Raw genomic sequence first — 226,037 nt, 5'->3', positions numbered from 1 at the left:
ACAGCGCAAGGCGCTCGCTGCGGGGTTCATGCGCTGCGCCCGCTCCGGACCCATGGTCTTGGCATAGTGGGCGTCGCCCCAGTAATAGATATGGTTGCTGAAGAAGTTGGCGCACAGACCCAGCTCGGCCATGCGCGCGAGCTGGGCTCCATTCACCATCTGGGCATGCTGCAGCGTATGCCGATGGCCCTGGCGCGGGTGCAGAGCCAGCACCTGCGAGACCGCGTCAATGGCCACTTCGGAGGCTTCGTCGCCATTGGTGTGCATATGCACCTGGAAGCCTTCGCTGTGGTAGCTCGCCAGCTGGCTGGCAAGCTGGGACGGTGGCAGCAGCCACAGGCCGTTGCCGCTGGAGCCGGTGTTGCCCGGGTTTTGGTAGTAATGCGGCCAGCGCAGGCGTGCGGTAAAACCCTGGATGGAGCCGTCCAGCACCAGCTTCACCAGGCCGAAACGCAGCTTGTCCGTGTTGTGCGTGCAGACCGCTTTGAGGTGGGCCGGTCCCTCCTCGCCCTTGAACAGCATAGGTGCGAAGGCCGGCAGCAGGCGGATAGGAAAGGCCGGGTCATCGGTGGCCGCGCGCAGATGCGCCACACCGCTCTCGCTCAGGGGGTTGGCCAGATCGGTCGATGTTGTGATGCCAACCCGCCGCGCGATGTGCGCGAAATTCCAGGCCGTGTCCTTGTTCTCGCCCAGACTGAAACCGGCTTTTTCACTCAGCAGCTGGAACACCGGAAACATGGCCGCGAACTCCTGCAGCTCGCCCGTGGGCTCGCCGCTTTCATCCTTGGGAACGCCTTCAATAGCCGTGTGACTGCCCATGCCCACGGCGGCCAGCGTGGCGCGATTGACGTTGAGCAGGTGGTTGCTCATGTGCAGCACCACCACCGGGCGCTCGCGCGACACACGGTCCAGGTCCTGGGTCGTCATGCGCGGTTCATCGCCGAAGAAGATGGGATCGAAACCCCAGCCAATCAGCGGCCGCTGTGGGTCGTTCAGTTGCGCCTGGGCCGCCGCCAGCCGCGCCACCACTGCATCAATGGATTGCAGTCCCGGCCAGACCTTGCCGCTGGGGTCGCGGCGGTCGAAATAGCCGACGTAGATGTGCTCCCACATGCTGCCTTCGAGCAAATGGGCGTGGCCTTCGACGAAGCCAGGCATCAGCACCTTGTCGGCGAAGCTGTCGTCCCATGTTGCCGGGCCCCAGCCGCTGACTTCGTCGCGGCTGCCGACCGCCAGGATGCGACCGTCGCGCACGGCGACATGGGTCGCTTCGGGGCGGCTGCGATTCATGGTGATGATTTTTCGAGCACTGAAAATGACGGTGCTGGCTTGCATGGGAAGCCTCCTCTATTGTAAGAAAGGCGGGCGATAGACAGCGCCAGCCCTGGGGTCCTGCACCCGAAAGCGCAGGACGGGGATTGAGCTGATCAGTGGGCTTTGTGCTCGCGGAACAGCAGCAGCGCCGTATACGAAATCGCACCGCAGGCCATCAGGAACCAGGCCGGCGCCAAAGGGTCTCCGCTGACGCGGATCAACCAGGTAACCAGCAATTGGGCACAGCCACCGACAACGGACACACCAAAGCTGTAGATGATGCTCAGTCCACTGGCCCGCACTTTCACGGGAAAGGCTTCCAGCAGCAGCAGCAGGAAGGCGCCACTGCCCATCGAGACGATGGCCATCATGCCGCCCAGCAGCAACAAGGCTTCCCACAAGGCCTGCGTGCCCGTGAGCATGCTGAACAGCGGATAGGCCAGCAGCGGCGGCAGCAACATGGTGACCAGCAGGATGGGCTTGCGCCGCTGCATGCGGTCGGCCAGCATTCCCGAGAACGGCACGACGACCAGCAGCACGGCACTGGCAACAATGCTGGTCAGGTAGGAGGTGGAACTGGGGAAGTGCAGCTGCTGCATCAGATAGGTTGGCATGTACAGCACCACGATGTACAGCATCGACGAGTTGAGCAGCATCATCAGGATGCCCAGCACCACTGGGCGGCGATAACCTTTCCACAGATCGGTCAGCGGCGTGGCTGCGGCACTGCGGGTGGTGTCCAGCGTCTCCGACATCTGCGCGCGGATGTACAGGCCCACGGGCGCAATGCTCAGGCCGATGGCAAAGCCTATGCGCCAGCCCCAGGACTGGAACTGCTCGGGCGGAATGTACTTGGTGAGCAAGAATGCGACCAATGCGCCGGCCAGCGTCGCAGCCCCCTGGCAGGCGGTTTGCCAGCTGACCACATGGCCGCGCGAGCCCGTCGAGCTGGACTCCATGGCCAGCGTGGTCGCTGCGCCGAACTCGCCACCCAGCGAGAATCCCTGCAGCAGTCGGCCCACCAGCAAGATGATAGGCGCGGCAATGCCGATCTGGCTGTAGGGCGGGCAAATGGTGATCAGCAATACCCCGAGGGCCATCAGCATGATGGTCACGAACAGTGTCTTCTTGCGACCATGGCGATCCGCCATGCTGCCGAAATACAGACTGCCCAGCGGACGAATCAGAAAGCCGACGGCAAACACGGCCACGGACAGCATCAAGGCGCCGTAATCGCCGGCTGGTGCAAAGAACTGCTGGCCGATGACGATGGCGAAATAGCTGAAGATGGTGTTGTCATAGACCTCCAGGCCGCTGCCCAGGGAGGTCGACAGAATCAGTTTGAAATTGGATTTGCGCGCAGGCGCTGCGGCCGCAGGCGCATTGATGCCTGCATCGATGGACATGGTCATAGGTGTTCCCCCGCTTTCGGCCGGACCGCAGCCCGGCCTCAGAGTTTAGAAATGGTGGGTAATTCCAATGGAGGTAGACACCACGGACTTGCTCACGGCTGGCAATGGGAATGCATTTGCGCTATCGAAGTTGTAGGTCTGTGCGGATTTGGACCCGTTCTTGACAAAGCCCACGCGCGCATACAGCGAGGTGCGCTTGGAGAAGTAATAGTCTTCTCCCAGCGTCATGCCCCAGGCGTGGTTGCCCGGCTGGGTGGTGTCGCGGTAGCCAATGCTGGCGCGCAGCAGATGACGGTCAACGCGTTTTTCCGCGCCCAGCGTCAGCATCTGGGATGAGAAGTTGCCGGCAAAGCGCGGCCGATTCCACAGATAGGCCGCAGAGCCGGTGAAGCTGCCGAAATCGTGCAGATACGTCAGCAGGGCGTTGTCTGTGCGCACCGTCGGCTCCCGCGTGGCATCGCGCAGGCAAGGCGTCGAAGAGTTGGCACTGGCTTCGCAGTAGGTTTGCGAGTAGGAAGCCGTCGCGATATTGGTGGCATCGCGGTAGCTGATAGTGACCGAGGCGTTCTTGGTTCGGGGTCCTACCGTCGGATTGCTCTTGAACGCATAAAAAGCATTCATGCTGAAAGGCCCGAGCTGAGGCGTGGTGTAGCTAATGGAATTGTTGACCCGTGCCAGATCGACATAGGAGCCGTAGCCCAGGTCCGCATAGCCTGCCAGATAGCTAAAGATGGAGTGGCGGGCGCTGGCCAGAAACACGTCGGAACCGATGGCCATCGCACCTTCGCCGCTCAGTTGCCGCCCCAAGGACAGATTGCCCCAGTGCGGGCTCGCCAAGCCGACATAGGACGCGCGGTTGAAGTAGGAGGTCTGGCTCTGCGCCGTACCGCTGTCGGCATTGAAAGCGCTTTCCAGGCGGAAGAACGCCGTCAGCTGGCCGCCCAGGTCTTCCTGACCATAAATCCCCCACTTGGATGCAAAGACATTGCCGCTCTCTATGCGCAGCAGGCCTTTGCCGTTGCCTCGGGTGTAACCCAGCCCCGCATCCACGGTGCCATACAGCGAGAGCATGTTTTTGCCCGGGATGACGCCGAAGACGCCAGGGCCTCCGCCAACAGCCTTCAAACCCATGATGTCGCGCATCGAATTGCCATCCGCCCAGGCTGGCACCAATGCAGCGCCGAAGGCGGCTGCGAGAGCTGCTCGTTTGATGTGTCCCATATGTCTCCTTGAATCATTTTTTATCGATTTCACAGGGCTTGCACGGTGGTGCGGGCCGGGGCCCGCTTGTCTCCATCGCCGGGTCAGTGGCCTGCTTTTGCGGCCGCCTTTCCCGTGAAGAATTCTAGGCATGAGTCTTTGTTTTTTGCAAGCAAAACACAAATATAAAAATCAAACATGAACGTTTTGGACTTTGATAAGTCTATATTTCCACGCAATCATGCTGTAGTATTTAAAACAGAAGGTGTATTGAGATTTTTTTTCGTGAATTCGCCAGAAAAGCTTGCCAACAAGGCCGCGACCCCACCCCTGTAGGAGACGACAATGATTGAGAGATCCGAGGCGCCGCTGGCGCACCCAAGCCTGTACGGAGTTGCCCCCGGCGACGCTCCAGTGGTCTTCGCCGCACGCTGTGCCCAATGCAGCCGGATCGGCTTTCCGCGCCAAAGCTATGGCTGCGAAGCCTGTGGCGCGCATGGCGAGGCGCTGGCCGATGTGGATCTGCCGGCGACCGGTGAGCTGATCTCTTTTGCTGAAGTGCACCGCCACCACGGCACCGATATCGAAACCCCATTCGTCATGGCGGAAATCCGTCTGGACAGCGGGCTGCTGCTGCGCGGCACGCTGGCACCGCAGCACGCGGACGGACTCAAGATCGGCGCGCGCCTGTTCGGCACGCTGGTCGCAGGCAAGCTACCGGGCGCTGCGCTCGAGTTGCGCTTTGCACCGGAAGGAAACTGAATCATGCGCAATGCACTTTCCGCTCTGCGGCCGGTCTATGTGATCGGCGTCGGGAACCACCGCTACCAGCGTCGCTCGCAAACCTCCTATGTGGAGCTCGGACTCACCGCCGTGCGCGCCGCGCTGGCCGATGCCGGCATCGCCTGGCCCGCCGTGGAATCGGCTTATCTGGCCAGCACCCAGCTGGACATGTCGCCGGCCCGCCCCATGCTGCGCCACCTTGGATGCACCGGCATTCCCATGCAGCAGGTCGAAAATGCCTCGGCTTCGGGCTCTACCGCCTTTCGCAATGCGGTGATGGACGTCGCTGCAGGCATGAGTGAAATTTCCTTGGCCGTGGGCGTGGACAAACCCCGCTCCCTGACCCTCGGGCAGACGCACAACGGACTGGATTCTCTGGAACGCGATCGCGTGTCGCCCTTCACGCATTTCGCGCTGTTAGCCGAAAAATACGCGGCAGAGTCCGGTGCTACAGCAGCCGATTTCGCCCGGGTTGCGGTCAAGAATCTGGGCAATGGCGCGCGCAACCCCTGGGCGCACCGGCAGCAAGCCTACAGCCTCGAAGAAATCATGGGCGGCGATCCGGTAGCCGGTTTTCTGACTCCGCTGCAATGCTGCCCGGTGGGCGAAGGTGCGGCTGCCGTGCTGGTGGCCTCGGAGCAGGCCTTGCGCCGCTACGGCATTGAGCCGCCGCGGGCACCGCGCGTGCTCAATTCCACGGCGCGCAGCGAGCGCTTGTACCCCGATGCCACCGGCTGGGATGCGGCACTGACTCAGGAAACCGTGCTGCAGGCTTACGCCGAAGCCGATGTCAGGCCGGAGCAACTCGACATTGTCGAAATGCACGATGCCTTCACGGTCGAAGAGCTGCTGTATGTCGAACAAATGGGTTTGTGCGCACCCGGCACGGCTGCGGCCGAGTTGCGCTCCGGTGCCTTCGACATTGGCGGACGGGTCGCGGTAAGCCCGTCGGGCGGATTGCTGGCCATGGGCCATCCTCTGGGCCCGACCGGCCTTGGGCAGATCTGCGAAATCACTCGCCAATTGCGTGGCGAAGCCCAAGGCCGCCAGCATCCGGGCGCCCGCACCGCCATGGCCCACATGCTCGGAGCCGGCGCAGTCTGTGTGGTACATATTCTTCGCAACGAAACCTAGAGGCGAGGAAAGCACCGTGGAGAATCATCGGCCCGATGGCCTGGACTTTGACATCATCCGGCAACTGCGCGAGGACGGCCGGCGTCCCGCCAAGACGATTGCCCTGGCACTTGGCATTACCGAAGCGACGGTGACTTCGCGCATCAACGCGCTGAGCGAAGCCAACGTCATGCGGGTCATGGCCCAGCGCAATGTCGCGCATCTGAAAACGCGCCTGTTCTGCTTCATCCGGGTCTGGATACGCGGACGCTCTGCGCAGGACGTGGCGACAGACATTGCGGCTTTTGCGGGCGCGGGGTCGGTGATGCTGATGATGGGCAGCCCCGAGATTCACATCACGGCGCTGGTCGAGGACAACGACGGCTTGCTGGCCTTGCTGCAAGACCATATAGCGCAGGTGAAGGGCGTCGCTCGCCTGGATGCTTGCGTGACGCTCAAGGCCTACAAGTACCGCTACGACGTGGTGGTCCTGAGCTCGGCCCTGTCATTGGGCGAGCCTCAGGGTGATCCGCTGGACGATGCCATCATCCACCAGCTGCAGCTCGACGGACGTATCAGCAACCGCGAGATCGGGCGGGTGCTGGACGTTTCGGCCAGCACCATTCGCGAGCGCGTCAACCGCATGCTCGCGAACCGGCAAATCCACATTGGCGCCGTGTGTGACTACCGAAAGATCGGCTTCGAGATCGCCGCCATGGCCTACCTCCAGGTGGAGCCCGCCAGTATCAAGCAGGCGCTCCAGCACCTCATGGAACGCAAAGAGATCGGCCAGGTCAGCGCCATCAGCGGCAGCTCGAATATCTACGTGATCCTCGCCGCACGCAGCCTTGAGGATTTGTTCAGCATCGTGCGTCTCACGCTGGAGACCACCCCGGGCGTGATCGAGAGCACGGTGAGTTTGGTCACCCAGTCCATCAAGCACCGCGCCGACCTGATCAGTCTGGTCGAGTCGCCGGACTGATTTCACAACGCATAACGATTTCAACAACAACGGAGACACAGGAATGGCAATCATCGACTTCTTTGACCGCGGCTGGCAACGCAATCCGAACGGCGTTGCCTACGCCATGGATACGCGCAATTTCACCTTCCAGCAGACAGGCGTCCTGTCTTGCCAGATTGCGAATGCCTTGCTGGACCGAGGCCTGGCGCGCGAGACCAAGACCGCCGTCTGGTCGCTGAACGACCCGGTGGCCTGGACCTGCGTACTCGGGGCCTGGCGTGCAGGCCTGGCCTGGGTTCCGATCAACCCGCGCAGTTCGGTGGCCGACAACGCGCAGTTGCTGCAGGCCTTCGATTGCGAAGTGCTGTTCTTCCAGCAGGCATTCTGGCCGGCGATTGCCTCCATTGCGGACCAACTGCCGCAGCTGAAACTGCTGGTCTGCATCGACGGCGAAGCCGGCTCGGCAATCCGTCTGGAGACGTTGATCAAGGGCCAGCCCGAAACCCCGCCGGCCATCCATTACGCCATGGACGATGTGGTCGCCGTGCAGCCTACCGGCGGCACGACTGGCGCGCCCAAGGGCGTGATGAACACGCACCGCAGCATGCAGACCATGGTGGCTCACGCCATGATGGCTTGCCACTACGGGTCTGGCGATACTCCCGTGTTCCTGGCGGCTGCACCGATGACGCATTCGGCCGGACTGGCTTCCTTGGCCTGCACGGTGCGCGGCGGCACGACGGTGATCCTGCAGCAGGCCGACCCCGTCAGCCTGTGCGAGGCCATCGCTCGCCATGGCGTGACCGAGCTGTTCCTGCCGCCGACCGTGATCTACGCGCTGCTGAGCCTGCCCGATATCCGTACGCGCGATTTTTCCTCGCTGCGCTACTTCCTCTACGGCGCGTCGCCCATGTCGGTTGAAAAGCTGCGCGAAGCGATTTCCGTCTTCGGCCCGGTGATGACGGAGTTCTACGGTCAGACGGAATGCCTGGGCACTATTTCCATCATGCGACCCGCAGAGCATCTGGTGGGTGGTCAGGTGGCCGACGACCTGCGCCTGTCGTCCTGCGGCCGGATTTCACCACTGGTGAGCGTCGCCATCCTCGATGACGACGGAAAGCCCTGCGCGCCCGGCATGCCCGGCGAGATCTGCGCCAGCGGCGACTTGCTGATGAAAGGCTATTACAAGGCCCCGGAGAAGACGGCCGAAACCATCGTCGATGGCTGGCTGCACACAGGCGACATCGGTTATCTGGACGCCGATGGCTATCTACACATCACCGACCGCAAAAAGGACATGATCATCACCGGGGGCTTCAACGTCTATCCCAGCGCAGTCGAGCAGGTGATCTGGGCCCACCCTGCAGTCCAGGACTGCGCTGTGATTGGCGTACCTGATGAAAAATGGGGCGAGGCCGTGAAGGCGGTGGTTGAGCTCAAGCCTGGTTGTGCTGTGCAAGCCGAAGAACTCATTGCACAGTGCAAGAGCCGCCTGGGTAGCGTGCAGGCGCCCAAGAGCATCGACTTCGTCGCCAGCCTGCCGCGCAGCCCCAACGGAAAGGTTCTGAAGAAAGACATCCGCGCGCCTTACTGGATGGATGCTCAGCGGGTGATCTGATTTCGTGACCCAGAGTATGTGCAGCGACAACTGCAGTTTGTCCTCAAACCAAAGCCGCAGCCCCAGGGTTGCGGCTTTTTCGTTGGCGGGCTTGCACTATCGGTTTTTCTATTGACTTGGCTCAATACCGGCCTGGCCCGGGCGCGGCACAGTGAGCACCCTATGTTCACTCTGCCCTCCATGTCTCAGCTGGCATCCCGTTTTGGTCAGCCAGAATCGTTTGCTGCAGGCTCATGGCTGAGGCTGCGCCGTCAAACCATTGATCATGTGCTCTATCTCGACACGGGCAGCGTGCTGCTCGGCGTGGAGCAGGAGTCGGTGCTGCGCCACCAATTGGGGCAGCTGACGGGGCCGGCCTGGCTGGATGCTGCATTTGCCTTGCTGGGCAAATCCTCGTGCCTGGACATGCAGGCGCTTGGCGAGGGCCGTCTGTTCGTGATTCCGCTGGAGAAGTTCCACCAGGCCGTGGCCGAAATGCCCGGAGCGGCACAGCAGCTGCTCAAGGATCTGGCCAGTGCCTACTGCTCGCAAGCCGAGCTCGCCGTAAGCCGCCTGGCCCAGGATGCCGAAGCCCGCTGTGCCCAGTGGTTGTTGCACCATGCCACGCCCCATGTCGAAGGGGGGCTGCGGGTCATACTGCATTCTAGGAAGCGGCTGATTGCGGCCCAGCTGGGTATTGCCCCTGAAACTTTTTCGCGCGTGCTGCGCCAGTTGCGCGAGCATGGGCTGATTGCGGGGCGGGGCAATGTCATCGACCTGCCGCAACCGGGGGCGCTGAAAAGGCTGGCGGTCGCCTGATGAAATTGTAAGAACGTGTTTGCGATCTTTATGCCGCCGCACCGAGGCGATCGCAAACCTGCCCAAGTATTGCCATACGCAATCAATGTCAGCTTGAAGGCATAGCTCGAGAAGAGGCGCAGCACGACTCAAGCGCTCTGGGGTTCTTCCTGTTGGGCAACGCGAGGGGGCTCTCTATATTGAGTTCTCATGTCGCAAGGCACTCCATCTCTTCCCTCCAATCCGCCCTGGGTCGCCCCGGAGTCGCAGGATGCAGCGGCAACAGACCGACTGTTGCCCTGGAGCCGCCGTGGGCCCGGCCCGATGCTGCGCGGCATGGTGCTGCTGGTGGCGGTTACCTTGCTGGTGGTCAGCGGCGGCTTGGCGACATGGTTGGTGTATTCCATGAGGCAGGCAGCGCTGGAGGAGGCTCTGCCCATGCGTACGCAGGCGCTGGAGCAGATTTCCCGCAATCTGGCCTTCAGGGTGGAGCAGCAGCAAAGACCGCTGCTGGCTCTGGCAGCCTTGATGGCGGAACACATTGAGGACTCCCGCGAGGTGCAGGAGGCGCTGCTGACGCAGGCCACCTCCATGGCCCGTCTCTATGAAAAAGTGCAGCTGGCCGATGGCAAAGGCCAGCTGCTGCTCAATCTGAGCGCGGCCCGTGCTCAGCCTTTGCAAGCCTTGCCTGAGCCGGTGCGCGATGTACTCAGGCGCGGGTTGCTGGAGGGCAAGCCGCTGGTGCAAGCCTGGATACACAGCGAAGAGGCCGGCTCCCTGCTGGAGCTGCAGCATGTGGTGGCCATACGCGACAAGCAGGGGGCGCTGCTTGGCGTGCTGGGTGGGAGCAGCAAGGTCTCGGCCCAGACCTTGCTGCCTTTCGAGGCGGATGCATCGGGTAAGGCGGCCAGATTGTTTCTGTACGCCAAGGATGGTCGGTTGCTGGCCCACAGCACCCGTACCCGCTGGCAGCTGGGCATTCCCGAGAACGGAGTGACCGAGGACATAGACCCCGCCTGGTTGACGGCAGCCCAGTCCGGCGCCGTCAGCGAGCGCAACGGTACGCAGCTCTGGAGTGCCGTGCCCTTGCCCTGGACCCAGTGGGTGCTGGTGCAGATCTCCGACGCAAAGGAATGGGCTCCGCATCTTGGCAAAACAGAGTATTTGATGATTGCGCTGGTGCTGGTGGCGGTCGTGGTGATGCTGGGCCTGCTGCTGTCGCTGATGGCGCATCCGCTGACGGATCTGTATCGCCGCGCCGATAGGGCACTGGGCCGCGGCGTGGTGGATGTGGCCGATCCCCAGGTGCGCGGCGCCAACTGGTGGCAGCGCCTGTCCGAGCATGATTGGGGCGAGGCCCGCACCTTGCGCACCGCCATACAGGCACTGGGCCAAGGGCAGGAAGGGCATAAGGAGCGTGAGCTGCAACTGCAGATGCAGTTGCAGACCTTGATGGACTATGCGCCCGTGGGTCTGGTTGTGACGCATGGCGAGTTGGTGCAGCGGGTGGGCATGCAGGCGGCGCGCGTTCTGGGCTATACACCCAAGGAGCTGCAGGGCATGCCCATCCGCAGGCTGTGCACCTCTACGCAAAGTTATGAAGAGTTGATGAACCGGGTCAGCCGGGATCTGGATCTCTACGGCCAATTTGATAGCGAGACCTGCTTGTTGCGCAAGGACAAGAGCCCGGTCTGGGTGCGAATTCACGGCCAGAGCATGCAGCGTCTGCGTCGCAGCTGGGAAGCGCCCAGGCGAGACAGCAACGACGACTTTCTGGTCTGGGAGGTGGAAGATGTGACCACCCAGCGTTTGATGCGCGAGCAGTCCAGCTGGAAAGCCATGCACGATACCTTGACGCATTTGCCCAACCGGGCCGCGTTTGCGCTGCGCCTCAAGGACTGGCTGCTGGAGAGCGCTGCCATGCCGCGCGAAAGCGTTTCACTGGATCTGGCCGACAACGAGACCGAGACGGTGATAGCTCCGGAAGGACGGGCTGGCGTGGTGCTCTATCTGGATCTGGATCACTTTGCCCAGGTCAACCGGCAGGGCGGTCGGCAGGCGGGTGATGAGGTGCTGGCCCATATCGCCCGTTTGATCGAAGCTTCGGTGCGCCCCCAGGGCTGGGTGGCGCGGGTCGGCGGCGATGAATTTGCGGTGTTGCTGCCCGGTTTCTCCCAGGAGCAGGGCATGCGGGTGGCGCAGCTGCTGTGCATGGCCGTACAGGACTGGGAAGGTTCTTATGAGGGCCAGCGCTATATGTTGGGTGCAAGCATAGGTCTGCTGGCGCTGGACTCCAGGCTGCACACCGTGGCATCGGCCTTGAAGGCGGTGGACATGGCCTGCTACGCGGCCAAGCGCAAAGGCAGAAACCGTGTGGAAGTCATGACAGTTTCGACCTGAGTGCATGCAAGAGCGTGTGATCACTCGCGCAGCGATGGCATTGTTGCCGATGAAAGGGCAATCCCTTGGCTGTGCAATACCGGGTGCTGGGTTACGCTCGCTTCTTCCTTTTGTATACAAAACCAGTGATGGCTGCCTTGACCCCTGTGTGGGCCCATGCAGTGTTGGCCTATGCGCGACCAAACCCTGTTTGACAAGATAGATCTGCACCTGATCCGGGTGCTGCACATGGTGCTGACCGAGCGCAGCGTCTCGCGTGCGGCGCTGAAGCTGGGCATGCATCAGCCGGCGGTCTCGGCGGCCCTTAGGCGGCTGCGCGAGTTGTCGGGCGATGCCTTGCTGGTTCGCTCCGGCACGCAGATGCAGCCTACCGAGGTGGGGCAGCACATGGTGCAACCGGCTGCCGACATACTGCGTGCGGCAGAAAGCCTGTTCAGCGATGCGCGCCAGTTCGATCCGCGCACGGCCACGCGCACTTTTCGCATTGCCGCCAGCGACTATCTGGACCCGCAGTTTCTGCCCCGGTTGGTGGCCACGCTCAAGAAAGAGGCGCCTCAATGCCCGGTCGATATCCTGCCCCTGAGTGCCGAGGCCCATTACGAAGGGCAACTGGCCCAGGGCGAAGTGGATGTGGTGATAGGTAACTGGCCGCAACCGCCCCAGGGGCTGCACATGGCTCGCCTGTTCGAGGATGAAGTGGTCTGTCTGGTCAGCCCCAGGCATCCTGCCGTGCGTCGGGGCTGGGATGTGTCGCAATGGCTGGAGGCCGAGCACATCGCTCCCACGCCCACCTATCCGGGCGCGCGTGGCGTGATTGACGAGGAACTGGCCGCTCTGGGCATGCAACGCCATATCGTGGCGCGCTGCGCGCACTTCAGTCTGATTCCCGACATGGTGGCATCAAGCTTGCTTGTACTCACCTCTGGCCGGCTGTTCTGCGAGCGATTTTGCGAGCGCCTGCCGCTGGCTATTCTTCCCTGTCCCGTACCGTTGCCGCCGCTGGGCTATTACCAGCTGTGGCATGCCCGCTCCCACACCGGAGCCGCCACGCGCTGGCTGCGGGAAATCGTCAAAAACGTGGCGCAAACACTGCGAAATCAATAGCTTGCTACGTAGGCCCATAAAGAGCAGAGAGCTTGTTTGAGTCAATTTGTTATTTAAATTGAGAGACAATCCAGCGATGAATCCCCCCCAAACAAACTCCTCTTCAGCGGAGGCGCCTGCACGCCTGCAGCTGGAAGGTATTACCAAGCGATACCCGGCTGTGGTTGCCAATAATGGGGTATCGTTGAAAGTGCGCCCCGGCGAGGTGCACGCCATCCTGGGTGAGAACGGCGCTGGCAAGTCCACGCTGATGAAAATCATCTACGGAGCGGTCAAGCCCGACGAGGGCCGCATTTTTGTGGACGGCAAGCCCGTCCAGATCCGCAATCCGCAAGAAGCCCGTCAATACGGCATTGCCATGGTGTTCCAGCACTTCAGCTTGTTCGACACGCTGACCGTGGCCGAGAACGTCTGGCTGGGCCTGGATAAAAGCATTCCCCTGCTCAAGGTGATCAAGCGCATAGAAGCCACGGCCCGTGACTACGGGCTGGAAGTCGACCCCCATCGCCCCGTGCACACCCTGTCCGTGGGCGAGATGCAGCGCGTGGAAATCATTCGCGCCCTGCTGACCAATCCGCGCGTGCTGATTCTGGACGAGCCCACCTCGGTGCTCACGCCCCAGGCGGTGGAAAAGCTGTTTGTGGTGCTGCGCCGTCTGGCGTCCGAAGGCTGCTCCATTCTCTACATCAGCCACAAGCTGCATGAGATCCGCTCGCTGTGCACGGCCTGCACGGTGCTGCGCGGCGGTGTGGTCACCGGCGAGTGCAATCCGGCCCAGGAGACCAATGCATCGCTGTCGCGCATGATGATTGGCTCGGAGCCGCCGGAACTCAAGCACCGCGAGGCCCAGGTGGGCGAGGCGGTGTTGCGGGTGCAAGGTCTGTCGCTCAAGAGCCAGGACCCGTTTGGCGTGGATCTGCAGGAGATCGCGCTGCAGGTGCGCTCCGGCGAAGTCATAGGCATTGCCGGCGTGTCCGGCAACGGCCAAAAAGAGCTGATGTACGCGCTTTCGGGAGAGGACACCCGCTCTAGCCCCGAGATGGTGCAGGTTCTGGGCAAGGGCGTGGGCCGCATGGGGCCTAGCCGTCGCCGTACGCTGGGCCTGCATTTTGTGCCCGAAGAGCGGTTGGGGCGCGGTGCCGTGCCCAGCATGGGTCTGGCGCACAACCTGCTGCTGACCCGCAAGACTTCGCTGGGCAAGGGCGGCTGGATTCGCCTGGGTCAGCTCAAGGAACAGGCGGCGGACATCATTCGCCGCTTCAACGTCAAGGCCGGTGGCCCGGACGCTGCTGCACAGTCTCTGTCCGGCGGCAATCTGCAGAAATTCATCGTGGGCCGCGAGATCGACGCCAAGCCCAGGCTGCTCATCATCTCCCAGCCTACCTGGGGGGTGGATGTGGGCGCTGCGGCGCAGATCCGGGGCGAGATTCTGGCACTGCGTGACGCAGGCTGTGCGGTGCTGGTGCTCAGCGAGGAGTTGGACGAATTGTTTGAAATCTGTGACCGCCTGCATGTGGTGGCCAAGGGCCGGCTGAGCCCATCGGTGGCGCGGGCGGACGCCACGGTGCAGCAAATTGGCGAATGGATGAGTGGTCTGTGGGAGGGCGCTGCCGCCCCGTCCACCGCCAAGGGAGGCACCCATGTTTAAGCTGGAACAACGCCCCCAGGTTTCCAGGTTCTGGACCTATGGCTCGCCCATACTCGCGCTGCTGATCACCGTGCTGATCGGTGTGGGCCTGTTCATCTTGCTGGGCAAGGACCCGGTCAAAGGCTTGCAGGCCTTCTTTTGGGAACCCATCAAATCCGGCTATGCGCTGGGCGAGCTGGCCATGAAGGCCACGCCGCTGCTGCTGATCGCACTGGGGCTGGCCGTGTGTTTTCGCTCCAATGTCTGGAATATCGGTGCCGAAGGTCAGTTCGTGATCGGCGCGGTGGCCGCCGGCGGCATGGCCTTGCTGGCGGACAAGACCACCGGCCCCTGGATTGTTCCTGCCATCTTGATAGCAGGTGTCCTCGGCGGCATGGCCTGGGCGGGCATTGTGGCCTTGTTGCGCGACCGCTTCAATGCCAATGAGATTCTGGTCAGTCTGATGCTGGTCTATGTGGCGACGCTGACGCTGGGCTACTTGGTCTACGGTCCCTGGAAGGACCCCATGGGCTACAACTTCCCGCAGTCCAAGACTTTTGAGCGTGTCACGCAGATCCCCAAGCTGGTGCAGGGCATGCGCATGAATATCGGCGTCATCATCGCGCTGGCAGGCTCGGCCCTGCTCTGGATTTTCCTGTTCCGCACCCGTGCCGGCTTTGCGCTGCAGGTGGGCGGTCTGGCACCGGCTGCTGCGCGCTATGCAGGCTTTTCCTCGCGCAAGGCGCTGTGGATGGCCTTGCTGATCTCCGGTGGCGCAGCCGGTCTTGCCGGCGCTCTGGAAGTGGCCGGCCCCCTGGGCCAGCTCACGCCTTATGTGCCCGCGGGCTACGGTTTTGCGGCCATCATCGTGGCCTTTGTCGGTCGCCTGCACCCGGTAGGCATGATTTTCTCGGCCATTCTCATGAGCATGTTTTATATCGGTGGTGAGCTGGCGCAGTCGCGTCTGGGCCTGCCCAAGGCGCTGACCGGCGTGTTCCAGGGCTTGCTGCTGTTCACGCTGCTGGCATGCGACACGCTGGTGGTCTACCGCATCCGCAGGGTGGGGCAGAAGATCGGTGCGGCTGTATCTGCTGTGAAGGGCGCCTGAAGATGGAATCCTATGCACTGCTTTTGGGCTCCACGCTGAGCGCAGGTACGGTTTTGGCGCTGGCCGCGCTGGGGCTGCTGATCAATGAAAAGTCCGGCATCGTCAACCTTGGCGCCGAGGGCATGATGCTGTGCGCCGCGATTGCGGGCTTTGCCGTCACGGTGCACACAGGCAATACCTGGGTGGGCTTTGGTGCCGGCATGCTGGCCGGTGCTTTGCTGGCGGCCATCTTCGGTGTTTTGGTCATCTGGCTCAATACCAACCAGTACGCCACGGGTCTGGCGCTGTCGCTGTTCGGTGCAGGCTTTTCGGCTTTTGTGGGCCTGGGCTATGTGCAGGCCAAGCTGCCCGAGCTGCCCAAGTACTCCATTCCCGGTCTGGCCGATCTGCCCGTGGTCGGTCCGGCGCTGTTCACGCTACACCCTCTGGTCTACGCCACGATTGCGCTGGCCGCCGTCATGGTCTGGTTTCTGTACCGCACGCGCGCCGGCCTGGTCTTGCGCGCAGTGGGCGAGTCGCCTTCTTCGGCCCATGCCCTGGGCTACCCCGTGCGCCGCATCCGCCTGATGGCCGTGATGTTTGGCGGTGCCATGTGTGGCCTGGCGGGTGCTTTCATCTCGGTGGTCTATACGCCGCTGTGGGTGGAAGGCATGGTCTCCGGCCGTGGCTGGATTGCGCTGGCGCTGACGACCTTTGCCACCTGGCGCCCCGCCCGCGTGCTGCTGGGCGCTTACCTGTTCGGCGGCGTGACCATGCTGCAGTTCCACCTGCAGGCCACGGGCGTGCAAATGCCCAGCCAGGTGCTGTCCATGCTGCCGTATCTGGCGACCATCGTGGTGCTGGTGCTGATCTCACGCAATCCCACCTGGATTCGTGCGAACATGCCGGCCTCTTTGGGCAAGCCTTTCTATCCGGGCGCCTAGCCCTGTTCCATTCCAATAACGACGTGTGAGGACCTCCTAATGACCACCAAGCGTGCCCTGATCAAGATGATTGGCCTGTCGGCCGTCTCGCTGGCAGCCCTGACGGCCTGCGGCAAGAAGGACGAAGCGCCTGCTGCAGCTCCCGCTGCGGCGCCTGCCGCTGCCCCTGCGGCAGACAAGCTCAAGATCGGTTTCATGTATGTCAGCCCCATCGGTGATGGCGGCTGGACCTTCCAGCACGAGCTGGCACGCAAGGCGATTCAGGAAAAGTTCGGCGACAAGATCGAGACCTCCATGGTGGAGAGCGTGCCCGAGAGCGCCGATGCCGAGCGCGTGATGCGCGACATGGCAGGCCAGGGCAACAAGCTGGTCTTTGCCACCAGCTTTGGCTACCAGGAGTTTGTGCAGAAGACGGCTGCCGATCTGAAGGACGTGAAGTTCGAACACGCCACCGGCTACAAGACGGGCGACAACGTAGCCGTGTACGACAGCAAGACCTTTGAAGGCGCTTACCTGGCCGGCATCGTGGCCGGTGCCATGACCAAGACCAAGACCGTGGGCGTGGTCGCTTCGGTGCCAATCCCTGAAGTGGTGCGCAACATCAACAGCTTTGTGCTGGGCGCGCAAAGCGTGGATCCTTCGATCAAGGCCAAGGTGGTGTGGGTGAACGAATGGTTTGCTCCTCCCAAGGAATCCGAAGCCGCCACCAGCCTGATCAACGGCGGTGTGGACGTGATGTACCAGAACACCAACTCGCCCGCCGTTCTGAAGACGGCCGAAGAGCGTGGCGTGCGCGCCTTTGGCAAGGACGGCGACATGAGCGCCTTCGCGCCCAAGGCCCACCTGGGTTCGGCCGTGATCAACTGGACGCCTTACTACACCAAGGTGGTGGAAGACACGCTGGCTGGCAAGTGGCAGACCGGCAACTTCTGGTGGGGCGTGAAGGAAGGTGCGATGGATCTGGTCAAGATCGCTGATGACGTGCCCCAGGAAATCAAGGACAAGGTTGAAAAGGCCAAGGCCGGCTTGAAGGACGGCAGCTTTGCCGTGTGGACCGGTCCCATCAAGAACAATGCCGGCAAGGAAGTGCTGGAGAGCGGCAAGGTGGCCGATGACGGCTTTCTGCGCGGCATCAACTTTTACGTGAACGGTATCGAAGGTTCGGTGCCCGGCGCCAAGTAAGCGCACCGAACAGAGAAAACGTGGCAACACGTTTTCTCCCAAGGCCCCTAGGGGCCTTTTTTTATTGCAGTTTCACCGGCTTAGACTCACCCAGGGACTTACATCTGTCGTTTTCCCGAAACCCTTGGAAACATTGGCCCGATTTATGCATATATTCGCAGGGCAGTTTCCAGTGCCATGGCTGCGAGACAGAAGGGCTGCAAACCGCATTGCCGGCTGCCCCCGGTTTTATTTCCCAACGATTCATCAAGGAAACCTCAATGACTGACTTCCACAAGCGCTCCCTGATCAAGGTGGCTGCACTGTCGGCCGTGACGGCCGCCGCCCTCATCGGCTGTGGCAAGAAGGAAGAAGCACCGGCACCGGCTGCTGCTCCTGCCCCCGCACCTGCAGCCGCTGCTGCCGAGCCGCTCAAGATCGGTTTTGCCTATGTGGGCCCTGTGGGTGATGGCGGCTGGTCCTATGCGCACGATCAGGCCCGCAAGGCGCTGGAGAAGGAATTCGGCGACAAGATCAAGACCAGCTATGTGGAAAGCGTGCCCGAAGGCGCCGATGCCGAGCGCGTGCTGCGCGACATGGCCACGCAAGGCAACAAGCTGGTGTTCGGCACCACCTTTGGCTACATGGACGTGATCCAGAAGCTGGCCCCGGAATTTGCCGATGTGAAGTGGGAACACGCCACGGGCTACAAGGTGGCGCCTACCGTCAGCACCTATGACAGCCGCACTTACGAAGGTGCTTATCTGGCCGGCATCGTCGCAGGCTCCATGACCAAGACCAACACCCTGGGCGTGGTGGGTTCGGTGCCGATTCCCGAAGTGATCCGCAACATCAACAGCTTCACGCTGGGCGCACAGAGCGTGAACCCCAAGATCTCGACCAAGGTGGTCTGGGTCAATGAATGGTTCAGCCCACCCAAGGAAACCGAAGCCGCGACCAGCTTGATCAACGGCGGCGCCGACATTCTGTTCCAGAACACCGACTCGCCCGCCGTGCTCAAGACGGCCGAGGAAAAAGGCAAGCGCGCCTTCGGCTGGGATTCGGACATGACCGCCTACGGCCCCAAGGCCCACCTGGGCTCGTCCATCATCAACTGGGCGCCTTACTACATCGACACCACCCGCAATGCGCTGGAAGGCAAGTGGACCAGCCGCCAGACCTGGTGGGGCGTCAAGGAAGGCGTGATCGACCTGGTTTCCCTGGCGGACGACGTGCCGGCCGAGGCCAAGGCCAAAGTTGAGGAAGTCAAAAAGGGTCTGAAGGACGGTACATTCAGCATCTGGAAGGGCCCCATCCTGGGTCAGGACGGCAAGGAAGTGGTCGCAGCCGACAAGGTGGCTGACGACGGTTTCCTGAAAGGCATCAACTTCTACGTCAAGGGCGTGGAAGGCAAGGTTCCCGGCGGCAATTCGAAGTAATCGCCCCGTCGAGCTGTGAAGGCCGCCGCCGGGCGGCCTTTTTTATTGAAATCAAGAATATCCCCATGACTGAACGTACTCTGTGGCACCCCGTGGCCCAATCCCCTGAAGTGGTGACTGCACCGCTGCCTGTGCAACTGCTGGATCAGGCCCTGGTGCTGTGGCGCAATGCCGAAGGCCTGGTTCAGGCTTTCAATGACCGCTGTCCTCACCGGGGTGCGCGCCTGTCCATGGGGCGGGTGGAGAACGGCAGTCTGGAATGCCCTTATCACGGCTGGCAGTTCAGCAGCGGCGGCCAGTGCGTCAAGGTGCCTGCGGTGCCCGACTTCGTGCCGCCGCCCTCGCAATGCGTGAAATCCTTTGAGGTGCAGGAAGCCTACGGCCTGGTCTGGGTGCGACTGGATGCTTCCGACAGCCAGCTGCCCGTGTTTGTCGCCGAGGCGGACGCGCATCTGCGCAAGCTCAACTGCGGCCCGTATGACGTGGCCGCCAGCGCGCCGCGCATCATAGAGAACTTCCTGGACATGTCCCACTTCGGCTTTGTGCACGAAGGCTGGCTGGGCAGCCGCGATGCCACGGCCATGGCCAGCTACAAGGTGGAAACTGCGGCAAGCGGTGTGCTGGCCACGGGCTGCAAGGCCGTGCAGCCCCAGTCCAATCTGCACTCCACCCAGGCGGCCGAGGTCGAATACACCTATGAGGTGACGGCGCCCTATACCGCGCTGCTGACCAAGATTCCCGAAGAAGGCAGCTCCAAACAGGGCTGGCGCGAATCGATCGGCCTGTTCATCTGCCCTGTCACCGCGGAAAGCAGCCGTGTCTGGTTTCGCCTGGCCGTGGCAGACTTTGAATCCAGCGACGAGCAGTTGCAGACCTTCCAGCACACGATTTTCGTGCAGGACCAGCCGGTGCTGGAGTCGCAGCTGCCCAAGGCCTTGCCGCTGGACCCGCGTGCCGAAATGCACTCGTCCGCCGACCGCATGTCCGCTGCCTATCGCCGCTTTTTGAAATCGCAAGCCATCACTTTTGGAGTTTGCTGATGAACCATACCATCCCACAGATAGCGGCCTCGCGCCTGCCCGAGCTGCTGCGCGCCATGCCCAAGGCCGAGCTGCATATGCACATCGAAGGCTCGCTGGAGCCCGAGCTGATTTTCGCCCTGGCCCAGCGCAACCAGGTCGAGCTGCCCTATGACAGCGTGGAGGCCTTGCGCGCCGCCTACGCTTTCACCGATCTGCAGAGCTTTCTGGATATCTACTACGCCGGCGCCAGCGTGCTGCTGTACGAGCAGGATTTCTACGACATGGCGCGCGCCTATCTGAACCGCGCCGCCGCCGACAACGTGGTGCATACCGAGATCTTCTTCGATCCCCAGACCCATACCGCCCGCGGCGTGGGCATGGAGACCGTGATCAACGGTCTGTACCGCGCCTGCCGCGATGCGCAGATCTCGCAAGGCATCTCGGCCACGCTGATCCTGAGCTTTCTGCGCCATCTGAGCGAGGAAGACGCTTTGGCCACGCTGGAGGAGGCGCTGCCGCTGCGCGACCGCTTCATAGGCGTGGGCCTGGATAGCAGCGAAGTGGGCAACCCGCCCGAGAAGTTTGCCCGCGTGTTTGCGCGCTGCAAGGAGCTGGGCCTGCATCTGGTGGCCCATGCGGGCGAGGAAGGGCCGCCGGCCTATATCTGGGGCGCGCTCGACACCTTGAAGGTGGCACGCATAGACCACGGCGTGCAGTCCGAGAAGGACGAGCTGCTGATGCAGCGCCTGGTGCGCGAGCAGGTGCCGCTGACGGTGTGTCCGCTGTCCAACCTCAAGCTCTGTGTGGTGGACGATCTGGCCGATCACAACCTGCCGCGTCTGCTGGAGGCCGGACTCAAGGTCATGATCAACTCGGACGATCCGGCCTACTTCGGCGGCTATGTGAACGAGAACTACACCCAGCTGTTTGCCGCCACCGGCATGGGCGCGGACCAGGCCTACCAGCTGGCGCGCAACAGCCTGGAAGCCAGCTTTGCCAGCGATGCGCAAAAAGCCGGCTGGATTGCCCAGCTGGATGCGGTGTTTGCAAAGTTTGGCGCTGCAGCCTGAGCGCATCGCCGCTAAAATACCAGTAAAAATGGCGTCAAGCGCAATAAATATATGCGCTTGATGCTATTTTTTTGATATTACGTATCTGACATGCCACTCTTCAGCGCTGATGGCGCTGGGTGGAGCGGCGGATGGCCAGAGCGGGCAGGGGGCTGCTGGTCATGCGGCGGCTGGTATCGCCGCGCAAATGCTCGAACAGCAGATCGACTGCTTGCTGGGCCACCTCTTCCAGATGCAGATCCAGTGCCGTCAGTGGCGGCTCGCAGCTGCGGGCACGCAGACCGTCGTAGCGCGTGGCCAGGATCAAGTCTTCGGGGATGCGCAGACCGGCCTCCTGCACATAACGGGCGGCGCCCACGGCAAAAGTGTCCACCATGACCAGCAGAGCATCGAGCTGCGGATGCTCGGCTAGCAGTTGCTGCGCCGCTGCGTAGCCGCCGCTCTCGCCCAGGGCTTCGTCCATGCGCAGCACCACGGGCGGCATGCCATAGCCTTCGGCCATGGCGGCGTAGGCCTGCTCGGCCTGGGCGTAGGAGGTGCGGCGCGATGATCCCACCACCAGCGCAATCCGCTTGGCACCTGCCGCTTGCATATGGGTCAGCAGCACCTGGGTGGCCGGGCCGGACAGCAAGTCCACATAAGGCACATCCACCTCATCGCCGCCGGGCCGGCCTATCGAGACCACGGGCAGGCCTTGGGCCAGCAGCTCGGCCAGCAGCGGATCGCCGGCCTGGGGCTCGATGACCAGCGCGCCGTCAATGTCCAGACTGCTCAGCGGGGTCTGACCGGATTTGAGCGGCGGCACCAGCACCATGGCCAGGCCGCGCTCCAGCGCCGAAGAGGCGGCGACAGCCGCCACTTCCATGAAAAAGCCCAGGCGCGAGGGCCCGCCCGAGACGGTGGCCGGCATGGACGACATCAGCGCAATCATGTTCGCGCCCCCGGTGCGCAGGCGCTGGGCATGGCGGTTGGGGCGGTAGCCCAGGGCGCGCGCCGCTTCCTCCACCTTCAAGCGCGTGGCTGGATCGACCTGACCGCGACCATTGAGCGCGTGGGACACCGTGGTGCGCGAAACACCGGCTTGTCTGGCCACGTCGGAAATGGTGATGCGTGGGGTTGGCGAGTCAGCCATGGAATTCCTCTGAAATGCAGCCGTGCGGGTAAAAACAGACGGCAGCCTGCGTAAGCCAAGTTTTTGTATACTTTACTTCTCCCAAATCGGTTTGGGTTTGCCTGTCATCAATGCGATCTGCTTTACGGCAGATTTTTTTGACAGTTGCACCAAATCGATTTGGTTTAACGCAACAAACCTGAGCTTGGGCGTGCCAGGCGCAGCCGATCACGGCGCAGCGCATGGCCGAGCCCATGGCCGTTGGCATGGCATGGCTTTGCGCCTGCAACCTGCCTGACCGCAATGAATGAAATCAAGACCGCCTGATGGGCGCTGCCGTGCGCAGCCGCCATCAGGAGCTCTGTTAACTGGAGAATGAATGTGCCCAAATCGGATTTGAGCCGGCGCAGCTTTTTGAAAGCCACGGCCGCTCTGGGCGTGATGGCCGGTGTGCGCCCCCTGGAGCAGGCGCTGGCCCAGATGGTGGAGCCTGCCAGCGCACAGGATGCGGGCTGGATGGCCGACGGCCGTCTGCGCTACCGCCGCGACGGCATGGCCAAGGTCACGGGGCAAAAGCTGTTTGCCGTGGACTTGCGTGCCAAGGACATGCCGGGCTGGCCGGCCCAGCAGTCCTATGCGCTGCTGATCATGATTCCGCGCGCCGACCGCATTTTTGCAGGGCTGGATCTGTCGGTGCTGGGTCAGGAGTTCGCTCCCGATGTGCTGGTGGATGCGCAGCGCGTGCAGGCCGATGGCGTGCTCATGCCCGAGCCGGTCTTCTACGGTAATTACTTTTTGCCCAAAGGCCAGGTCTCGCCCATGCTGGGCCAGCCGGTGGCGCTGGGCATTTGGCATGACTACGAGCGATACCGCGAGGCCGTGCGCCGGCTGCGCTTCAACGACAGCATCTTCCAGTACGGCGCGGCAGCCACGCCGCCACAGCGCAAGCCCTATGTGGCGGCCCGCTATGTGCGCATGGGCGCCGAAAGCCATGACGAGGCCGATCTGTACGCTCCGCTCACGCACGGCATCGTGCGTCCGGCGCTGACCGGTCCCGAGGTGCAGTGGCCAGGGGTGGATGATCCCAAGCATGGCAAGGCCATGCAGTACGCGGGGGAGATTCAGCAGCTGATGCAGCAGCCGCCCGAAGGCCTCAAGGTGTTCTCGCGCGACTATCAAAGCCAGTCCACCGAACCTGCGGCGCTGGAGCCCGAAAACGGTCTGGCCTGGTATGACGGCGCCAAGGGCGTGATGCACATGGTGGGCGCCACGCAGGCGCCCCATGCCACGGCCGCGCATGTGGTGAGCATGGTCAAGGCCAGCCGCTTTGCCCTCCATGAGATGGACTATCTGAGCGCCTACACCGTGGGCTACGGGCAAAAAGAGCACCACTCCTTTCCCTACTACGTGGCTCTGGCGGCCTTGTATGCCCAGGGACGGCCCGTGCGCCTGGCGCTGGATCGCTGGCAGCAGTTCCAGTTCGCGCTCAAGCGCCATCCCTTCGACCTCAAGACCTCAATTGCCGTGGATGACCAGGGCCAGTTCCAGGCGTTCACGGTCGATATGCGCGGCGACGGCGGCGGCACCATGAACTTCAGCCCCTCGGTGGGCACGCTGGGCGTGGCTTCCTCGCAGTCGGTGTATTACTTTCCCAAGAGCGATCTGTCGGTGGCGGTCTATCCCAGCGCCGAAGTCACGGCCGGCTCGGTGCGCGGCTATGGCACTTTGCAATCTATGGCGCCCACGGAAATGCTGGTCGATGAAATCGCCGAGCAGCTGCAGATGGATGCGATTGCGCTGCGCCAGAAGAACATGCTGCGCACCGGCTTGCGCAATACCCAGGGCTCCGTGCCCGCCGGGCATTTGCGCATCGGCGAGATTCTAGAGCTGGCGGCCAAGGACAGCGTCTGGACCCAGCGCGCCAAGCGCAAGGCCGAGTACGAGGCCGCCAGCCCCGGCATGCTGTATGGCGTGGGCTTTGCTGCGGTGCAGAAAAGCTTTGGCACGGCGGGCGAAGCTGCGCTGGCGCTGATCGAGCTGTCGCCGGACGGCAAGCTCAAGATGAAGCACATCACGGCCGAAATCGGCACCGGCACCACCACGGCGCAGATGCTGGCGGCCCAGCCTTTTCTGGGTCGTCCCATAGACGAGGTGGAGTTTGCTGCGCAAAAGTGGCCGCAGATGCCGGTGCATACCGAGGACAAGCCCAACTCCACGCCGCAGGCCGATGAAGACCGCCAGTCGCAAGACCCGTACTGGGTGCCCAGCTTCACCTCGCCCCAGTCGGCTTCCAACTCGGCTTACTACTTCACCCACACCACACGCCAGGCGGCCAAATTGCTGCTGGCCCACGGGCTGTGGCCTGCAGCACTGTCGATCTGGGGCAATCCTTTTGGCGGCCCTTTGCAGGCCATGCCCGTCACGCTGGATCAGGCCGAGTGGGTGGACGGAAAGCTGGTGGCCGGCGCCATGCCGCCGCTGAGTTTTGAACGACTGGCCGAGCGCGCCCATGCCCTGGGTCTGGTCACCGGCGTGTGCGTGCACACCTTCAACCGCCGCTCCTGGGCCAGTGCCGAGTTCGAGCTGGACGGCAAGCGCTTTGCTGCCGAGATCGATGCCCTGTCCGTGCGCTGGGGCGAGGGTGCAGACGCAGCCAAGAAAGCCGCCATGGACAGCGGCGGCTATGCCTTTCAGCCCCGCGTCAAGGTCAGCTACCCGCCGGTGCACCGCCTGGCGGCAGGCGCGGTGTATTACGCACCCTGCGCCACCCTGGTGGAGCTGGCGGTATCCAGCGGCACCGGCAAGGTCAGCCTGCTGGGTCACAAAACCTGGCTGGACTGCGGCGCGCAAATCGTGCCCGAGCTGGTTTCCGGCCAGTTGCAGGGCGGCGTGGCCATGGGCATAGGCCATGCCCTGTATGAAGAGCTGCCTCTGGGACCTACCGGTCCGGGCAACGGACAGTGGAGCTTCAACCGCTACCACCTGCCGCGCGGCAGCGAAGTGGCGGTGTGGAAGGCCGAAGGCCATGTGCTGGCGCCCATCTCCCGCACCGACCCACCCAAGGGCATGGCCGAGGTCGTGATGATCCCCGTCGTTGCCGCCTGCGCCAATGCCGTGGCCCACGCCACAGGCAAGCGTTTTTATCAATTGCCGCTGACTGCGCAGCGAATCAAGAAGGCATTGTGATGCAGCAACGTATTGAGTTTTACGCCACCATCAACGGCCAAAAGACCGGCCCGCATGATCTGCCCCAGGACTTGATGATGATCGAGTTTCTGCAGGAGTATCAGGGCCTAACGGGCACGCGCCTGGGCTGCGGCCAGGGCGTGTGCCGGGCTTGCACCATCATCGTGGACGAACCCGGCAAGGGCTCGCACACCGTGCCTGCCTGCGTGACCGGCGTCAGCTGGCTCAACGGCAAAAGCATACGCACCATCGAAGGCGCGGCGGCTACCGATGACAAGGGCCAGATCACGGCTTCGGCGGTGCAAAAAGCATTTCTGGAGCATTTTTCCTTTCAGTGCGGCTATTGCACGCCGGGCTTTGTCAACTCGGCCACGGTGCTGATGGAAAAACTGCGTGCCAAGCCCGTGCCCGCCAACGAGGTGGAAGAGGCGGTGCAGGCAGCGCTGGACCCGCATATCTGCCGCTGCACCGGCTATGTGCGCTACTACCACGCCGTGCGCGATCTGATTTTGGCCACGCCCGGTTTGACCACCGGCCAGCGCACGCGAGAGGTCAGCCAGCATGGATAAGCGCAAGTTGACCCGAATCGCCGCGGCTGTGGCCGCAGCCGGCGTACTGCTGCTAGGCGCCATGTATATCGCCGGCAGTTCCAGCGGCAGCGTGCCGCCCGCCAGCGTGGACTTGAGCCAGCTCAGCCCCGAGCACAAGCAGCAGCTGTCCGAACGCGGCCTGCAGGTGTTTCGCGCGGCCGACTGCGCTGCCTGCCACAGCTCGCCCACCACGGGTGCCGAGCTGGCCGGCGGCATGGCCATGGTTACGCCCATGGGCACGCTGTATGGCACGAATATCTCGCCCTCCAAGGAGCACGGCATAGGCAACTGGTCGGCCGACGATCTATACCGCGCCGTGGCGCGCGGCATGGCTCCGGGGCGTAAGAATCTGTATCCGGCCATGCCTTATGCCAGCTACCACGACATCACACGTGCCGACGTGGATGCGCTGTGGGTCTGGCTGCAGCAGCAGCCGGCGGTGGAAGTGCCCAACCGTGCGGCCGAGATGCACTTTCCCTTCAGCATCCGCCCGGCCGTGGCCTTGTGGAATGCGCTGGAGCGTCCGGCCAGCCAGTCCGCCCCCAAGGCGGCACCTGCTGCGGCCAATGACGCCGATCTCTTGATAGAGCGCGGCCGCTATCTGGTCAATACCCTGGGCCATTGCGGCGAATGCCATACGCCGCGTACCGCCAGCTTTGCCATGGACTTGAAGCAGTCCCTGGCCGGCAACGTGATCGAAGGCGCTTACGCCCCCGATCTGCGACCCGAAGCCATGGTCCAGCGCGGCTGGAACGAGGGCGATCTGCTGCAATTCATGCGCACCGGTCTTTCGCCCCAGGGCGTGATGACCATGGGCATGTTCCCCGTGCTCGAGCATTCCAGCTCGCAGATGGACGAGGCCGAGCTCAAGGCCATGGCTGCCTATCTGATGCGGGGCGACAAGGCCGGTACAGCTGCTGCGGTGCCTGCCGTAGCCGCCAAGCTTGAGCCTTTGCAGGACGTAGCGCCTCAGACCCAGGTTTCGGCCAATGGCCAGCGGGTGTATCTGGGCCTGTGCGCGGGCTGCCACGGGGTGGATGGTCAGGGGCAGCCGCATTCCTCGCTGCGCCTCGACACCAACACCACGGCCATGTTTCCCACGCCGCTCAATCTGGTGCGGGTGATTCGCGAAGGCCTGACTGAGCGCGATCTGGCCCACGGCGAGCGCATGCAGGCCATGCCGGGCTTTGCCCAGCAGCTGTCCGATCAGGACATGGCCGATCTGGTCAATTACATGCGGGTGCGCTGGGGTCGTCAGAAGGGTGATGTGACGCCGGCCCAGGTGGCGGATCTCATCAAGACCGCAGAGTCTCACTGAACCGGGCTTAAATAAAAAGAGCTGCCAGCGCTTTAGCAATAAGCGCTGGCAGCTCTTTTTTTGCTAGCGGTGCAATTTACTGCATGGCCAGTTGGAGCTTTTGCGCCAGCTCGGCCAGCACGGCAGGGCCGGGTTCCTCGCGCTTCCAGGTCACGGACAGGCCGTCGCCCGCAAAACGCGGCAGCACATGCAGGTGAAAGTGGAATACGGTCTGGCCTGCCGGTGCGCCATTGGCCTGGAAGAGGTTGATGCCATCGGGCGCAAACGCTTTGGCCGCCGCCGCCGCAACGCGCTGGGCGGTCTGCATCACAGCAGCGGCTTCCTCGGGTGTCAGCTCCAGCAGATCCACAGCATGGCGCTTGCTGGCCACCAGCACATGGCCCAGGCTGGCCTGGCCTATGTCCATGAAGGCAATCGTCAGCTCGTCTTCATAGACTTTGGCCGAAGGAATCTCGCCCTTGACCAGCTTGCAGAAAATGCATTCGCCGGGCGGGGAGTTGTCGATAAACATGGGCATACCCGTCTCCTTGTTGTTATTCAAAACCTGGATCTTATAAGCGAGGCCGGCGTTGCCGCTATGACGGGGCTAGCTGCTGGCGCAATGCTTTGAACGATTTCAAAAGGTTTGATGTCTGAAGTCATTCAAAGATGTACGCATGCCGCTTTCAATTGCATAGCAATTTCACAAGGCTTGCTGCAGCACATTTTTGAACAATCCGTATAGGGCTTATAAGCATGGGCGTGTGCCGCTGCAGGCCGCAGCGGCTTAAGCTTGTACCTTATGAAGATCTACCGTAGTGCTCTGCTGCGCTTTGCCGATGACGGCCAAGCTGTTTATGACTCTGACGCCTTGCTGGCCGTCGCGCCCGATGAGCGTGGCGTGCAGCGCGTGGTGGCTGCAGGTAGCTGGCAGTCGCTGGCGGCGCAGTACATCGACCGCGAAGGCGTGGAAGTCATCCACCTGCCGGGACGCCTGCTGGCGCCGGGTTTTGTGGACTTGCATATCCACTATCCGCAAACCGATGTGATTGGCGCACCGGCCGCCGGCCTGCTGCCCTGGCTGGAAAATTACACTTTTCCCCATGAGTCGCGCTTTCACGACCGCGAGTACGCCGACAGCGTGGCCGACTTCTTCATGGACGAGTTGCAGCGCAATGGCGTGACCACGGCCCTGGCTTTTGCCACCTCGCATCCGACCTCGGTGGACGCCATCATGACGGCTGCGCAAAAGCGTCAGATGCGCATGATTGCCGGCAAGGTCATGCAAGACCGCAACAGCCCCGACGGCGTGCGCGACGATACCGAACAAAGCCTGATCGACACCGAGACGCTGATCCAGCGCTGGCATGGCGTGGATCGTCTGGGCTATGCCATCACCCCGCGTTTTGCGCCCACCAGCACCGATGCCCAGCTGCGCGGCGCCGGCGAGCTGGCGGCCAAGTACAGCGATGTGTGGATCCAGTCCCATGTGGCCGAGAACCTGGACGAGATTGCCTGGGTCAAGCAATTGTTCCCGCAGGCGCGCAGCTATCTGGCGGTCTATGAGAACTTTGGCCTGATGCGCGAGCGTGCGGTCTATGCCCACAGCATCTGGCTGGATGAAACCGATCGCGAGCTCATGCGCAGCACGCGCTCGGCGGCGGCGGTGAGCCCGACCAGCAATCTGTTTCTGGCCAGCGGCTTCTTCGACTACCTCAAGGCCGACGAAGCCCAGATGCTTTACGGCCTGGCCAGCGATGTGGGTGGCGGCATGAGCTTTTCGCCGTTTCGCACCATGCAGGCCGCCTATGTGGTGGGCCGCGAAAGCCATACCAAGCAGGGCCAGAGTCTGTCGCCGCAAAACCTGTGGTGGCAGCACACGGCGGGCGCGGCGCGGGCCCTGGGTCTGACCGGCGTGGTCGGCAATCTGCAGCCCGGCTGCGAAGCGGACTTTGTCGTCATCAACCCGGCCTGCACGCCGCTGATGGAACGCAAGACCGGCCAGGCGCGCGATCTGGACGAGCTGCTGTTTGCCATGATCATCTTGGGAGATGACCGCCTGATTGAGCAAACCATTGTTTCTCAAGCAAAATAGGAGTCTTGCGCTGGTTGTATAGCCGGATGGCGCTATCAACAATCGAGCGAAACAGGATTCCCAATGAGCATCAAGAGCGACAAATGGATCCGTCATATGGCGGAACAGCACGGCATGATCGAGCCCTATGAGCCCGGTCAGGTGCGTCAGGTCGACGGCAAGAAGGTCATCAGCTACGGCACCTCAAGCTACGGCTACGACATTCGCTGCGCGCGTGAATTCAAAGTGTTCACCAATATTCACAGCACCGTGGTCGACCCCAAGAATTTCGACGAAAAAAGCTTTGTCGATTTCGAGGGCGACTACTGCATCATTCCGCCCAACAGCTTTGCGTTGGCCCGCACGGTGGAGTACTTCCGCATTCCGCGCGATGTGCTGACCGTGTGCCTGGGCAAGAGCACCTATGCCCGCTGCGGCATCATCGTCAACGTGACGCCCTTCGAACCCGAGTGGGAAGGCTATGTGACGCTGGAGTTCTCCAACACCACGCCGCTGCCGGCCAAAATCTATGCCGGTGAAGGCTGCGCCCAGGTGCTGTTCTTCCAGGGCGACGAGCAGTGCGAGACCAGCTACAAGGACCGTAACGGTAAGTACCAGGGCCAGCATGGCGTGACCTTGCCCAAGGCCTGAGCTACCTGCTGCTTCACAAAAAAGCCCGCTGCATCTGCAGCGGGCTTTTTGCTTTTCCGGCGTTCAAACTTCGGTCATTTCAGGCAGCCAGCATTTCGCGGGCCGGATAGTCGGTGTTGCAGTGTGCTCCCACGCTTTGCTGGCGCTGCAGGGCGGCATGGACCATCAGCGTGCAGACATCGAGCTGATTGCGCAGCGCAGCATCGATGTCTTGCAGCTGGGCGCGCCACAGCGCCAGTTGCTCGGCGGCTCGGGACAAGCCCTGGTTGCTGCGCACAATGCCCACATGGGTGAGCATGAGCTGTCGCAGCTCTTGTTCGATATTTGGGCTGCGTTTACCGCTGAAGCCCTTGTCAGGATTGCGGTAGTTGCTATGCAATTCATATGATGAATCCAGAGGCTGGCCGGCGATGTGCTGCGCCGCCGCACGCCCCATCACCACGCATTCCAGCAAGGAGTTGCTGGCCAGCCGATTGGCACCATGCAGGCCGGTGCGGGCCACTTCGCCAATGGCATAAAGCTGCGGCACCTCGGTTTGCCCGTTCACGCCGGCCTGGATGCCGCCGCAGGCGTAATGAGCGCAGGGCGCCACGGGAATGGGCTGGCTGGCGATGTCTATGCCATGGGCGGCACACAGAGCCATCACGCCGGGGAAATGCTGCTCCAGCCAGCTGCGGCTCTGGTGGCTGATGTCCAGATGCACATAGGCCAGACCATGCTCGGCCATCTCGGCCCAGATGGCGCGGGCCACGATATCGCGCGGGGCCAGTTCGGCGCGCTCGTCATGGCGCAGCATGAAGCGCTCGCCATTGGGCAGCTTCAGCAGCGCTCCTTCGCCGCGCAGCGCTTCGGAGACCAGACCGGCGGCCTTGCCGTCGATCTGCAGCGCCGTGGGGTGAAACTGCATGAATTCCAGATCCTGCAGGCGGCAGCCCGCGCGCCAGGCCATGGCCAGACCGTCGCCGGTCGCCGTGCCCGGGTTGGTGGTGTAGGGATAGATCTGGCCCATGCCGCCGGTGGCCAGAATGGTGTGGCGGGCCTGCAGCTGCTGCTCGGAGCCATCGGCCATGCGTAGCCAGGCGCCGGTGCAAGCGTCGGATGCATCTTGCAGCAGGGCCAGGGCCGTCGTGTTCTCCAGCAGCGTGAGATTGCTGCGGCTTTGGCAAGCCTGCAGCAGGGCCGTATGCACGGCGTGACCGGTGCGATCTGCCGCATGGGCAATGCGGCGCTGGCCGTGGCCGCCTTCACGGGTCAGGTGCAGTGATCCGTCGGCGTTGCAGCTAAAGGGTACGCCGTGGCTTTGCAGCCAGGCCATGGCAGCAGGGGCTTGCTCCAGAATCTGGCGCACTGCGGCCTCATCGCACAAGCCGGCACCGGCAATCAGCGTGTCCTGCACATGTTCGGCCACGCTGTCGCCAGCATCGAGCACGGCCGCAATGCCGCCCTGGGCCCAGGCGCTGGCGCATTCCTCAAAGCGGCTCTTGCTCAACAAGGTGACGCGCAGCTGCGGGGGCAGGGACAGGGCGGCGCTCATGCCAGCCAGCCCGGCACCGATGATCAGCACATCGGTCATGGGGAGCTTGGAGTTCATGGACGCCTCCTCAGGCCGGACCGAAGTGCTGGAACAGGGCACCGTCTTTTTCCAGCGCGCCGCTGGCGCGCACCGGCTGGCGCTGGGCAGCAGCAAACTGCAGCATGCGCTCTATGGGTTTGCGGGCGGCACGGGCCAGCGTGGCATCGAGCTCGATGGCTCCATGGCCGTGCAGCAGAGTCTGCTCCACACCGGCCAGGCTGTTCATGGCCATCCAGGGGCAGAAGGCGCAGCTTTTGCAACTGGCGCCGCTGCCTGCCGTGGGCGCGGCCAGGAAGGTCTTGTCCGGGTGGCGCTTGCGCATATCGTGCAAGATGCCTTGATCGGTGGCGACAATAAACGTCTGCGTCGGCAGGCGGCCTACGGCGGCGATCAATTGCGTGGTGGAGCCGACCACATCGGCCAGCGCCGCCACGGAGGCCGGGGATTCGGGGTGGACCAGGATGGCGGCTTCAGGATGCGCATCGGCCAGGGCCTGCAGCTCGTCGGCCTTGAATTCGTCGTGAACAATGCACGAGCCCTGCCACAGCAGCATGTCGGCTCCGGTCTGGCGCTGGATATGGCTGCCCAGATGGCGATCGGGCGCCCAGAGGATTTTCTCGCCGCGCGCATGCAGGGCGGCCACGATGTCTTGCCCCACGGACGAGGTGACCACCCAGTCGGCCCGTGCTTTGACGGCGGCGCTGGTATTGGCATAGACGACTACGGTGCGGTCCGGGTGAGCGTCGCAAAAGCGGCTGAATTCCTCGGCCGGGCAACCCAGATCCAGCGAGCAGGTAGCGTCGGCATCGGGCATGAGCACGGTTTTCTCGGGGCTCAGAATCTTGGCGGTCTCGCCCATGAAACGCACTCCGGCCACGATCAGCGTGGTCGCGGCATGCTCGGAGCCGAAGCGGGCCATCTCCAGCGAGTCGCCCACGCAGCCGCCGGTTTCGCGGGCCAGATCCTGCAAGGCGCCGTCCACGTAGTAGTGGGCCACCAGCGCGGCATTGCGTTCGCGCAGCAGCTGGCGTATGCGTTCGGCGCTTTCGCGCTGCTGCTGCAGGCTGGCCTCGGCAGGCACTTTGGCCCAGGCCTGGCCTATGCTGCACTGGCCGCCGACAAAAGAGGTGGGTTGGTCGAAATCCACAGATCTGAGCTGCATGGTCTCCATCCGGTTGTTATATAAAATAATAATGCTCGAATTGAGTATTATTAAACCCGGGTTTCAGCCAACTGTCATCTATTGATTTTTAAACGGGTGGTGGCGGGGGCAGGGGCTGGACGTTGTTGCGGCCTGCAGCCTTGGCGTTGTACAAGGCTTCGTCGCTTCGGCGCAACAGACCGCTGGCCTCCATATCGGTGTCGCTCAGGCAGCTGACGCCTATGCTCAAGGTCACCTGCTGGCCGTGGGGCATGGGCGCGCTTTCCATTCGGGTGCGCAGCTCTTCGGCCAGCTCCATGGCGGTGTCCAGAGAGGTGTCGGGCAGCAAGGCGATGAATTCTTCACCGCCCATGCGGGCCAGCACATCGGAGACGCGCAAACGCGATTTCAGGACCTGGGCCACGCACTGCAGCACCATATCGCCCACCTCATGGCCAAAGACATCGTTGACTGATTTGAAGTGATCGATGTCCATGGCCAGCAAGGATAAAGGCCGATTGCCGCGCTTGGCCAGAGCCAAGGCGTAGAGCATGCGTGCGTCAAAGCCGCGGCGGTTGAGCAGCCCGGTGAGCGGGTCGCTATGTGCCAGCAACTCCAGTTCGGCATTGGCTTTTTGCAGCTGCAGTGTGCGCTCGGCCACCTGCGCTTCCATGGCATTGTGGCTGGCTTTGAGTTTGGCAATGCTGCTGTGCAGCATCCGTGAGAGGTGGCTGATTTCCCGGCTGCTGTGGGTCAGGGGGATTTCGGCGCCTTGATCGCCATCGTGAATGGCGCGGGCTGCGCTGGCCAGGCGCTTGATGTCCTGGCTCAGGTGTCTGGCGGCCCACCAGGCCATGACGGCGGCGAGCACAGCGGCCACCAGGCCGGTGGCCAGCACCTGATACATGGCTTGACGGGCCTGGGCGTAAGCTGTTTGCAGCGGTTGGCGGGCCACGATGTACCAGCCCAGGTCGGTGGCGGCGCTGCGTGGTTGCAGCGGCACGATGGTGGTCAGAAACTCCTTGCCGCCGTCTTTCCATTGCACGATGCGCGGGCTGGGACGCAGCTGCTGTGAATCCACTTCAGCCATGCGCGGCGCAAACGGCAGCTCCTGGCCTGCGTCGATGAAGGGCTTGATCTGCCCGCCTGGGGCATAGATCATCTGCCCGTTTTTGTCAAAGATGAACAGCGAGATCTGCTGCTCCTGAGCGTTGCTTGGCAGCAGCATTTCCACGGCTTCTCCGGTCCAGGCCCAGCTGCTTTGTATGCCCAGCACGCCTATGGTCTTGCCACGCAGCTGAATGGGGGCGGAGAAATCCATGACGCGGTAGGGTTCGCCATTGGGCAGCGGAGGCAGCAGATCGGCCAGCCGCACGACGGGATGCATATCGCCCACATAGATGCTGTTGAGCCCGTTCTTGAACCAGGGACGGCTGCTGACGTCGCTACCGACCAGCAAATCATTGGTGGCGCTGAGCACGGTGCCCTTGGTGTCTGCCACGCCAATCCAAGTGCTGTGCGGCTGTACGGCACGCAGGCGCGACAGCAGGGCGGTGACGCCGGGTGCGGCCAGGCCTTTTTCCCATAGCGAGGTGGAGCTGACCAGCACCTGCACGGTACGCGCCTTGCTGTGCAGATCGTCCGCCAGCAGGCGGGACGCATTAGTGGCCACGCTGTGCAGCGAGGCTCCGGCTTCGCGCTCGGTGCGCACGCGCAGCAATTCGGCAAATCCCAGAGACATCAAAATGCCCAACAGCAGCACCAGCGACCCAAAGACCAGGGCCAGCTGGGTGCGCAGGCCCAGGCGTTGCCAGCGATCGGGTCCAGCGAATTGCAGTCGAGACGGAGTCATGATTGAAATCTCAGTGAGTCCCCAGTGAATAAACCGTAGTCAGCTATATTTTTAGGAGTTACCAAGATCAGGTTGCACGCCACGAAGCGCGGATCCGTCGTTATTGAAGCAGCGCTTGTGGCTGTGACTGTACACAGGCTGAGCGCGAACGCAAACGCCTGAGCCGACGCGATTGTCGTAACTGCTTACAAAAATCCGCTGCAACCGCTGCTTGCCGACAAGCGGCTCAGACAAAGACGCGGCCGCAAGGCAGTTGCAGCGAGCACAATAGCGGCCGTTACATCAACGGATTTTCTTCATGCTCGGTCTCCCCTCCCGCTCTGGACAACGCAAGGAACCCAGCTGGACTCAGGCGCCTTCCAGTGGCGCTCAAAGCGAGCCGGTGTGGAAAGACGATGTCAGCGCTGCAGCCCACGAGCCCAGTCGCCACCAGGGGCTGGCCCCGCGCAAGGCTTACCGCTTTTGGTTCAGCTTGGTGCTGGCCGTTGCCGGCTTGCTGGCGGTGGCGTATTTGCTGCTAAGCATGGTGGAGGTGGTGGAAGAACAGATGGCCCGCAACCAGCCTCAAGCCCCTTCGGCTGCGGCACGCCCGGCCATGACCCTGGTTTCCAGTCCGGACGGTGGCGCCAGGTCCGTGGGCGGTCCTGTCACCAGATAAGCATGGCAGCCGGTCCAATTGTCAATAACGGTGGCTGGCGGAAAAATGGCTTCAGATTCAACACAACATGGATGCCAGGCTTGCTCAGGGCTGGTGAAAGGCAACACATGCCGCCGGCCTTGCAACTTAGCGCTTGTGGCATCAAAACCAAGGAGTAAGCACCATGCGATGGGAAGGTAACCGCGAGTCGGACAATGTGGAAGACCGCCGTGGCGAGGGCGGTGGCGGCGGTGGTGGCTTTGGCCTGGGCGGGCGCAGCATTGGCATTGGTACGGTGGTGCTGGCGCTGATTGGCTGGGGAGTGTTCGGCATCAACCCGCTGACCACGATTGGCGTGCTCTCCGGTGGAGGCTCGCCTCAGGTGCAGCAGGCTCCAGCCCAGCGCCCGGCGGGAAATGACCAGGGGGCCAAGTTCGTCTCTACCGTGCTGGCGTCGACCGAAGATGTGTGGACGCAGATGTTCTCCCAGGGCGGCGCTCAGTACCAGCCGCCAAGGCTGGTGCTGTTTACCGGCGTTACACGCACGGCCTGCGGTACGGGCCAGTCGGCCATGGGGCCGTTTTACTGCCCGGGTGATCAAAAGGTCTATCTGGACATGGATTTTTTCAACACCATGAGCCGCCAGCTAGGTGCTCCGGGTGAATTTGCCCGTGCCTATGTGGTGGCCCATGAAGTCGGTCATCACGTGCAGAACCTGCTGGGGATTTCAGGCAAGGTGGATGCCATGCGTGGCCGCGTGAGCGAGCGCGAGCAAAATGCCATGTCGGTACGCCTGGAGTTGCAAGCCGACTGCCTGGCCGGCATCTGGGCCAACAAGTCCCAGCAGGCCAAGAACTGGCTGGAGCAGGGCGATATCGAGTCGGCCGTGAATGCAGCCCAGCAGATAGGCGACGACAAGCTGCAGCGCGAAGCCACCGGCACGGTGCGCCCGGACAGTTTTACCCACGGGTCGAGTGCCCAACGCGTGCGCTGGTTCACCCAAGGCTACAAGACGGGCAGCGTCAAGGCCTGCGATACCTTCTCGGCGCAGCAGCTTTAAACCTCTCAAGTTCTGCAAAAAAGGCGTGTGATGCTTCACACGCCTTTCTTTTTTGTGTGTCACCATGGCGTTGACTTCGGGTTATCCCGGCTGTTTGCACGGGATATATCTGACGTTTTCCCCTCTGTAGCGCCATGCAGTGGTGCAGTAAAAGAACACTGCTTTCCAGCAGGCAAGCGCGAAAAATGCACTCGGTGCGACAATAACGCCCTCAATGACAAGCTCTTTCTCCAATCTTCACTTGGCTGAGCCCCTGGCGCGCGCCGTGGCCGACATGGGCTATGAGTCCATGACCCCAATCCAGGCGCAAGCCATTCCGGTCGTACTGACCGGAAAGGACGTCATGGGTGCTGCCCAGACAGGCACCGGCAAGACGGCAGCGTTCTCGCTGCCGCTGCTGCAGCGCCTGATGCGCCATGAAAACGCCTCGGCCTCGCCTGCTCGCCACCCTGTACGCGCTTTGGTGCTGTTGCCCACGCGTGAGCTGGCAGATCAGGTGGCGCAGCAGATTGCTCTGTATGCCAAGCACACCAAGCTGCGCAGCACCGTGGTGTTTGGCGGCATGGATATGAAGCCCCAGACCGCCGAGCTCAAGCGCGGAGTGGAAGTGCTGGTGGCAACGCCAGGCCGTCTGCTGGACCATATCGAAGCCAAGAACGTGGTGCTCAACCAGGTGGAATATGTGGTGCTGGATGAGGCCGACCGCATGCTGGACATCGGCTTTCTGCCCGATCTGCAGCGCATTCTGTCCTTCTTGCCCAAGAGTCGCACCACGCTGCTGTTCTCGGCCACCTTCTCGCCCGAGATCAAGCGCCTGGCCGGCAGCTATCTGCAGGATCCGGTGACCATTGAAGTTGCCCGTCCCAATGAAACGGCTTCCACGGTGGAGCAGCGCTTTTACAAGGTGACGGACGACGACAAGCGCTATGCGATTCGCTCGATTCTCAAGCAGCGCAATATTCGCCAGGCCTTCATCTTCTCCAACAGCAAGCTAGGCTGTGCACGCCTGACGCGCGCGCTGGAGCGCGACGGACTGCGTGCCACGGCTCTGCACGGTGACAAGAGCCAGGACGAGCGCCTGAAGGCTCTGGAAGCCTTCAAGGCCGGTGAAGTGGACCTGTTGGTGTGTACCGATGTGGCGGCGCGTGGCCTGGACATCAAGGATGTGCCGGCCGTGTTCAACTTCGACGTACCGTTCAACGCCGAAGACTATGTGCACCGCATCGGCCGTACCGGCCGCGCTGGCGCATCAGGTTTGGCCGTGACCCTGGTGACCGATTCGGACAGCCGCAATGTGGGCGATATCGAGAAGCTCATCAAGAAGAAGATCGATGTGGAAGTCTGCCCTATGGAAGATTTCCGCCCGGCCCGTCAAAGCCGTTCGGGCGAGGAATTCCGTCCTCGTCGTGAGCGTGGCGAGTACGAGCGCAGCGAAAGCCGTGCCCCTTCGTCCTCCAGTCACAGCCATCGTCCCTCGCGCATGGCTCAGCGTTCGGCCAATAGCGATCCATTCTTTGACAAGCCCTATGTCTCGACTGCAGCCCACGAGCCCGCAGCCTGGGAAAGGCAGATTGCCGCCCCGGTGAAGGGCGTGAGCAGCAATATCAAGCCCAAGCGCAAGATTGCTGCGCTGTTCAAGGCTCCGGTGGCCCCTCAGCTTTGAGGCCCACGCCGCCATGAAAAACGCCTGCGTGATGCAGGCGTTTTTGTTTGCGGGCGCTCAGTGCTGGCCTGGCACCTGTGCTTGCGGGCATTGCAGCTGAATCAACTCGCGCTCCGACAGCTTGTCGCCTATGCGCATCATGCTCAGGCATCCTCCCCAGACGCAGCCGGTATCCATGGCCATCAAGTCAGCTCGATTGACATGACCCAACGTGGACCAGTGGCCAAAAGCGATGAGCGTGTCGGCAGTGGCACGGCCAGGTACATCAAACCAGGGCATCAGCCCCTCTGGCGCTTGCTCGGCCGATTCGGCGCTTTCAAAATCCATTACTCCATCGGCAGAGCAAAAACGCAGACGGGTGAAGGCATTGACGATACAGCGCAGACGGTCATCGCCTTGCAGACTGGGTGACCAACGATTGGGCTGATTGCCATACATGTGCTGCAGAAAAAGCGCGAAGTCGGGGCTTTTCAGCACGGCTTGTACCTCGGCATCCAGTTGCAGGCTGTCCTGCACGCTCCACCGGGGCAGTACACCGGCATGCACCATGAACAATTGCTCACCAAGTGCATTGGTGTGCAGGCGGCTCAGGGGCTGCTGGCGCAACCATTCAAGCAACTGCGCACTATCGGGCGCTTCAAGCACCTGATTGAGCGTGTCGCGTTTGCTCTGGCGGCGTAAGCCCTGCGATGCGGCCAGCAGGTGCAAATCATGGTTGCCCAACAGAGCACGCATGGAATCGCCGGCCTGCATGCAGCGGCGCAGAACTTCGGCCGATTGCGGGCCGCGATTGACAAGATCGCCGAGCACATAAAGTGTGTCCCGACTTTCGGAGAAGTCCACGGTTAGTAGCAAGCGCTCGAAAGCGTCGTAGCAGCCCTGGATGTCGCCTATGCAGTAAAGCGCCATGGTTGTCTTTCTTGTGTACGAAGGATGGATTTTCTGCTGATCGCAGCTCCATGGTGCGTTCGTTATACAGATAGCTGACGCGGGGCAGGCAAACTTGGCTTGGAAGGCCATCCAGGCAATTTTCGCCTTTGGAGTCGCTCAACATAAGCTCAATGGGCTGGCTTTATGGGATTTTGAGCGAAGCTGCGGTCATTGATTGCATCGTGTCCCGGAGGATATCCCCGGGGTTATCTACATCGGCGACTTCAATAACCGCCATTGCCATGCTGGTTATTGTTATCACTTTTGTAACGATAATTTATGCTGGATCAGTTTTTGCGCGAATAGTTCGCTTGTCTCTGGAACTGACTGCAAGCGCTATTGCCTCTTCCATGAGCTCAATTGCGTCTGTAAAAAAGTCATTTGTACGACTATTGCCATTCTCGATGCATGCTGTTTTGACATTGCGGTACATAAATGAATCTAGCAACAATTCAATGGTCGCGGAGAAATTGCCGGTAGTTTGGAAAACGGCGGCTAAGCTGGATTGATGGAGGTCCAAGAATTTCCAATCGGACAAACGTTTTTCGTCTACAAGACTGCTCTTTGGTCATCTTTGATGTGGTCGCGCTCCGATGCGAATGAGCTGAAGGTTGCGCAGGCGGTGCATGTGATGGCTAAAAGCGGTGAAACATATGGACACCCCTGGTATCCGTCTGTCATGTGACGCTTGACGGAACTCTGTGCTGTGAGTGTGATCAAGTTGCTGGTCTTTGATACAGAGAGTCAGGCTTTTCTGTGAAAGCATGTACTTGCTTCCTCACTCCTGACTGAAACTTGAAGCGCCCTGCAATTGCAGGAGATGTGCTGGCCCAAATCGGGCGCACGGCGTTTTGATTGAGTACTGTGGTGGCTATGGTTTGCTGATCAGCGATCAGCGCCAAAGTTGTGAGTGCTTGAAGAGGTCATGGGCTGGAAGGAGCGAGAGAGATATGGCCGGGTCTTTGCTGGCTAGACTGCTGGAGATTGAGGAATTGAAAATCAGGCTGGGTATTCGAAACCAATTGACGAAATAAAGAGCAGATATAACAAAGTGACGGTTTTGAGGGAGGCTGAACGCGATTGTTTGCACCATTTTGGTGAAAAGTGCAGGATGACGCTAGAGTTTTTGAGGTGATTGATCTGGATGGGAAAAGGGTGGATAAAATTCTGGCAAACAAGAACTGCGTTAATTAAATTAATTACACAAAGTTACCTTTGTGTAATTTGAATATTGTGGTTTGTGCGTATAGAAAAAATGTGAGCGCTCATTAATTCTCCGTATAATAATATTTCTTAAATCAACAATTGAAGCGCATATCATGAGCACATACAAGGAACTGCTAAAGCAAAAGCAAGATCTGGAACAGCAAATCAACGAAGCTCGTACCCGTGAACTCGCTGATGCTGTGGCCAAGGTCCGTGCATTGATCGAAGAATACGGTCTGACTGCCGAAGACGTTTTCCCTCCCGCACGTGCGCGCTCCGCTAATGCCGGTGCCAAAGTGGCTCCCAAGTACCGCGATCCCGCAACGGGTCAGACTTGGACTGGCCGTGGCAAGCCGCCAAAGTGGATTGCTGATCAGGACCGCGAACAATTCGCTATCTGATCGCCATTCGCTGCGCAAGTTGAAAGAGCCCGCCTTATAGGTGGGCTTTTTTCATGGGCTTGGAATATGCAGAGATCCATGAACATATGGCTGGGTGTTTTGATCTGACTTGATCAAGCAGCGCTAACCGGGCCTGCGCAAGGCGGCACAATATTCATATGAATAAGCAGGTGTTGATTGCAGGCGGCGGCATTGGCGGCCTGGCCACGGCGATTGCGGCGGCGCGCTCCGATTGGGATGTGCGCCTGTTTGAGCGGGCCGCACAGTTTTCCGAGGTCGGTGCAGGTATTCAGCTGGGGCCGAATGTGATTCGCTGCCTGCAAGCCTGGGGTTTGCAGCGGCCTTTGCAGCAGGTGATTGCATCGCCTACGGCCTTGCGGGCCTGCAGCGCGGTGTCGGGCCTGGAGCTGGGGCGTTTGCCGTTGGGCTCGGACATCGTTCATCGCTATGGCGCAGCCTATGCCACGATTCACCGGGCCGATCTGCACAGCCTGCTGCTGGCGGCGCTGCAACAGCAGTCGCAGGTGCATCTGAACCTGCAGCAGTCGGTGGCCTCCTATACCGATCAGGAGGGCGTGATCACCATACGTACCGATGCTGGAAAGCTGATTGAAGGCGATGCCCTGATCGGTGCCGACGGTGTACGCAGTGCCGTGCGCGCTCAGATGCTGGGCGACGGCCCGCCACGAGTCACCGGGCATCTGGCCTACCGCGCCATGGTGCACCAGGCACAGCTGCCCAAACGTCTGCGCACCGGCGAGGTGACGGCCTGGCTAGGTCCGCAGCTGCATGCGATTCAATATCCGGTGCGGCGCGGCGAGCTGCAAAACCTGGTGGTCATTGTGAGCGGGCCGCCGCCCGATGATCTGGATCACTGGGATCATTCCGCCAATCTGCCCGATTTGCTGCAGCACCTGAAAGGTGTTTGCGGCTATCTGCAGGATCTGGTGCAACATGTGCCGGAGGCTGGCGGCGAATGGCGTTTGTGGCCGGTGGCAGACCGGGTCCCGGTCTCCTCTGCGTCCCAGATGGCCCAGGGCCTAGTGGCCCTGGTAGGGGATGCCGGCCACCCCATGCGACCCTATCTGGCCCAGGGTGCGGGTATGGCGATCGAGGATGCGGCAGAGCTGCAAAGAGCGCTGTCCATGCACGATCTGGATGTGAGCTTGCGCCTGCGCCGCTATGCGCTGAATCGCTGGCAGCGCAATGCGCGGGTGCAGGAGCGCTCCCTGCGCAATGGCCGTATCTTTCATGCGACCGGCCCTATGCGCTGGGGGCGGGATCTGTCTTTGCGCGCCCTGGGCGGGCGCATCATGGACGTGCCCTGGCTCTATGACGGCGGGAACTGAGTAGCTATAAAAAACATAGCTACTTGCGCAAAGATATTCAAGGCCTGAGCCTTGTTTTCCTTGAAATTCTCAATGCACCGCTTTTCTAAGCATGGGCGAAGCCTGGATGAATCGATACGCCAGTGCGCCGGATACCAGCATGGCCGCAATCATCAGCATCACGGCCAGATAGATGTCCGAGCCCTGGCGCTCGGCAAAGCCGGCCACTACACCCGATAGCGACTGCATCAGGGCCGCGCCCAGAAACATGGCCATGGTGAAGATGGATAGTGCCCGGCCCGTGGTCTCGCGCGGGTAGGAGGAGCGCACATCGGCATACAGCAGGGCGCCATAGCCTGAGAGCACGCTCATGAGCAGCAGCAAGAGCACGGTCAGCACAGGGTGATGCACCAGTGCCAGCGCCGTGAAAATGCCGCCCATGAGCAGGGCAAAATTGAAAATACGCGTGCGCCGCTGGGTGGGGCCGGGGTCCACGCGCCCGAACATGGACGGCGCAAACAGCGAAATGACCGATGCCGCCAGCGCCACGTTGCCGGTGGAGACCAGTGAGAACTGATAGCGGTCCATGAGCATGGGGCTGAGCCACAGGCCTCGCACGGTGAGAAAAGAGGCATAGCTGACCATGCCCAGCAGCACAATGCCCCAGGTGTGGGGCAGCAGCAGCAGGCTGCCAAAGCCTTTGAGCGCTTCCATGAAGCTGGGTTTGGGCAGCGCATCGCTGGCCACCACCGGCTCATGCACACGCAAAAAAATCAGCAACCAGGACAGCACGCACAGCACGGCCAGCAGGCCAAAGCCGGTGCGCCAGCCATAGTGCTGCACCAGCCAGGCCAGCGGCGTGCCGGTAAACAGCAGACCCAGGCCGCCCAGGCCCAGGGCCACGCCGGAAATGTAGGCGAATTTTTCGGGCGGGAAGTGGCGCGCGATAAACATGGTGGAGGCCAGAAAGGCCGGCGAGCAGCCCACGCCTATCAGCAACTGGCCCAGCATCAACCAGGAATAGCTGGGCGCCATGGCCGACAGGGCCGCGCCTGCAATGGTCAGCGGAAAGGTCAGCAACACGGTCTTGCGCAGGCCGTAAATATCCATGCCTATGCCCATCAGCAACTGTGCCACGCCAAAAGACAGGCCGAACAGCCCGGCAAACGAGCCCAGGGATTGGGCGGAGAGGCCGAAGTCGGTGCGCAGCCCGTCGGCCATGATGGAGGCCGTGGTGCGAAAAGCCTGGCTTAGCGCAAAGCCGGTGAGCAGGCAGACCAGCATGGCCCAAACGTTGGAGAAGGGGGCGGGTTTGCTGGCGGGGCGGGAGGCGCTCTGAGCGGAAGGCATGGGGGAGATTGTTGCGATGTTAGATTTTTCTCGCAGCCTAAAGAATTCAGGCTGCCCGCGCTGTCACCAAAGAGCAGCAGGGGCAGCCTGAATGGCGACGGCTTGTTTCGACCGGCTTACAGTTCGGTGCGCAGGCTCCAGATTTCAGGGAACAGCACCACGTCCAGCATCTTCTTGAGATAGCTCACGCCGCCGGTGCCGCCGGTGCCGCGTTTGAAGCCTATGACGCGTTCCACGGTGGTCAGGTGGCGGAAGCGCCACAGGCGGAAAGCGTCCTCGATATCGGCCAGCTTCTCGCCCAGCTGGTACAGATCCCAGTATTTGTGCGGGTCGCGGTAGACGGTGATCCAGGCCTGCTGCACGCCTTCGCTGGCCTCATAGGGCTGGGTCCAGTCGCGCTGCAGGCGGTCTGCCGGCACGTCAATGCCTTCGCGGGCCAGCAGTTGCAGCGACACGTCGTACAGCGACGGCGCTTCGTAAGCCGCTTGCACCTGTGCCAGCAGATCGCTGCGGTGCTCATGGGGCTTGAGCATGGCGGCATTCTTGTTGCCCAGCGAAAATTCGATGCTGCGGTACTGGTAGCTTTGAAAACCGCTGGATTGGGCCAGGTAGGGGCGCATGGCCGTGTACTCGGGCGGCGTCATGGTCGAGAGCACCGTCCAGGCGCTGACCAGCTGCTCCATGATGCGCGACACGCGGGCCAGCATCTTGAAGGCGTCGGGCTTGGTCTCGCCCGAGGCATTGGCAATCGCTGCCGTGGCGGCGCGCACCTCGTGCAACATCAGCTTCATCCACAGCTCGCTGGTCTGGTGCTGAACGATGAACAGCATTTCATCGTGCGCAGGCGAGAGCGGGTGCTGGGCCGTGAGGATTTGATCCAGATGCAGATAGTCGCCATAGCTCATGTCGCGGCTGAAATCGAGCTGGGCTTTTTCATCGCGAACAATGGCTGCGCCGCCATGCATGGGGCAGCCGGAGGATTCGGTAGTCATGTCAGAGTCGTTCGTTATCGTGTGCGGTGCGCGCAGCGTAACCCAAACCCGGGCCGTCGCGTTAGCTCGCTGACATCGCTTTGATGGCGCGCCGCTGCAAAAACGTGGATGCACGCGGTTTTCTTCTTGCGTACAGTGGCTGCAACCCTGTGGCGATTGAAGCAAAAATCATGTCCGATAACCCCATCATCACTCAATGCTGCCGCTGGCTGGAGAGCGAAGAGCCCGCTCCCACGCTGGCCGAACTGGCCTGTCGCGTGGGTCTTAGCTCCTGGCAGCTGCACCGGGCCTTCAGTCGCGCCACGGGCTTGACGCCCAAGGCCTATGCCAACGCCCAGCGCGGCCAGAGTCTGCGCGCCGCCTTGCAGGCCGACCAAAGCAGCTCGGTGACCGATGCCGCTTATCTGAGCGGCTATGAAGCCAGCAGCAGCTTCTATAAACATGCGAGCACCATGCTGGGCATGCAGCCCAAGGCCTTCAGGCAGGGCGGCGCGAGCCAGATCATTCACTTTGCCGTGGCCGAATGCTCGTTGGGCAGTCTTGTGGTGGCCAGCACGGGCAGAGGCGTGTGCTGCGTGCTGCTGGGCGATGATGCCCAGGCCCTGGTCGATGATTTGCAGCAACGCTTTGCCGCCGCCGAGTTGGTGGGGGCCGATGCGCAGTACGAGCAGACGGTGGCGCGGGTGATTGCCTTGATCGAGCGGCCGGCCTTAGGCCTGGCGCTGCCGCTGGATATTCAAGGCACGGCATTTCAGCAGCGGGTGTGGCAGGCGTTGCAAGGCATTCCTGCCGGCCAGACCATCAGCTACTCCGCGCTGGCCCAGCGCCTGGGCAAACCCCAGGCCGCCCGTGCCGTGGCCAGTGCGGTGGCGGCCAATCCGATTGCCGTGGCTGTGCCCTGCCACCGCGTGGTGCGCAATGACGGCAGCATCTCTGGCTATCGCTGGGGGGTGGAGCGCAAACGGGCGCTGTTGCTGCGTGAAGCTCAGCAGGCCCAGCAGGCCAAGACCGCGTAACTCTCGCTTTGATAGCGGATAGTGCTGGTATTGAATCCATTTCCAATTAAATAGTGTTTGAAACCTATATCTGAAATGCGCTACCCGCTCTCAAAATCATAGAAATGATGGTTGACACACACTGTGAGATCGAGCTGCCGGCGCATTACCGTTGGCAGGAATTCGCGGCTTTTCATGGGCGCGATGGCCAGGGTCTGGCCGAATGCCTGGATCAGGAAGGCCGCAGCCTGCACAAGGCTCTGCTGCTGCAGGGGGAGCCGGCTTGCTTGCAACTGAGCTGGGATGAGCGCCATGTGGCGGTGCAGCTGCACGGCACGGCGGCCCACCAGCATCTGGAGCAAGCCGAGCTGCAAGCCATGGCCCGACGCATGCTGGGCCTGGCCTATCCGCCGCAGGCGCTGGATGCCGCCCATGGCCGTCACCCGGAGCTGGGCCCTTTGCTGGCGCGGCAGGCGGGCCTGCATGTGCCGGGTACGCCCACGCCGTTTGAGGCGCTGACCTGGGCCATCATGGGTCAGCAGATCAGCGTGGCCGTGGCCATCTCGTTGCGGCGCAAGCTCATCGCACTGGCCGGTGTGCCGCTGGATCAGGCTGCCGGTGAGCCGCTGCTGGCCTATCCGGATGCGGCCCGTGTCGCCAGGCTGGATGTGGAGAGCTTGCGCGCCAACCATTTTTCCCAGGCCAAGGCCCAGACCCTGCTGGCGGTAGCCCAGGCTGTGACCTCGGGTCAGCTGCCGCTGGATGACTGGGCGGTGCAAAGTGCTGCGGGCTGGTCTGCCGACCAGGTGCAGGAGGTGGAGCAGCGCTTGCTGGCCATCAAAGGCATAGGCCCGTGGACGGTGAATTACACCTTGCTGCGCGGCTACGGCTGGCCCGACGGAAGTCTGCACGGCGACGTGGCCGTGCGCCGCGCCATCGGTCTGTTGCTGCAAAAAACAAAGCCAGATGCGGCCGAGGCGCGCATCTGGCTTGATCAATTCCAGCCCTGGCGCGCCTTGGTGGCTGCGCACCTATGGGCATCGCTGAGCAATACGGCTTTCTGATCAGGTCACGGCGTTGATCTGGTTGAACTCGGCTTTTTGCCATTCGCCCGATTCCAGCACCTGGCGCAGATGCTCCACGGCATTCCACACGTCTTCAAAGCCCACGTACAGCGGCGTGAAGCCGAAACGCAGAATGTCCTTGTGGCGGCCGGTGCCGCCATCGCCCTTGCGGAAGTCGCCGATCACGCCGCGCGCGATCAGCGCCTGCACGATGGCATAGGCACCGCTGTCCTTGCCAGCCACGCCCAGACCTTCATCGCGAGTCAGGCAGACCTGGGAGCCGCGGGCTGCATGCTCGCGCGGGGTGGCCAGGCCCAGGCCGTAGCCCTGGCAGCGCTCTTCGACCAGGCGGATGAACAAATCGGTCAGGGCCAGTGATTTCTGGCGCAGGGCCGACATGCCGCCAAACTGCTCGGCTTCGGTATAGATGTCGATGCCGCACTGCAGCACGCTCATGCTGATCATGGGCTGGGTGCCGCACAGATAGCGCTGAATGCCCTGGGCCGGGTGGTAGTCGGGCACGAATTTGAAGGGCTCGGCATGCCCGAACCAGCCCGACAGCGGCTGCCAGAAATGGTTGATCAGGCGCGGATGGGCCCAGACAAAGGCCGGCGAGCCCGGGCCGCCGTTGAGGTATTTGTAGCTGCAGCCCACGGCAAAGTCGGCATTCGCAGCCTTGAGGTCGATGGGCACGGCGCCTGCGCTGTGGCACAGATCCCAGACGCAGAGAATGCCCTGGGCATGGGCGGCGGCCGTGACGGCCGCCATATCGTGCATGGCGCCGGTGCGGTAGTTCACATGGGTGAGCATGGAAATTGCCACATCGGTCTGCAGCGCGCCGGCGATTTCCTCGGGCTCCAGCAGCACCAGCTCCAGGCCGTATTCCTGGCAGACGGACTGGGCGATATAGAGGTCGGTGGGGAAGTTGCTGCGCTCGCTGATCAGTTTTTTGCGCTCGGGTGCATCTTCACGGGCAATGCGGGCAGCGGCGCTGAGCACCTTGTAGAGATTGATGGAGGTGGTGTCGGTAAACACCAGCTCGCCCTGGCCCACGCCCAGCCAGGGAGCAAATTGATTGCCCAGACGCTCGGGCAGGGTGATCCAGCCGGCCTTGTTCCAGGAGGTGATGAGGTCCTGACCCCATTCCTGCTGCACCACCTGGGCGGCGCGGGCGGCGGCGGCCTTGGGCTGGGCGCCCAGAGAGTTGCCGTCCAGATAGATCACGCCTTCGGGCAGGGCAAAGCGCTCACGCAGCGGGCGCAGCGGGTCCTGGGCATCGAGTGCGCGGCAGTCTTGCAAGTTAGTCATTGTCTTCCTCTATTTGTTTTGATAGCTGTCAGCGCAGATGGTAGCTGGGCTTGGGGCTGATTTTTCTTGAAACTCAACGCAGAGCGCGCAACACGGCGCGCACCGGGGAGGCATCGGCCTCGCTGAGCTTGAGCGGCAAGGCAATCAGTTCGTAATCGCCTTCGGCCACAGCGTCCAGCACCAGATTCTCCAGCACGCGCAGGCCGCGCTCGCGGATCACCATATGGCTGTCCAGACTCTTGCTGCTGGCCGGGTCGATGCTGGCCGTATCTATGCCGATCAGCTGCACGCCGAGATCGGCCAGCTTCTTGACGGTCTCGGGCGCATAGGCGGCAAGGTCCGGGTCCCAGACCGTGGGGGCGTTTTGGTAGGTGCGCACCAGCACGCGTGCGGGCAGGTCGGCGTCAACAGCGTGCTCTATATGCTGCCACTCGATCAGCGGGCCGCAGCCTATGGCATGAATCACGCGGCAGGGGCCGAGAAAGGCGTTCAGATCAACAGCGCCAATGGCCGCGCCCTGCGCGTCATAGTGCAGCGGCGCATCGGCATGGGCGCCCACATGGGGGCTCATGTGAATGGCGCTGACATTGACCGGGCAGGCCGGGCCGATGGTGGCGCACCACTCCTGGCTGTAAGGCGTATCGCCCGGAAAGACCGGTGCGGCGGGATGGATGGCGGGAGAAATATCCCAGATCTGGCGAGTCATGGTGTGGCTAGCAATGTCTATGTTTCAGCAGAGGTTTGGCAAGTGGCGCAGTTCAAGCGAGTGACACCGAGCAAGGGCCTAGGCGGCCCCGCCGCCCCGCCGCTCAGGGGGTGACCTTCTTCCTCCTATACCAGACAGCATAGATCACCACCAGCACCACCAGGAACGGCACGCCCACCAGGGTGGTGGTGCGGAACTCCTTGGTAAACAGCGTGGTGATGATCACGCCGGCCATCAGCGCCGCACCCAGCAGGGTGAACACCGGAAAGCCCCACATGCGGAACTGCAGGCGCTGGCCCGGGTGTTCGAGCTGCCAGCGGGGGCGGAAGAACAAATGGGTGACGAAGACCATGAACCAGGCAAACATGGCGCCGAACATGGCAATCGACATCATCAGCTCCAGCGACTCCTGGGGCTTGAAGTAATTGAGCACCATGGCCACGGCCATGCCCAGGCAGGAGACGGCAATCGCACCCAGCGGCACGCCGCGGCGATTGAGGCTGCCCATGGCGCGGGGCGCATAGCCGCCGCGCGAGAGGCTGAACATCATGCGCGAGGTGACGTAGAGCTGGCTGTTCATGGCCGACAGCGAGGCCAGCAGCACCACGAAATTGAGCACATGGGCACCGCCAGGAATGTGCAGATATTCCATGACCTTCACAAAGGGGCTGGTGTCGGTGCTGGCATGATGCCAGGGCACGATGGCCAACATCAGGGCCAGAGACAACAGATAAAACAGCACCAGCCGCAGCACCGTGGTCTTGAAAGCCGAGGTGACAGCCTGCCTGGGGTTTTCGGCCTCGCCGGCCGCAATGGCAATGGATTCCAGGCTCAGGTAGCTGAAGATGGCCACGATCACGCCCACCCAGGTGCCCCAGAGTCCGTTGGGGAAAAAGCCGCCGCCCGCCGTGTAGTTGGCAAAGCCCACGCCTTCGGGGCGCGAGCCGAACACCACATAGGCTCCGATCAGGATAAAGGCCACGATGGCCGTCACCTTGATCATGGAAAACACATATTCCACCTGGCCGAAGGCCTTGACGCTGGTGGCATTCACGGCGGCAAGTGCCACGGAAAACAGGGCCACCCAGATCCATTGATCGACCTGGGGAAACCAGTAAGCCATGTATTTGCCCACGGCCGTCACCTCCATGCCCACGGCCAGCACCACGGCTGCCCAGTAGGCATAGCGCACCACAAAACCTGCCATGGGGCTGATGTAGTGCTCGGCATAGGCGCCAAAAGAGCCGCTGGTGGGGTGGGCCACCGTCATCTCGGCCAGACAGCCCATGAGCAGCAGGCCGATCAGCGCGCCTATCGCGTAGCTGATGAGTACGCTGGGCCCGGCAAAGCCGATGGCAAAGGCGCTGCCCATGAACAAGCCCGTGCCAATGGCGCCGCCAATGGCAATCATGGTCATCTGGGCGGCGTTCAGTTGCTGGTGCAACCCGGTCTCGCGCTGCTGAATGCTGTCAAAGTCGGCCATATGCCCTGAAATCCCTGAGTCGCCAAAACCCGCAAGTATGAGCTGTATCGCTGATGGCGATGGCTGGCGTCGCCGATTCCCGGGCTGCTGTGCAGGGGCTCAGCGCGGCAGGGCGGCGCGGGCGTAGCTGCCCGGTGTGAGCGCGTGATGGGCCTTGAAGCTGCGCTGCAAATGGGCTTGATCGGCAAAACCCATGCTGTGTGCGGCGGCGGACAGGGTGCTGCCCTGGGACAGCAGGCGGCGCGCGCCATTGAGGCGCAGATTGAGCCGGTATGCGCCGGGCGTCACGCCGGTCGCGGCCTTGAACTGGCGAATAAAGCGCGAGGCGCTCATGCCGCAGGCCTGTGCCAGATGCAGCACGCTGGGCGGATCTTCGGGGGATTGGTGTAGATGGCTGAGCGCCAGATTGATGGCCTCGGCGTTCATGGCGGGGTTTGCGGCCGTCGCGGCCCGGCCATGCTGGCTGATCAGGGCCAGCAAGTCATCGCTGGCCCGGGTCAGCCGGGCCTGGTCTTCGCTATGGGTCTGAATCAGCGTGCATAGCTGTTCAAGCACGCCGGCGGCCCGGGGGCAGCGCAAAGCGGGCTGAACAAAGTTCAGGGCCTGCAGACCGAGGCGGGCATGTAGCCAGTCCGCATCCAGATAGAGCATGCGGTACGACCAGTGGCTGACCTGCTCGGGATTGCAGGCATGCCAGACGCCGGGTTCGATCAGCACCACATCGCCGGGTACGACCAGCCCCGGCCTCTGCGGATGCTGAAACCGGGCCTGGCCGGCATCCACAATGCCTAACGAGTACTCGGCATGCATGTGCAGACGATAGCAGTGCGCAGAGTTGCGGCTGACCCTGAGCTCGGCCCAGGCCAGCAGGGCATGGCGATAGAACTGGTGGCTGGTGTTCATGATGGCAGCATCATGCCTGCAACACTGGCAAGCAGCAGGGCGGCGAGCAACTGGTGAAACCCATGCTGGCGCCTGGCGTTGCACAGCCAGCGGCTCAAGGCCTTGCCCAGTACGGCCCAGAAGCCGACACCCAGCAGGCAGGCGAGCAGGGAAATCAGGCATAGCGCATACAGGGCGCCGGGTATGGGCTCGCTTTGCGGGAGTGTGAATACGCCCACGGCCGACAGCGCAAACAGCCAGGCTTTGGGGTTGAGCAGCTGTATGGCCGCCCCCTGGGAAAACAGCTGCCAGGCGCTTTGCTTTGGCGGGCGTTGCTCATGCTCGGCTTCCTTGACTGGAGACTTGGCCAGCAGCCATGCCAGGCGCAGCAGATAGGCGGCGCACAGCCACTGGGCGGCGGCAGCGAATGCCGGCATTTTGAGCAGTAGTTGCTGTGCGCCTTGGCCCATGCACCAGACGATGGCGGCATAGCTGGTGCTGGCGCCCAGCACATACACCATGGCCGCAGCTGCGCTGTGCTGGCCGTGGCGCAAGGCCATTACATTGACCGGCCCGGGGGTGATGGCGCCGACCAGGGCAAAACCGGCCATGGCCAGCAAGGAAGAAAGAAGAGGGGTGAGGGAAGGCGTGAGCATGCCCTCAGTCTGGAAGGCGATGCCGGTTTTGTATTGAACGCAATTGCGCGCCGGTGAGGCGCTGGCTTTAGACCAGGCCGCTGTCCAGTGCCGGCATTCCATGGCGCAGGCGCACCCGGTTGCAGGCGTCCGAGCCGGCGGAAAACTCACGGCAGGGCGAGGGTCGCCACTCGTAAATGCCGCAACTGGCTTTTTCGCCCACCTTGCCCACCAGGGCCGCGCAGCGTGGGCGGGCCCAGTCCGTGCCGCGCATGCGACAGGTGTAGTCCGTGACTTCGTCGATCAGGCCCGCAGGCACGGCTCCGCCATTGTCCTGGGATTCGTGCACGGAAAAATCCACACGAAACGAGGCGCAGCAGGCGCCGCAGGTGAGACAGGGGTGGGTCATGGTGGGTTGGGGCCAAAAGCGGGCAGGGGTGGATTTTCTCTGCGTCGGCCTCTGGCGTGCGGGCGCCGGGCATAAGCCTGACTGCGCAGAAAGGAAACCTTGGGTGGCTCTGCCTCTTGGGAGAAGCAAACGCAGACTAGGCGCAAGCCACCGGGCGCATACCTGACTTCAGCGCCACCTGTTCCAAGTCGGGCACTTTGTCGTCTGAACCATAATGAGAATTAAACTCAATAAAATGCGGAGCTATGAGTATTTTGCAGTCCTCGGCCCCCGGTAGCGCGGCCCCCGTTTTACCTTTGGATGGTGCGGCTGAGTCCCTCCAGACTCAGGCTGCCACCCTCAGCCTCGACACGTTGGCGCGCAACGTAGCGGCCCGCGTGGTCGATCTGGTCAGCGCCAGCAATGCGGAGGAGCAGGAGTTGATGCTGCGCCTCATGGAAATCGGTTTCTTGCCCGGTGAGCGCGTGCGCATTGTGGCTACGGGCTTTCCCGGCCCCGACCCGCTGGCCGTGCGCGTGGGCGAAGCCACGTTTGCGCTGCGCCGCTACGAAGCCTCCAAAGTCTTGGTGGCTGTGGAGGGCAAGGCATGAACGCGCGTGAGAATCCGACGACCGAGCCAGGTGTGCAAAGCATCTCTATCCAGCCCATGAACAAGCCCCAGGGTACGACCGCGCCCGATGCGCAGGCACCGCTGCGCGCGGCCCTGTTGGGCAACCCGAACTGCGGCAAGACTGCGTTGTTCAATCTGCTGACCGGCGCCCGCCAGAAGGTGGCCAACTACGCCGGCGTGACGGTGGAGCGCAAGGAAGGCTGGTTGACCACGCCGGCCAAGCGCCGCGTGCGCTTGCTGGATCTGCCAGGCACCTACAGCTTGCACGCGCACAGCGAAGACGAGCGCATTACCCGCGACATCGTCAGCGGCCTGCACAGCCGTGAAGCGCCGCCAGAGTTGCTGATCTGCGTGACCGATGCCACCCATTTGCGCCTGAACCTGCGCCTGGTGCTGGAGGCGCGTGCCCTGGGCTTGCCCATGGTGCTGGTGCTCAATATGAGCGATATGGCGCGCCGCCAGGGCATTGTGGTGAACCGCGACAAACTCAGCCAGGCGCTGGGCATGCCCGTGGTGGAAAGCGTGGGCGTGCGCCTGGATGGCGGCAAGGAATTGCTGGCCTGGCTCGACAGCGATGCATCCCGCCAGCTCATCGTCCCTTCCAGGGAAGGACAATGGCAGGCCAAGGCCGGCCTGGGCGCCAAGGAGCAGTTGCTGAGCCTGCACCAGCAGGTGGCCGAGATCATGCGGGTGGCGGTGCAGGAACCCCAGGTGGACACCCAACGCGACGACCGCATCGACTCCGTGGTGTTGCACCCCGTCTGGGGCACGCTGCTGTTGCTGGTGACGCTGTTCCTGATCTTCCAGGCCGTGTTCAGCTGGGCCGAACCTTTGATGGAAGGTATTGAAGGCGGCGTGGCCCATTTTGGCGAATGGGTGGGCAATGTCATGCCTGAGGGCGTGTTGCGCAGCCTGCTGGTCGATGGCGTGATTGCCGGCACCGGTGCCGTGCTGGTTTTTTTGCCGCAGATTCTGATTCTGTTCTTCTTCATCCTGGTGCTGGAAGACTCTGGCTATCTGCCGCGAGCCGCCTTCCTGCTGGACCGCATCATGGGCACCGTCGGCCTGTCGGGGCGCTCCTTCATCCCGCTGCTGTCCAGCTTTGCCTGCGCCGTGCCCGGCATCATGGCCACGCGCTCCATTAGCAGCTGGCGGGACCGATTGCTGACCATCATGATCGCGCCGCTGATGACTTGCTCGGCGCGCCTGCCCGTGTATGCGCTGCTGATCGGCGCCTTCATCCCCGAGCAAACCGTGGGCGGCTTGTTCAACCTGCAAGGACTGGTGCTGTTTGCCCTGTATATCGGCGGCATTGTCAGCGCCATGGCTGTGGCCTGGGTGGCCAAGCTGGCGCGCGAGAACAAGACGCGCACGCCGCTGATGATGGAGCTGCCCGCCTATCGCTGGCCCAGCGTGCGCAGCCTGATGCTGGGCTTGTTCGAGCGTGCCCTGATCTTCCTGCGCCGCGTGGGCGGCATCATCTTGACGGTGAGTATCGTGCTGTGGTTCCTGGCCAGCTATCCGGGCGCACCGGAAGGCGTGACCGAAGGTGCCATCCGCTACAGCTTTGCCGGCCAGATCGGCCGCTGGCTGGAAGTGGTGCTGGCACCGATCGGCTTTAACTGGCAGATCGCGATTGCCCTGGTGCCCGGCATGGCCGCGCGCGAAGTGGCCGTGGGTGCCCTGGGCACGGTGTACGCACTGTCGGCCTCCAGCGACGACGCCATGGCCCAGCAGCTGGGCCCGCTGATTGCGCACAGCTGGTCGCTGGCAACCGCCTTGTCGCTGCTGGTCTGGTTTGTGTTTGCGCCCCAGTGCATCTCCACCTTGGCCATCGTCAAGCGCGAGACCAATGGCTGGCGCTACCCGCTGATCATGACCAGCTATATGTTTGGCCTGGCCTATCTGTGCAGCTTCATCACCTATCGTGTGGCAGTGGCCCTGGGTGCCGGTTAAGCGGCACCTGAAGAAAGGAAACGGCAAATGCAGGAAATCATTGTGGGGCTGATTGTGGCCCTGGCCGCCGTGGCCCTGGTCTGGCGGCTCATGCCTTCGGCGCTCAAGCGCAAGCTGGCACGGTCGCACCCCGCGCTGGCGGGCTTCGACAAGGACAGCGGCTGTGGCGGCTGCAGTGCTTGCGGTGGCGACAGCTGCGCGCCCGGCGCCAAAAAGCCTTGAGGCTTTAAAGCCGCCAAGACTGGTGAATAGCTAAAGCCTGAGCCGCTTCGCGGTGCCTCAGGCTTTTTTTTTCCGACGCGCTCGCGTGAAGCCATCAAGACAGGAGCTGATTACGCTTGTCTATCAATGGTTTCAGCGATGAACAGAGTTGAAATGCAAGATGAGAAAACGCAAGCCGCTATCAAAATTCATAGCCAGGCTCTGACATCTGCTCCGGATCCAGCGCGTGTGGGCCAAGTCGATCAAGTCGATCAAGCCGTTTCCAGCCAGGCCTCCACTTCCTGCTCCTGAAGTACGGGCAGGCCTAATTTCTCGCGCGTTTCGTGGCAGCCGTAAGACGCAAACGGAAAGTCTCTGCAAGGCCTGGAGCGCTGCTCGTAAATGCCGCAGCCCAGGCAGCCATCGCCTAGATGGGGCAGCTCGGTCAGCGCCACGCAGCGCACGGGGTGGCGCTCCGTGCCGTTCATGCGGGCACGGTTGCCGCCCACTTCATGGGCCATGGCGTCGGGCACAGTGCCGCCCATGGATTGCAGCTCGTAGACGGAAAACTCCACACGGTAGTTTTGACAGCAGGCGCCGCAGTGCAGGCAGGGGTGAATGGCTTCGTTCATCGGGGTTTCTTCGAATTTCGGGCGCGGGCAACAGGCTGGCTTCCTTCTGCGGAATCAGCTGTATCCATGGGTGATGACGCTGCGCAGCAGCAGCAGCGGCTCACTAGGTGTGGCCTTGAAGAAACTTCAGATAGAACGTGTGGATGCGCACATAAAGCGCGCGCACCCGGGCGGCAAATGGCCTGCGTGGCCCGAAAAAAGAAGGCACGCGCGTGTGGCGAGCAATGTGCGGATGGTGCAGCGCGCTGGCACCAAAACCGTGGCTGGGGCCATGGGCCAGCCGGCGTACAAATGCAAACACCGCCTGCGGGTGCGGAACCAGCAGGCGGTGTCTGAAGGGGGTGTGGCTCAGGTGCATGGGTGGGGTGGTATGCAGCTGGGCCAGGGCGTGGCAGATCAGCCGGGCTGACGGCCGATCAGCAGGTATTCCATCAGTGCTTTTTGCACATGCATGCGGTTTTCTGCCTCGTCCCAGACCACGGATTGCGGGCCGTCGATGACTTCGGCTTCCACCTCTTCGCCGCGGTGGGCGGGCAGGCAGTGCATGAACAAGGCGTCAGCCCTGGCGGCGGCCATCATCTCGGCATCCACGCACCAGTCGGCAAAAGCCTTCTTGCGCGCTTCGTTCTCGGCCTCGTAGCCCATGCTGGTCCACACGTCGGTGGTGACCAGATCGGCGCCCTTGCAGGCTTCCAGGGGATCCTTGAAGACTTCGTAGCAGCCGGGGTTGACGGGCTTGCCATTGAAGGCCAGTTGCTCGTCCACCTCATAGCCGCCGGGCGTGGACAGATGCACCTTGAAGCCCAGCAGATCGGCCGCCTGCAACCAGGTATTGGCCATGTTGTTGCCGTCGCCCACCCAGGCCACAACCTTGCCCTTGATGGAGCCGCGGTGCTCGATGAAGGTGAAGATGTCGGCCAGGATCTGGCAGGGATGGAACTCGTTGGTCAGGCCGTTGATCACGGGCACGCGCGAGTATTCGGCAAAGCGCTCGATTTTGTCCTGGCCAAAAGTGCGGATCATGACCAGATCGGTCATGCGGCTGATGACGCGGGCGCTGTCCTCGATGGGTTCGGCGCGGCCCAGCTGGCTGTCGCCGGTGGTCAGGTGGACCACGGAGCCGCCCAGCTGGTACATGCCGGCTTCAAAGCTCACGCGGGTGCGGGTGCTGGCCTTCTCGAAGATCATGGCCATGGTGCGATCGACCAGGGTGTGATGCTTTTCGTAGCCCTTGAACTTTTTCTTGATCAGGGCAGCGCGCGACAGCAGGTAGTCGTAATCGTCGGCCGTGAAATCGGAAAATTGCAGATAGTGTTTGATGGCTGTCATCGGCTGGTCTTTCATTCCGACAGGAATTGCAGGATCAGGGGCTTGAGCTTGGCCACGACTTCGTCGGCTTCGGCTTCGGTCATGATCAGCGGCGGCACCAGGCGCACCACGGTGTCGGCGGTCACGCTGAACAGCAGGCCGGCTTCGGCGCCGCGGCCCAGCAGCACGCCGCAGGGCTTGTCCAGCTCGATGCCGATGATCAGGCCCTCGCCGCGCACGTCCACCACGCCTGCCACCTCAGCCAGTTCCTGCTTGAGCTTGGCTTTCAAGTGTGCACCAATCTGGGTGGTATGTGCCAACAGGCCATCTTCTTCCATGATGCGGATGGTTTCGATGCCAGCGCGCATGGACAGGGGGTTGCCGCCAAAGGTGGTACCGTGGTTGCCGGGCTTGAGCACTTCGGCCGCCTTGCCGTGAGCCAGCAGCGCACCCACGGGAACGCCCGAGCCCAGGCCCTTGGCCAGAGACATCACGTCGGGCACGATGCCTGCCCATTGGTGGGCAAACCACTTGCCGGTGCGGCCCATGCCCGATTGCACTTCGTCCAGAATCATCAGCCAGTCATTGGCGTCGCACAGCGCGCGTACCTGCTGCATGTATTCGGCGCGCATGGGGTGCAGACCGCCTTCGCCCTGGATGGGCTCCATCATCACGCCCACGATATTGGGGTTGCCTTCGGTGGCTTGCTTCAGAGCTTCGATATCGTTGGCGGCAATGCGCACAAAGCCGTCCAGCAGCGGGCCAAAGCCTTCGCGTACCTTGGGGTTGGCCGTGGCGCTCATGGTGCCCAGCGAGCGGCCGTGGAAAGCGTGGTCATAGACCACGATCACGGGGTTGGTGATGCCCTTGTCCACGCCGTACTTGCGGGCCAGTTTGATGGCGGCTTCGTTGGCTTCCAGGCCGGTGCTGCAAAAGAAGGCCTTGTCCATCTTGGCGCGCTCGGTCAGCAGCGCTGCCAGCTTTTCCTGGCCCGGCACGTAGTAGTAGTTGGAGCAGTGGATCAGCGTGGCAATCTGTTCCTGCAGTGCAGGCACCAGCTTGGGATGGTTGTGGCCCAGGGTGTTGACCGCAATGCCGCCCAGTGCGTCGAGGTATTCCTTGCCGTTGACATCCCACAGACGGCAGCCCTGGCCTCGCTCCAAAGCGATGGGCACGCGGCCGTAAGTGGTCATCACGTGGGGTTCGGCAGCCTCGATGAAAGCGGTCATTGCAAAAATCTCCTCTAGCGGGACAGTCAGTTGCGCAGTGGGATGGAAGGTTTGTTCCTGCACTGCAACATAAAAAATTGCGAGGTCCGATTCTAGAGTGCCCGGATAACCCCAACATTGCGCTTTGCGCATCGCAGCCATGCAATGAGCCTACGTCATACTAGGGTTGACATGCTTTGGCTGACCCCAGCTCTTATGCAAGAGCTAGAATAATCTATTGGGCATGTAGGCGGCGACCCCGCCCCGATGGCCCCGGATCCTTTTGGCGCATATTTGATGGTTACCCCTTCCAGCAAAGAACTGTTCATTCTGGGTATGACCCAGTCCGGCAAAACCTTCCGACCCAGCGACTGGGCCGAGCGATTGGCGGGCGTGATGAGCCAGTTTCGGCCTGGCGGCGCCTGCGCAGGCAGCCATCTGAGCTATTCGCCCTGGTGTGTGCCTACGGTGATGAATGGTGTCAAGTGCGTGGTGGTCAATCGCGATCTGCGGGACTACGAACCCATGGCCTGGGACTTCTGTCTGAACTTCGCCAAGGACAACGATCTGCAAGTGGCCGAAGCCTGCCTGCTGCCCGATGAGGTCGCAGCGAACAAGGGCTGAAAATATCTCTGCTGCCAAAGCACCGCGCAAACGACAAAGGCTTCCAAGGGAAGCTTTTTTTGTGCCTGTCTTTGCCTGCAGCGGGCTCAGCGGCCGGTGTTCGCCGTAGCTAGCAGACGGGCTTCGCGCCAGGGGCCCCAGCGGTAATAGGCCAGGGACAGCAGCATGGATACCAGAGCGCTGAGCGGAAAGCTCCACCACAGTGCATCCAGTCCCCACAGCGGCTGCAGCCCCCACGCCAGGGGCAGGCGCACACCCCATAAGGCCAGAGCCAGGATGGCCAGCGGTACCAGCACGGCACCTGTGGAACGCACGACTCCCGCGAGCACGCCGCTCACGCCCAGCAGCACAAACGAGAACAGCACGATGCGATTGAGGTGGCGCGCCGGCTCCAGGGCGGCGCTGCCTTCGGGCAGAAACCAGGCCAGCACCGAGCGGTCGAAAGCCAGGATCAAGGTCACGCAGCTGCCGGTCAGCAGCAAGTGGCAGATCACGCCGGCGCGTGCCGTGCGGGCCACGCGCGGCCAGTGACCCGCGCCCACGTTCTGGGCGGCGATGGTAGCGCAGGCCGAGGCCACGGCAATGGCCGGCATCTGCACATAGGCCCACAGCTGCAGGGCCGCGCTATAGGCGGCCGAAGCCTGGGCTCCGTGGCGGTTGACCAGGGTCAGCATCAGCACCAGAGAGAGTGCCACCAGCAGCATCTGTAGTCCCATGGGCAAGCCCTTGGTGATGAGGCAGCGCACCAGTTCGGGCGTGGGTCGCAGGTAGCGGCGCTGGCGCCAGCCTATCCACAGCGGAGTCCGCCGCCAGCGCAACCAGGCCAGCAGGCCGATGAGGCCCAGGCTGTTGGCCACCAGAGTGGCCAGGGCCGATCCGGCCATGCCCCAGCCCGGCAGCGGGCCGGCGCCGAAGATAAACAAAGGGTTGAGCGCTGCATCGCCCAGGGCCACCGCCAGCAGGGCGACAAAAGGCGTGCGGCTGTCGCCCGTGCCGCGCAGCACGGCGGCCACAAAGATCAGCATCAGCATGGGCGGCAGTGCCAGAAAGAGCGCGCGCAAATAGTCCACGGCCAGGGCGGCGGTGGCGGGGGTGGCGCCCATGGCGCTGAGCAGGGGCTCGGCCAGCGGCCAGCCCAGGGCAGTCATCAGCAGGGCTGCACCCAGAAACAGGCCGGCACTGCTGCCTGTGATGCGGCGTGCCCGTGCCCAACGGCCGGCGCCCACGGCCTGGGCCACCAGCAAGTTGGTGGCCTGGCTGATACCGAAGATCAAGGCGATCAGCACAAACAACAGATTGTTGGCATGTACGGCTGCAGACAGGGCGGCTTCGCCCAGGTGGCGTCCAATCCAGAAGGCGTTGACCGAGGTGTTGAGCGACTGCAGCGCATAGCCGCCCCACAGGGGCAGGGAAAACTGCAGCAGGGTGCGGCAAATGGGGCCGTGGGTCAGAGAGCGGGGCATGGCAACAAGGGGCGGCAGGGTGCGAGCCCCAAGAAAAAGCCCCGCACGGCGTGGGCCGTGCGGGGGCTGTGCAGGAGAAGCAGTGCTTAGAGAGCTTGCATTTCCTTGTTCAGCTGTGTGGGGTTTTGCGGCGCAGCGGGGGCGGCGGTAGGCGCAGCAACGGGTGCATCGGCCTTCTTGCCCACGGTCAGCGGTACGTCCACATAAGGCAGCTTCAAGGCAGAGCTGGTCATGCGGCGGATCTCGTTGGTATAGGCGGCATCCTCATTGATCTTGCGACCGTAGGAAGGCACGATCTGCTGGATCTGGGCCTTCCATTCGGCGCCGGCCATCTGCTCGGGGAAGGACTTCTTGAGCAGGTTCAGCATGATGTGAGGTGCGGTGGAAGCACCGGGCGAAGCACCCAGCAGGGCGGCAATGCTGCCGTCTTCGGAGGCAACGATCTCGGTGCCGAATTGCAGCACGGCACCTTTTTCCGCGTCGCGCTTGATGATCTGCACCCGTTGACCGGCGGTGACCAGCTTCCAGTCCTCACGCTTGGCATGGGGGAAGTACTGGGCTAGCACGGCCTGGCGGTCTTCGTCGGTCAGCTCGGCTTGTTGCAGCAGGTACTGAACCAGATCCAGGTTGTGGATGCCGACGCGCAGCATGCCCATCAGATTGTCATGGTTGACCGAGGAGAACAAATCCCACCAGGAGCCGTTCTTGAGGAACTTGGTCGTGGCCAGGGCGAAGGGTCCGAACAGCATCACGGGCTTGCCGTCAAGCTTGCGGGCGTCCAGATGAGGCACGGACATGGGAGGCGAGCCGGTGGAGGCAATGCCGTAGGCTTTGACGTCGTGGCGGGCAGCCAGTTCGGGGTTCTCGATGGCCAGGAATTGACCGCCCACGGGGAAGCCGGCGTAGTTCTTGGATTCAGGGATGCCCGAAGCCTGCAGCAGCTTGAGTGCGGCACCGCCAGCACCCACGAACACGAACTTGGCCTTGACGGTCTTTTCCTTGCGGCCATCGGCCAGGTTGGCCACGGTCACGTTCCAGGTCTTGTCGGCGTTCTGGCGCAGGGCCGTGACTTCGCTTTGCAGGTGCAGATTGAAGTTGGGGCCTTGCTTGAGCGAGGCCACGAGCTGCTCGGTCCAGACGCCATGGTTCACGTCGGTGCCCAGGGGCATATAGGTGGCGGCCAGCTTCTGGCTGGCATCGCGGCCTTCGATCATCAGCGGAGCCCACTTCTTGATCTGTTCCTGGTCTTCGGAATACTCCATGCCGTAGAACAAGGGGTTCTGGATCAGGGCCTGCTGGCGCTTTTTCAGGAAGGTGATGTTGTCCTCACCCCAGACAAAGCTCATGTGGGGTGTGGGGTTCACAAAGGTCTCGGGCGACTGCAGGTGGCCGCGGCCGATCTGGTGGGCCCAGAACTGGCGCGTCACTTCGAACTGCTCGGCAATGCCCACGGCACGCTTGGTCTCCACGCTGCCGTCGGGCAACTGGGGCGTGTAGTTGAGTTCGGCAAAGCCGGAGTGACCGGTGCCGGCGTTGTTCCAGCCGTTGGAGCTTTCCAGGGCCACGCCGTCGAGGCGCTCGAAGACCTCGATCTTCCAGTCAGGCTGCAGCTCTTGCAGATAGGTGGCCAGCGTGGCGCTCATCACGCCGGCGCCCACCATCACCACATCCACGGGCTGCTCGTTCTCGGCCTTGGGGACGGAGCGGGGGAACAGCGGCCAAAATAAAAACAATAGCGCGGCCAGGATCAGGACTGCGAGAGCTCCCAATCCTGCTTGGATCGACTTTTTCATGATTTCTTCTAGGGCTTGACGACAAAAAAAGCCTGCATTCAGTCGGCAGGCTTTTTGCGAAGATACAGAGAGCAGTCCTATAGAAGACACAAGACTCTCCGACCCTGAGATTGTCCTAGGGAAGCCGGAATTTGACGCTAATCAATTGGTAGTAGTGCGATTCATGCCCTGTGCGGGCGGGTGCCGGTGAAAGCGGACGGCTGCGGCGCTTTCTGCAAAAGTGTTGAATTTCGGGCACAAAAAAACCGCCCGAAGGCGGTTTTGATGTTTTGCTGACAGCGCACCTATTACAAACGGCAGAGGGCTTTGATGTGAATCTCAGCTCTCCGTGCTTGAGAGAGGGTTGCCGGTATTAAGCGGCGAGTGCCAGGGTCTTAACCTTGGCGGACAGACGGCTCTTATCGCGAGCAGCCTTGTTCTTGTGGAAGATGCCCTTGTCAGCGATCGCGTCGAGCACGGACTGAGCCTTGGCAAACAGTTCAGCTGCCTTGGTCTTGTCGCCGGCCACAACAGCCTTTTCGACGTTCTTGACAGCGGTACGATACTTGGAACGCAGCGAAGTGTTGGCTGCGTTCAGCTTGACGTTCTGGCGAGCGCGCTTGCGGCCAGAAGCCAGACGGGGGTTCTTTTTGGCTTTAGTTGCCATGATTTAATTCCTTGTGTTTGAGGATGATGTCAGCAAAGCCGAAGATTCTACCACGGCTGTCCGCCAGGGTTTGGGCCGACCCATCCAGGTCCCTAGTGGGCGGTAGCAGCGGGAGAGTTGCTACAGAGTGCAAAACCAGCACGGATACTGGTTTCAAATGGCACAGATCGGCCAGCAGCCCCGGCTGCGAACGCATACACTTCGCTGCGTGTCACTGTTCAAAGCCGCCTCCACCGTATCCCTGCTGACGCTGGCCTCCCGTATTTCCGGGCTGGTGCGCGATCTGCTCATGGCCTCCATGTTCGGGGCCAATGCCCTGACAGATGCGTTCAATGTCGCATTCAGAATTCCCAACCTCTTCAGACGGCTTTTTGCCGAAGGTGCTTTCAGCCAGGCCTTTGTGCCCGTGCTGGCCGCCAGCAAGGCCAAGGAAGGCGAGGAGGCCACGCGCCAGCTCATCAACCATGTAGCCACCATCTTGTTCTGGGCTCTGGTCGTGGTCTGCGTGCTGGGCGTGATCGGCGCGCCGCTGCTGGTGTGGTTGCTGGCCAGCGGCATGCGCCAGGCGCCTGAGGGTTACCACGCTGCGGTGGTCATGACGCGCTGGATGTTTCCCTACATCGGTTTCATGTCGCTGGTGGCGCTGTCGGCCGGCATTCTCAATACCTGGAAGAAATTTGCCGTGCCTGCGGCCACGCCGGTGCTGCTGAATCTGAGCATGATTGTGGCGGCCGTGTTTGCCGCGCCCTGGTTTGGCCGCCACGGCATCGAACCCATCTATGCCATGGCCGGTGGCGTCATGCTGGGAGGTGTGCTGCAGCTGGGCGTGCAACTGCCGGCGCTGATGAAAATGGGCCTGATGCCGCGTATCGGTTTTACGCCCGGCTCCTTGCGCGAGGCCTGGGATGAGGCCGGCGTGCGCCGCATTCTGTCTCTCATGCTGCCTGCCTTGCTGGGCGTGGGCGTGGCCCAGATTTCGCTGATGATCAATACGCAGATTGCCTCGTACATGGCGACCGGCAGCGTGACTTGGCTGTTTTATGCCGATAGGCTGATGGAATTTCCCACTTCGCTGCTGGGTGTGGCCCTGGGCGTGGTTTTGACCCCTCAGCTGGCAGCAGCCAAGGCAGCCGGCGATTTGCAGCGCTACTCCAATATGCTGGACTGGGGGCTGCGTCTGGTCGTGCTGCTGGCCGTGCCCTGTGCGGTGGGCTTGCTTACTTTTGCCACACCGCTGGTGGCAACGCTGTTTCACCGCGGCGCCCTGCAAGACCACGATGTAGGGCAGATTGCCCTGGCGCTGATCGGCTATGGCGTAGGCCTGCTGGGGCTGGTGGCCATCAAGGTGTTGGCTCCGGGCTATTACGCGAGTCAGGATATCCGCACGCCGGTCAAGATTGCGATTGCCGTGCTGATCATTACCCAGTTGCTCAATCTGGCTCTGGTGCCCTGGCTGGCGCATACGGGGCTGGCACTGTCCATCGGCCTGGCAGCACTGGTCAATGCCAGCTGGCTGCTGATTGGCCTGCTGCGCCGTGGCGTGTACATGCCCGGCCCTGGTTGGCTCAAGCTGCTGGCACAGGTGACAGCCGCCAGCATCTTGCTGGCCGCGCTGCTGCTATGGGCCAATCAGCACTTTGACTGGATAGGCATGCGTGCCCATGGCTTGCAGCGTGCCGGCCTGCTGACGGCGCTGATGCTGGCCGCTGCCGCTCTGTACTTTGGCGTGCTGCGGATTGCCGGTCTGAACTTGCGTCAGCTGCTGCGGCGCTAATCCCTGCGGGATGTCAACTCATCAAAAAGTGAGCGCCATGCGCCTGTCCTATATGCGTGTTGGTGCAGTTCTGACTTGCAGTCAGGTTTAACTAGGCATACAAAGCGGCTTATGAGCTGGACTATTGATGAGCACCCCACGGCCCTGCAGTACTTTGCTTCCCTGGTGCAAAGCGATGAAAACTTTGCGCTGATGGAAGCGGCCATCAGCATTGCCCAGGATGCCGAGCCCGATCTGGACCTGCAAACCGTGGTGGCCGAGATGGATCGCCTGCAGGTTCGCCTGCAGCAGCGCCTGGCCGGCGAGAGCGATGCGCTGCAAAAACTGAGCCTGCTCAACCGATTCTTCTACGTCGAGCTGGGTTTCGCCGGCAATCTCAACAACTATTACGATCCGGCCAATAGCTATATCCACCATGTGCTGCAAACGCGGCGCGGTATTCCCATCAGCGTCGCACTGATCTGGCTGGAGCTGGCCGCAAGCATTGACCTACCGGTCGAAGGCATCAGCTTTCCGGGCCACTTCATGGTCAAGGTGTTGCTGCCCCAAGGGCAGGTGGTGCTGGATCCGCTCTCGGGCGAGTCTTTCTCCGCCAATCGATTGTCCGAGCGGCTGCAGCCGTTTCTGGACGATGCCGGCATCACCTCCGACGAAGCTGCGCCTCTGGGGCTGTTTCTGCAATCGGCCAAGGCGCGCGACGTGGTGGAGCGCATGTTGCGCAATCTGCAGGAGATTCATCTGTCCCAGCGCGACTGGCCCATGCTGGTGGCCGTGCTCAACCGCCTACTGCTGCTGCGCCCCGAGATGGCTGAGCTGTACCGCGACCGCGGCCTGGCTTATGCCGAGTGGGGTGTGGCGGATAGAGCGCTATTGGATCTGGAGCGCTATGCGCAGACAGCGCAAGGGAAAGAGGCGGTTTTTATTGAAAAAACCATGGAAAATCTGCGCAAGGAAGGCTGAGGCTTAGAACGTGTTTACGATCTCCTCGGCGCCGTGCCAGCACCTGCGGGGTAGGATGCTAGGCGCGGGTGCGCAGCAAGGCTGTTGCCTTGCAAGTGACCGCAACACCGCAGACGGCCCGCAAAGGCATTGGCCCAAAGGGTTGAGGCAAAATCGGGCGATTTCTTCGCGCTGCGGCTTGCTTGCACCCCGGTGCAAGCTGCTCCACACCGCTTCGAACTCATCCCGATTGCGCCTCAACGCGGCTGCGTAGAGATCGTAAACACGTTCTCAGACCAGTCTCACGGCTTCCAGCTCTTTCTTGAGGTAGGCGTAGAACAGCGGCGCAGCCACCAGTCCGGCAGGGCCGAACACCGATTCGGCCACAAACATCACTGCCAGCAGCTCCCACACGCCCATATGAGTGCGCGTGCCCACCACCTTGGCGTTGATCACGTATTCAGCCTTGTGAATCAGGATCAGAAAGCCCAGGCAGGCGGCGGCAGCCACCGGGGACACCGACAGACCCACCAAAGTGAGCACGGCATTGCACAGCAGATTGCCGACGATGGGAATGAGTCCGGCCAGAAAGGTCAGGGTGATCAGAGCCGGGGTATAGGGCAGCTCCAGCTTCCAGATGGGCAAAATGGCCAGCAGAAAGATGGAAGTCAGCAAGGTATTGAAGGCCGCAATCCAGAACTGGGCCGCCACAATCTGCTTGAAGGCCAGACCAAAATACAGAATGCGCTGCCTGAGTGCTTGCACCAGCGGCGGGCGGCGCGTGGAAATGGGGCGTACGGCAGCCAGGGCGCCAATGATCAGGCCCACATAGGCGTAGAGCAGACCGGTCAGCCAGGCGCGGCCTGCATGGGCCACCACACCGGCTTTGGCGGCCAGATAGCCGGCCAGCTTTTGCTGAATTTCCTCGGCACCATGGGGCAGCTGGGCGCCCATGTCGGCAGGCAGCTTCTCACGCAACTCCAGCACCGTGGCGGCCAGATAGTCCAGCAGCTCCTTGTACTGGGCAGGTGCTTCGGTGATGTAGGTGCGGGTGTGTGAGAGGGCGCCGCTCAGCAAGGCCAGGGGCGCCAGAATGACGATGGTGGTGGCCAGGACCTGCGCCCAGCGCGGCAGCAGATTGCTTGCGCGGGCGCGCGGGTTGGCGCGGGCCAGCAGACGCGAGAGGCTGCGCGTGAGCACAAAGCCCAGGCACACGCACAACAGGCCTGGCAGCAGGCCCTGGTGCATGACCAGCAGCAGCGCCGCCCCCATCAGAAGGTAACTGGCCAGAACTACCTTGGAAGAGGGTTCTGGTGAAGAGGTCACCAAGGCGGCGGGCAGATGCTGCGGCATGCGCGGTTTCAAAGGGTTGAACTAGGAGTTAGCGTACTTCAACCGCTTGGCCTTGGCCACGTTCTGCAATGGCACCGATGGTGTAGACCTTCTCGCCCAGCTCGGTCAGAGTGGCTGCCGTGGCTGCAGCGTCTTCGGCTGCCACCACCACCACCATGCCGATACCGTTGTTGAAGGTGCGGTTCATCTCGATATCGTCAATGCCGGCGGTTTTCTGCAGCCAGGCAAACAGTTCGGTCTGAGGCCAGCTGCCGGCCGTCAGGTGGGCGGCCGTGCCGTCGGGCAGCACGCGAGGAATGTTTTCCAGCAAGCCGCCGCCGGTGATGTGGGCCAGCGCCTTGATGGGGTGCTTGTCCAGCGCTGCCAGCACGTTCTTCACGTACAGGCGGGTGGGTTCCATGATGGCGGCCTTGAAGGGCTTGCCGTCCAGGGTCTCGGGCACGCTGCCTTGGGCTTCGGCGCGCTCGATGCACTTGCGCACCAGCGAGAAACCGTTGGAATGCACGCCGTGCGAGGCCAGGCCCAGCACCACATCGCCAGGCTTGACGTTCTGACCGGTCAGGATCTTGGACTTTTCCACGGCACCCACGGCAAAACCCGCGAGGTCGTATTCGCCAGCGGGGTACATGCCGGGCATTTCAGCGGTTTCGCCGCCGATCAGGGCGCAGCCGGACAGCTCGCAACCCTTGGCAATGCCGCCGACCACGGCTGCGGCAGTGTCCACATCCAGCTTGCCGCAGGCAAAGTAATCGAGGAAGAACAGGGGCTCGGCGCCTTGCACCAGCACGTCGTTCACGCTCATGCCCACCAGGTCGATACCCACGGTGTCATGCATATTCCACTCGAAAGCCAGCTTGAGCTTGGTGCCCACGCCATCGGTGCCGGAAACCAGCACAGGCTCCTTGTAGCGCTTGGGGACTTCGAACAGGGCGCCAAAACCGCCGATGCCGGCCATCACGCCTTCGCGCATGGTCTTCTTGGCCAAGGGCTTGATGCGTTCGACCAGTGCGTCGCCAGCGTCGATATCAACACCAGCGTCTTTGTAGGAAATGGGGGTAGAGGAGGATGCAGAAGAGCTCATCGATGAATCCGGTGCAGGTGTGCCCTGGGTGGGCTAGAACCCCGGGATTCTACGGCTCCTGCCGACTTGGCGTGCGGGCAAGGTGTAGCATCAAAGGGTTTTGCTGGACCAATGCCTATGGCAACGGCATGAGCGTGGTGTGGCGAAAACAGCGGCTTCGCAGCCAACAGGGCGCGGCGCAGACTAAAATCAGACATTTTCTATCTCCGCGATCCGGGTCATGAGGCCTTGCGCAGGACTTCCGTATTTCCCATCCATTGATGCTGCTGACGACATTTTTGCCTGACTCTGCTGCATGGGCCGCCTCGGGCCTAGGGAAGGGGGCGCTGCGCGTATGCCGCAGATGAAGCAGCTGGCCTTGAATATCAGCATGGCGTCGAGCCCGACGCTGTCGCGTTTCTTTGTCGGCCCGAATGCCGCAGTGATCGATCACTTGCGCCATTGGGTGGGCGACGGTCAGCTGCAACAATCGCGTACGCCGGTGCCCACCTATCTGTGGGGCGAGTCCGGGTCTGGAAAAACCCATTTGCTCAAGGCGGTGCGCGAAGCGCTGCGCGAGCAGGGCGCCATGGTGGGCTGGATGGATGCGAGCACGGGCTTTCCGCCAGAGTTTGACGAACGCTGGGCTGCCGTGCTGATGGATGATGTGGATCTCTACACGCCCTTGCAGCAGGCCCGGGCCTTCAACTGGTTTGTCAACGCCACCAGCCCCGCCACCGGTTCGCCGCGCTGGGTGCTGGGTGCCGGGCAACTGCCCGTGGCAGACCTGAAGCTGCGCGAGGATTTGCGCACCCGGCTGGGCTGGGGCCATGTGTTTCAGCTGCAACTGCTCGATGAGCCGGCCCGTCGTGCCGTCTTGCGTCAGGAAGCCGACGTCCGCGGCGTTTTTCTGAGCGACGATGTCATGGATTACATGCTCAGGCGTTTCTCACGCGATCTGGGCAGCCTGATGCAACTGCTGGACATGCTGGACGGTTTTGCCTTGCGCAACAAGCGCGCCATCACCATCCCCTTGCTCAAGACCATGATGGAAACTGAGTGACGCCGCGTGTGTCGTATTCCGCTCTGGCGCTGCCGGAGCCTGTTTTTATGTTGGATTTGCATGTCGACTTCTTCTGATTTGCCGAACAAGCCCAAGCTGGCCTTGTTTGACCTGGATCACACGCTGCTGCCGCTGGATTCCGACCATGGCTGGGGCGAGTTCTCCATTGCCATTGGCTGGTGCGACCGCGAAGCGTTCGGCCGCCAGAATGACGCCTTCTTTGCCGACTACCAGGCCGGTCAGCTCAATGTGCCAGACTATGTGCGCTTTGCCACGGCCGCCGTGGTGGAGCGCGGTCAGCAAGCCTCCGACGCAGCGCACCAGCGTTTCATGGACGAGGTGATCCGGCCCGCCATGCAACCTGCGGCCATGCAACTGGTGCAGCAGCACCTGGATGCAGGCGACACCGTGGTGATTACCTCGGCGACCAATGAATTTGTGACCCGTCCGATTGCGCAGGCCTTTGGCGTGCAGCACCTGCTGGCTACGGAACTGGTGCGCGATGCGAGCGGCTGGTTCACGGGCGAGATCGAAGGCATACCCAATATGCGCGAAGGTAAGGTGCAGCGCATGCAGCAGTGGCTGGCAGACCGGGACCTGACCTGGGATGGCGTGGAAACCACTTTTTACAGTGACTCGTGGAACGATGTGCCGCTGCTGGAGCGTGTCAATCATCCCGTGGCCACCAACCCCGATGAGCGGTTGCGAGCTTTGGCTCAGGAACGCGGCTGGCGCATCGTGGACATATTTAGCAAAGCACCATGATCAAAACGTTTATCGACAAGCTGCTGGGCAAAGAGCCCTCGGCCACACGTTCGCGCAAGCCCAAGTTCGGCAAGCGCGACGAGGTGCCGGTGCAAGTGCACGGCATTGACCCCAATCTGGTGGACCACCGTGCCGTGGATGTGGTGCAGACATTGAAGGATGAGGGCTACGAGGCCTACATCGTGGGTGGCGCGGTGCGCGATCTGCTGCTGGGCCTGCGTCCCAAGGATTTCGACGTGGCCACTAATGCCACGCCCGAGCAGGTCAAAAGCCTGTTTCGCCGCGCCTTCATCATCGGCAAGCGCTTTCGTATCGTGCACGTGGTCTACGGCCGCGGGCGCGAGAACGAAGTCATCGAAGTCTCCACTTTCCGCGCCTTTCTGGACAACAGCGCTGCTGAAGCCGTGAGTGGCAACGAGCGCACCAGCAAAGTCCAGCTGGCCAGCATGAAGCATGCGGTGGATGCCAGCGGCCGTGTGCTGCGCGACAACGTCTGGGGTCCGCAGGACCAGGATGCCACGCGCCGCGACTTCACCATCAACGCCATGTACTACGACCCCGAGACACAAATCGTGGTCGACTATCACGGCGGCATTGCGGATGCCAAGAAAAAAGTGCTGCGCATGATTGGCGACCCGGCCACGCGCTATCGCGAAGACCCGGTGCGCATCATCCGCGCCGTGCGCTTTGCGGCCAAGCTTGCGGGCAAGGGCTTCAAGCTCGATGCCAAGACGGCCAAGCCGCTGGTGGAATGCGAGCCCTTGCTCAACGATGTGCCGCAAAGCCGTTTGTTTGACGAAATGCTTAAGTTGCTGCAGACCGGCCATGCCATTGCCTCGGTGGAACAGTTGAAGGCCCTGGGCCTGTCGCGCGGCATCTATCCCTTGCTGGACGTGGTCATGGAGCGTGCAGACCACCCGTTTGTGCAGGCCGCCCTGATCGATACCGATCGCCGCGTGGGCGAAGGCAAGCCTGTGGCGCCGAGCTTTCTGCTGGCCTGCGTGCTCTGGCAGGACGTGAAGACCGGCTGGGAAAAGCGTCTGGCCAAGGGCTCGCATCCTTTCCCCGCGCTGCAGGAGTCGATTGACGAAGTGTTTGACGCGCGCATTGGCGATGTGTCGGGCCGCGGCAAGCTGGCGGCGGACATGCGGGAAATCTGGGTCATGCAGCCGCGCTTTGACAAGCGCACCGGAGCCACTCCGCTCTCCCTGGTGGCGCAGCCACGTTTTCGTGCCGGTTTTGACTTTTTGCGCCTGCGTGCCGATGTGGGCGAGATCGAGGAAAGCCTGGCCGCCTGGTGGCAGGAGTTCCAGCAGGCCAATGATGCCGTGCGCGAAGACCTGATTGCCCAGGCCCGCGACGAGCAGCGTGCCCGCCAGCGTGCCCAGCAATCGAGCACACCCAAGGCGCCGCGTGCACCCCGTGCCAAGGCTGTGCGTGAAGACGGTGCTGTGGCTGACTCCGCAGAGCCGGCCATGCTGGATCAGGTTGCAGAGGATGGAGGCGCTCCCAAGAAGCGCCGCCGCCGTCGCCGCAAGCCTGCTGGCGCCGAGGGTGCCGGCAGCAGCGGCGGCAATGAGTAAGCCCCTGGCCGTACTGCCGCCGAATACGGTGGCGGTGGGCTTGGGTGCGAATCTGGGCGATGCAGGCCAGGTGCTGCGCGAAGCGGTGCTGGCCATGGCCCGCTTGCCGCAGACGCAGTTGCTGGCAGTGTCTTCGCTCTACAGCACGGCTCCCGTGGATTCTTCTGGCCCCGACTATCTGAATGCCTTGGCCTTGGTCGAGACGCAGCAGGCGCCGCAGGAGTTTCTCCATGCGCTGCAGGCGCTGGAGCTGGCCGCCGGCCGCGAGCGGCCTTACCGCAATGCACCGCGCACGCTGGACCTGGATATTGAACTCTGGGCGGACTGGCAGTCAGAGGCTGCCGAGCTGCTCGTGCCGCATCCGCGCATGTGGGAGCGGGCTTTTGTGCTGGTTCCGCTGGCCGAAGTCGTGCCGCAATGTGTAAGTGCCGCGCAGCTGCAGGCCGTGGCCGACCAGGGGATTGAGCTCAAGTCCGGCCCCGATTGGTGGCGCTGATGATTTATTCCTGATTTGATAGCTGCTTGCGCTTGTTCCTCAAGCGATGGAGGCTAAAAACATCAAAGCCCCATGGCCTTGCAGCGACGGGGCTTTTTGCTGGCTGGCGCAGGGGTATCAGTCCACCTTGGCGCCGGAGGCCTTGACGATGGGCTGGTACTTGGCGCGTTCGGCAGCCATGAACTTGTCGAACTCGGCGGGCGTGGAGCCCACGGGTTCGGCCATCAGCGTGTTGAAGCGGGTCTTGGTCTCGGGGGCGTTCAGGGCGTCGTTGAAGGCCTTGCTCAGCTTGTCCAGCACCGGTTTGGGTGTGCCGGCAGGAGCCACCAGACCCCACCAGGTGTCAATGGAGAAACCGGGGTAGGTCTTGGACAGGGGAGGCACGCCGGGCAGCAGCGGTGTGGCATTGAGCGATGTCACGGCCAGCGCCTTGAGCTTGCCGCTCTTGATATTGGGTGCGGCGGCGGCTAGGTTGTCGATGTTGAAATCAACCTCGCCCGACAGCAGGGCCAGCTGTGCCGGATTGGCGCCACGGTAAGGTACGTGCAGGGCAAAAATACCGGCTTTCTGCTTGAGCATCTCGCCGGCCAGATGGCCTGCAGAACCATTGCCGCCACTGCCGTAGTTGAGTTTGGCAGGATGGCTTTTGGCGTAGGCGATCAGATCGGCCACGCTGTGGATCTTGAGCTGCTCGGCCTTGGCGGCGTTTATCACCAGCACATTGGGTACGCGCACCATTTGCGTGATGCCGGCAAAGTCCTTGCCTGCGTCGTAGGGCATCTTGGAATAGAGCCAGGGGTTGACGGCGTGCGTGGCCGTGGCTGCCAGGCCTATGGTCATGCCATCGGGGGTGGCCTTGGCCACGGCATCGGCACCGATGTTGCCGCCGGCTCCGGCCTTGTTGTCGATGATGACCACACCCAGAGAATCACGCACCCGCTCGGCCAGTGCGCGCGAGGTGATGTCCAGAGGACCACCGGGCGCATAGGGCACGATCAGACGGATGGGTTCTTGGGCCAGGGCAAGAGGAGAGGCCAAGGCAGCTGCGGCCGCCATGACCGAGAGAAGGCTGTTTCTACGGTTCATGGCTGTGTATTGTGCAAAAAATTGCAACCCTATCGGTGGGCGCAGTTATTGAGGCAGGAAAACTGCGCGCAAACCCTGGTTCGAGATGCTTTGACTCCAGGGTGTGCTTGAAGGCGCTGTTTACTTGTCGGCTTCGGAAGTAAAAGCGTCGGCGAAGAATTCCTCTTCCGGCAGGCCGCGATCCTTGATGTAGGCGCTGCGGGCCGAATCCACCACCACGGGTGCGCCGCAGGCATAGACCTGATAGCCGGAGAGATCGGCAAAGTCGTCGAGCACGGCCTGGTGCACAAAACCGGTGCGGCCGGTCCAGGCATCCCCGGCCTGGGCGTCGGAGACCACGGGCACGTACTGGAACTGGGGCATGTCGGCCGTGTGCTCGGCAATCCAGCTGGCGTAGTACAGATCTTCCGGACGGCGGCCGCCCCAGTACAGCGAGGTGGGGCGGTTGATGCCCTTGTGGCGCATGTGCTCGATCAGCGCCTTGATGGGCGCAAAACCGGTGCCCGAGGCCAGCAAGATGATGGGCTTGTCCGAGTCCTCGCGCAGGAAGAAGCTGCCGAACGGGCCTTCCACGCGCAAAATTTCCTTTTCCTTCATGGTGCCAAACACATGGTCGGTGAACTTGCCGCCGGGCATGTGGCGGATATGCAGCTCGATGCCGGGGGCGGTTTCCTGCACATGGGGTGCCGTGGCCATAGAGTAGGCGCGGCGCGAGCCGTCGCGCAGTATGAATTCCACATACTGACCGGCGTGGTAGCGGAATTTCTCGCTGGCCGGCAGCTGCAGGCCCACTTGCATCACGTCAGACGATTTTTTTTCCAGACCCGATACGCGCACCGGCATCTTCTTGATTGGGAAAGAGCTGGCGTCCGTCACCTGGCGCGACTCGAGCACCACGGGCGTGTGAGGCGTGGCGCAGCAGGTCAGCACATAGCCGGCGGCCTCTTCCTCGGCAGACAAGGCCTTGTCGGAGTGCGCGCCGTGGCTCACTTCGCCGCTCAGCTTCTTGCACTTGCAGGAGCCGCAGGCGCCATCCTTACAGCCATAGGGCAGGCCTACGCCGGTGCGTATGGCTGCGGCCAGAATGGTTTCGGAGCCCTGAGTGGCAAATGCTCGGCCGCTGGGCTGAACGGTGATCTCGTAAGAGGCGTGGGCAATCTCGGTCATGACGTTTTTGGTTATCCTTGAACGCGTTTCTTGTAGTCATGCCTCTGCCGCAACCGCAGCAGCGTGGATGACCACCTACGCAGCAGGTCTCAATTTTGCCCTCAAATCAAAACCCATTGGGCGCGCTGCCGGCGCGCTTTCGTCGTGAACGTGTGCTCATCATCGGATGTGGCGATGTGGGGCAGCGCGCTGCACGGGTGCTGCAACCGGCCGGTCGCAGCGGCCGCGGCGTGGCCCTGCTGGCGCTGACACGCGATGCCAGTCGTCAGGATGCGCTGCGCGCCAAGGGCATCCGCCCTTTGCTGGGCGATCTGGATCAGCCAGCCACGCTGCGCCGCCTGGCCGGTATTGCCACGCGGGTGCTGCATCTGGCGCCGCCGCCTAGCACCCAGGGCCAGGCGCTGGATCCGCGCACCATGGCCTTGCTGCAGGTGCTGCGCTTGCGCAGCCAGCCTCTCAGCCTGGTGTATGGCTCGACCTCGGGAGTCTATGGGGACTGCCAGGGGCAATGGGTGGCCGAGTCCCGCTCGGTCGCACCTGCCACGGAGCGGGGGCTGCGCCGGGTGAATGCGGAGCGGGCCGTGCGTTTCGCCGGCCGCTCAGGGCTGCGCGCCAGCATCTTGCGCATTCCCGGCATTTATGCGCCGGATCGGGAAGGCGGCACACCGCGCGCGCGATTGTTGCGGGGCACGCAGGTGCTGCAAGCCGATGACGATGTCTATACCAACCATATCCATGCCGACGATCTGGCCCGCGCCTGCGTGCTGGCCTTGTGGCGCGGCAAGGCCCAGCGCATCTATCACGTCAGTGACGACACGCAGCTCAAGATGGGAGATTACTTCGATCTGGCGGCCGATCTCTACGGTTTGCCGCGCCCGCCACGCATTGCGCGAGAGCAGGCCGCAACAGCGCTTCCCGCCACGCTGCTCAGCTTCATGAGCGAGTCACGCAGAATGCGCAACCAGCGGCTCAAGACCGAGTTGCGTCTGGCGCTGCGCTATCCCGCGGTGCTCCAAGGGCTGAAGGAGTAACGGACTCTCAGGGAATGGGGTGCACGCCGCCTCGGTCGTCATAGCAACGGAACACATTGCAGTTGACGATTTTGGCGGGGGGGAGCGACGGCACTGGTCGTAATGGAGGACGCAGATGGGGCCGTCCGTAACCGAACTGCGGGCGGTTGATGGCATTGGGCTGTAGCGCCCGTGTTTGCTGCAACTGCTGATAGGCCGCTGCGCCCAGGCAGCTCATTTCCATCTGCTGCTGGGCAGCTTGGCTGCGCTCTCCCCAGGTGGCCGGATCCGGATTGGCTTCGGCCAGTATGCTGTTCAAGCGTTCCCTGGCCTGTCTGCAGGCGGGGGTGTTTTCCAGGTTGCCGCTTTGCGCCAGGGCTTTTTCTTGCGCAGCGCGCTCTTTGCGTTCCTGCTCCTCGCGCTGGCGGCGCTGGGCTTCGTCACGTGCTATCTCGGCCTTGCTGCGTTCCCGGGCAGCGGCGGCTTCGGCACGCTCTCTGGCAATCTCCTCTGGGCTGCGTGGGGCCTGCACCAGTTGCGCGGCCTCGCCAGCCAGACAGCTGCCATTGGTATAGGTGACTTCACCGGTTTTGGCATCGGTGCAGCGCATCACCTGGGCTTGCACGGGAGCAGCCAGGCACAGCGCCGCAGCCCATGCCGCCCAAACCAGTTTTGATGCAAAGACCGGACGGCGAGAGGAAATTTGAGAGGTCACCATATCAAACCGTAGGAGTTTGGAATGCACTGTCATGGCTCAAATCCTTTGAGCTCGGGTTCAATGCCTGCAAATTATGGTGTGCTTGCCGTAAAAATAAAAACGGCTTCAAGTCTGCGGGTTCGGAATGGCTCCAAGGAGTGGTTTCGAGTCTCGTTGTCAGATCTTGCAGACCTTGTTAGCGCCAGTCCCCGCGCGGAGGGAAGGCGTGCGGTGTGCGATTTTCGCGTTCACTTGGTCGGCGCTCTGGCTCCTGCTGCTGCGGGCGATTCTGGCGCTCCTGATCGCGCTGCATCCACTGCGGGCCGCGTTGACTTTGCTGCTGCTGCTGCTGCTGGCGCTCACGGTCACGGCGCTGCTGTTCCTGCATGCGTTGCTGGTCGCGCTGCATTTGCTGCTGATCGCGTTGTTGCTGGGCGCGGTCGCGCTCCTGCTGGCGCTGCCATTGCTCGCGTTCGCGAAATTGCTGCTGTCGCTCCCGGTTGATTTCACGTTCACGGGCCATTTCCCATTGGCGGCGATCTCGCTCGCGCTCAAAGGCATTCCAGTCGGGGCGCTCACGATAGGCCGGATAGGCAGGGTAGACCGGCTGTGCCCCGTAAATCGTGGTGGTGGAGACGCTGCCGCTATAACCTGAGCCACCGCCATAGCCTGAGCCATAACTTCCGCCGTAGCCGGAATCGTATCCAGACGGCACTGCGCAGGCTGCAGTCAAAGCAACCAGGCCGACGGCTGCCGCAAGGCGGGCTGCTCGGCTGGTGATCACGCGGGAAATCAAGGCCTGGTTCATGTGCATGTCTCTAGGGGTTGCGGCCCGGCAAAAGCAGACCGCTTATGTGTTGTTTAACGCTTGAAGCAGGTCGTCAGTTGACTTGGGCTGCTCTGGCAAGCCAGGAGGCTGCGTCGAGTGCATGCGGGCGGCTGACGCCGGGGTGACCCTGATGGCCGAATCGGTGCAAAAGCATGGCTAGAATGGTTTCGTTTTCCGCAAATTGCAGGCCGCATCTCGGTAGCCTGCTCCGATTTTGCGGAGCAAAGCGTTCTCAGGGCGGGGCGAAATTCCCCACCGGCGGTATCTGCAGCCCGACTGCAGCAGCCCGCGAGCGCCTGCAGGCCCGGTTAGGGTCTGCAGGGTCAGCAGATCTGGTGAAATGCCAGAGCCGACGGTCATAGTCCGGATGAAAGAGACCGCGCAGCACTTTTCATGCAGGGTGCGCAATCGCTTGCGCTGCCGCATGGCGGGATGTCTGCGCACGCCCTGATTCATTGGCCATATCGATTGAAGGCAAACCATGAATCAGACCCCTATCTCAATGAATTTCGAAACTCACGCCACTTCTCAGGGCACTCCCTGGAAGGCCGTGGCCAGCCGCAGCCGTATTGCGGTCATCAGTGCCAGCTGGCACACCGATGTGGTGCATCAGGCCCGCGACTCCGCACATGCCGAGTTGCAGGCGCAGGGCGTGCCCGCCGCCAATATCCAGCATTTCAACGTGCCCGGCGCGTTCGAAATTCCGCTCCTGGCCAAGAAGCTGGTGCAAAGCGGCCGCTTTGATGCGGTGATTGCCTGTGCGCTCATCGTCAACGGTGGCATCTACCGCCATGAATTCGTGACCACAGCGGTGATTGACGGCTTGATGCGGGTGCAGCTGGATTCGGAAGTGCCGGTGTTCTCGGCCGTGCTCACGCCGCGCGATTTTCATGAGCACGGCGATCATGTGGAGTTCTTCCGCCAGCATTTTGTGAAAAAAGGCGTGGAAGTCTCCCACGCCTGCCTGGCCGCGCTGGAACAACTGGCCCAGGTCGAGGCTCTGGGCCAGGCCAAGGCTGCCTGAATCCGTTTCGCTTGAAGCCGCTGCCTTGCTGCCACGCATGACTCCGGTGTGGCGGCAGGTCTGGCGCAGGGTTTGAGAGCAGGCCAATGCAGCACAGCTTTCAGCGTCTGCCGATCCATGAAAACGCTGATTGTTGTGCCGGTGTCGCAGTCCTGAGCCCCTGGCGATTGCGCCATTGCCAATATGCGGTGCGCAGGCATAAGGTTGCAGCTTGTCTCAACCGAGTGGAGTGCACAATGAATAAGTTTGGCAAGCTGTGTATTGCGACCGCGATCGCTGGCATGGGCACAGCGGTGATGGCCCAGGAGCAGGTCATCAAGATCGGCCACATCGGCCCTGTGTCCGGCCCTCAGGCCCATTTCGGCAAGGACGATGAAAACGGCGTGCGCATGGCCATTGAGGAGCTCAATGCCAAGGGCATGGTGATTGCCGGCAAGAAGATCAAATTCGTTCTGGTGGCCGAAGACGACGTGGCCGACCCCAAGCAAGGCACGGCCGCTTCGCAAAAGCTCTGCGATGACAAGGTGGCAGGCGCCGTGGCTTTTGTGAACTCGGGCGTGGCCATTCCTTCGTCCAAGGTGTTCAATGACTGCGGCATTCCCATGATTACGGGGGCCGCCACCAACCCCGATCTGACCAAACCCGGCTGGAATACCACGTATCGCGTCATCGCCAATGACAACGCCCTGGGCGCTGCGCTGGCTACCTATGCGGCCAAGGATCTCAAGCTAAAGAATGTGGCCGTGATCGACGACCGTACGGCCTACGGCCAGGGTCTGGCCAATGTGTTCAAGAAGGATGCTGAAAAGCAGGGCATCAAGATCGTTGCTAACGAGTTCACCAACGACAAGGCCACGGACTTCATGGCCATCCTGACCTCCATCAAGGCCAAGAAGCCCGATGCCATCTTCTACGGCGGCATGTACGGCCAGGCCGGCCCCATGCTGCGCCAGATGGCTCAGCTGGGCATGAATGACGTCAAGATGTTTGGCGGCGACGGCATTTGCGTGACCGAGCTGGCCAAGGTGGCGGCCGGTGCCAAGCCGCTGGAAAACGTGGTCTGTGCCGACGGCGGTGCCTCGATAGGCAAGATGCCCGGCGGCACGGAGTGGAAGAAGCGCTATGACGCCAAGTACCCCGGCCAGTTCCAGGTCTACAGCCCTTACTTCTATGACGCGACGCATCTGCTGGCCGATGCCATGAAGCGCGCCAACTCCTGGGACCCCAAGGTCTATATCCCCTTCCTGCAAAAGTCGGACTTCCAGGGCGTGACTTCCAAGATCGCTTTCGAGAAGAACGGCGAAATGAAGAACCCCAGCTACACGCTGAGCCGCTATGTGAACGGCGCCAAGACGCCTATCGAGCAGAAGTGAACATCAACGCTTGAGTGCCGCCGGGTGCTGTACAGGCACCCGGATACGACAAGGCCTGCCACTGCGGCAGGCCTTTTTTATGCTCTTGAAATATGAGTGACTAGCGCTTCAGTCATCTAAATATCAAAGCAAAACAGAGCTGAAATCATTGCCAATGATGCGCAAGCTGCTTTGCTATTCATAGCGTCTGCTGCATGCCGTCCAGCTGTGCAAAGTACTGGCGCAGTACCTCCATGGCCTGTCTGACCTTGGCGCTTTGCACATCGCGTTGCGGGGTGACGGCCCAGATATCCAGCTGGCCCATATCCCAGTCCGGCAGCAGCCGCACCAGGCGGCCCGCGCGCAGGCTGGCGGTCACGTCATGGGCTGAAAGCAGGGCCACGCCCAGGCCGGCTTCGCAAAACTGCTGCACGGCGCTGCGGTGGTTGCTCACCATTTGCGGCAGGACCTGAAAATGCGCTTGCTCGCCGCTGGCGCTGTGGTGCCAGTGCAACTCCAGCTCTGGCTTGTCGCTGCGGCTCAAATCCAGCCAGTGGGCCTGGGCCAGGTCGGCGGGTTGCTGCACTAGCTGTTTTTGTGCGGCTATCCATTGCGGTGCTGCGCACAGCACGGTGGCGCTGCGGCCCAGCAGGCGGGCTACCCAGCTTGAATCTGCCAACGTGCCAAAGCGCAGGGCCAGATCCACCCGGGCCTGGATCAGGTCTATGGGTGCATCGTCCATCAGCAGCCGCAGACGCAGCGCCGGGTGGCGGGCCAGCCACGCGCCCAGGGCGGGCGCGGCGTGCAGGGTAAAGCCTGCCGGAGCGGACATGCGCAGCTCGCCACTGGGCTCCTGGCGCTCGGCGGCCAGTTCGGCCCTGGCTCGGTTGGCGGCCTCGCACATGGTGGCGCACTGGGTATAAAAGCGCTGACCCGCATCGGTCAGGCTCAGCTGCCGGGTGGAGCGGTGCAGCAAGGTGATGCCGGCTTCGCGCTCAAGCTGGCGTATGTGCTGGCTGATGGCCGAGGGCGTCATGTCCAGCAGACGCGCCGCGCCGCTCATGGAGCCTTGTTCGACCACGGAGGCGAAGATCGCCATGCGTTTGAAGTCTTCCATGCACTGATTGTGAAGTACAGCTTCAAAGTCTTCGTGGCTCAAAGGGGTTTTTATTCGGGCCTGAAACTTTTAATCTTTAGCCCTGTTGAAACACAAGGATGAATCTCATGAAAGTCGCTTTGATTGGTGCCACGGGTTTTGTCGGCGCTGCCGTGCTGCAGGAGTTGCTCAACCGTGGTCATGAGGTGGTGGCCCTGGTGCGCCACCCCGAGAAATTTCCAGTGCGCGAGCATGTGCAGATCATCAAGGCCGATGTGCTCCAAGCCAACGAGGTCGAGCGTGCCGTGGCCGGTGTGGATGCCGTGGTCAGCGCCTTTAACGCAGGCTGGACCAATCCCAATATCTATGCCGACTTCATGCAGGGCTCGCGCGCCATCGTGCAGGGCGTGAAAGCCGCCGGCGTGAAGCGCTACATCGTGGTGGGCGGCGCAGGCAGCCTGTATGTGAACGGTCAGCAGCTGGTGGATTCGCCGGAGTTTCCTGCCGCCATCAAGCCCGGTGCCACGGCTGCCCGCGATATGTTTACCGAGCTGCAAAAAGAAGCGGCACTGGACTGGACGCTGCTGAGCCCGGCCGTGGGCTTTCACGGCAGTTCTGCGGCGCAGGCCCAGGGCCGTACCGGCCAGTACCGCACGGGCAAGGATGAGCCGCTGATGCAGGCCGACGGCACGCCAGGCGATATCTCGGCCGCCGATCTGGCCGTGGCGCTGATTGACGCGCTGGACCGGAACACCCATCTGCGCGAGCGCTTTACAGTCGCGTATTGAGGCTTGGCTTCAAGGCCCTGCAGACCCTGCCGTGCTGCAAGGGCTTGGGCTTGAGAGGCGTCGGCGGCCGCCGCCGGCGCGCACAATAAGCGGCCTTGCCTGTGACGGCAGGCCTTTGGCGGCCTGCGCTGGGCCGATTGCCAGACCATGTCCAACTCCTCTTCTTCTCCTGCTTTATCAGCGGCCGATCGCACGCCGCTGCAAGCCTGGCTCAGCGTGATTGCGCTGGCGCTGGGCGCTTTTGTTTTCAACACCAGCGAGTTCGTGCCCGTGGGCCTGCTCAGCGGCATAGGCTCCAGCTTTGGCATGCCGGTGGAGCAGGTGGGGCTGATGCTCACTATCTATGCCTGGGTGGTGGCCCTGGCCTCGCTGCCCTTCATGCTGATGACGCGCAAGGTGGAGCGGCGCAAGCTGCTGATGTGGGTGTTTGGCGTGTTTGTGCTCTGCCACCTGGTATCGGGCGTGGCCTGGAGTTTCACCTCGCTGGTCATCAGTCGCATCGGCATTGCGCTGTCGCACGCCATTTTCTGGTCCATCACGGCATCGCTGGCCGTGCGTGTGGCGCCGCCGGGCAAAAAAGCCCTGGCGCTGAGCCTGCTGGCCACGGGTACCTCCATGGCCATGGTGCTGGGTATTCCGTTGGGCCGTGTGGTGGGCGAGTTGCTGGGCTGGCGCATGACATTCCTGGCCATAGGCGGCGTGGCCGCCGTGGTGATGCTGGTGCTGGGCAAGCTGCTGCCCGGACTGCCCAGCGAGAACGCAGGCTCTCTGGCCAGCGTGCCCATGCTGTTCAAGCGCCCGGCGCTGGTGGGCATTTATGCGCTGCTGGTGGTGGTGATTACCGGGCAGTTCACGGGCTATAGCTATATCGAGCCTTTTGTGCAGAACATTGCCGGTTTTGAGGGCGATGTGACCACGGCCGTGCTGCTGCTGTACGGCGGCATGGGCATTGTGGGCAGCGTGCTGTTCAGCTGGATGGGCATGAAGTTCCCGCGCGGCTTTTTGCTGGCTTCCATCGCGGTGCTGGCGCTGAGCCTGCTGCTGCTGATGGCGAGCAGCGCCGAGGTCTGGAGTCTGTATCTGCTCAGCGCCGTCTGGGGCGTGGCCATGATCTGCTTTGCGCTGTCCATGCAGTCCAAGGTGCTCAGGCTGGCGCCGGACGCCACCGATGTGGCCATGTCCATGTTCTCGGGCATTTTCAACATCGGCATTGGTGCCGGAGCCTTGCTGGGCAGCCAGGTCAGCCTGCACTGGGGCATGGGGCAGATCGGCTATGTGGGCGGGGTGCTGATTGCGCTGGGCGGTGCGGGCTGCGTCTTCATGATGCTGAAGCTGGCCGAGCAGTTCAAGCTGTCTCCCGGCTCGCACTGAGCGGGAGCATTAGGCCAGCAGCGCCAGCGTGACCAGCAGGGTGGTGCAAGTGCCCATCAGGCCCAGGGCCAGCAGGCGCGGCCCGTGCAGCTTGGTCCACAGCAGCAGGCCGGTAATGGAGAGCATGATGAGTGCCCCTGCCAGGGTGTCGGTGAGCAAAATCCAGGCGGCACTGGCGCCGGTTGCCATGTGCAGACGGTTGAGGCGCGACAGCCAGTTGGGGTCAATGCGCTTGATGGTGACCGATTGGTTGCCCGCCCAGTAGTCGGCATTCACGGTAATGCGCGGCGTGGCAAAGGCAATGCCCCAGTGCTCGGGCTGTATCGCTCCCGGCCAGGGCGTAGGCCCGGCCGGGTCCACTATTTTCTTGTGCGGCGCATGATCAATGCCCAGCTCCAGCTGCAAATGCCGGGTCAGCGCATCGATATCGGCAGGCAGGGGCTGGGGCAGGGCCATCTGCCATTGGGTGCTGGCATTGGTCGGCCCCGGGATCTTCATGGTGGCGCGATGGTTGAGCAGCAAGCCCGTGCCGCCAAACAACAGGCCCAGCACCGCTCCCCACATTCCCAACCAGGCATGGGTGCGCCGCAACCACTTGAGCACGGCTGGACGGTGCCAGCGCGAGGGCACAAACAGGTGGCCGCCACTTCGGGGTTTGTCGGCGGCGGGCTTGGAAATCGGGGAGAAGGTGCTTGTGGGCATGTGAGGCTTAGAAGCGGTAGCGGGCAATCAGCTGCGCGGAGCGGGGGGCGCCGGGCAGATTCAGATTGGCCGAGCTGCCGTGGCCGGAGACGATGTAGCGGCGGTCCAGCAGATTGTTGAGCTTGAGCTGCAGATCCCAGGCGCCTTGGCGGTAGTAGGCCATGGCGTCCACCGTGGTGTAGCCGGGCAGGGTCACGGTGTTCAACGGATCGGCATCGCGTGCACCCACATAGTTCAGGCCACCGCCCAGGCCAAAGCCGTTACCCAAAGCCTTGGTCAGCCACAGATTGGCGCTATGGCGAGGGGTGAGCGTGGCGCGCTTGCCTTGGATGCCCGGGGTGGGCGAGCTGGTCATTTCGCTATCCAGGAAGGCATAGCCGGCCCAGACTTGCCAGCTGGGAGCGACTTCTCCGCTAAAGGTTAGTTCGAGGCCGTTGGTGCGTTGCACGCCCAGGGGCACCAGCTTGTTGAGGACGGGGTCCAGGCTCTTGATATTGGTACGCTCCACCCGGAACAGAGAGGCCGTGGCCGATGCCTTGCCGTCCATCAGCTCCCACTTGGCGCCGATTTCTGCGCTGGTGGTTTTTTCCGGAGCGATGTCGACGTTGTTGGCCGCCAGCGAGAAGGCTTCGCCTGAGGGCTGGAAAGACTTGCTCCACGATGCGTAGTAAGACCAGTTGGCGCTGGGCTGATAGACCAGGCCCACGCGCGGGCTCCAGGCCGTATCGGTACGGCTCAGGTTGGGGCGCCCGGCAATGCGCTCGCGCGTGGCCTGCTCGAAGCGGTCGTAGCGAATGCCGGCCAGGGCCTTCCAGTTTTTGGACAGAATGAGCAGGTCCTGAACATAGGCGCTGGCCACATTGAACTTGCCCAGGTTGTCGTTGCTGGGAGCGCCCGTAATGTCCATGGGAACCACCGGCAGCACCGGGTTGAACAGCGAAATCGTGCCTGCGGACTGGGACAGCACGCGCTGGCTCTTGTCCTGGCGACCCATTTCCACGCCGTACAGGAACTGGTGCTCCATGCCGGCCAGCGTAGTCTTGTGCGTCAGCTCGGTCTGGTTGAAGAAGCCATCCTCGTCGCGGTTGACATTGCCGCGGGTCAGCGAGGCGGTCAGGGCTTTTTCATTGACCGATCCCACCAGGGTGTTGCGGCGCACCAGCGAGTAGTCGTAGGTGCGGAAGGCATTGCGCAGCGACAAGCTGTCGCTGAAGCGGTGATTGAGCGTGAGGCTGAGCGAGTCCACCTTGGCGGTGCTCACGTCTGCATCGCGGGCATTGGCTGCACCATAGTAGGCACCGGGGCGCACATTGATGGGGCGGCCGTTGAGGGCGGGGATGCCGAAGTCGGTGATGCGGCTGTCTTTCAGATGATCCACCTGCAGCAGCACATTGGTGCTGGCCGAGGCCTTGAACAGCATGGATGCCGACAAGGCTTCGCGGTCCAGAAACTGTGGGTCGCGGTAGCTGTCCGCCTTCTCCAAAGCGCCCGTGACGCGCAAGGCAAAGCGGCTGTCTTCCGGCGCGCGCGCCAAGTCGAATTCGCCGCGACGCTGATTCCAGCTGCCCACGGTCAGGCCCACTTCGCTCAGATTGACGCCGGGCTTTTTGGTGATGCGGTTGATCAAGCCTCCCGAAGAGCCTCGGCCATACAGCACCGATGCCGGGCCTTTGAGCACTTCGATCTGCTCGATATTGGAGAGGTCGCGAAAGTACAGGGCGTCGTCACGCAGGCCGTCCACAAACTGATCGGCAATCGCCGTGAAGCCGCGAATGGTGATCTGGTCGCGCTGGCCGTCACCGTGTGACAGACCCACGCCGGGCACCAGCTTGAGCGCGTCCTGCATGGACTGCACGGCCTGGTCGCGCAGCAGGCTTTGCGGAATGACGTTCACGGTCTGGGGAATGTCGCGCAGAGGCGCTTCCATCTTGGTGGCGCTGGTCGCCGTGGGCGGGTTGTAGCTGGGTGCCAGCTCGCGCCCGCTTTGCACCTGAACCTCGCCCAGAGTGGCCTCGGCGGCCTGTTGTGCCATGACGGCGCCAGAAAATGCCAGCCCCAATGCGGCAGCCAGAGGCGAATACCTCAATACCATGATTACCTCGCGTTGTATGGATTTTTTGTGCTGGCTTGGCTGGTATTGGCATGGGCGAAATCCACCGGCTTCAATTGGCTACCACCATCTGAAAGTGCGAAAAGCGCGCGAAGTATAAATGAAAACAATTCTCACTTTACGATGTATTTACATTGCAGAAACAGTCGTGTTACGCGCTGCTGCACAAGTCCTTACCGGACCGCCTGGCGGGCAAGGACTTAGGGGCTTGAATTTGGTGTGACGAAAGTTGGCGCGGCTTTTGCATGGGTCTGTAGGTCAATGACTTCAAAGAGAGGAAACTACCCATGAAAGCTGTTTCGATGAGCCTGTGCGCAGCCGCACTGTCCTGCCTGGGCTTGCAGGCCCAGGCGCAAAGCCAGGTGCAACTGACCGGTATGGTCGATGCCTATGCGGGCTCCATGAAGCTGGCAGGCCAGGAGCGTGTGGCTTCGGTAGGCTCGGGCGGGCTGACCACCTCCTGGTGGGGTATGAAAGGCACGGAAGACCTGGGCGGGGGGCTGAAGGCCGACTTCAATCTCACGGCCTTTATGCGTGTGGATACGGGCTCTATGGGCCGCTTCGATGCCGACCCCTTTTTTGCGCGCGATGCCAATGTAGGCCTGAGCGGCAGTTTTGGCCGTGTGGGTCTGGGCCGTGACAAGGCGCCCAACTTCTTGCCCACGATTTTGACCAACCCCTTTGGTGACTCGTTCACCGTCTCGCCCCTGGTGTTGCATGCCAATATGACGACAGCGGCCTGGGGTGCTGGCAATCTGACCACGTCATCTGATACGGGCTGGAGCAATCAAATCGTTTACACCACGCCCAGCTTTGGCGGGCTCAAGGCCAATCTGCACTATCAGTTTGGTGAGAAAAGCAGCCAGGGCGACAAGAGCAAGAAAAACGTGGGTTTGAACGCTCTGTATTTTGGCGGTCCGCTGAGTCTGGTGGCTTTCTACGAACGTGCTCAGATCAGCAACCCGGTTTCTTTGGCCGTGATGCCGACCAAGTCCGACTGGATGGTAGGCGGCAGCTATGACTTCAGCGTGGCCAAGCTCTATGCCACTTACGGTCAGGCCAAGGTCAAGGATCAGGATCGCAAGAACAGCACCTATTCTCTGGGCCTGGATGTGCCGGTACGCGGCACGCCCGGTACCTTCAAGGCAGCGGCTGCAAGAACCAAGGCAGAGCAGGGCAATGCCAGCGGCACACGCACCACCGTCAGCCTGGGCTACGACCACTTCCTGTCCAAGCGCACCGATGTCTATGCCGTAGTCATGTACGACCGTGTGAGCATGGCCATTCCCAACTCCTCTGGCACCAGCCTGCTGGCGGGTGTGCGGCACCGCTTCTGAGTACAGGCACTGGCTCTGCGCACTTGATGCATTCTTAAAAATTCCAGGCTCGCAGCGAGCCAGTGTTGCATGGCGTCGCTAGAAAAAAGAGCCACAGATCTGTGGCTCTTTTTTTGCGCACTCAAACAAGGAGTAAAACCGGACTGCACCTAGGGTGCAGCCCTGGTTTTATCCTCCCATCGCCCGATTACGTGCGTCGCGCTGTGCCGGCGTTTCATTGAGCAATTCCCTGATCACTTCTTCACGCGTTTTGCCGGCTCCCTGGGGCGTGCGAGAAGTCAGGGGGTAGTTGCTTTCGCCGTATGACAAACGGCCTTCGCGCATGGCGGCTTCAGTTTCCGCCCTGACTTGGGCGCGTGTCTTCTGGCTGACGAAGTGTCCGGGATGGACGATCACTCCTTTTTCATTGTTGGCCGGGTGCTCATAGGCGGCAGATGCCATGCCGGGCAGACTCAGAGCCACCACGGCGGCAGCGTTGGCAAGCAGCAAAGAGATGGACAGATGACGTTGGGACATGGTGCAGCTCCTGATGGAAGTGGATGAAACCTGCATCGCCCATGCTTTGGCAAGGTGATGAGGAGATGGCTTCATCGTAGAAAACCGCACCCAACAGAATCGGGACAGCACGATGATATTGCTGTCATTTATCTTCAGCTTGATAGCAGACTCGGCATGACTGGATAGGCTGTTGCCGCGGTCTGCCAGAGCCCAAGGACAGACTGCAGTGCCGTTCTTGAGAGGCGAGGGCAAGAGCAGGGAGCCCCTGCTCTTGCTGGCTGGCTTTCAGATCAAGAGCTTGATGTGGGTCTTGATGTGAAATATTGACGAGGTCTTGAAGAGCTGCTCAAGACTTTGCGTCGCCAAGAGGAAAGCTCATGGCAAAGCGCGTTCGTCCATTGGCGGAGGTGGCGCTGATCCGGCCTCCGTGGGCTTCGACGATGGCACGGGTAATGGCCAGGCCCAAGCCGCTGCCTTCGGCGGCAGGGTGCGCTCTGGAGGGGTCGGCTCTGTAGAAGCGGTCGAACAAGCGGGGCAGAGCCTGGGGGTCAATGTCCTGGCCCGTGTTTTCCACCGAAACCTGAATGGAGGAAGCAACCTTGGAGATGCTGACCGTGACCCGGCCCGCATCGGGTGTGTAGCGCAAGGCGTTGGACAAGAGATTGCTCACCGCACGGCGAAACATCAGGCGGTCACCGGCAATGCTGCTATCGCCTTCCAGGCCGAGCTGAATACTTTTTTCTTCGGCCACGGCCTCATAAAACTCCAGCAATGCCAAAGCCTCCTGGCGCACGGAGAACTGTTCCTTGTGCGGCAGGCTCACTCCATGCTCGGTTTTGGCCAGAAACAGCATATCGGACACCATGCGCGCCAGGCGCTGAAACTCTTCGGCATTGGAGGCCAGAATGTCTCTGTAGGTCGAGGCATCGCGTTTGCTGCTCAGTGCCACTTGCGTCTGCGTCAACAGATTGCTGATCGGCGTGCGCAACTCATGCGCCAGGTCGGATGAAAAATCCGTCAGGCGCTGGAAATCGTTCTGCAATCTATCCAGCATGCGATTGAGCTCCTGCGCCAGATCGTGCATTTCTACGGGCATGGCCTCTACCGGCATGCGCTCCGTTAGCTGTTGACCGGTGACCGCTGCCGCGCGTGATTTCATCTCCCGCAGCGGAGCCAGTCCCTGGCGGGCGGCAAACCACGATAGCAGTGCGCAGACGATGACGGCCGCAGCCGCATAGGCCAGCAAGCTGTTGCGAAGACCATCCAGGAATTGGACGTGGTGTTTGACATCCGCGGCGACCATGACCTGCAGTGCCGATGGACTGTAGGCGGTAGAGGTTTCAAAGCTCAGTGTCTGAAAGCTGGCGTTGTCCTGCAGGCCTACTCCCAAGGAATCATGGCCGGCGTTGTGTTGCGGCTCCGAGCGCGGTGGCTGCTGATCGGAAGCGAAGGACTGAAAGACCGTCTCGCCGTGTGCGTTCTTCACCAGCACATGCAGATCATGGTGATCGCCCAAGGCGTCGCTCAGACGTTCGCGTGCATCTTTTGTCGAAGTGGCATTGCTCAGAATTCTCTGTATCAGCTTTTGCTTGTCCTGCAAGGCCATGCGATCCAGCTCGACAAAATGCCGCTTGATCTCGACAAGAAACAGCCCTCCCAGGCCGAGCACTGCCGCAGTTGCCGCCAAGGTAAAGAAAAGGGTCAAACGCCGAGTCAGAGAAAGCTTGCCTATGGATGACGGTGAGTGCACTTACTCTTCCTCCGGCAGATCCAGCACATAGCCCATGCCGCGTACGGTTTGAATCAGCTTGACGGGCTGGTCATCATCGATCTTGGCTCGCAAGCGGCGCATTGCGACTTCAATCACATTGGTGTCGCTGTCGAAATTCATGTCCCACACCTGGGATGCAATCAGGGAGCGCGGCAGCACCTCGCCGTGGCGGCGCATCAGCAGTTCCAGCAGGCCAAACTCCTTGGCGGTCAGATCGACACGCTTGCCCTTGCGAGAGACTCGGCGCCGCAACAGATCCAGTTCCAGATCGGCAACTTTCAGCACGGTGCTTTCGCTGCCGGGCTGACCTCTTTTCAAAATGATGCGCACCCTGGCCAACAGCTCGGCAAAGGAGAAGGGTTTGACCAGATAGTCATCGGCCCCCAGCTCCAGCCCTTTGACCCGATCCTCCACCTGGTCGCGCGCGCTGAGGAACAGCACAGGCATTTCAAGTCCTTGCTTGCGCAGCGACTGCAGAATCTGCCAGCCGTTGAGGCCAGGCAGCATCACATCGAGGATCAACAGGTCGTACTGACCATGTGAAGCCATGTGCAAGCCGTCTGTGCCGTTGGGCACAAGGTCACAGATGTAGCCCGCCTCGCTCAGTCCTTGCTTCAGGTACTCGCCTGTCTTCGCTTCATCTTCAATGATCAGTATTTTCATGCGCCCTCCATTCGATGTCTGGATCTGAGTGTGCCAAAGATGCGCAGCTGCGGCGTGTAGATAAGAGGAATGTAATTTTCAGGACATCCGGATGAAAGGACGTGAACTCAAAAATGGGCTCATCACGAGATCAAACAGCAGGTCTTTTCAAGGAGAGCATTTATGAAGTTCGCGCAATTCACGATTCAAGGTTTTCTCGTTTCTGCGGCCCTCATCGCATCCGGTGCCGCGCTGGCGCATGGCGACCATGCGGACGGGCATGAGGCTGGCGTTGAGGCAGCCATCGGCCAGCCCGGCGTTGCGGCCCAGGCCAGGCGCAGCATCAACATCGAGATGACGGACAACATGCGCTTCACGCCTGCGTACATAGAAGTCAAGCGCGGTGAGACCGTGCGCTTCGTCATCAAGAACGCCGGCCAGGTCCCGCACGAGCTGGTGCTGGGTGTAGACAAGGCGCTGCAGCAGCATAAGGCCCAGATGGTGATGTCTCCCGGCATGGTGCATGAGGAGCCAGGCAAGCTCAGCTTGCAGCCCGGCAAGCAGGGCGAAATCGTCTGGCAGTTCAGCAAGGAAGGCGTTGTGAATTTTGCCTGCCTTGTTCCCGGTCACTACGAAGCGGGCATGAAAGGCAGCATCCAAGTCAGTCGCAAGTAAAACGTCGCCGGCACGGTCGATGTGATTTCCGCCATGCGCTGCCAATCCTGTGAGCCAGGGTTGGCAGCGTTTATTGCTTGCAAGAGCGAGATCCGCATGCGCGGTTTCACCGCTTTTCATCGCTGCGGCCATGGCTTGTCAAGGCGACGCAAGCTGACAGGAATATCACCGTGCCGTCCTGATTCTGTTGGCTATGGTTTTCTACGATGAAGCCATCTCCTCATCATCTGAACCAAGCATGGGAGATGTAGGTTTCACCCACTTCTATCAGGAGCTGAACCATGTCTCAACGTCATCTGTCCATCTCTTTGCTGCTTGCAAACGCTGCCGCTGTGGTGGCTCTGGGCCTGCCTGGCATGGCTTCTGCGGCCTATGAGCACGCGACCACCACGGAACAAGGGGTGGTCGTTCACCCCGAGCACTTCATCAGTCAGAAGACCCGTGCCCAGGTCAAGGCGGAAACTGAGGCCGCCATGCGCGAAGGCCGCCTCTCCTACGGCGAAAGCAACTACCCCTGGTCTCCGCCTGCAACCCAAGGTCCAGGCAAAACGCGTGAAGAAGTGATCAGGGAATTGCTCAATGAAACGCCGGCCCAGCGTGAGGCGCGCATTCGGGCCATGGCGGGTTAAGGCCGGGGGCAGCCCGTGCTTGAGCGCATAAAAAAAGAGCCACAGATCTGTGGCTCTTTTTTCGCAAAACCTCGCCGTGTGGGCGACATCGGCGAGGTTTTTCATGCCTGCGACGGAGCTTACTCGTCCATCTTCAGGTTCTGCTTTTGCACCACGTTCTTGTAGACCGCCAGCTCTTCGGCCATCTGCTTGGCAAAGGCTTCGGGGGTATCGGCCATGATGATGGAGCCGCTTTCCTCGATGCGCTTTTTCACCGCAGGGTCTTGCACGGCCTTGCGCACGGCTGCGTTGATCTTGTCCACCACTTCCTTGGGCAGATTCTTGGGGCCGACGATGCCGTAGTAGGCCATGCGGTTCACTTGCGGCAAGCCCATTTCCTTGAAGGTGGGCACATCAGGCAGCACGGCCAGACGCTGGGGCGCTGCGACGACGAGGGCTGTCAGGCGCTTTTCCTTGACGAAGGGCAGGGTGGAAGGGAAGTTGTCAAAAATCAGCGGCACCTGACCGGCAACCGCGTCATTGAGCGCCGGGCCCGATCCACGATAAGGCACGTGGGTCATCTCGGTCTTGGTCTCGAGCTTGAACATTTCCATCATCAGATGAGTGATGGAGCCCTGGCCTGGCGAGGCGTAGGAGTACTTGCCGGGATTGCTCTTGATCTCGGCCAGGAAGCTCTTGTAATCCTTGCCGGCAAACTTGGGGTTGGCCGCAATGATGTTGGGCGTGGCGGCGATGTTCACGATGGGCGTGAAGTCGGTGGCCACGTTGTACGGGATCTTGGGGTTGATGGCTGGGTTGGTGGCCGTTGTGGAAACCGTGGCAATGCCCAGGTTGTAGCCATCGGGCTTGGCGCGTGCAGTTTCAGCAGCGCCAATGCTGCCGCCGCCGCCGCCCTTGTTTTCCACCACCACGGACTGGCCCAGCTCGCGGCTCAGCGGCTCGGCAATCACGCGGGCAATCAGATCGGTGGTGCCGCCAGCGGCAAAAGGCACCAGCAGGCGAATCGGTTTGTTGGGGTAGTGGTTCTGGGCTTGTGCCGTGCCGCAAATAGCCAGTGCGGCCAGCACGGTGGCTGTGAACTTGAACATAGTGTGTCTCCTTGGTTGGCGTGTGACATGCCAGCCCCTCGTGGAGGCTGCATGTGATGAATGGGGCTTATGCCCTCTGTTGTTCAGGGGACGTCTTTCAGACGACTCCCTGTTGATGAAGCTGTGCAATCGCGTCGGTGCCCAGGCCAAACTCGCGCAGTATCTCATCGGTATGCTGGCCCAGAGCGGGTGGGGCGCTACGATAAGTGACGGGAGTGCCGGACAGGCGCATGGGGTTGGCCACCGTGGCGATACTGGCGATACCGTCCCCGGCGCTGCGCGGAAGGCTTTTGAGAATGCCGCGGGCCTTGACCTGGGGGTCTTCAAAGGCTTCGGCAATCGTGTTGATGGGGCCGCAGGGCACGGCCTTGTCTTCCAGCAGCGCAATCCATGCGGTCGTGCTGCGGGTCAGCATCACCGGCTGCATGCGCTCCAGCAGCTCGGCGCGGTGGTGAACGCGGGCGGTATTGGTGGCAAAGCGCGTATCCAGCGCCCAGTCCTGATGGCCGATGGCGGCGCAAAAGCGGGCAAACTGGCCGTCATTGCCAATGGCCAGCATCACATTGCCGTCCTGTGTCACAAAGTCCTGATAGGGCGCGAGGCTGGGGTGAATGTTGCCGGCCCGTCCCGGTGTCTTGTCGGTGGCTAGAAAACCGGAGGCCTGATTGGCCAGCACGGCCATGCTCACATCCAGCAACGCCATATCGATGTACTGGCCCTGGCCGCTGTGGTGGCGGGCGTTGAGTGCCGCCAGGATGGCATTGCTGGCATACAGGCCCGTGAACACATCGATCACCGCCACACCTACCCTGAGCGGGCCGCCGCCGGGCTCGCCATCGGCATGGCCGGTGACGCTCATCAGCCCGCACATGGCTTGCACCATCAGGTCGTAGCCGGCGCGCTCGGCATAAGGGCCGTTCTGACCGAAGCCGGTGATGGAGCAGTAAACCAGGCGTGGGTTCAGCGCCTTGAGGCTTTCGTAATCCAGCCCATATTGCTTGAGGCCACCCGTCTTGAAGTTTTCCACCACGACATCGGCCTCTTGCGCCATGCGCAGCAGCAGGGCTCGGCCTTCGGGGTGGGCCATGTCCACGGTGATCGAACGCTTGTTGCGGTTGCAGGCCGTGAAGTAGCTGGCTTCGCGCGTGTCGTTGCCCGCCTCGTCTCTGAGGAAGGGGGGACCCCAGTGGCGCGTGTCGTCGCCCGCCACCGGGCGCTCGACCTTGATCACATCGGCCCCCAGGTCTGCCAGCATCTGTGTGGCCCAGGGACCTGCCAGCACGCGCGACAGATCCAGCACCTTGATGCCTGTCAGTGCGCCGATGGGAGTGGAGGTGGATGCGTTCATGTCGGAGAGTCCGGTCAAGCGAAACAATGAAATGAATAGCTGCTTGCGCTTTATTGGTCTGGGTTCTGTACTGAAAACTATTTAGAACCCAGACTAATCAAGCGGTACCAGCTCATTAATAAATAGCGATCTTTGCCATCGCTCTAGACAAGCAGGGCAACAAGCAAGGGCCGCCCCGCAGCGAAGTTGCCGTCCCCCTCCCGCGAAGCGAGAGAGGGGGAAGCCGCGCAGCGGCTCAGGGGGTGCTTTAGTTCGAGAACGCTGCGATGCCGGTCTGGGCGCGGCCCAGGATCAGGGCGTGCACATCGTGCGTACCTTCGTAGGTGTTGACCACTTCCAGGTTCACCAGATGGCGGGCCACGCCGAACTCGTCGCTGATGCCGTTGCCGCCCAGCATGTCGCGTGCCATGCGGGCAATGTCCAGCGACTTGCCGCAGTTGTTGCGCTTGACCAGGGAGGTGATCTCGATCACGTTCTGGTGCTCGTCCTTCATGCGGCCCACGCGCAGCACGGCTTGCAGGCCCAGGGTGATTTCGGTCTGCATGTCGGCCAGCTTCTTCTGGATCAGCTGGTTGGCGGCCAGAGGGCGGCCGAACTGCTTGCGGTCCAGCGTGTACTGGCGGGCGGTGTGCCAGCAGTCTTCGGCTGCACCCAGCGCGCCCCAGGCAATGCCGTAGCGGGCGCTGTTCAGGCAGGTGAACGGGCCCTTCAAGCCGCGCACATCGGGGAAAGCGTTGTCTTCAGGGCAGAACACGTCTTCCATCACGATCTCGCCGGTGATGGAGGCGCGCAGGCCCACCTTGCCGTGAATGGCGGGAGCCGACAGGCCCTTCATGCCCTTGTCCAGAATGAAGCCGCGGATCTGGCCCACGGTACCGTCTTCGGCCACTTCCTTGGCCCAGACCACGAACACATCCGCCACGGGGCTGTTGGTGATCCACATCTTGTTGCCCTTGAGGCGGTAGCCACCGTCCACCTTGTAGGCGCGGGTGGCCATGGAGCCGGGGTCGGAACCGTGGTCGGGTTCGGTCAGGCCGAAGCAGCCGATGAACTCGCCCGAGGCCAGCTTGGGCAGGTACTTCATCTTCTGCTCTTCGGTGCCGAATTCATTGATGGGCACCATCACCAGCGAAGATTGCACGGAGGCCATGGAGCGGTAGCCGGAATCCACGCGCTCGATTTCGCGCGCCACCAGGCCGTAGCTCACATAGTTCAGGCCGGCGCCGCCGTACTGGGTAGGGATGGTGGGGCCCAGCAGGCCCAGTTCGCCCATCTCGCGGAAGATGGACAGATCCACTGACTCGTTACGGAACATGGACTGCACGCGGGGCTTGAGCTTGTCCTGGCAGTAATCGCGTGCTGCATCGCGGATCATGCGCTCGTCTTCGGTCAGCTGCTGGTCGAGTTGGAAGCAATCGTCCCATTGGTAGCCGTGTGCCATGTTCATCTCCTGAATGCAAAGTGTTGAGTTGCAGGCCCATGCCTGACTGCTTGAGCGCATCTTAGGTTTCAGAAATAGGAGCAGGCAAACGATGATTAATCATCTATTAATGATTTAATTGCATGTATAAAACATGAAACAAGGGTTTTCCCGTTATTTTTGCATTTATTGATGCGTTGTAGGCATAAGAGATATGCGAAGAGTGCTTCCCTCCACCCAGGCCCTGGCCTGTTTTGAATCGGCCGCCCGCCATGTCAGCTATACCAAGGCGGCGCAGGAGCTGTCGTTGACGCAAAGCGCGGTGTCCCGTCAGATCATTGCGCTGGAGGAATTCGTGGGCGTGGCCTTGTTCAAGCGCACGCGCCATGGCGTGCTGCTGACCGAGGCCGGCGTCCATTACGCCAGGCAGGTAGGCCGCTGGCTGCAAGGGCTGGAGCGCGACACGCTGGATCTGATGAGTCACCAGGGCGAGGGCGGCCCCATCAACCTGGCGGCCGTGCCCACGTTTGCCACGCGCTGGCTGCTGCCGCGCCTGCCGCAGCTGGCCAGGGAGCACCCGGACATCACCGTGCACATCGATGTGCAGACCCGCCCGTTTCTGTTTGCCGATACCGTTTTCGATGCCGCGCTTTTTGCCGGCACGCCCGAGCAGGTGTCCCGCTGGCCCGGCGTGCAGGCGCAGTGGCTGATGGGGGAAGAGGTGCTTCCCGTGTGCAGCCCGCAGCTGCTGGCCACTGCCCAGCAGCGCGACCCGGGCCGCGCCTGGCTGCCGGTGGGGCCGGAGGTGATTGCCAAACTGCCGCTGCTGCAGCAAAGCACCCGTCCCCAGGGCTGGCGCCAGTGGTTTGATGCCATGGGCGTGGATGCACCCCGGGCGCTGGACGGCATGCGGCTGGAGCTTTTTTCCATGCTGGCCGTGGCCGCAGCCCAGGGACTGGGTGTGGCGCTGATACCGCCCATGCTGATCGAGCAGGAGCTGGCGCGCGGTGATCTCATCATTGCCTGCCCGCAAGCCCTGCGCGGCAACCGGGCCTACTATCTGATCACCCCGGCGCTGGCCGCCGATGCCCAGGCTGCGCCGGCGCTGCGCGCCTTCAGTCTCTGGTTGCAGGGCAAGGCGCGAGAGGCGCGCAGCTGATGAGGCGCAGCAGGTCGCCGGCCATGCCTTGCAGCCACTGGCTGTCGAGCTTGAGGGCCGGATCGGCAAAGGCCTTGCTGAAGGTGGGCCGCACCATCTGCGCGTAGTTGAGACTGCCCAAAACAATGGTCAGCAAGGCCAGGGCAGACAGGTCCTGGCGCAGCAGGTGCGCGGCCTGGCCTTCTTCCAACAGGGTCAGGCTTTGGCGCAGAAATGCTTCCAGCGGCCGGAACTGGGCTTGCTCTATGCGCTCGGAGTTGTCCAGCAGTTCACGGGTGATGAGTTTGAAGCCCGCAGGGCGTGCCTGCATCCAGTCGAGCTGCAGCATGACAAAGGCCTGCAGGCGCTGCTGCAGGTCGTCGCCGGGTCGAACACCTTGCTCCATGCGCTCCATCAGCTCCTTGGCCTGGGTTTCGAGCACGGCGCGGTACAGCGCTTGCTTGCTGGGGAAATGGTGCAGCAGCCCGGGATTGCCGACCTGGCAGTCCCGCGCTATGGCCGATAGCGAGGCCCCTTGAAAACCGTGATCGGAAAAATGCTGTTCGGCGCGATCCAGGATCAGTTCTTTGCGGGAGAGCGGCTTGTGGGGCATCCGTGGATTATAGAAATCGGGTTTCGCCGAGAAATGCAGCGACGGGCGCGAAGTAGGTCTGAGGGAAATGCGAGGGAAATGCGAGAGAAATGCGACCGGGTCAGGCCAAAGCCTGGTTCCGGTCGGCATCCAGCAACTGCTGCAGCTGGGCATGAAAGCGCGGCGCGCTGTACTCGAAGGTGCCAAAGTGGAAGCTGTCGTTGGCTCCCGAGGCCAGGCCGGCCTGGATGGACTCCGCCAGGGCATAGTCTTCGGCCAGCGTGCGGCGGTACAGGTCCACATTGGCATCCCAATAGGCGCTTGCCTTGTCTGTTGCCGGCTTGGCCGGAATCAGCGTGATCTCGTGCACCCGCGTGCAGGAGGCGCTGAGCGGCGCCAGGTAACTGAGCTGTCCGTGGTCGGGCTGCACCAGCACCATGCTGTTCGGGAAGAAGTAATACGTCAGATTGCCGTACTGGCGCGGGTCGAAGCCGGCCGCCTCGGGCTGATCCTGCGCGAAACGGGACTTGATCAGGTACAGGCGCCGGTGTGCTGCGAACTCGTCAACCAGTTGCAGGTTGTGCATGAACATATGAGCGATGGTCTGGCGATGCGCCACCTTGAAGTGGTAGGCCTCGAAGATGCCGTCGATCAGCAGCTTCCAGTTGGCGTTGACTTCATAGGAGCGCTGTGCATAGGCCACCGGGGTCTGGAACCCGCTCAGGGATTCCAGGTTGTCCATGAGCGGGCCCAGATGGGTATGGATATCGCTGATGGGCGAGGCCGGATCGAGCACGACCCAGATGATGCCTGCACGCTCGACGACAGCCAGTCTTCGAAGGCCGGAGTCTTCTTTCTTCAGGCAGGGAAAGCCGAATGCATCGGGTACACCCCGCAAGCTGCCATCGGCCTGGTAAGTCCAGGCGTGATAAGGGCAGGTGAAGGCGCGTGCTTCATTGCCGCTGCCTTCGGGCACGACCCGTGCGCCACGGTGGCGGCAAACATTCAAAAAAGCCTGCACCGGCCCATCGGCCTGCCGCACCAGCAGCAGCGGAATGCCAAAGCGCGTCAGCGACAACCAGGCACCCGGTGCGGCCAGGGATGAGCTGCCGGCCACGGGCTGAGGGGACTGGCGCAGCAGGCGCAGCTCCTGCGCCGTCTGCTCGTCGCTGGTGTATTGAGCGACCGGCACCTGAGCGCTCTGTGCGTCGGCATCGGCACGACCGGTTTGCATGGCATGCGTGGCTCTGCGATGAAGCTCGGCAGCAAAAAAGCTTTGCATTCCCATTCCTTTTGATGAAAGCGATGCTATCTGGTGATAGCTGGGTTTCAGTCTAAAAACCGACTGGTCAGTCGGTCAATGGGGTTGGCGAGGTGACGCTGCTGTTTGTCTTGATGGTTTTCCCCTTCTGGGCTTCAGGCGCAGGCCGCTCGCATGAAGATGCGCAAGCGCATGGCCGTGTGGCGAGGTGACCGGCGGGCGGGCGATTCGGCCAAGACCTTGAACCGTCTGCCAGTTCTGGCTGCTGGTTTATCAATTTCAGCCAGAATGGTCTGTTCCCCAGGCAGATAAAGCGCTGCCTGCTATTGAATTTGCATTGAGGAGATTGCACGCCATGTCATTCAGTCAAAGCCTGTGGCAAGCCAACCAGGATCTGTTTCGGAGCACCTTGGAGCTGCCTTTCAACCGGGAGCTGGCAGCAGGCACGCTGAGCCAGGAGCGCTTTCGTCATTACATGATCCAGGATGCGCATTACCTGGTGGCCTATGGCCGGGCGCTGGCGGTGACGGCGGCCAAATCCGACAACGCCGAAGGCGTGGTGCAGTTTGCCAATGCCGCCAACGAGGCCGTGGTGGTAGAGCGCAGCCTGCATGGCGGTTTTATGCGCGACTTTGGTGTGACGTCCGAGCAGTTTGCGGCCACGCCGCTGACTCCGGCCTGCCACCACTACACCCACTTTCTGCTGGCCACGGCCTGGACTTCGCCTTACCCCGTGGCCGTGGCGGCATTGCTGCCCTGTTTTTGGATTTATGCCGAAGTGGGGCGCGATATTCATGCGCGTTCAGCATCCGACAATCCTTATCAGGCCTGGGTCGATACCTATGCCAGCGAGGAATTCCATGCCGCCGTGCGCGGGGTCCGCGCCACCGTGGACAGGTTGGCCGACGAAGCCACCGAGGCCACGCGTGCCGCCATGCATGCGGCTTACCGCGACGCGGCGCGGCTGGAATGGCTGTTCTGGGACAGCGCCTACCGGCTCGACGAGTGGCAGGGCGCGCTCAAGTAAGCCGGATGAAGCGACGTTGCCAAGCTATGTTTGATTAAAAATTAATCAGTCATGGCTTTTTCTTTGCAAGACAAGGACTTAGGCCGGTTATTCAGGTGCTGAGGTGTCCTTGTCCACAAGCTTGTAGTGCTGCCGTGGGGAAAACTCGATCAGACCGTGGCAAAGCCCCCGCTGGTATGCGCAAGCCGCTATGAAATGCAGAGTTTGGCCTGGATGATGGTCAGATGGCTGTGATTGCCTAAAAAATGAGCGCTATCGAAAACATGTAATGCCGATAGTGACTTAGGTTGCTTATCCTTGTGGCTTGTGGTGCTTGTCCACAAGCTTGTAGTGCCTGAATGGGGAGAACTTGGCAGAGCTTCATTTTCCGGCGTCCACCAGGTGATCGATCAGCGCTCTGACCTTGAGCGGCACGTGGCGCGACGGCATATACAGCGCATAGGCCGTGCGCTGCGCGTAGCCGCCGGTCAGCTCCCAGTCGGGCAGCAACTGCACCAACTGCCCTTGTTCCAGCAATTGATGAGCGCAGAAGTCAGCCACCAGGCCTATGCCCTGGTGCTGCAGCGCCAAGGTGGTGATGCCCAGGCTGCTGGCCACCGTCAGCGGTGCGGGCAAGCTGGTGCTGATGAGAGGGCCGCCAGTTCCATCGCGCGGCTGCCATTGCAGCTGGTTCTGGAAGGTGCCGTAGCCCAGAGCGATGCATTGCGCACCCCGTTCGGGTAACTGAGCCGGGTGGGTCAGGGCGCCGCCCAGGCCTTGCAGATACTGCGGCGTGGCCACCGCGATATAGCGCACGGGCCGCAAGGCCCGGGCCACCATATGCGGCGGCAACTGCTCGGGCCGCGCGATGCGTATGGCCAGATCCAGGCCTTGCGCAATCAGGTCTTCGGGTTGATCGCTGAGAGCGATATGCAGCTGCACCTCGGGCCAGCGCCGGCGCAGGGCGGGTAGCTGGGCAGTCAGCCAGATTTCGCCAAACACGGTAGGGGCCGTCAGGCGTACCGTGCCGCGCGGCGTGTCGCTGTAGTGGCCTGCCGTGGCATGGACGTCGCGGGCCGTGGCAGCCAGCTGGGTACAGCCGGCATAGACTTCTGCGCCCAGCTCCGTCAGTGATAGCGAACGGGTGGTGCGGTGCAGCAGGCGCACGCCCCAGTGTGCTTCCAGTCGCCCGACGCTGCGGCTCACGGCCGAGGTGGTCAGATTGAGCTGGCGCGCCGCTGCCGCAAAGCTGCGCAGCTCCACCACTTTGGCAAAAACCAGCATCTCGGAAACCAGCAAGGGCTCAATGTGCATGGTGTGGCCAAGGGCAATTGTTGAATTCAGCGCAATAGTACGTGGATTGGTGATGTATTGATGCTCTGTTCGATATGGTCAACCATAGCGCCCATGACATATCCAACTTCTACTTCTGCCGTGCCGATCCATGGCCAACCGATGGCTGCAGACCATGGGCATGAGGCTGCCTCGGGCGGCGGCAGCTGGCGCATGGTGCTGGCCATGGTGCTCTCGGGCACCATAGGCCTCCTGGTGCTGGAAAGCGGTCTGCCGGTGCTGGTCGTGGTCTGGCTGCGCTGCGTTCTGGGCGGGCTGGGGCTGGCGGCCTGGGTGCTGTATTCGCGCCAATGGCAGTCGCTGCAGCGTGCCGAGCTGTTGTGGCTGTTGATTGGTGGCCTGGCGCTGGTGCTCAACTGGCTGTGCCTGTTCTCGGCCTACCGCTACAGCTCGATTGCGGTGGCGACCGTGGTCTATCACATGCAGCCTTTTATCTTGCTGTTGCTGGCTGCCGCATTGGGGCAGGAGGCGCTGCCTCTGCGCAAGCTGCCCTGGCTGCTGCTGGCGCTGGTGGGCGTGGTGCTCAGCAGCGGCCTGCAGGCATCGGGCGCGGAGGTTGCATCCTGGCAAGGCGTGGCTCTGGCCCTGGTGGCCGCCAGCCTGTATGCGGTGGCCACGCTGGCAACGCAGCGCCTGCGCCGCCTGGCTCCGGCGCAGATTGCCATGCTGCAAATGCTGGTGGGCGTGCTGGCGCTGGCTCAGCCTGCCTGGGAGTTGCGGGGCGCCGCGCAGTTTGTGCCCAAGGCCTGGGCGGCGGTGCTTGTGCTGGGCATGGTTCATACGGCCTGGATGTACACGCTGATGTATGCCGCCTTTCAGCGCCTGAGTGCGCAGGCCATTGCCGGCCTGTCATTCATCTACCCCGTGGTGGCGCTGCTGGTGGATTTGCTCTGGTTTGGCGCGCATCCGGCTCCTGCACAGTGGCTGGGCATGGGCTTGATTTTGCTGGCGGTCTGGGCCTATAGACGCAAGAAATCAAGCTAAAACGAGTTGCAGCGCTTATCTATCAAACGCTTGCAGCTATCGTTTTGATATTAGATCCAGGGCGTGAGGGCCAGCACCAGCGGCATCAACACTGCCGTGGCCACGCCATTCAGGCCCATGGCCAGGGCCGAGAAGGCGCCCATGGTGGGGTTGATCTGCAGCGCCCGGGCTGTGCCTATGGCATGGGCAGTCAGGCCCAGCGCAAAGCCCTGCACCGCAGGGTCCTGGATGCGCAGTAGCCGAATCAGCAGCGGCGCCATCATGGTGCCCGAAATGCCGGTAATGGCCACGGCCACGGCCGCCAGCGAGGGCTGACCGCCGAAGCGCTCTGCCATGGGCAGGGCAATCGGTATGGTGGCGGATTTGGGAGCTACGGCAATCAAGGTGGCTTCGGAGCCGCCAAAAACCCAGGCTATGCCCAGGGCGCTAAGCAAGGCCACCATGCAGCCCACCAGCAGGGCGACGCTGATAGGCAGCCAGAGCTGCTTGATGCGCTCGCGCTGCGCATACAGCGGAATGGCCAAGGCCACGGTGGCTGGGCCAATCAGCAGACCCAGCAGGGAAACGCCGCTGCGGTAGGTGTCATATGGCGTTCCCGTCACCAGCAAAATGGCGACGATGACCACCACGCCGGTAAACACCGGAATCAGCAAGGGGCGGTTGCCGCTTTTCTTGTAGATGGCCATGGCGCAGAGGTAGATCAGCATGGTCAGTACCAGCCAGGGCAGGGGGGAATGTGCCAGGCCTGCCCAGGCGGTGTTCAGGCGTTCCAGCCAGTCGTGGCTCATGAGGCCTCCGTAGTGTTTGCCTCGCTGCCGGCCTGCGCAGAACGCTGGCGCTGCAGCAGAAAGCGAAAGGTCAGCGCGGTGGCGGCGAAGGTGACGGCGGCTCCGGCCACGCAGGCCAGTACAAACGGCAGCCACTCGCGGCGCAGATGATCAAACTCCAGCATCACCCCGGCGATGACGGGAATGAACAGCAGCATCATGTTCTGCAGCAGAACCTGGGCCACGGCCTCCAGTGACGGCGGCAGCCGCCGGTAGAAAAGCAGGCCCAGCAAGAGCAGCAGCGTGCCGATCAAGGCACCCGGCAACGGCAGTCCGCTGACGCGGACAAGCAATTCGCCCAGCAACTGGAAGGCGAACAAAGTGGCAACGGCGTAAAGCATGGGCGGGCGAAGAGGTGAAGGTGAGGGTGGAGCGCAATGTTGCCGGCAGGTAAAGCCGGCATGCAGCTATTGCATTGACGTTCAAGCAGGTCTATCTTGGGCCGCAGATGAGGGCGCAGGGCTGCGCCGGACATCGTACCGAAGCCAATGATGCAAGCTTAGGAGGAAACGTCATGGAAACCGCACTCTATCGCGCACCGGTCTACGAACCCACGGTGGATGAATTGGAAACGCTCAAGAAACTGGAGATGGGCGAGGATGTCTCACTCTGGTCTGCCGCCAAGGAGTATCTGTCAAAACGCTTGCTGGAGCGCGGGCTGGTTTCGCAGGATGCAGAAAGGCATTGGCACATCACCGATGCGGGTCGTGCCATCATTCGTCGCACCTTCTAAGACACCGGTATTTACCCTTGGATTGAAAGCTGCCTTATTTAGAGGCAATGAACCTTTGAGCTATTGAATGCAAGGGCTTGGCGGGTTCTGTAGCTGATATTTCACAGGGTGTTCACAGGATTATCCACAGTAATTGTGGAAAAAAGCGCCGCAGCATACGGCGCTTTTTTTATGCCTTCTCGTGGCTGCAATCGTGTTTCGGATCGCGGCCAGACAGGATGGGTTTGGGGCGCTTGCCAAACCCTGACCATGCGAACCTTGAGAGGGAAACTACCGCTGCAGATGCGGCAGGAGCCGGTTTGCAGAATGACGTTGAACATCTGCCTCAAAGCCGATAGCAGGAAATCAAGAATGCGCCAAGCCGGCCATCCATTTGCCGGAAATAAGCAAGAAAGCCAAAGTTATGCACAGATTGTGTGCGAGGCGACGATTGTCTGGATGGCTGACATCCTGCGTTGGCCCGATTTCAGGGCTGGCACATGGATCAGTTGCACGAATGGCAGCTCAAAGACGAGCACTCTATGGAGTGCCTCCCCAGGCACTCGGCTCTAAGAATGGGCCAAAAAAGTGGGATCACGTTGCTTGGCTGTCAGGGCGGCGGCATAGCCACGCTTGGCGCAGCACGTTTCAAAGTGCCATGGCTCAACCCTTGGGGGAGGCAGATTGTAGCCCAGATTGCAGAGCCAAAAATCCTGGCGCGCGATATTGGCCCATGGGCTGTAGTGAATGGTGCAGCCTGCTTGACAGCCCCAAAGCAGGTGCAGGCATTTTCAATGCACTGCTGACAGTGATGTGAGTCGATTTGCTTTGCCGCCCAAGGCGTTGGGCAGCGATCCGGACCCGTTCTGGATGAATCCTCAGGCCATTCACCTTCGCTCCTGGATTCAGCTTGGGAAGCTATTTAAAGAGCCGGAAACAGCTGATATTGCTTATATGAATGGGCCAATCAAGCGCTAAAGAGCGCTCATGGTCAAAGCTGCATAAGGGCATGACAAAGCTGTCTATTGCGTCTGCGATGCTGTTTGAGTGGTATCGGACAGCGGATAAGCAGGTATTTATTCGGGCAAAGAAAAAGCCGTTAAGTCTTTGGAACTTAACGGCTTTCGGTATGTGGTGCCCGGGGCCGGAATCGAACCGGCACGCCTTGCGGCGGGGGATTTTGAGTCCCCTGCGTCTACCAATTTCACCACCCGGGCTGGCTTAGCGCAGACACGAATTATGGCACAGTATTGCTCATGAAAAATTATTCGACCATTGAACAAGCCATCGGACACACGCCGCTGGTGGCTCTGCAACGCATTGGCGCTGACCTGAATCGCGAGCGCGGCAATGTGGTGCTGGGCAAGCTCGAAGGCAACAATCCGGCGGGCTCCGTGAAGGACAGGCCTGCGCTGTCCATGATCCAGCGCGCCGAGGAGCGGGGCGAGATCAAGCCTGGCGATGCGCTGATCGAGGCGACATCGGGCAATACCGGCATTGCTCTGGCCATGGCCGCGGCCATCAAGGGTTACCGCATGATTTTGATCATGCCCGAGGACCTGTCCATCGAGCGTGCCCAGACCATGAAGGCTTATGGTGCCGAACTGATCCTCACGCCCAAGAGCGGCGGCATGGAATATGCCCGCGACCTGGCCGACCAGATGGTGGCCCAGGGCAAGGGCGTGGTGCTGGATCAGTTTGCCAATGCCGACAATCCGCGCGCCCACTATGAGACGACGGGCCCCGAGCTGTGGGAGCAGACCGGCGGCGAGATCACGCACTTTGTCAGCGCCATGGGCACCACGGGCACGATTACCGGCGTGGCCAGGTTCCTCAAGGAAAAGAACCCCAACATCAAGATCATCGGTGCCCAGCCCGCAGAAGGCTCGCGTATCCCGGGCATCCGCAAATGGCCCGAGGAATACCTGCCCAAGATCTTTGATGCCAGTCTGGTAGATGAAGAGATTTCCGTGACGCAGGACGATGCCGAGGACATGGCCCGACGCATGGCGCGCGAAGAGGGGATTTTTGCTGGCATCTCGGCGGCCGGTGCTCTGTGGGTGGCGCAGCAGGTTGCGGCGCGTGAGCACAATGCGACCATTGTGTTTGTGGTGTGCGACCGTGGCGACCGCTATCTGTCCACCGGGGTATTTCCCGCCTGAGCCTTGTCTCTGACGCGATTGCATAGACCATAAAATGGGCTCCAAATAGCTGGAGGTCCTTGTGAATCAAGCGCCTGCAGCTATGTATTTCTAAGTGAAAAACGGCAACAAGGAGAGCCCGGATGGCCTATGAAACCCGCTACTGCAGCCATTGCGCCAACCTGCTTCAATGGATCACGGCGGCAGAGGATGGTGGCGATGTGGCCCGGCTGCGCTGCCCCGCTTGCGGCTGGACGCACTGGGGCAATCCCACGCCGGTGCTGGCTGCCGTGGTGGAAGGTAATGACGGGCGCGTGCTGCTGGCGCGCAATGCCCAGTGGCAGGAAGGCGTGTTTGGCCTGATCACCGGCTTCATGGAAGCGGGAGAGTCGCCCGAAGCCGGCGTCTGCCGCGAGGTGCTGGAAGAGACGGGGCTGCGTGCCAAGTCCCTGCGGCTGCTCTGCTGCTCCGAATTCTTGCGTATGAACCAGGTCTTGATTGCCTACCATGTGCGCGTGGACGGGCTGCCCGGTAATGTGCGGCTCTCGCCCGAGCTGCTGGAGTATCGCTGGCAGACGCCTGAGGAGTCACTGTGCTGGCCTTCGGGAACCGGCTATGCTCTGGCGGAATGGATTAGGCAAAAAGGGCTGGAGCCGCGTTTTGGTGCCTTCAGGCCGGGGCAGAGCCCCGAGCCCGACCCGCGCAAATGGCCGGTTCGGTATTGGGATCAAGATCCGCGCTTTGTCGTCGCTCCGCAACTGACTTGAGTCAATAGGGTAAAGACCGCGCCGTCACTGGCGGAGCGCAGCTTTTCTACAATCGCTTGAAGGCTGCCATTCTTTGCGCCGCCATGATAGGAATCGTCCCATGCAAGTAGACCAAGAAGTTGATACCCGGGGCCTGAACTGCCCGCTGCCCATTTTGAAAGCCAAGAAAGCTTTGGCTGCCATGCAAACCGGCCAGCTGCTCAAGGTGGTGGCCACCGATACCGGCTCCATCCGCGATTTTCAGGCCTTTGCCAAGCAAACCGGCAATGAGCTGGTCGAGCAGCAGACGGTGGGTGATGAGTTCATCCACATTCTGAAGCGTCGCTGAGAGTGTTTGCTCTCGGCTTGAGAGCTGTTAACGAAAAAAAGGCCTGCGATTGCAGGCCTTTTGTATTGGAAAATGACTAACAGAGCGCGTTAGATGCTCAGGGATTTGAGGTATTCGCGAAAGCTCACGCCCACATCGGGGTGTTGCAGCGCCAGTTCTACCGTGGCTTCCAGAAAGCCTTCCTTGCTGCCGCAGTCATAGCGCTTGCCCTTGTACTGGAAAGCGTAGACGGCTTCGTGCTGCATCAGACGCTCAATGGCGTCGGTGAGCTGAATCTCGCCGCCAACGCCCTTGGGCTGGTTGCGGATTTCGTCAAAGATGGCTGGCGTCAGCACATAGCGGCCGGCCACGCCCATGCGCGAAGGCGCTTTTTCGGGGGCGGGCTTTTCCACGATTTCGTCAATGCGCATCAGCGGGCCGCCCGCAGGCTCGCCCTTGACGATGCCGTAGCGCTTGGTGTGCTCCAGCGGCACTTCCTGCACGGCCAGCAGCGAGCGGCCCTGCTTCTGGAAGGCGCTCGTCATTTGCGCCATCACGCCGGGACCGCCGTTTTCGCCTGTCATTAAGTCATCGGCCAGGATGACGGCAAACGGCTCGTTGCCCACCAGAGGCTCGGCACACAGCACGGCATGGCCCAGGCCCAGGGAGCGGGGCTGGCGCACGAACAGGCAGTTCATGTCCGCTGGGCTGACGCTGCGCACCAGATCCAGCATGGCTTGCTTGCCGGCATTCTCCAGCTCGTTCTCCAGCTCATAAGAGGTGTCGAAATGGTCTTCGATGGCGCGCTTGCTGCGGCCGGTGACGAAGATCATGTCGCGTATGCCGGCCTCGTAAGCCTCTTCCACGGCGTACTGGATCAGAGGCTTGTCCACCACGGGCAGCATTTCCTTGGGCGAGGCCTTGGTGGCAGGAAGAAAACGGGTGCCCAATCCGGCCACGGGGAAAACGGCTTTGCGAACGCGGGTGTTGTTGCTCATGCAGGTCTCAACCAAAAAAATTGTGAAAAAGGCGCGGGATCAGCCGCGCCTTTGGATTGCTTCAAGCGAGCATATCAGCCCAGGCGGGCGATCTGCTCTTGGATGCGAGCCAGCGTCGCGCTCTTCTCGGAAACGCGTGTGCGCTCTTGCTCGAGCACCGCAGCCGGTGCCTTGGCGACAAAAGCTTCGTTGCCCAGCTTCTTGTTGGAGCTGGCAATTTCGGCTTCGAGGCGCGTGGCTTCCTTGCCCAGGCGGATTTTTTCCGCAGCCACATCCACTTCAACGAACAGCGCCAGACGGGCATCGCCCACCACGGACACCGGTGCGTTTTGCGCTTCGGCCGTCCAGGTGGCTTCGTCGTCGAACACCTTCACTTCGCTGAGCTTGGCCAGGTTCTGCAGCACGGCAGCGTTGTCGCGCAAGAACTGGGAGTCGGCTTCGCTGCTGGCCACCGTGAGCAGCGGCAGGCGCTGCGCAGGCGAGACGCCCATCTCGCCACGCAGGGCGCGGCAGGCATCGACCATCTGCTTGATGCGACCCACATAGGCAATTGCAGCTTCGTCGATCTTTGCAGGCTGGGCTTCTGGGTAGCGGGCCACGGCGATGGAGTCGCCCTTCAGACCGGCGACGGGAGCCACTTGCTGCCACAGCTCTTCCGTCACAAACGGAATGATGGGGTGTGCCAGACGCAAAATCGCTTCCAGCGTGCGGATCAGCGTGCGGCGCGTGGCGCGCTGCTGGGCTTCGTTGCCGGTCTGGATCTGCACCTTGGCGATTTCCAGATACCAGTCGCAGAACTCGTTCCAGACAAAGTCATAGATGGCGTTGGCCACATTGTCCAGACGGTACTCGGCAAAGCCCTTGGCCACTTCGGCCTCGACCTTTTGCAGCTGAGAGGAAATCCAGCGGTCGGGCTGGCTGAAGTGCATATAGCCGGCGAACTCGCCACCGGGCTGGCACTGCTCCTTGCTGTGTTCCTTGAGGCCGCAGTCATAGCCTTCGCAGTTCATCAGCACAAAGCGCGAGGCGTTCCAGAGCTTGTTGCAGAAGTTGCGGTAGCCCTCGCAGCGCTTGCTGTCGAAGTTGATGGAGCGGCCTAGCGATGCCAGCGCGGCAAAGGTGAAGCGCAGTGCGTCCGCTCCGTAGGCGGGAATGCCTTCGGGGAACTCTTTTTGCGTGTTCTTGCGCACCTGGGGTGCGGTTTCGGGTTTGCGCAGGCCAGTGGTGCGCTTGTCCAGCAGAGGCTCCAGCGAGATGCCGTCGATCAGGTCCACGGGGTCCAGAACATTGCCTTCGGACTTGGACATCTTCTTGCCTTGCGAGTCACGCACCAGGCCGTGGATATACACATGCTTGAACGGTACGCGACCGGTGAAGTGTGTGCTCATCATGATCATCCGGGCCACCCAGAAGAAGATGATGTCGTAGCCGGTCACCAGCACCGAAGAGGGCAGGTAGAGATTGAAATCGTCGTCGGCGGCATCGGTCTGGTTGGGCCAGCCCATGGTCGAGAACGGCACCATGGCAGAGGAATACCAGGTGTCCAGCACGTCGGCATCGCGGGTCAGGGTCTTGCCCGGAGCCTGGGCTTGCGCCTCGGCTTCGTTCTTGGCAACGTAGATATTGCCTTCCTCGTCGTACCAGGCCGGAATCTGGTGGCCCCACCACAGCTGGCGCGAGATGCACCAGTCCTGGATGTTGTTCATCCACTGGTTGTAGGTGTTGACCCAGTTCTCGGGCACGAACTTCACTTCGCCCGAGGCCACGGCATCGATGGCTTTTTGCGCGATGGACTTGCCCGTGGCATCGCCCTCACCTGCCTTGCTCATGGCGATGAACCACTGGTCGGTCAGCATGGGCTCGATCACCTGGCCGGTACGGTCGCAGATCGGCACCATCAGCTTGTGCTTCTTGATCTCGACCATCAGGCCCAGTTCTTCCAGATCGGCCACGATGGCCTTGCGGGCTACGAAGCGGTCCATGCCGCGGTATTTTTCGGGCGCTTCGTCGTTGATCTTGGCGGTCAGCGTCAGCACGCAGATCATGGGCAGCTTGTGGCGCTGACCGACCTGGTAGTCGTTCTGGTCGTGGGCAGGCGTGACCTTGACCACGCCAGTACCGAACTCGCGGTCCACGTACTCGTCGGCAATGATGGGGATCTGGCGGCCCACCAAGGGCAGGGTCACGGTCTGGCCGATCAGATGCTTGTAGCGCTCGTCTTCGGGGTGAACCATCACGGCCACGTCGCCCAGCATGGTCTCGGGGCGAGTCGTCGCCACCACCAGCTGGCCTTCACCGCTGCTCAAGGGGTAGGCAATATGCCAGAGCGAGCCGTCTTTTTCCTGGTTTTCCACTTCCAGATCGGACACGGCCGATTGCAGCACCGGATCCCAGTTCACCAGGCGCTTGCCGCGGTAGATCAGGCCTTGCTGATAGAGCTTCACGAAAGTCTCGGTCACCACCTTGGACAGCTTGTCGTCCATGGTGAAGTACTCGCGGCTCCAGTCCACGGTGTCGCCCATGCGGCGCATTTGCGTGGTGATGGTGTCGCCGGACTTTTCCTTCCATTCCCAGACTTTTTCCACGAATTTCTCGCGGCCCAGGTCATAGCGGCTCACGCCTTGCGCTTGCAGCTGGCGCTCCACCACGATCTGCGTGGCAATGCCGGCATGGTCGGTGCCGGGAATCCAGGCCGTGTTGTGGCCTTTCATGCGGTAGTAGCGCGTCAACGAGTCCATTATGGTCTGGTTGAAGGCGTGGCCCATGTGCAGCGTGCCCGTCACATTGGGCGGCGGCAGCTGGATGGAGAAATTGTGGCCGGCGGCGGTGGACTCGGCGCTGGGCGCACCCGTGCCGCGATAACCGGCATGGCCGTAGCCGCGCTTTTCCCATTCGGGGCCCCACTGGGCTTCAATGGAAGCGGGTTCAAAAGACTTGGAGAGGCTGTTGAGGCCGGGCTGTTGAATGGTGTCGCTCATGGCTGCAGTGCAAGAACTCTGGAAATGAAAACGGCATCCCTATGGAGGATGCCGTCTGCATAAAAAATAGGACGGATTGCTGATGATTTTAGCGATCCGCTGTGCCGCTGCGGTAATTGGTGTTATTTGCGGCTCTGGTGCTTATCTAACAAGCACAAACTGCTATCAAATTAGACGGCTGCGCAGCAAAGAGGCATGGCCCAACTCAGAGACTGCAAGCAAGAGCCTGGCCGGCCGCACCGCCTCGTAGCGATGCTGTCGTCCCCCTTGGGAGAGCCGGCAAAGCCGCTCCGTGGGAGTTATTTCCCCGGAACAAACTCCGGCCGGTCATTGTTCTGAGGCTTGAGTGCCTCGGCCGTCTTGCCTTCGGCGCGCTCCCTGCGCCATTGCTCCTTGCGCGCCGTCCATTCATTGAGGCGGGCATGGGCGGTGGTGCTTTCCTTTTGCATCTGCACCGCATCGGCCAGCTGGGCCGTCAGCTCCAGGCGGATGCCGTTGGGGTCAAAGAAGTAAATGCTCTTGAAGATGTGGTGATCCGTCACGCCCAGCACTTCCACACCGCAGGCCAGCAGACGGGCCTTGGTGTTTTCCAGCTCCTGCTCGGTATCGACGCGAAACGAGATGTGGTTGATCCAGATGGGGGAGTTGGGCGAGGGCAGGGCCGCTTCGTCGTCACCGATGTCGAAGAAGGCAATGAAGGAGCCATCTTTCAAGCGAAAGAAGAAGTGGGTGTAGGGGCAGTATTCGCCCGTGGAGGGCACGTAATCGCTCTGAATGATGTGATAGAGCGGCAGGCCCAGGATGTCTTCGTAAAAGTGACGGGTTTCCTCGGCGTCCCTGGCCTTGTAGGCGTAGTGATGCAGCTGCTGCACGGCCGCAGGCGTGGGCAGGCCGCTCATGTCGATGCGGCGAGGCTGGGAGTAGACCGGCTGGGGGGCAGCAGTGCTCATGGGGTGTCTCCTTGAATCTGGGGTGTGGCTTGATTCTACTATTCGTAATTAATTTCTTTAAAGTGAATTTTAGCTGCTATCAGGGAAATTCGGGTTTGTCTGGAGAGTAGTCGTAACAAACCAAAAAAAAGCCCAGACCGGCAAGCGGGCTGGGCCTTGGTAAGAACGTGTTTACGATCTCTACGCAGCCGCGTTGAGGTGCAATCGGGATGAGTTCGAAGCGATGTGGTGCAGCTTGCACCGGGGTGCAAGCCAGCCGCAGCGTGAAGAAATCGCCCGATTTCGCCTCAACCCTTCGGGCCAGTTCCTTTGCGGGCGGTCTGCGTTGTTGCGAATCCTCGCAATAGCACGGCTATTGCTGCGGTATCGCGCCTAGCATCCCATCCCGCAAAGGCACTGGCGCGGTGCCGAGGAGATCGTAAACACGTTCTAAGAGCCTGGCTCTGTTTCAGAGCCGGAGGCTTATTGCTTGACGGCTTCGATCTGCAGCACCAGACGCACGGTCTTGGGGAAGCCGTAGGGGATGCCGTAGTTCACGCCCCACTGGGTGCGGTCGATGGTGGCCTCGAAGTCGCCGCCGCAGACTTCACGCTTTTGCAGCATGGGGCTTTCGTAGCAGGTGAATTTGTTGGCCTTGATGGTGATGGGATGGGTCTGGTCCAGCAAGGTCAGCTTGCCGGTGACTTCCTTGAGCTTGTCGCCATCGAAAACAAACTTGTCGGAGACAAACTTGGCGGTGGGGAATTTCTCCACGTTGAAGATGTCGGCGCTTTGCAGGTGCTTGTTGAAGGGGGCGGTGCCGGAGTTCACCGAAGTCATGTCCAGCTCGATCTGCACCTTGCCGGTCTTGGCGGCCTTGTCGAACTCCACGGAGCCACTCTTTTTGTCAAAGCGGGCACGGTTGGTCGAGGCGCCAAAGTGATCGATCTCGAAGGTGGCAAAAGTATGGGTCGGGTCGATGGCGTAAGTGGCCGGTGCGGCCTGGACGGCGCCGGCAAACAGGGATGCGGCGGCCAGGGCAAACAAGGTGGTACGCATGGTCAAAAAATCTCCTCGGGGTTGCGGAAAGAATCTAAAACAAGAGCGCTTGGCGCTTGTATCTAAAGGGCTGAGGGCCTGAAAGGCTTAAAGCTTGCCCACGCCGGTCAATGCCAGCTTGAACTGAACATTGACTTCATCGGCCACCATGGAGGTGTCCTTCCAGTCGCCGTCGCCGATCTTGAAAGTCAGGCGCTTGAGCGGCAGAGTGCCGGTGGCCGTGGTGGTGGCACCGGACTGGGTCAGCACCACGGGCACGGACACTTTCTGGGCATTGCCCTTGATGGTCAGCGTGCCGTCGACCTGGTATTTGCCGCCGCCCAGAGCCTTGACGGCGCTGGAATCAAAGGTGGCTTGCGGGAACTTGGCCACGTTGAACCAGTCGGCCTTGGGCAGTTCGGCATCGGTTTCCTTGGCGCCCATGGTGGCGCTGCCGGTGTCCACGCTGAAGTGGATCTTGCTGGCTTCGGGCTTGGCCGTGTCGAAGTTGATCTTGGCATCGAACTTCTTGAAGTGGCCCTTGAGCGGCACGCCCATTTGCTTGGCTTCGAAGTTGATGGCGCTTTGCGCAGGCACCAGCACCTGATTGGCCAGCGCAGCATTGGAGAAAGCGGCTACGCCGAGTGCGGCGATGGCGACAGAGGTCTTGAACATGGTCTTCATGAAATCCAACTCCTTGGTGTTCAACAAAATTCAGGCTTTGCCGGGCAGCATGCGCGAGAGCAGGCCGTCACGGTCTATCAGCAGGTGCTTGACGACGGCTGCCACATGCAGCACGACCAGCGTGGCCAGTGCATAGGCCAGATAACCGTGCCAGGGCTTGAGGGCTTCGGCCAGATCTGGGCTTTTGCCCACCAGATCCGGCAGCGGCAGCACGCCGAACAGCACGATGGGAAAACCGGCCGCCGAGCTGTACATCCAGCCCACCAGGGGAATGGCCAGGAACAGCACATACATCAGGTGGTGCACGCCATGGTGGGCCACATGCTGCCAGGCAGGCATGGCGCGCGAAACCGCTTCGGGCAGAGCCGGAGGGCGGTGGGTGAGACGCCAGACGATGCGCAGCGCCGAGAGCAGCAAAATCGTCATGCCCGCCCATTTGTGCCAGTTGAAGTACTTCAGCCGGGTGGGCGAGAACGGCAGGCTGGTCATATACAGACCAAAGCCGAAGATGGCGATCAGTGCCACGGCCAGCAACCAGTGCAGGGCGATGGCGGTGCCGGTATAGCGTTGCGGTGTGACGGAGACGGTAGTCATGGAGTCGTTTGTTTTGAGGTGTCGGCCGTGTGTTTCGCTGCACCGCATTCATAGGGGGCCAGTGCAGTCTGCAGTGTAGGAAGTGCTGAATGCAAAAAGGTTCAGCGAAATTGAGGGCTTTATTCAAAAAAGCTGAAGGCTCATCGAGCCGCCCAACGAAAAAAGCCCCTGCGCGGTGAGCGCAGGGGCTGGTTCAGGGCTGGAATGAAGACTCTAGTCGTAGAGCGCGGGATTGTCCTGCAGCACCACGGTGGCCTGGGCGGCCAGCTTCCAGGCAATGGCCGAGGCTTCCATGTCGCCGCGGTGCTCGGCCATCAGCGCCAGGCGCTGCCAGGCTCGGGTGCGCAGGGCCGGTTCTTCCAGGCGCGGTGCCGAGCGGGTCAGCAACTGATGTGCCTTGCCCCAGAGTTGGCGCTGTACGCAGGCCATGCCGGCCAGGTATTGCAGGCGTGGTTCATGGGGATTGGCATTGGCAGCGGCTTCCATGCGGGCCAGCCAGGCGCCGTCGAGTTTGGCAAGACAGGACTGCATGACTTGCACCAGCTTGGGCAAATGACTTTCCATGCGCTGGCCGGGGTGGTCCAGCAGATGCACCCACACCGGCAGCAACCAGGCGCGGGCTTGTGCGGCCTCGCCGCCCAGATCGATCAGGCGCTCGGTGGCGGGAATCGCCACTTCCGGCATGGCGCGCTCTTCCTCGTCCAGCGACAGCCAAAAGTGCTGCAGCGACGAGGTATCGCGCGCATCGCGAACGCTGGCCAGCAGCAGGCCGCGCACCACGCTGGCCGAGGCGGCTGGCGAGAAGGCGCGGTGCTTGGCCAGCAGGCGGGCGGTATCCAGTGCGTTGACGGTATCGCCAGCCAGGCGCGATGCCTTGAGCTTGATGCGCAGCGCCATGGTGCGGCGGGCAGCCCCCAAAGGCAGCTCGCCCAGGCGGCGCAGCGATTCGGCCGCATCGCGGTCGTCCAGCGCCCAGCGGGCGGCGCGCATCTGGGCGCCTTCGCGGATTTCGGCGTCCTGCGTGCTGCCGGGTACGGGCAGGATCTCCAGTGCTTTTTGCCAGTGCTGGTCGCGCAGATTGCTGTCTTGCAAAGCGTGCGAGGCATCGGCCGCCAGCAGATTGGCGGTGGCGGCCAGTTGCTGGCCGTAGGGCACGGGGGAGTGGCCGTTGGTGAGAGCCTGCTCCGTGGAGAGCGCTGTCAGCGCGGCCTTGCGGGCGCGCAGAAAGCGGCCGGCCTGCAGATGCGACAGGGCTTCCAGCAGGCTCTGGTTCATGCTGCGCTCTTTTTGCTGCAAGCGCCAACGGCGTGCCTGCTGCGGCATCTGCAGCATGGCAGACAGGGCGCGCAGCGCCGCATACAGCAGCACAAAGGCCAGGGCGACCAGCACAATCGCCAGATTCAGCGACATATCGACCCGATAGGGCGACCAGAACCAGGTCACCGTGCTCTGGTTGTTGCCGGCAAACAGGGCCGCGGCCACGGCCACGGCAAACAAGGCTATCAACCACAAGGCTGCACGCATCAGTGTTCTCCTTGTGCGTTAACGGCCTGCGGCGGCCGTGGCCAGCGCGGTCAGGGTGTCATCGAGCTGCAGGCGCTCGTTGCTGTGCAGATTGGTTTGAATCTGCTGCAGCTGAGCCTGGGCCATCTGGGTGCGGCGGCTGCTGGCATCAAAGTATTTTTGCAGTGCCATGCCTGCGCTGGCCAGGTCGGCACGCGCCGCCTCGCCTTGGCGTGACAGCAGGGCCAGACGGGCGTTGAGCAGCTTGAGCTTGAGGTTCTCGCGCAGGAAATAGCCTTGCTCGGGCGCCAGCAGCACGGCCTCGGGGTGGTCTATGCGGCGCACGCGCACCAGATCGGAGGCACCATCGCTGACCGCCTGCCAGACGCGCAGGCTTTGGCCGCGCCACCAGATCCATTGTGTGGGACCGGCCTGAGGGTCCAGATCGCCGGCGACTTCTGCCGAGTCGTGGCGGCCGCCTTGCTCGGCCAGACGCGAGCGGGTCGAGCGCGGGCGGTTCACGCCGTTGATCAGCGGCAGCTCGTCCACCTGGCGGGCCAGGTCTTCAATGCGGGTCAGCACGCCGGTGGTGTCGGTCACGCTCATGCGCGAGAGCTTGTCCAGATCCAGATCGATAGCACGCACCACAGGCGCCAGGCGGGGTTGCGAGGCGCTTTCGACCCGCTTGCGGGCGGATTTGAGGGTGGCGACCAGCGGTTGCAGGCTGCCCGACAGCTCGGCCTGCTGCTGGGCCAGGCGCACGGCCGAGTCGATATCGGCCACCAGATTTTCATCGCGCGAGCGCGACAGGCTTTGCATCAGCTCTTCAAGCTGGTTGCGCTGCAGGCTGAGTTCGCCCACGCGCGCTTCCATGACGGAGACGCGGGCTGCACTGTCGCGGGCCAGATCCTGGGCGTCCTTGGCCAGGGTGCGCGCCTCTATGGACTGCGCGCCGGACTGGGCCGACTGGCGTGCCAGCTGCTCTTGCATATTGGCCACACGCTGCCACAACATGCCGCAGGCAATCAGGGCGGCCACGGTGACCGCGCCCAGTGCGAAGACCAGCGTGCCCGATGCCGCGCGCGCGGGTGGGGCACTGTTGGAGGTGTCCGCCGAAGCCGGCGATGAAGCGTTGGGGTTGTCGTTATGGATGGCGTCAGAGCTCATGGCACTGATTCTATAGACGCCACCACGGCATGCAGCTCAGGACGGCTTTGCAAAACCAGACCAAATCCGGCCGAAGAGGCTTTGCTGGCAATGCGTTCATGCGTAGCGAGCGCTCGCCCCTGCTGCCAATCCTGGTTCGGCAGCAGCTGTTGTAGGTTGGCAACAGCTTCGGAGCTGCTGAACAGCCACAGAGAGCCGTCCACGGCAGCTTGTTGCGCCAGATGTGCTTGCTCACTGCTCCAGCGCGGCAGCTGGCGCTCATAGACGGCGACGAATTCCACCTCGGCGCCGGCTTCGCGCAAACGGGCTGCCAGCCAGTCGCGGCCGGCACCCGATGTAGCCGGCGGGGCTGGCGCTGCCGCAGGGCTGGAAGCTGCCGGGCTGTCGCCGCGCACGATCAGCACGCGGTCGCCGGGGCGGATTTGCGTATGGACCTGCTGCCACAGCGTTTCGGACTCGAACTGGGCGGCATCCGGCGCCGGGCCGTCGATCTGCGAGGCCGGCATGCCCAGGCTCAGCAAGGCGCTGGCCGTGCCTGGGCCAGGTGTCCATGCTCTTGTTTCAGGAGCTATCAACGCTTGATTGGAAAGTGCTTCAGGCGAATTTGGTTTGAAGAAATACTGAGCCGCATTGCCGCTGACAAACATCACGGCCCGGTAGTTGCCGGGTACCAGGGCGGCATCTCTGGCCGCTACCAGCGCCTGCTGCACGGCGGGAGCGGCGCTAGGGCCTATGGCCATCAACGGCAGAGCCACCGCATTCAGCCCCTGCTCCCGCAAGGCCTGAACCCAGGGCTGGGCGTCATGCGCCGGGCGGGTGACGAGGATGCGGCGTGGGGCCGTCATGCCTGTGGTGGCCGCTCAGGCCTTGGCGGCTGGAATGGCGCCAGCCGCTTGCAGCTGGGCGGCCAGGGCTTCGCCCAGGGCGTTGGCGCTGGCAAAGTCGGTCACCACGGCACTGGCTTGAACGCGCACCAGCGATTTTTGGCCGTCCATATCACCCCAGGCCGCTTGCATGTGCAAGCTTGTGCCTTCAAAGCGGCCGAAAGCGGCCAGCGGCATGGAGCAGCTGCCGCCCATGCAGCGGCTCACGGCGCGCTCTGCCGTCACCGTCAGCCAGGTAGGCATATGGGCCAGCGGGGCCAGAGCGTCGATGATGTCTTGGCGCTCGCTGCGCACTTCAATGCCCAGTGCACCCTGGCCTGCGGCCGGCAGCATCTGGGCCGGGTCGAACTTCATGCGGATGCGATCGGCCATCCCGAGGCGCATCAGGCCGGCGGCGGCCAGCACAATGGCGTCGTACTGGCCTTCGTCCAGCTTGCGCAATCGGGTGTTCACATTGCCACGCAGGGGCTCGATCTTCAAATCGGGGCGCAGGGCTTGCAGCAAGGCCTGACGGCGCAGGCTGGAGGTGCCGACCACGGCGCCTTGGGGCAGCTCGTCCAGCGTGGCATATCGGTTGGAGACAAAAGCGTCGCGCGGGTCTTCGCGCTCCATCACGCAGGCCAGCTCAAAGCCCTCGGGCAGCTCCATGGGCACATCCTTGAGCGAGTGCACGGCCATGGCGGCGCGGCCTTCCTCTAGAGCCACTTCCAGCTCTTTGACAAACAGGCCTTTGCCGCCAACCTTGGACAGGGCGCGATCCAGGATCTGGTCGCCCTTGGTGGTCATGCCCAGCAGATCGACCTGGTGGCCACGGCCGCGCAGAATGGCCTGCACATGCTCCGCCTGCCACAGCGCCAGCTGGCTTTCGCGCGTGGCAATGACGATGGAAGAGGGCGTGGACGTTGGGGAGTTCATAGCAAATGCTGTATCTGGCAAGGTAACAGGGAATGCTAGCATGGCGCGCTGACCTATACAGACCCCTAGGAGAATCGTCGATGCCTGCTGCCCGCCCCAAGCCGACCGAGCCAACCGACAAGCCGGTGCGCAAGACGGACAAGGATTTACCGCTGATAGAAGACATACGTTTGCTGGGGCGCATCCTGGGCGATGTGATCCGCGAGCAGGAGGGCGAACCCGCTTTTGCGCTGGTCGAGCAGGTGCGCCAGCTCTCCGTGGCCTTTCGCCGCGATGCCGATGAATCTGCCGACAAGGCGCTCAAAAAGCTGCTCAAGGGCCTGTCCAGCGATCAGACGGTGAGCGTGATCCGCGCCTTCACCTATTTCTCGCATCTGGCCAATCTGGCCGAAGACCGCCACCACATCCGTCGCCGCGCCGTGCACGAGCGTGCCGGCAACACGCAGGAAGGCAGCATCGAGGTGGCGCTGGCCCGCTTGCGCTGGGCCGGCATCTCTGCAGGTACGGTGGCCAAGACCCTGGGCAAGAGTTTTGTCTCGCCGGTGCTCACGGCCCACCCTACCGAGGTGCAGCGCCAGAGCATTCTGTCGGCCGAGCGCAGCATTGCCCAACTGCTGGCCGAGCGCGATGACATTCTGATGCGGGCCCAGCTCTACAACAGTGCCAAGGATGCGCTGACCCCGCGCGAGCTGGCCCGGGTCGAGGCACAGCTGCGCGCCCGCGTGGCCCGGCTGTGGCAGACGCGGCTGCTGCGCCACTCCAAGCTCACCGTGGCCGATGAGATCGAGAATGCGCTGTCGTATTACGAAGCCACGTTTTTGCACGAAATTCCCAAGATCTACGCCCAGCTGGAGCAGGAACTGGGGCAAGAACTGCCGGAGCGCAGCTTTTTGCGCATGGGTCAGTGGATTGGCGGCGACCGCGACGGCAACCCCTTTGTGACGGCCGAGAGCCTGGAGTTGGCGCTCTCGCGCCAGGCCGATGTGGCGCTGCGCCACTATCTGCGCGAGGTGCACTATCTGGGCGGTGAGCTGTCGCTGTCGGCCGGCCTGGTGCCGATCACGCCAGCGATGCAGGTCCTGGCCGAAACTTCGCCGGACCACAATGTGCACCGCAGCGACGAGCCCTACCGCCGAGCACTGACCGGCATCTATGCGCGCCTGGCGGCCACCCTCAAGAGCCTGACCGGCGGCGAGGCCGCCCGCCATGCCGTGGCGCCACAGAACGCCTATGCCTCGGCGGCCGAGTTTCTGGCCGATCTGCAAATCATCGATGACTCGCTTTCGCACTCGCACGGCGATGTCCTGGCGCCCCAGCGCCTGCGCCCCTTGATGCGCGCGGTGCAGGTGTTCGGCTTTTATCTGGCCACGGTGGATTTGCGCCAAAGCTCGGACAAGCACGAAGAAGTCATCCAGGAGCTGCTGGCCATCGCCAAGGTGGAGACCGACTACAGCGGTCTGCAGGAAGATGCCAAATGCGCGCTGCTGGTGCGCCTGCTGGAAGATGCCCGTCCCTTGCGCGTGGTTGGTGCCGTGTACTCGGAGCATGCCCGCAGCGAGCTGGCCATTTTCGAAGCGGCCAAGCGTTTGCGCGAGCGCCAGGGCGCGGAAGCGATCCGCCACTGCATCATCAGCCACACCGAAACCGTGAGCGATCTGCTGGAAGTGCTGCTGCTGCAAAAGGAAGTGGGCCTGATGCGCGGCACGCTGGACGAGGCGGCCCACTGTGACCTGATCGTGGTGCCGCTGTTCGAGACCATCGAAGACCTGCGCAATGCCGAGCCCATCATGCGCCGCTACTACCAGCTGCCCGGCATTGCCGAGATGGTCAGGCGCAGCGGCGGCGAGCAGGACATCATGCTGGGCTATAGCGACAGCAACAAGGACGGCGGCATTTTCACCAGCAACTGGGAGCTGTACCGCGCCGAGATTGCGCTGGTCGAGCTGTTTGACGAACTGGCCGACCACTACGGCATTCAGCTGCGCATGTTCCATGGCCGCGGCGGTACCGTGGGCCGCGGCGGCGGACCCAGCTACCAGGCTATTCTGGCCCAGCCCCCGGGCACGGTGCGCGGTCAGATTCGCCTGACAGAGCAGGGCGAAGTCATTGCCTCCAAATACTCCAACCCCGAAATCGGCCGCCGTAACCTGGAGACGCTGGTCGCCGCCACGCTGGAAGCCACCTTGCTGCAGCCCACCAAGCCTGCGACCAAGGCATTTCTGGAAGCGGCTGCCTTTCTGTCCGAAGCCAGCATGGGCGCTTACCGCGCTCTGGTGTACGAGACTCCGGGCTTTACCAGTTACTTTTTCAGCAGCACGCCGATACGCGAAATTGCGGAACTCAATATCGGCTCTCGGCCTGCATCGCGCAAGGCCACGCAAGCCATCGAGGACTTGCGTGCCATTCCCTGGGGCTTCAGCTGGGGCCAGTGCCGGCTGACCTTGCCGGGCTGGTACGGTTTTGGTGCGGCGATTGAAGCCTTTATCCACCGCCCCGGCAAGGATGCCAAGGCCCAGTTGGCGCTGCTGCAGAAGATGTACCGCCAGTGGCCGTTTTTCCGCACGCTGCTGTCGAATATCGACATGGTGCTGGCCAAGAGCGATCTGAACCTGGCCTCGCGCTACAGCGAGCTGGTCACCGACACGCGCTTGCGCCGCCGCATCTTTGGCCAGATCGAGACCGAATGGCAGAGCACGGTGCAAGCCCTGGTCTCCATCACCGGAGACAAGCAGCGTTTGGCCCACAACTCGGCCCTGGCGCGCTCGATTCGCCACCGCTTTCCCTATATCGACCCGTTGCACCATCTGCAGGTGGAGCTGGTGCGTCGCTGGCGTGCAGGGCAGACGGATGACCGTGTGAAAAATGGCATTCACCTGTCCATCAACGGTATTGCGGCAGGGGTGCGCAACACGGGTTGAGGCTGGCCGTCGGCGCCAAAAAACAAAGGGCTTGAAGCATTTTTTGCTTCAAGCCCTTTTGGTATATGCGCTAGCTGCTATGAAAATCAATGCAGCATGAGGGAGCCGGGAGCCTTGCTCTTGCCTGCGCGTGCTGGCGGATTGCACAGGCCGCACTGGTAGTGTTTGGCGTTCTCATAGGGTTCGGTCACAAACTGGCCCTTGCAGACCGAGCACTGGGTGCGGGACAGCATCTGCGCGTCCACGAACTTCACCAGGCGCCAGGCGCGGGTGAAGGACAGCAGCACTTCCAGCTCGGCGGTCTGAATCTGTTCGGTATAGAGGCGGTAGGCCTTGGTCAGCTGTTCCACCGAGTCCATCTCTGCACCCTTGGCCAGGTATTCATAGATGTTGAGAAACAGCGAGCTGTGCACATTCTCCTGCCAGGTCAGAAACCAGTCGGTGGAAAACGGCAGCTGACCCTTGGACGGGGACTTGCCCGAAATTTCCTTGTACAGGCGGATCAGACGCTCATAGGACAGCGTGGTCTCCGATTCCAGCACCTGCATGCGGGCACCCATCTCTATGAGCATGGCTGCGCGCTCGATCTGGCGCGATTCGTTCAGGACGCTCTTGACGGCGGATTTTGCGGCGGGCATAAGGCTTCTCCTCCCTGTTGTTCTGAGTGCTTACAGCACTTCGGAGACGCGGCTGGCCATCAGGATGTTGGCGTGCAAGGTGTTGGTGGCCGCATTGCCGATCTTGTTGCTGCTGTGGTTGGTCAGCAGGCTCCAGACCATTTCATCGTCCACGCGGAAGCTGGCCAGCAACGTGCTGCGCGAGGCCAGCTTGAGTACCTGGGCCGAGGACAGCGAGGCCAGCAGATCGCAGGATTCTTCGTTCAGCCCCAGGCGGAACACGGCCTCAGACTTGTCCTGGCGAATCAGGGTTTGAGCCAGCATCAGGTAAGTGAGGTTGGCTTCGCGGATTTCGGCAAGCAGTTGTTCGTTGTTCATGGGACCGTCCTTTCAATCACTACAGACAGATCACATGAACTTGCACAGCGTTGAACCTGTTGCGATCTGTTGGAATGGATTGTGTTTCAGGCCCAAATCAAACTGAAGTCGGGGCAGGTCGGTGCGTAGCGTCTGGTTGCGCCACGGGGTTTGTCAGTTTTCCCTTACGCGACTGCCATCCTGAAGGATGACGCTGCTGACAGTGCTTGTCCGCTTGGTCAGGCATCTCCGTGACGTAGCGTGGCCAGACTCTTGCTGGCTACCGACCTCGTTATTGTGCTTGGGCTGTGCTCCGTCCATCATCGAAACAGCTGCCGACTGGCGTGGCTTATCCGCCTAACCATGCCGAGGATTGGCGGGGATTAGCTCTGCAATTGAGAGCATCGGCAGCATGGCTTTCCTGGTGGGTTCATGTCAAACACCGTCTTGTCATGTCAGCTGGCTTTCAAGGACTGCATTGGCCCCGAAGTCCATTCATGCCTGGATGACGATGGGCTCCGCTGATCAAGCGCCTTTGGGCGAAAGCATGCCAAGCCAGGCCACACTGGCCAGAACCAGCACTGCCAGCGTTGCTTCGGTGAACAGGCTCTGCCGCAGTTTGGCGACGGCTTGGCCATGGTTTCCGGTCTTCAGCGAGGCCTCCAAGGCCGGGCTCAAGCTGAAGCGGTTCGCTGCCGCCAATACCAGCATGCCGCCAAACAAGGCCAGCTTTCCCAGCAGCAGCCGGCCATATAGCGTCGAGACCAGCGGCTCAAGCACGGGCCCGGCAATCAGCAGATAGTTGAGGATGCCGCTCACAGTGAGAACCAGCACGATCAGCGTACCGATGCGGGCGAAGCCATTCGATGTACGACTCAATATCTGGACCGTGTCTTGTGCGGCGCCTGCTTTCATCATGGCCAGTATCAGGAAGGCCAGCAAAGCTCCCACCCATGCGCCTGCTGCCCAGAGGTGGGCGATGTCCGAAGCAAGATGGATGAAGCCGCGTATGCCGTCGTCCATGGCACCATGGCCTGCCCAGGCCAGTGTCGATAGCGCCACGCCGCTGGATGCCGTCATGGCGGCAAAGCGCCGTGCAGGAGTCAGCGTCAACACCGTCATCAGCACGCACAGCAGCAGCGCCAGAATGCGTACGCACCAAGCCAGGCCCATGGGCGTGTCCAGAACGAGCATCTGGACCAGCGGTGCCGACAGTTCGGAATAGTTTTGCGCGCCGGCCAATGCCTTGGCAAGGCGCGTCATGCCAATGATTGACAGCCCCAGGCCCATGACTGCGAATACGCCCACATAGATTCGATACCGGCGTGAAATCGCCAAGGATCGCTCGTCGTGGCCCAAGGCATAGACACCGAACAGAGCGACGCCGAAGGCGGCCGCCATGTCCAGATAGAGCGCGAGGCGCAATACGATGGTGAGCCAATCCTCGGCCATTGGCTTACTTCACCTGGAAAGTGATGTTGCCGTTGATCGCATGCGTATCCGCGGAAACGGCACGCCAGTCCACGCGGTACGAGCCGGGTTGCAGTGCTTGCGCCGGCGAGATCACCATGGTCTTGCCGTCGCTGGCACCTGAAACGCTGGCATTGATCTTCATCGCGCCGTGATCAGGCATGCCGGGCATGCCAGCCATGACGAGGTTGGCGGCAGAAAACTGGGGAACCAGCGTTTCGGAAAACTTCAGCTCGATGCTCGCCGGTGCGGCCACCTGGGACTTGTCTGCAGGCGATGAAGAAACCAGTGAAGGGTGAGCCAACGCGGCAGTGGCAAACAGGCCGGCGGCAATCGGTGCCAGGAACTTGGCGAAGATATGTGAGTGCGTCATAAAGCCTCCTACCTCAGTGTGTGAGAGTGGTTGAAAACAGGATGTCGAAACTAGAACCAGAAACGTACGCCGGCCACCCAGCGCGTTTGCTGGGAACGACCGCCTTCTGCACGCACATAGTCCGCGGTACGCCCGAAACTGCCGCTGCGTTCCACACCGATATAGGGCGCGAACTGGCGGCTGAATTCATAGCGCAGACGCAGGCCTGCGGATGCCTCTGAGAGGCCTCGGCCTATACGTCGTTCCGGGTCGTCCTTGCCATAGAACTGCAACTCGGCCCTGGGCTCCAGGATCAGGCGTTGGGTCAGCAGCAACTCGTAGCTGGCGTTCAGGCGCAGTGCCGTTCTGCCGCCGTTACCGATGTAGGCCGTGGTCTCCAATTCGAACCAGTAAGGTGCAAGGCCTTGCACGCCAACCGCCAGCCACTGGCGGCTGGGGCCTGAGCCGTTGTCCAGCCGCAGGCCCAGCTGCGTATCCCAGTAGCTTGTGAAAGCACGGCTCCAGAGAAACTCGGTCCGCGCTTCTTCGAGCTTGCCTTTGGCGATATCACCTTCGGCCTTGATGACAGCCTTGTTGAAGGAGGTGCCAAACCAGGCTTGCAGGTCGTAGGTCGTGGAGTCCTCTCCCTTGCGTGAAAAGCGGCGTTCCAGCGTTTCGCCGCGCAGCGATGCAAAAGTGTGCTCGTCAGCCAGCACCAGGCGCGGCACGCCAGGTACGGCATAGTCGCCCGAGCCTAATTTCAGACCGTCGGAGTAAGCGTGCGGGTCGCGAGCGTCGGGTGGGGCCGATCCCCCTTGCATCTGCATTTTTCCATGGTCCATGGCCGGGGCTGCTGGCGCTGCCGCGCCACCTGCCGAAGCGGCGTGAGCTGCATGAGGATCTGCGGCCGCGGGGGCTGCCGTGGCTGGCGGCGCAGCTATCTGGGGGACGGCCTGACCATGTGCTGCATGGTCGCTTTGTGCCTGTGCAGCCATGCTCAGCAAAGTCAGCAAGGCGGTGCTCAGAGCGCGAATGGGGAGTGCGTTGGACATGATGGATTTCCCTAGTGAGTTCTTTTCAAGACACTACGACTTCGCGGAACATGCCTGCATCCATGTGGAACAGCAGATGGCAGTGCCAGGCCCAGCGCCCAAGTGCGTCCGCCGTCACGAGAAAGCTGATGCGTTGTGCAGGCTGTACCGGCAATGTGTGGCGACGGGCGAGGAAGCGGCCGTCCGGGCTTTCCAGTTCGCTCCACATGCCATGCAGGTGCATGGGGTGGGTCATCATGGTGTCGTTGTGCAAGATGACGCGCAGACGCTCTCCATGCCGGAAATGCACCGGTGTGGACTGCCCGAACTCCAGTCCATCCAGGGACCAGGAGTTGCGTTCCATGCTGCCCGTCAGGTGCAGTTCCACCTCGCGGCTGGGACCGCGGGAGTCCATGGGGCCTGACGGAGTGTGCAGATCGGCGAGGGTCAGCACGCGCCTGCCGTTGTTGCGCAGCCCGATGCCTGGATCGTCGAGGTTGGTGCGCGCCATATCCACGCGCATGTCGGTGCTCGCGCCATACTCGGTGCGTGCATGGCGTGCCGTGGTACTGGGCACGGCGAACTCAGAAGCCGCCGGAGCATGCTGGCCCATGCTGCCCATGGCTCCGTGATCCATCGCTGCCATTGAGCCGGCACTCATGCCACCCATGGCTCCATGATCCATTGCGGCCATCGAGCCTGCGCCCATGCCTGTCATCCCAGACATCCCGGCCATATCCATTCCCTGGCTGCCGCCCATGGCACCCATCATGTCGCCCATGCCCAGCCACTCGACCGGATCGGTTGCAGGAACCGGGGCTTGCAGACCTTCGCGCACTGCCAGTGTGGCCCGTGCGTAGCCCGATCTGTCCATGGATTGGGCGAAGATGGTGTAGACCTCATCACGCGGCTCGACGATCACATCAATGGTTTCGCCCGGGCCGAAACGGAATTCATCCACCGTCACCGGTTCCACATCAAGGCCGTCGACATGCACCACGGTGAGCTTCAGTCCGGGAATACGAACGTCATAGAAGGTGTTGCCTGCACCGTTGACCATGCGCAGCCGGACACGTTCGCCTGGGCGAAACAATGCCGTCCAGTTACCGGCTGGCGTGACGCCGTTCGCCAGATAGGTCAGCGTTGCGGACGACAGATCGGCCAGATCCGTCGGGTTCATGCGCATCTCGTTCCACATTTTGCGTTTTTCAAGCGCGGCGGAGACGCCGTCGCGCGAGGCATCGCGAAAGAAGTCAAAGACTGTAGGCCGGTTGTAGTTGTAGTAGTCGCTCTGTACCTTGAGCTTGGCGAAGACGCGCATGGGGTCTTCGTCAGTCCAGTCGGAGAAAACCACGACGTGGTCACGATCTGCGCGAATGGTTTCCGGTCCGGCGGGATCAATGATGATCGCGCCGTACATGCCTGTGAGCTCCTGCATGCCGGAGTGCGAGTGGTACCAGTACGAACCGTTTTGCTGGACTTTGAAGCGGTAAGTGAAGGTCTCTCCGGGTGCTATGCCGGCAAAGCTGATGCCGGGAACGCCGTCCATTTGATAGGGCAGGATGATGCCGTGCCAGTGAATGGAGGTCGCCTCGCGCAGCTTGTTCGTGACGCGGATGGTCACGGTCTCGCCTTCGCGCCAACGCAGGGTTGGTGCAGGCAGCGAGCCGTTGATGGTGGTGGCAATGCCGGGCTTGCCAGTGAAGTTCACCGGCGACTCAGCGATCACCAGGTCGAACTCATTGCCTCTCAATACCGGTGGGGCGCCACGCACGGTTGTGCTCTGTTGTGCGAATGCGCTCAATGTCTGCGCTGACAAGCCTGCCAACACGCCTCCAGCGGCCAAGCCCTGAACAAAACGTCGACGAGAAAAAACCTGAGCGGGGGTCACAAGAAATGGCGCATGACGTGGCATGAATGAGTCCTCCAGAAAGTCGTTTTCAGCGCCGTCCAATTTTTGGAGCGCCGTATTCAGTACATGGTTTGCATGCTATGGACTGCTGAATTTCGCAAGGATGACCCGCCGGTTACATTCAAGTAATGTTCGCGTCATGATCGTTGCCCTGCCTGCGAAGCTTCAAGCGCCCAAGCTGGCTGCGGGCGGCATTTGTCTGGGAAGCAAACCGGGGTCTGGACTTGATCAATCGCGCCTGGTGATGCTGTCTTTGTCAGAATGCATTTGAATGACACGACGGGCTGGCCGAGGCAATGCCGATGAAACCCGCGCAACGATGCATTCGCCTGTGTGCGCCGATGCGGCTTTCATGGAGGCCTCTGAGCTTGGATCTCAGGGCTGGGAAGGGAGTCGTGCCCCATGCATTCCGGCAGGCGCGGATATCGCAAACGGGTGCTCTGAGGCGGCTCAAGGTCGAGCTTGAGCCGCGATGTGGGGCAAGATCAAAACAGGAACGCAGTCACAGCCACCGCAGCTCCGACAGGCGGTCATCAGCGGTGGTCAGAGCGCCTTGCGCGCTCATCACATTCTTGGCGCGGCTCAGCCGCGCTCTACCGGGCGGCCGTGCTGGCTGCACCATTCGCTCCAGCTGCCGGCAAACAAGGCGGTGGGTGCAAAACCGGCGATGCGCATGGCCAGTACATTGGGTGTGGCGCTGACACCGCTACCGCACTGATGAACCACGCCGGCAGGATCGCGTCCGGCCAACAGCTCTTCAAACTCGGCGCGCAGCAGGGCTGCAGGCTTGAAGCGCCCATCGGCGGCGATATTGCTGGAGAAAGGGCGGTTCAGCGCGCCTGGGATATGGCCGGCCACAGGGTCCAGCGGCTCCACTTCGCCGCGGTAGCGGGCAGGAGCGCGGGCATCGATCAAGGTTTGGGCGCTTTGGCCCAGTTCGGCCTGCACCTGATCGGCGGTCTTGAGCGTTTCCAGCGGCGCAGCCAGCTCGAAATTGGACTGGAAGCGTGCAGGCTCCTCGCCCGCATTCACGCTTTGGCCTGCGGCTTGCCAGGCTTGCAGCCCGCCGTCGAGCAGGGCGACGGCATCGTGGCCGGCCCAGCGCAGCATCCACCACAGGCGACCGCAGTAATTGGCGTTGTTTCTGTCATAGACCACGGCCTGCATATCGTTGGAAAAACCGATGGCCGACAGCCAGACGGCAAAACGCTCGCGTGTGGGCAGGGGGTGGCGCCCGCCGGAGGCGGCCTGGCCGCTGATGGCCACTTCGCCGTGCGCGCCGGGCACGCCATGCGGGGCGCTGAGGTGTTTGTCCAGATCGGCAAACACGGCGTCTGGAAGATGGGATTGCAGATACTGCTCATGGCCTGCGGGCGGGTTCATGAGATCAAAACTGCAGTCAAACACCATCAGAGGCTTGCCGCTGGCCTGCAGATCGGCCAGTTGCTCGACGGAGATCAGGGTGTTGTAGTGCTCGGGTCTGGAAGTCGTCATGGATTGCTGCTCCGAAATCAGTAACGGAAGAGCGCCGGCTCTTCCGTGGGGTGCAATCCATTATGCGGCGGCAGAGGCCGCAAAAGCACTAGCCGCGCGAACGCAAAGCCGTAGCCATGGCACCGCTGAACACGATGATCACGATGCCCACCCAGCCTATCAGGGGGATGCTTTCACCGAACAGCAGCAAGCTCAGCAGGGCGGCAAACACAATGCCCGAGTACTGCAGATTGGCGACCACCAACGTGTTGCGTTTGCTGCCCGCCGTGGCGTAGGCCCGGGTCATGCACATCTGTGCCACGGCCGCCAGAACGCCTACCGGCAGCAGCCACAGCACGCTCCAGCCGGGGAAGGGCGAGATGCCGGTAAACAGCATGGTGATGCCGCCTGCCACGGCAGAGCCCAAGGAGAAGTAGAACACCACGCGCGATTCGGGCTCGCCCAGATGCGACAGGGTGGTGACCTGCATATAAGCCATGGCGGCAAACATGCCGCCCAACAGGCCGCCCAGAGCGGCAGCCCATTCCTGTGGCGGAGCACTGCTGGGGCGCAGCACCAGCAGCACGCCGACGAAGCCCAGCACCACGGTGCTGACCAGGCCCCAGGGGAAGGGGGGGATGGCGCGGCTGCTGTGGGGGTTGAGCACATTGTCCTTGCGCATCAGATGGCGCAGCCACAGGCCCTGGAGGATGAGAAAGACCGCCATCCAGATGCTGCTCATGGAGTTGAGCGTGGTGGCGGTGGCCAGGGGTAGATGGCCGATGGCGTAGAACCAGGCTCCCATGGAGATGACGCCCACCAAGCTGCGCCAGGCGTGTTCGCGCGGGTACTTGGTGGCCAGGGTCACTTTGTTGCGCTTGGCCAGCCAGGCCAGCAAGGCCATGCTGACCAGGCCGCGGTAGAAAATGATCTCGGCGGTGTTGAAGTCCTGGGAGGCAAACTTCACACACACACTCATGAGCGCAAAAATCAGCGCTGCCGCCACCATCCACAAAGCTTGCATACCTTCAACCGATTCAGCATAAAAAATAGCTGCTGCGCTTATTCAATAAGCGCTAGCAGCTATCAGTTTTGAGGAGACTACCTCGAATTAACCTTGGGGGATGGCTTGACCCATCACATCCCGGTACCACTCATGAAAGTGCTGCATGCCGTCTTCCATGGGGCTTTGATAGGGACCGACCTCGTTGTCGCCGCGCTCGAACAAGGCCTTGCGGCCGGCATCCATGCGCTCGGCAATCTCATCGTCTTCGATGCAGGTCTCCATGTAAGCGGCCTTCTGCGCCTTGACGAATTCGGGCTCGAAGGCCGCGATTTCCTCAGGGTAGTAGAACTCCACCACATTGAGCGTCTTGTCCACGGCGAGCGGGTGCAGCGTGGAGACGGTGAGCACATGCGGATACCACTCCACCATGATGTGGGGGTAGTAAGTCAGCCAGATGGCACCGCGCTCGGGCAACTGGCCTTCGCGGTAGGCCAGCAGCACCTCATGCCAGGTCTTGTAGATGTCGGAGCCCGGGCGGCCAAAGCTGGGAGCCACGCCCACGGTCTGCACCGAGTACTGCTTGGAGAACTCCCACTGCAGATCGTCGCAGGTCACGAAGTTGCCCAAACCGGGGTGGAAGGGGCCTACGTGGTAGTCCTCCAGATAGACCTCGATAAAGGTCTTCCAGTTGTAGTTGCACTCGTGGATCTCGACGTGGTCGAGCACAAAGCCTTCGAAGCTCAGTTGCTCCTTGAGCTTCATGCCGGCCAGGTCTGACTGCACATCGCGGCCGTTGTCCTCGAACAGCAACCCATTCCACTCGCGCAGCGGGTAGTTGTTGAGGTTCAGGCAGGGGTCGTGGCTGAAATGGGGCGCGCCCAGCAGCTCGCCGCTGGTGTTGTAGGTCCAGCGGTGCAGCGGGCAGACGATGTTGCCGCCCGCATGGCCCTTGCCTTCGGTCAGCAGATTGCCGCGGCCCTTGAGCATCACGGCCTGGCGGTGGCGGCAGACATTGGAGATCAGCTCCACCTGGCCGCTGGCGTTGCGCACCAGGGCGCGCCCTTCCTTTTCTTGTGGAAGGGCGTAGTAGTCGCCAATCTCGGGGATTGCTAGCTCATGGCCCACATAACGCGGGCCGCGCTTGAAAATGGTTTCCAACTCACGCTCGAACAGAGCCTGGTCGAAATAGCTTGAAACTGGTAGTTGGCTTGCGGCCTGCTGCAGTTGAAGACTTAAATCAGACATGACCTGACCTAAAGACTCCCCACAGGGAGGGTGCGCGTGCGCGCGGGTAAAAAACGAAACCGGCCTTGTCTGGGCATGTGCTCTGGGCAGTTGGGTGGAGTCGCCGCTAGGCTCACCACACGAGATGCCCTGGCAAGATGACCAGACCTGGGGCCGGTTTGACGGGGAATGGGATTGTAACCTGTGGGGTTATTTCCGCTGCTTCGGTACGTGTATTGAACTCGTCAACAGGAGGGGGAGCACTTACCGTTTGCGCAAACCCGTGTTTGCCCCTGGACCCAGGGCTTGCCGCAAGTGGCGCCACCGTATTTGCGCCCCGACTGTCATGAATGGTTACCGGCCTTTTCCCGCATTGCGCGCTTTCGTCGCTGGCACGCCTAAAATCGTCGCTTCCTTCCAACACTGCCCCATACCATCCATGCCCAAGGCCGCAGCCGCCAAAACCTCTGCCCAGCCCACTAGCTATGAAGCCGCCCTGCAAGAGCTGGAGCAGCTGATTGCACACATCGAGTCGGGCCAGCTGCCGCTGGAGCAGATGCTGACCGGCTATCAGCGTGCAGCCGAGTTGCTGGCCTATTGCCGCGGCAAGCTCGACGCAGTGCAGGAGCAGGTCAAGGTGCTGGATGAAGGCACGCTGTCCCCCTGGACTCAGGACTAGTCCTGGTATTTGCCAGACTCAACGCAGTGAACAAGCGCCCATGAATGCAGAAATGATTGCCGAGCAGCCTCAAGCAGGAGCCGATTTGAAGACCCTGGATTTTTCCGTCTGGATGCTGGAGCGGCTGGCCCGCACCGAAGATGCGCTGTCGCGTTGGGTGGGAGTCAACACTCCTGCAGGTCTGGGCGAAGCCATGCGCTATGCCGTGCTCGATGGTGGCAAGCGCCTGCGCCCCTTGCTGGTCTGGGCGGCTGCCGAGGCAGTGGGCGGCCACGCTGCAGCCACGCTGCGTGCCGGTTGCGCGGTGGAGCTGATCCACGCCTATTCGCTGGTGCATGACGACATGCCCTGCATGGACAACGATGTCATGCGCCGTGGCAAGCCCACCGTGCACGTGCAGTTTGGTGAAGCATCGGCCTTGCTGGCTGGCGATGCGCTGCAGGCGCTGGCCTTCGAGCTGCTGCTGCCCGAGGAGGATGACATTCCCTGCTCCATGCAGGCCAAGCTATGCCGTTTGCTGGGTGCTGCTGCTGGCAGCCATGGCATGGCCGGCGGCCAGGCCATCGATCTGGCCAGCGTGGGCAAGCAGCTGACGGAAAGCCAGTTGAGCGAAATGCACCGTCTCAAAACCGGTGCGCTGCTGCTGGGCAGCGTGCTCATGGGGGCCGTCTGCAATGCGCAGACCGAGGCCAGGGCCATCGAGGCGTTGACCGAGTACGGCCAGGCGCTGGGTGTGGCCTTCCAGGTGGTGGACGATATTCTGGATGTGGTGGCCGACTCCGCCACGCTGGGCAAGACCGCCGGCAAGGATGCCGCCAACGACAAGCCCACCTATGTCTCGCTGCTGGGGCTGGAGCGCGCCCGCGCCCATGCCGAGGAGCTGCGTCAGCAGGCGCATGCGGCTTTGGCCCGCAGCGGCCTGGCCGATACTCAGGCCCTGGCAGCCCTGGCTGATATGGTGGTGCAGCGCAGCCATTGATAATGCAAGGTAAATTGGCCTCAAGTGCAATACTGGCGTGCGAAAGCAGCTATTAAAAATATAGATCATGTCCACGAACAATTATTCCTTGCTGCAAACCATCAATGACCCGGCAGACCTGCGCCGCCTCTCGCGTGCACAGCTCAAGGCGCTGGCCGGCGAGCTGCGCGCCTATGTGATCGACAGCGTCTCCAAGACCGGCGGCCACCTGAGTTCCAACCTGGGAACCGTGGAGCTGACGGTGGCCCTGCACTCGGTGTTTGACACGCCACGCGATCGCGTGGTCTGGGATGTGGGTCATCAAACCTATCCGCACAAGATCCTGACCGGTCGGCGCGACCGCATGGACAGCCTGCGCCAGTTCGGTGGCCTCTCGGGCTTTCCCCAGCGTGCCGAGAGCCAGTACGACACCTTTGGCACGGCCCACTCGTCCACCAGCATCTCGGCAGCCCTGGGTATGGCGCTGGCGGCCAAGCAAAAAGGCGAGGACCGCCGTGCGATTGCCGTGATCGGCGACGGTGCCATGACCGCCGGCATGGCGTTCGAGGCACTGAACAACGGCGGCGTGGCCGATGCCAATCTGCTGGTCATACTCAACGACAACGATATGAGCATCAGCCCGCCCGTGGGCGCGCTGAACCGCTATCTGGCCCAGCTGATGAGCGGCCAGTTCTACGCCAAGGCCCGCGATGTGGGCAAGAGCGTCTTGAAGCAGGTGCCGCCGCTGCTGGAGCTGGCCAAGCGCCTGGAGCAACAGGCCAAGGGCATGGTCGTGCCTGCCACCATGTTCGAGCAGTTCGGCTTCAACTACATAGGCCCCATCGACGGTCACGACCTGGATTCGCTGATCCCCACGCTGGAGAACATCAAAAGCCTCAAAGGCCCGCAATTTCTGCATGTGGTGACCAAGAAAGGCCAGGGCTACAAGCTGGCCGAAGTGGACCCTATCGCCTACCACGGCCCCGGCAAGTTTGACCCGGCCGTCGGTCTGGTCAAGCCCGCCACACCGGCCAAGCAGACCTTCACCCAGGTGTTTGGCCACTGGCTGTGCGATATGGCGGCCAAGGACCAGCGCCTCGTCGGCATCACGCCGGCCATGCGTGAAGGCTCGGGCATGGTGGAGTTTCACAAGCGCTTCCCCGGCCGCTACTACGACGTGGGCATTGCCGAGCAGCATGCCGTGACCTTTGCCGGCGGCATGGCCTGCGAAGGCCTCAAGCCCGTGGTGGCCATCTACTCCACTTTCCTGCAGCGCGGCTATGACCAGCTGATTCATGACGTGGCATTGCAAAACCTGCCCGTGGTGTTTGCGCTGGATCGCGCGGGTCTGGTGGGGGCCGACGGCGCCACGCACGCTGGCAATTACGACATCGCTTTTGTGCGCTGCATTCCCAATATGAGCATGGCCTGCCCGGCCGACGAGCGCGAAACCCGCCAGTTGCTGACGACAGCCTACGAGCAGGACCATCCCGTGTGCGTGCGCTACCCGCGTGGCGCCGGTGTGGGCGTGGCTCCGCTGGAGACTCTGGAAGGCCTGCCTTTTGGCAAGGGCGAGATCCGCCGCGAATCCGCTACCAAGAAGGTCGCCATCCTGGCCTTCGGTACGCTGCTGTACCCGGCGCTGACGGCTGGCGAGGCACTGGATGCCACCGTGGTCAATATGCGCTGGGCCAAGCCGCTCGATGAAGAACTGCTGCTCAAGGTAGCTGCCGAGCATGAGCTGATCGTGACCCTGGAAGAAGGCAGCATCATGGGCGGCGCAGGCAGCGCCGTGCTGGAAACGCTGGCCGCGCAGGGGCTGCGCAAGCCGGTGTTGCAGCTGGGCTTGCCCGATCAGTTCATCGAGCATGGCGACCCGGTCAAGCTGCTGGCGCTGCAAGGGCTGGATGCTGCAGGGATCGAAGCATCGATTCGCCAGCGTCTGGCGGCCGCGCAGGCCTGATTCCGTCGCTTGCAGTCCATCAAGGCCCTTCGAAGAAGGGCCTTTTTTGTGGGCAAACGCCGGGAACACTGACGGCAGCTGCTTTGCCCTGCGAATCTTGCCCTCAGCAAGCGTCTGCGTTTTTAGAATGCTGGCTGGACGCAAGCGCAAGCGGCCTCTTCAAGGCTGCTATAACCCCATCTTGTTAATGAAAACTACTCGCGGAGAAACCTTCATGGATCGTCGCTCACTCGTCAAACATGTGGGCATGGCCGGAGTGCTGGCAGCAGGAATGGCTCCGGCCGTCCATGCGCAGGACGTGCTGAGGTGGCGGCTTGCGGCAAGCTTTCCCAAGATGCTGGACACGGTCTTCGGTTCGGCCGAGAAATTTGCACAGACGCTCAAGGCCTTGTCAGGCGGCAAGTTTGAAGTGTCCGTGCACCCAGCCGGCGAGCTGATGCCTGCGTATGGCGTGGTGGATGGAATTCAAAGCGATGCCATCGAAATGGCGCTGACCGCCCCTTACTACTTCACCGACAAGGATGCCTGCTTTGCCCTGGGTTGCGCCGTGCCCTTTGGGTTTACGGCCCGGCAGATGGACGCCTGGATGGAGCATGGCGGTGGGCGCAAGCTCATGGACGATTTCTATGCCGCATACAACATCAAAAGCCTGAGCGCGGGCAATACGGGCACGCAGATGGGGGGCTGGTTTCGCAAGGAAATCAAGACCGTGGCCGACCTCAAGGGCCTGAGGATGCGCGTGGGCGGCGGCCTGTTTGGCGAGGCTCTGCAAAAGCTGGGCGTGCAGGCTTTCAACATGCCTATCAACGAGGCCTATCAGGCGCTGGAAAAAGGCCGACTCGATGCCGTGGAGTTCGTCGGCCCCTATGACGACCAGAAGCTGGGCTTTGGCAAGATTGCACCGTATTACTACTATCCCGGCTGGTGGGAGGGCGGAGCGGAGCTGGCCTTCTTCATCAATGCCAAGGCCTATGCGGGCTTGACGCCGGAGTTCAAGGCCATGGTGGAGGCCGCAGCCAGCGTGGCGGCGCGCGATATGACGGGCAAGTATCTGGCCCTCAATCCCGCAGCGCTCAAAAAGCTGCTCAGCGAGCGGGTCCAGCTCAGGGCCTTTCCCAGAGAGCTCATGGATGCCGGTTTCAAGACCGTGATGCAGTCCATGGCGGAAAACGAAACCAAGTCTCCCAGCTTCAAGAAAATTCACCGCAGCCTGCGCAGCTTTCAGCACGATCAGTTGCTGTGGGATCGCTTCTCCGAGTTCCGCTACGCCAGCTATATGAGCGTGGTGCGGCTGTGAACACGCGCTGATAGTGAATGCCTGCTCCTGAATTTCACTGGCACCGACTTACCTTGATCTAGGTAGAAGTTCCTAGTGGAACGGGCGCTTTTCGAAGCGGTGCGAGTCATTGGCTCATGTACATTTCCAAACGATCATGTAAGACGACGCAGATCGTTTGACTGTTCAAGCACACCGTTCATCAAGGAGACCGCAGTGGATCGTCGTTCCATTCTCAAAAATGCTGGCATCGCCGGCGTCCTGGCTGCTGCCGCAGCCCCCGCCGTGCATGCGCAAGCGACTATCCGCTGGCGTCTGGCTTCGAGCTTTCCCAAGTCGCTGGACACGATTTACGGTACGGCTGAAATTTTCTCCAAGAAAGTCAGCGAAGCCACCAGCGGCAAGTTCCAGATTTCGGTGCATGCCGGCGGCGAGTTGATGCCCGCTTTCGGCGTGGTGGACGGCGTGCAGAGCGCAGCCGTCGAAATGGCGCACACCGCTCCCTATTACTTCTACGGCAAGGACCCCACCTTCTGCTTGGGCTGCGCCGTGCCGTTCGGCATGAACGCACGCCAGATGAATGCCTGGATGTACGAAGGCAACGGCTTGAAGCTGATGCGCGAGTTCTACGCCAAGTACAACATCATCAATCTGCCCGGCGGCAATACCGGCGCCCAGATGGGCGGCTGGTTCCGCAAGGAAATCAAGTCCGTGGCCGATCTCAAGGGCCTGAAGTTCCGTACCAACCCTTTCGCAGGCAAGGTGCTGGAGCCGTTTGGCGTGATTCCCCAGTCCATTCCCGGTGCCGACCTGTACCCCGCACTGGAAAAAGGCACGATCGACGCGCTGGAGTGGGTGGGCCCTTATGACGACCAGAAGCTGGGCTTCAACAAGGTCGCCCCCTTCTATTACTACCCCGGCTGGTGGGAAGGCGGTCCTCAGCTGGACTTCTACATCAACACCAAGGCCTGGGCCGGTCTGCCGGCCGAGTACAAGGCGATCGTCGAGGCCTCGGCTTCGCACGCTCACGTGACCATGCTGGCCAAGTACGACTCCAAGAACCCCACGGCCATCAAGCAGCTGGTGGGCTCGGGCACCAAGCTGCGCCCCTTCACGCAGGACGTGATGAATGCGGCCTTCAAGTCTGCACAGCAGATTTATGCGGATCTGAACAACTCCAATCCCGAGTGGAAGAAGATCTACCCCGACTACGCAAAATTCCTGGCCGACCAGAATGCCTGGTTCCGCTTCACCGAAGGCACGTTCGACCGCTTCATGCAGCAGCAAAAGCTGTAAGCGGTGCCGGGCCACAAGGCCTGAGAACAAAAAAGCCTCGCTGTTTCAGCGAGGCTTTTTTCATGGCGGGAAGGTGGGGGCTTGATCAGGCTTTGGACGATGCTGAAGGCTGCATGCCTTGGCGGACCACGCTCTCGCCAAAGGCGACCAGCAGCCGCACATCGGCCGAATGCATCCAGGTCATGCCGCCGTTGCGCTTGCGCACCAGCATGCGGGGCGAGACGATGAACTGCAACCAGGGCCAGTGTACGATCTTGAAGGTGGCGACCTCGCGCGCATGGACGCGCTTGTCCCAGAGCCAGGTCTGAACCAGTTCATCATCGGCATAGCGTGTGCGGCTGAAGACCATCCACCAGCCGACCCAGGCCAGCAGCACGCCCGCCAGACCATAGGTGGACAGGGTGGCGAACGACCACTGGACTTCACGCAAAGACGGTGCCGACCACAGTGCGAAGCCCGCCAGAGCGAGCACGATGACGACCGACAGGCATCGCACGGCAGTAGGGTAGGCGGCGCTTTCCAGCGCCTTGCCCAGCTCTTTTTTCAGCCCTGATTCTTGAGGCAGCGGCAAGCTGTTTTCCCTCATTGCGCAGGAGCGGCCGGGGCCGTGGGGGCCGCTGGGGCGTCAGCTGCCGGGGCGGCCGGTGCTTCGCCGGGAACCACAAACGGCGCATCAAGGTCGATGGGGTTGCCCTGCTGAATATCTGCCGGCATCTCCAGCTGCACCTTGTCCAGATCCACCACCACTTCCTTGTCCAGGAACACGGTCACCGTCTGCGGGAAGAAGATCACGATGGCCACCAGAATCACCTGCATCACCACCCAGGGGATGGAGCCCATGTAGATGTCGCTGGATTTGACAGGCCGGTCTATGCGCTTTTCCTTGAACAGCGTGTCCGAGATGCCGCGCAGATAGAACAGCGCAAAGCCGAAAGGCGGGTGCATGAACGAGGTCTGCATGTTCACGCACAGCAGCACGCCGAACCAGACCAGATCGATGCCCAGCTTGTGTGCCACAGGGCCCAGCAGCGGCAAGATGATGAAGGCGATTTCAAAGAAGTCCAGGAAGAACGCCAGGAAGAAGATGAAGATGTTCACCACGATCAGGAAGCCAATCTGGCCGCCTGGCAGGTCGGTGAGCATGTGCTCGATCCAGATGGCGCCGTCCACGCCCTGGAAGACCAGGGAGAATACGCGCGAGCCGATCAGGATGAAGACCACCATGGCGGTCAGGCGCATGGTGCCGTCCATGGCATCCTTGAGCAGAGCCCAGTTCAGGCGCTTGTGGATGGCGGCCAGAATCAGCGAGCCTACGGCACCCATGGCGCCGGCTTCTGTGGGAGTGGCAATGGCGTGGTCCATGAAAGGCAGACCGCCCATGGAGCCCAACACGGCAAAGATCAGGATGGCCGAGGGGATGATGCCGCGCAGGCACTTGCCCCACAGCGCCCAGCCGTGCAGCGTGCGCGCCGCCTTGGGCAGGCCGGGCACATGCTCGGGGCGGATGCGACCCAGGATGAAGGTGTAGATCGCGAAGATCAGCACCTGCAAAATGGCCGGGCCCCAGGCGCCTTTGTACATATCGCCCACGGAGCGACCCAGCTGGTCGGCCATGACGATCAGCACCAGCGAAGGCGGCACGAGCTGGGTGATGGTGCCCGAGGCTGCCAGCACGCCGGTGGCGTAGCGCATGTTGTAGCCATAGCGCATCATCACCGGCAGCGAAATCATGGCCATGGCGATCACCTGTCCGGCCACGGTGCCGGTGATGGCGCCCAGGATGAAGCCGACGATGATGACCGAGTAGCCCAGGCCGCCGCGCACGGGGCCGAACAGCTGGCCCATGGAGTCCAGCATGTCTTCGGCAAGCCCGCACTTTTCCAGCACGGCCCCCATCAGCGTGAAGAAGGGAATGGCCAGCAGCAGGTCATTGGAGAGAATGCCGAACATATTGATCGGCAGGGTGGACATGAAGTTGGCGGGAAACCAACCCATTTCGATGGCATAAAAGCCGCTGAACAGGCCTAGCGCCGCTAGCGAAAACGCGACGGGGAACCCGATCAGCATGATCACGATCAGCCCCGTGAACATGATCGGGGCAAAATTTTCCATATGCATTCTGGTGTTGTCCTGGAGAAGTCGGTGGAGGCGTTGCCGGGCTTATTGCACCGGCTTCTCGTAATGCGTAGTCATCTCGTAGTGGCCGCTCAGATAGGCCACGCGTTTGATGATTTCAGCCAGGCCCTGCAGGAACATGGCACCAAAGCCCAGCGGCAGCAGCAGGCCAGCTGGCCAGCGGATCAGGCCGCCGATGTTTCCCGACATTTCCTTGGTCACAAACATGTTCCAGAAGAAGGGGGCGGTCAGCCAGGTCAGCAAAGCCATCACGGGCAGCAGAAAAAAGATCAGGCCGAACAAGTCCACAAACACCGGTTTGTGGCCGCGCAGCTTGCCGTAGATGATGTCCACGCGCACATGCTCGTTGAGCTTGAGCACCAGGGGGGCGCCCAGCATGACGGTGGTGCCGAACAGATACCACTGAATCTCCAGCCAGGCGTTGGAGCTCAGGTCCAGGCCGTAGCGGGTCACGGCATTGCCGGCTGAGATGAGGGCGGCGGCGAGCACGGCCAGGCCAGCAATCTTGCTCAGCTTGGTGGAAATCCAGTCCATGCCCAGGGCCAGTTTGAGGAGTATCGACACGATATGTCTCCTTGAATAATTTTGAATGGGACCAGGGTCAGGCGATGACCGGGAGGCTTGGTTGCAGCAAGGAGGTGCCGGGCGGGGGGGAGTGGGCTCTGAGGGCCCGGGCGACCGGTTTTCGGTGAGGTGCTGCGTAAGCCTTCATGGTGTCTCCAAAAAGTAGGCTGTGGGGTGTCGCGCAATGGCAGCTGGTAAGCCGAAGAGGCGATCTCGATTTTTGAACCAAGGTCGAGATTCTACGGAGGGGTAGAGAGGGCCTTTTACAAATACTCAAGCCGCCACGGAGGCCGCAGTTGCAGCATTTTTGCAATTAAATTAATAGCGCCTGGCGTATGTGGTGTATGCGATACATGGTTGTTTTATATAAATGTTTCAGCTGTGAAAACCTACAAGAAAATCCTTGTTCAGCTCTGAATGTTCTGCCAAACGGCGCTGCAACCTAGGGTAAATCGGGAGGTGTGGCAGGCGGTGCGCCGCTGCGTTTGACGGCCAGCCTGCGGTACAGCGTGGCCCGGCTCAGCCCCAGGCTTCTGGCCGCCAGGCTCACATTGCCCTGTGTTTCTTGCAGCACCTGTTGAATCAGCAACTGCTCGCTGGTACGCAGCAGAGAACCCGCAGTCTTGCCGTCAACGGTGACAGGCGTACGGCCCGTCATGGCGGGCGCGGGTCGCGGCGGCGCGGCTTGTGCCAGGGCTTGCAGGCGCAGACCAGACCATAGGGGCAGCTGCAGCAGCGTTTGCGGGCGCAGGCGTGCATGCTCCAGCAGATTGCGCCAGGGCAGGGCCAGCAGCTCATGGGCGTGGAGCTGCGAAACCTGATCTGGCGCTTGCAAGGGGGGCGATGGTCGCGGCACCAACTGGCGGGCCACGGTGTTGCCGCCCAGCAGGACGCCGTCGGCATCAAAAGCCAGCAGGCCTTCGCCTTCCTGACCCAGGGGGCCGCCGGGCCAGTTCAGCCGCAGCAGCAGAGCATGGGGCAGGGCTCGCACCAGGCGGTCTTCTATCGCCCGGGCGCAGCGAACGGCTAAATACAGCAGCTCGGGTCTTTCCGGCACATCGATGCCGGTGATGCACAGCATGGCCGCGCATTGGCCGCCGGGGCTGAAGATGGGCGTGCCGGCGCAGCTGTAGTCGCGCAGATCATCAAAAAAATGCTCCCGGCGGTGCAGCCATGCGGGGGCTTGCTCGGCCAGTGCCGCACTGATGGCCGAAGTACCTACTCTGTGTTCGGATAGATCGACCCCCGGGCGGCCCACGGCCACGGCGCGCAGGTCGTGGTGATCGACGGGGCCTTGCACTTGCAGCACGGTGCCTGTGCTGTCGGTCAGCAGACAAAAGTAGCGCAGCGCTCCCACAGCCCCCGCAAGCTGGTGCATGACGGGCTTGGCTGCCTGCAGCAGGGTGAACTCCCGGTCTTGTGCAGCTTGCAAGACCTGGGGGCTGACGGTATCGAATGCCACGCGATCGGCCGGACGATGGCCTCGTTCCATGCAGCGCCGCCAGGAGTGCCACAGCCAGGGCGAGATTCCCTGAGGCGGTGCGCTGCCCTGAGCGGCTTCCAGACACTGATGGCGGGCGCGGGCGATCAAGGCATGGCGATCGGCGGCATCGCCAAAGGACAGGGGCAGCATGTACGCATCCTCGGGGGCGGTTATGTCGTGGGCTCAAGTGTTTCATTTTGAGAATATCTGTGCCCTGCCTGCGCGCCCTGGGGGTCAACCCTAGCGGAGAGCGGGCGCCAGGTGTCGAGCATGTGGGCTGCGCGTTTGCTTTGTTACCCATACCCCGCGACTTGATAGCCACAATCGAGCCCGATACCGGCAGGAGGCAGCACGATGAATGTTCAGTTCACGGTCAATGGCCGCGCGGCCAGCATTGACATCCCCCCCAATACCTTGCTGGTGCAGGCCTTGCGAGAGCAGTTGCACCTGACGGGTACCCATGTGGGCTGCGACACCAGCCAGTGCGGAGCCTGCACGGTGCTCGTCAACGGCCGTGCCATCAAGTCCTGCACAATGCTGGCCGTGCAGGCCCAGGGTGCACAGGTACAGACCATCGAAGGCATGGCGGCAGCAGACGGCAGCATGCATCCCATGCAGGCGGCGTTCAAAGCCTGCCACGGCCTGCAGTGCGGCTTTTGCACGCCGGGCATGGTGATGAGTGCGGTCGATCTGTGCCAGCAGCAGCCCCAGGCCGATGACGCACAGATCCGCGAACTGCTGGAAGGCAATATCTGCCGCTGTACCGGCTACCAGAACATTGTGGCGGCCATCAAAAAAGGCCGTGATGACATGCAGGCCGCATAAACCCTGGCCTTCCCGAGCTGATTCATAGAACCGAGAAGGAGACAAGCCATGGGAGCCAAGGAATTTTCCAAGCTGCCGCATATCGGTGAAGCCTTGCTGCGGCGCGAGGACGACCGCTTTCTGACGGGCACGGGCCAGTACACCGACGACATCACGCTGGGAGCGCAAACCTATGCGGTGTTTGTGCGCTCGCCCCATGCGCATGCCAGGCTGCGCAGCGTCAACACCGAAGCGGCCAAGGCTGCGCCAGGCGTGGTGGGCATCTTTACGGGCCAGGACGTGGCAGCCGCCAACATCAACGGCCTGCCTTGCGGCTGGTTGATCACCAGCACCAACGGCGAGCCCATGAAAGAGCCGCCCCATCCGATTTTGGCCCTGGATACCGTGCGCTATGTGGGCGACCATGTGGCCATGGTCGTGGCCGAGACCCTGCAGCAGGCGCGCGATGCGGCCGAGCTGGTGGAGGTGGATTACGAGGTGCGGCCGTCGGTGGTGAACGTGGCCGATGCCGCCGGCGGCAAGAAAGCCGGCGCCGTGGTGCATGACATCGCGCCCGACAACTGCTGCTATCGATGGGCGATTGGCGACAAGGCCGCTGTCGATGCCGTGTTTGCCGGCGCAGCCCATGTGACGCGGCTAGATCTGGTCAACAACCGCCTGATTCCCAACGCCATGGAGCCGCGCGTGGCCATTGGCAGCTACAACCGGGCCAATGACGAGTACACGCTGTATGTGGCCAATCAGAACCCGCATGTGGAGCGGCTGCTGATGACGGCTTTCGTCCTGGGGCTGCCGGAGAGCCGTGTGCGGGTCATCGCTCCCGATGTGGGCGGCGGCTTTGGCTCCAAGATCTTTCTGTATGCCGAGGATGTGTGTCTGACCTGGGCTGCCAAGAAGCTCAACCGCAATATCAAGTGGACGGCGGATCGCAGCGAATCCTTTCTCTCGGATGCCCATGGCCGCGACCATGTCAGCCATGCCGAAATGGCCATGGATGCAGACGGCAAGTTTCTGGCCATGCGCGTGCACACCGATGCCAACCTGGGCGCCTATCTGTCCACCTTTGCCAGCGCCGTGCCCACGATTCTTTATGCCACGCTGTTGGCGGGCCAGTACACCACGCCGCAAATCCATATAGAGGTGGATGCCTGGTTCACCCATACCGCGCCTGTTGATGCGTATCGCGGTGCGGGCCGGCCCGAGGCCACCTATCTGCTAGAGCGTTTGGTCAGCCGCTGCGCCTTGGACATGAATCTGTCGCAGGCCGAGATCCGTCGGCGCAACTTCATCACCAGCTTTCCCTACCAGACGCCGGTGGCCTTGCAGTACGACATTGGCGACTACCCGGCCTGTATGGATCAGGCCGAGCAACTGGCCGATGTGGCGGGCTTTGCCGCCCGGCGCGCCGCCAGCGAAGCCCAGGGCTTGAGGCGCGGCCTGGGTTACAGCAGCTATATCGAAGCCTGTGGCCTGGCACCCAGCAATATTGCGGGGGCGCTGGGCGCGCGTGCGGGCCTGTTTGAATGTGGCGAGGTACGCGTGCATCCCACGGGTAGTGTCACGGTGTTCACCGGCTCGCACAGCCACGGCCAGGGTCATGAGACCACGTTTGCCCAGGTGGTGGCCGCGCGGCTGGGCATTCCTGTGGAGAACGTCGAAGTGGTGCACGGCGATACCGGCCGCGTGCCTTTTGGCATGGGCACCTATGGCTCGCGCTCCATCAGCGTGGGTGGGGCGGCCATCATGAAGGCGCTGGACAAGATCGAGGCCAAGGCCAAGAAGATTGCCGCGCATCTGCTGGAGGCCAGCGATACCGACATCGACTTTGCCGATGGCGAGTTCACCGTGCGCGGCACGGACAAGAAGCTGCCGTTTGCCCAGATTGCGCTGACGGCCTATGTGCCGCACAACTATCCGCTGGACAAGCTGGAACCCGGCCTGGACGAAACTGCTTTCTACGATCCGACCAATTTCACCTTCCCTGCAGGCACGCATATCTGCGAGGTGGAGATCGACCCCGTCACCGGCGTGGTGCGCGTGGATCGCTTCACGGCGGTGGACGACTTCGGCGTCATCATCAACCCCATGATTGTCCAAGGCCAGGTGCATGGCGGCCTGGCCCAGGGCATTGGCCAGGCCTTGCTGGAAAACTGCGTGTACGACCGCGAATCGGGTCAGCTGCTGACCGGCAGCCTCATGGACTACGCCATGCCGCGGGCCGACGATCTGCCTGACTTCACGCTGGGTGCAGTCTGCACGCCTTGTACCCACAACCCGCTGGGCACCAAGGGCTGCGGCGAGGCCGGGGCGATAGGCTCGCCGCCGGCCGTCATCAATGCCGTGCTGGACGCCTTGCACCCGCTGGGCGTCAAGGATCTAGACATGCCTGCCAGCCCGCACCGGGTATGGGAAGCCATTGATGCTGCGCGCGGCTGATAGATCAAGGAGACCCGCATATGTACGCTTTCAGCTATTCCAGACCCGAGACCTTGAACGAAACAGTGGCCGCCGGCGGCCAGTTTCTGGCCGGCGGCCAAAGCCTGATTCCGTCGATGAAGCTGCGCCTGGCTCAGCCCGGCGCGATTGTGGACCTCAACGGCCTGGCCGATCTGGCCGGAATTCGAGCCAGCGGCAATCAGCTCGAGATCGGAGCCATGACGCGCCACGCCGATGTGGCGGCCAGCACCGAAGTTCAGGCTGCCATTCCGGCCCTGGCCCAGTTGGCGGCCGGTATTGGCGACCGCCAGGTGCGCGCGCGCGGCACCCTGGGCGGGTCTCTGGCCAATAACGACCCTGCGGCCTGCTACCCCAGTGCCGTGCTGGGTCTGGATGCCACCGTGGTCACCAACCGCCGTGAGATGGCTGCCGCCGATTTCTTTCAAGGTATGTACACCACGGCGCTGGAAGAGGGTGAGCTGATCACCGCTGTGCGCTTTCCTCTGCCCCAGGCAGCGGTCTATCTGAAGTTCAAACAACCGGCTTCGCGCTTTGCCCTGGTCGGCGTGTTTCTGGCGCAGACGGCGCAAGGCGTTCGCGTGGCGATCACGGGGGCCGGCCTGTCGGTGTTTCGCCATGCGGGGCTGGAGGCGGCGCTGACCCAGAGCTTCACTCCGCAGTCGGCCGCCGCTGTGGCGATTGACGACAGCGAGCTCAACAGCGATCTGCATGCCAGCGCGCGCTACCGGGCCCAGCTGATCAGCGTGCTGACGCAGCGGGCAGTGGCGCAGATAAACACCCCCTGAGGCGCGTTGCGCCTTCCCCCTCTCTCTTCGGGAGGGGGACGATGCCATCGCTGCGGGGCGGCCCTTGCTTGGCATCTCGGGCATTGTGGTGCGCCCTGAGCCAATAGGTGGTGTATTTTGAGTGAAAAATGGCTATAGCCTATATGGATAAAGCGCAAGCAGCTATGAATACTGATGTAAACAGTGCTCTGCAGTCGGTCGACGGGTTGCAGGCTGCGTTGCAGGATGTGGGCTATTTTGCGGACCGTCGCCTGGCCACTGCCGTGTTTCTTGCGCTCAAGCTGCAGCGGCCTTTGCTGCTGGAGGGCGAGCCCGGCGTAGGCAAGACCACGCTGGCCCAGGCCTTGTCTGCCGTGCTGTCGCGCGAGCTGATCCGCTTGCAGTGCTATGACGGGCTGGAGCAGCGCGAGGCGCTGTATGAATGGAACTATGCGGCCCAGTTGCTGCACCTGCGTGCAGCCGAGCTGCGTGGCAGTGCCGAGGTCGGGCTGGCCGAGCTGGAGGTTTATCAGAGCCGCTATCTGGTGCGCAGGCCGCTGCTGCAGGCCTTGCAGACGCCAGAACCCGGCGCCGTGCTGCTGATTGACGAGGTGGACCGGGCCGATGAGCCGTTCGAGGCTTTTTTGCTTGAATACCTGGGCGAATACCAGATCAGCATTCCCGAGTTGGGGGTGATACGCGCCCAGGTACCGCCGGTCACGTTGCTGACCAGCAACCGCACGCGGGATCTGCACGATGCGGTCAAGCGCCGCTGTCTCTATCATTGGCTGGACTACCCGGAGCGCGAGCGCGAACTGGCGATTGTGCAGGCCAAGGTGCCTGAGGCGAGCGCGCAGCTGACGCAGCAGATTGCCGCTTTTGTAGCGCGTTTGCGCAGCCGCCCGTTTGCCGATGCGTTTTCTCGCACCCCGGGCATTGCCGAGAGTGTGGAATGGGCCAAGGCCCTGGTGGCACTGGACACGCTGGTGGTCGATCCCGAGCTGGTGCACGCAACCGCCGGAATCCTGTTCAAGCAGCGCGAAGATGTGGCGGCGCTGACGCCCGAACGGCTGGAGCAGTTGCTCAAGCCCGAAGCCGATGCCTCCAACTGAATCATCCAACGTCTCTGTCAGCTGGTGGGGAGATGCGCGCAGCGGCAAGCTGCCTCTGAATCTGCTGGGCTTTGGCCGGGCGCTGCGCCGTGCCGGCTTGGCGGTGGATGCCGAGCGCATGGCGCTGGCCCAGCAAAGCCTGATGCTGGTGGGGGTGGGCAGGCCGGAGATGCAGGCGGCGCTGGAAACCGTCTTTGTCTCGCGCCAGCAGGACCTCGCGGTTTTTCGCGAGCTGTTCGCCGCCTATTTTCGCAACCCCGAGGTTGCGCAGCTGCTGCTGGCCCAGCTCTTGCCTCGCGCTCCTGAAGCTGCAGCGCCAAAGCATCGCCCGCGAGTGCAGGAGGCTCTGGCCGCCATTCATGCGGCGCAAAAGTCCGAGCGGCCGGTGCAAGAGGAGTTCAAGCTGGATGCCGCCATGAGCGCCAGTGATCGCCAGAGGCTACAGAATGCGGACTTCAACCAGCTCAGCGCCAGCGAGTACCTGCTGGTGCAGCAACTGGTGCGCGAGATACGCCTGCCGCTGCCGCGCTACCGCAGCCGGCGCGGTCATCTGTCCAGCCGTGGTGCGCAAGTGCATTGGTCGGCCAGCTTTGCCGAGGCTGCACGCACCGGAGGCGAGCTGTTGCAGCTCAGGCGCTGGGAGCGGCGGCAACTGCCCATGCCCTGGCTGGCGCTGGTCGATGTCTCGGGCTCCATGGAGCGTTATGTGCGGCTGATGCTGGCGTTTCTGCATCAGGCAAGCAGTGCACAGCACCATCCCCAGCTACGCCGCCATGTCTACAGCATGGGCACCGGGCTGCGCGACCTGAATCCGGCTTTTTCCCTGGCCGATCCTGACGCCATGCTCACCGCCGCCAATGCGGCCATTGACGACTTTGGCGGCGGCACCCGCCTGGGCGACTGCCTGGGCCAGCTGCGCCTGCAGGCCGCACGCCATCTGGTGGGCAGGCGAACCCTGGTTCTGATCGTCAGCGACGGGCTGGATACCGGCGAGGCACAGCTTCTGGAGAGCGAGCTGCTCTGGCTCAAACGCCATAGTGCGCGTATCGTCTGGCTGAACCCCTTGCTGCGCTTTGACGGCTATGCGCCGCTGGCCGCCGGTGCCGCCATGCTGCACCAGCATTGCCATGCCATGCTGGCCGTGCACAACCTGCAGTCCTTGCAGGAGTTGGCGGTGCAGCTGGCCCGGTTGATGACTCTGAAACCTTCCTGAAGGAGACTTCCATGGAAATGCATGCCAGCCGTCCTCTTGCAGCCAGCCAGCAGCAGGCCTGGGAAGCGCTAAACGACGCCGAGACACTCAAGGCCTGTCTGCACGGTTGCGAAAAATTCGAAGCCGTGGATGACGCCAGCTATGCCGTGATCATGGCTGTCAAGGTCGGCCCGGTCTCGGCCAGGTTCAACGGCAAGATCAGCTTGTCCGACGTGGTGGCCCCCGAGAGCTACACCATGACCTTCGAAGGCCAGGGCGGTGTCGCCGGGTTTGGCACGGGGCAGGCCAAAGTCAGGCTCTCGCCTCAGGAGGATGCCGGCCAGTGCCTGCTGGACTATGAGGTTCAGGCCCAGGTGGGTGGCAAGATTGCGCAGCTGGGCCAGCGCCTGATCGATGGTGCGGCCAAGAATATGGCGGAAGATTTTTTTGCGCGCTTTGATGCGCTGATGCGCGAGCGCAACCCCATGCAGGGGCAAGAGGAAGACGCCGATTCCAGCGCCAGATTCGATACCCGCACCTGGGAGCATGATGCTGCCATGGTCTCCAGCAGCTCCGCGCCACTGGATGCCACGCCGGCGGCCGCGCCGCAAGGCAAGGGCTGGCTGCCCATCTGGACCTGGGCGCTGGGCCTGATCGTGGTGCTGGGCGCACTCTGGCTGCTGAGCCGGTAAAAAAGCCCGGGCCTTTATGAGGGCCGGGCTGGCTTCAAGTCGTCAGCCTTTGGGCCGGGCGCGCGCTGCTTATTGCGGCTGGGCGTGAAAAGCCTTGTTGGCGATCTTCCAGCCCTGCTCGGTCTTGAGCAGCACAAAGTAGTCGGTAAACGTCACCGCACCGTGGTAGAGCGTGACCTTGGCCATGGCAGCCGTGCCCACGATGTCCAGATAGTCGATGGTGCGGCGGCGTGTGGCTTCATCGGCTGCGGGGGTGTTCTTGAAGCGCTGGCAGTAGAAATCCAGATCCCAGGAGGTCAGCGGGCCTTCGCGCACCGACTCCAGGCGGGCCGTGGGCATGAAGGCGGCGCGCATGTGCTCGGCGTTGTCTTCGGCGTGGCCGCGCATATACAGCTCTAGAGGGACGCATACTGCAGCGGCTTCGGGGTGGTTGCTCAGGTGTTCGGTGGTCATGTGAATTGTTTCCTTGGAGAGGGGGCAGGCACGCGACGCCAAAATGCAGCGCCAAAAGATATAAGCATAGGCAAGCTGGCCCAGGCTTTACCCCTAATTGGGTCAGCACTGTTTGTGCTGTGGTGGGGCAAACACAGAACGTAAACCCGCCGTAAAGATGTCGTAAAAGCGGGCAAAGCCGGTGATTGCCGACCTGAGGTGCAGATGCAAATAGATACCATTGCGCCAATCCGTCTGCCCATAGGCCCTAGTGGCCGTGTCTGAACCACATGCCAAGTCTTCACTTTTTGCGCTCTGAATCGTCTCGTTCCCAGTCTGGCCGAGTCCGGCCGGCCGTTCTTGTCGGTGTGCTGGCGGCCCTGGTGGCCGCTGGTGCGGGGGCGTGGTGGTGGAAGCAGCAGGCGGCTTCCACGCAGGCCTCCGGCGCATCGGCCGGCGGCGCTTCGTCCGCAGGCCCTGGCGCACGAGGTGCACGCGGCGGGCGCATGGGGCCCGGTGGCCCTGGCGGTGCCGGTCAGACCCAGCCGGTATCGGTGGGCGTGGTGGAGCGGCGCGACATGCGGGTGTTGATCAGCGCCATTGGCACCATGAACGCGCGGGCCACGGCCGTGGTGCGCGCCAAGGTCTCGGGCGAGCTGCTCAAGCTGCATTTCAAGGAAGGTGATGAAGTCAAGGCCGGTCAACTGCTGGCCGAGATCGATCCGCGCAGCTTTCAGGCCACGCTCAGCCAGGTGCAGGGTTCGCTGGCCCGCGATCAGGCCCAGCTCAAGAATGCCCAGCTGGATCTGCAGCGCTACAAGGAGCTGCTGGCGCAGGACTCCATAGCCAGCCAGCAGGTCGATACCCAGGCTGCGCTGGTGCGTCAGTTGCAGGGCACGGTGGCGGCCGATCAGGGTCAGGTCGACGCTGCCAAGCTGCAGCTGAGCTATACCCGCATCACGGCGCCCATCTCGGGCCGTCTGGGTCTGCGTCAGGCCGATTTGGGCAACGTGGTCAATCCCTCCGATACCAATGGTCTGGTGACCATTACCCAGGTACGGCCGATTGATGCCTTGTTCTCCGTCCCCGAAACCCATGTCAGCACGCTGGCCGAACAGCTGCGCGCCGGCAAGCCCATGCCGGTAGAGCTGTGGGATCGCGAGCAAAAGCAGATTCTGGCCAAGGGCCAGCTCAATGCCCTGGACAACACGATTGACACCACCACGGGCACCGTCAAGGCCAAGGCCGCGTTTGACAATGCCGACGGCAAGCTGTTCACCAACCAGTTTGTGAACGTCAAGCTGCAGCTGCGCCAGCTGGAGCAGGTGCTGGTCGTGCCCGCCAATGCGGTGCAAAACAACTACGTGTACCTGGTCAAGCCCGACAAGACCGTGACCCAGCGCAAGATTACCGTGGGCGTCAGCGATGGCGATTATGTGAGCGTGCGCGGCGAGCTGGAGCCCGGCGATCAGGTGGTCACCGATGGTATCGACCGCCTGCGCGAAGGCGCCCAGGTTTCGGTCATCGATGCCGACAAGGTCAAGAAGGTGGATCAGGCCGTGCAGGACGCGGCCAGCCAGCCGCGCGGTGCCATGCGCAACCTCACGCCCGAGCAGCGCGAAAAAGTCTCCAAGATGACGCCAGAGGAACGCAAGGAGTTCTTCCAGAAGCTGCGCGCCGAGCGCGGTGCCAATGGTGGTAATGGAGGTCCTGGCGGTCCTGGTACTGGTCAAGGCCCGCGTGTGTCAGAGGCTCAGGGCAATGCCCAAGCTCCGGCCCAACGCGAGTCCAAGACCGAAGCCAAGCCGGATGCCAAGCCCGCCGCCGAGCGTGGTGAAAGAGCCGAGGGCCGGGGTGACCGTCCCCAGCTGACGCCCGAGCAGCGCGCCAAGCTGGAGGCCATGTCGCCCGAAGAGCGCAAGGCTTTCTTCCAGAAGCTGCGCGCCGAGCGTGCTGCCAGCGGTGAGGGCGCGGCCCCTGCCGCGGGCCGCTGAGCAACTCAGAGCCTGCGGCCATCATGAATCTCTCCCGTCTTTTCATTCTTCGGCCGATTGCTACCGCGCTTTTGATGGTGGCTGTGCTGATCTCGGGCCTTCTTGCCTACCGACTGCTGCCCATCTCGGCCCTGCCCGAGGTGGACTACCCCACGATTCAGGTCACCACGTTGTATCCGGGCGCCAGCCCCGATGTGATGACGTCCAATGTCACGGCGCCGCTGGAGCGCCAGTTCGGCCAGATGCCCGGGCTGGACCAGATGTCTTCCACCAGCTCCGGTGGCGCGTCGGTCGTCAGCCTGCGCTTTGCGCTGGATATGTCCATGGACGTGGCCGAGCAGCAGGTGCAGGCTGCCATCAATGCGGGCACCAATCTGCTGCCCAGCGACCTGCCCATGCCCCCGCTGTACAGCAAGGTCAACCCGGCCGATGCGCCGGTGCTGACGCTGGCCATCAGTTCGCCTTCGCTGCCCGTCATCAAGATCAATGACCTGGTGGAAAACCGCTTGGCTCCCAAGCTCTCCCAGGTCAAGGGCGTGGGCCTGGTGGCCATTGCCGGTGCACGCCGCCCAGCGGTGCGCATCCAGGCCAACCCGGCAGCCCTCGCCAGCTTTGGCATGACGCTCGATGATGTGCGCTCTGCCATTTCGGCCGCCAACGTCAAGACGGCCAAGGGTAGCTTTGACGGCCCCAACCGTGCTTCGACCATCGACGCCAACGACCAGATGCAGTCGGCGGCCGAGTACCGCAATCTCATCATTGCCTTCAAGAACGGCAACCCCGTGCGCCTGTCAGACGTGGCGCAGACTGTGGACGATGCCGAAAACACGCGTCTGGCCGCCTGGTCGGGCACGCCCGAGACGGGCTCCAAGTCGGCCGTGATTCTCAACATTCGTCGCCAGCCGGGGGCGAACGTGATTGCCACCGTCGATGCCATCAAGACCTTGCTGCCCCAGCTCAAGGAGACGCTGCCTGCCTCCATCGATGTGCAGGTGCTGACCGACCGGACCGTCACCATCCGCGCCTCGGTCAAGGACATGCAGTTCGAGCTGGCGCTGGCCATTGCCCTGGTGGTGATGGTGATCTTCCTGTTCCTGCGCAGTGCCTCGGCCACGCTGATTCCCAGTGTGGCAGTGCCGCTGTCGCTGGTAGGCACGTTTGGCGTCATGTATCTGGCAGGCTTTTCCATCAACAACCTCACGCTGATGGCCCTGACAATTGCCACGGGCTTTGTGGTGGACGATGCCATCGTGATGATCGAGAACATCGCCCGCTATGTGGAAAAAGGCGAGCCGCCCATGCAGGCCGCGCTCAAGGGTTCCAAGCAGATTGGCTTCACCATCATCTCGCTGACCATTTCTCTGGTCGCGGTGCTGATTCCGCTGCTGTTCATGGGCGACGTGGTGGGGCGGCTGTTCCATGAATTTGCGATCACCATGACGGTCGCGATTTTGATCTCGGCCGTGGTCTCGCTGACGCTCACGCCCATGCTGTGCGCGCGCCTGCTGCGCCACAAGCCCGAAAGCGAGCAGCAAAAAGCGCAGTCCAAAGGCATGGGCGCGGCCGTGGCGCGCTTTTTTGACAAGGTGATTGCCGAATACGGCCGCATGCTGACCTGGGTGCTGGATCACAGCAAGCTGACCTGGCTGGTGTTCGTCGCCACGCTGGTGGTCACGGTGCTGCTGTACTTTGTCGTGCCCAAGGGCTTTTTCCCCGAGCAGGACACAGGCACGATTGCCGCGACCACCGAGGCTGACCAATCCATCTCTTTTGCGGCCATGGCCGAGCGCCAGCAGGCCCTGGCCGAGCATTTGCTCAAGGACCCGGCCGTGGCATCCATCTCCTCGTTTATCGGCGTGGACGGCACCAACACCACGCTGAACACCGGCCGTATCCAGATCGACCTCAAGCCCCACGGTCAGCGTGACCGCTTGCCCGTGGTGCTCAACCGCCTGGCCGAAGATTCCCAGGCTGTGCCCGGCATACGCCTCTATGCCCAGCCCGTGCAGGACTTGACGATTGAAGACCGCCAGGCCCGTACGCAGTACCAGTTGCTGCTGTCCTCACCCGACATGACGCAGCTGACTGCCAGCACCAAGGCCCTGGTCGAAAAGCTGCAGCAGCTGCCGCAGCTGCTGGATGTCAGCAGCGATTTGCAGAATCAGGGTCGCCAGGCCTATGTGCAGATCGACCGGGCCCAGGCCAGCCGTCTGGGCGTGACGGTGGCGTCGGTGGACTCGGCGCTCTACAACGCCTTCGGCCAGCGCCTGATCTCCACCATCTTCACCCAGTCCAATCAGTACCGCGTGGTGCTGGAGGTAGCGCCCCAGTTCAAGGTCGGCCCCGAGGCGCTGCAGAACATCTATGCCGCTTCCAGCACCGGTGCGCCGGTGCCGCTGTCGTCGATTGCCACGGTGAGCGAGCGCCCCATGGCGCTGGCCGTCAACCATGTGGGGCAGCTGCCGGCTGCCACCATCTCCTTCAACACGGCGCCCGGTGTATCGCTGGGCCATGCGGTGGAGGCGGCGCAGGCCATCATCCAGCAACTGCGCGACCAAGGGCAGATTCCGCTGTCGGTGGATTCGCAGTTCCAGGGTGCGGCGCTGGCTTTCCAGGCCTCGTTGTCCAACACGCTGCTGCTGGTGCTGGCCGCCATCATCACCATGTACATCGTGCTGGGCGTGCTGTATGAAAGCACGATTCACCCGATCACGATTCTCTCCACCTTGCCGTCGGCCGGCGTGGGGGCGTTGCTGGCCTTGCTGATTGCCGGGCTGGATCTGGACATCATTGCCATCATCGGCATCATTTTGCTGATCGGCATCGTCAAGAAGAACGCCATCATGATGATCGACTTTGCGCTGGACGCACAGCGCGAAGAAGGTATGAATGCGCGCGATGCCATCTATCAGGCTTGCCTGCTGCGCTTTCGTCCCATTCTCATGACCACGCTGGCGGCCTTGCTGAGCGCGCTGCCCATGATGCTGGGTACGGGCGTGGGCGCCGAGCTGCGCCAGCCTTTGGGCGTGACCCTGGTGGGCGGCTTGCTGCTGAGCCAGTTGCTGACGCTGTTTACCACGCCGGTGATCTATCTGACCTTTGAAAACTGGGCCGAGAACTGGCGCACCAGGCGGGGCTTGCCGGCCGTCAAGCAGGTGCCGCATTCCGAAGCCGAAGTCATGGGCGAGCCGGACAGCGACGCACAGGGTGGCGAACCCAAGGTGGGGCCATGAGCATTTCCACGCCCTTCATCTTCCGTCCCATCGCCACCATGCTGCTGACCATTGGCATGGCGCTGGTGGGCGGCATGGCCTACTTTCTGCTGCCGGTGGCACCACTGCCGCAGGTGGACTATCCGACGATCTCCGTCACCGCCAGCCTGCCCGGTGCCGCACCCGACACCATGGCTGCCACCGTGGCCACACCGCTGGAGCGGGCGCTGGGCAGCATTGCCGGCGTGAACGAGATGACGTCCAGCTCCAGCATGGGCAGCACCCGCATCACCTTGCAGTTCGATCTGACGCGCACCGTGGACAGTGCGGCCCATGATGTGCAGGCGGCCATCAATGCGGCGCGCACCCTGCTGCCGTCGGGCATGCCGGGCAACCCGACCTATCGCAAAGTGAACCCGGCCGATGCGCCCATCATGATTCTGGCGCTGACTTCGGATTCGCTGACGCGCGGCCAGATGTACGACGCTGCCAGCACCGTGCTGGCACAAAAGCTGGCCCAGGTCGAGGGCGTGGGTCAGGCCTCGATCAACGGCGGTGCCTTGCCTGCCGTGCGCGTGGAGCTGGACCCGGTGCGGCTGGCGGCCAATGGTGTCTCTCTCGATGCGGTACGCACGGCCATCAGCGCCACCAACGCCAACCGCCCGCTGGGCGCGGTCGAGCGTGAAGACCACTACTGGCAGGTTGCCACCAACGACCAGGCCCGCACGGCTGCCGAATATGCGCCGCTGGTGCTGCGCTGGAACAACGGCAATGCCGTGCGTCTGTCCGATGTGGCCGATGTCAAGGACTCGGTGCAGGATGTGCGCAATTACGGCGTGATGAATGGCAAGCCTGCCGTGCTGCTGCAGGTCTTCAAGCAGCCCGACGCCAACATCCTGCAGGCCGTGGACAAGGTGCGCGCCATGCTGCCCCAGCTCAGGGCCTCCATCCATCCCGCCATCGATGTGACCGTGATTTCGGATCGCACGCCCACGCTGCGCGCTTCGGTCAAGGAAGTGCAGAACGCGCTGCTGATTTCGATTGCGCTGGTCATCATGGTGGTGTTCGTGTTTTTGCGCCGCTTGCGCGCCACGCTGATTCCCGCCGTGGCCGTGCCGGTGTCGCTGATGGGCACCTTCGGCATCATGTATCTGTGCGGCTACACGCTGGACAACCTCTCGCTGATGGCGCTCACGGTGGCCGCCGGCTTTGTGGTGGACGATGCCATCGTGGTGCTGGAAAACGTGATGCGCCATATGGAGCGCGGCAAGTCCGCCATGCAGGCGGCCATCGAAGGTGCGCGCGAGATCGGCTTTACCGTGGTCTCCATGAGCCTGTCGCTGATTGCGGTGTTCGTGCCCATTCTGTTCATGGCCGGCGTCGTCGGGCGCTTCTTTCGTGAGTTTGCCGTGGTCATGTCGGCGGCGATTCTGGTGTCCATGATCATCTCGCTGACCACCACGCCCATGATGTGCGCGGCCTTGCTGCGCACGCCCGCCGAGGAAGAGCGCCGCCGCGCCGAGCGCGCCAAACGCCCCTTCACGCGCCGCTGGGATGCGTTCTGGCAGCGCATCTCGCTGGCCATGGACCGTTTTGAAAAGCGCCTGACCGCTTTGTACCGTCGCACGCTGGCCTGGGGCTTGCGCCACCAGCCCGTGGTGCTGCTCTGTCTGGCAGCGGTCATCGGTCTCAATGTCCATCTCTACCAGACCATAGACAAAGGCTTTATGCCCAGCGAGGACACGGGCCGCGTCATGGGCTTTATCCGCGCCGACCAGTCCACGTCCTTCCAAGCTATGGAGCGGCGCATCAAGCGCTTTCTGGATGTGGTGCAGCAGGATCCGGCTGTGGAATATGTGACCGGTTTTACCGGCGGCGGTCAGGCCAACTCGGCGAATATGTTCATGTCGCTCAAGCCCATGGCCGAGCGCAAGGTCTCCAGCGACGAAGTCATCAATCGCCTGCGTGAAAAGCTCAAGGACGAGCCTGGTGCGCGCCTGTTCATGGTGACCCAGAGCGATGTGCGCATTGGCGGGCGCCAAAGCATGTCGGCCTATCAGTACACGCTGCAGGCCGACGACACGGCCGAGCTGCGCATGTGGGAGCCGCGCATTCGCCAGGTGCTCTCGACCCTGCCCGAGCTGACTGATGTCAACAGCGATGTGCAGGACAACGGCATGCAGACCAAGCTGGTCATAGACCGCGACCAGGCCACGCGTCTGGGACTGACGGTTTCGCAGATCGACAACACCTTGAACGATGCTTTTGGCCAGCGCCAGGTGGGCGTGATCTACAACCCGCTCAACCAGTACCGCGTGGTGATGACGGCCGCGCCCCAGTATCTGCAAAGCCCGGAGACGCTGCGCGGCTTCTTCTTCGTCAACAGCGCGGGCCTGCAGATTCCGCTGACGGCCTTTGCCAAGATCACCACCTCGACCACGCCGCTGTCCGTGCAGCACCAGAGCGGCACGCCGGCCAGTACGGTGAGCTACAACCTGGCGCCCAATGCCTCGCTGTCGCAGGCCAATGATGCGATTCGCAATGCCATGCTGGAGCTGGGCGTGCCAGTGTCGATTCGCGGCAGCTTCAGCGGCTCGGCCGGAGCCTTCCAGCAGGCGCTGGCGGGCCAACCCTTGCTGATCCTCGCGGCCATCATCACCATCTATCTGGTGCTGGGCATCCTTTATGAAAACCTGGTGCACCCGCTGACGATTCTGTCCACCCTGCCTTCGGCCGGCGTGGGGGCGTTGCTGGCGCTGATGCTGTGCAAGACCGAGTTTTCGCTGATCGCCTTCATCGGCGTGATCTTGCTGATTGGCCTCGTCAAGAAGAACGCCATCATGATGATCGACTTTGCGCTGGAGCGTGAAAAAAGCGGTCACGCCAGCGCGGCCCAGGCGATTTACCGTGCCTGTAATCTGCGCTTGCGCCCGATTCTGATGACCACCATGGCCGCATTGTTCGGTGCGCTGCCGCTGGCCCTGGGCCGGGGCGATGGTGCAGAGCTGCGCCAGCCGCTGGGCATTGCCATCGTGGGCGGGCTGTTGCTCAGCCAGTTGCTCACGCTCTACACCACCCCCGTGGTTTATGTGCTGCTGGACCGTGTCCGCCGCCGCGTGCTGCGCGGCTGGGCGGCACGTCCGGCCTGGTTGCGCCATGGCGCAGCCGCCCAAACTGCGCCCACGCCTGGGGTACTGAATGCCGGTAAGTGAGATCACCATGCAAGAGATAAATCTGAATCAAATCGGCCTGATAGCAAGAATGAACAAGCGCGAGAAGCTCACTTTTTTGAAGTCTTCGCCGCGTCTGCTGCCCTTGGTGGCGGCGCTGTTTTTGGGGGCTTGTTCCATGCAGCCGCTCTACCAAGTGCCGCAGATGCAAGTGCCTGCCCAGTTCAAGGAAGCCACGCCAGAAGCCGCGCAGTTCGGCATCTGGCAGGCGGCCCGGCATGGTGCAGACGGCCAGCCCGTAGTCGTGTCTGCACAGTGGTGGACCGTGTATGGCGACGCCGTGCTCAACCAGCTGCAGGATGAGGCGGCCAAGGCCAACCCCAGCGTGGAGCAGGCCGTGGCCCGCTTGCGCGCGGCCCAGGCCAGCGTGGCCAGCAGCCGCGCCGCGCAACTGCCCACCCTGGGCACCACGGGCAGCGGCAGCCGGGCCCTGACCGGCGGCGGCACCTATAGCAACACCAATGGTGAGAACGTGGCGCGCAGCGGCTCCATCAACAACAACTTCTCGCTGGGGCTGAGCGCCAGCTGGGAGCTGGATCTCTGGGGCAAGCTCTCGGGTGCGGTGGATTCCAGCCGTGCCAGCGCCCAGGCCAGCGGCGACGATCTGGCCGCGGCCCGCCTGTCCACCCAGGCCTCGGTGGCACAGACCTATTTCTCGCTGCGTGCAGCCGAAGCCCAAGCCGTTTTGCAGCAGGAAAGCCTGGAGGCTTACGAGCAGAGCTTGAAGCTGACGCAAAACCGCTACAAGGCCGGTGTGGTGTCCTCGGCCGACGTGGCCCAGGCCGAGTCGCAATACAAGAGCACGCAGGCACAGCTGCTGGAATCCCAAACCACGCGCGCCCAGTTCGAGCATGCCCTGGCTGCCTTGCTGGGCAAGGCGCCGGCGGCCTTCAGCCTGCCGGTCACCGGCGTGCTGCCCACGCCGCCTGCCGTGCCCGGCATGCTGGCTTCCACCTTGCTGGAGCAGCGCCCCGATATCGCGGCGGCCGAGCGCCGCGTGTTTGCCGCCAATGCCCAGATCGGCGTGGCGCGTGCGGCCTACTTCCCTTCGCTGACTTTGTCGGCCAGTGCGGGCTATCGCAATTCCATGCTGTCCGAGTTGCTCAATGCACCCAATCTGTTCTGGTCGCTGGGCCCGGCGCTGGCGCTGAATCTGTTTGACGGCGGTGCACGCAATGCAGCCGTGGAATCGGCCCGCGCCTCGCTGGATCTGGCGGCTGCCACTTACAAGCAAACCGTGCTGACGGCCTTGCAGGAGGTGGAGGACAACCTAGTGGCCGCCACCAATCTGACGCAAGAGGAAGCCCTGCAGGGCGAGGCCTTGGTGGCCGCCCAAAAATCGCTGACGGTGGCCAACAACCAGTACAAGGCGGGCACGGTGGCCTATCTCAATGTGCTTTCGGCCCAGACCACGGTGCTCAGTGCGCAGAACAATTTGACCAGCGTGAAGAACCGCCGGCTGACGGCGGTCAATACCTTGCTCAAGAATGTGGCCGGGCGCTGGGAGCCCGTGGACGGCAAGGCAGTTGCCCAGGCCGCAAATCAACCCGTAACTCAGCCCGTTACTCAGCCCGCTGCTGTGCAGTGAGCCGCTAATGCTCAGCTATCGAGTTCAAAGGCCTCGCGCAGCGCATCGCCAAACTGCTGCGAACCTGAAATCGACAGATTGACGGTGGTGCGGCCTGGCGCTGCGGCGGCCAGCTGCAGGCGGCCGCTGGCGGCGTCAAATCTCGCAGGCAGCGAGGCGCCGTCATCGTCTTGGGCCTGCAAGTCGTAGTCCCAGTCAAAGCCGTCGTCCACGGCGCCCTGGCGGCCGGCAAACGACTGCTGGGCCCAGCGCAGCAGCTGTTCAATCTCGGCGGCCAGCGCCGGCACGCGCTCGGCTTTCACGCAGGCCATGGCATCCCAGGTGCCTGTGCCTTCTTCGTCTTCGCTGTAATCAAAATCCAGATAATCCAGGGCCATGGCATATTGCGGGTCAACAAAACAAGGCGGCTATTTTGCCCGCTGGTGCCTGGACCGGGTGGTCGGCGGGTTTTTGAATAAAACATGCCTGTAGCCCCAATGGAGTAATCGCTGATAGCTATGAATTCAGTAGTAAATGCATTGCAGAGCCAAGCGGCTATGGTGCAGGCCGACGGCCTGCGCTTTGGTTACCCCGGCCTGCTGCTGGCCGATGCCGCCAGCCATGTGTGGCCCGCAGGTCTGTGTCTGATTCAAGGTGATGAAGCCACGGGCAAGAGCAGTTGGCTCAAAACTCTGGCGGGCCAGCTCAAGCCCCAGGCCGGAGCGCTGAGTTACCGCTTTGCCGCAGACGGTCGCTTGCCTGCCCATGAGCTGTACTGGCAGGACCCGCGCCAGATCTTGAGCGAAGCGCAAAGCCGCGTGCTGGTGGCCGACTGGGTCGCACAGCAGCAATTGTTGTACCCGCACTGGTCCGCGCCCGAGATGGCCAGACATGTGCAGGGCTTTGGCCTGGAGGTGCATTGGCACAAGCCGCTGCTGGCGCTGTCCAGCGGTTCGCTGCGCAAGCTGTGGCTGGCGGCAGGCTGGGCCAGCGGTGCGGCCCTGACCTTGCTGGACGAGCCGCTGGCGGCGCTCGATCTGGCGTCGGAGCGCTATGTGCTGCAGGCGCTGGCGCAGATGGCCGATTCGCTCAAAGATGCGGCCCGGCCGCGTTCCGTCATCGTGGCGCACTGGGATGCCATGCAAGGCATTGACTGGGACGATGTGCTGGCGCTTGCGCCGCGCTGAAGTGCTTTTGTACTAGTGGCTCTTCACATGGGCTTGAAGCGCGTGGCATAGAGGCGGCTGACGGCCAGTTTCTCGGATCGGTGGTGCAGCAGCAGCCACATGCGCCCGGCTTCATCGCGCTGCACGCGGTCTATGGCGGCGGCTTGCACCACGGTGGCGCGATGGACTTGCCAGAACTGCTCGCCATCAAGCTGGGGCAGCAAGTCCTTGAGTGGGGTGCGTAGCAGATATTCCTGGCTGGCGGTGAGTACGCGCACGTATTTGTCTGCCGCTTCCAGATAGACGATGTCTTGCACCTTCAGCATATGGATCTGGCTGCCCACGCTGGCCTGAATGATTTGCAGCGTTGCGGCCCCATGGTTGCTGATTTTGCGCAACTGCTGCTGTATTTGCTGCAGCTGCAGCAGTTGTTCCAGGCTTTGCTCCAGGCTGGCGGTCGCGCTTTGCTGCTGGCGCTGGGCCCACCAGTTTTGCAGGCGTTGCACGCTGCGCTGCAGCTTGTCGGCCTGCACGGGCTTGAGCACATAGTCCATGGCCTGGGCCTCAAACGCAGCCAGGGCGTACTGGTCGTAGGCAGTCACAAAGACCAGGGCCGGCAGAGGCAGATCTGCGGGCCAGCGGTCGGCAATGTCGGCTGCAGCATCCAGCCCGCTTTGACCGGGCATGCGGATATCGAGAAACAGCACATCGGGCAACTGCTCCAAGGCCTGCTGCGCCGCGCTCAGCCCGTCGGCCACGCTGGCGATGATCTCCAGCCCGGGCCAGGCCTGGGCCAGTGCCTGCTGCAAGGCCTGGGCCAGCAGGGGTTCGTCTTCGGCAATCAGAGCGCGTGGTGCTGCAGTCATGGCGAGGCTGGGTTCAAGGGGAATTGAATGATAGCCAGCGTACCACCTGCACTAGCTGCTATCAGTTCGAGAGTGGCTGCCTGGCCGTAGCGGGTGGCCAGTCGCTCGCGAATCTGCTCCAGGCCAAAGCGGCTGCCTTCGGTGGTCGGGCTGGTGCTCATGTCTTGGCCTATGCCGCAGCCGTTGTCGCTGACGCTCAGCTGCAGGTTTTCGCCCATCTGTCTTGCCTGCACCTGTATATGGCCGCCCGCCAGCTGGGGCTCCAGCCCGTGGCGAATGCTGTTTTCCACCAGCGGCTGCAGCAGCAGCGGCGGCACGGGCAGCTGGCTCAGCGATTCGGGCAGGTCCAGAGCAAAGCTCAGCCGTGGGCCCATGCGGATCTGCATCAGGGCCAGATAGTCGGCCAGCAGGGCAAACTCGGCCTGCAGACTGTGCGTGCCGCTGCGCGAACCGCTGAGGGTGGCGCGCAGATAGGCGATCAGGTGGTCCAGCATATGTGTGGCGCGCTGCGGGTCGCTGCCTATCAGCACGCGCAGATTGGCCAGGGTGTTGAACAGCATGTGCGGCTCCAGCTGCGCCTGTAACAGGCCCAACCGGGCTTCGGCGGCCTGGCGCTGCGCTTGCTCGGCCTGCATCTGCAGATGGCGTGCCTTGCCCACCACATAAAAGCCCCAGGACATGAGGATGCTGGTGGCAATGGTGATGGCCATGGGGAACAGCATGGAAGGCGGTGCAGCCTGTTGCAGCTCGGGCCGCAGGACGCGGATATAGCTCTGGCCAATGAGGTTGCCGAAACCAAAACCCAGGGCAATGCCCAGTACCACGATGAAGGGGCCGCGCAGGCCGCGCGGCCAGGGAATCTCCTCCGATTGACGCCAGCGCCGTCTGGCCAGGTCAATGGTCAGCCAGCTGATCAGGCCTATGGCCAGTGAATAGACCAGGTTCACATCCCACGGGCCTTTGCCAGCTGCAGTGAGTGCGGCCGTGATCAGCAGGCACGCGGTCAGCGTGACGGCACCGTGACGCAACAAGGTGCCGGCAAGCGATGAAGTTGGCAGGGAGGGCATGGGGCTTATGGTACGTGGGCCAGGGGGTGGCGAGGTAGAGGCTGGATGAGCGGCTAGCGCTTTTCGGTGGACTGCAACTGCTCGAGTTCGCGCTCCACCATGCGCTTCCACCAGGGGCTGTGGGGCGAGGTCAGCCAGACCGCCAGGCCATGCGCCAGCAGGCCCAGACCCCAGCCCAGAGCCGGATAGAGGGCCCAGTGTCGCCCCTGGCTCAAGGCCAGGGCCATGAGGCCCAGATTGACCAGCACATAGACCGTGGCGTGGAGGTACCAGCCCAGCTTTTTGCCTGCGCGACGGCGGGCTTGCTGATATTGGGCGGCTTGAGAGTCCTGGGTGAGGAGGCGGTTCATGGTGATTTCCTGTTTCAAGCAAGCGATTGAACAAGCAGGTCGCCCAGCAGACGACCCGGCAGCAAAGTGAAAAGCCCGGCCGTCAGGCAGGCGCCGAAGTAGAGCTTGCGCATGATGCGGCGGTGCTGCTCTACGCGGCTATGGGCCAGATGCCAGAACGACAGGGCCAGACTGCCCAGGGTGATGGGGATCAGCAGGTGGATGGGCGTGTAGCCCCAGAGATTGGGCAGCCGCCAGTCGCGGATGAACAAGGCCGTCAAGGCCGCACCCAGCATCAGCGTGACAAAGGCATAGCCAGCGGCTCGGTGCAGGCGGGGATGGGCTGCCGAGCCGCTGCGGCGCGCCCACAAGGCCACCGGGCCTATGGCGGTGGCACTTATGGCGCAAAAAGCGTGAATGGCGATCAACGGTGTCAGTTGCATGGCGTCTCTCCTGGGCTTGGGGGAGACTTTGCAAGCGAGCCGGCCGCCAAGCCAGGGCTTTGCGATCAAGCGACGAAACCGAGGCCTGAAATGCGTGGGGGCGGCGCGAGTTGCAGCAGGAGCTGCTGCTGGTGGTGGCGATCGCTGGCAGGTCTCATGAAGCAATTGCTCACACAGGCCTATAGCGCTATTTGCCATGGATGGCTAGCGGTTTGAACAGAAGGCAATCTGACGGCAAGGATGTTTCAGGCTTGCGAGCAGGGTGGGGGCACCTGTCATGTAATGCTGATGAAAATTATTCTCAATCTCATTGCAAGATGTTCTCTATTCGCCAGATTTCCTTGGCTGCGATTGCCCTGTGCAGCCAGCAGGCCTTGTTTGCCCAAAGTGCCCAGCCCGCCGAAGCCACGCTGCAGGCCGTGACGGTGGAGGCCAGTGCCGATGCCTCGGCCCAAGGCCTGGCCAAGCCTTTTGCCGGCGGACAGGTGGCAACCGGCGCACGCATGGGCGTGCTGGGTACGCAGAACTGGAAGGATTCCTCCTTCTCCTCCACGGCCTATACCGGGCAGCTGATCGAAGACAGCCAGTCCAAAAGCGTGGGCGATGTGCTGCTCAACGATCCTTCCGTGCGCCAGGCGCGTGGTTTTGGTAATTTTCAGGAGATGTACATGCTGCGCGGCATGCCGGTGTACTCCGACGATATTGCCTACAACGGCCTCTACGGCCTGTTGCCGCGCCAGTACGTGGCGGCCGAATTCTTCGAGCGGGTGGAAGTGCTGCGCGGTGCCAATGCTTTCCTCAACGGCGCGGCGCCGGGCGGCAGCGGCATTGGCGGTGTCATCAGCCTCTTGCCCAAGCGTGCAGGCAGCGAGCCGTTGTCTCAGGTTGCGACCGGCATTCAGACCGGCGGCCAGGCTTATGCCTCCACCGATCTCTCGCGCCGCTTCGGCCCGGATCAGAGCGCGGGCGTGCGCCTGAATGCGGTGCACCGTGAAGGTGGCACGGGCATCAAGGGCGAAGACCGATCGCTGACCGCCATCGGCCTGGGACTGGACTGGCGCAGCCGCGATGTGCGCCTATCTGCCGACCTGGGCTATCAGCGCAACAGCTACCGTGGCGGCCGCCCCAGCGTGACGCCTTCGGACTTCATTCCTGCCGTACCGGACAACAAGACCAACTACGGCCAGGACTGGACTTATTCCAAGGAGCGCGATCTGTTTGCCACCTTGCGCGGCGAATGGGATATCAATGCCACGACCACCGCCTGGGCGGCCGGCGGTCTGCGCCGCAGCAAGGAAGACAACTCCAACAGCGGCGTGACCATGCTCAACACCGCAGGCGACACCACGGGCACGCGTTTTGACAACACGCGCAAGGACCGCGTAGGCACGGCGGAAGTCGGTATCCGCACCCGGCTGCAGACCGGCAGTGTGGGCCATGAAATGGTGGCTTCGGCCAGCACCTATTCCGCCACCGAGTCCGGTGCCTGGGCCATGGGGCTGGGGGTGAGCAACAATCTGTACCGGCCTTATGCCAGCGTAGCGCCCGACCATGTGTTTTTTGGCGGCAGCCTGGGCAATCCCTACAAGGTGGGCGAGACCCGCTTTGACAGTTTTGCGCTGGGCGACACGCTGTCCATGCTAGACGACCGTCTGCGCGTGACGCTGGGCCTGCGCCATCAGCGCATGGACCAGAGCAGCTATGACTACAACACGGGCGCGCAGACCGATAGCTACAAGAAGTCCGCCACCACGCCATCGCTGGCCGTGGTGTTCAAGGCCACGGACGATGTCTCCGTCTACGCCAACTACATCGAAGGCCTGACCAAGGGCGCAGTGGCCCCGGCGCTGGCCAACAATCTGCCGGTGCTCAATGCCGGTCAGGTGTTTGCACCCTATAAATCCAAGCAAAAGGAAGTGGGCGTGAAGTGGCAGCGTGGCGATCTGGGCGCGACGGCTGCTTTCTATACCACGGATGTTCCCAGCAGTTATGTGCTCAACCAGGTGTTCGGTCAGAACGGCAAGCAGCGCAATCAAGGCCTGGAATTCAATGTGTTTGGTGAGCCGCTCAAGGGCTTGCGCCTGCTCGGCGGCCTGACGCTGACGGATGCCAAGATCAAGCAGGCGGCCGATGCCAGCCAGAACAACCGCTATGCCATCGGCGTGCCCAAGCGCCAGGCCACGGTGGGTGTGGACTGGGATGTGCCGGCAGTCTCCGGCCTGTCGCTCAATGCGCGCGTCATCCATTCCTCCGGCCAGTACGCCAATGCCAGCAACACCCTGAAGGTTGCGGGCTGGACGCGTACCGATATCGGCGCGCGCTATCTGGTGGATCTGGGCAATAACCGCATGCTCACGCTGCGCGCCCGTCTGGATAATCTGTTCGACAAGAACTTCTGGGCCTCGGTGGGCGGCTATCCTGGCTCCAACTATCTGGTGCAGTCGGCTCCGCGTACGCTGTCGCTCAGCGCAACCGTCAACTTCTGATGCGCGCACTCTGGACGATTGTTCACCGCTGGGTCGGGCTGTTTCTGGCGGGCTTTCTCGTCATGGCCGGACTCACGGGGGCCGTGCTCTCCTGGGATCACGAGCTCGATGACTGGCTCAATGCCGACATGCTGCACACGCCCGGCAAGGGCGCACTCAAAACGCCGCTGGAACTGGCGGCCGTAGTGCAGGCAGCGGACCCGCGCGTGGACATTTCTTATATGACGCTGGGTCTGAGCCCAGGCGAAGCGGCTTCCTTCATGGTGCGCCCACTGGTGGACCCCGCCACGGCCAAGCCCTATGTGCTGGACTACAACACGGTCTTTGTGGATCCGGTGACGGGTGCCATCACCGGCCATCGAGATTCCAAGAGTGTGGCCCTGAGCCAGCGCAACCTCATGCCCTGGCTGCGCAATCTGCATGAAAGCCTGCTCAGCCCCACGTTTGCCGGCAGCAACCGCTGGGGCTACTGGTTCATGGGCGCTCTGGCGCTGTTGTGGCTGGCAGACAGCTTCTGGGCGCTGGTGCTGACGCTGCCGGTCAAAAGAAAGCCGGCGCAGGGCAAGGTCGAGAGCGCCAATCCCGGCAAATCCTGGTGGCAGCGCTGGCTGCCTTCCTGGCGCATCCGCTGGGGCTCGGGTGCCTACAAGCTCAACTTTGACTTGCACCGTGCCGGCGGCCTGTGGATCTGGGGCGTGATCGTGGTGGTGGCCTTTACCTCGTTCTCGATCAATCTCTACCGCGAGGTGTTCTATCCGGTGATGAGCAAGGTCTCCACCACCACACCGGGGCCGTATGAAACTCTCAAGCCCGCGCCACTGGGCAGCTTTATCGAGTCCCAAATCTCGTTTGCCAAGGCCATAGAGATTGCCAGGCTGGAAGCTGCCAAGCTGGGCATTGCCACGCCGGCCGGCGGCATCTGGTATGGCGGCGATTTCCCGTTCTACAACATCTCCTTCTTCGACCCCGAGAACGAGGTTGGCGCCATGGGCATGGGTCTGTCCAATGTCTATGTGAGTTCGGACACCGGCCAGGTGCTGGGCAGCTATCGTCCCTGGCATGGCACGGCGGCCGATGTCTTTGTGCAGTTGCAGCTGCCGCTGCACAGCGGGCGCATTCTGGGCACTTTCGGTCGCGTGCTCATGTCTTTTGTCGGTGTGATGGTGGCCATGCTGTCCATCACCGGGGTGGTGATCTGGTGGCGCAAGCGCCGCGCGCGGCGCAAGCCAGGCGTGGTGATCGCCTGAACCAAAAACGCCATGGTTTCCCCATGGCGTTTTGTTTTTGGAGAGGGCTGGATGACGCTTAGCTCTTTTTCAGACACTCGCTCATAAAGGCTTTGCGCTCGTCGCCTTTCTTGCCAGTTGCATCGGCGTTGCAGGACTTCATGCGTTCTTGCTGGCGCTTTTTTCCGTCGGACAGGCAGGACTTCATGAATTCCTTGCGTTCATCGCCTTTTTTGCCCGTGGCTTCGGTGTTGCAAGTGCCCATGAGCTGCTGCTGGGCGGTTTTGGGTTTGTCCTCTGCGGCCATGCCCATGCTGCAAGCCAGAGAGGCAACTGCCAAGACAAGGAGTTTTTTCATGATGGTGTGATGCTTGAAAAACGCCGACAGCCGGCGCGCAGCCATTGCAGCACAGCTTGGCGGCTTTGCCTATCAGGGCGCGGCGTGTAAAAGTTTGCGATGCTCGCCACGCTGTCGGGCTTGAGCATAGGCATGCCATCGGTGCGGCGGATAATGGGCGGCTTTGTTTCCCAACCCTGCATCCTAAGGACGATTCGCGTGGATACTTTATTGCTGCTCAAAGCCGCCATCATGGGCATTGTGGAAGGGCTGACCGAGTTCTTGCCGATTTCCTCAACCGGCCACCTGATTTTGGCGGGCTCGCTGATGGGCTTTGTGGATGCCAAGGCCAAGGTCTTCGAGATTGCCATTCAAACCGGCGCCATTTTTGCCGTGATGCTGGTGTACTGGCAAAAGATTCGCAGCACGCTGGTGGAGCTGCCCACCAGCCGCCAGGCGCAAAAATTTGCGCTCAATGTGATCATCGGCTTCTTGCCCGCCGTGGTGCTGGCGCTGATTTTCGGCAAATACATCCAGGAGCATCTGTTCACCCCCGTGGTAGTGGCGACTACCTTCATCCTGGGCGGCTTTGTGATTCTCTGGGCCGAAAAGCGCCCGGCATCGGCCACCCGCGTGCAGTCGATTGACGACATGACGCCGCTGGATGCGCTGAAGGTGGGTGTGGTCCAGTGCTTTGCCCTGGTGCCCGGCACCAGCCGCAGCGGCTCCACCATCATTGGCGGCATGCTCATGGGCTTGTCGCGCAAGGCCGCCACCGATTTCTCCTTCTTCCTGGCCATGCCCACGCTGATCGGCGCGGGCGTCTACAGCCTCTACAAGGAGAGGGCGCTGCTGTCCATGGCCGACGTGCCCATGTTTGCCGTGGGCCTGATCTTCTCCTTCATCAGCGCCTGGCTGTGCGTGCGCTGGTTGCTGCGCTTCATCTCCACCAACAGCTTTGTGCCCTTTGCCTGGTACCGCATTGTCTTCGGCATCATCGTGCTGGTGACGGCCTATACCGGCGTGGTGAACTGGAACCACTGAGCGCCGTTTCACCCATCAAAAAAAGCCACTGCATGTGGCTTTTTTTGATGGTGGCTTGCATTTTTGAATGAAATAGGCCTCAAGCCCAATCAATACAATCGCAACAAGCTATTGATTCAGGAGCGTTCAGGTTGCGCTTTTCTGCAGCAGGGTCTGCTCCATATTGAGCAGAGAGGCCTCGATGGCGGCGGCCGTGGCCTCGGGGCGTTCCATGGGGAAAAGGTGGCTGCCGTCCAGCATCATGATGCGACCCCTGGTGATGCGGTTCGTCATCTCCATGCCCACCTGGCGCATTTCCACCGAGGAGCGGCCGCCGATAAAGGACACGGGGCAGCGCACGGGCTGGCGACGCAGCTGGCTGTTGAGATTGCTGGGCAAGGTGTTGTAGATGGCGGTTTCCACCTCGCGGCTGAAGAGCAGGCTGCGCTTGCCCTGTTCGTCCACCAGGCCTTGCTCCACATAGTCTTGCAGCACTTGCGGATGCCATTGGGCAAAGGCTTTCTTGCTGCGAAAGTAGCTAAGCGCCTCGGCATTGTCGGCCCAGGTATTGCGCCGGCGCTGGCTGATCTTGCCCGGTGAAATGGAGCCCACGATCTGCGCCTGCTTGACCAGGCCCAGGGCATTGGCCTTCCAGCCGCCCAGCAGGGGCGAGTCGATCAGCAGCACGCCGCGTACCAGCTCGGGGCGCTTGGATGCCGCCAGAAAGCTCAGAATGCCGCCCAGAGAATGACCCAGCAGATAGACGCTATGGCCCAGGCGCTTGACTTCGCTCTCGGTAAATTCGACCAGCTCATCGACCAGATGGGGCCAGTGGTTGGTGACCGGGCGCTTGGCGTCATGGCCGAAGCGCTGCACGCCGTTGGCCTGGATGCCGCGCTGGGCCAGCAGGGAAAACAACAGGCTGTAGGTGGGCAGGGGAAAGCTGTTGGCATGGGCAAACACCACAGGCAGGGTCTGGGGCTCGGCAGGCTGGGCTTTGGTGGGGGCAGTTGCCTTGGTCATGGGCATGATGGGCGGGGTAGGGCTCAGTGGTGTCTTCAGGCAAACAAAACGCACCCTCAGGTGCATTGGTAATCGCAGGTCTCAGCGTTTGGGAAAGAAGTTGCTGCCCTGGTGTTGCAGGCGTGCCTGCTCGGCCTCGGTCTGCATGCGCTGGTACTCCTTGGCCGTCAACAGGCTGACCTGCACGGGAACCATGGGCTGGCGCAAGGCCGTAGGGGGCAGATTGCCTGCGCCCTGATGCTGGCCTGCCGATTCGCTCAGCGGCGGGGGCGCGGCCACCTTGACCAGCGGATGGGCCAGGCGGCTGTGCACGCGAATCGGTGCATCGGTTTCGCCACCGCCCCAGGCCGGGTCTTCAATGCTGTCGAATACATGGCGCAGGCGCTCGCCCCAGCTGTCGTGCAGCATGCGCAGATAGGGGTTGTCGGCATCCAGGCAGACGATTTTGTCGGTGGCGAAACGGTTTTTCTCGTAGACGATCAAGTCCAGCGGCAGGCCTACCGAGAGATTGGACTTGAGCGTGCTGTCCATGGACACCAGTGCGCACTTGGCGGCTTCGTCCAGCGGGGTTTCCAGCGTGATGACGCGGTCGAGCACGGGTTTGCCGTATTTGGATTCGCCGATCTGGAAATAAGGGGTCTCGCCCGTGGCTTCGATGAAGTTGCCGGCCGAATAGACCTGGAACAGGCGCATGGTCTCGCCCTGGATCTGCCCGCCCAGCACCATGGAGATATTGAAATCCACGCCGGCACGCTGCAGGGCGGCGGCTTCGCGGTCATAGACATGGCGCACGGCAGCGCCCAGCACGCGGGCCGCATCGAACATGCTGCGCACATTCCATATCGTCAGCGCCTCGCCGCTGGCTTCGTCCTCGAGCTGAAAGCGCTCCAGCAGCTCGCGCACGGACTGCGTGATGGACAGGTTACCGGCCGCCAGCAACACCATGAAACGGTCGCCGGGCTTTTCATAGACCATGGCCTTGCGGAAAGAGCTGATCTGATCCAGTCCCGCATTGGTGCGCGAATCGGACAGGAACACGAGACCGGCGTTGAGCTTGAGAGCGACGCAGTATGTCATGGGTGATAAATATAATAATGAAAATCGTATGAAATCCAGATCTGGTAAGCGTTTAATGCTTCAGAAAAGATAGCGGTAAGCACGCGCTGCAACGCGATTCTAGAAGGGTTTGAATATTGCCGATGGCGGCATTGGAACATCGGCCGCAGCCATGCCCGTACCCAGGTGCAGATTCCGGATGAGGAAGTCCCTGAGATGCATGGAGTTGACGCATAAAAAGATGCAATTCCTTTTGGAAGCAATTACTTACTGTTGGCCGGAGGAGGGCCCCAATGCATGTGTTTCGCAATCTGTCGATACAGACCAAGCTCATGTCCAGCATGGTGGCTTGCCTACTGCTGTTCGTGACCGTCTCCACGGTGCTGGGCTTTGTGCTGACGGGCGCCAGTTTGAGCGAGCGGGTGGTGAGCCAGGAGCTGCCCGCCGTCGTGGGTGAGATCCGCAACGACATTTTGCGCCAGATCGGCATGCCGCTGGCCATGGCCAAATCCGTGGCAGGCAACAGCTTTGTGCTGGACTGGGAAACCGCCGGCGAACCAGAGGGCGGCAACGCGGCCTGGGCCAAGTACGCCCAGGCAGTCAAACAGCAGGCCAGGGCTTCCTCGGTGTTCTGGGTGTCGGGCAGCACGGGCCAGTACTTTGGCGAGCAGGGCCTGGTGCGCAAGCTGGCACCCACGGGCCAGGGAGACAAATGGTTCTACGATCTGCTTGCCAGCGACAAGTCGCAGGTACTGGAGATCGACAAGGATGCGAACTCCAATGTCTACATGCTGTTCATCAACGTCAAGTTCGACGCGGGCCATGGCAAGCAGGGCATTGCGGGTCTGAGCCTGTCGGTGGATGAACTGGCCCAGGCCGTGCGTGGCTACAAGGTGGGGGAGTCCGGTTCGATTTCTCTGGTGCGCGGCAATGGCAGCATCCTTGTGCACCGCGATCCGGCGCTGGTGGACGGCAAGCACTGGCTCAAGGATAGGCCTGGCTTCAGCGCCGATCTCAGCGCCTCGCTGCTGAAGCGCGAGCGCTTTGCCCACGCCATGTACGATGCGCCGTCGGGCCGGCAACTGATTGCCTCCTCCTATGTGCCAGAGCTGGATGTGTACGTGATCGCGGAGCTCCCCGAGGCCCAGGTGCTGGGCGGCGTGCGACGCACCATTGCACTGACCTCGGTCGTGGCCGGCCTGGTGGGCGGCGGCATCGGCCTGCTGGTGATCTGGCTGGTGAGCCGGGCCATTGCCGCACCCGTTGGCCGCGCGGCGCGCATGCTGGAAGAAATTGCTGATGGCCATGGCGACCTGAGCAGGCGCATGCCAGTGGAGAGCAATGACGAGGTGGGCGCGCTGGCCTCGGCTTTCAACCGCTTTGTCTCTTCGCTGGAGCGCATGGTGGGTGCGGTGCGCCAGGCGGCAGATTCAATTTCCGTGGCCAGCTCCGAAGTGGCCCAGGGTAACCAGGATCTGAGCCAGCGCACCGAGCAGGCGGCCAGCGCGCTGCAGCAGACGGCTGCATCGCTATCGGTGCTGACGGACAGCGTGCAGACCAATACTGAGGCCACGCGCAGCGCCGGCGGTTTGGCGCAGTCGGCGCGCGGCGTGGCCGAGCGCGGTGGCGCGGCCTTCCAGCAGGTGGTGGTGACCATGGAGGGCATCAATCACTCCTCGCGCAAGATCGTCGACATCATCGGTGTGATCGACGGCATTGCCTTCCAGACCAATATTCTGGCGCTCAACGCGGCCGTGGAAGCTGCGCGTGCCGGCGAACAGGGCCGCGGCTTTGCCGTGGTAGCGGCCGAGGTACGCAGCCTGGCTCAGCGCTCGGCCGAAGCGGCCAAGGAGGTGCGCCAGCTCATCACCGATTCCGTAACCCAGGTGGGCAGCGGCTCGCAGCAGGTGGAGCATGCGGGCGCCACCATGCAGGAGCTGCTGGACGCTGTGATCAAGGTGACGCAGATCATCGAGGAGATCAGCGACGCTTCACAGACGCAGGGGCGCGGCATTGCCGAGATCAACCAATCCGTGGCCGGGTTGGACGACGCCACGCAGCAGAACTCCGCACTGGTCGAGCAGTCGGCAGCTGCTGCGACCAGCTTGCGCGAGCAGGCCGTGCGCCTGATGGGAGAGGTGTCGGCCTTCAAACTGGGCGACAAGCCCCTGCTTAGCCCGTCTCCGCAGCCCAGGCCGCAACATTTGCTGGAGGCCTGAACCCGAACGCAGGGCCTGAGGATTCAAAGGCCCGTGTTCAAGTTCGGAAGGATCAGGCAGCGCTGTTGCTCAGCTTCTTGAGTTGGTACAGCGCTTCCAGCGCTTCACGCGGGCTCAGTGCATCGGGGTTGATGGCGGCCAGGGCCTCGGCCAGCGGGTCGTGAATCGCCGATGTGTCAGGCATGTCGGGAGCATCGAACAGATTGACCTGCAGCTCATTTTCGCCGGCCTGGTTCTCCAGCGCTTCCAGCGCATGGCGGGCGTGGTGCAGCACGGCGGCAGGCATGCCGGCGAGTTTGGCGACCTGAATCCCGTAGCTACGGCTGGCCGGACCGGCCTGGATCTCGTGCAGAAACACGATATCGCTGCCCGATTCGGCCGCACCCACGTGTACGTTGACGGCTGCGCGGGCCTTGGCCGGCAGCTCGGTCAGCTCGAAGTAATGGGTGGCAAACAGCGTGAAAGCCTTGGTCTTGTCATGCAGCTGGCTGGCAATGCCGCTGGCCAGGGCCAGACCGTCAAAAGTGCTGGTGCCGCGGCCGATCTCGTCCATCAGCACCAGGGAGTGGGGCGTGGCGGCATGCAGAATCTGCGCGGCCTCGGTCATCTCCATCATGAAGGTGGACTGGGCATTGGCCAGGTCATCGGCCGCGCCGATCCGGGTGTGGATGGCGTCTATCGGCCCCAGGCGGCAGCTGGCCGCAGGCACATAGCTGCCCATGCTGGCCAGCAAGGTGATCAGCGCCACCTGGCGCATATAGGTCGATTTACCGCCCATATTGGGGCCGGTAATGATCTGCATGCGCGTGTTGGTGTTCATGCGCGTGTGGTTGGCGATGAAGCTGCCGCTGGACGATTCGGCCATGCGCGCTTCTACCACCGGGTGGCGGCCGGCCTCGATCTCTATGCAGGGATGGCTGACGAACTCGGGCTCGCTCCAGTTGAGCGTCAGCGAGCGTTCGGCCAGCGTGCACAGCACATCCAGCGCCGCAATCGCCTGCGCCACGCGGGTCAGGGCCGGCACATGGGGCTGGAGCTGATCGAGAATCTGCTCGTAAAGCCATTTTTCGCGCTGCAGGGCACGTTCCTGGGCCGATAGCGCCTTGTCCTCGAAGACCTTGAGCTCGGGCGTGATGTAGCGCTCGGCATTTTTGAGCGTCTGGCGGCGGCGAAAGCGCTCGGGCACCGCATCCTTGTAGCTGTTGGTGACTTCGATGTAGAAGCCATGCACCTTGTTGAACTGCACGCGCAGATTGGGAATGCCGGTCAGCAGCTTTTCCTTGGCTTCCAGCTCCAGCAGAAATTCGTCGCAGTTGTTCTGAATGGCACGCAGCTCGTCCAGCTCGGCATCAAAGCCGGTGGCGATCACCCCGCCATCGCGCACCAGGGCGGCAGGCTCTTCCATGATGGCTCGGGCCAGCAGCTCGGCGCAGCCTTCGGGCGGCAACAGATCGGTGAAAATCTGAGTCAGATAGGCTGAAGGCGTACTACCCGATTGCGCCAGTAGCTGCGATTTTTGTAGCGTCTTGGACAGGCCCACCAGTTCGCGCGGCCGCACCTGGCGCAGCGCCGTGCGGGCGGTGATGCGCTCCACATCGCTGACGCCCTTGAGCTCGGCGCGCAGCGCTTGCCAGGGCGCCATGCCGGCGCCGCTTCCGCGCAGCACGCGTATGGCATCGAGCCGCTGCATGGCGGCCTTGCGGTTGCGCTCGGGCTCCAGCATCCAGGTCTTGAGCAAGCGGCTGCCCATGCCGGTCATGCAGCTGTCCAGCAGCGAGAACAGTGTGGGCGAATCTTCGCCGCGCAAGGTCTTGACCAGCTCCAGATTGCGGCGGGTGGCCAGAGGCAGAGCAATCAGCTCGTCGTCGCGCTGCACGGCAATGGCGTGGATATGGGTGAGGTTGCGGCCCTGGGTGTGCTCGGCGTACGACAGCAGGGCAGCGCTGGCGGCATGGGCCAGGGCCAGGTTCTCGGCCTCCCAGGCCTTGAGACTGGCGGCGCCCAGAAGCTCGAGCAGCTTGCGCTCGCCCAGACCGGAGTCGAACTGCCAGTCGGGGCGCGGCGACAGCGGGCAGCTGATGGCGCCGCTGTGCTTGATGGCCAGCAGGTTTTGCTCGAAGCGCTCGGTCACGCCGGCGCTGTAAATTACTTCGCTGGGGCTGATGCGCGATAGCCAGGCGCCCAGCTCGTCGGCTGCGCACTCGGCCATGTGGATACGGCCTTGGGTCACGGCCATCCAGGCCAGCCCCACGCGCTGACGGCCTGCGGTGTGCACGGCGACCAGCATGGCTTCGCTTTTGTCCGAGAGCAGCTCGCTGTCCGTCAGCGTGCCGGGCGTGACCACCCGCACCACCTTGCGCTCCACCGGGCCCTTGCCCGCGCCGATCTCGCCGACCTGCTCGCAAATCGCCACCGATTCGCCCATCTTGATCAGGCGGCCCAGGTAGTTCTCCAGCGCATGAAACGGCACGCCGGCCATGGGAATCGGCTGGCCTGCGGTCTGGCCGCGCGAGGTCAGCGTGATGTCCAGCAGGCGGGTGACTTTTTCGGCATCGCCAAAGAACAGCTCGTAGAAATCGCCCATGCGATAGAAAACGAGGGTATCGGGATACTCGGCCTTCAGAGGCAGGTATTGCTGGAACATCGGCGTGTGCGCCGAGAGGTCCGTCATATCGGGGAAATTGGCCAGCGACGGGTTTACTGTACTTTTCTGGGTCATCGCTTCAGCGTTTGGCAATCAGGGGGCGCGGCAGCGGTGCTGCGCCAAACCGCAGATTATCGGCGATGACCAAAAGCTCTGTGCCTGAGCCTATTTCACCGAGCCCACCGAGGCTTGAGAGGCTGCGGGGCCGCCGCTGCGAGTGTTTGCTTCGTCCACATCGTGGACAGGGCGATAGCCGGGGCCAAAGGAGACATCGCCCAGTCGCCAGCCCGCGCGGCAGCTGAAAGCACCCCAGAAGCGGCGCAAGGTGTACCACTGCATGGCAATCAGACCGCGCTCGTTGTCGGCATCGACTTCGGGGTCGCTTACGCCCGTGGGGCGCAGAGCCTCGTGGTGATAGAGGGCCGTGCCAAACAGCTGATCCCACCAGGGCAGAACCTGGCCGAAGTTGCAGTTGTGGCGCTCGGGTCTGTCGGCATCACGCAGCATATGGTGGTTGCGGTGAAAGCGCGGGCCAACGAAAAGGCGCTCACCTATCTTGCCGACCCAGCCCAGGCGCAGCGCCACATTGGCGTGCGAGAAGTTTTGCACCAGTTCGCTGATCAGGCCCAGCAGCGCAAATTCCGAAGGCTCCACACCCATGAGCAGCCCCACGGCGGCCAGGACAAAGCTTTGCAGCACACCGTCCAGATAGTGGCTGCGGTCATTGCTCCAGCAGCTCATCTGGCGCTGGCTGTGGTGCATGCTGTGCATGGCCCACCACCAGGGAATGACATGTTGGGCGCGGTGCATCCAGTAATACGTGAGGTCGTAGATCACGTAGTACAGGGCAAACAGCAGATAGGGATGGTTCTCGAACCAGGGCAGCCAGGCCTTGAGGCCGCTGGCTTCCTCGGTGGCGGGGCCGCCGCCCAGCATATGGGCCACGGGCATCAGGATCAGAAAACTGAACAGCGGAAACAGGCCCAGCAGCATGAGCAGCGTCATATTGCGGTCTACCGTGGTGTGGCGGCGCTGGGCCCAGCGCTCCGCCGGGATCAAGCTCTCCAGCGGCCGCATCACGCAGGCGATGAGAAACAGCTGCAGTGCCGAAATCAACACCGCTTCGGCAATCTCGCGCGGATTGCCTGCGGCCTGGGCCACATCCAGGGCGTTGACCACGGGAACCACCACCCGGCCCGAAATCCAGTCGATTGCCAGCGACCAGTGCTGGCTGAAAAAATCAGTCATGAATGTCTACCAATGCCTGCATTGGCCGAAATTCTTGCGCCTGAATTTGTGATTTGTGTGGAGGCGCCCCATGAGCACAGGCAAAAAAAGAGCCCGATCCACCGGATCGGGCTCTCTCCGCAGCCGTGGGGCGACCGCTTTTTTATCTTGTCAGAGCTGCTTATTCAGCGTCGGACTGGTCTGCCTGGGCAGATTCCTCGTCGGTACCGCTGTCGATGGCTTGGCGCACGTCGGCCTTTTCACCGGCGGTGGCGAACTTGCTGTACTTGCCGATCACGGGGATCAGGGCGCCGTAAATGCGGGGGTTGGCAGCCATGCATTCCTTTTGTTCCAGGAAGTCGGCTTCGCCGGTGAAGTTGCCCACCAGACCGCCGGCTTCGCTGACCAGCAGCGAACCTGCAGCCACGTCCCAGATGGACAGGCCGGATTCAAAGAAGCCGTCGGAGAACCCGGCAGCCACATAGGCCAGATCCAGAGCGGCGGCGCCGGGGCGACGCACGGCAGCCGTGCGTTGCATCACATCGCCCAGCATGTTCATGTATTGCTTGAAGTTGTCGCCACGGCGGAAGGGGAAGCCGGTGGAGATCAGGCAGTCCTTGAGCTGGCTGCGCTTGGAGACGCGGATGCGGCGCTCGTTCAGGTAGGCGCCACGGCCACGGGTGGCGGTGAACAGGTCGTTGCGGCTGGGGTCGTACACCACGGCCTGCTCGATCTTGCCCTTGTAGGCCAGAGCGATGCTCACGCAGTACACGGGGAAGCCGTGGATGAAGTTGGTCGTGCCGTCCAGGGGGTCAATGATCCAGACATAGTCCGAACCCTTGGTGCCGTGTTCGTTGCCCGATTCTTCGGCCAGGATGGAGTGTTGGGGATAGGCGGTGAGCAGCGTCTCGATGATGGCGCGCTCGGAGGCCTGGTCTACCTCGGTCACAAAGTCGTTTACCTGCTTTTGCGCAACGCGCACCGATTCCACATCTAGTGCGGCACGGTTGATGAGGGCGCCAGCGGCGCGAGCAGCCTTGATGGCCACGTTGAGCATGGGGTGCAGGGAGTTCGACATAAATTGTGATTGCGTTGGCGCAGCAGCCAGGAAAACAGGACTGCTCGACGCGGGTAAGAACGTAAAAAGCCGCGACCGGCGATGCGGGGCGGCGACAATAGGCGCAATTCTAACCAGCCTGCGTTTTTTGTGTTGCTCGGCCCGCTGTTTTGTGGGCCTTCTAGGGTGCTCTATTCCTGCGTACCAGAGAGAGCCGCTTGCGCGAGGTCACCGTCTTATCTGGGCCACAAGTGGGGCCTTTAGTCTTGATGAAAACCCGATTCGTATTGATTGAAACCAGCCATGCCGGCAATGTGGGCGCTGCAGCTCGCGCGCTCAAGACCATGGATTTTGATGATCTGGTGCTGGTGCGCCCGCGCTGGGCCAATGTGCTGCGCAAGGAAGAAACCATTCAGCGGGCCAGCGGCGCGCTGGATGTGCTCAACCAGGCCCGCGTGGTCGAGACGCTGGAGGAAGCCCTGGATGGCATCAGCCACATGTGCGCCACGGCCATGACGCCGCGCGACTTTGGCCCGCCCACGCGCACGCCGCGCCAGCATTTCGAGATGCTATTGAAAGGCGAGCTGGATACGCGCTCTGAACCCTCGGTTGATGGCGATTTGACCGATAACGCCGTCACGCCGGGCGTTGCCTGCAACCAGAAGGGCGTGGCCTTTCTGTTTGGCTGCGAGCGCTTTGGCATGAGCAACGAGGATGTGTACCGCTGCGATGTGGCCCTGTCCATTCCGTCCAATCCCAAGTTCGGCTCGCTCAATCTGGGTTCGGCGATTCAGGTCGTGGCCTATGAGTGGCGTCTGGCGCTGGGCGGTTTTCCGCAGGCAGAGATCACGCCCGAGGTGAACCGGGCCGACATGGCCCAGGTCCAGGGCATGCTGGGCCACTGGGAGCAGGCACTGGCCCATATCGGCTTTCTGGACCCGGCGGCGCCCAAGAAGCTCATGCCCCGGCTTAACCAGCTTTTCAATCGCGCGCAGCTGACCCAGGAAGAAATCCATATTCTTCGCGGTGTTGCCAAAGCCATGCTGAAGGCGCAGCCGCCAAGCCGCTAGACTGAGCATCCCTGTCAATCTTTACCTTATAAGCTTTTGATGCTTGCTCGCCTGCGCTCCGACATCCAGTGCATTCTCGACCGCGATCCTGCGGCCCGCAGCACCTGGGAGGTCATCACCTGTTACCCGGGCTTGCATGCCATCTGGCTGCAGCGACCCGCGCACTGGTGCTGGACGCATGGCTTCAAATGGCTGGGCCGTTTCATCTCCCATATGGGCCGCTGGTTCACGGGCATTGAAATCCATCCCGGGGCCGTGATCGGCAAACAGGTCTTCATTGACCACGGCATGGGCGTGGTGATCGGCGAAACCGCCGTGGTGGGCGACGGCTGCACGATTTATCACGGCGTTACGCTGGGCGGCACCTCGCTGTACAAAGGCAGCAAGCGCCACCCCACGCTGGGCAAGAACGTGGTGGTCAGCGCGGGCGCCAAGGTGCTGGGCGGTTTCGAGGTCGGTGATGGTGCCAAGATCGGCAGCAATGCCGTGGTCATCAAGCCCGTGCCGGCCGGCGCAACCGCCGTGGGCATTCCGGCGCGCATCATTGCCAGCAAGAACGGCCACAGCGCCGATGTGACTGACGTGGTCGAGACCGATGCCGCATCCAAGGCTGCGCCGGCTTCCGAGGCGGCAGCCGCTGCGGGCGAGGCGGATAAATCGGGCTTTTCCGCCTATGGCATTACCTCGGAAGTGGACCCCGTGGCTCTGGCCATGCGCGGCCTGTCCGAAGGTGCTGCCTGCCATGAAAAGCAGATAGCGCTGCTGTGGGCGGCGATCGAGAAGCTGTCGATTCAGGGCAAGGTGTCGGATTGCATGCCCTGCGAGTCGGAGCGCCCCCAGGCCTTCCAGAAGGACAAGATCGATCAGATCATGGGTAAATAGCCTTCAAGCGCTTGTCATTCAAGCGCTGTCAGCTGCGTATTCAATAGCAAAAGCCGGAATCCTCCGGCTTTTTTCATGGGGCGATGGATGCGGCTCAGTGCTTGCCATTAGTTGATTTGAGGGGCGGCGGGCCGGTCGCTGGGTCTGAGACTGGGCCTGGTTTCAACCCCGGACTCAAGCATGATGAATGTGGAACAGGCATTGCAGCAGCGCCATTCGGTGCGCGCGTTCTTGCCGCAGACCGTCGATGGCGCGCTGGTCAAGACCTTGCTGGCTGCTGCAGGCCAGGCGGCATCGGGTGGCAATCTGCAACCCTGGCGCGTGATCGCGCTGACAGGCCAAAGCCTGAGCGACTTGCGCGCCGCCATGGCCACGGCCGTGCCCAACCCGGATCCCGCCCTGGTCTACCCGGCCCAGCTGTGGGAGCCGTACCGCAGCCGCCGCTTCGATAATGGCGAGCAGCTATACCAAGCACTCCAGTTGCCGCGCGAGGACAAGCGCGGCCGCCTGATGCAGCTGGCCCGCAATGCCCAGATGTTTGGTGCACCGGTAGGCATTTTTGTCGCCGTGGAAGAGCGCATGGTGCATGCGCAGTGGGTGGATCTGGGGCTTTATCTGCAGTCGCTGATGTTGCTGTCCACGCAAAAAGGGCTTGCGACCTGCGCCCAGGGCTTCTGGCGCAACTATGGCGATTTTGTGGCCCGTCAGCTGGCGCTGCCCCAGGGCTACCAGATCGCCTTTGGCATGGCGCTGGGCTATGAGGACAAGACGGCACCCGTCAATCAGTGGCGGTCCACCCGTGCACCTGTGACCGACTGGTGCGAGCTGCGCGGTTTTGATTGAATTCGTCTGCAGCCTTTATCAATAAAGCGGTGAGTGATGCTGTTTATATAGTTACGGCCGGGCGTAAAAAAGCCGGGCGCTGCGCCCGGCTTGCCTTGGACTCAACGCGGCCTTATTTCCACAGCGCGCATTTGCTTTCTTCCTTGGTGGTGAAGACCTGGTCTGCGGGCAAGGTCTTGGCCACCTTGAAGTAATCCCAGGCTTTTTTCGATTCGGCCGGAGCCTTGACCTGCAGCAGATACATATCGTGGGCATAGCGGCCGTCGGGGCGCACCACGCCCTTGGCGTAGAAGTCGGACAGCGGCGTGGCCTTGAAGCCGGCCATGATCTTGTCTGCATCCAGCGTGCCCAGACGCTCTGCTAGTTTCAGGTACTGCATGGCGGCCGAGTAATTGGCCGCTTGCAGCGAGGTCGGCATCTTCTTGAACTTGGCAAAGAAGCGGTCGGAGAACTTGCGGCTTTCCGGGTTCAGGTCCCAGTGCCAGCTGTCGGTAAACATCAGCCCTTCGGTGGCCTTCAGACCCAGGCTGTGAATGTCGGAGCTGAACAGCAGCAGGCCGGCCAGCTTCATGTTCTTGGTCAGGCCAAATTCACGCGCCGACTTGATGGCGTTGATGGTGTCGCCACCGGCATTGGCCAGCCCCAGAATCTGGGCCTTGGAATTCTGGGCCTGTAGCAGGAAGGAGGAGAAGTCCGCCGTGTTCAGCGGGTGCTTGACGCTGCCCAGCACCTTGCCGCCAGAGGCGTTGATGACGCGGGTGGTATCGGCTTCCAGCGCGTGACCGAAGGCATAGTCGGCGGTCAGAAAAAACCAGCTCTTGCCGCCCAGCTCCACCACGGCCTTGCCCGTGCCCTTGGCCAGGGCCACGGTGTCATAGGCGTAGTGCACAAAATAAGGGCTGCACTGCTCATTGGTCAGGGCCGAAGAGCCCGCACCGTTGATGATGTAAACGCGCTTTTTTTCGTCGGCCACCTTGCCCATGGCCAGGCCGGCGCTGGAGGTGGTGCCGCCAATCAGCATGTTCATGCCCTGGGTGTCAAACCACTCGCGGGCCTTGCTGGCCGCAATATCGGCCTTGTTCTGATGGTCTGCCGTCAGCACTTCAACCGGTTTGCCCAGCAGCTTGCCGCCGTAGTCGTCCACCGCCATCTGCACGGCCAGTGCGCCGCCCTTGCCGTCCACATCGGAGTACAAGCCCGACATGTCGGTGATAAAGCCTATGCGCACCTTGTCCTGGGCGTGAACCGCGCCGGCTCCAAAGGCCAGGCCCAGGGCCAGCATCAAGGTGGAGGCTTGGGGCCATGATTTGCGTAGCGAAGAAAAAGCAGAACCACTCATTAAATGCATCTCCTGCAAATGTCGGACGGACAGGGCTTACCGGGGCGCTTGCACCCACCATCGTGGGTGCAAGCAGGCTGCATGGTGGCAGGCCGGCAGTGCGATGCCATTAGGGCAAGCACGGCTCAGGCGCAGTCAAGTGATGAGCTGTTGCTTGCGGCACCAGGGCGTTTGCGGGCTGTTGCCTGCGGTACAGGAGCAATTGCCTGAGCCGCATACACTGCGGCGCAATCTTTTGACGGATGAAGACAGGTGATTGAGTGATGACCATGGAAAATTTGCTGCAGCAGCGCCGCTCGGTGCGTGCTTTTCTTCCCCGCGCTGTGGACGCAGCGACCGTGCGCCAGCTGCTGGAGACGGCGGCGCAAGCCCCGTCGGGCGGCAATATGCAGCCCTGGCGGGTGACGGCCGTGGGCGGTGATGCGCTGCAGGCGCTTGGCACCAAGGCCAGCCAGACCGAGCCGGTATCGCGCCCCGGTCTGTCCTATCCGCCCGGTCTGTGGGAGCCGTATCGCAGTCGCCGTTTTGACAATGGCGAAGATCTGTATCGCGCCATCGGGATTGGCCGCGAGGACAAGGCCGCCCGTCTGCAGCAGCTGGCCAAGAACAGCCAGATGTTCGGCGCCCCGGTGGGTGTTTTCGTGGCGGTGGAAGAGCGCATGGGCTATGCGCAGTGGGTGGACCTGGGCATTTATCTGCAATCCTTCATGTTGCTGGCGGTGGAGCAAGGTCTGGCCACCTGCGCCCAGGGTTTCTGGCGCTTGTACAACGACATGCTGATAGAGCAGCTGGCGCTGCCCGCCGGCTATCAGATCGCTTTTGGCATTGCGCTGGGGTATGAGGATCCATCGGCTTCCATCAACCAGTGGCGCGCCAGCCGTGCGCCCGGCGGCGAATGGCTCACGCTGCAGGGTTTTTGATTGAGCACAGTGCGGTCACAGCTGTTGCAACGGGTTTGTGCGGGGCTTGACCTGCCAAAAACCTCGCCTATACTGGCTGCTGCTCCGGGGTGTGCGAAAGCGCTGAGAGACCAGAAGTGGATCTGTCGAAAGACGGCTCTATCAAGGTTAACCCGACGAACTTGATCCGGTTCATACCGGCGGAAGAAGAGCGGGACCCTGAAGCGGGGCCGATGGATGACAGGCAAGGCTGCTTTTCAAGCGCCGCACCTTTGAACCATGCGGCACAGCACACCCCAGGCGCCTCGCGCACTGGGGTTTTGTCTTTTATGGACTGACCACGGGACGCGTCGGCCATGGCCGGAATCCAAAAATTCCGGTGGTGAAATTAAGGCACTGGCCAACCAGCGCCCAGGTTTCACCCAGGTGCAGGTGGTTGATGGCAGCAAGCCGGCATCCACCAGATCAGAGCAGGGCCGGCACTCCACGGAGCGTTTGATGAATTCACACGCTTTGAGGAGACTGACATGAACGCCCCCGATTCCATCTTCACCCCTGCTGCTGGCAACGCCCCGGATGCGAGCCGTTTTGCCGACCTGCTGGCCCAGTCGCTGGAACCGTTTCCTGCCTCCGTCAAGAGCTATCTGCCAGGTCAGCTGCATAGCGGCTTGCGCGTGCCGGTGCGCGATATCGCACTGACCAATGGCGAGCTGGTCAGCGTGTATGACACCTCCGGCGCCTATACCGATCCGTCTGCCACCATCGACGTGCGCAAGGGCCTTGCCAGCGTGCGCGGTGGCTGGATTGATGCGCGTGGCGACAGCGAATACTACGTGGGCCGCCAGCGCGTGGCGCTGGATGATGGTGGCAAGCGTGGCGAAGAAGACCGACGTGTGGACCAACTGCGTGCCGAGGCCGCCGCCCTGCAGCGCCAGCCGCGCCGCGCCAAAAGCGGTGCCAACGTGACCCAGATGCATTACGCGCGCAAAGGCATCATCACGCCCGAGATGGAGTACGTGGCCTTGCGCGAGAACGGCCGCCGTGAATGGATGGCCGAGTACCAGCAGGACGCGGCGCGTGAAGCGCGCCTGGCAGGCAACAGCCTGGGTGCAGCCATCCCCAAGATCATCACCCCCGAATTTGTGCGCGACGAAGTGGCCCGCGGCCGCGCCATCATTCCCGCCAACATCAACCACCCCGAAGTCGAGCCCATGGCCATAGGCCGCAACTTCAAGGTCAAGATCAACGCCAATATCGGCAACTCCGCCGTCACTTCCAGCATCGAGGAAGAAGTTGAAAAGCTGGTCTGGGCGATCCGCTGGGGCGCGGACAACGTCATGGACCTGTCCACGGGCAAGAACATCCACACCACGCGTGACTGGATCGTGCGCAACTCGCCCGTGCCCATCGGCACCGTGCCCATCTATCAGGCGCTGGAGAAAGTCGGCGGCATTGCCGAAGACCTGACTTGGGAAATCTTCCGCGACACCCTGGTCGAGCAGGCCGAGCAGGGCGTGGACTACTTCACCATCCACTCCGGCGTGCGCCTGGCCTATATCCATCTCACGGCCCAGCGCCGTACCGGCATCGTTTCGCGCGGCGGCTCCATCATGGCCAAGTGGTGCATGGCCCACCACCGCGAAAGCTTTCTGTACGAGCACTTCGAAGACATCTGCGACATCATGAAGCAGTACGACGTGAGCTTCTCGCTGGGCGATGGCCTGCGTCCCGGCTGCGCATCGGACGCCAATGACGAAGCCCAGTTTGCCGAACTCAAGACCCTGGGCGAGCTGACGCAGATCGCCTGGAAGCACGATGTGCAGACCATGATCGAAGGCCCGGGCCATGTGCCCATGCACATGATCCAGGCCAATATGACCGAGCAGCTCAAGCACTGCCATGAGGCCCCGTTCTACACGCTGGGCCCGCTGACCATAGACATCGCCCCCGGCTACGACCATATCGCCTCCGCCATCGGCGCGGCCATGATCGGCTGGATGGGTACGGCCATGCTGTGCTACGTCACGCCCAAGGAGCACCTGGGTCTGCCTGACCGCGACGACGTCAAGCAAGGCATCATTGCCTACAAGATTGCGGCCCACGCAGCCGATGTGGCCAAGGGCCATCCGGGCGCCCGCTCACGCGACGATGCCCTGAGCCAGGCGCGTTTTGACTTCCGTTGGGAAGACCAGTTCAACCTGGGCCTGGACCCCGACACCGCCCGTGCCTTCCACGACGAAACCCTGCCCAAGGACAGCGCCAAGGTGGCGCACTTTTGCAGCATGTGCGGCCCCAAGTTCTGCTCCATGAAGATTACGCAGGAAGTGCGTGACTTCGCCAAGCAGCAAGGCGTGGCCGCCGAGCAAGGCATTGCCGTAGGCATGCAGGCCAAGGCCCAGGAGTTCAACAAGGCCGGTGGCGATTTCTACATCCCCATCGTCAATGCATCGACCGACACCACGGCGCGTTGATTCAAGGTGAAATAGGGCTGAAGCGCTTATATATCAAGCACTGGTAGCTATCAAATAAAAAGCGCAGACGAGGTCTGCGCTTTTTGCTTTGTGAAGAGGTGATTCAGAGTTTGAGGTCAACATTCGATTTATGCGAGAGCGCAGCCAAACGACCCATGCGGACACTTATCTCGCCTTTCCAGATGACCCCATTTATGCAGGTCGCTGTCTGTCAGTGACGGCTGGTTTGCCCAATTCAGCCCTCTTCAATATTTGGATCACGCGAGGCTTTGTTGATCGCCTATTCTTGTGTGCGGCGGCCCTTTAGCCGCAGCTTATGCAGTGAAACAACTCGGACATCAGCTTCCTGTGATGCGGCGTACAGCCGAAAAATACCAGGCGTCGGGCAGGCAGCGCAGCAATCGCATCCAGCGCGTGAAGCGGCGCGGAAAATTCATCTCGAAGCGCCCCTGGGCCCAGCCTTGCAGCATGTGCTGGGCCGCCTCGTCGGCACCGATCAGGGCCGGCATGCTGAAGCTGTTTTGCGCCGTCAGCGGCGTATCGACAAAGCCGGGGTTGATGATGGACACGCCCAGGCCCAGGCTGTGCAGATCCAGATAGAGGTTTTCCGCCAGGTTGTTGAGCGCCGCCTTGGTTGGTCCGTAGGCCAGGGACATGGGCAGCCCGCGATAGCCGGCCACCGAGCCGACCAGGGCCAGATGGCCCTTGCCAACTGCCAGCAGCATGGGCAGCACGGCGTCCAGCAGGTGCAGCGCGCCGCCATAGTTCACGGCCAGGTGGCGCTGCATCTCGGCCAGGTCGAACTCCGTGGCGCGCAGGGGCCGGTAGTGGCCTGCGCAGTAGAGAACCAGGTCAGGCGCTCCGCCCGTATGGGTCAGTACGGTCTGGGCTGCAGCAGCCACGGCCTGGGCATCGGTCACGTCCAGGGGCAGGGCCAGACAGCCTTCGCGGCCGCGCTCGAAATCCTGCAGCGCACCGGCATCTCGCGCAGAGACGATCACGCGCGCACCCTGTCTGTGCAGCGCTTCGGCGGTGGCGCGCCCTATGCCCGAGGAGGCTCCCAGAATCCACACCGAGCGGCCCTTCCAGTCGCGTAGCGGCGGGTTCAGGCGGCGAGAGAACAGTGGCATGGCAATCACTCCTTGATGATGGCCAGCGTCACGTCGCCCAGGTGCAGGCCGAGCTTGCTCATGGCCGTGCGGTTGAGCAGGGTGCGCCCGTCCATCAGATACATCCAGTCGTCCATGCTGACGTTCCAGACCCTGCCGCCCACGGGCAGGGCCAGCACATAGCTCCAGCGGATGGCATTGCCTGCGCTCTGGCCCTGGGCTTCGCCCACCACGTCGTCGGCCCGACCGCTGTAGCGGCCGTCGCCCAGGTGGCGGATATGCCAGGTTCGCTGCTGCGTGCTTCCATCGCTGTAGACAAAGTGCTCTTCCAGCGTGCCTTCGTCGCCATTCCAGCGGCCCGTCATGCGCACGTTAAAGCGCTTGACCACCTTGCCCGAGCGGTCCGTGAATATGCCGTGCGCCGTCAGCGGTCCGTTGAAATACTGGCGCAGGTCCAGCTGCGGCTGCTCCTTGGCGTAGTCCTGCACCGAAGGCCCGGCGCAGCCTGCAAGAGACAGTGCCAATGCGGCCCCCAGGCAGGTGCGCCGCAGTGGCGAAAACGAAGCGGAGTGGGTGTTGTGGCTCATATGTGCCTCCAGGAAGAATGCAGTCGCTCGGCGCGCCAGAGCAGCAACGCCGCCGCCAGCTTGAGCAGGCAGGGCAGCCCGCCATAGGCCCAGGCCAGCGCTTGCAGGCCGGCCGGATCGGTGCCGCCGCTGCGGTAGCCCGCAGCGGAGAGCAGGGGCAAGGCCAGGCCGGCGGCCAGGGCCAGGTTGAGCTTGGTGGCGCAGGTCCACCAGCCCAGGTAGCGGCCCTCGCCCTGGCCGCCCTGGCCGGACTCGTGGATCACGCCCGTGAGCAAGGCGCCCGGCAAGGCCAGATCCGCGCCCAGGGCCAGCCCGCTGGCTAGGCAGATCATGGCAAAGGCCAGGCTGTCGCCCGCGCCCAGCCAGGGTGTGAAGCCAAAGGCCAGCACGCTGGCCAGCATGCCTGCGCGCCAGCTGGGCGCCAGGCCCCAGCGTGAGACGGCCTTCACCCACAGCGGCAGGCCCAGGGCCGCCGCGCCAAAAAAACACAGCAGCAGCAAGGGCTGGAGCGCGGGCGCCTGCAGCCGGTCGGCTACAAAAAAGGGCAGCAGCGTGGCAGGAATGGCAGCGGCCACGCCATTGAGCATGAAGATGGCCAGCAGCCTGCGAAAGCCGGCATCTGCCCACGGCGAGGCCTGATGAGCAACAGCGGTGGCACTGGCTGCTGTGGCCTGCTCCGGCAGCGCCACCGGAGCCTTGAGCCGGTACAGACCGGTCAGGCCCAGCACAAGACCTAGAGCCAGCACGCCACTGGTCGCATCAAAGCCCATCCACGCCGGCAGCGCGCTGGCCAGCAGCACGCCCGCCAGCGTGGCGCCCTCGCGCCATGCGGTCACCCGCGCACGCCATGCAGGCTGGCCGCCCCAGCGGGTGCCCCAGGCCTGGTGGAGGATGGTGACAAAGCTATAGGCCAGCGTGCACACCAGCAGGCTGCAGGCCAGCCAAGCCAGCATGGCGGCCTGGGTTTCGCGTGGGGGATGCCAGAGCGCCCAAAAGCCCAGCGCCATCAGCAGACTGCCCAGCGCCGCCGCGCACCAGGCCGGCCGCGTACCCTGGCGCAGCAGCCTGTCGGCCTGGCGGCCGATGGCGGGGTCGACCAAGGCATCAAAGGCGCGCGTGGCCAGCAGCACGGCGCCCAGCCCCGCCAGCGGTGCGCCCGCCACGCTGGCGTAGTGGTAGGGCAGGTTCACATACAGCGGCAGGGACACAAAGGCCAGGGGCGCGGCCAGCCCGCCATAGGCCAGCCCTGTGCGCCAAGATAGCATAGGGGCGGTGGCAGGGTGGGAGGCCATGGCGTAGTCCCTTGGCACTCAGCCCAGGCCTAGCAGCGAGGTGCGCATGGCTGGCGCCGAGGTCTGCGGCGCCAACCAGATACCGAAGAACAGGCGTGCATAGTCGGCGTCGCGCAGCTGCGCAGTCTGCCGGCCGTTGTGAAAGAAGCGCACCTCGCCCTGGCCGTCGTTCAGGCCCAGCAGCCGGTCTTGCGACACCACATCGGGGAACGCCTGCTTCATCAGGGCCAGCCATTGTCGGGTCTGCTCCTCGGTGAAGCTGCCGACCCTGCGCATTTCGGCGATGGAGCGCTCGGCAATGGCCGCGCCTTCCAACTTGCGGTCATAGACCAGCTCCAGCGCAAACGGGTAGCGGGCGTAGTCCTCGGGCAGGAATCCGGGCGCGGCCCACAACCGGGCTTCGTAAACGCGCAGGCCGAAGAAACGCAGCACGGCCGTGCCCACCAGGCGCGCGGCCGGCAAGGCGCTGCGCAGTTCAGCCGGAAGGTCTGTATTTGAGGTTATGGCATGTAGTGCGTTGGACATGGTGATCAAAGACGGTGCAAGAGCACAGGCGGCGCCCCAGGTCAGGGCCTGGCGGCGTGATGTGCGGGGTGGCTGGGCTGTCATGGCAGAGGCTTGCGCAGCGTGAACTGGACGACATCGGTGTTGCCGGTGTCGAAGGCTGCCTCGCAGTAAGCCAGGTAGAAGCTCCAGATGCGTACAAAACGTTCATCAAAGCCCTGAGCGCGCACGGCTTCGATGCGCTCTTCAAAGGACTGGCGCCAGCGCCTGAGTGTTTCTGCATAGTCGCGGCCAAAGGCCATGCGGCCTTCCACCACCAGGCCGGCGCGACGCGCCTCCTGCTCGAAGGCGGGGATGCTGGGCAGCAGGCCGCCCGGGAAGATGTACTGCTGGATGAAGTCGGTGGAGCGCAGATAGCGTGCGAACAGATCCTCGCGCAGCGTGATGGTCTGTATGCAGGCCAGGCCGCCAGGCTTGAGGCAGTCGCGCAGCGTCTGGAAGTAGCCGCGCCAGTATTCGCGGCCCACGGCCTCGAACATTTCGATGGAGACGATGGCGTCGAAGGGCTCTTTTGTATGCTGTGCGGGTAGGTCGCGGTAGTCCTGGTAGCGCAGCTCCACGGCGTCGGTCAGGTCGGCCTGCAGCATGCGCCGCTGTCCCCAGACCAGTTGCTCGCGCGACAGCGTGACTCCCGTGACCCGGGCACCGAACTCGTGCGCTGCCGCTTCGGCCAGCCCACCCCAGCCACAGCCGATTTCCAGCAGGCGCTGGCCGGGCTGCAGTCGCACCTCGTTCAGCGTGCGTCTGAACTTGGCCTGCTGGGCGTCCTGCAGGTCGGCCTGGTGCAGCGATTGGCCCGTGCGGCCCTCGAACCAGGCCGCGCTGTAGCTCATGCCGGGGTCCAGCCACAGGCGATAGAAGTCATTGCCCAGGTCGTAATGGGCATGGATGTTTCTGGCGCTGCCGGCCCGCGTATTGCGTTGCAGCAGGTGGCGCAGGCGGTAGCCCAGCCGGCCCCACCAGCTGCCGTAGACCAGGCTTTGCACATGGTCGCGGTTGCTCATGCACAGCCGCAGCAGGGCGGCCAGGTCGGGGCTGTCCCATTCGCCAGCAATATAGCCTTCGGCCAGGCCGATGTCGCCCGATTTGAGCGTGCGCTCCAGCGCCTGCCAGTCGTGCAGCACGCAATGCGCATCGGCAGCACAGGATGGCTGATGCTGCAGATGTGGGGAGCGAGGCAGGTGCAGCAGCCGGCCGTCGGGCTGCTCCAGGTCCAGTTGCCCGTGGGGCAGGCGTTCGAGCAGGTTCAGCACACGGCGCGCCCGCGCAGGCGTGCGGCGCGGTGCTGCGGCGGTGGGGCTCAGCAGGGAGGCGGCGGTAGTGTTCATCGTGTGACGAAGCGCTTGGGCTTGCAGGGTTTGCCATGAAAAGGCACGCGCTTGGCCCAAAGGCGCAGCGCCTGCCAGTGGATGCGGGCGACCACGCCCAGCGTCATCAAAGGGGTGCCGAAGAAGGCGCGGCGCACGGTGGCGGCATCCAGCGCGTGCAGCACGCCGCCCACGCTGGTCTGTAGCAGCGGGCCGTCATCGTCATACAGGTCCACGCGCGCCAGGGTGCGGTTCTCGCTGCGCTCGAAGCGAAAGCGGTACTCGCCACTCACCTCGCAGAAGGGCGAGACATGGAATTGCTTGTGCGCCACCTGTTCGCGGCCCCAGGCCAGATCCGGCCCGGCCAGCAGATAGGCATGGCGCTCGCCAAAGGTGTTGTTGACCTCGGCCAGCACGGCGGCCAGCGAGCCATCGGCCCGGTGCGCATACCAAAAGCTCACGGGCTTGAATACATAGCCCAGCACGCGCGGAAAAGTGTGCAGCCAGACTTCGCCATCGGCATCGTCAATGCCTTCGCTGTGCAGCAGCTGCTCGAACCAGGCCAGCGCATCGGCCCCGCCATCGCCATGGTCGCGGTCGTAAAAGCTCAGCCAGCCCAGCTGGTTGCGCCTGAGCACGGCATCGGGCTGTGCGCGCAGGCTGCGCATGGGGAGCATGAGGAAGTAGCCCGGATAGCGAAACGCATGCTCCACCGGCCGCAGGCGGCGGTGCCAGACATGGCCGAAGCCTATGAGGGGGCTGGCAGTCATGCGACCCCCTCGATGGCGGGGTTGGCCGGTAATGCCTGCAAGGCGTGCAACAGGCTGTCGGCCGCGTCCAGGCCAGAGCGCAGGCCGTCTTCATGGAATCCGTAGCCGCACCATGCACCGCAGAACCAGGTCCGGCGCTGGCCTTGCAGATCGGCCACCTGGCCCTGGGCCTCGATGGCGGCCAGGTCGAACACCGGATGGCTGTACGCTATGCGCGCGTGGACCTGGCTGTCGTCAATCGGGTGCACCGGGTTCAGCGAGACCATCACGGGCTGCTGCCACGGCAGGGGCTGCAGGCGATTGAGCAGGTAGTGCAGGCAGACGCCGGCCTGGTCGCGCCCCGCATCGGCTGCGCGTTCGTAGTTCCAGGCGGCCCATGCCGCTTCGTGGTGCGGCAGCACGCTGGCATCGGTGTGCAGCACGGCCTGGTTGGGCTGGTAGCGGATGGCGCCCAGCACGCTGCGCTCCTGAGACGTGGCATCGGTGCCCAGCAGGCGCAGGGCCTGGTCGCTGTGGCAGGCCAGCACCACGGCGTCGAACTGCTCCGTGCCGTGCGCCGTCTGCAGCAGCACGCCATGCGCCACGCGGCGCAGGCCCAGCACGGGTGCGTTCAGACGGGCTTCGTGACGTCCATCCTGCTGCAGCGCGGCCACCATGCGCCGCACATACTGGCGCGAGCCGCCTTGCACCGTGTGCCACTGCGGCCGGTCCGTGACCTGGATCAGGCCGTGGTTGTGGCAAAAGCGGATCAGCGTGGCCACGGGAAAACGCAGCATCTGGTCGGTGGGGCAAGACCAGATACAGCCCATCATGGGTAGCAGATAGTCTTGGCGAAAGGCCGATCCAAAGTCGTGCTCGTCCAGAAACACCTCAATGGAGCTGTGCAGCCGCGCTTCATCGCCTTCCTGGGCGATGCGCGTGGCCAGGCGGTTGAAGCGCAGGATCTCGGCCAGCATCTTCAGAAAGCGGGGCCGCAGCAGATTGCCGCGCTGGGCGAACACGCCGCCCAGCGAACTGCCGCTCCATTCCAGACCGGCCCGGCCATTGAGCTGCGGCACTTGCACGGAAAACGACATCTCGGCCGCAGCCGTGGGCACTTGCAGCTCTTCAAACAAACGGGTCAGCAGCGGATAGGTGCGGTGGTTGAACACCAGAAAGCCCGTGTCCACGCCCTGGCTCACGCCGTCCAGCGTCATGTCGACCGTGTTGGCGTGACCGCCGAAATGGCTGCCTGCTTCCAGCAGGGTCACGCCATGCCCGCCCGGCGCGCCGGCCAGCCGCCGCGCTGCGGCCAGACCCGCAATTCCCGACCCAATGACTGCAATGCGATGCATGGGAGCGCCTTTCCTGGTTGAATCGACAAGTTAAACCGTGACGGTCAAACTGTGAACTGATGAGTTCAAACTATAAACCAAGAATATCCACTTTGCACTATTTGGTATCAGAGATAACCTGCCAGGTCTAAAATATGCCTATGACAAGCCGCACCTCCATCAAAGAACAGATACAGCGCGTGCGCGAGCAGGCCATCGTGGCGGCCGTCAATCGGTTGCTGGCCACCAAGGGCTATGACGCAATGACGGTGGACGAGGTCGCAGCCGAGGCCGGCATGGCCAAGGCCAGCCTGTACAAGCTGTTCACCTCCAAGGAAGAGTTGGCAGGGGCCGCCATGGTCGGCGTGCTGGACCGTGCCCTGGCCTTTGTGGACGGCCTGCGTGACGAGGCCAACCAGGCGGCTGAGGCCGGCACGCCGATGCGCCCGCTGGACCAGCTCAAGGCCGTGACGCGCTGGGCCATGCAGACCCAGCTGGAGGGTGAAATGCCTTCTCTGCCGGCGCAGAACTCCAATCTCAGCGCCTCCCTGCAATCCAACGATGCCTATATGGATAGGTTGATCTCGCTGAGCAACCGGCTCAGCATCTGGATCACGGAGGCACAGACCAGCGGCCAGCTGCAGGCCACGCTACCGGCCGAGCTGGTGCTCTACACGCTGTTTGCGCGCGCCTGCGATCCCGTGGTGGCCCTGCTCAAGGAATCGGGGCAGTACACGCATGCGCAAATCATCGACTGGGTGTCGAGCACCACGTTTGACGGGCTGGCTGGCGCAAGATGAGCCGCCTGCATCGGTAAATGCACCCAGCCTTGCCGAGGCCGCAGTGAGGACGCGACGGGCGCGAATCCGTTTTCAGAAGTCCGTTTCTGCTTGCTGCTTATCCGGGTAATGCACGTATTTTTCAGGTTCAGGCTTGCATCACCACCGGCCCGCCCTTGCTCAAAGCTCGCTGATAAGCGGGACGCGACTGCATGCGCTGGCGATAGGCGATCAGATGAGGCCACGCGGCCTCGTTGCCTCCGCGCACCAAAGCGGCTTCAACGGCAAAGCTCATCTGAAAGTCGGCCATGCTCAAGTGCTCGCCAGCAAACCAGCTGTGCGTTGCCAAATGCTCATCCATAAAGGCCAGCGCGGTCTGTACATTGGGCGCAATGAGCTTTTGCTGCACCTTGCTGCACAGGGCGCGCGCGATAGGACGCACGAAAAATGGCATGGGCTGGCGCGGGATGGTGTCGAAAACCAGTTTCATCACCAACCAGTTCATCAGCGAGCCTTCGGCGTAGTGCATCCAGAAGCGGCACTGACGGTGCTCGGCTGTGCCCCGTAACGGCTCCAGATGCGAAAGTTCCAAAGGTGCTTGATTGCCATAGCACTCGACCAGGTATTCGATGATGGCGCCGGATTCGGCGACTACGGTATCTGCGTCGGTAATCACCGGTGATTTGCCTAGCGGGTGCACCCGCTTGAGTTCTGGCGGAGCCAGACGGGTAGCGGGATCCCGCTTGTAAAGACGCAACTCGTAGGGAACACCAAGCTCTTCAAGCAGCCAGAGTATGCGCTGCGAGCGCGAGGTTTCAAGGTGATGAACGGTCAGCATGGATGGTTTTCCTAGAAGCGGAACCTGCTTTACGAAGCCAGCGCATCAGTGCTCCGAGCAGAGGTAATTTCTCATACAGCTCTTCAGCCGTATCCCAGTAATCACGATGCTGGCTAACGCGGCCTTGCGCATCAAAGCACAGCAGCGTGGCACCGTTGATGCATTGTTCGGTATCGGGTCGCCAGCTTCGCAGTCGAAAGTGAAACTCCCAGGCCAGGAAAGCCTGTTGGCCCTGCACCAGCCTCTGTGTGACTACGAAACGTGGCTGCTGCAACGAAACAAACATGTGATCGAAAATGCGGGTGATAGCCATCAGGCCATACACATCGTTGAATGGGTCCTTGAAGTGCGCATCAGTTGCGTAGTAAGTATCAAGTCGCCGAAGATGGGCCGGGGTCAGCTCTTCATAGAATTGCACCAGTCGCTCCACCGAGGCGCCAATATCGGGTAGGGAATGGGTCGAATTGGCAGTCATTGATCACAGCTCAGTCATTCAGCGCATACGTGCGAAGTCGCAAGGATAAGGCCGCGGCTTGCAAGCCGGCTGATACCAGCCATGTCGCGTTGCCTTCGTAGGAAGCGGCAGAGCATGGCCGACGGCCTTCATAAAAAAGGCTTTGCCAAAACGCAAAGCCTTTTCATGGAATAGAGCCCGAGCTTTAACTCACCTCCAGTACTGGCACTTGCTTTCCGCCTTGGTGGTCCAGATCTGGTCGGCAGGCAGCTTCTTGATGATCTTGTAATAGTCCCAGGTGCCTTTGGATTCGGCCGGTGACTTGACCTGCATCAGATACATATCGTGCACATAGCGGCCGTCTTCGCGGATGAAGCCGCTGCCGAAGAAGTCATCGATCTTGGTGCTTTTGAGCACGGCCATGACTTTGTCTGCATCCAGCGTGCCGGCTTTTTCCACCGCCTTGAGGTAGTTCATGGTGGCGGAGTAATCGGCGGCCTGGATTTCGCTGGGGCGGCGCTGGGTCTTGGCCATGAAGGCATCGGCAAATTTGCGCGATGCATCATTCATGTCCCAGTACCAGGGGGCGGTGAACTGCATGCCTTCGGTATTTTTCAGGCCCAGGCTGTGAATGTCGGTAAAGAACACCAGCAGGCCGGCCAGCTTCATGTTCTTGGTTACGCCAAATTCCTTGGCGGCCTTGATGGAGTTGATGGTGTCGCCGCCCGCATTGGCCAGACCCAGGATTTGCGCCTTGGAGTTCTGTGCCTGCAGCATGAAGCTGGAGAAGTCGCTGGCGTTGAGCGGCGTCTTGACCGAGCCCAGCACCTTGCCGCCCTTGGCTTCGATGATCTTGCTGGTGTCTGCCTCCAGCGCATGGCCGAAAGCATAGTCGGCGGTCACGAAGAACCAGTTCTTGCCGCCGGTTTCCACCACGGCCGAGCCCGTGCCCTTGGCCAGGGCCACGGTGTCGAAGGCGTAGTGCACCGTGTAGGGGCTGCATTGCTCGTTGGTCAGGGCCGAGGAGCCGGCACCGTTGTCGATGAAGATACGCTTTTTCTCCTGCGCCACCTTGGCCATGGCCAGGGCCGTGGCCGAGTTGGTGCCGCCAAACACCAGGCTGATCCCCTGGGTGTCAATCCATTCGCGGGCCTTGCTGGCGGCGATGTCGGCCTTGTTCTGGTGGTCGGCCGTCAGCAGCTCGATGGGCTTGCCCAGCACCTTGCCGCCGAAATCGTCAATTGCCATCTGGATGGCGACGGCGCCGTTCTTGCCTTCCACATCGGCGTAGAGGCTGGACATGTCGGTGATGAAGCCGACCTTGACCTTGTCCTGCTGGGCCATGGCCGAGGGTGCAAACGCGGCCGCCAGCGCCAAGCCCAGAGCCGTGGCGGCATGGGCTTTGAGGCGCGTGCCCGAAGCAGAAAACACGGATCCAGCTGACGAAATCGAGCGATGCATGAAGTCTCCTGTGAATGACAAACATCAGGCCTCCCGTCACCGGCCGGGGCGAGAGCCTGTGCAGCGTGCATGAGCAAAGTCGCTGCAGTGCAGCACCGATGCTAGGGCGGGCGCGAGCCGCCAGCATCGGGGCAAGCACGGCAGGGAAATCCCAAGGGGCTCATCGAAATTCATAGCGGCTGGCGCCGCATATGGTTTGTGTATCAAGCTGAAAGTATTTGAATTTCCTATGCAGCAAGCACTAGGTGCTTTTATTTTGATAGCGGATTACTGACGGATGCGGACGGATGCGGTTGGAGTCGGAAGATGAAAAAAGCAGCCCGGGGGCTGCTTTGGTGGTGCTGCTGGCGCTTATCGCAACCAGGTATCGGCTTCAGGCCGTGCGTGGCGCGCGAATCGCATTCTTGGGACGAAAGGCCTTGCACACCTCGTCGCGGGTTTCCAGGTAAGGTCCGCCGATCAGATCGATGCAATAGGGCACGGCAGCAAAGATGCCGTTGACCTTTTGCTTGCCATCGGCGTCTTTCAGGCCTTCCAGCGTTTCGGCAATCGCCTTGGGCTGGCCGGGCAGGTTGATGATGAGGCTGTTGCCGCGAATCACCGCCACCTGGCGCGAAAGAATGGCCGTGGGCACAAAGGCCAGGCTGATCTGGCGCATCTGCTCGCCAAAGCCGGGCATTTCCTTGTCGGCCACGGCCAGCGTGGCCTCGGGCGTCACGTCGCGCAGGGCCGGGCCGGTGCCGCCGGTGGTCAGCACCAGGGAGCAGCCGGCGTTCACCAGCTCGATCAGCGCGGTGCTGATGCCGTCTTGTTCATCGGGAATCAGCCGTGCTTCAAAGGTGATGGGGTTGTGCAGGGCCTGGCTCAGCCAGGCCTGAAGCGCGGGCAAGCCCTTGTCTTCATACACACCGCTGCTGGCGCGGTCGCTGATGGAGACGATGCCGATCTTCACGGCATCGTGCGGGTTCAGCGCGGCATCGGGCAAGTTACTCATCGCCTTCTTCGTCTTCGTCGGCGGCAGTGCTGGCACTGTCATTCTTTCCGGCGGTGGACAGTTGCTCGCGCACCAGCTGGAACAGGTCGCGGTAGGCGCGACCCTTGGTGGTTTCCTTGACGGGAGCGTCGGGGCCGGCTTCGGCAGCGGCTGCTGCGGCATCGGCCTTGGCTTTTTCCAGATCCTTGCGGGCCTGGCGGATCAGCGAGCGCAGCTGCTGAATATCGCTGCCTGGAAAGTGTTCCAGCCAGATGGGCAGGGCAGTTTCTTCAACGATCAGGCGGTCGCGCCATTGCTCGGCCACTTGCAGGGCCATTTTTTCACCGGCCGAGCCGTTGCGCTGCTCGTCCAGAGCGGCATGAACGGCGGCCAGCTGCGATTCGTCAAGCTTGCGCATCAGCTTGCCTACGTATTGCATCTGACGGCGCTTGCCTTCGAAGTTGGTGATGCGCTTGACTTCGTTGAGCGCATCGGCCAATTGTTCGGTGATGGGCAGACGCTTGAAAAGATCGGCGCGCAGCGTCAGCAATTCCTTGCCCAGATCTTGTCGCGCACCCATTTCGCGCTTGAGATCGGTCTTGGTGGAATCGTAGGTGCCTTTGAGTTCGGCTTTCAGCTCCAGGTCCAGTTCGCTGCCTTCGGCGACGAACTTGCCTTTGACGAAATAGCCTTTTTGAGGTTTGCGTGGCATGGTAAGGGGCAATATCGGTGGCTGCACAGGGCGTGCGGCAGTGGCGGCTATCATAGCCGCCGCTATGAAAAAACCTCGTTCCAGCACCACAAGCACTTCTAGTGCACAGGCCCAATCCGAACCGCAAGCCGGTTTCAGCTTCAGCCCCTCGTTTTTTGAAGGCCTGGTGGACCAGGCTTTGCAGCACGCCAAAAAGCTTGGCGCCACCGATGCCGGAGCCGAGGCTTCCGAGGGCTGCGGCCTCTCGGTGAGCGTGCGCAAGGGCGCGCTGGAGACCGTGGAGCGCAACCGTGACAAGTCTCTGGGCGTGACCGTGTACCTGGGTCAGCGCCGTGGCAACGCCAGCACCTCGGACTTTTCGGAAGCTGCCATCCAGCAGACGGTGCAGGCCGCCTACGACATCGCCCGCTTCACCGCCGAAGATCCGTTTGCCCGCCTGCCCGACAGCGCCGACATCGCCTTGCCCGGTACCCACCGCGATCTGCAGCTGTTCCACCCCTGGGCTATCAACAGCGAGGAAGCGGCCCAGCTGGCGCTGCGCTGCGAGGAAGCGGCCTTCAAGACCCATAAGCGCATCACCAACAGTGAAGGCGCGGGCGTGTCGGCCCAGCAAAGCCATTTCTTTACCGCCCATACCAATGGTTTCCGCGGCGGCTATGCCAGCTCGCGCCACAGTCTGTCGGTGGCGCCGATTGCCAAGCTGCCCGGCCGCAATGCCGAGATGCAGCGCGACTACTGGTACAGCTCCATGCGCAATGCGCTGGATCTGGCTTCGCCCGAGGCGGTGGGCCGTTACGCCGCAGAACGCACGCTGAGCCGCCTGAACAGCCGCAAGATTCCCACCACCGAATGCCCGGTGCTGTTCGAGTCGCCGCTGGCCGCAGGTCTGCTGGGCGGCTTTGTGCAGGCCATCAGCGGCAGTGCGCTGTACCGCAAGAGCACGTTCTTGCTCGATTCGCTGGGCAAGCAGATTTTCCCCAAGCACATCGACATCGATGAAGATCCCTTCATTCTGGGTGGCAAGGGCAGCTCGCCGTTTGACGAAGAAGGCGTGCGCGTGCAGCAGCGCAAGGTGGTGGATGCCGGTCGTGTGGAGGGTTATTTCCTGTCCAGCTACTCGGCTCGCAAGTTGGGCATGAAGACCACGGGCAATGCCGGTGGCTCGCACAATCTGACTATGACTTCGCGCCGCACCAAGGCCGGCGACGACCTGAACGCCATGCTCAAGAAACTGGGCACCGGTCTGTTTGTGGTGGAGCTGATGGGTCAGGGCGTGAACTCGGTGACGGGCGACTATTCGCGCGGCGCTTCGGGCTTCTGGGTGGAAAACGGCGAAATCGCCTTCCCCGTGCACGAGATCACCATTGCCGGCAACCTCAAGGACATGCTCAAGGGCATTGAAGCCATTGGGGCCGATGCCTACAACTACGGTGCCAAGACCGTGGGCTCGATCCTGATCAACCGCATGAAGGTGGCCGGCAGCTGATGGCCTAGCGGCACTTGGTTCAACGAAAAGCAGCCTCGGGCTGCTTTTTTCATGGGTATCGCTGGGCTGGTCGCCGAGGCTTAGGCGTCGCTGGCTGCTTGCACGATGCAGGCTGAGAGCTTTTCAAAATGCTGGCGTGCGGCCTCGGTCAGCTCCAGCTGCTTGCGGCGTGCGTCTTCGGTATCGGCCAGCTCGATCCAGCCTTTTTCGCGCATGGATTTGAGGCGCGTGTGAATGGTGGCCGGTGCGCCCAGCTCATTCTTGGCCATCATGTCGCGCACGCTGAGCCGCTCCTGACGCGCGCCCGCATTGGCGATGAGGCCCAGCATGCGCTCTTCCAGCGGGTCCAGTGCCGGGAGCGTGGGCAGCCCGCGAATGGCCTCGGCCAGTTGCAAAAAACGCAGGTAGATATCGGCGGATAGAGAGGTCTTCATTGGGCTGCGGCAGCGAGAATGCATGCACGGCAGAGCAGATAATACCGCTCTCTCAAAGACAGTTCCGCTACAAGAATGAAGAGCTTATGGGCCGAGCTGGCCATGGTGCTGACAACCGTGCTGATGTTTCTGCTGGCGCTGCTACTCAATGAATGGCTGTTCTCTTCGTTGAAGTTTGTCACTGGCATCAACTACATCTATCTGCCTGCGGGAATGCGCCTGGTTTGCACGCTGCTTTTTGCCGAGGCAGGGGCCGTTGGCCTGTTGCTGGCCTCCTGGCTGGTCTGCTACTTTTATTTTTTTCCGGACGATGGGGTTCGCGCTTTCGCGGGCGGCGTTCTGGCCTCGCTGGCACCTTATGCCACGTACAAGCTGGCGCAGCGCTGGTATGGGCTGGGCGCCAGCTTGCAGCAGCTCACCCCGAGGCGGCTGCTGGTGCTCAGCCTGGCTTATGCGATTACCAGCCCTTTGCTGCACCATCTGTGGTTTGCGCTCAGCGCAGCGGAGGTCAGCCTCGAAGGCCTGGTATTCATGGTGCTGGGGGACTTGAGCGGCACGCTGATCGTGCTCTACACCGTCAAGGCCTTGCTGAGTCTGTTGCCGCGCCCAGGCAGTGCTTATAAGCTGCATTGATGCCGCTCTTAAAACAAGAGCATTAAGCGCTTGTGTCGATTGGGCTATTGCCTTGTTTTAAGCCAAATCCGATGACGGAAGTGCCGGGCGGTAGCAGAGCGCAGGCATGCTGCCTCGGCCATACTCGGATCTTCACACAACAACAACTGCGAGTGAGCGTTTCATGAGTTCAGCCTCTTACGCGTCCCAGTCCGGCATGAGCCGGTCCGACTGGTTCAGCGCCATCATCGTCATCGTCGTGTGGGGGCTCAATTTCGTGGTCATGAAATGGGGGCTGGACACGCTCTCGCCGCTGCTGCTGTGCGCGCTGCGCTTTGTCGCGGCATCGCTGCCGTTTCTGCTGTTCGTGCGTCCGCCCAAAAACCTCTCTTGGGGGCTGTTGGCGGGCTATGGGCTGGTGCAGGGCGTGGGCCAGTTCGGTCTGCTGTTTACCGGCATGAAGATGGGCATGCCTGCGGGCATGGCCTCGGTGGTGTTGCAGACCCAGGCCTTCATCACCATGCTGCTGGCGGCCGTCATGCTGGGCGAGAAGCCCCAGCGCTGGCAATGGCTGGGCCTGACGATTGCCATCGGCGGCCTGATTCTGATTGGTGTCGCGCACGGCAACGGTGCGGCGGATATGACGCTGCTGGGCTTTGTGCTCACCGTGGGGGCTGCGGCCATGTGGGCGGGCTCCAATCTGCTCACGCGCGTGGCGGCCAAGCAGGGCTCGTATGAGCCCGTGTCGTTCATCGTCTGGACCAGCGTGTTCCCCATTGCCCCGCTGCTAGGGCTTTCCGTGTGGCTGGAGGGCGGCGATGCCGTGCTGGCCCAGCTGCAGCAGGTGGGCCTGCGCGAGCTGGGCGTGATTGCCTATCTGGCCCTGCTCTCGACTTTGCTGGGCTATGGCTTGTGGACGCGGCTGCTGCAGCGCTACGCTGCCAGCACCGTGGCACCGCTATCGCTGCTGGTGCCGGTGATAGGTCTGTTGTCGGCCATGGTGCTGCTGGGTGAATTTCCCAGCGGCGTGCAATGGCTGGGCACGGCAGGCGTGCTGCTGGGCATGATGGTTAATCAGTTTGGCGGACGCTGGATGCGGCGCTGAACCGGGCGGCGGTGACTGGCTGCCGTTTCAGGGCTGGCGAGGGGCGTTTCGGCGCTGCTCGCGCAGCATGTAGAGGTAAAGGCTCTCCACTTTTTCGCGGGCCCAGGGGGTTTTGCGCAAGAAGCGCAGGCTGGAGGTGACGCTGGGATCAACGGCAAAGCAGCGCACGGGGATGCGATCGCTGAGCCCCGCCCAGCCGTAGTAATCCGCAAGATCGGTGACGATGCGCTCCAGCGTCACGCCATGCAAAGGGTTGCGTGGCTGTTCAGAATTAGTCATGGCGCAATTGTGGTGCAGCGGCCGCAAGCCTGTCCTGGCTTGGGCTATTGAGCAGGCGCTGAGCAGCAGACGACGAGCGGCATGAAGATTTCTGCAAAAAATGCTGCTTGCGCCTATTCGTCAAGCGCAAGCAGCTATCAATTGCAGAGCAATATCAGCCCTGGGCAATCACGGCCGCAATCGCCTGGCCCACTTGCGTGGTGTTGGCCGAGCCGCCCAGATCGGGCGTCTTGGGTCCGGTTTTGATGGTCTCTTCAATCGCCGTCACGATGGTATCGTGGGCTTCGCGCCACGGGCCTTGGCTGTGGCCCAGAAAGTCCAGCATCAGTGCGGCCGACCAGACCATGGCAATCGGGTTGGCAATGTTTTTGCCGTAGATATCGGGAGCCGAGCCGTGGACCGGCTCGAACAGCGAAGGGAAGGTGCGCTCGGGGTTGAGGTTGGCCGATGGTGCCAGACCAATCGTGCCCGTGGTGGCAGGGCCCAGGTCGGACAGGATGTCGCCAAACAGATTGGTGGCGGCCACCACGTCAAAGCGGCCCGGCTGCAACACAAAGCGCGCCGTCAGAATATCGATGTGCTGCTTGTCCAGCACCACATCGGGGTAGTGCTGGTGCATGGCATCGGCCTGCTTGTCCCACCAGGGCATGCTGATCGCGATGCCGTTGCTCTTGGTGGCCAGCGTCACATGTTTTTTGCTGCGGCTCTGGGCCAGATCAAAAGCGTATTTCAGCAGGCGCTCCGAGCCCTTGCGGCTGTAGACCGATTCCTGAATGCAGATCTCGCGCTCCGTGCCCTCGAACATGATGCCGCCCAGCGCCGTGTACTCGCCCTCGGTGTTCTCGCGCACCACGTAGTAGTCGATATCGCCGGGCTTGCGGCCGGCCAGCGGGCAGGGCACGCCTTCGAACAGGCGCACCGGGCGCAAATTGATGTACTGGTCAAACTCGCGGCGGAACTTGAGCAGCGAGCCCCACAGCGAGACATGGTCGGGTACGGTGGCCGGCCAGCCCACGGCGCCAAAGAAGATGGCGTCCATGCCGCTGAGCTGGGCCTTCCAGTCGTCGGGCATCATTTTTCCGTGGGCCGCGTAATAGTCGCAATGCGCCCAGTCGAAGTGGTGGAACTCCAGCGGTAAATTGAATTTCTGTGCGGCGGCTTCCAGGGCGCGCAGGCCTTCGGGCATGACTTCCTTGCCAATGCCGTCACCGGCAATTACCGCAATCTTCTTCACTTGGGACATGGCTACTCCTTGGTATGGGCCTGATTCTGAACCATGCTGTAATGAAGTGAATTGTTCTATCGTGCTTTGATTGTTTACAGATCGTGTTTAAAAACCTGTTGCCGGAAGATCTGCGTGTGTTTCAGGTCGTGGTGCGCCGCGCCAGCTTTGCGGCGGCGGCGCTGGAGCTGGGGGCCTCGCCCGCCTATGTGAGCAAGCGCATTCGCCTGCTGGAGCAGGAGCTGGCCGTCAAGCTGCTGCACCGCACCACGCGCCGGGTGGCGGTGACGGAAGAGGGCGAGCGGGTATTTCAGTGGGCGCAGCGCATCCTGGACGATATCGATCATCTGGTCGAAGAAGTCAGCACCACCAAGAGCGAGCCGCGCGGCCTGCTGCGCGTGAGCTGCAGCTTTGGCTTCGGGCGCAAGGTGGTGGCGCCGGCACTATCGAAGCTGATAGCGCTTCACCCCGGCTTGCAGCTGAGGCTGGAGGTGTTCGACCGCATTGTGGATGTGGCGGCCGAGGGCTTTGATCTGGATGTGCGCGTGGGCGACGAGATTGCGCCGCACCTGATTGCACGCCTGCTGGCAGCCAACCACCGCGTGCTGTGCGCTGCGCCTGCGTATCTGCAGCGCAAGAGCATGCCGCGCAGCGTGGATGAGCTTGCCGCCCATGACTGTCTGGTGATCAAGGAGCGTGACCACCCGTTCGGCGTATGGAAGCTGCGCGCCGGGGCCGAAGAGCGCACGCTGAAGGTGACAGGGCCGCTATCGACCAACAACGGCGAGATGGCCGTGCAATGGGCGGTGGACGGGCATGGCGTTGTGCTGCGTTCGCTATGGGATGTGCGTGCCGAACTGGCCGCCGGAACCCTGGTGCAGCTGCTGCCCGCCTGGCGGCAGGAGGCCAATGTCTGGGCCGTCTACCCGGCGCGTCTGAGTCGCTCGGCCAAGGTGCGCGTGGCCGTGGAGTTTCTGCAGGCGTTCTTTGAAACCTCCGGCATGGAAAAATCCACGCAGATTTGAATGCTACATGCCGCTGGCCTATTGTTTGCAAGCGTGGGTAGCGATTGAATTGATATTTTTTAGCGCATTTCAAACGCAAAAAAAGCGCCCGCAGGCGCTTTTTGGGAGTGGCGTGAGTTCGCCTCAAGGAGCCAGTGCGGCCTTGACGGCGGCAGACACCAGGCCCATATCGGCCTTGCCTGCCAGCTGGGACTTCACGGCGCCCATGACCTTGCCCATGTCGCCAGGGCCGGAAGCGCCGACTTCGGCCACGATGGCTTGGACGGCAGCGGTGATTTCGGCTTCGGTCATGCGCTGGGGCAGATAGACCTTGAGCACTTCCACTTCGGCTTTTTCCACGTCGGCCAGATCCTGGCGGTTGGCGGTTTCAAAAGCGGTGATGGAGTCTTTGCGCTGCTTGAGCAGCTTGTCGACGATGGCGATGACGGCTGCGTCATCAAGCTCCACGCGCTCGTCCACTTCTTTTTGCTTCATCGCGGCCAGCAGCAGGCGGATGGTTCCCAGGCGCACGCTGTCTTTGGCGCGCATGGCGTTCTTCATGTCTTCGGTGATCTGGGCTTTCAAGCTCATGGCTTTTCTCCTGGTGATGGAGGTCACCGCCTGAATCAGAAGCGGTGGCCAGAAAACAAAAAACCCGCGCCTGGCGTCCCGAGCGCGGGTTTGCGGCGTTTAACGGCCGACTGTCCTAACGAATTAGTACAGCTTCTTAGGCAGTTGCATGCTGCGAACGCGCTTGTAATGGCGCTTCACGGCAGCAGCCTTCTTGCGCTTGCGCTCGGCTGTAGGCTTTTCGTAGAACTCACGAGCACGCAGATCGGTCAGCAGACCCAGCTTTTCGATGGTGCGTTTGAAGCGGCGCAGGGCAACTTCATAGGGCTCGTTTTCTTTAACGCGGATGGTAGTCATTAGCGAATATTTCCAGATATCTGTGCTGTCAGAGGGTTCACAGGAGATCGAGCCTGTGAGCCATGGTCAGCGGTTGTTCCCCGTCTCTATTAACTAGTATGGCCGACGGGGTAATGCCAGCAAAGTCGAGCATTATAAACGATTGAAAAGACTCTGTCGAAGTAGCTGCGCAAATTCAATTTTACGCGGCACGGCCAGCAATGGCGGGGCACTGGTCAGCCCTGCTGAATGCCTGTGCCCTGGCACATCACTTGCTATCACAACAGAAGTGCTCAAGATAGCTGCAATGGTACGTAGCGACCCTGAGCGGGTTTGTCGCAGTGAAGATTTCGGCTGTTTTGTATACAGTTTTGGAAATTGATTTTCTTTGTTTTTGAGTTGAGAAATCAATTCATCAATCTCTGCTGTTGTTGATCCAGGAGTTCTTATGGTGTTGGAGTGTGTTGCACAGAATCTGATTTCGCGTCGCCAGTGGCTGGCATCGGCTGCCGGCGGTGCGGGCTTGCTCGTCCTGGGCGGTTGCGCCGCGCCGGCGGTCCAGCCTGCCCACAAAAATCTGGTGGTCGGCGGGCTATTTGCCGGCTCGCGCAGCGACAAAGGCTTTATGGAAGCTGGCTGGCGCGGACTGGAAAAGGCCAGAACCGAGCTGGGAGTGCAGACGCGTTTCATCGACGGTATTGCGCCCAAAAAAGAGCTGCTCGTGCCGGCGCTCACGCAGCTGGCCGAGCAGGGCGCGCAGCTGGTGATTGCCCATGGCGGCCAGAACAATCAGGCCGTGGCCGAAGTGGCGCCGCGCTTTCCCGGTACGCGCTTTGTGGTCACCCAGGGGCTGGTGCAGGGCAGCAATCTGAGCAGCTATGACGTGCTGCAAGAGGAGTCGGCCTATCTGGCCGGAGTGTTGGCGGCGCTGACGACCCAGACCGGCGTGGTCGGCCATATGTCGGGTATTCGCGTGCCGCCGGGCCTCAAGGGCCGCGCTGCCTATGCTGCCGGTGTGCGCGATACCAATCCCCGGGTCAAGCTGCTGACCAACTTCTCGGGCGATCAGGACGACAACGCCTTGTCCTATCGCGTGGCGCAGGCGCAGATTGCGGCCGGAGCCGATGTGATCTTCACCATGCTCAATGCGGGCCGCGATGGTGCGACGCGCGCTTGCCGCGAGAAAAAGGTGCGCCAGATCGGCAATGTGATCGACTGGACGCAGGTCGATCCGCAGGTTTTCGTGGCCTCGGCCTGGGCCGATGTGGGGATTGGCGTGTTCCAGGCCGTCAAGGACATGACGGTGAACGCTGCGCCGCAGTCCGGCATTGTCAAGATCGGTTTGCAGGACCCGGCTGCCGTGCGTCTGACCACGGCGGCCGATGTGCCCGCCGCCGTGCGCAGCCGCGTGGAGCAGGCCAGCCGCGCGATTGCTTCGGGTCAGCTCAAGGTGCCCGAGGCCTATAACGGGCCGGAGTTTTCCGTTTAAAAGCCTGCGCAGTTGATTTCGTCTTGATAGCGTCCTGCGCCCTGTTTCAGGGGCTCAGCACGCTTTTTCCATCAGGCATTGGCTGCGCTCGGCCAGCGCCTGGGCGCAGGCGGCGGCACTGGCCCAGGCCCACTGAAAGTTGTAGCCGCCCAGCCAGCCGGTGATATCCACCACTTCGCCGATGAAATACAGGCCGCTCTGGTTTTTGCACTCCATGGTCTGTTGCGACAGCACCTTGGTATCCACGCCGCCCAGCGTGACTTCGGCTTTTTTATAACCCTCGGTACCCGTGGGCGTGATCTCCCAGCGCGAGAGTTTTTGCGCCAGCGCGATCAGGGCCTTGTCCGAGGCCTCGGCAATCGGGCGCTGCCAGGCTGCATCCTGCTGCACCCAGGCATCGGCCAGACGGGCGGGCAGCCACTGGGCCAGCTCGTTGGCAATCAGCTTGCGCGAGCGCTGCTTGGCGGCCAGCAGCTCGGCTTCAAAATCCACCTCGGGGGCCAGATTGATGACCAGCGGCGTGCCGGGCTTCCAGTAGCTCGATATCTGCAGCACGGCCGGGCCGGACAGGCCGCGGTGGGTGAACAGCAAGTCCTCGTTAAAGGCCATGCGCTCTTTTTTGCTACCGGTGCTGATTTCAACCGGCAAGGCCAGGCCTGCCAGCTGGGCATAAGGCTGCCAGGCATCGCCGTCGAACGTCATGGGCACCAGGCCGGGCGTGCGCTCCACCAGCGGCAGATTGAATTGCTGGGCCAGGCGGTAGCCAAAGTCGCTGGCGCCAATCTTGGGAATGCTCAGGCCGCCGGTGGCAATTACCAGACTGGTGGCGTTCACCGGGCCGCGATCCGTATCGATTTGATAGCTCGCAGCGCTTTCCTCATTTGGGCTGCTGGCCAAAATCTCTATTTTTTTGACCCGGCAAGGCTGCCAGCGCTGCACCTGGCCTGCCGCGCATTCGGCCAACAGCATGGCGATGATGTCCTCGGCCGAGCGATCGGCAAACAGCTGGCCCTTGTGCTTTTCGTGGTGGGCAATGCCATGCTTGTCCATCAGCGCAATGAAATCGGCCGGCGTGAAGCGCGACAAGGCTGAGCGGCAGAACTGCGGGTTCTGCCCCACAAAATGCTTGTGCGGCGCCCGCACGTCCAGATCGCGGTTGGTGAAGTTGCAGCGCCCGCCGCCGGAGATGCGGATCTTCTCGGCCACTTTTTCGGCGTGATCGATCAGCAGCACCTTGAGGCCGCGCTGGCCTGCCTGCGCCGCACAAAACAGGCCGGCAGCACCGGCGCCTATGACGACAGCATCAAAAAAAACAGGGGAGGAAGACGGGGCGTGCGCAGACATTCAGACAAAGGAGCAGGGCAGGAACAGGGGGCGATTGTCCCAGAAGCGGCTTGCGCAGGCCTTGGCACAGGCTTATCCGGGCCGATTTGCACGGCTACGGAAGTCGCAGGGGAATATGCGTGGACGCCAAGCGCTGGCGGGTATTCAAATCTAAAATTGCAGCCCATGAATACCCCTTCCCATCAGCTGAGCATGACGGTGCTCATGTCGCCGGACATGGCCAATTTTTCGGGCAATGTGCACGGTGGCGCCATCTTGAAGCTGCTCGATCAGGTGGCCTACGCCTGTGCCAGCCGCTATGCGGGCCGTTATGTGGTGACGCTGAGCGTGGACCAGGTGATGTTTCTGCAGCCCATCCATGTGGGCGAGCTGGTGACGTTTCTGTCCAGCGTCAATCACACGGGCAAGTCGTCCATGGAAATCGGCATCAAGGTGGTGGCCGAGGACATCCGCAGCCAGGTGGTGCGCCATGTGAACAGCTGCTTTTTCACCATGGTGGCCGTTGACGACGACAAAAAGCCCGCACTGGTGCCGCCGCTGGAGCCTCAGGGCGATGAAGAAAAGCGCCGCTGGCAGGCTGCCATCATTCGCAAGGAGTTGCGCAAGGACATGGCAGAGCGTTTTGCCCAGATTCGCGTGACAACCAGCGCGAACGTCACACCCTGATCTTGCCGCCAGCCCTTACTGAGGGCCGGCTTTGCTGCTCGTCTTTGGTTGGTAGCGCGCCGGGCCAAAACGTCGGCGCGTTAAGCAGCGTCAGGCCACGGCGGCTTGCGGCTGGGTGTTTTGCTGGTCTTGCCAGGCGGCAACGCCTTGCACCACGTCGCCTACGACGATGATGCTGGGGCTACCCAGACCGTTGTCAGCAATGCACTGGGGCAGATCTTTCAAAAATGTGAGCGCATGGCGCTGCTGGGGCAAGCTTGCGTGCTGGATGACCGCCACGGGCGTGCTGCCGGGCAGGCCGGCCAGCAAGTCTTCGGTAATGCGCTCCACACTGCTCACGCCCATGTAGATCACCAGGGTGAGCTTGGCTGCATGGGCGGTGGCGGCCAGTTGGCGCCAGTCGGGGCCGCTGTCGCCGGGCTTGGCATGACCTGTCATGAAGAGCACGCCATGGGCGCGATCGCGGTGGGTCAGCGGCGCGCCCAGGCTGGTCAGACCTGCAAGACCCGAGGTGATGCCGTTGATGACCTGCACTTCGATACCGGCCTGGCGCAGGTGCTCGACCTCTTCGCCGCCGCGGCCAAAGATGAAGGGGTCGCCGCCCTTGAGGCGCACCACTTTCTCTCCCTCTTGCACGGCCGCAATCATCAGCTTTTCAATGAATGCCTGGGGCGTGCTCTTGCAGCCGCCGCGCTTGCCCACGTAAACCATGCGCGCTTGCGGATTGGCGTGGGCGGTGATGGCATCGCTGACGAGATCGTCCACAAACAAGACCGTGGCTGCCGCAATGGTTTTGGCTGCCTTGATGGTGAGCAGTTCGGGGTCGCCCGGGCCGGCGCCCACCAGCGTGCATTGGCCGGTGTGAAGTGGGGTATGAATAGTGCTTGGCATGGCGGTCTTTGTGGGGCTTGCCTGTGGGGCGAAATTTTTTGTACTCAGTCCGGGCAGCGGTGAAAGCTCTGCACCTGGGCCATGGCTTCGGCACCGGGCTGGTGAACAGCACGGTGCATGGCCTGAATCTGGGCTATCTGCTGGGTAATCGGTGCGGGAATCGCCAGCGTGCCTGCCAGCATGGCTTCGATGCGCTGGGCCGTCTGGGCGGCGCTCAGCCCTTGGGGTAATTCTGGCGCTGCGGGCTCGTCTCCAGCGGTTTGGCTGCTGAGCTGGCTGCTGTGAACCGCGCTGCGCTCAAAGCAGATCTGGCCGTCAATCAGGCCCAGGCTGGCAGGTTCACGATTGGGCGCTGCCACGGCTTCGCCTTCGGTTCCGCGCAGCAGCAGCGCACTGGCGTTGTGCAGGCCCAGGGTCTCGGCCATGGGATGGGCGTAGTCGGGATGGGTGTAGCTGGCCAACAGCAGGCTGCGCTGTGCCGCAGCCGCCGTGCCCGGGCCGCTCAAGGGATTGAGCAGTTTGACGATGCTGTGTGTGGGATTGCGCAATCCAATCTGGCGGCGCACCTGCAGCAAGCGTTCGAGCGAGGGAAGCAGATGGCGGGTCTGCATCCAGGCCATCTGACCTGCTGCGAGGGGCGTAGGCTTTTGCAGCACCGGCCAGCCCAGTTGCTGCCAGACAGCACCTGTGCTGACCCGTTTGTCTTCGGTATCGCAACCGTGTACCAGTACCGGTAGACCCTGGCGGGCCAGCAGCGCTGCCAGCAGTGGCACCAGATTGGGTAGCTTGCGCGCACCGTTATAGCTGGGCAGCACCACGACGGGGATCGCAGGCGAGGCCGTGGGCCAGGCCGGCAGACGCTGCTGCGTGGCATCCAGAAATCCGGCCAGCTCCTGGGCGCTTTCGCCCTTGAAACGCATGGCAATGCAGAACGCGCCCAACTCCAGATCGCTGACTTGTCCGTCCAGCAGCTTGCCCATCAGGTCTGCGGCCTGCTCACGCGTAAGCGAGCGAGCACCCTTGGTGCCGCGGCCGATGTCCTTGATATAGGGGCTGATACTCATGATTTATGTAATTGTCCTCATAACGAACGAGTTTCATACGATGAAGTCGTTATAAGCAAATGACGTGCCAGAAGGGGAGCACCCCGGTGCTAATTTTTGCATCAAAGTTCGGCGTCGCAGACTTTCATCGCAGGCCTACGCAACCAGCAGCGGTGCACGGGCCGACGTCTTCAACTACATCGAGATGGCCATCCCAGAAGCGCCACGTTTCGATCAGTGGCCTTCACTGGCAGAGGCCGAGATGCCATTGCCAACGGCTCAAAGGGATTCAAAAAAATCCGAGGCGATTCACTGCTGACGCCAATCTATGCACGCATGCGAATATGGCGTGGGCTTTGTTGTGCAGGTAGATGGAAATTAAAGGTATTCCCTATTGACTACTACAGATGTAAAAGATAGGAGTTTGTCTTGCGAATGGGCGTCGGCTGATAGCATTTTTTTATCAATGCGATCATTTGTAATAAAGTACTTTAAAGCTCTGCATTTTTCGATATTTGAATCATATGATTATTTTTATTTCTTAGCACAAAATATAAGAAATTTCATTTCATTTAACGAATCGTTGTATTTTTCCCATGTTTCTGAAAATGCTTGAAATAAATGTGAGTGCTTACTTTTGCTTTTGCGCTTGATTTAGATGGCGTTTTGAGTTTTTTTAGATGATTGAAAAGATTGCAAAAGAATCAAATGTAAAAAAAAGTCACATAGAATATAAATAAAATTTAATATGTTTTGATAATTTTCTGAAAGGTTATTTCTATGCAATATACAAAATCTAAATTTGTCTTCGCGAGTTTGGCTGCCGCAGCACTGGTTGCATGCGGTGGTGGGGGAGGCGGCGGTAACAGTGGAGGAGGAACGACTCCTGTTGCTTCATCCGTTGCATTTACAGGTACTGCAGCAAAAGGCATTATGAAAAATGCCATTGTTAAGGTTTATGAGAGCACTGACCTTACCAAACAAATCACAACTAAACCTCTAGAAGTTCGAACCAATCCCGACGGTACTTTTGCGTTTGACGTTGAATCTGGAAAAGGTCCTTTTGTTATCGAAGTTGTTGCGGATGCCAATACTGAGTATCTGAATGAGTTGAAAATAAAAGATGGTGAATTCGTGTTTGAAAAAGCACCTATTGGCATGAAAATGCGCAGCTTCGTTGAGAAGCCCAAAGAGGGAGAGAAAGCGCAAGGAATGGTGAATCCCTTCACCGAGGCCGCCGTCACCTATGCTGCAAAAAATGGCTTTAGTGCAGAGGCCATGACATATGGTAAAAATCTGGCCAAACAATTGGCTGGTGTTGATCCATTTACCATCAAGCCCATTACATCTATTAATGACTTGTCCAAGCCAGGCTTTGAAGAATCTGCAAAGCTCATGCATGCATTGGTTGGATTCTCCAGCCAGAGCGAAGGCTGCGTCAGCGCAATCGAAACAGATCCTATCAAGTGCCAACTTGAAAAAATAAACTCGGTCGCTCAGGATGTTGCATCGGGTAGCTTGTCAAAGCTAGAGGTATTTGTAGGTGCTCAATGGAAATCGGCTGATGACGCACTTGCTGCACTCGTAGGTGATAATCCTCTTTTGAACATTATTAAGAAAGCCGTTCCTACTACGCCAGAGATCACAATACCCAAGCCGCCTGCACCATCCGAAAGTGCCTTCTTCGATTTGCTCGAGGCCAAAGTCAAGGAATCTGATTCCATCATTAAATTCTTGGATGATGATCTCAGTGGCAATTATAAGTACTTGACCAGCATGAGTACTTATGCCATCGTTAACCAAGCATATGGCTTTGTCAATGATTGCCAAATCTCCTCTGCTTCCGAAATCACTTGTGATCAAGGGTCTAACTGGACTGTTACGCCAAATAATAAAAAAGAAGCCATTCGCATTCTCAGTGGTAGTAACTCTGGCGGCGTAATTTCCGGTAAAATTTCTGTCCAGGCAGCGACTGCAGTTGTAGATGGAAAAAATTATACGGTCGCCACATTTGTTGGAAACAGGTTGCTTGATGCCAAAAAGGAATCTGATCTGAATTTGACGCTTAAATATGATGCGGCCAATCCCCCTGGTAAGGGCTGGAACAAGAATCCGCTCATTTCCCTTGCTGTTGACAGCAAATTTAAGGCCTATAGCGGTAGCAAGAATACCGAAGTCACCCTCAAGAATGCCGTTCTGAAACCCAATGCGGATGGCATCGTTGATTTTTCTGGCGATTCTACTCTGCTAACCTCAAAGGGCGATTCCTTTAAGGGTGCTATTACTTCTAAGGTAGCAGTGAAAAACAATGCTTATGCACTGGAGACATTTACCTTTAGATCTAGCGAAGGGAAACTGATGCGTAGCGGTACTGCTTATCCAGCCTCTTTGGCAGTCAAGGGTAATTACGCTTCTGCAGAATACGCTGGAAAGGATTTCGATCAATTTGAAATCAATGGCAGCATTGGCCTTGGTGCTGGTGCTACCGCTGATCAGTACGAACTCAATATTGCTCGAAATAGTGCGAATACCCTGAGTTCAACGCTGCGACTGTACAATTTGATTGCAACAATCAATGCGACTGAATCTGCAAGCGGTAAATACTGCTTCCCTGCAGAGGATGGTAAAAAACTGTGCGCCAACAGTATCCAAATCGCTTCTAATCATGGCTTGTACAAGGTCAATGATTTTGATTTCGACAATTTTAGTGGCCAAATTTACGAAGGCAGCCAGCTTATTGGTGATATTAAATCGGGTGTCATCAAAGTCAATGGTCGTGAATTTTCTCTGAGGTAAGTCCATTGCGGTAAATAATAGGGGGTTATAAAACCCCCTATTTTATTTGAAAAATCTAAAAATTATCAATTATGAATAGATTTAAAATATCTATTTTCATCTTGTTTTCCGTATTTCTGCAAACAAGTCATGCGCAAACTTTTTATGCAGGTGGAGAGCATAAATCAACTGCAGACTTATTTTATCCCGAGCAGTGGAAGAGTAAAGAGTTAAAGGCCACAACTGATAATATTGCTGGAAATTTTAATATTTCAGCCGGTGTATCAAAAAATTATTTAGATGCCGAATTCGACATATCGCAGAAGTTGCAAGGATATTTCTGGGGTAATGGGAACATGGTGTTCGTTGCGGCGAAGGCAAATGGAATTAAAATTCCAAAAGCAGAAGGTAGTTATTCTTTGGAAGGGAAATATTATTTCCTTCATTCAACGCAGTTCACTGTAAAAAAAGATATTAAATTTTCAGAGAATTTTAAAATTCGCCTGGAGCCACATATTTTTTCAATCCATGATTTTCATTATGGAGAGTCAAATTTAAATATTAATGTTAAAGGTAAAACAGGTGTTCTGAGAGGAACGCTTAATAGGGTTGGAACCAGATCATTTGGCATTCTTCGAAACGAAAAGGACGATTCAGGCTGGGGATGGGGTTTGAATTTTTCAGCGGATTATCAATTAGGACCTTTGGCATTCAACGCAAGAGTTGAAAACTTGCTAAGCCAATTAAGATTTTCCACTATCCATTACAGCGATAGAACCTATAATGCATCCGTTCAAGGGGGGAGCATTTATGGTGCTGGAGATAATCTGGCGTTGACAGGGCGATATAATTATAAAAGCACAACCATGAGGCTGCCTGTATTAACCAACATCGGTGTAAGGCATGATTCATTCGATAATTTTTCTGTTGGGGCTTACAGTCTGGGCAATGTAGTGGTGCCATGGGTCAACATGGATTTTCGTTACCAAGATTTTGGATTTTCCATATCTAGCATGAAATTTAAAAATCTAATGCTGAGTTTGTCCTGGATGCCGCAGAAAAATTTTCAAGCGGGCGTTGGCTTGCATTACACAAAAGAAAGTTCCGTACAACTGGCAAGCATGTATGCTCGCTATGAATGGTAAATTTTGAAATGTGTTAATTGCCTGTGCTGAGGCTATATGCCTCAGTACCACTTCCAGTATCAGAGAACATCTGCATAGCTCTCCGCGCGGGTATTTTTACATGTGTTCTGGGTGCAGCTTTATCTAGCTGGCTTGATATCGGTTCGAACACTTCCAGCAAGTAGATTGCCATGTAGTAGTGGTTCGCACTCAGCGAACTCTCCATGGAAGAAGCAGTGCATGCAATGCCTCTGTTTCTGTTGTCTATGAAGTGTTTTGCACCAAAGGCGAGACCGGATTTCTACCGGCCTCGAGGATATTTGAACTCTGCTCAGCAGCGGTCAATCAATTGCGCCTTATGGGCGGCAAACACAAAGTCCAGAAAGGCCTTGGCCCGTTCGGGCAGGTGTTTGCGGCTCGGCAAGGCGGCCAATACGCAGTAGCGCCCCGTAATCCAGCCTGGCAGAACCTGTTCGAGCACGCCTTGGTTCAGGAAGGGGCGTGCTGAATCCATGGTGAAGGTGGCGATGCCTGCGCCGTCCAGAACCATTTGCAAGATGCTGGCGGTCTGATTGATGGTGATGGCGGCTTGCACCTCAATGTCATGTGACGGTGGCTCATCCATTTTTTGATCGCTGCGCCACAAGCTGAAGCTGTCGCGATGCAGCCCTGCGGGGCGGCGCAGCACGCACATATGCTGTGCCAGTTCCTGAGGCGTCTGCGGCAGGCCATGGCGGGCGATATAGGCGGGCGACGCACACAGTATGGCTTCGGAGGTGGACAGCGTGCGCGCCACGATGCTGGAGTCATAGCCCTCAGGCACCTGCAAAAAACCCAGGTCGTAGCGATTCAGATCGGGCAAAGGATGTGCGTCCACATACACATCCAGCGAGATACCTGGGTATTGCTCGCGAAAGGCAGCGGCCAGCGGAGATACCAGCGCATCGGTCAGCGATGGGGCCGCGACGATGCGCAGCACGCCGCTGAGCGCACTGGTCTTGCTTTGCACTTCTGCGCTGGCCGTGTCCACCGCTTCCAGAATTTCACGCACACGGACTGCATAGCGCTCGCCTGCGGCGGTCAGGCTCACACGTCGTGTCGTGCGTTGCAGCAGACGTGTTCCCAATTGATTTTCCAGTGCCGCAATGTGGCGTGTGACATGGGGTGTCGTCATCGACAGGCGGCGTGCTGCGGCAGTAAAGCCGCCTTCCTGTGCTACGGACAAAAACACCTGCATGGTTTGCAAACGGTCTAACACAAGGAAAAGGCCTCTTTTGAGCTGAAGAAGAGGCTTGATTATTACGAGTGACGTAACAATCAATTGTCCGTAGGTGTATTTTTTCTTGTTTCCGTAAGGCTTAGAGTGAGAGCAAGTGCAAACATTTTTTGCTGTAGCTGATTTCAGCACTTCAATTCACCACGTAACAAACACCAAAAACGGTGTGCTGGCAGGCTTTTGAGTCGCTGCACACCGTCTTTTTTTTGGCGATTTTTGTAGTCGTTGACCGGCTTGTAAACGGCCGAGCGTGGAAGTGAAAGCTGCAGCGCCGTCCTTCGCGTAAGCGTGGGTGCTTGCCGACCAATGGGCAGTGTGCGGCATCCATTCAAACGACAACATCCCACCATGACATCTATGACTCACTTTTCTTTGCCCGGCCTGCAACGCCGGCACCTGCTGGGGGGCGCATTAGCCGTTGGCGCCGTGCAATTGGCTCCCTGGAGCTGGGCGGCGGCGCCCGTTACGGACGCCAGCCGTTTCATGGCGCTGTCGAGCTATCTGACGGAGCGCAGTGACTTGAACGCCAGGCTAGGGGCCCGCATGCAGACGGCCTTGCAAGCCGTGAATGCGCAGTTTGCTGCGCAGGTCGATGCCTTGTGGCAATGGGTTGACGGCCAGAAAGTGCCGCTGGCCCAGCTTAACGAGCGTCTGAAGGCCGAGAAGCCCGAACTGGCTGGCGTTCCCGCTCAGCTCATGCAAGCCTGGTATTTGGGCGTTGCTGGTGCAGGCACGCAAGCCAAGGTCGTGGCCTATGAGTTTGCGCTCAATGCACAAGTGGTCTCGGACAAGCTCAAGCCGCCCACCTATGCCTACGGCATGTATGGCAGCTGGAGCGCTAATCCCACGAGGTTCGATCTCAAGTTGCAGCCTGTTCACGCCTGATGCGCAGCACATAACAACAAATACCCCACAAAGAACACCATGGCTGAATCTACACAATCTGCCGACTACGTCATCGTCGGCGCCGGCATCATCGGCGCCATGCTGGCGACCAAGCTGGCCAAGGCCGACGCTTCCGTGCTCATGCTGGAAGCCGGCGATCATGTCAAGCGTGGCGAAATCGTCTCGCGTTTTCGCAACTCGCCGCGCCGCAGCGACTGGATGTCGCCTTATCCCTCGCTGGATACGGCACCACACCCCATCTACAAGCCCGAAGAGAACAATCACCTGGTCCAGGCCGGGCCCTATCCCTACAAGGCCGAGTACATCCGCCAGGTAGGCGGCACCAGCTGGCACTGGGCTGCGCACGCATGGCGCAATGTGCCGGGTGATTTCAAGATCAAGTCGCTGTACGGCGTGGGTGTGGATTGGCCGTTTGACTACGACGATCTGGAGCCCTATTACCAGGAAGCGGAAGAAATCATGGGCGTCTGCGGCTCGACCGAAACCGGATCGCCCCGCAGCAAGCCCTTCCCCATGGACCCAGTGGCCGAGCCTTTTGCCATGCAGCGCGTGCGCGAGCGCCTGGCCGGTACCTATAACGTGGTGGCCAACACGGTAGCGCGCAACAGCCGCTCGTTTGACGGCCGTCCGCCTTGCTGCGGCAACAACAGCTGCCAGCCTATCTGCCCCATCGATGCGCAATACCACGGCGGCATTGCCGTGCAGCAGGCACTGGCGGTTGGCGTGAAGCTGCAGGTGCGCGCCAATGTGTTCCAGCTGGAGCACGATGCACAGGGCCGCATCATTGCCGTCAACTACTACGACCCCGACAAAAACGTTCACCGCGTGACGGGCAAGACTTTTATCGTGGCTTCCAACGGTATCGAGTCGCCCCGCCTGCTGCTGCTGTCCAAGAGCGACAAGTTCAAGAACGGTATTGCCAACGACAACGACATGGTGGGTCGCCATCTGATGGACCACCCTAGCACCTCGCTGACCTTTGATGCCGATGAAGACGTGTGGCTGGGCCGTGGCCCGCAAAGCCCCAGCTCCATCAACACCATGCGCGATGGCACTTTCCGTGCGGAACATTCGCCTTACCGCCTGGACTTCACCAATATCTCCCGGGTGGACGGTGCCACCAACTCGCTGCTCAAGGCTGGCGTCTATGGCAAGGAATTTGCCGAGAAGCTGCGCCACTCTGCCGCACGTGAAATGAATGTGAAAAGCGTGCTGGAAGTATTGCCCGATCCCGAGCGCCGCATCGACCTGGCCGACGAAAAAGATGCCATGGGCCTGCAAAAGCCCCGTGCCCACTACAGCATTGACGACTACACCTTCCGTGGTCACAAGCGCGCGCAAAAAGACTTTGCCAAGATCGCCGAGCTGATGGGAGGCACGAATCTGCGCTTCACCAAAGACGACGACTTTTCCAACAACCAGCATATCTGCGGCACGCTGAGCATGGGCTCGGACCGCACCATCTCGGTGTGCGACGAGTTCGGCCGCGCCTGGAACCACGAAAACCTGTATTTCGCCTCCACCGGCGTGCTGCCCACCTCGTCCACCTGCAACTCCACGCTCAACGGCATTGCCGTGGCCCTGCGCACCGGCGCCCACATGATTGCGGAAAACGGCGGCCCCGCCATGCTCCCGCGCAGCAACACGCTAGGTGCCAAGGCTTGAGCGAGGAAACCACCATGAACAAGACTCTGTTTTCCTCCTCCCTGTGGGCTGGCGCCGTGCTGGCTGCGGCTGCCATGGCGGCATCCTCGCCCGTTCTGGCGGCTTCTCCCGCAGCAACTTCAGCAGCCGCTCCCGCCGCTGCCACTGCATCGACCGATGTGGAACGTGGCCGCTACCTGGCCACTGCAGGCGACTGTATTGCCTGCCATACCGCCGTGGGCGGCAAAGCCATGGCGGGCGGTTTGGCCATGGCAAGCCCGCTGGGCTCGATCTATTCGACCAATATCACCCCGTCAAAAACGCATGGCATTGGCAACTACTCGCTGGAGCAGTTCAGCAATGCTCTGCGCTATGGCAAGCGTGCGGATGGTGCCAACCTCTATCCGGCCATGCCGTACACCGCGTACGCCAAGACCAGCGACGAGGACATTGCCGCCCTGTACGCCTACTTCATGCAGGGCGTGGAGGCGGTCGATGTGGCCGCGCCCGTCACCGCGCTGCCGTTTCCTTTCAGCATCCGCGCATCGCTGAGCGTGTGGAACAGCTTGTTCCATGACGCCACGCCTTACAAGGCCGATGACTCGCAAACCCCTGAGTGGAATCGCGGTGCCTATCTGGCCCAGGGCCTGGCGCACTGCACCACCTGCCACACACCGCGCAATGCCATGATGGCCGAAGACATGAAGCGCTCTTTGGGCGGCGGCGAGATCGGCGGCTGGTATGCGCCCAATATCAGCTCGGACAAGACCAGCGGCATTGGCCAATGGTCGGAGCAAGAGCTGATTGCCTATCTGAGCGGCCAGCCCGTTCCCGGCAAAGGTGCTGCGTCGGGCCCCATGGCTGAAGCCATTGACCACAGCTTGAAGCACTTGAGGCCTGAGGACATGAAGGCGATCGTCACCTATATCCGATCCGTGCCTGCCGTGGCCGATGCCAGCGTGAAGCAGGCTGCGGACAGCTTTGGCAAGGCAAGAGACGATCTGGACAGCTTGCGTGGCACCGAGCTGCCCAAGGACCATGACACCATGACCGGCGCACAGCTGTATGACGCCAACTGCGCCAGCTGCCACCAGGCGCAAGGCCAGGGTACAGAAGGCGGCGGCCTGCCATCGCTGTTTGCCAATACCAGCCTGGGCCACAGCAATAGCAACAATCTGGTGCAGGTTCTGCTGCACGGCGTGGAGCGTCACGGCGTCGACTCCGTCATGCCCGCGTTCAGTCATGAGCTCAGCGACAAGCAAATCGTGACTCTGGGCAACTACCTGCTGGCCAGCTATGGCAATCCGGCAGCCAAGGTGACCGAGCAGCAAGTGGCCGAGCTGCGCGACCCGGCCAAGGCCGGTGCCAGCGGTTTGCTGATCTTTGCCCGCATCGGCATGGCCGCTGCTGTGGTCGCCGCGCTGGCCGTGATCGTCTGGTTGCTGCGCCGCAAACGCAACAGCTGACCTACGATCCAGCCGAGACTCATGGCACGGCATGTGCTGCAAGCTCGATTGGAGGATGCACGCATGCCGGCCTTGAATTGGCTGGTTCTATAGGGATTTAATGGCTGAGCGGTTATGAATAAAGCGCTTGTAGCTTCTGTTTTGATAGCTAATTCGGGCGCTTCCGGGCGTGCCCGCTTATTTTTCTTGCATCAGCGCTGCGGCAAAGTGCCGGGCCGGTGCAGGTAGATCGGCAAAGCGGGTGGCATAGAGGTTGAGACTGCGTTCGGCCCAGGCATCGCTCAGCGCAACGGCATGCAGATGGCGTGCCTCTCCCAGGCGTTGGTAAGCGCCTTCGGGCATGACGCCTACGCCCAGCCCGCATTCGATCATGCGGCACATGGCGCTCAGGCTGTCGACCTCGATACGCTGGCGCAGCATGCGTCTGCCAGCGCGGGCTTCCTTGTCCAGCATTTCCTGGACGATGCTGCTGTCGCGTAGCCCGATCTGGGCATAGTCCAACGCCTCTTCGTAGGCCAGTTCCTGACGGCCGACCAGAGGATGATCGCCCGGCGTGATCAGCACCATGTGTTCGCGTCTATAGGGCATGGACTCCAGGCCCTCGGCCTCATCGCTGTGGCTGCAGACGCCAAGGTCGGCAATATGGTCGCGCACGGCACGTGCAACGGTTCGGCTGGTCGCCTGGCGCAGATCAATGCGGATGTCGGGGTGAAGTCTGGCGAACACCGCAATATGCTCGGGCAGAAACTGCTCCACGGCGGAGGCATTGGCACTTAGGCGCACCAGCCCGCGCACGCCACGGGCATATTCAATCAAGTCGTCGCGCAGATGTTCCACGCCAAGCAAGATGGTGCGCGCATGCTCCAGCAGCAACTGTCCGGCGGGGGTAGGGCGCACTCCCCGGGCGTGACGCAGAAGCAGCGGGGTGCGCGCCAGGGATTCCAGCTCGGCAATACGCTTGCTGACTGCCGAGGCGACCATGCCGCCATGCTCGGCCGCACGTGCAATGCTGCCGAACTCACAGATCAGCACAAACAGATCCAGGGAAGCCAGGTCGATCTGGCGCAAAAAGCTGCGCGATGAAGTGAAGTCGGACATGGAAGCAATAGCCGTCGGATGCTCGAGGTGCAGGCAGGATGCACCGGTTGGAAGGAGCATGCGATCGGGGGCATGCCGCATGAGCCATCGCGTTTGGGAACGGCTTGAGGAATTTTAGACACTTCTTGTCTGGCGCCTAGCTTCTTAACATGCCGTTTTGCCCACGGACATGCCCATGCTTCTCTCCGACTCCGACGCGCCACGCGTTGCCCAGGCCCTGGTAGGCCTGGGTGCTGTACGCATTGCCTCGCATCAACCGTTTATTTACACATCTGGCTGGGCCAGCCCGGTCTATGTGGATGCGCAAGTCCTGATGTCGGATGTGCGTGGACGCCGCGAAATCATGGACATTGCGGCCCGCTCCGTGAAGCCGGTGATTGCTGCGCGCGGCATCAATGCCATCGTCGGGACCGAAAGCTCGGGCATCGCCTTTGCGGCATGGCTGGCCGAGCGGCTGGAGCTGCCCATGCTTTATCTGCGCAAGCGTCCGGTCGGCTGGGACATCACGGCTCAGTTGGAAGGCCGTTTGCCTGCCGATGCCAAGGTGTTGCTGGTCGACGATGTGACCACCGACGGTCGCTCCAAGGCCGGAACCGTGGCGGCCTTGCGCCGCGCAGGCCCGGTGATCGAAGATGTGCTGGTCTTGCTCGACTATGCGCTGTACGCCCAGCAGGCCAGCACCTTGGCCGATCACGCTTTGTCCTTGCACGCGCTCGCAACCTGGAGCCATCTGCATGAGGCCTTGCTTGCCAGCGGGCAACTCAGTGCTGCGCAGCAAACCACGCTGGCCGATTTCTCGGCTTCGCCCGTGGAATGGTCCCTACGCCATGGAGGTACCGGAGCATGATGAGCTGCGATACCTTGCTGGATGCGCGCGAGCTGGCGCAATCCCTGCTTGCCGAAATTCGCCAGGCAACCGCTGACGGCCCGGGCGTGACGCGTGAAAGCTATGGCAAAGGCGAGAACACTGCGCTGCGCATTATTGAAGAGCGGGCCCGGGAGTTGGGCCTGCACCATGAGTGCGATAGAGCCGGCAATCTGTGGCTGAGCCTGCCGGAGGAAAACCGGGATCTGCCTTTTCTGGCCATAGGCTCGCACGCGGACTCCGTACCGCAGGGCGGAAATTTTGACGGCTTGGCAGGTATTGTTGCCGGCATGCTGATCTTGCTGGGCTTGCGCGGCCGCCATGAAGAGGCTGTGCCGCTCAAGGTGCTGGCCCTGCGCGGAGAGGAAAGCGCCTGGTACGGCAAGGCCTATCTGGGCTCTCTCTCGCTGCTGGGAAAATTGCCTGCCGGGACTCTGGCGCGGCGCCACCGCGATGGCGCAGGTGTTTTGAGCGAGGCCATGTCGCGCTGCGGCGCGGATATCGAGGCCATCCAGCGTGGCGAGCCCCTGATCGATCCCGCGCAGATGGCGGCTTATCTGGAGCTGCATATCGAGCAGGGGCCGGTCATGGTCAACCGTGGCTGGCCTGTGGCACTGGTCACCGGCATCCGTGGCAATGTTCGCCACAACCTGATCCGCTGTATTGGCGAGACCGGCCACTCGGGCGCCGTGCCGCGCTGGCTGCGCAAGGATGCGCTGCTGGCGGTTGCCGAACTGCTGTCGCGCATGGACGAGCATTGGCGCGTGCTGCTGCAGATGGGCATGGACATGGTGATGACCACGGGCATCTGTTCCACCGCTGCGCAATCGCATGCCGTCTCCGTTATTCCCGGAGAAGTCGCTTTCAGTTTCGAGGTGCGCAGCCAGGACACCCAAACCCTGGAGCGCTTTTACACCTTGATGCGGGACGAGTGCCAGGCCATAGAGCGCGACCGCAATGTGCGCTTCGAGTTCGACGAGCGGCTGTTCACGGAGCCTGCCACCATGGATGCTGCCTGGCTGAATCGACTGGAGGCCGTAGCTCCCGCAGGCGTGAAGCTGGAGCGCATTGCCAGCGGAGCCGGCCATGATGCGGCGGTTTTCGCCAACGCGGGCGTGCCGTCCGCCATGGTGTTCATTCGCAACGAAAACGGCTCGCACAATCCTTTTGAAGCGATGGATATAGACGATTTTCTGATGGGGGTCGATCTGTTGACACGTGCGGTGACGGCGAAAGCCTGATGGCGTCAGGGCCGGAGGCCGAATTCGGCGCTAAAGCGACGTCTGCAAGGCGAACATTGCTTGCGCGCGCCTGCACGGTGCACGTGTAGGATGTGCGCTGCTTTTTAGGAGATTTTCATGACTAGCAATGCATCATTGACCGAAGAACTGATGGGCCAGCTGCAGGGCGCGCCCATGCAAAGCCTGGCTCAGCAACTGGGGGTCGATTCCGTTCAGGCCGAGCAGGCGGTGGGCGTTGCTTTGCCCATGTTGTTTGGTGCTCTGGGCCAGAACGCTGCCCAGCCCCAGGGGGCGGCGGATCTGCTGGGTGCGCTGCAGCGCGACCACAGCAGTGCCAATGGCGCCATGGATCTGGGTAGTTTGATCGGTGGCCTGGGCGGTTTGCTGGGCGGTGCCGGCGGTGGTGGAGCCGGTGGTCTGGGCGACATTCTGGGTGGCTTGCTGGGCGGCGGTGACTCGCAATCCGGTGCCGGCGCCATCCTGGGCAATATCTTTGGCGGTCAGCAGCAACAGGCCGAATCGCAACTCGGTCAGGCCACGGGTCTGGGCGGCAATGCCGGCCAGTTGTTGGCCATGCTGGCGCCGCTGGTCATGTCCTTTTTGGCCAGCCGTGTGCAATCCCAAGGCATGGGTGCCAATGACCTGGGCGATGCCCTGGGCCAGGAACGCGGCCAGATTCAGGCGCAAGGTGGCGCAGCTGGTGGCATTCTGGGCAGCCTGCTGGACCAGAACGGCGACGGCAAGCTGGACGTGGGCGATCTGTTGAAGATCGGTGGCAGCTTTCTGGGCGGTCGCCGCTGAAAAGCGCTCGACCTCACGATCAAGGCAGCTCAGGCTGCCTTTTTCATGTCATGGCGGCAGGATGAACGCGCTGCGACCTCATACCATGTTTTGCGTGCGGACATTCTTATGTGACATGAGGGCATCGCCTGATTGCCGCAATGCAGCAAGCTCTACACACTGGTTTTGAAACGCGTTTGTGTACCTAAAGGAGGACCTTATGACGACCGTAGCCGACGTACTGCGCGCCAAGGGAAGTAGCGCCATTCACAGCGTATCGCCCTCCAACACCATGCTCGATGCCCTGAAGCTGATGGCCGAAAAAGGGATTGGTGCCCTGCTGGTGCTGGAAGGAAGCAGCCTGGCCGGCATCGTGACCGAGCGGGACTATGCGCGCAAGATTGCGCTGCAAGGGCGCAATTCGGGCAGCACCCCGGTCAGTGAAGTGATGACGCGCAAGGTGCATTGCGTGCTGCCGCGCCAGAACATAGGCGAGTGCATGTCGCTGATGACCACCAACCGCATTCGCCATTTGCCTGTCATGAATGACGAGCGCCAGCTGTTGGGCATTCTCTCGATTGGCGATCTGGTCAAGGAAATCATTTCCGAGCAGCAGTTCACCATCCAGCAGCTTGAACACTATATTTCGGGAACCCACACCTGAATAAAGCGCTGCTAGCTATTGTTTATGAGTAAAAGGCGGGCTGCAAATGCCCGCCTTTGTGCATGCGGCAGGCGCAAGTCCTACACTTGCGGCCATGAGTTTGCTGATCCTGGGAATCGAATCCTCTTGTGATGAAACTGGCGTGGCCCTGGTGCGTACGCCGGATGGTGCGGGCGTGCCTAGCCTGCTGTCTCACGCCTTGTACAGCCAGATTGAAATGCACCGCGCCTATGGCGGCGTGGTGCCCGAGCTGGCCAGCCGCGACCATATCCGTCGTGTGCTGCCGCTGACCGAAAAAGTGCTGGCCGATGCTGGACAGGCGCTGGAAGACGTGGATGTGATCGCTTTCACGCGCGGCCCGGGCCTGGCTGGAGCCTTGCTGGTGGGCTCGGGTGCTGCATGCGCCATGGCCGCCGCGCTGGACAAGCCGGTGCTGGGCGTGCACCACCTGGAAGGCCATCTGCTTTCGCCTTTTTTGAGCGAAGACCCGCCGGAGTTTCCTTTCATTGCCTTGCTGGTTTCGGGCGGTCACACCCAGCTGATGCGCGTGGACGGCGTGGGCGAGTACGAAATCCTGGGCGAAACCATTGACGATGCTGCCGGCGAAGCCTTTGACAAGTCGGCCAAGCTCATGGGCCTGCCGTATCCCGGCGGCCCGGTGCTCTCCAAGCTGGCCGAAGGGGGCGACCCCGCAGCCTTCAAGTTGCCGCGCCCCCTGCTGCATTCCGGCGATCTGGATTTTTCGTTTGCCGGCCTCAAGACGGCGGTGCTCACCCAGGCCAAAAAGCTGGGCGACGAGCTGGAAGCACGCAAGGTGGATCTGGCCGCTAGCACCCAGGCCGCGATTGTGGATGTACTGGTCAAGAAAACCATGAAGGCGCTGGAGCAGACGGGCATGAAGCGCGTGGTGGTTGCCGGTGGCGTGGGTGCCAACAAGCTGCTGCGCGAACAGCTCAACCAGGCCTGTGCCCAACGCAAGATCCGTGTGCATTACCCCGAACTGCATTTGTGCACCGACAACGGCGCCATGATTGCCATGGCCGCCGCCATGCGCCTGCAGGCCGGGCGCGAAGAGGCCAACAAGGAATACGCTTTTGATGTGAAGCCGCGCTGGCCGCTGGATACACTCAAGTAAGCGTCCCTGATCCATTCAACAAAAGCAGTCTTAGGACTGCTTTTGTTTTGATAGCTACAGGTGCTGTGGCGTTATAGGGTTGCGGTCATTTTTTGCTGATCGCTGACCCAGAACTCTGACCGTAGTGGTTTCTGGGTGCTCGTAAAGCGCACAACAGTCCACAAAAAAGCCCGCAATGCCAAAACATTGCGGGCTGTGTGTTGTCCGGCCTGCCAGGGCTAATAGAGGATGGAAGAAAGGACGGAGAGAGGCAGACCGGTCAACGCTTGCGCTTTACTCGATGGCCAGCACCGTGGCCTTGCTCACGGGCTCCAGCTTGGCCAGAGTCAGTGTCAGCACGCCGTTTTCCAGTTTGGCCTTGCTGGCGCTGATGTCGATTTCATGGCCCAGATCCCAGGCGCATTTGACCAGGCGGGGTGCACCTTCAACATTCTCGAGCTTGACGGTGCTGCCTTCGATAGCCAGCGACAGCTGTTCGCGGGACAGGCCTGGCACATCCAAGCTCAGCGTGGTGGCCTTTTCGTCGCGGTTGACCTGAACCGGGGCGACCGCAGGAGCGGGTGTTCCCAGCGTGCCTTGCAAAAAGCGCTGCAAAGCCAGATCGGCTGCGCGGGGGGAGGTAAAGGCATTGCGGCTCAAAACGGGGGCAAAGATCATGGTTCCAACTCCTTTAAACTGCGCGGCTTGCGTTGTTGCCGCTTGGTTCACAGATAGGTGGTCATCAGCGCATTTCAAGAGGATTTTTTGATGAATAAATTGCGCCGTGATGTCTTGAAATACCTGCAGTTGCCACTACTATGCGCGCCGTTGAGCGTTGCCGGCGTTACTGCAGCGCAGGCCGTGCAGCCCATCAAGCTGGCGCTGGTGGAGAGTCTTTCGGGCCCGTTTGCCAACACGGGCGAGGCGGTGTTTCGCAATCTGCTGTGGGCCACGGAGCGTGTCAACGCACGCGGCGGCGTAAGGCTTCCCGGCGGGGCCAGGCCGCTGGTGATTGCGCGCTATGACAGCAAGGGCCAGAACGAGGAGGCGCTGTCGGCGCTGCGCGCGGCGATTGACGATGGCGCTCGCGTCATCATGCAAGGCAATTCTTCGGCCACGGCAGCAGCGCTGCTGGATGCGATTGAAAAGCACAACAGCCGCGAGCCAGAGCGGCGCGTGCTCTATCTCAATTATTCGGCGGTCGATCCGGCGCTGACCAATGAGCGCTGCAGCTTCTGGCATTTCCGCTTCGATGCCCATGCCGATATGCGCATGGCGGCGCTGATGGACGTCATCAAGGATGACAAGGCCGTACACAGCGCCTATCTGATCGGGCAGGACTACAGCTTCGGCCAGGCGGTGCTGCGCGAAGCCAGACGCCAGTTGTCGGCCCAGCGCCCCGATATTCGTATCGTGGGCGACGAGCTGCACCCTGTGGGCCGCGTCAAGGACTTCGCTCCCTATGCCGCCAAGATTCAGCAAAGCGGCGCGCAGGCCGTGATTACCGGCAACTGGGGCAATGATCTGATGCTGCTGGTCAAGGCGGCACGCGAGGCTGGCTATGAAGGACGCTTCTACACCTTCTACGGCAACGCACTGGGTGCGCCGGCCGCGCTGGGCGAGGCCGGCGTGGGCAAGGTGCTGGCCGTGGCCGACTGGCTGCCCAATGTGCCCACGACCGAGAGCCGTGCTTTCTACCAGTCCTTCCGTCAGCGCTTTCCCGATCCGCGCGACGACTATGTGCATATGCGCATGCAGCTGATGATGGAAGCGCTGGCACAAAGCCTGGAAAAAGCGGGCAGCACAGACACCGTGGCCGTGGCCCGCGCCATGGAGCATGCCAAGGTGCAGCTGTCAGGACGCTCTGGCGCCATGCGGGCCGAGGATCACCAGTTTCAGCAGTCGCTGGTAGTGGGCGTGATGGAGCACAAGGGCAGCCCCGGTGTGGCCTTTGATGTGGAAGGCTCGGGCTACGGCTTCAAGGTGGTGCGCGAGATTGCGGCGAGCAAGGCGCAGATGCCTGCCATGTGCCAGATGAAACGCTATTGAGCGCCATTGAAGTGGCAAACTATCTATTTGATAGCTGGTAGCGCTTTGCTCATAAGCGCTACCGCCGTATTTTTTCAGTTTTTTGCTGAAAAAGCCATCTGGCTGGCCAGATAGGCTTCGTGCACTTCGCGCCCCAGCTCTATCACCGACAGCGCATAGAACGCCGACCAGTTGTAGCGCGTGATGGCGTAGAAATTCTCGGTGCCGGCCATGTATTCGGTGGGGCCCGAGCTGCCGTTTTTCAGCTCGATCAGCGCCAGTGGGCGTTCATAGCCTTCGGCACCCAGCACGCGCACGCCGTGCTCTGCCATTTGCGCTGCCGTGAAGCTGGGGTTGATATCGGGGGCCAGCAAGGTCGCCAGATTCTCGCCCTGGGCGCGCATGTCCACGGGGAAGGCCGTGGGCAGGCCGGGCTTCCAGCCATGGCCTACAAAGTAGTTGGCCACGGAGCCAATGGCGTCGGTGGCGCTGTTGAAAAGGTCGATGCGGCCGTCGCCATCGAAATCGACGGCGTATTTGTCCCAGCTGGTGGGCATGAACTGGCCCAGACCCATGGCACCGGCGTAGCTGCCGCGCAGGCTGAAAGGGTCGGTGCCGGTGCGGTGGGCTGTGACCAGCACCTGCTCCAGCTCGCCGCGGAAATAGTCGGTGCGGGCCTGGGCGCGGGGGTGGGACTGCGGAAAGTCCAGTGTCAGCGTGGTCAGCGCATCCATCACGCGAAAGCTGCCCATGTTCTGGCCGTAAATGGTTTCCACGCCGATGATGCCGGCAATGATTTCGGCGGGTACGCCAAATTGCTGCTCGGCGCGCTCCAGTGCCCGGCGGTTGGCCTGCCAGAACTTGACGCCGGCACGGATACGCACCGGGTCGATGAAGCGGCTGCGGTACACCGTCCAGTTCTTCACAAAGGTCTTGCCGGCCGGCGTCATCAAGCGGGTGACCACGGGCAGATTGCGCGCTTGCTCCAGCTGGGCCTGAACCCAGTCCTGCGGCAGATCGCGGCGGCTGGCAATGTCTGCAGCCAGCTGCATGGCATCACCCCGGCTGGCATAGGTGGTGACCGCTGCCGCCGTGGCGGCGGCCGCCACGGGGGCGGCTTTTTTGGCGGCTTTTTTGCTGCTCTTGGCGGCTTGCACGGGCAAGGCCAGGGTCAGGGCCAAGGCCGCAACGCTGAGACAAGCAAGAGTCAGTGGTTGGCGATGGTTGCGTTGAATGCTGTGGGTCATGGTGTCGCCGTGGGCGGTGTTGGTGCAGGCAGGTCTGGCGGCCATTTTGCTTGCTTTTTGAGGTCGCGCCAGCGCTGGCGCAGTGCGCGCAGCTGTGCAGTTTGGTGGGCGGCGCCGGGAGACGGCGCATAGCGCAAGCGCTCCATGTCCAGCAGCCAGCCGGATAAGGCCTTGGCCAGCTCGGGCGCGGTCTGCACCCAGCGCTGCTGCACGGCCAGGCCCAGGCTGCGGGCCGATGTGGCGGGGGTGGAAGCGATTCCCTTGCGCTGCAGCCGGATGCGGGCCGCATCCAGCAACAGGCTCCAGTCATCACGGCGGGGCTGGCGCAGCCGGGCCCAGACCAGCCAGATCAGCGCCAAGGCGCCCAGGCTGCCCGAGAGCAGGCGCAGCAGATCCGTCCAGCTGGGCGCTTCAAAGCCCAGGCTTTGCAGCAGATTGAGCTGGCGGCTCTGGGTGTAGTTGATGACCCATTGATTCCAGCGGCTGTTCACCGCTTCCCAGACGGCGCGCATTTTCTCCAGCGTGCCCACGTCCACCATGCCGGCCATGGCCGAGGCAAGGGCGCCGCGCGGAGCCAGCAGGCGCTGGAACTGGCCCACGCGCGAGGGCGCAACCGCGCCCGTGGGGTCCACCCGGGTCCAGCCCTGGCCGGCCACCCAGATCTCGGTCCAGGCGTGGGCATCGCTGTTGCGCACCGTCCAGTAGCCGTCCACGCTGTTGCGGTCGCCGCCCTGGTAGCCGGTCACGATGCGCGCCGGCACGCCCATGCCGCGCATGAGCACGGCAAAGGCCGAGGCAATGTGCTCGCAAAAGCCTTGCTTGCTGTCAAACCAGAAGTCATCGGCGGTGTGCA

The 226,037-nt window shown here is 61.8% G+C and carries 201 protein-coding genes, 1 tRNA gene and 2 riboswitches (2 of these 204 only partly in view); of the genes, 95 read left to right on the top strand and 107 right to left on the bottom strand.

Annotated elements, in window-relative coordinates; genetic code table 11:
- The 3 genes from EAO39_RS18235 to EAO39_RS18225 all read right to left on the bottom strand — a co-directional run.
- Positions 1-1,335, bottom strand: the 5' portion of a protein-coding gene (locus tag EAO39_RS18235) for an amidohydrolase (RefSeq protein ID WP_120970343.1). Its footprint begins 333 nt before the window's first position; the window shows 1,335 of its 1,668 coding nt (coding positions 1-1,335); its start codon is at positions 1,333-1,335; its stop codon lies beyond the left edge, outside the window.
- A gap of 92 nt (positions 1,336-1,427) precedes the next feature.
- A complete protein-coding gene (locus tag EAO39_RS18230) occupies positions 1,428-2,726 on the bottom strand; it encodes an MFS transporter (protein ID WP_120970341.1) in 1,299 nt (432 codons plus the stop codon).
- A 45-nt stretch (positions 2,727-2,771) separates the two neighbouring features.
- Positions 2,772-3,947, bottom strand: a complete 1,176-nt coding sequence (locus EAO39_RS18225; protein WP_162989612.1) for a porin — start codon at positions 3,945-3,947, stop codon at positions 2,772-2,774.
- 324 nt (positions 3,948-4,271) lie between these two features.
- Here EAO39_RS18225 and EAO39_RS18220 point away from each other — a divergent pair, with 324 nt between their 5' ends.
- From EAO39_RS18220 to EAO39_RS18155, 14 genes are all read left to right on the top strand, one after another.
- Entirely contained in the window at positions 4,272-4,688 is a 417-nt protein-coding gene (locus EAO39_RS18220; RefSeq protein WP_120970337.1) for an OB-fold domain-containing protein, read from the top strand.
- Between the two features lie 3 nt (positions 4,689-4,691).
- On the top strand, positions 4,692-5,843 hold the full coding sequence (locus tag EAO39_RS18215; protein ID WP_120970335.1) for a thiolase family protein: 1,152 nt from the start codon (positions 4,692-4,694) through the stop codon (positions 5,841-5,843).
- Between the two features lie 16 nt (positions 5,844-5,859).
- Positions 5,860-6,804, top strand: coding sequence for an Lrp/AsnC family transcriptional regulator (locus EAO39_RS18210; RefSeq protein ID WP_162989611.1), 945 nt, complete (start codon positions 5,860-5,862; stop codon positions 6,802-6,804).
- 43 nt (positions 6,805-6,847) lie between these two features.
- A complete protein-coding gene (locus tag EAO39_RS18205; protein WP_120970331.1) occupies positions 6,848-8,404 on the top strand; it encodes an AMP-binding protein in 1,557 nt (518 codons plus the stop codon).
- 162 nt (positions 8,405-8,566) lie between these two features.
- A complete protein-coding gene (locus EAO39_RS18200) occupies positions 8,567-9,202 on the top strand; it encodes a Crp/Fnr family transcriptional regulator (protein ID WP_120970329.1) in 636 nt (211 codons plus the stop codon).
- Positions 9,203-9,391: 189 nt separating this feature from the next.
- Complete coding sequence (locus EAO39_RS18195) at positions 9,392-11,581, top strand: diguanylate cyclase (RefSeq protein WP_240467048.1); 2,190 nt, start codon at positions 9,392-9,394, stop codon at positions 11,579-11,581.
- 171 nt (positions 11,582-11,752) lie between these two features.
- Positions 11,753-12,685 carry a LysR family transcriptional regulator gene (locus EAO39_RS18190; RefSeq protein WP_120970325.1) on the top strand — a complete coding sequence of 311 codons (933 nt, stop codon included), beginning with the start codon at positions 11,753-11,755 and terminating at the stop codon, positions 12,683-12,685.
- Between the two features lie 76 nt (positions 12,686-12,761).
- A complete protein-coding gene (locus tag EAO39_RS18185) occupies positions 12,762-14,333 on the top strand; it encodes an ABC transporter ATP-binding protein (protein WP_120970323.1) in 1,572 nt (523 codons plus the stop codon).
- Positions 14,326-15,420: an ABC transporter permease gene (locus EAO39_RS18180; protein WP_120970321.1), complete on the top strand. Its 1,095-nt coding sequence runs from the start codon at positions 14,326-14,328 to the stop codon at positions 15,418-15,420. Before EAO39_RS18185 ends, EAO39_RS18180 begins: the two co-directional genes overlap by 8 nt.
- Positions 15,421-15,422: 2 nt before the next feature.
- Positions 15,423-16,343 (top strand): ABC transporter permease, encoded by a 921-nt coding sequence (locus EAO39_RS18175; RefSeq protein WP_120970319.1) that lies wholly within the window; start codon positions 15,423-15,425, stop codon positions 16,341-16,343.
- A gap of 39 nt (positions 16,344-16,382) precedes the next feature.
- Positions 16,383-17,525 carry a BMP family ABC transporter substrate-binding protein gene (locus EAO39_RS18170; protein WP_120970317.1) on the top strand — a complete coding sequence of 381 codons (1,143 nt, stop codon included), beginning with the start codon at positions 16,383-16,385 and terminating at the stop codon, positions 17,523-17,525.
- Between the two features lie 260 nt (positions 17,526-17,785).
- Positions 17,786-18,943, top strand: coding sequence for a BMP family ABC transporter substrate-binding protein (locus tag EAO39_RS18165; protein WP_120970315.1), 1,158 nt, complete (start codon positions 17,786-17,788; stop codon positions 18,941-18,943).
- Positions 18,944-19,008: 65 nt separating this feature from the next.
- Positions 19,009-19,983, top strand: a complete 975-nt coding sequence (locus EAO39_RS18160) for an aromatic ring-hydroxylating dioxygenase subunit alpha (protein WP_120970313.1) — start codon at positions 19,009-19,011, stop codon at positions 19,981-19,983.
- Positions 19,983-21,035, top strand: a complete 1,053-nt coding sequence (locus EAO39_RS18155) for an adenosine deaminase (protein WP_120970311.1) — start codon at positions 19,983-19,985, stop codon at positions 21,033-21,035. Before EAO39_RS18160 ends, EAO39_RS18155 begins: the two co-directional genes overlap by 1 nt.
- A 100-nt stretch (positions 21,036-21,135) precedes the next feature.
- Here EAO39_RS18155 and EAO39_RS18150 read toward each other — a convergent pair whose 3' ends face one another.
- Positions 21,136-22,167: a LacI family DNA-binding transcriptional regulator gene (locus EAO39_RS18150; protein ID WP_120970309.1), complete on the bottom strand. Its 1,032-nt coding sequence runs from the start codon at positions 22,165-22,167 to the stop codon at positions 21,136-21,138.
- The gene (locus EAO39_RS22730; RefSeq protein WP_162989610.1) at positions 22,160-22,414 is read right to left on the bottom strand and encodes a hypothetical protein; all 255 of its coding nucleotides are present in this window, start codon (positions 22,412-22,414) and stop codon (positions 22,160-22,162) included. The genes EAO39_RS18150 and EAO39_RS22730 overlap by 8 nt, the downstream gene beginning before the upstream one ends.
- 107 nt (positions 22,415-22,521) lie before the next feature.
- On the opposite strand from EAO39_RS22730, the gene EAO39_RS18145 reads away from it, so the two are divergent.
- From EAO39_RS18145 to EAO39_RS18135, 3 genes are read left to right on the top strand one after another with little or no spacing between them, the layout of a single operon-like run.
- A complete protein-coding gene (locus tag EAO39_RS18145; RefSeq protein ID WP_120970307.1) occupies positions 22,522-25,332 on the top strand; it encodes a molybdopterin cofactor-binding domain-containing protein in 2,811 nt (936 codons plus the stop codon).
- The gene (locus tag EAO39_RS18140) at positions 25,332-25,901 is read left to right on the top strand and encodes a 2Fe-2S iron-sulfur cluster-binding protein (RefSeq protein ID WP_120970305.1); all 570 of its coding nucleotides are present in this window, start codon (positions 25,332-25,334) and stop codon (positions 25,899-25,901) included. Before EAO39_RS18145 ends, EAO39_RS18140 begins: the two co-directional genes overlap by 1 nt.
- Positions 25,894-27,240, top strand: a complete 1,347-nt coding sequence (locus EAO39_RS18135) for a cytochrome c (protein WP_120970303.1) — start codon at positions 25,894-25,896, stop codon at positions 27,238-27,240. Before EAO39_RS18140 ends, EAO39_RS18135 begins: the two co-directional genes overlap by 8 nt.
- A 76-nt stretch (positions 27,241-27,316) precedes the next feature.
- On the opposite strand, the gene EAO39_RS18130 is transcribed toward EAO39_RS18135, so the two are convergent.
- Entirely contained in the window at positions 27,317-27,757 is a 441-nt protein-coding gene (locus tag EAO39_RS18130; protein ID WP_120970301.1) for an HIT family protein, read from the bottom strand.
- Between the two features lie 264 nt (positions 27,758-28,021).
- On the opposite strand from EAO39_RS18130, the gene guaD reads away from it, so the two are divergent.
- Both guaD and dcd read left to right on the top strand, forming a co-directional pair.
- The gene (guaD, locus tag EAO39_RS18125) at positions 28,022-29,314 is read left to right on the top strand and encodes a guanine deaminase (RefSeq protein WP_120970299.1); all 1,293 of its coding nucleotides are present in this window, start codon (positions 28,022-28,024) and stop codon (positions 29,312-29,314) included.
- A gap of 63 nt (positions 29,315-29,377) precedes the next feature.
- A complete protein-coding gene (dcd, locus tag EAO39_RS18120) occupies positions 29,378-29,944 on the top strand; it encodes a dCTP deaminase (RefSeq protein WP_120970298.1) in 567 nt (188 codons plus the stop codon).
- 79 nt (positions 29,945-30,023) lie between these two features.
- Here dcd and nadB read toward each other — a convergent pair whose 3' ends face one another.
- The 3 genes from nadB to EAO39_RS18105 form a co-directional block, all read right to left on the bottom strand.
- Positions 30,024-31,535, bottom strand: a complete 1,512-nt coding sequence (gene nadB, locus EAO39_RS18115; RefSeq protein WP_162989609.1) for an L-aspartate oxidase — start codon at positions 31,533-31,535, stop codon at positions 30,024-30,026.
- Positions 31,536-31,545: 10 nt separating this feature from the next.
- Entirely contained in the window at positions 31,546-32,679 is a 1,134-nt protein-coding gene (gene nadA / locus EAO39_RS18110; RefSeq protein ID WP_120971243.1) for a quinolinate synthase NadA, read from the bottom strand.
- Positions 32,680-32,767: 88 nt separating this feature from the next.
- On the bottom strand, positions 32,768-34,510 hold the full coding sequence (locus EAO39_RS18105; protein ID WP_120970297.1) for a sensor domain-containing diguanylate cyclase: 1,743 nt from the start codon (positions 34,508-34,510) through the stop codon (positions 32,768-32,770).
- Between the two features lie 298 nt (positions 34,511-34,808).
- Here EAO39_RS18105 and EAO39_RS18100 point away from each other — a divergent pair, with 298 nt between their 5' ends.
- The 3 genes from EAO39_RS18100 (at position 34,809) to EAO39_RS18090 (ending at position 37,870) form a co-directional block, all read left to right on the top strand.
- A complete protein-coding gene (locus EAO39_RS18100) occupies positions 34,809-35,168 on the top strand; it encodes a hypothetical protein (protein WP_120970296.1) in 360 nt (119 codons plus the stop codon).
- Between the two features lie 163 nt (positions 35,169-35,331).
- Positions 35,332-36,207 carry a neutral zinc metallopeptidase gene (locus tag EAO39_RS18095; protein WP_120970295.1) on the top strand — a complete coding sequence of 292 codons (876 nt, stop codon included), beginning with the start codon at positions 35,332-35,334 and terminating at the stop codon, positions 36,205-36,207.
- A 214-nt stretch (positions 36,208-36,421) separates the two neighbouring features.
- On the top strand, positions 36,422-37,870 hold the full coding sequence (locus EAO39_RS18090) for a DEAD/DEAH box helicase (RefSeq protein WP_120970294.1): 1,449 nt from the start codon (positions 36,422-36,424) through the stop codon (positions 37,868-37,870).
- 57 nt (positions 37,871-37,927) lie between these two features.
- Here the strand turns inward: EAO39_RS18090 and EAO39_RS18085 are convergent, their stop codons facing one another.
- Entirely contained in the window at positions 37,928-38,779 is an 852-nt protein-coding gene (locus EAO39_RS18085) for a symmetrical bis(5'-nucleosyl)-tetraphosphatase (protein ID WP_120970293.1), read from the bottom strand.
- Positions 38,780-40,119: 1,340 nt separating this feature from the next.
- Here EAO39_RS18085 and EAO39_RS18080 point away from each other — a divergent pair.
- Positions 40,120-40,407 (top strand): H-NS histone family protein, encoded by a 288-nt coding sequence (locus EAO39_RS18080; RefSeq protein ID WP_120970291.1) that lies wholly within the window; start codon positions 40,120-40,122, stop codon positions 40,405-40,407.
- Positions 40,408-40,565: 158 nt separating this feature from the next.
- Positions 40,566-41,756, top strand: coding sequence for an FAD-dependent monooxygenase (locus EAO39_RS18075; protein WP_120970289.1), 1,191 nt, complete (start codon positions 40,566-40,568; stop codon positions 41,754-41,756).
- Between the two features lie 69 nt (positions 41,757-41,825).
- Here the strand turns inward: EAO39_RS18075 and EAO39_RS18070 are convergent, their stop codons facing one another.
- Positions 41,826-43,085, bottom strand: coding sequence for an MFS transporter (locus EAO39_RS18070; RefSeq protein WP_120970287.1), 1,260 nt, complete (start codon positions 43,083-43,085; stop codon positions 41,826-41,828).
- Positions 43,086-43,201: 116 nt separating this feature from the next.
- Positions 43,202-44,077, bottom strand: a complete 876-nt coding sequence (gene kynA, locus EAO39_RS18065) for a tryptophan 2,3-dioxygenase (protein WP_120970284.1) — start codon at positions 44,075-44,077, stop codon at positions 43,202-43,204.
- Between the two features lie 170 nt (positions 44,078-44,247).
- Here kynA and EAO39_RS18060 point away from each other — a divergent pair, with 170 nt between their 5' ends.
- Both EAO39_RS18060 and EAO39_RS18055 read left to right on the top strand, forming a co-directional pair.
- On the top strand, positions 44,248-45,093 hold the full coding sequence (locus EAO39_RS18060; RefSeq protein ID WP_120971242.1) for a methylated-DNA--[protein]-cysteine S-methyltransferase: 846 nt from the start codon (positions 44,248-44,250) through the stop codon (positions 45,091-45,093).
- Between the two features lie 104 nt (positions 45,094-45,197).
- Positions 45,198-46,136 carry an AlkA N-terminal domain-containing protein gene (locus EAO39_RS18055; RefSeq protein WP_120970282.1) on the top strand — a complete coding sequence of 313 codons (939 nt, stop codon included), beginning with the start codon at positions 45,198-45,200 and terminating at the stop codon, positions 46,134-46,136.
- Here the strand turns inward: EAO39_RS18055 and kynU are convergent, their stop codons facing one another.
- The 6 genes from kynU to EAO39_RS18025 all read right to left on the bottom strand — a co-directional run bounded on the left by kynU (position 46,137) and on the right by EAO39_RS18025 (position 51,559).
- Positions 46,137-47,444, bottom strand: coding sequence for a kynureninase (gene kynU / locus EAO39_RS18050; RefSeq protein ID WP_120970279.1), 1,308 nt, complete (start codon positions 47,442-47,444; stop codon positions 46,137-46,139).
- A 73-nt stretch (positions 47,445-47,517) separates the two neighbouring features.
- Positions 47,518-48,150 carry an arylformamidase gene (kynB, locus tag EAO39_RS18045; RefSeq protein WP_120970276.1) on the bottom strand — a complete coding sequence of 211 codons (633 nt, stop codon included), beginning with the start codon at positions 48,148-48,150 and terminating at the stop codon, positions 47,518-47,520.
- 103 nt (positions 48,151-48,253) lie between these two features.
- Positions 48,254-49,633: an amino acid permease gene (locus EAO39_RS18040; RefSeq protein ID WP_120970273.1), complete on the bottom strand. Its 1,380-nt coding sequence runs from the start codon at positions 49,631-49,633 to the stop codon at positions 48,254-48,256.
- 99 nt (positions 49,634-49,732) lie between these two features.
- A complete protein-coding gene (locus tag EAO39_RS18035; protein WP_346427106.1) occupies positions 49,733-50,536 on the bottom strand; it encodes an AraC family transcriptional regulator in 804 nt (267 codons plus the stop codon).
- The gene (locus EAO39_RS18030; protein WP_120970270.1) at positions 50,533-51,171 is read right to left on the bottom strand and encodes a LysE family translocator; all 639 of its coding nucleotides are present in this window, start codon (positions 51,169-51,171) and stop codon (positions 50,533-50,535) included. The genes EAO39_RS18035 and EAO39_RS18030 overlap by 4 nt, the downstream gene beginning before the upstream one ends.
- Before the next feature lie 67 nt (positions 51,172-51,238).
- The gene (locus EAO39_RS18025; protein WP_120970267.1) at positions 51,239-51,559 is read right to left on the bottom strand and encodes a YkgJ family cysteine cluster protein; all 321 of its coding nucleotides are present in this window, start codon (positions 51,557-51,559) and stop codon (positions 51,239-51,241) included.
- Positions 51,560-51,804: 245 nt separating this feature from the next.
- Between EAO39_RS18025 and EAO39_RS18020 the strand changes: the two genes are divergently transcribed.
- Genes EAO39_RS18020 through EAO39_RS18010 form a run of 3 tightly spaced genes read left to right on the top strand, consistent with a single transcriptional unit; the run spans position 51,805 to position 54,347 of the window.
- On the top strand, positions 51,805-52,149 hold the full coding sequence (locus tag EAO39_RS18020) for a FeoA domain-containing protein (protein ID WP_120970264.1): 345 nt from the start codon (positions 51,805-51,807) through the stop codon (positions 52,147-52,149).
- Positions 52,150-52,205: 56 nt separating this feature from the next.
- Positions 52,206-54,125 (top strand): ferrous iron transporter B, encoded by a 1,920-nt coding sequence (locus EAO39_RS18015; protein WP_120971240.1) that lies wholly within the window; start codon positions 52,206-52,208, stop codon positions 54,123-54,125.
- A gap of 27 nt (positions 54,126-54,152) precedes the next feature.
- The gene (locus EAO39_RS18010; RefSeq protein ID WP_120970261.1) at positions 54,153-54,347 is read left to right on the top strand and encodes a hypothetical protein; all 195 of its coding nucleotides are present in this window, start codon (positions 54,153-54,155) and stop codon (positions 54,345-54,347) included.
- A gap of 251 nt (positions 54,348-54,598) precedes the next feature.
- Here EAO39_RS18010 and EAO39_RS18005 read toward each other — a convergent pair whose 3' ends face one another.
- The 4 genes from EAO39_RS18005 to EAO39_RS17990 form a co-directional block, all read right to left on the bottom strand.
- Positions 54,599-54,958, bottom strand: a complete 360-nt coding sequence (locus EAO39_RS18005) for a YkgJ family cysteine cluster protein (protein WP_120970258.1) — start codon at positions 54,956-54,958, stop codon at positions 54,599-54,601.
- 103 nt (positions 54,959-55,061) lie between these two features.
- Positions 55,062-55,316, bottom strand: a complete 255-nt coding sequence (locus tag EAO39_RS18000; protein ID WP_120970255.1) for a hypothetical protein — start codon at positions 55,314-55,316, stop codon at positions 55,062-55,064.
- Between the two features lie 38 nt (positions 55,317-55,354).
- Positions 55,355-56,278, bottom strand: a complete 924-nt coding sequence (argF, locus tag EAO39_RS17995; protein WP_205589441.1) for an ornithine carbamoyltransferase — start codon at positions 56,276-56,278, stop codon at positions 55,355-55,357.
- A 20-nt stretch (positions 56,279-56,298) separates the two neighbouring features.
- A complete protein-coding gene (locus EAO39_RS17990) occupies positions 56,299-57,495 on the bottom strand; it encodes an aspartate aminotransferase family protein (RefSeq protein ID WP_120970248.1) in 1,197 nt (398 codons plus the stop codon).
- Positions 57,496-57,771: 276 nt separating this feature from the next.
- Between EAO39_RS17990 and EAO39_RS17985 the strand changes: the two genes are divergently transcribed.
- The gene (locus EAO39_RS17985; RefSeq protein WP_120971239.1) at positions 57,772-58,098 is read left to right on the top strand and encodes a DUF3579 domain-containing protein; all 327 of its coding nucleotides are present in this window, start codon (positions 57,772-57,774) and stop codon (positions 58,096-58,098) included.
- 86 nt (positions 58,099-58,184) lie between these two features.
- On the opposite strand, the gene EAO39_RS17980 is transcribed toward EAO39_RS17985, so the two are convergent.
- From EAO39_RS17980 to rpsT, 3 genes are all read right to left on the bottom strand, one after another.
- Positions 58,185-59,561 carry an MATE family efflux transporter gene (locus EAO39_RS17980; protein ID WP_120970245.1) on the bottom strand — a complete coding sequence of 459 codons (1,377 nt, stop codon included), beginning with the start codon at positions 59,559-59,561 and terminating at the stop codon, positions 58,185-58,187.
- A gap of 86 nt (positions 59,562-59,647) precedes the next feature.
- Complete coding sequence (gene mqo, locus EAO39_RS17975; protein WP_120970242.1) at positions 59,648-61,354, bottom strand: malate dehydrogenase (quinone); 1,707 nt, start codon at positions 61,352-61,354, stop codon at positions 59,648-59,650.
- Between the two features lie 352 nt (positions 61,355-61,706).
- Positions 61,707-62,000 carry a 30S ribosomal protein S20 gene (gene rpsT, locus EAO39_RS17970; protein ID WP_120970239.1) on the bottom strand — a complete coding sequence of 98 codons (294 nt, stop codon included), beginning with the start codon at positions 61,998-62,000 and terminating at the stop codon, positions 61,707-61,709.
- A 208-nt stretch (positions 62,001-62,208) separates the two neighbouring features.
- On the opposite strand from rpsT, the gene murJ reads away from it, so the two are divergent.
- Together murJ and EAO39_RS17960 are read left to right on the top strand one after the other, a co-directional pair.
- The gene (murJ, locus tag EAO39_RS17965) at positions 62,209-63,774 is read left to right on the top strand and encodes a murein biosynthesis integral membrane protein MurJ (RefSeq protein WP_120971238.1); all 1,566 of its coding nucleotides are present in this window, start codon (positions 62,209-62,211) and stop codon (positions 63,772-63,774) included.
- Positions 63,775-63,885: 111 nt separating this feature from the next.
- Positions 63,886-64,734, top strand: a complete 849-nt coding sequence (locus EAO39_RS17960) for a transglutaminase-like domain-containing protein (RefSeq protein WP_120970236.1) — start codon at positions 63,886-63,888, stop codon at positions 64,732-64,734.
- 270 nt (positions 64,735-65,004) lie between these two features.
- On the opposite strand, the gene EAO39_RS17955 is transcribed toward EAO39_RS17960, so the two are convergent.
- Both EAO39_RS17955 and purM read right to left on the bottom strand, forming a co-directional pair.
- Complete coding sequence (locus EAO39_RS17955; RefSeq protein WP_120970233.1) at positions 65,005-66,066, bottom strand: AI-2E family transporter; 1,062 nt, start codon at positions 66,064-66,066, stop codon at positions 65,005-65,007.
- 28 nt (positions 66,067-66,094) lie between these two features.
- Positions 66,095-67,147 carry a phosphoribosylformylglycinamidine cyclo-ligase gene (purM, locus tag EAO39_RS17950; RefSeq protein ID WP_120970230.1) on the bottom strand — a complete coding sequence of 351 codons (1,053 nt, stop codon included), beginning with the start codon at positions 67,145-67,147 and terminating at the stop codon, positions 66,095-66,097.
- 343 nt (positions 67,148-67,490) lie between these two features.
- Between purM and hda the strand changes: the two genes are divergently transcribed.
- Genes hda through folK form a run of 4 tightly spaced genes read left to right on the top strand, consistent with a single transcriptional unit; the run spans position 67,491 to position 71,033 of the window.
- The gene (hda, locus tag EAO39_RS17945; RefSeq protein WP_346427111.1) at positions 67,491-68,189 is read left to right on the top strand and encodes a DnaA regulatory inactivator Hda; all 699 of its coding nucleotides are present in this window, start codon (positions 67,491-67,493) and stop codon (positions 68,187-68,189) included.
- A gap of 60 nt (positions 68,190-68,249) precedes the next feature.
- Complete coding sequence (locus EAO39_RS17940; protein WP_120970223.1) at positions 68,250-68,954, top strand: HAD family hydrolase; 705 nt, start codon at positions 68,250-68,252, stop codon at positions 68,952-68,954.
- Positions 68,951-70,537 (top strand): polynucleotide adenylyltransferase PcnB, encoded by a 1,587-nt coding sequence (pcnB, locus tag EAO39_RS17935; protein WP_120970220.1) that lies wholly within the window; start codon positions 68,951-68,953, stop codon positions 70,535-70,537. The genes EAO39_RS17940 and pcnB overlap by 4 nt, the downstream gene beginning before the upstream one ends.
- Positions 70,530-71,033 carry a 2-amino-4-hydroxy-6-hydroxymethyldihydropteridine diphosphokinase gene (gene folK / locus EAO39_RS17930; protein WP_120970217.1) on the top strand — a complete coding sequence of 168 codons (504 nt, stop codon included), beginning with the start codon at positions 70,530-70,532 and terminating at the stop codon, positions 71,031-71,033. The genes pcnB and folK overlap by 8 nt, the downstream gene beginning before the upstream one ends.
- Positions 71,034-71,150: 117 nt before the next feature.
- On the opposite strand, the gene EAO39_RS17925 is transcribed toward folK, so the two are convergent.
- Together EAO39_RS17925 and EAO39_RS17920 are read right to left on the bottom strand one after the other, a co-directional pair.
- Positions 71,151-72,119: a tripartite tricarboxylate transporter substrate binding protein gene (locus tag EAO39_RS17925; protein WP_162989608.1), complete on the bottom strand. Its 969-nt coding sequence runs from the start codon at positions 72,117-72,119 to the stop codon at positions 71,151-71,153.
- Positions 72,120-72,239: 120 nt separating this feature from the next.
- Positions 72,240-73,286 (bottom strand): CDP-6-deoxy-delta-3,4-glucoseen reductase, encoded by a 1,047-nt coding sequence (locus tag EAO39_RS17920; protein ID WP_120970211.1) that lies wholly within the window; start codon positions 73,284-73,286, stop codon positions 72,240-72,242.
- Positions 73,287-73,381: 95 nt separating this feature from the next.
- Here EAO39_RS17920 and EAO39_RS17915 point away from each other — a divergent pair, with 95 nt between their 5' ends.
- Positions 73,382-74,317, top strand: a complete 936-nt coding sequence (locus EAO39_RS17915) for an SDR family oxidoreductase (protein ID WP_162989607.1) — start codon at positions 73,382-73,384, stop codon at positions 74,315-74,317.
- Positions 74,318-74,324: 7 nt separating this feature from the next.
- Here EAO39_RS17915 and EAO39_RS17910 read toward each other — a convergent pair whose 3' ends face one another.
- Together EAO39_RS17910 and EAO39_RS17905 are read right to left on the bottom strand one after the other, a co-directional pair.
- Positions 74,325-75,047 (bottom strand): DUF4124 domain-containing protein, encoded by a 723-nt coding sequence (locus EAO39_RS17910; RefSeq protein WP_240467047.1) that lies wholly within the window; start codon positions 75,045-75,047, stop codon positions 74,325-74,327.
- A 142-nt stretch (positions 75,048-75,189) separates the two neighbouring features.
- A complete protein-coding gene (locus tag EAO39_RS17905; RefSeq protein ID WP_240467046.1) occupies positions 75,190-75,801 on the bottom strand; it encodes a hypothetical protein in 612 nt (203 codons plus the stop codon).
- A gap of 245 nt (positions 75,802-76,046) precedes the next feature.
- A riboswitch (FMN riboswitch) is annotated at positions 76,047-76,205 on the top strand.
- Between the two features lie 98 nt (positions 76,206-76,303).
- Between EAO39_RS17905 and EAO39_RS17900 the strand changes: the two genes are divergently transcribed.
- Both EAO39_RS17900 and EAO39_RS17895 read left to right on the top strand, forming a co-directional pair.
- Positions 76,304-76,846 carry a 6,7-dimethyl-8-ribityllumazine synthase gene (locus tag EAO39_RS17900; protein ID WP_120970202.1) on the top strand — a complete coding sequence of 181 codons (543 nt, stop codon included), beginning with the start codon at positions 76,304-76,306 and terminating at the stop codon, positions 76,844-76,846.
- Between the two features lie 281 nt (positions 76,847-77,127).
- The gene (locus tag EAO39_RS17895; RefSeq protein ID WP_240467120.1) at positions 77,128-78,219 is read left to right on the top strand and encodes a branched-chain amino acid ABC transporter substrate-binding protein; all 1,092 of its coding nucleotides are present in this window, start codon (positions 77,128-77,130) and stop codon (positions 78,217-78,219) included.
- A gap of 178 nt (positions 78,220-78,397) precedes the next feature.
- On the opposite strand, the gene EAO39_RS17890 is transcribed toward EAO39_RS17895, so the two are convergent.
- Entirely contained in the window at positions 78,398-79,315 is a 918-nt protein-coding gene (locus tag EAO39_RS17890) for a LysR family transcriptional regulator (protein WP_120970196.1), read from the bottom strand.
- A gap of 107 nt (positions 79,316-79,422) precedes the next feature.
- Between EAO39_RS17890 and EAO39_RS17885 the strand changes: the two genes are divergently transcribed.
- The gene (locus EAO39_RS17885; RefSeq protein WP_120971236.1) at positions 79,423-80,082 is read left to right on the top strand and encodes an NAD(P)H-binding protein; all 660 of its coding nucleotides are present in this window, start codon (positions 79,423-79,425) and stop codon (positions 80,080-80,082) included.
- A gap of 147 nt (positions 80,083-80,229) precedes the next feature.
- The gene (locus tag EAO39_RS17880) at positions 80,230-81,453 is read left to right on the top strand and encodes a sugar transporter (protein ID WP_120970193.1); all 1,224 of its coding nucleotides are present in this window, start codon (positions 80,230-80,232) and stop codon (positions 81,451-81,453) included.
- Between the two features lie 9 nt (positions 81,454-81,462).
- Here EAO39_RS17880 and EAO39_RS17875 read toward each other — a convergent pair whose 3' ends face one another.
- Together EAO39_RS17875 and EAO39_RS17870 are read right to left on the bottom strand one after the other, a co-directional pair.
- Entirely contained in the window at positions 81,463-82,155 is a 693-nt protein-coding gene (locus EAO39_RS17875; protein WP_120970190.1) for a PepSY-associated TM helix domain-containing protein, read from the bottom strand.
- Between the two features lie 7 nt (positions 82,156-82,162).
- Complete coding sequence (locus EAO39_RS17870; RefSeq protein WP_120970187.1) at positions 82,163-84,247, bottom strand: TonB-dependent siderophore receptor; 2,085 nt, start codon at positions 84,245-84,247, stop codon at positions 82,163-82,165.
- A 305-nt stretch (positions 84,248-84,552) separates the two neighbouring features.
- On the opposite strand from EAO39_RS17870, the gene EAO39_RS17865 reads away from it, so the two are divergent.
- Complete coding sequence (locus EAO39_RS17865; protein ID WP_120970184.1) at positions 84,553-85,602, top strand: porin; 1,050 nt, start codon at positions 84,553-84,555, stop codon at positions 85,600-85,602.
- A 168-nt stretch (positions 85,603-85,770) separates the two neighbouring features.
- Here EAO39_RS17865 and EAO39_RS17860 read toward each other — a convergent pair whose 3' ends face one another.
- From EAO39_RS17860 to EAO39_RS17850, 3 genes are all read right to left on the bottom strand, one after another.
- Positions 85,771-86,118: a DUF4148 domain-containing protein gene (locus EAO39_RS17860; protein ID WP_120970181.1), complete on the bottom strand. Its 348-nt coding sequence runs from the start codon at positions 86,116-86,118 to the stop codon at positions 85,771-85,773.
- A gap of 328 nt (positions 86,119-86,446) precedes the next feature.
- Complete coding sequence (locus EAO39_RS17855; protein ID WP_120970178.1) at positions 86,447-87,850, bottom strand: heavy metal sensor histidine kinase; 1,404 nt, start codon at positions 87,848-87,850, stop codon at positions 86,447-86,449.
- On the bottom strand, positions 87,851-88,534 hold the full coding sequence (locus EAO39_RS17850) for a heavy metal response regulator transcription factor (protein WP_120970175.1): 684 nt from the start codon (positions 88,532-88,534) through the stop codon (positions 87,851-87,853). It abuts the gene before it with no gap.
- 162 nt (positions 88,535-88,696) lie between these two features.
- Between EAO39_RS17850 and EAO39_RS17845 the strand changes: the two genes are divergently transcribed.
- Together EAO39_RS17845 and EAO39_RS17840 are read left to right on the top strand one after the other, a co-directional pair.
- The gene (locus EAO39_RS17845; RefSeq protein WP_120970172.1) at positions 88,697-89,188 is read left to right on the top strand and encodes a cupredoxin family protein; all 492 of its coding nucleotides are present in this window, start codon (positions 88,697-88,699) and stop codon (positions 89,186-89,188) included.
- Positions 89,189-89,469: 281 nt separating this feature from the next.
- Positions 89,470-89,817: a DUF4148 domain-containing protein gene (locus EAO39_RS17840; RefSeq protein WP_120970169.1), complete on the top strand. Its 348-nt coding sequence runs from the start codon at positions 89,470-89,472 to the stop codon at positions 89,815-89,817.
- 119 nt (positions 89,818-89,936) lie between these two features.
- Here the strand turns inward: EAO39_RS17840 and EAO39_RS17835 are convergent, their stop codons facing one another.
- The 3 genes from EAO39_RS17835 to EAO39_RS17825 form a co-directional block, all read right to left on the bottom strand.
- Positions 89,937-90,905 carry a tripartite tricarboxylate transporter substrate binding protein BugE gene (locus tag EAO39_RS17835; protein ID WP_120970166.1) on the bottom strand — a complete coding sequence of 323 codons (969 nt, stop codon included), beginning with the start codon at positions 90,903-90,905 and terminating at the stop codon, positions 89,937-89,939.
- 97 nt (positions 90,906-91,002) lie between these two features.
- A complete protein-coding gene (locus EAO39_RS17830) occupies positions 91,003-92,253 on the bottom strand; it encodes a CaiB/BaiF CoA-transferase family protein (RefSeq protein ID WP_120970163.1) in 1,251 nt (416 codons plus the stop codon).
- A 247-nt stretch (positions 92,254-92,500) separates the two neighbouring features.
- The gene (locus EAO39_RS17825; protein ID WP_120971235.1) at positions 92,501-93,694 is read right to left on the bottom strand and encodes an acyl-CoA dehydrogenase; all 1,194 of its coding nucleotides are present in this window, start codon (positions 93,692-93,694) and stop codon (positions 92,501-92,503) included.
- Positions 93,695-93,887: 193 nt separating this feature from the next.
- Between EAO39_RS17825 and EAO39_RS17820 the strand changes: the two genes are divergently transcribed.
- Positions 93,888-94,832 (top strand): LysR family transcriptional regulator, encoded by a 945-nt coding sequence (locus tag EAO39_RS17820; protein ID WP_120970160.1) that lies wholly within the window; start codon positions 93,888-93,890, stop codon positions 94,830-94,832.
- Here the strand turns inward: EAO39_RS17820 and EAO39_RS17815 are convergent.
- Positions 94,789-95,424: a TetR/AcrR family transcriptional regulator gene (locus EAO39_RS17815; RefSeq protein ID WP_162989606.1), complete on the bottom strand. Its 636-nt coding sequence runs from the start codon at positions 95,422-95,424 to the stop codon at positions 94,789-94,791. The two genes, EAO39_RS17820 and EAO39_RS17815, sit on opposite strands and share 44 nt — an antisense overlap.
- 100 nt (positions 95,425-95,524) lie before the next feature.
- The gene (locus EAO39_RS17810; protein ID WP_120970154.1) at positions 95,525-96,685 is read right to left on the bottom strand and encodes an aromatic ring-hydroxylating dioxygenase subunit alpha; all 1,161 of its coding nucleotides are present in this window, start codon (positions 96,683-96,685) and stop codon (positions 95,525-95,527) included.
- Positions 96,686-97,019: 334 nt separating this feature from the next.
- On the opposite strand from EAO39_RS17810, the gene tenA reads away from it, so the two are divergent.
- Entirely contained in the window at positions 97,020-97,691 is a 672-nt protein-coding gene (gene tenA / locus EAO39_RS17805) for a thiaminase II (RefSeq protein WP_120970151.1), read from the top strand.
- Between the two features lie 360 nt (positions 97,692-98,051).
- Here the strand turns inward: tenA and EAO39_RS17800 are convergent, their stop codons facing one another.
- Positions 98,052-98,984, bottom strand: coding sequence for a LysR family transcriptional regulator (locus EAO39_RS17800; protein WP_120970148.1), 933 nt, complete (start codon positions 98,982-98,984; stop codon positions 98,052-98,054).
- Positions 98,985-99,125: 141 nt separating this feature from the next.
- On the opposite strand from EAO39_RS17800, the gene EAO39_RS17795 reads away from it, so the two are divergent.
- Positions 99,126-100,007: a DMT family transporter gene (locus EAO39_RS17795; protein ID WP_240467119.1), complete on the top strand. Its 882-nt coding sequence runs from the start codon at positions 99,126-99,128 to the stop codon at positions 100,005-100,007.
- A gap of 50 nt (positions 100,008-100,057) precedes the next feature.
- On the opposite strand, the gene EAO39_RS17790 is transcribed toward EAO39_RS17795, so the two are convergent.
- Positions 100,058-100,795 carry an LrgB family protein gene (locus EAO39_RS17790; protein ID WP_120970145.1) on the bottom strand — a complete coding sequence of 246 codons (738 nt, stop codon included), beginning with the start codon at positions 100,793-100,795 and terminating at the stop codon, positions 100,058-100,060.
- Complete coding sequence (locus tag EAO39_RS17785; protein WP_120970142.1) at positions 100,792-101,175, bottom strand: CidA/LrgA family protein; 384 nt, start codon at positions 101,173-101,175, stop codon at positions 100,792-100,794. The genes EAO39_RS17790 and EAO39_RS17785 overlap by 4 nt, the downstream gene beginning before the upstream one ends.
- A 173-nt stretch (positions 101,176-101,348) precedes the next feature.
- Here EAO39_RS17785 and EAO39_RS17780 point away from each other — a divergent pair, with 173 nt between their 5' ends.
- Positions 101,349-101,567: a hypothetical protein gene (locus tag EAO39_RS17780; RefSeq protein ID WP_120970140.1), complete on the top strand. Its 219-nt coding sequence runs from the start codon at positions 101,349-101,351 to the stop codon at positions 101,565-101,567.
- Positions 101,568-102,678: 1,111 nt separating this feature from the next.
- On the opposite strand, the gene EAO39_RS17770 is transcribed toward EAO39_RS17780, so the two are convergent.
- A tRNA-Leu gene (locus tag EAO39_RS17770) sits at positions 102,679-102,763 on the bottom strand.
- A gap of 39 nt (positions 102,764-102,802) precedes the next feature.
- Between EAO39_RS17770 and cysM the strand changes: the two genes are divergently transcribed.
- The 3 genes from cysM (at position 102,803) to EAO39_RS17755 (ending at position 104,782) form a co-directional block, all read left to right on the top strand.
- On the top strand, positions 102,803-103,708 hold the full coding sequence (gene cysM / locus EAO39_RS17765) for a cysteine synthase CysM (protein ID WP_120970134.1): 906 nt from the start codon (positions 102,803-102,805) through the stop codon (positions 103,706-103,708).
- A 122-nt stretch (positions 103,709-103,830) separates the two neighbouring features.
- Positions 103,831-104,454 carry an NUDIX hydrolase gene (locus tag EAO39_RS17760; RefSeq protein ID WP_120970132.1) on the top strand — a complete coding sequence of 208 codons (624 nt, stop codon included), beginning with the start codon at positions 103,831-103,833 and terminating at the stop codon, positions 104,452-104,454.
- 100 nt (positions 104,455-104,554) lie between these two features.
- Positions 104,555-104,782, top strand: coding sequence for a sulfurtransferase TusA family protein (locus EAO39_RS17755; protein ID WP_120970129.1), 228 nt, complete (start codon positions 104,555-104,557; stop codon positions 104,780-104,782).
- Positions 104,783-104,871: 89 nt separating this feature from the next.
- Here the strand turns inward: EAO39_RS17755 and galU are convergent, their stop codons facing one another.
- The 10 genes from galU to hemC all read right to left on the bottom strand — a co-directional run bounded on the left by galU (position 104,872) and on the right by hemC (position 116,451).
- Positions 104,872-105,759: a UTP--glucose-1-phosphate uridylyltransferase GalU gene (gene galU / locus EAO39_RS17750; protein WP_120970126.1), complete on the bottom strand. Its 888-nt coding sequence runs from the start codon at positions 105,757-105,759 to the stop codon at positions 104,872-104,874.
- A gap of 74 nt (positions 105,760-105,833) precedes the next feature.
- On the bottom strand, positions 105,834-108,737 hold the full coding sequence (locus EAO39_RS17745) for a valine--tRNA ligase (RefSeq protein ID WP_120970123.1): 2,904 nt from the start codon (positions 108,735-108,737) through the stop codon (positions 105,834-105,836).
- Between the two features lie 299 nt (positions 108,738-109,036).
- Complete coding sequence (locus tag EAO39_RS17740) at positions 109,037-109,687, bottom strand: VOC family protein (protein ID WP_120970120.1); 651 nt, start codon at positions 109,685-109,687, stop codon at positions 109,037-109,039.
- A gap of 462 nt (positions 109,688-110,149) precedes the next feature.
- On the bottom strand, positions 110,150-110,725 hold the full coding sequence (locus EAO39_RS17735; protein ID WP_120970117.1) for a YceI family protein: 576 nt from the start codon (positions 110,723-110,725) through the stop codon (positions 110,150-110,152).
- Between the two features lie 87 nt (positions 110,726-110,812).
- Positions 110,813-111,388, bottom strand: a complete 576-nt coding sequence (locus EAO39_RS17730) for a YceI family protein (RefSeq protein ID WP_205589407.1) — start codon at positions 111,386-111,388, stop codon at positions 110,813-110,815.
- A gap of 30 nt (positions 111,389-111,418) precedes the next feature.
- The gene (locus tag EAO39_RS17725) at positions 111,419-111,982 is read right to left on the bottom strand and encodes a cytochrome b (protein ID WP_120970114.1); all 564 of its coding nucleotides are present in this window, start codon (positions 111,980-111,982) and stop codon (positions 111,419-111,421) included.
- Between the two features lie 213 nt (positions 111,983-112,195).
- The gene (locus EAO39_RS17720) at positions 112,196-113,506 is read right to left on the bottom strand and encodes a heme biosynthesis HemY N-terminal domain-containing protein (protein WP_120970111.1); all 1,311 of its coding nucleotides are present in this window, start codon (positions 113,504-113,506) and stop codon (positions 112,196-112,198) included.
- A gap of 18 nt (positions 113,507-113,524) precedes the next feature.
- A complete protein-coding gene (locus tag EAO39_RS17715; protein WP_120970108.1) occupies positions 113,525-114,652 on the bottom strand; it encodes a uroporphyrinogen-III C-methyltransferase in 1,128 nt (375 codons plus the stop codon).
- On the bottom strand, positions 114,649-115,497 hold the full coding sequence (locus EAO39_RS17710; RefSeq protein ID WP_120970105.1) for a uroporphyrinogen-III synthase: 849 nt from the start codon (positions 115,495-115,497) through the stop codon (positions 114,649-114,651). Before EAO39_RS17710 ends, EAO39_RS17715 begins: the two co-directional genes overlap by 4 nt.
- Positions 115,498-115,512: 15 nt before the next feature.
- Positions 115,513-116,451: a hydroxymethylbilane synthase gene (gene hemC, locus EAO39_RS17705; RefSeq protein WP_120970102.1), complete on the bottom strand. Its 939-nt coding sequence runs from the start codon at positions 116,449-116,451 to the stop codon at positions 115,513-115,515.
- Positions 116,452-116,531: 80 nt separating this feature from the next.
- Here hemC and ppc point away from each other — a divergent pair, with 80 nt between their 5' ends.
- Positions 116,532-119,369, top strand: a complete 2,838-nt coding sequence (ppc, locus tag EAO39_RS17700) for a phosphoenolpyruvate carboxylase (protein ID WP_120970099.1) — start codon at positions 116,532-116,534, stop codon at positions 119,367-119,369.
- A gap of 86 nt (positions 119,370-119,455) precedes the next feature.
- Here ppc and flhC read toward each other — a convergent pair whose 3' ends face one another.
- The 9 genes from flhC to EAO39_RS17655 form a co-directional block, all read right to left on the bottom strand.
- On the bottom strand, positions 119,456-120,007 hold the full coding sequence (gene flhC / locus EAO39_RS17695) for a flagellar transcriptional regulator FlhC (protein ID WP_120970096.1): 552 nt from the start codon (positions 120,005-120,007) through the stop codon (positions 119,456-119,458).
- Positions 120,008-120,037: 30 nt separating this feature from the next.
- On the bottom strand, positions 120,038-120,364 hold the full coding sequence (flhD, locus tag EAO39_RS17690; protein WP_120970093.1) for a flagellar transcriptional regulator FlhD: 327 nt from the start codon (positions 120,362-120,364) through the stop codon (positions 120,038-120,040).
- A gap of 504 nt (positions 120,365-120,868) precedes the next feature.
- Complete coding sequence (gene copD / locus EAO39_RS17685) at positions 120,869-121,795, bottom strand: copper homeostasis membrane protein CopD (RefSeq protein WP_120970089.1); 927 nt, start codon at positions 121,793-121,795, stop codon at positions 120,869-120,871.
- 4 nt (positions 121,796-121,799) lie between these two features.
- Positions 121,800-122,186, bottom strand: a complete 387-nt coding sequence (gene copC / locus EAO39_RS17680; protein ID WP_120970086.1) for a copper homeostasis periplasmic binding protein CopC — start codon at positions 122,184-122,186, stop codon at positions 121,800-121,802.
- Between the two features lie 50 nt (positions 122,187-122,236).
- On the bottom strand, positions 122,237-123,217 hold the full coding sequence (locus tag EAO39_RS17675; protein ID WP_205589406.1) for a copper resistance protein B: 981 nt from the start codon (positions 123,215-123,217) through the stop codon (positions 122,237-122,239).
- Positions 123,218-123,242: 25 nt separating this feature from the next.
- A complete protein-coding gene (locus EAO39_RS17670) occupies positions 123,243-125,111 on the bottom strand; it encodes a copper resistance system multicopper oxidase (protein WP_120971231.1) in 1,869 nt (622 codons plus the stop codon).
- A gap of 579 nt (positions 125,112-125,690) precedes the next feature.
- Positions 125,691-126,602, bottom strand: coding sequence for a sulfurtransferase (locus EAO39_RS17665; protein ID WP_120970083.1), 912 nt, complete (start codon positions 126,600-126,602; stop codon positions 125,691-125,693).
- A gap of 88 nt (positions 126,603-126,690) precedes the next feature.
- Positions 126,691-127,605 (bottom strand): DMT family transporter, encoded by a 915-nt coding sequence (locus EAO39_RS17660; protein WP_120970080.1) that lies wholly within the window; start codon positions 127,603-127,605, stop codon positions 126,691-126,693.
- Between the two features lie 87 nt (positions 127,606-127,692).
- The gene (locus tag EAO39_RS17655; RefSeq protein WP_120970077.1) at positions 127,693-128,832 is read right to left on the bottom strand and encodes an aromatic ring-hydroxylating dioxygenase subunit alpha; all 1,140 of its coding nucleotides are present in this window, start codon (positions 128,830-128,832) and stop codon (positions 127,693-127,695) included.
- Positions 128,833-129,250: 418 nt separating this feature from the next.
- On the opposite strand from EAO39_RS17655, the gene xseB reads away from it, so the two are divergent.
- The 5 genes from xseB (at position 129,251) to EAO39_RS17630 (ending at position 134,983) form a co-directional block, all read left to right on the top strand.
- Positions 129,251-129,490, top strand: coding sequence for an exodeoxyribonuclease VII small subunit (xseB, locus tag EAO39_RS17650; RefSeq protein WP_120970074.1), 240 nt, complete (start codon positions 129,251-129,253; stop codon positions 129,488-129,490).
- Between the two features lie 40 nt (positions 129,491-129,530).
- Positions 129,531-130,469, top strand: coding sequence for a polyprenyl synthetase family protein (locus EAO39_RS17645; protein ID WP_120970071.1), 939 nt, complete (start codon positions 129,531-129,533; stop codon positions 130,467-130,469).
- A 67-nt stretch (positions 130,470-130,536) separates the two neighbouring features.
- The gene (dxs, locus tag EAO39_RS17640) at positions 130,537-132,411 is read left to right on the top strand and encodes a 1-deoxy-D-xylulose-5-phosphate synthase (RefSeq protein ID WP_120970068.1); all 1,875 of its coding nucleotides are present in this window, start codon (positions 130,537-130,539) and stop codon (positions 132,409-132,411) included.
- 214 nt (positions 132,412-132,625) lie between these two features.
- A complete protein-coding gene (dctP, locus tag EAO39_RS17635) occupies positions 132,626-133,708 on the top strand; it encodes a TRAP transporter substrate-binding protein DctP (RefSeq protein WP_120970065.1) in 1,083 nt (360 codons plus the stop codon).
- Between the two features lie 195 nt (positions 133,709-133,903).
- Positions 133,904-134,983, top strand: coding sequence for a TRAP transporter substrate-binding protein (locus EAO39_RS17630; RefSeq protein ID WP_120970063.1), 1,080 nt, complete (start codon positions 133,904-133,906; stop codon positions 134,981-134,983).
- An 85-nt stretch (positions 134,984-135,068) separates the two neighbouring features.
- Here EAO39_RS17630 and EAO39_RS17625 read toward each other — a convergent pair whose 3' ends face one another.
- The 4 genes from EAO39_RS17625 to EAO39_RS17610 all read right to left on the bottom strand — a co-directional run bounded on the left by EAO39_RS17625 (position 135,069) and on the right by EAO39_RS17610 (position 139,316).
- Entirely contained in the window at positions 135,069-135,554 is a 486-nt protein-coding gene (locus tag EAO39_RS17625; protein WP_162989605.1) for a hypothetical protein, read from the bottom strand.
- 11 nt (positions 135,555-135,565) lie between these two features.
- Positions 135,566-137,101 (bottom strand): TRAP transporter large permease subunit, encoded by a 1,536-nt coding sequence (locus EAO39_RS17620; RefSeq protein ID WP_120970057.1) that lies wholly within the window; start codon positions 137,099-137,101, stop codon positions 135,566-135,568.
- Positions 137,102-137,143: 42 nt separating this feature from the next.
- Positions 137,144-137,683 (bottom strand): TRAP transporter small permease subunit, encoded by a 540-nt coding sequence (locus EAO39_RS17615; RefSeq protein WP_120970054.1) that lies wholly within the window; start codon positions 137,681-137,683, stop codon positions 137,144-137,146.
- A 442-nt stretch (positions 137,684-138,125) separates the two neighbouring features.
- Entirely contained in the window at positions 138,126-139,316 is a 1,191-nt protein-coding gene (locus tag EAO39_RS17610; RefSeq protein WP_120970051.1) for a helix-turn-helix domain-containing protein, read from the bottom strand.
- 204 nt (positions 139,317-139,520) lie between these two features.
- On the opposite strand from EAO39_RS17610, the gene EAO39_RS17605 reads away from it, so the two are divergent.
- The 6 genes from EAO39_RS17605 to EAO39_RS17580 all read left to right on the top strand — a co-directional run bounded on the left by EAO39_RS17605 (position 139,521) and on the right by EAO39_RS17580 (position 146,208).
- Positions 139,521-139,991 (top strand): (2Fe-2S)-binding protein, encoded by a 471-nt coding sequence (locus EAO39_RS17605; RefSeq protein WP_120970048.1) that lies wholly within the window; start codon positions 139,521-139,523, stop codon positions 139,989-139,991.
- A gap of 48 nt (positions 139,992-140,039) precedes the next feature.
- The gene (locus EAO39_RS17600) at positions 140,040-142,427 is read left to right on the top strand and encodes a xanthine dehydrogenase family protein molybdopterin-binding subunit (protein ID WP_120970045.1); all 2,388 of its coding nucleotides are present in this window, start codon (positions 140,040-140,042) and stop codon (positions 142,425-142,427) included.
- Between the two features lie 20 nt (positions 142,428-142,447).
- A complete protein-coding gene (locus tag EAO39_RS17595) occupies positions 142,448-143,233 on the top strand; it encodes a xanthine dehydrogenase family protein subunit M (protein ID WP_120970042.1) in 786 nt (261 codons plus the stop codon).
- A 164-nt stretch (positions 143,234-143,397) separates the two neighbouring features.
- Positions 143,398-144,324, top strand: coding sequence for a MoxR family ATPase (locus EAO39_RS17590; RefSeq protein WP_120971230.1), 927 nt, complete (start codon positions 143,398-143,400; stop codon positions 144,322-144,324).
- On the top strand, positions 144,311-145,537 hold the full coding sequence (locus EAO39_RS17585) for a VWA domain-containing protein (protein ID WP_120970039.1): 1,227 nt from the start codon (positions 144,311-144,313) through the stop codon (positions 145,535-145,537). Before EAO39_RS17590 ends, EAO39_RS17585 begins: the two co-directional genes overlap by 14 nt.
- Positions 145,538-145,548: 11 nt before the next feature.
- On the top strand, positions 145,549-146,208 hold the full coding sequence (locus EAO39_RS17580; protein WP_120970036.1) for a carbon monoxide dehydrogenase subunit G: 660 nt from the start codon (positions 145,549-145,551) through the stop codon (positions 146,206-146,208).
- A 69-nt stretch (positions 146,209-146,277) separates the two neighbouring features.
- On the opposite strand, the gene EAO39_RS17575 is transcribed toward EAO39_RS17580, so the two are convergent.
- On the bottom strand, positions 146,278-146,661 hold the full coding sequence (locus EAO39_RS17575) for a nuclear transport factor 2 family protein (RefSeq protein WP_120970033.1): 384 nt from the start codon (positions 146,659-146,661) through the stop codon (positions 146,278-146,280).
- A gap of 269 nt (positions 146,662-146,930) precedes the next feature.
- On the opposite strand from EAO39_RS17575, the gene EAO39_RS17570 reads away from it, so the two are divergent.
- From EAO39_RS17570 to EAO39_RS17555, 4 genes are read left to right on the top strand one after another with little or no spacing between them, the layout of a single operon-like run.
- Positions 146,931-148,634, top strand: coding sequence for an MdtA/MuxA family multidrug efflux RND transporter periplasmic adaptor subunit (locus tag EAO39_RS17570; RefSeq protein ID WP_120970030.1), 1,704 nt, complete (start codon positions 146,931-146,933; stop codon positions 148,632-148,634).
- A gap of 23 nt (positions 148,635-148,657) precedes the next feature.
- Positions 148,658-151,867 (top strand): MdtB/MuxB family multidrug efflux RND transporter permease subunit, encoded by a 3,210-nt coding sequence (locus EAO39_RS17565; protein ID WP_120970027.1) that lies wholly within the window; start codon positions 148,658-148,660, stop codon positions 151,865-151,867.
- Positions 151,864-155,058, top strand: coding sequence for an efflux RND transporter permease subunit (locus tag EAO39_RS17560; RefSeq protein WP_120970024.1), 3,195 nt, complete (start codon positions 151,864-151,866; stop codon positions 155,056-155,058). Before EAO39_RS17565 ends, EAO39_RS17560 begins: the two co-directional genes overlap by 4 nt.
- Positions 155,059-155,107: 49 nt before the next feature.
- Positions 155,108-156,664, top strand: a complete 1,557-nt coding sequence (locus EAO39_RS17555; protein ID WP_162989654.1) for an efflux transporter outer membrane subunit — start codon at positions 155,108-155,110, stop codon at positions 156,662-156,664.
- 11 nt (positions 156,665-156,675) lie between these two features.
- Here the strand turns inward: EAO39_RS17555 and EAO39_RS17550 are convergent, their stop codons facing one another.
- The gene (locus EAO39_RS17550) at positions 156,676-157,041 is read right to left on the bottom strand and encodes a hypothetical protein (protein WP_120970018.1); all 366 of its coding nucleotides are present in this window, start codon (positions 157,039-157,041) and stop codon (positions 156,676-156,678) included.
- Positions 157,042-157,161: 120 nt separating this feature from the next.
- Between EAO39_RS17550 and EAO39_RS17545 the strand changes: the two genes are divergently transcribed.
- Entirely contained in the window at positions 157,162-157,830 is a 669-nt protein-coding gene (locus EAO39_RS17545) for an ATP-binding cassette domain-containing protein (RefSeq protein WP_240467044.1), read from the top strand.
- A 23-nt stretch (positions 157,831-157,853) separates the two neighbouring features.
- On the opposite strand, the gene EAO39_RS17540 is transcribed toward EAO39_RS17545, so the two are convergent.
- Genes EAO39_RS17540 through EAO39_RS17525 form a run of 4 tightly spaced genes read right to left on the bottom strand, consistent with a single transcriptional unit; the run spans position 157,854 to position 160,514 of the window.
- On the bottom strand, positions 157,854-158,675 hold the full coding sequence (locus EAO39_RS17540; protein ID WP_120970012.1) for a LytTR family DNA-binding domain-containing protein: 822 nt from the start codon (positions 158,673-158,675) through the stop codon (positions 157,854-157,856).
- Positions 158,672-159,742 carry a histidine kinase gene (locus EAO39_RS17535; protein ID WP_120970009.1) on the bottom strand — a complete coding sequence of 357 codons (1,071 nt, stop codon included), beginning with the start codon at positions 159,740-159,742 and terminating at the stop codon, positions 158,672-158,674. Before EAO39_RS17535 ends, EAO39_RS17540 begins: the two co-directional genes overlap by 4 nt.
- A gap of 53 nt (positions 159,743-159,795) precedes the next feature.
- Positions 159,796-160,092, bottom strand: a complete 297-nt coding sequence (locus EAO39_RS17530) for a 2TM domain-containing protein (RefSeq protein ID WP_120971229.1) — start codon at positions 160,090-160,092, stop codon at positions 159,796-159,798.
- 14 nt (positions 160,093-160,106) lie between these two features.
- A complete protein-coding gene (locus EAO39_RS17525; RefSeq protein ID WP_120970006.1) occupies positions 160,107-160,514 on the bottom strand; it encodes a DUF2306 domain-containing protein in 408 nt (135 codons plus the stop codon).
- Positions 160,515-160,831: 317 nt separating this feature from the next.
- Here EAO39_RS17525 and EAO39_RS17520 point away from each other — a divergent pair, with 317 nt between their 5' ends.
- The gene (locus EAO39_RS17520; RefSeq protein ID WP_120970003.1) at positions 160,832-163,000 is read left to right on the top strand and encodes a TonB-dependent receptor; all 2,169 of its coding nucleotides are present in this window, start codon (positions 160,832-160,834) and stop codon (positions 162,998-163,000) included.
- Positions 163,000-164,247: a PepSY-associated TM helix domain-containing protein gene (locus EAO39_RS17515; RefSeq protein ID WP_120970000.1), complete on the top strand. Its 1,248-nt coding sequence runs from the start codon at positions 163,000-163,002 to the stop codon at positions 164,245-164,247. The genes EAO39_RS17520 and EAO39_RS17515 overlap by 1 nt, the downstream gene beginning before the upstream one ends.
- Before the next feature lie 58 nt (positions 164,248-164,305).
- Here EAO39_RS17515 and EAO39_RS17510 read toward each other — a convergent pair whose 3' ends face one another.
- Positions 164,306-164,584, bottom strand: coding sequence for a PsiF family protein (locus EAO39_RS17510; RefSeq protein ID WP_120971228.1), 279 nt, complete (start codon positions 164,582-164,584; stop codon positions 164,306-164,308).
- Positions 164,585-164,782: 198 nt separating this feature from the next.
- Here EAO39_RS17510 and EAO39_RS17505 point away from each other — a divergent pair, with 198 nt between their 5' ends.
- Positions 164,783-165,607 carry an undecaprenyl-diphosphate phosphatase gene (locus EAO39_RS17505; protein WP_120971227.1) on the top strand — a complete coding sequence of 275 codons (825 nt, stop codon included), beginning with the start codon at positions 164,783-164,785 and terminating at the stop codon, positions 165,605-165,607.
- Between the two features lie 126 nt (positions 165,608-165,733).
- On the opposite strand, the gene EAO39_RS17500 is transcribed toward EAO39_RS17505, so the two are convergent.
- Both EAO39_RS17500 and EAO39_RS17495 read right to left on the bottom strand, forming a co-directional pair.
- Entirely contained in the window at positions 165,734-166,609 is an 876-nt protein-coding gene (locus EAO39_RS17500) for an alpha/beta hydrolase (protein ID WP_120971226.1), read from the bottom strand.
- An 81-nt stretch (positions 166,610-166,690) separates the two neighbouring features.
- A complete protein-coding gene (locus tag EAO39_RS17495) occupies positions 166,691-167,686 on the bottom strand; it encodes a proteasome-type protease (RefSeq protein WP_120969997.1) in 996 nt (331 codons plus the stop codon).
- A gap of 272 nt (positions 167,687-167,958) precedes the next feature.
- Between EAO39_RS17495 and EAO39_RS17490 the strand changes: the two genes are divergently transcribed.
- Entirely contained in the window at positions 167,959-169,884 is a 1,926-nt protein-coding gene (locus tag EAO39_RS17490; RefSeq protein WP_120969994.1) for a methyl-accepting chemotaxis protein, read from the top strand.
- Between the two features lie 52 nt (positions 169,885-169,936).
- Here the strand turns inward: EAO39_RS17490 and mutS are convergent, their stop codons facing one another.
- From mutS to EAO39_RS17475, 3 genes are all read right to left on the bottom strand, one after another.
- Positions 169,937-172,528, bottom strand: a complete 2,592-nt coding sequence (mutS, locus tag EAO39_RS17485; RefSeq protein WP_240467118.1) for a DNA mismatch repair protein MutS — start codon at positions 172,526-172,528, stop codon at positions 169,937-169,939.
- A gap of 165 nt (positions 172,529-172,693) precedes the next feature.
- Complete coding sequence (locus EAO39_RS17480) at positions 172,694-173,776, bottom strand: sterol desaturase family protein (protein WP_120969988.1); 1,083 nt, start codon at positions 173,774-173,776, stop codon at positions 172,694-172,696.
- A gap of 160 nt (positions 173,777-173,936) precedes the next feature.
- Entirely contained in the window at positions 173,937-174,833 is an 897-nt protein-coding gene (locus EAO39_RS17475) for an inositol monophosphatase family protein (protein WP_120969985.1), read from the bottom strand.
- 248 nt (positions 174,834-175,081) lie between these two features.
- Here EAO39_RS17475 and EAO39_RS17470 point away from each other — a divergent pair, with 248 nt between their 5' ends.
- From EAO39_RS17470 to EAO39_RS17460, 3 genes are all read left to right on the top strand, one after another.
- Positions 175,082-175,882: an RNA methyltransferase gene (locus EAO39_RS17470; protein ID WP_120969982.1), complete on the top strand. Its 801-nt coding sequence runs from the start codon at positions 175,082-175,084 to the stop codon at positions 175,880-175,882.
- A gap of 39 nt (positions 175,883-175,921) precedes the next feature.
- Positions 175,922-176,764: a serine O-acetyltransferase gene (cysE, locus tag EAO39_RS17465; RefSeq protein WP_120969979.1), complete on the top strand. Its 843-nt coding sequence runs from the start codon at positions 175,922-175,924 to the stop codon at positions 176,762-176,764.
- A gap of 183 nt (positions 176,765-176,947) precedes the next feature.
- On the top strand, positions 176,948-177,607 hold the full coding sequence (locus EAO39_RS17460; protein ID WP_120971225.1) for a nitroreductase: 660 nt from the start codon (positions 176,948-176,950) through the stop codon (positions 177,605-177,607).
- A 112-nt stretch (positions 177,608-177,719) separates the two neighbouring features.
- Here the strand turns inward: EAO39_RS17460 and EAO39_RS17455 are convergent, their stop codons facing one another.
- On the bottom strand, positions 177,720-178,889 hold the full coding sequence (locus tag EAO39_RS17455; protein WP_120971224.1) for an ABC transporter substrate-binding protein: 1,170 nt from the start codon (positions 178,887-178,889) through the stop codon (positions 177,720-177,722).
- Between the two features lie 320 nt (positions 178,890-179,209).
- Here EAO39_RS17455 and EAO39_RS17450 point away from each other — a divergent pair, with 320 nt between their 5' ends.
- Both EAO39_RS17450 and thiC read left to right on the top strand, forming a co-directional pair.
- Entirely contained in the window at positions 179,210-179,866 is a 657-nt protein-coding gene (locus tag EAO39_RS17450) for a nitroreductase (RefSeq protein ID WP_120969976.1), read from the top strand.
- 75 nt (positions 179,867-179,941) lie between these two features.
- Positions 179,942-180,071, top strand: a riboswitch (TPP riboswitch).
- A 301-nt stretch (positions 180,072-180,372) separates the two neighbouring features.
- Entirely contained in the window at positions 180,373-182,316 is a 1,944-nt protein-coding gene (gene thiC, locus EAO39_RS17445) for a phosphomethylpyrimidine synthase ThiC (RefSeq protein WP_120969974.1), read from the top strand.
- A gap of 338 nt (positions 182,317-182,654) precedes the next feature.
- Here thiC and EAO39_RS17440 read toward each other — a convergent pair whose 3' ends face one another.
- The 7 genes from EAO39_RS17440 to EAO39_RS17410 are packed head-to-tail and all read right to left on the bottom strand — an operon-like array spanning position 182,655 to position 189,279.
- The gene (locus EAO39_RS17440; protein WP_120971223.1) at positions 182,655-183,446 is read right to left on the bottom strand and encodes an SDR family NAD(P)-dependent oxidoreductase; all 792 of its coding nucleotides are present in this window, start codon (positions 183,444-183,446) and stop codon (positions 182,655-182,657) included.
- Positions 183,447-183,451: 5 nt separating this feature from the next.
- Positions 183,452-184,012 carry a DUF3833 domain-containing protein gene (locus tag EAO39_RS17435; RefSeq protein ID WP_120969971.1) on the bottom strand — a complete coding sequence of 187 codons (561 nt, stop codon included), beginning with the start codon at positions 184,010-184,012 and terminating at the stop codon, positions 183,452-183,454.
- Positions 184,009-185,304 (bottom strand): MFS transporter, encoded by a 1,296-nt coding sequence (locus tag EAO39_RS17430; protein ID WP_120969968.1) that lies wholly within the window; start codon positions 185,302-185,304, stop codon positions 184,009-184,011. The genes EAO39_RS17435 and EAO39_RS17430 overlap by 4 nt, the downstream gene beginning before the upstream one ends.
- Before the next feature lie 18 nt (positions 185,305-185,322).
- Complete coding sequence (locus EAO39_RS17425; RefSeq protein WP_120969965.1) at positions 185,323-185,913, bottom strand: hypothetical protein; 591 nt, start codon at positions 185,911-185,913, stop codon at positions 185,323-185,325.
- On the bottom strand, positions 185,910-187,196 hold the full coding sequence (locus tag EAO39_RS17420) for a cyclopropane-fatty-acyl-phospholipid synthase family protein (RefSeq protein WP_120969962.1): 1,287 nt from the start codon (positions 187,194-187,196) through the stop codon (positions 185,910-185,912). Before EAO39_RS17420 ends, EAO39_RS17425 begins: the two co-directional genes overlap by 4 nt.
- Positions 187,193-187,945, bottom strand: a complete 753-nt coding sequence (locus EAO39_RS17415; RefSeq protein WP_120969959.1) for a DUF1365 domain-containing protein — start codon at positions 187,943-187,945, stop codon at positions 187,193-187,195. The genes EAO39_RS17420 and EAO39_RS17415 overlap by 4 nt, the downstream gene beginning before the upstream one ends.
- Positions 187,942-189,279 (bottom strand): FAD-dependent oxidoreductase, encoded by a 1,338-nt coding sequence (locus EAO39_RS17410; RefSeq protein WP_120969956.1) that lies wholly within the window; start codon positions 189,277-189,279, stop codon positions 187,942-187,944. The genes EAO39_RS17415 and EAO39_RS17410 overlap by 4 nt, the downstream gene beginning before the upstream one ends.
- 140 nt (positions 189,280-189,419) lie before the next feature.
- Here EAO39_RS17410 and EAO39_RS17405 point away from each other — a divergent pair, with 140 nt between their 5' ends.
- Positions 189,420-190,058: a helix-turn-helix domain-containing protein gene (locus tag EAO39_RS17405; protein WP_205589405.1), complete on the top strand. Its 639-nt coding sequence runs from the start codon at positions 189,420-189,422 to the stop codon at positions 190,056-190,058.
- 127 nt (positions 190,059-190,185) lie between these two features.
- On the opposite strand, the gene EAO39_RS17400 is transcribed toward EAO39_RS17405, so the two are convergent.
- The 5 genes from EAO39_RS17400 to yjgA form a co-directional block, all read right to left on the bottom strand.
- Complete coding sequence (locus tag EAO39_RS17400; RefSeq protein WP_120969950.1) at positions 190,186-190,875, bottom strand: glutathione S-transferase; 690 nt, start codon at positions 190,873-190,875, stop codon at positions 190,186-190,188.
- Complete coding sequence (locus EAO39_RS17395; protein ID WP_120969947.1) at positions 190,853-191,350, bottom strand: nuclear transport factor 2 family protein; 498 nt, start codon at positions 191,348-191,350, stop codon at positions 190,853-190,855. Before EAO39_RS17395 ends, EAO39_RS17400 begins: the two co-directional genes overlap by 23 nt.
- A gap of 189 nt (positions 191,351-191,539) precedes the next feature.
- The gene (locus EAO39_RS17390) at positions 191,540-192,673 is read right to left on the bottom strand and encodes an ABC transporter substrate-binding protein (protein WP_240467117.1); all 1,134 of its coding nucleotides are present in this window, start codon (positions 192,671-192,673) and stop codon (positions 191,540-191,542) included.
- A gap of 490 nt (positions 192,674-193,163) precedes the next feature.
- Positions 193,164-193,784: a molybdopterin adenylyltransferase gene (gene mog / locus EAO39_RS17385; protein WP_120969941.1), complete on the bottom strand. Its 621-nt coding sequence runs from the start codon at positions 193,782-193,784 to the stop codon at positions 193,164-193,166.
- Positions 193,777-194,475: a ribosome biogenesis factor YjgA gene (gene yjgA, locus EAO39_RS17380; RefSeq protein WP_120969938.1), complete on the bottom strand. Its 699-nt coding sequence runs from the start codon at positions 194,473-194,475 to the stop codon at positions 193,777-193,779. The genes mog and yjgA overlap by 8 nt, the downstream gene beginning before the upstream one ends.
- 64 nt (positions 194,476-194,539) lie before the next feature.
- Between yjgA and pmbA the strand changes: the two genes are divergently transcribed.
- Complete coding sequence (gene pmbA / locus EAO39_RS17375) at positions 194,540-195,961, top strand: metalloprotease PmbA (protein WP_120969934.1); 1,422 nt, start codon at positions 194,540-194,542, stop codon at positions 195,959-195,961.
- Between the two features lie 80 nt (positions 195,962-196,041).
- Here pmbA and EAO39_RS17370 read toward each other — a convergent pair whose 3' ends face one another.
- Positions 196,042-196,395 carry a winged helix-turn-helix domain-containing protein gene (locus tag EAO39_RS17370; protein WP_120969931.1) on the bottom strand — a complete coding sequence of 118 codons (354 nt, stop codon included), beginning with the start codon at positions 196,393-196,395 and terminating at the stop codon, positions 196,042-196,044.
- Between the two features lie 75 nt (positions 196,396-196,470).
- Here EAO39_RS17370 and EAO39_RS17365 point away from each other — a divergent pair, with 75 nt between their 5' ends.
- Together EAO39_RS17365 and EAO39_RS17360 are read left to right on the top strand one after the other, a co-directional pair.
- Positions 196,471-197,028, top strand: coding sequence for a hypothetical protein (locus EAO39_RS17365; RefSeq protein ID WP_120969928.1), 558 nt, complete (start codon positions 196,471-196,473; stop codon positions 197,026-197,028).
- A gap of 163 nt (positions 197,029-197,191) precedes the next feature.
- Positions 197,192-198,112 (top strand): EamA family transporter, encoded by a 921-nt coding sequence (locus EAO39_RS17360; protein ID WP_120969925.1) that lies wholly within the window; start codon positions 197,192-197,194, stop codon positions 198,110-198,112.
- 27 nt (positions 198,113-198,139) lie between these two features.
- On the opposite strand, the gene EAO39_RS17355 is transcribed toward EAO39_RS17360, so the two are convergent.
- On the bottom strand, positions 198,140-198,391 hold the full coding sequence (locus EAO39_RS17355; RefSeq protein ID WP_120969922.1) for a VF530 family protein: 252 nt from the start codon (positions 198,389-198,391) through the stop codon (positions 198,140-198,142).
- 154 nt (positions 198,392-198,545) lie between these two features.
- Positions 198,546-199,634: a tartrate dehydrogenase gene (locus EAO39_RS17350; protein WP_120969919.1), complete on the bottom strand. Its 1,089-nt coding sequence runs from the start codon at positions 199,632-199,634 to the stop codon at positions 198,546-198,548.
- 83 nt (positions 199,635-199,717) lie between these two features.
- Between EAO39_RS17350 and EAO39_RS17345 the strand changes: the two genes are divergently transcribed.
- Positions 199,718-200,638 carry a LysR substrate-binding domain-containing protein gene (locus tag EAO39_RS17345; protein ID WP_205589404.1) on the top strand — a complete coding sequence of 307 codons (921 nt, stop codon included), beginning with the start codon at positions 199,718-199,720 and terminating at the stop codon, positions 200,636-200,638.
- 123 nt (positions 200,639-200,761) lie between these two features.
- On the opposite strand, the gene EAO39_RS17340 is transcribed toward EAO39_RS17345, so the two are convergent.
- A complete protein-coding gene (locus tag EAO39_RS17340; RefSeq protein ID WP_120969913.1) occupies positions 200,762-201,208 on the bottom strand; it encodes a GatB/YqeY domain-containing protein in 447 nt (148 codons plus the stop codon).
- 123 nt (positions 201,209-201,331) lie between these two features.
- Positions 201,332-201,544 (bottom strand): 30S ribosomal protein S21, encoded by a 213-nt coding sequence (gene rpsU, locus EAO39_RS17335; RefSeq protein WP_003052999.1) that lies wholly within the window; start codon positions 201,542-201,544, stop codon positions 201,332-201,334.
- A 427-nt stretch (positions 201,545-201,971) separates the two neighbouring features.
- Between rpsU and EAO39_RS17330 the strand changes: the two genes are divergently transcribed.
- Positions 201,972-203,012, top strand: coding sequence for a BMP family protein (locus EAO39_RS17330; protein ID WP_120969910.1), 1,041 nt, complete (start codon positions 201,972-201,974; stop codon positions 203,010-203,012).
- 54 nt (positions 203,013-203,066) lie between these two features.
- Here the strand turns inward: EAO39_RS17330 and EAO39_RS17325 are convergent, their stop codons facing one another.
- Positions 203,067-204,356, bottom strand: a complete 1,290-nt coding sequence (locus tag EAO39_RS17325) for an NAD(P)/FAD-dependent oxidoreductase (protein ID WP_120969907.1) — start codon at positions 204,354-204,356, stop codon at positions 203,067-203,069.
- 165 nt (positions 204,357-204,521) lie between these two features.
- Between EAO39_RS17325 and EAO39_RS17320 the strand changes: the two genes are divergently transcribed.
- Positions 204,522-205,022, top strand: a complete 501-nt coding sequence (locus tag EAO39_RS17320; protein WP_120969904.1) for an acyl-CoA thioesterase — start codon at positions 204,522-204,524, stop codon at positions 205,020-205,022.
- Between the two features lie 90 nt (positions 205,023-205,112).
- Here the strand turns inward: EAO39_RS17320 and cobA are convergent, their stop codons facing one another.
- Both cobA and ybiB read right to left on the bottom strand, forming a co-directional pair.
- Complete coding sequence (cobA, locus tag EAO39_RS17315; RefSeq protein WP_120969901.1) at positions 205,113-205,913, bottom strand: uroporphyrinogen-III C-methyltransferase; 801 nt, start codon at positions 205,911-205,913, stop codon at positions 205,113-205,115.
- Between the two features lie 44 nt (positions 205,914-205,957).
- Complete coding sequence (gene ybiB / locus EAO39_RS17310; RefSeq protein WP_120969898.1) at positions 205,958-206,977, bottom strand: DNA-binding protein YbiB; 1,020 nt, start codon at positions 206,975-206,977, stop codon at positions 205,958-205,960.
- 759 nt (positions 206,978-207,736) lie between these two features.
- Here ybiB and EAO39_RS17305 point away from each other — a divergent pair.
- Positions 207,737-209,752, top strand: a complete 2,016-nt coding sequence (locus EAO39_RS17305; protein ID WP_162989604.1) for a hypothetical protein — start codon at positions 207,737-207,739, stop codon at positions 209,750-209,752.
- A 71-nt stretch (positions 209,753-209,823) separates the two neighbouring features.
- Positions 209,824-210,876, top strand: a complete 1,053-nt coding sequence (locus EAO39_RS22725; RefSeq protein WP_162989603.1) for a porin family protein — start codon at positions 209,824-209,826, stop codon at positions 210,874-210,876.
- A 310-nt stretch (positions 210,877-211,186) separates the two neighbouring features.
- Here the strand turns inward: EAO39_RS22725 and EAO39_RS17300 are convergent, their stop codons facing one another.
- Entirely contained in the window at positions 211,187-212,113 is a 927-nt protein-coding gene (locus EAO39_RS17300) for a LysR family transcriptional regulator (protein ID WP_162989602.1), read from the bottom strand.
- Positions 212,114-212,488: 375 nt separating this feature from the next.
- Here EAO39_RS17300 and EAO39_RS17295 point away from each other — a divergent pair, with 375 nt between their 5' ends.
- Genes EAO39_RS17295 through EAO39_RS17285 form a run of 3 tightly spaced genes read left to right on the top strand, consistent with a single transcriptional unit; the run spans position 212,489 to position 216,147 of the window.
- Entirely contained in the window at positions 212,489-213,016 is a 528-nt protein-coding gene (locus tag EAO39_RS17295) for a sugar dehydrogenase complex small subunit (RefSeq protein WP_162989601.1), read from the top strand.
- A 39-nt stretch (positions 213,017-213,055) separates the two neighbouring features.
- Positions 213,056-214,702 (top strand): GMC family oxidoreductase, encoded by a 1,647-nt coding sequence (locus EAO39_RS17290; protein WP_120969886.1) that lies wholly within the window; start codon positions 213,056-213,058, stop codon positions 214,700-214,702.
- Positions 214,703-214,716: 14 nt separating this feature from the next.
- Complete coding sequence (locus tag EAO39_RS17285) at positions 214,717-216,147, top strand: c-type cytochrome (RefSeq protein ID WP_120969881.1); 1,431 nt, start codon at positions 214,717-214,719, stop codon at positions 216,145-216,147.
- 177 nt (positions 216,148-216,324) lie between these two features.
- Here the strand turns inward: EAO39_RS17285 and EAO39_RS17280 are convergent, their stop codons facing one another.
- The gene (locus EAO39_RS17280; RefSeq protein ID WP_120969878.1) at positions 216,325-217,245 is read right to left on the bottom strand and encodes a LysR family transcriptional regulator; all 921 of its coding nucleotides are present in this window, start codon (positions 217,243-217,245) and stop codon (positions 216,325-216,327) included.
- Between the two features lie 175 nt (positions 217,246-217,420).
- On the opposite strand from EAO39_RS17280, the gene EAO39_RS17275 reads away from it, so the two are divergent.
- The 5 genes from EAO39_RS17275 (at position 217,421) to tsaD (ending at position 221,930) form a co-directional block, all read left to right on the top strand.
- Entirely contained in the window at positions 217,421-218,092 is a 672-nt protein-coding gene (locus tag EAO39_RS17275) for a phosphoribosyltransferase family protein (protein ID WP_120971222.1), read from the top strand.
- The gene (locus EAO39_RS17270; protein ID WP_120969875.1) at positions 218,089-219,351 is read left to right on the top strand and encodes a hydantoinase/carbamoylase family amidase; all 1,263 of its coding nucleotides are present in this window, start codon (positions 218,089-218,091) and stop codon (positions 219,349-219,351) included. Before EAO39_RS17275 ends, EAO39_RS17270 begins: the two co-directional genes overlap by 4 nt.
- Positions 219,352-219,468: 117 nt before the next feature.
- Positions 219,469-220,152, top strand: a complete 684-nt coding sequence (locus EAO39_RS17265) for a DUF937 domain-containing protein (protein ID WP_120969871.1) — start codon at positions 219,469-219,471, stop codon at positions 220,150-220,152.
- Positions 220,153-220,351: 199 nt separating this feature from the next.
- A complete protein-coding gene (locus EAO39_RS17260) occupies positions 220,352-220,795 on the top strand; it encodes a CBS domain-containing protein (RefSeq protein WP_120969868.1) in 444 nt (147 codons plus the stop codon).
- 94 nt (positions 220,796-220,889) lie between these two features.
- Positions 220,890-221,930, top strand: a complete 1,041-nt coding sequence (gene tsaD / locus EAO39_RS17255) for a tRNA (adenosine(37)-N6)-threonylcarbamoyltransferase complex transferase subunit TsaD (RefSeq protein WP_120971221.1) — start codon at positions 220,890-220,892, stop codon at positions 221,928-221,930.
- A gap of 273 nt (positions 221,931-222,203) precedes the next feature.
- On the opposite strand, the gene EAO39_RS17250 is transcribed toward tsaD, so the two are convergent.
- Entirely contained in the window at positions 222,204-222,587 is a 384-nt protein-coding gene (locus EAO39_RS17250) for an Hsp20/alpha crystallin family protein (RefSeq protein ID WP_120969865.1), read from the bottom strand.
- Positions 222,588-222,677: 90 nt separating this feature from the next.
- On the opposite strand from EAO39_RS17250, the gene EAO39_RS17245 reads away from it, so the two are divergent.
- Positions 222,678-223,958 (top strand): branched-chain amino acid ABC transporter substrate-binding protein, encoded by a 1,281-nt coding sequence (locus tag EAO39_RS17245; RefSeq protein ID WP_120971220.1) that lies wholly within the window; start codon positions 222,678-222,680, stop codon positions 223,956-223,958.
- Between the two features lie 74 nt (positions 223,959-224,032).
- Here EAO39_RS17245 and mltB read toward each other — a convergent pair whose 3' ends face one another.
- Entirely contained in the window at positions 224,033-225,229 is a 1,197-nt protein-coding gene (gene mltB / locus EAO39_RS17240; protein ID WP_240467043.1) for a lytic murein transglycosylase B, read from the bottom strand.
- A protein-coding gene (locus tag EAO39_RS17235) for a DUF3488 and transglutaminase-like domain-containing protein (protein ID WP_120969862.1) crosses the window boundary here: on the bottom strand, positions 225,181-226,037 show its 3' portion. The gene runs 1,270 nt beyond the window's last position; the window shows 857 of its 2,127 coding nt (coding positions 1,271-2,127); the start codon falls outside the window, past its right edge; the stop codon is at positions 225,181-225,183. Before EAO39_RS17235 ends, mltB begins: the two co-directional genes overlap by 49 nt.

This window comes from Comamonas sp. lk (assembly GCF_900564145.1).
GTDB lineage: Bacteria > Pseudomonadota > Gammaproteobacteria > Burkholderiales > Burkholderiaceae_C > Comamonas.
Note: the sequence above shows the minus strand (reverse complement) of the source record. Positions and strands in the feature narration are given on the sequence as shown.

Excerpts from the sequence above, each read along its gene's own strand:
- yjgA (WP_120969938.1), bottom strand. The coding sequence starts at position 194,475 with ATGCCACGCAAACCTCAAAAAGGCTATTTCGTCAAAGGCAAGTTCGTC.
- EAO39_RS17985 (WP_120971239.1), top strand. The coding sequence starts at position 57,772 with ATGGTTACCCCTTCCAGCAAAGAACTGTTCATTCTGGGTATGACCCAG.
- mqo (WP_120970242.1), bottom strand. The coding sequence starts at position 61,354 with ATGAAAAAGTCGATCCAAGCAGGATTGGGAGCTCTCGCAGTCCTGATC.
- EAO39_RS17535 (WP_120970009.1), bottom strand. The coding sequence starts at position 159,742 with ATGCCCTCCCTGCCAACTTCATCGCTTGCCGGCACCTTGTTGCGTCAC.
- EAO39_RS18000 (WP_120970255.1), bottom strand. The coding sequence starts at position 55,316 with ATGCACCTGAGCCACACCCCCTTCAGACACCGCCTGCTGGTTCCGCAC.
- EAO39_RS17735 (WP_120970117.1), bottom strand. The coding sequence starts at position 110,725 with ATGCGTACCACCTTGTTTGCCCTGGCCGCCGCATCCCTGTTTGCCGGC.
- EAO39_RS17390 (WP_240467117.1), bottom strand. The coding sequence starts at position 192,673 with ATGGCCCAGCAGGACAAGGTCAAGGTCGGCTTCATCACCGACATGTCC.
- EAO39_RS17845 (WP_120970172.1), top strand. The coding sequence starts at position 88,697 with ATGAAGTTCGCGCAATTCACGATTCAAGGTTTTCTCGTTTCTGCGGCC.
- mltB (WP_240467043.1), bottom strand. The coding sequence starts at position 225,229 with ATGGCCGCCAGACCTGCCTGCACCAACACCGCCCACGGCGACACCATG.
- EAO39_RS17250 (WP_120969865.1), bottom strand. The coding sequence starts at position 222,587 with ATGATCTTTGCCCCCGTTTTGAGCCGCAATGCCTTTACCTCCCCCCGC.
- EAO39_RS17825 (WP_120971235.1), bottom strand. The coding sequence starts at position 93,694 with ATGGCACACGGCTACCAATGGGACGATTGCTTCCAACTCGACCAGCAG.
- galU (WP_120970126.1), bottom strand. The coding sequence starts at position 105,759 with ATGAGCAACAACACCCGCGTTCGCAAAGCCGTTTTCCCCGTGGCCGGA.
- cobA (WP_120969901.1), bottom strand. The coding sequence starts at position 205,913 with ATGCCAAGCACTATTCATACCCCACTTCACACCGGCCAATGCACGCTG.
- EAO39_RS18155 (WP_120970311.1), top strand. The coding sequence starts at position 19,983 with ATGAACCATACCATCCCACAGATAGCGGCCTCGCGCCTGCCCGAGCTG.
- EAO39_RS17790 (WP_120970145.1), bottom strand. The coding sequence starts at position 100,795 with ATGAGCCACGACTGGCTGGAACGCCTGAACACCGCCTGGGCAGGCCTG.
- EAO39_RS17340 (WP_120969913.1), bottom strand. The coding sequence starts at position 201,208 with ATGAGCTTGAAAGCCCAGATCACCGAAGACATGAAGAACGCCATGCGC.
- EAO39_RS18185 (WP_120970323.1), top strand. The coding sequence starts at position 12,762 with ATGAATCCCCCCCAAACAAACTCCTCTTCAGCGGAGGCGCCTGCACGC.
- EAO39_RS17435 (WP_120969971.1), bottom strand. The coding sequence starts at position 184,012 with ATGAGCCACAACACCCACTCCGCTTCGTTTTCGCCACTGCGGCGCACC.
- EAO39_RS18200 (WP_120970329.1), top strand. The coding sequence starts at position 8,567 with ATGTTCACTCTGCCCTCCATGTCTCAGCTGGCATCCCGTTTTGGTCAG.
- EAO39_RS17840 (WP_120970169.1), top strand. The coding sequence starts at position 89,470 with ATGTCTCAACGTCATCTGTCCATCTCTTTGCTGCTTGCAAACGCTGCC.
- EAO39_RS17730 (WP_205589407.1), bottom strand. The coding sequence starts at position 111,388 with ATGAAGACCATGTTCAAGACCTCTGTCGCCATCGCCGCACTCGGCGTA.
- EAO39_RS17745 (WP_120970123.1), bottom strand. The coding sequence starts at position 108,737 with ATGAGCGACACCATTCAACAGCCCGGCCTCAACAGCCTCTCCAAGTCT.
- EAO39_RS18035 (WP_346427106.1), bottom strand. The coding sequence starts at position 50,536 with ATGAACACCAGCCACCAGTTCTATCGCCATGCCCTGCTGGCCTGGGCC.
- hda (WP_346427111.1), top strand. The coding sequence starts at position 67,491 with ATGAAGCAGCTGGCCTTGAATATCAGCATGGCGTCGAGCCCGACGCTG.
- EAO39_RS17900 (WP_120970202.1), top strand. The coding sequence starts at position 76,304 with ATGAATCAGACCCCTATCTCAATGAATTTCGAAACTCACGCCACTTCT.
- mutS (WP_240467118.1), bottom strand. The coding sequence starts at position 172,528 with ATGTTCCAGCAATACCTGCCTCTGAAGGCCGAGTATCCCGATACCCTC.
- cysE (WP_120969979.1), top strand. The coding sequence starts at position 175,922 with ATGCTTGCTCGCCTGCGCTCCGACATCCAGTGCATTCTCGACCGCGAT.
- EAO39_RS17715 (WP_120970108.1), bottom strand. The coding sequence starts at position 114,652 with ATGAGCTCTGACGCCATCCATAACGACAACCCCAACGCTTCATCGCCG.
- EAO39_RS17320 (WP_120969904.1), top strand. The coding sequence starts at position 204,522 with ATGAATACCCCTTCCCATCAGCTGAGCATGACGGTGCTCATGTCGCCG.
- EAO39_RS17980 (WP_120970245.1), bottom strand. The coding sequence starts at position 59,561 with ATGCCCCGCTCTCTGACCCACGGCCCCATTTGCCGCACCCTGCTGCAG.
- EAO39_RS17660 (WP_120970080.1), bottom strand. The coding sequence starts at position 127,605 with ATGCAAGCTTTGTGGATGGTGGCGGCAGCGCTGATTTTTGCGCTCATG.
- EAO39_RS17285 (WP_120969881.1), top strand. The coding sequence starts at position 214,717 with ATGAACAAGACTCTGTTTTCCTCCTCCCTGTGGGCTGGCGCCGTGCTG.
- EAO39_RS17245 (WP_120971220.1), top strand. The coding sequence starts at position 222,678 with ATGAATAAATTGCGCCGTGATGTCTTGAAATACCTGCAGTTGCCACTA.
- EAO39_RS18130 (WP_120970301.1), bottom strand. The coding sequence starts at position 27,757 with ATGCCCATGTTTATCGACAACTCCCCGCCCGGCGAATGCATTTTCTGC.
- EAO39_RS17940 (WP_120970223.1), top strand. The coding sequence starts at position 68,250 with ATGTCGACTTCTTCTGATTTGCCGAACAAGCCCAAGCTGGCCTTGTTT.
- EAO39_RS17415 (WP_120969959.1), bottom strand. The coding sequence starts at position 187,945 with ATGACTGCCAGCCCCCTCATAGGCTTCGGCCATGTCTGGCACCGCCGC.
- EAO39_RS18090 (WP_120970294.1), top strand. The coding sequence starts at position 36,422 with ATGACAAGCTCTTTCTCCAATCTTCACTTGGCTGAGCCCCTGGCGCGC.
- EAO39_RS17850 (WP_120970175.1), bottom strand. The coding sequence starts at position 88,534 with ATGAAAATACTGATCATTGAAGATGAAGCGAAGACAGGCGAGTACCTG.
- EAO39_RS17580 (WP_120970036.1), top strand. The coding sequence starts at position 145,549 with ATGGAAATGCATGCCAGCCGTCCTCTTGCAGCCAGCCAGCAGCAGGCC.
- EAO39_RS17305 (WP_162989604.1), top strand. The coding sequence starts at position 207,737 with ATGCAATATACAAAATCTAAATTTGTCTTCGCGAGTTTGGCTGCCGCA.
- EAO39_RS18135 (WP_120970303.1), top strand. The coding sequence starts at position 25,894 with ATGGATAAGCGCAAGTTGACCCGAATCGCCGCGGCTGTGGCCGCAGCC.
- EAO39_RS17870 (WP_120970187.1), bottom strand. The coding sequence starts at position 84,247 with ATGGTATTGAGGTATTCGCCTCTGGCTGCCGCATTGGGGCTGGCATTT.
- EAO39_RS17410 (WP_120969956.1), bottom strand. The coding sequence starts at position 189,279 with ATGCATCGCATTGCAGTCATTGGGTCGGGAATTGCGGGTCTGGCCGCA.
- EAO39_RS17440 (WP_120971223.1), bottom strand. The coding sequence starts at position 183,446 with ATGCCACTGTTCTCTCGCCGCCTGAACCCGCCGCTACGCGACTGGAAG.
- tenA (WP_120970151.1), top strand. The coding sequence starts at position 97,020 with ATGTCATTCAGTCAAAGCCTGTGGCAAGCCAACCAGGATCTGTTTCGG.
- EAO39_RS17425 (WP_120969965.1), bottom strand. The coding sequence starts at position 185,913 with ATGACAGCCCAGCCACCCCGCACATCACGCCGCCAGGCCCTGACCTGG.
- EAO39_RS17540 (WP_120970012.1), bottom strand. The coding sequence starts at position 158,675 with ATGACTGCAGCACCACGCGCTCTGATTGCCGAAGACGAACCCCTGCTG.
- EAO39_RS17275 (WP_120971222.1), top strand. The coding sequence starts at position 217,421 with ATGCTTCTCTCCGACTCCGACGCGCCACGCGTTGCCCAGGCCCTGGTA.
- EAO39_RS17455 (WP_120971224.1), bottom strand. The coding sequence starts at position 178,889 with ATGCTGGCCCTGGGCCTGGCCTTTGGAGCCGGCGCGGTTCACGCCCAG.
- EAO39_RS18015 (WP_120971240.1), top strand. The coding sequence starts at position 52,206 with ATGAACAAGCCCCAGGGTACGACCGCGCCCGATGCGCAGGCACCGCTG.
- EAO39_RS17755 (WP_120970129.1), top strand. The coding sequence starts at position 104,555 with ATGCAAGTAGACCAAGAAGTTGATACCCGGGGCCTGAACTGCCCGCTG.
- EAO39_RS17815 (WP_162989606.1), bottom strand. The coding sequence starts at position 95,424 with ATGCCCCACAAGCCGCTCTCCCGCAAAGAACTGATCCTGGATCGCGCC.
- EAO39_RS18230 (WP_120970341.1), bottom strand. The coding sequence starts at position 2,726 with ATGACCATGTCCATCGATGCAGGCATCAATGCGCCTGCGGCCGCAGCG.
- EAO39_RS18215 (WP_120970335.1), top strand. The coding sequence starts at position 4,692 with ATGCGCAATGCACTTTCCGCTCTGCGGCCGGTCTATGTGATCGGCGTC.
- kynA (WP_120970284.1), bottom strand. The coding sequence starts at position 44,077 with ATGACTACCGAATCCTCCGGCTGCCCCATGCATGGCGGCGCAGCCATT.
- EAO39_RS17795 (WP_240467119.1), top strand. The coding sequence starts at position 99,126 with ATGGCTGCAGACCATGGGCATGAGGCTGCCTCGGGCGGCGGCAGCTGG.
- EAO39_RS17420 (WP_120969962.1), bottom strand. The coding sequence starts at position 187,196 with ATGAACACTACCGCCGCCTCCCTGCTGAGCCCCACCGCCGCAGCACCG.
- EAO39_RS17820 (WP_120970160.1), top strand. The coding sequence starts at position 93,888 with ATGCGAAGAGTGCTTCCCTCCACCCAGGCCCTGGCCTGTTTTGAATCG.
- guaD (WP_120970299.1), top strand. The coding sequence starts at position 28,022 with ATGAAGATCTACCGTAGTGCTCTGCTGCGCTTTGCCGATGACGGCCAA.
- EAO39_RS18085 (WP_120970293.1), bottom strand. The coding sequence starts at position 38,779 with ATGGCGCTTTACTGCATAGGCGACATCCAGGGCTGCTACGACGCTTTC.
- EAO39_RS18205 (WP_120970331.1), top strand. The coding sequence starts at position 6,848 with ATGGCAATCATCGACTTCTTTGACCGCGGCTGGCAACGCAATCCGAAC.
- dxs (WP_120970068.1), top strand. The coding sequence starts at position 130,537 with ATGTCCACGAACAATTATTCCTTGCTGCAAACCATCAATGACCCGGCA.
- xseB (WP_120970074.1), top strand. The coding sequence starts at position 129,251 with ATGCCCAAGGCCGCAGCCGCCAAAACCTCTGCCCAGCCCACTAGCTAT.
- EAO39_RS17720 (WP_120970111.1), bottom strand. The coding sequence starts at position 113,506 with ATGCGTGCAGCCTTGTGGTTGATAGCCTTGTTTGCCGTGGCCGTGGCC.
- EAO39_RS18220 (WP_120970337.1), top strand. The coding sequence starts at position 4,272 with ATGATTGAGAGATCCGAGGCGCCGCTGGCGCACCCAAGCCTGTACGGA.
- EAO39_RS17515 (WP_120970000.1), top strand. The coding sequence starts at position 163,000 with ATGCGCGCACTCTGGACGATTGTTCACCGCTGGGTCGGGCTGTTTCTG.
- EAO39_RS17600 (WP_120970045.1), top strand. The coding sequence starts at position 140,040 with ATGGGAGCCAAGGAATTTTCCAAGCTGCCGCATATCGGTGAAGCCTTG.
- kynB (WP_120970276.1), bottom strand. The coding sequence starts at position 48,150 with ATGACTCGCCAGATCTGGGATATTTCTCCCGCCATCCATCCCGCCGCA.
- EAO39_RS17880 (WP_120970193.1), top strand. The coding sequence starts at position 80,230 with ATGTCCAACTCCTCTTCTTCTCCTGCTTTATCAGCGGCCGATCGCACG.
- EAO39_RS18005 (WP_120970258.1), bottom strand. The coding sequence starts at position 54,958 with ATGAACGAAGCCATTCACCCCTGCCTGCACTGCGGCGCCTGCTGTCAA.
- EAO39_RS18010 (WP_120970261.1), top strand. The coding sequence starts at position 54,153 with ATGCAGGAAATCATTGTGGGGCTGATTGTGGCCCTGGCCGCCGTGGCC.
- EAO39_RS17290 (WP_120969886.1), top strand. The coding sequence starts at position 213,056 with ATGGCTGAATCTACACAATCTGCCGACTACGTCATCGTCGGCGCCGGC.
- EAO39_RS17725 (WP_120970114.1), bottom strand. The coding sequence starts at position 111,982 with ATGACTACCGTCTCCGTCACACCGCAACGCTATACCGGCACCGCCATC.
- EAO39_RS18150 (WP_120970309.1), bottom strand. The coding sequence starts at position 22,167 with ATGGCTGACTCGCCAACCCCACGCATCACCATTTCCGACGTGGCCAGA.
- EAO39_RS17760 (WP_120970132.1), top strand. The coding sequence starts at position 103,831 with ATGGCCTATGAAACCCGCTACTGCAGCCATTGCGCCAACCTGCTTCAA.
- EAO39_RS17490 (WP_120969994.1), top strand. The coding sequence starts at position 167,959 with ATGCATGTGTTTCGCAATCTGTCGATACAGACCAAGCTCATGTCCAGC.
- purM (WP_120970230.1), bottom strand. The coding sequence starts at position 67,147 with ATGAGCTCTTCTGCATCCTCCTCTACCCCCATTTCCTACAAAGACGCT.
- EAO39_RS17550 (WP_120970018.1), bottom strand. The coding sequence starts at position 157,041 with ATGGCCCTGGATTATCTGGATTTTGATTACAGCGAAGACGAAGAAGGC.
- EAO39_RS17365 (WP_120969928.1), top strand. The coding sequence starts at position 196,471 with ATGAAGAGCTTATGGGCCGAGCTGGCCATGGTGCTGACAACCGTGCTG.
- EAO39_RS17885 (WP_120971236.1), top strand. The coding sequence starts at position 79,423 with ATGAAAGTCGCTTTGATTGGTGCCACGGGTTTTGTCGGCGCTGCCGTG.
- kynU (WP_120970279.1), bottom strand. The coding sequence starts at position 47,444 with ATGACTAACTTGCAAGACTGCCGCGCACTCGATGCCCAGGACCCGCTG.
- EAO39_RS17590 (WP_120971230.1), top strand. The coding sequence starts at position 143,398 with ATGAATACTGATGTAAACAGTGCTCTGCAGTCGGTCGACGGGTTGCAG.
- EAO39_RS17560 (WP_120970024.1), top strand. The coding sequence starts at position 151,864 with ATGAGCATTTCCACGCCCTTCATCTTCCGTCCCATCGCCACCATGCTG.
- flhC (WP_120970096.1), bottom strand. The coding sequence starts at position 120,007 with ATGCCCGCCGCAAAATCCGCCGTCAAGAGCGTCCTGAACGAATCGCGC.
- EAO39_RS17325 (WP_120969907.1), bottom strand. The coding sequence starts at position 204,356 with ATGTCTGCGCACGCCCCGTCTTCCTCCCCTGTTTTTTTTGATGCTGTC.
- EAO39_RS17395 (WP_120969947.1), bottom strand. The coding sequence starts at position 191,350 with ATGACTGCCAATTCGACCCATTCCCTACCCGATATTGGCGCCTCGGTG.
- EAO39_RS17565 (WP_120970027.1), top strand. The coding sequence starts at position 148,658 with ATGAATCTCTCCCGTCTTTTCATTCTTCGGCCGATTGCTACCGCGCTT.
- rpsT (WP_120970239.1), bottom strand. The coding sequence starts at position 62,000 with ATGGCAACTAAAGCCAAAAAGAACCCCCGTCTGGCTTCTGGCCGCAAG.
- EAO39_RS17480 (WP_120969988.1), bottom strand. The coding sequence starts at position 173,776 with ATGACTGATTTTTTCAGCCAGCACTGGTCGCTGGCAATCGACTGGATT.
- EAO39_RS17905 (WP_240467046.1), bottom strand. The coding sequence starts at position 75,801 with ATGAACCAGGCCTTGATTTCCCGCGTGATCACCAGCCGAGCAGCCCGC.
- nadA (WP_120971243.1), bottom strand. The coding sequence starts at position 32,679 with ATGCAGCTCAGATCTGTGGATTTCGACCAACCCACCTCTTTTGTCGGC.
- EAO39_RS17865 (WP_120970184.1), top strand. The coding sequence starts at position 84,553 with ATGAAAGCTGTTTCGATGAGCCTGTGCGCAGCCGCACTGTCCTGCCTG.
- EAO39_RS17570 (WP_120970030.1), top strand. The coding sequence starts at position 146,931 with ATGCCAAGTCTTCACTTTTTGCGCTCTGAATCGTCTCGTTCCCAGTCT.
- EAO39_RS18105 (WP_120970297.1), bottom strand. The coding sequence starts at position 34,510 with ATGACTCCGTCTCGACTGCAATTCGCTGGACCCGATCGCTGGCAACGC.
- EAO39_RS17265 (WP_120969871.1), top strand. The coding sequence starts at position 219,469 with ATGACTAGCAATGCATCATTGACCGAAGAACTGATGGGCCAGCTGCAG.
- EAO39_RS17430 (WP_120969968.1), bottom strand. The coding sequence starts at position 185,304 with ATGGCCTCCCACCCTGCCACCGCCCCTATGCTATCTTGGCGCACAGGG.
- EAO39_RS17675 (WP_205589406.1), bottom strand. The coding sequence starts at position 123,217 with ATGTCCAACGCACTCCCCATTCGCGCTCTGAGCACCGCCTTGCTGACT.
- EAO39_RS17925 (WP_162989608.1), bottom strand. The coding sequence starts at position 72,119 with ATGAACCGTAGAAACAGCCTTCTCTCGGTCATGGCGGCCGCAGCTGCC.
- EAO39_RS17835 (WP_120970166.1), bottom strand. The coding sequence starts at position 90,905 with ATGTTCAAGTTCACAGCCACCGTGCTGGCCGCACTGGCTATTTGCGGC.
- EAO39_RS17585 (WP_120970039.1), top strand. The coding sequence starts at position 144,311 with ATGCCTCCAACTGAATCATCCAACGTCTCTGTCAGCTGGTGGGGAGAT.
- EAO39_RS17875 (WP_120970190.1), bottom strand. The coding sequence starts at position 82,155 with ATGCCCACAAGCACCTTCTCCCCGATTTCCAAGCCCGCCGCCGACAAA.
- EAO39_RS17960 (WP_120970236.1), top strand. The coding sequence starts at position 63,886 with ATGAGCTGGACTATTGATGAGCACCCCACGGCCCTGCAGTACTTTGCT.
- EAO39_RS17785 (WP_120970142.1), bottom strand. The coding sequence starts at position 101,175 with ATGCTTTACGCCGTTGCCACTTTGTTCGCCTTCCAGTTGCTGGGCGAA.
- EAO39_RS17400 (WP_120969950.1), bottom strand. The coding sequence starts at position 190,875 with ATGCTGACCGTTCATCACCTTGAAACCTCGCGCTCGCAGCGCATACTC.
- EAO39_RS17595 (WP_120970042.1), top strand. The coding sequence starts at position 142,448 with ATGTACGCTTTCAGCTATTCCAGACCCGAGACCTTGAACGAAACAGTG.
- EAO39_RS17955 (WP_120970233.1), bottom strand. The coding sequence starts at position 66,066 with ATGCCGCAGCATCTGCCCGCCGCCTTGGTGACCTCTTCACCAGAACCC.
- EAO39_RS18075 (WP_120970289.1), top strand. The coding sequence starts at position 40,566 with ATGAATAAGCAGGTGTTGATTGCAGGCGGCGGCATTGGCGGCCTGGCC.
- EAO39_RS17360 (WP_120969925.1), top strand. The coding sequence starts at position 197,192 with ATGAGTTCAGCCTCTTACGCGTCCCAGTCCGGCATGAGCCGGTCCGAC.
- EAO39_RS18180 (WP_120970321.1), top strand. The coding sequence starts at position 14,326 with ATGTTTAAGCTGGAACAACGCCCCCAGGTTTCCAGGTTCTGGACCTAT.
- hemC (WP_120970102.1), bottom strand. The coding sequence starts at position 116,451 with ATGAACTCCCCAACGTCCACGCCCTCTTCCATCGTCATTGCCACGCGC.
- EAO39_RS17475 (WP_120969985.1), bottom strand. The coding sequence starts at position 174,833 with ATGTCGAACTCCCTGCACCCCATGCTCAACGTGGCCATCAAGGCTGCT.
- EAO39_RS22730 (WP_162989610.1), bottom strand. The coding sequence starts at position 22,414 with ATGCCAACGGCCATGGGCTCGGCCATGCGCTGCGCCGTGATCGGCTGC.
- EAO39_RS17620 (WP_120970057.1), bottom strand. The coding sequence starts at position 137,101 with ATGCATATGGAAAATTTTGCCCCGATCATGTTCACGGGGCTGATCGTG.
- EAO39_RS18040 (WP_120970273.1), bottom strand. The coding sequence starts at position 49,633 with ATGGCCGACTTTGACAGCATTCAGCAGCGCGAGACCGGGTTGCACCAG.
- EAO39_RS17270 (WP_120969875.1), top strand. The coding sequence starts at position 218,089 with ATGATGAGCTGCGATACCTTGCTGGATGCGCGCGAGCTGGCGCAATCC.
- EAO39_RS17740 (WP_120970120.1), bottom strand. The coding sequence starts at position 109,687 with ATGAGCACTGCTGCCCCCCAGCCGGTCTACTCCCAGCCTCGCCGCATC.
- EAO39_RS18100 (WP_120970296.1), top strand. The coding sequence starts at position 34,809 with ATGCTCGGTCTCCCCTCCCGCTCTGGACAACGCAAGGAACCCAGCTGG.
- EAO39_RS17890 (WP_120970196.1), bottom strand. The coding sequence starts at position 79,315 with ATGGAAGACTTCAAACGCATGGCGATCTTCGCCTCCGTGGTCGAACAA.
- EAO39_RS18145 (WP_120970307.1), top strand. The coding sequence starts at position 22,522 with ATGAATGTGCCCAAATCGGATTTGAGCCGGCGCAGCTTTTTGAAAGCC.
- EAO39_RS17520 (WP_120970003.1), top strand. The coding sequence starts at position 160,832 with ATGTTCTCTATTCGCCAGATTTCCTTGGCTGCGATTGCCCTGTGCAGC.
- EAO39_RS17860 (WP_120970181.1), bottom strand. The coding sequence starts at position 86,118 with ATGTCCCAACGTCATCTGTCCATCTCTTTGCTGCTTGCCAACGCTGCC.
- EAO39_RS17295 (WP_162989601.1), top strand. The coding sequence starts at position 212,489 with ATGACTCACTTTTCTTTGCCCGGCCTGCAACGCCGGCACCTGCTGGGG.
- EAO39_RS17665 (WP_120970083.1), bottom strand. The coding sequence starts at position 126,602 with ATGACGACTTCCAGACCCGAGCACTACAACACCCTGATCTCCGTCGAG.
- EAO39_RS18170 (WP_120970317.1), top strand. The coding sequence starts at position 16,383 with ATGACCACCAAGCGTGCCCTGATCAAGATGATTGGCCTGTCGGCCGTC.
- EAO39_RS17355 (WP_120969922.1), bottom strand. The coding sequence starts at position 198,391 with ATGACTAATTCTGAACAGCCACGCAACCCTTTGCATGGCGTGACGCTG.
- pcnB (WP_120970220.1), top strand. The coding sequence starts at position 68,951 with ATGATCAAAACGTTTATCGACAAGCTGCTGGGCAAAGAGCCCTCGGCC.
- ybiB (WP_120969898.1), bottom strand. The coding sequence starts at position 206,977 with ATGAGTATCAGCCCCTATATCAAGGACATCGGCCGCGGCACCAAGGGT.
- pmbA (WP_120969934.1), top strand. The coding sequence starts at position 194,540 with ATGAAAAAACCTCGTTCCAGCACCACAAGCACTTCTAGTGCACAGGCC.
- EAO39_RS17645 (WP_120970071.1), top strand. The coding sequence starts at position 129,531 with ATGAATGCAGAAATGATTGCCGAGCAGCCTCAAGCAGGAGCCGATTTG.
- EAO39_RS17370 (WP_120969931.1), bottom strand. The coding sequence starts at position 196,395 with ATGAAGACCTCTCTATCCGCCGATATCTACCTGCGTTTTTTGCAACTG.
- EAO39_RS18055 (WP_120970282.1), top strand. The coding sequence starts at position 45,198 with ATGATGGTTGACACACACTGTGAGATCGAGCTGCCGGCGCATTACCGT.
- EAO39_RS17990 (WP_120970248.1), bottom strand. The coding sequence starts at position 57,495 with ATGACCGCTTTCATCGAGGCTGCCGAACCCCACGTGATGACCACTTAC.
- EAO39_RS17910 (WP_240467047.1), bottom strand. The coding sequence starts at position 75,047 with ATGACAGTGCATTCCAAACTCCTACGGTTTGATATGGTGACCTCTCAA.
- EAO39_RS17350 (WP_120969919.1), bottom strand. The coding sequence starts at position 199,634 with ATGTCCCAAGTGAAGAAGATTGCGGTAATTGCCGGTGACGGCATTGGC.
- copC (WP_120970086.1), bottom strand. The coding sequence starts at position 122,186 with ATGACGCACTCACATATCTTCGCCAAGTTCCTGGCACCGATTGCCGCC.
- EAO39_RS17470 (WP_120969982.1), top strand. The coding sequence starts at position 175,082 with ATGAAAACCCGATTCGTATTGATTGAAACCAGCCATGCCGGCAATGTG.
- EAO39_RS17330 (WP_120969910.1), top strand. The coding sequence starts at position 201,972 with ATGGTGTTGGAGTGTGTTGCACAGAATCTGATTTCGCGTCGCCAGTGG.
- EAO39_RS17655 (WP_120970077.1), bottom strand. The coding sequence starts at position 128,832 with ATGTCTGATTTAAGTCTTCAACTGCAGCAGGCCGCAAGCCAACTACCA.
- EAO39_RS17500 (WP_120971226.1), bottom strand. The coding sequence starts at position 166,609 with ATGACCAAGGCAACTGCCCCCACCAAAGCCCAGCCTGCCGAGCCCCAG.
- EAO39_RS18160 (WP_120970313.1), top strand. The coding sequence starts at position 19,009 with ATGACTGAACGTACTCTGTGGCACCCCGTGGCCCAATCCCCTGAAGTG.
- EAO39_RS18195 (WP_240467048.1), top strand. The coding sequence starts at position 9,392 with ATGTCGCAAGGCACTCCATCTCTTCCCTCCAATCCGCCCTGGGTCGCC.
- EAO39_RS17450 (WP_120969976.1), top strand. The coding sequence starts at position 179,210 with ATGACCATGGAAAATTTGCTGCAGCAGCGCCGCTCGGTGCGTGCTTTT.
- nadB (WP_162989609.1), bottom strand. The coding sequence starts at position 31,535 with ATGAACTCCAAGCTCCCCATGACCGATGTGCTGATCATCGGTGCCGGG.
- EAO39_RS17605 (WP_120970048.1), top strand. The coding sequence starts at position 139,521 with ATGAATGTTCAGTTCACGGTCAATGGCCGCGCGGCCAGCATTGACATC.
- EAO39_RS17575 (WP_120970033.1), bottom strand. The coding sequence starts at position 146,661 with ATGACCACCGAACACCTGAGCAACCACCCCGAAGCCGCTGCAGTATGC.
- EAO39_RS18190 (WP_120970325.1), top strand. The coding sequence starts at position 11,753 with ATGCGCGACCAAACCCTGTTTGACAAGATAGATCTGCACCTGATCCGG.
- dctP (WP_120970065.1), top strand. The coding sequence starts at position 132,626 with ATGGATCGTCGCTCACTCGTCAAACATGTGGGCATGGCCGGAGTGCTG.
- EAO39_RS18165 (WP_120970315.1), top strand. The coding sequence starts at position 17,786 with ATGACTGACTTCCACAAGCGCTCCCTGATCAAGGTGGCTGCACTGTCG.
- cysM (WP_120970134.1), top strand. The coding sequence starts at position 102,803 with ATGAAAAATTATTCGACCATTGAACAAGCCATCGGACACACGCCGCTG.
- EAO39_RS17555 (WP_162989654.1), top strand. The coding sequence starts at position 155,108 with ATGAACAAGCGCGAGAAGCTCACTTTTTTGAAGTCTTCGCCGCGTCTG.
- ppc (WP_120970099.1), top strand. The coding sequence starts at position 116,532 with ATGCCTGCTGCCCGCCCCAAGCCGACCGAGCCAACCGACAAGCCGGTG.
- EAO39_RS17710 (WP_120970105.1), bottom strand. The coding sequence starts at position 115,497 with ATGACGGCCCCACGCCGCATCCTCGTCACCCGCCCGGCGCATGACGCC.
- EAO39_RS17460 (WP_120971225.1), top strand. The coding sequence starts at position 176,948 with ATGAATGTGGAACAGGCATTGCAGCAGCGCCATTCGGTGCGCGCGTTC.
- EAO39_RS18095 (WP_120970295.1), top strand. The coding sequence starts at position 35,332 with ATGCGATGGGAAGGTAACCGCGAGTCGGACAATGTGGAAGACCGCCGT.
- EAO39_RS17525 (WP_120970006.1), bottom strand. The coding sequence starts at position 160,514 with ATGCAACTGACACCGTTGATCGCCATTCACGCTTTTTGCGCCATAAGT.
- EAO39_RS18175 (WP_120970319.1), top strand. The coding sequence starts at position 15,423 with ATGGAATCCTATGCACTGCTTTTGGGCTCCACGCTGAGCGCAGGTACG.
- EAO39_RS17830 (WP_120970163.1), bottom strand. The coding sequence starts at position 92,253 with ATGAACGCATCCACCTCCACTCCCATCGGCGCACTGACAGGCATCAAG.
- EAO39_RS17510 (WP_120971228.1), bottom strand. The coding sequence starts at position 164,584 with ATGAAAAAACTCCTTGTCTTGGCAGTTGCCTCTCTGGCTTGCAGCATG.
- rpsU (WP_003052999.1), bottom strand. The coding sequence starts at position 201,544 with ATGACTACCATCCGCGTTAAAGAAAACGAGCCCTATGAAGTTGCCCTG.
- EAO39_RS17530 (WP_120971229.1), bottom strand. The coding sequence starts at position 160,092 with ATGAACCGCCTCCTCACCCAGGACTCTCAAGCCGCCCAATATCAGCAA.
- EAO39_RS18140 (WP_120970305.1), top strand. The coding sequence starts at position 25,332 with ATGCAGCAACGTATTGAGTTTTACGCCACCATCAACGGCCAAAAGACC.
- EAO39_RS17780 (WP_120970140.1), top strand. The coding sequence starts at position 101,349 with ATGGAAACCGCACTCTATCGCGCACCGGTCTACGAACCCACGGTGGAT.
- copD (WP_120970089.1), bottom strand. The coding sequence starts at position 121,795 with ATGGCCGAGGATTGGCTCACCATCGTATTGCGCCTCGCGCTCTATCTG.
- EAO39_RS18020 (WP_120970264.1), top strand. The coding sequence starts at position 51,805 with ATGAGTATTTTGCAGTCCTCGGCCCCCGGTAGCGCGGCCCCCGTTTTA.
- EAO39_RS18225 (WP_162989612.1), bottom strand. The coding sequence starts at position 3,947 with ATGGGACACATCAAACGAGCAGCTCTCGCAGCCGCCTTCGGCGCTGCA.
- EAO39_RS18070 (WP_120970287.1), bottom strand. The coding sequence starts at position 43,085 with ATGCCTTCCGCTCAGAGCGCCTCCCGCCCCGCCAGCAAACCCGCCCCC.
- EAO39_RS18060 (WP_120971242.1), top strand. The coding sequence starts at position 44,248 with ATGTCCGATAACCCCATCATCACTCAATGCTGCCGCTGGCTGGAGAGC.
- EAO39_RS17280 (WP_120969878.1), bottom strand. The coding sequence starts at position 217,245 with ATGTCCGACTTCACTTCATCGCGCAGCTTTTTGCGCCAGATCGACCTG.
- EAO39_RS18030 (WP_120970270.1), bottom strand. The coding sequence starts at position 51,171 with ATGCTCACGCCTTCCCTCACCCCTCTTCTTTCTTCCTTGCTGGCCATG.
- mog (WP_120969941.1), bottom strand. The coding sequence starts at position 193,784 with ATGAGTAACTTGCCCGATGCCGCGCTGAACCCGCACGATGCCGTGAAG.
- EAO39_RS18080 (WP_120970291.1), top strand. The coding sequence starts at position 40,120 with ATGAGCACATACAAGGAACTGCTAAAGCAAAAGCAAGATCTGGAACAG.
- tsaD (WP_120971221.1), top strand. The coding sequence starts at position 220,890 with ATGAGTTTGCTGATCCTGGGAATCGAATCCTCTTGTGATGAAACTGGC.
- EAO39_RS17810 (WP_120970154.1), bottom strand. The coding sequence starts at position 96,685 with ATGCAAAGCTTTTTTGCTGCCGAGCTTCATCGCAGAGCCACGCATGCC.
- EAO39_RS17495 (WP_120969997.1), bottom strand. The coding sequence starts at position 167,686 with ATGACATACTGCGTCGCTCTCAAGCTCAACGCCGGTCTCGTGTTCCTG.
- EAO39_RS17895 (WP_240467120.1), top strand. The coding sequence starts at position 77,128 with ATGGGCACAGCGGTGATGGCCCAGGAGCAGGTCATCAAGATCGGCCAC.
- folK (WP_120970217.1), top strand. The coding sequence starts at position 70,530 with ATGAGTAAGCCCCTGGCCGTACTGCCGCCGAATACGGTGGCGGTGGGC.
- EAO39_RS22725 (WP_162989603.1), top strand. The coding sequence starts at position 209,824 with ATGAATAGATTTAAAATATCTATTTTCATCTTGTTTTCCGTATTTCTG.
- EAO39_RS17670 (WP_120971231.1), bottom strand. The coding sequence starts at position 125,111 with ATGCCACGTCATGCGCCATTTCTTGTGACCCCCGCTCAGGTTTTTTCT.
- EAO39_RS17545 (WP_240467044.1), top strand. The coding sequence starts at position 157,162 with ATGAATTCAGTAGTAAATGCATTGCAGAGCCAAGCGGCTATGGTGCAG.
- EAO39_RS17405 (WP_205589405.1), top strand. The coding sequence starts at position 189,420 with ATGACAAGCCGCACCTCCATCAAAGAACAGATACAGCGCGTGCGCGAG.
- EAO39_RS18025 (WP_120970267.1), bottom strand. The coding sequence starts at position 51,559 with ATGACCCACCCCTGTCTCACCTGCGGCGCCTGCTGCGCCTCGTTTCGT.
- dcd (WP_120970298.1), top strand. The coding sequence starts at position 29,378 with ATGAGCATCAAGAGCGACAAATGGATCCGTCATATGGCGGAACAGCAC.
- EAO39_RS17610 (WP_120970051.1), bottom strand. The coding sequence starts at position 139,316 with ATGCTGCCCCTGTCCTTTGGCGATGCCGCCGATCGCCATGCCTTGATC.
- EAO39_RS17260 (WP_120969868.1), top strand. The coding sequence starts at position 220,352 with ATGACGACCGTAGCCGACGTACTGCGCGCCAAGGGAAGTAGCGCCATT.
- EAO39_RS17920 (WP_120970211.1), bottom strand. The coding sequence starts at position 73,286 with ATGACCGAGATTGCCCACGCCTCTTACGAGATCACCGTTCAGCCCAGC.
- thiC (WP_120969974.1), top strand. The coding sequence starts at position 180,373 with ATGAACGCCCCCGATTCCATCTTCACCCCTGCTGCTGGCAACGCCCCG.
- EAO39_RS17800 (WP_120970148.1), bottom strand. The coding sequence starts at position 98,984 with ATGCACATTGAGCCCTTGCTGGTTTCCGAGATGCTGGTTTTTGCCAAA.
- flhD (WP_120970093.1), bottom strand. The coding sequence starts at position 120,364 with ATGAACAACGAACAACTGCTTGCCGAAATCCGCGAAGCCAACCTCACT.